Below are 182,368 nucleotides of genomic sequence, written 5' to 3' on the forward strand. Positions count from 1 at the left end.
CGATGTCGGCACCTGGACGTCGCCGGGGGATTTCGGCGACAAGCGCGGCGTCTTCACGCCCTCCTGGTGGAAGCTCAAGGGCTCGCAATACGGTAAGCTGAAGAACTGGCGAATTGCCAATGACGGCACCTATGTCGACGGCCTCAGGATTTCCGAAACCGGCCTCGCCGCACTCGATCTGAAGAGCCATCATTCAATCCGCGTCCGTATCGGCGTCAAGGACGACGCCAAGCGCCCTGGCGGGATCAATATTTTCGGCAAGGGCTTTGGAAATTACGATCAGGACATCCTGCTCAGGATCAAAACTGGTTGATATCATGAAACCGGGTTCTGAAGATAACGCAGCAATTTCAACTATCTGGCTTTCTGCTGTGCCAAAGCGTTCGTCTAATTGTCCTACATTTGGGTATTTTGGCTTGACGAAGGGCTGCTAATTCCTCTTTGATATCGGGCAAGATGATTTAAATCATCGTTTGTGATATCGATGGGAGGAATGCATGAAGGCAGCCGTTACGGCTCATCCGCATTATGTCGTCTCGGAAATCGATCCGAGGCTCTACGGATCCTTCATCGAGCATCTGGGGCGGGCAGTTTACACCGGCATCTATGAGCCCGGCCATCCGACAGCGGATGCCAACGGCATGCGTCAGGACGTCATCGATCTCGTCAGGGAACTCAATGTTCCGATCGTCCGCTATCCCGGCGGCAATTTCGTCTCGGCCTACAATTGGGAAGACGGCATTGGTCCCAAGGAACAGCGCCCAGTGCGCCTCGACCTCGCCTGGCACACATCGGAAAGCAACGAAGTCGGCCTGCATGAATTTGCCGATTGGTGCACCTGCGCCAACACCGAGATGATGCTTGCCGTCAATCTCGGCTCGCGCGGCCTCGACGAAGCCCGCAATCTGCTGGAGTACGCCAACCATCCCGGCGGCAGCAAATGGAGCGACAGGCGCATCGCCAACGGCCGCAAGGAGCCCTTCGACGTCAAGCTCTGGTGCCTCGGCAATGAAATGGATGGCCCCTGGCAGATCGGTCACAAGACCGCGGACGAGTATGGCCGGCTGGCGCATGAGACGGCCAAGGCCATGCGCGCCTTCTCCAAGTCACTCGAGCTGGTGGTCTGCGGCTCTTCGAATGCCAAGATGCCGACCTACCCTGAATGGGAAGCGACGGTTCTCGACCATACCTACAACGAGGTCGACTACATCTCACTGCACATGTATTTCGACAACGACGCCAACGACGCTCCGAACTATCTCGCCATGAGCGAAAAGCTCGACGACTACATTGTCTCGGTCGCCGGCGTCATCGAGTATATCAAGGCCAAGAAGCGCTCCAACAAGCAGGTCTACATCTCGTTCGACGAATGGAACGTCTGGTACCATTCCAAGGAGCAGGACAGGAAGATACTCGGCGGCAGCAACGGCTGGCCGTTCGCCCCGCCGTTGCTCGAAGACATCTATAATTTCGAGGATGTGCTGCAGGTCGGCCTGATCCTCAACACCTTCATCCGCCGTTCCGATGTCGTCAAGATCGCCTGCCTGGCACAACTGGTCAATGTCATCGCGCCGATCATGACCGTTCCGAATGGCCCGGCATGGCGGCAGACGATTTTTTATCCCTATCTGTTTGCTTCTAACTATGGTCGCGGCAATGCGCTGGATCTCAAGGTGGAAAGCCCGACCTACAAATCCAGCGTTGCGGGCGACGTCGCCTATGTCGATGTTGCCGGCGTGCACGACAGGCAAACCGGCCACGTCACCTTCTTCGCCGTCAACCGCCATTCGAGCGAGGCAATCGAAACAGTGGTCGACCTCACCGGCTTCGGCGCGGCGGAGATCGTCGATCACCAGGTGATGGCACACGCCGATCTGAAAGCCGTCAATTCGGCCGAAAACCCTGGCAATGTCGGCCCCAGGAAGGGTGAGGGCGCCTCGCTCGCCGGCGGCAAGCTGAGCCTGTCACTGCCGGCCTATTCCTACCAGGTCATACGCCTGAGGCTCTGAGTTCAGGCGGATCATCGAGAAAGCGCAAACGCTGAGGAGGAGCGTCGACGTGACGGCCGATATCGAGATCAGGAACGTGAGCAAGCAGTTCGGTGCCATGACGGTGCTGGATCATCTGTCGCTCTCCATAAGGGCACGCGAATTCATCGTGTTCCTGGGCCCGTCCGGCTGCGGAAAATCGACGCTTCTTCGAATGATTGCCGGGCTCGAAGCTGTCGACAGCGGCGAGATTGCCATCAACAACGAGCGCATCGATCATCTGCCACCGGGCAAGCGCGGCATTGCCATGGTGTTCCAGTCCTATGCGCTTTATCCGCATATGACGGTGCGCGACAACATGGCCTTCGGCCTTGCGAATATCGGCGTACCAGGCAAGGTCATCGAGGCGCGCATCAATGAAGCCGCCCGCATGCTGGAAATGCCGCATCTGCTCGATCGCAAGCCGGGCCAGCTCTCCGGCGGTCAGCGCCAGCGCGTCGCCATCGGCCGTGCGATCGTCAAGGAGCCGAAGGCCTTTCTGTTCGACGAGCCGCTCTCCAATCTCGATGCCGCGTTGCGCACCCGCACCCGCATCGAGCTTGCCCAGCTTCACCAGCGGCTGCAATCGACGATGATCTTCGTCACCCATGATCAGGTCGAGGCAATGACGCTGGCCGACCGCATCGTCGTCATGAACAATCGCAAGATCGACCAGATAGGTACCCCGATGGAGATCTACGAGCGCCCGGCGACCAAATTCGTCGCGGGTTTCGTCGGCGCGCCGGCGATGAACTTCGTCGATGCGACGCTTGACAGATACGGCAAGAACGCCACGGCCAGGTTTGCGGACGGCGTCTCGGTGCAGACCGAGATCGCCTCCAGCCAACTGACCGATGGCAAGTACACTTTCGGCATCCGTTCTGAAGACGTGCGCATCGTTGCCGCCGGACAGGGCAATGCCGGCGGCGTGGTCGATGTGCTCGAGCGGCTCGGCGAACGCACCCTGATCTACGCGCGGCTGGGCGATGGCCAGCAGATCGTCGGCTCGGATGCCGGCAACAGCCGCGTCGCCGTCGGCGACAGAATCGGGCTCGCCTTTGATGGCCAGAAATCGCATCTGTTCAACGAGACCGGCCGCGCCTGGCATGCGAGGGAGGCCTGAGATGGCTGACCGGCTGGCGATGTCCCCGACCGCGACGCTTGCTGTCGGCGTCAGAGCCCCTACCGCCGACATCTATGCGCCGCAATGGCGAAACGTCATTTTCGTTGCGCCATTCTTGTTCTTCTTCACCACGCTGCTGCTCTTCCCGCTGCTCTGGGGGATGTGGCTGAGTTTCCACAAGGCCGACACGTTTTCGTCCGGAAATTTTGTCGGTCTCGGCAATTACGCCAGGCTGTATCACGACAAGGTCTTCCTGCAATCGATCTGGAACACCTTCTATTTCGTGCTTCTGACGGTGCCGACGCTGGCGCTGATCGGCCTTTTCCTGGCGCTTTGCCTCAACCGCCGCACGCGCACTGCCGCGGTTTTGCGGACGCTGTTCTTTTCCTCGTCGGTGCTATCGGTCACCATCGTCACGCTGATCTGGCGCATCGTCTTCATTCCGAATGTCGGCCTGTTGTCGACGATCTACGGATGGTTCGGCGCAACGGCTCCGGCCTTCATTTCCGATCCCAGCCTGGCGATGGTCGGCATCGCCATTGCCACCATCTGGTGGTGTATCGGCCTGCCGATGATGCTCTTTCTCTCGGCGCTCCAGCAGATTCCACAGGATATTTACGAGGCGGCAGCGCTGGACAATGCCAATCGCTGGCAGACGCTACGCTCGATCACGCTGCCGTCGATCAAGCGGACCTTCATCCTGGTGATCATCATCCAGATCGTGCTGCAATTCCAGCTCTTCGGCCAGGCCTGGCTGATGACGCGCGGCGGTCCGAACAACCTGACCAAGCCGATCGTGCTCTACATCTACGATACCGCATTCCGTCGCTGGGATCTCGGCCTGGGCGCCGCTGCATCGGAAATCCTGTTCATCCTCATCCTGGTCGCGGCCATGGCCCAGTACCTGGTGACACGCAGCAGGGGAGACCAGGCATGAGCGCCACAGCAGCTTCCATCAAGGGCCGGGCATTTGGCGACCATTTGTTATTGGCCCTGGTCATCCTGCTTTCGATCGTCATGATCGCGCCGGTTCTGTGGGTCATCGGCCTGTCACTCAAGGACAATACGGAGCTGATGGCCGATCCGAATTCGGTGTTTCACGCGCCCTATACGCTGAAGAACTACATCAACACCGTCGGCACCTCGTCGGTGTTCATCTGGGTGCGCAACAGCATCATCGTCTCGGGCGGATTGACGCTCGGCACGTTGATCCTGTCGTCGCTCGCCGGCTACGGTTTTGCACGGCTGAATTTCCCCGGCCGAGACGTGCTGTTCGTGATCGTGCTGTTCGGTCTGGCGGTCCCGGAACAGGCCGTGCTTGTCGCCCGTCACCAGATCTTCAGCATGCTGAAGTTCCACAACACCTATCAAGGGCTCATTCTGCCGGGCCTTTCGGCTCCGTTCGGTGTCTTCCTGATGACCCAGTATTTCAAGGCCATCCCGAAGGAGCTGGACGAAGCCGCCATGCTCGATAACGCCAGCCGGCTCAGAATTTTCTGGAAGGTGCTTCTGCCGCTCACGCTGCCTGCGCAGGCGACGCTCGGCATCTTCACCTTTCTCGGCGCCTGGAACGACTACTTCTGGCCGCTGATTTCGGCGACGAAGAAGGACATGTTCACGCTGACGGTCGGCATGGCCTCGACCCAGACCAACTTCGCCCAGTCCGAAGGCATCGGCTTCCTGATGGCGCAGGCGGTGTTCGCCGGTGCACCGATCCTGATCGTCTACCTGTTCTTCCAGAAATACATCGTCACGGCGGTCTCCGGCGCTGCGGTGAGATAACGAAGATTGCCTGACGGCCGGGGGAATGCGCAGCAATTGAAGCACGAAAGCCAATCCAGGGTGGAGCGGCGGAAACTCAGTAGGAGGAACTGATATGAAACTGAAGAAAATACTGTTTGCCGCAGTTTCTGCGGGCGCAATGATGCTCGCAGCTCCAAGCTTCGCGGCCACGGAACTGAGCGTGCAGCGCTTTTTCGGCGCCTGCGATGCCGATTTCGGCACCAATACCGATGCCACCAAGGCCGTTGGCGAATGCGGCATCATCACCTCGCTGATCAACAAGTTCAACGCCGACAATCCCGATGTCCACGTCAACGTCACCACCGTGGAATGGCCCGGCTATGATCAGCTGACCGCGCAGTTCGCTTCAGGCGACGCTCCGGACATCGTCACGATCCATGAATCCGTACTGTCGGATTATCAGTCGAAGGGCCTGTTGATGCCGCTCGACGATCTCTTGAAGTCGGTCGGCGTGACACCCGACGCCTTCACCGATGCGGCGCGCAATGGCGCCACCAAAGACGGCAAGATCTACGGCCTGCCGATCGACAGCTGGACGATGCTCTATCACGTCAACATGGATCTTTTCAAACAAGCCGGCCTGGTCAATGCCGACGGCACGCCGATTTTTCCAAAGTCGCCCGAGGAACTGCTCGCCCAGGCCGAACAGTTCAAGCAGAAGACGGGCAAGCCTTATTTCGTCCAGAACCTGACCAATGAGACTGCACTCTACACACGCAACCTCTACACCTATCTTTTCCAGCAGGATTCCGATTTCTTCGCCGATCCGAAGCATGTGAAGTTGAATACGCCGGAAGCCAAGAAGGTCGTCGAGATGTACAAGGCGATCTTCGAGAAGGGCTACACCACCAAGGATCTCGACTATGGCGGCTCGATCAACGCCTTCCTTGCAGGCGAGGGTGGCGTCCACCTTAACGGCACCTGGGTGGTCGGCGATTACAACGCCCAGTCCGAGACCAAGGGTACGGCGCTCAACAAGGGCGGCTATGCGGTCTATCCGTATCCGCAGCTGTTTGGCGGCGCCCACGCGCAATATGCCGACGGCCACACTTGGGCCGTTTCGCAGAAAGACCGCACGCCTGAACAGATCGCGGCTATCGGTAAATTCCTGAAGTTCTTCGCCGACAACGACTTCGAATGGTCGCGCACCGGCCACTTGCCGGCCTATAAGGCCGTGATCACCTCGGACGCCTTCAAGGCACTGCCGCATCGCAACACGATCTCTGCGGTCGCCGATCTCGGCAGGCCGCTGCCGTCCGCCGTACAGCGTCAGTTTGCGATCCAGGACATTATCGGCGAAGAGATGAGTGCAGCAATCAGTGGCCAGAAGGACGTCGACACCGCCCTTGCCGACATGGAAAGCCGCGTCAACGAATTGCTCGCCAACATTTGACCACGGGTTCGAAAGGCCCTCCCAAGGCCCCCCGCGGCTGGAAACGGCCGCGGGTTTTTGGTGAGGCAGTGATTACTGTCCTCGAATTGCGAGACTTGCCGGTGGCAACCGGCTCAAGCACGCCAACCACGGCGCCGCAACCTCGGCAGCAGCCGACGCAAGCCCTGGCCGGAGGATTCCGTTAGAACGCCGCGGCCATGGGCATTGCGACCTTGTTGGGAATCTGGATGTCGATCTCCAATCTCGACGTCGTTTCGCCGTGATCCATGCTCACCTGCAGGAAATCCTGGTCGACCTGAACATGCCGGGCGATCACCGCCATGATCTCCTCGCGCAACACCGAGACGAGATCGGGCTGGTTGCGGCTTCGACGCTCGTAAGCCAACAGCAGTTGCAAGCGTTCGCGCGCCACCGGCGCGCTGCCGCGGCGCTTGAAGATATCGAGCAGGTTCATGCTGCCCTCCTTCCCAACAGCCGGTCGAGGAGGCCCCTCCGCTCGAAAGGCAGAATGACCGGCAGGTCCTCGCCCTCGAGTCTTCTTGCCGCGTCGATATAGGCGCGTGCGGCGGGGTTGGTGTTTTCGCTGAGCGTAACCGGCGCGCCCACATTGGATGCGCGCAGCACGTCCTGGCTCTCGGGAATTATTCCCAGCAAGGGCGTCGACAGGATCTCGAGCACGTCATCGATGCTCAGCATCTCGCCGCGGGCAGCGCGCGCAGCATCGTAGCGTGTGACGAGCACGTGTTTGACAATCGATTCACCTTGCTCGGCTTTCATCGTTCTGGAGTCGAGCAGGCCGATGATGCGATCGGAATCGCGGACCGAGCTCACTTCCGGGTTGGTGACGATTACCGCCTCGTCGGCAAAGCGCATGGCAAGTTGCGCGCCCCGCTCTATGCCGGCCGGGCTGTCGCAGAAGACGTAGTCGAAAACGGAGCGCAGCTTGTCGATGACGTCGGCGACGCCTTCCTCGGTGAGAGCATCCTTGTCGCGCGTTTGCGAGGCCGGCAGCAGGAACAGCGTTTCGAGTCGCTTGTCACGGATCAGCGCCTGCGAAAGCTTGGCGGTTCCCTGAATGACGTTGACGATATCGAAAACAACGCGCCGCTCGGCACCCATGATCAGATCGAGGTTGCGCAGGCCGACGTCGAAATCGACGAGAGCCACCCGCTTGCCGGTTTTCGCGACCGCGGCGCCGAGAGCGGCCGTCGAGGTCGTCTTGCCGACACCCCCTTTGCCGGATGTGACAACCACTACCTTGCCCATATTTGTGCCTCCAATGTTGTTAGTTGAGCGGTGCGACGCAAAGTGCGCCGTCCTCGAGAAAGGCCTGTACCGGCCTTCCTCGCGAGGAGGCGTCCATCTCCTCGGCAGTGCGGTACCAGCCGTCCACCGCCAGAAGTTCGGCTTCGTTTTTCCGGCAAAAGATGCGAGCCGCGGAATTTCCCGTGGCGCCGGCGAACGCACGTCCACGCAGCGTGCCGTAGACGTGGATCGATCCTCCGGCGATGATCTCGGAACCGGAACTGACGGAGCCGACAATGACCACATCGCCATCGGGATGAAAGATCGACTGGCCGGAGCGGATCGGTGCCTTGATCATCAATGAGTTCGGCGCCTGCGGCTCTTCCGTCTTGGCCTCAGCTGCGGCCTTCGGGTGCGGCTGCACGTAAAGCGCGTCGGCGGTGGCCTCCTTGGCGCCAACGAGGAGCGGCGGCAGATCGGCATCGAGAGCTACATTGCCATCGGCCTCGATCGCGTAGATGCGAATCCCGCGCTCCGCGAGTTGTAAGACCAGATCCCGCATCTCGCCCACCTCGGGCTTGAGTATATTCAGATCGAGCACGACCGGGCGGCCGGCAAAGAAGCCGGGAGAGTTTTCGGTCCAGTGATCGAGGCTTTGCAGCCATTCCCCTAGCGGGGCCTCAGGGGTGAGGGTGAAGGCTACAAACGAGCGCGCTCGAAAGCGTATGGACTTGTTTTGGATGGGAGCGACGCAGGTCACAGAGGCGAGTCCTTACTGATTGGTTAAGGCTAGCCCGGCATGGTTAACGAAAAGTTAATGGCGGCTTCCCGAGGCGTTGGCGGAGGCATTCTTTTTGCCCCTGATCGCCCCGCCGGCGCCCTGCTTCCGATGCACGACGAGGTCCTCCTCGCGGCTGCCTGGAGGCGCCTCCAGTTCACGAGGTCGGCCGACCGGTATATTGTTGCCGGAATGCCGGGCCTATTAAGGAGTTATCGATTTGACAAGCGTTGCCAAGGGGCCTGTCGCGGATCGCGGTCGCGCTACCTATGACCTTGGCGCGACCGCCATCTTTGCTTCCAAATCAGACCCGCGCTTTCACTATTGCCTGTATGTGCCTCCCGCGGTTGGGGAAGGGGCCAAAGTCGATCTGATGGTTGCTGTCCATGGCACCGGCCGCACCTCTTTTCTTGGATTCCGCGATGCGTTTTCCGAGTTCGGACGCTGGAACGGCTGCGCCGTTTTGTGTCCGCTGTTTCCAATCGGCGTTCTCGGGGATGATGCCCGCAGCGGATACAAATATTTGCTCGAGGGCAACATACGCTACGATCAGGTGCTGCTCGCCATGGTTGAGGAGGTCAGCGCCAAATACAGTCAGGATTGGAGCCGGTTTGCCATGTTCGGATTTTCCGGCGGCGGGCATTTCACGCATCGTTTTGCTATCCTGCATCCCGACAGGCTCTGGGCGGCCTCAATCGGCGCGCCAGGCTCGGTGACCTTGCTCGATCCGACGCGTGACTGGTGGGTGGGCATTCGCGATCTGCCGGAGAAGTTCGGCATCACCTTCGATGCCGCAGCGCTGGCAAAAGTGCCTTTCCAGATGATCGTCGGCGACGCTGACCTGGAGACTTGGGAGATCACTCATGTCCAAGGCAGCACCCATTGGATGCCGGGCGCCAACGATGCGGGGCGAACACGGCCGGAACGCCTCATGGCATTGTGTCGATCGTTCGAGGAGGCGGGGGCGCGCGTGCGCTTCGATTTGCTGCCAGGCGTATCTCATGAACGGGATGCGGTTCTCGATTCGGTCAAGGATTTCCTCGCCCAACAACTCAAGGAACGAGGGAATGCCTCACGATAAATTCGTTGCGCCCCAGCCCGTGAAGAGATTATCGCAATCAAAGCCCGACCACGTCGACCGCATCCAACCGCGATCTGCTGGCAGTGCGTAACGACTAGAGCAACGCTTCGTATTGATCGCCAATCTTGTCGACTGTGAAATCCGCCGCCCTGTTTTTCAGCACGGCAGCAGGGGTGGGGTGGTCCAGCATCTCGGCCATCGCCTTCGCCAGGGCCGCGGCGTCACCGACCGGCACCAAGGTGCCGAAACGGCCGTCAGCGAGTATTTCGCGCGGGCCATGCGGAGCATCGGTGGAGATTACGGGGACACCGGCGGCCATGGCCTCGACCAAGACGTTGCCAAAGCCTTCGCTCGTGGATGTAAGGACGAACAGATCGGCTGCGGCGTAACAGGCTGCGGGATCGTTGACGTAGCCGGCAAAGAGTACGTCCTGGCCAATGCCGATCTGCTCGGCACAGGCGTGCAATTCGGCAGCCAGCGGACCTTCGCCGAAGATGACAAGCCGGGCAGGGCGGCCGGCGCGCAGGGCAGCGAAGGCCCGCAGCAAAGTCCGGTGGTCCTTGACCGGCACCAGGCGTCCGGCGGTGGCGATGACCGGGCCATCGCCCATCGCCGCCAACGCTGCCTGCCAGGCATAGGAATTCCCCTGCGGTGCTTCAGCCGGCGGCAGCGGGTTGTTGATGACGACAACCTTCGATTCGGGGAAGCCGCGGGCGATGATGTCACGGCCGACACCCGCTGAAACGGCGATGGCTTTGGTTGCGCGCGCTGCAACCAGCGCGGAAAGCCAGATCGCCAGCCTCGCGCCGAGGCCGCTGGCAGGCAGCGATGCGGCGGCATGGAAGCTTGGAAAGAATTTTGCCCGGCTTCTGGCCAACATGAGTGACAGCGCCATCACCAGATTGGCGAATTCCGGGGCGCTATAGACCGCATCAGGATCAAGGCGGCGGAACAAATTTGCGCTTCGCGCGATGCCTTTCAGCGTCGCCGACTTGGCGTAACCCTCGCCGCGCAAGAGAAGGCCGAAGTCGACCAGATGAACGGCAGCGGAACGCAGCGCGGCGTTAGGGCCTTCCGCGTTCCAGGTAAAAAGCGTGACCTCGTGGCCACGCGACGCCAGTTCATTTGCCATCAGGACGAAAACACGTTCGGCGCCGCCGCCCCTCAGGCTGGCGATGTGGAAAACGATGCGCTTCGCCATGCCTTGCTTCAGGCTCGGCTGGCGGCAAGGCCTGATCGGTTCGGCGGCCGGCGCATGTCGCGGATGATGCCCATGCCGATGGCCAGAAGCATGCCCAGGGCAAAGCCTGCGAACGCTCCTGCGCCTGCCACCAGGGCAGTGCGCGGAGGCCATGAGCGCGCGGGCGGGGGCACCGCGGTCGAAATCACCTGTACGTTTGTGGTGTCGATCTGCTCGCGCTCGCTGATTTGGCGCGCACGTGACAGGAAGCTCTCATAGACCGCTCTCTTCGAGGCGGCATCGCGTTCAAGTTCACGCAGGGCGACTTCGGATTCGCTGTCGGTGAATACATTGCTCTTCAGATCGTTCATCCTGGCGTTGAGAGAAGCCAACGAGGCCCCGGCCTTGTCCAGGCTGGCCTTTGCCGTGCCGATGGTGCGGGAGAACTCGGCCCGGAGTTGCGAGTTGACGGTCTCGAGTTCCGTCCTGAGCCTGACAATCGTCGGGTGGCGCGGACCGAAGGTCATCGACTGTGAATCGATCTGCTGCCGCAGGCTGTTTGACCTGTCGCGCAGCGCCGCGAGCGCTTCCGAAACCGTGGGGTCGGGATTGGCCCCGTTGATACCGGAGGCAACCAGGGCGTCGTAGCTTGCCTGCGCGGCGATGACACGCGATTGCGCATCGACGATTTCGCCATTGAGCTGCGTCAGCGTCTGCGAACTGACGAGCTGGCCATTGCTGGACGACAGGTTGTGGCTGCGCCTGTAGCTCTCGACCTTCTCTTCGGCTGCCTGCACGTCGCTCTTGAGTTGGCCAAGCCGGCTGTCAAGGGCAGCCGCGGCACGGCTGGCGCCGGCAGCTTCCGCCTTAGCCAGTTCTTCCTGGAAGTTTTTGACTATGGCCTGCGAGATCAGGATCGCCTTGGCGGTGGTTTCCGCAGATACCGAGAGGGTTGTGACAAACGAGGTCGGATCCGCGATGGCGTCTACCCGGTCCGCCAGGTTCTTCAAGGCGATGAGCCTCGGGTCGGGCTTCGCCACAGCGCCGGACGAGGATGTGCTCCGGTCCGGATCGAAAAACTCCGGATCGTGAGTCAGATTCAGTTCGTCCACCACACGGGAAAGCACGTTGCCCGAGGTCAGGATGCGCTGCTTGCTGCGCGTGCTGAGCAGTTGGCTATCGATCTGGCCCGGTTGCGAGTAGAGGTCGTTTTCCACAACCTGCAAATTGGATGGGTTGATGAGGACCTCGGTCGTGACGGTGTAACGCTGCTTGCTCAGCAATGCATAGGCGCCGCCGACAATGCCGCCGATTACCGCCAGCATGAAGGCCAGGGCGAGGCCGGCCCGCAGCCAGACGAACAGGCGTCGAAAATCGAGCTCGAGGAAATCGCCGATCTTGTCCAGGGTCACCGTTGCGACAGGCTCTGGAGGTTGCGGCGTCACCGGCGCGGAGCTTAGCGCCGCGACTGGGCCATGCTGTTGCAGCAATGCCCTGCGCCGTGCATTGGCGATACGCTCGAATGCACTGTTATTGGAAGCCGTCGCGGAGATGGGGGGTGTGCCGGAACCGGCAGACATGGTGACAACCCTTGTTAAATCATTACGCTTGGCCTGCTCTACAGAAACATCGTTAACATCTTATTTTCCAAGTTGGCCCATTTTACCGCTCACGCTGTCCGTCCGGCGGACGTTGAAGGGATTTCGTTGCCCAGAATGCCGTTCGAATATCGCCATTTGGATGGGCCATGAGCTATCCCGCTGCCGCTTCGGAACGATTATCGTCCAGCCGAGCGCGCCGTCAGAACGCGCTGTCGCTGCTGTTTTTCCTATGCGCAGCGTTCGCGCTCCTGCTTCGCTTTACGGTATCACCGCAGGTGATGAACATGGTCGTCGACTATACGGCCCAGGGAGGCTCGTTCTACGAGAAGCTGCATTTCGGCACCTATGCGATCATCCTGCTGCTTCCTATCGTTCTTTTCAGCCGGCCGTTTCTGCTGCACGGCGACGAAATTGGAATATTCAAGGCGTTGATCCGCTATTCGGTGCTGATGTTCGCGCTGGTGCCCTATCTGTTCGTTACCGGCCGTGCGGGCTCCTCCGGGTTCATCATCGATACCTATCTGGTGGCCGGCGCCACAGGCCTGTTGATGCTGGCATTGAATGCAGAGGTGCGGCGGGCGCTGGGGGACGTCGTGCTTGGAATGGCGATCCTGAGCGCTGTCATCGGCACCATCGAGGCGGTGACTCAACATCGGCTGTTGCCCTATGGGTTGAACGAACTGCAATTCAGGCCAACTGGCCTGTCGGCCCATCCGCTGGCACTGGGCGCGCTCTGCGCCACAACCATCGGATTCGTGCCGCTGACGCACTGGCGCATATGGGCGCGGGTGATGGCGATCTTCCTGTTGTTCATCGGTTGCGCTGCATCGGGCGCTCGCGCCGCGCTGATGCTCGCCACCGGCGAAATCCTCATTCTGCTGCTGTTCGTGCCTTGGCCGGGCCTGTCGCTCAAATATGAGCGGCAGGCCAAATTTGTCGTGCTGATGTTCACCGTGACGGGTGGCGCGGTGCTCGTAGCGGTACTGTTTGCGGGCGGTCTGCTGAATCGGTTCAGCAACACCATCTTCGACGAAAACTTCATGGCCCGGGTGACCATTTATCAGGTGTTCGGACTGGTCAGCTGGAACGACATCCTGTTCGGCATGAACGTTGACGACCTGCTGGCGATCGTCCGGCAGAAGCTGCATCTGCCCTACATCGAAAGCGCGCCGGTGGTAATTATCTTGCTCTTCGGCCTGCCCATAGCCCTGCTGTTTACAGCGCTGATATTCTGGTTCGTCTTCCGGCTGCTGCGCGGGGCGCCGCTGCCGGCATGGATCGGCACCATAACGTTCTTGCTTGCCGCGCTGTCAAACAACGCGCTTTCGTCAAAAACGCCGGACATGACGATCATCGTGGTGTTGCTGCTTGCCTACAGGAAGCAGCCCCATGGAGGCTCGCTCGAGAGCATGCCTTCGGCTGCTGCATCCAGCCCAAACCCGGCTGGACCTCGTTAAGCACGGACCTCGGATCCGGTCAGCCGGCGCTGTCCACGACCTCGACACCGCCCGCGCGATTGAGCGTGTGAATGCCGGACCGAGCCCATGCCGGCCCGGGATCGATTGAGCGGGGCAGTTCAAAACGGACGTCGAAATCATCAAGCCGATCCAGCCGCATCAATCCCAGGCCGCCGCCATAGGCTCTAGACCCGTTTTGCACCGGCAGCAGCAAAGCGTCGCCCTGGCGGATAAAGGCGCCGCCCGGCCGAGTGGCGGAGTGGTCGACTGCGACGGGATTGAGCGCGTGCGCAGCCCACGGCCCACGCAGCGCCGGGGCGGAATAGACGGCCATCGTGTCGGACGCGCTGCCGTGACCGAACCGCTCAGTCCCCAACAGCCAGAAGCGACCGTCGGATTCGAGCAGCGTGGCGTCGTTGAAATCCCTGTCCGTCATCAGCACCGTATCGCGTACCCAGCGATCCGGAAACTGCTCGGCACGGTAGAGCACCAGTTCTCGCGCCGTAGCGCTTTCAGGGATCATGAAAATCTCGCCGGAGTGAGCAAACACCTGCGGATATGACAGGTGATGCGCTTCCTCCAGCACCACTTTCGGCACGCCGAAAGTGCCGTCGGTGCCAAGTTCAGCGACAGAAATCACCCCGCGGCCGGTGGAGTAGGGAAACTCCTCGACAAACAGAAAATGACGGCCGTCGCGCTCGAGAACGAACGGATCGGCGTAGAAGCGCTGCCCGTCATCGGCAAGCACGGTGAACGGCTTACCATCCAGCTGTCCGGTTTCGGCGACGCCTGGACCGTCGATCAGCCGATAAGCAACCTGCCAATAGAAGGGGCGCCGACCACGTCGCAGTTTTTGCACGGCGCGGTCGACCAACCCCCTGCCGAAAAAGGGCAGATAGTGCCCGATAAATCCGCCTTTCTGCAGGGGCGGCGCCGGGCTCTCGGCAATCGGCGCAAGTTTGCCCGCGGAAAAGCGGGCGACACATTGGGCAATCAGGGAGATGGCGCCGGCGAGCAGGTCGTTGCTGGTTCGAGACAGCCACAACCGGTCGCTGATCATCGGCCGCGCTCTGGCGACGGCAACGCCGTCGAGCCGAGCGGTGAGTTCGGGCAGCCGCCCGCTCGCCAGCATCTCGGTCATGCCCGCGGCAAAGCTGCTTTGGCCGCAAAATTCGAGCGTCAGGACAGGCGTGCCCCGTCGTGCGGCGGTAGCGGTGAGATCGACCATAAGATCGACTGGGCCGGTGTCGCCGGACGGCAACGGCCGGGAACGGCTTGCCAGTGAGGGGCCGAAGCGCCGGCCCTCGAGCGCCAGCACGTTATCCATCGTGCGCGCATTGGGTTCAGGCGTCGGCGCGCGGCAACTCGAAACCGCATGTCCAGCTGCACTCAACCGCGCCAGAAGCTCATTTTCCCAGCGCCGGGATGTGTCGGCGTGGCCGATGATTAAAATATTAGTCAATCCAATATATTCTTTTTCAAGACTACTGTCATAGACTACTTGTCAGCCCAACCTTTCACAAGAGTTAAACCGGGAGAACGCGGCCTTGGTTGTTAATCATATATTAAGAATTGAGATCACGAAGGCGCTTTCCGGCGCTATTATGGCTCTTGCGGGCAATAGTCGGCATGTCCCGAAGGCTGCAGGCGACCAGGATCAGCGATGAACGTCCTTTCACGTCCAAAACTGCCATCCAGGCAGAAACTGCTGATCGTGTTCGGCACTAGGCCGGAGGCACTCAAATGCTTTCCAGTGGCGCGTGCCGCCCTTGCTCATCCAGGCTTCATCACCGAAATATGCATCACCGCCCAGCATCGTGAAATGGTCGACCAGGTTGTCGAGCTGACCGGCCTGCCGGTGCATCACGATCTCAACATCATGCAACCCGGCCAGTCGCTGTTCGACGTGACCTCGCGCGTGCTCCTGGGCATGGCCGAGGTGCTGGAAAAGTCGCAGCCCGATATCGTCATGGTACAGGGCGACACCACCACGGCAATGGCCGCGGCGCTGGCTGCCTTCTACAAGCGTGTCCCCGTCGCTCACGTCGAAGCAGGATTGCGCAGCCACAACATCAACTCGCCGTTTCCTGAAGAACTGAACCGCAAGATTGCCGGCGACATCGCTACCTGGCATTTTGCGCCGACCGTTCAAGCGCGCGACAATCTCATCGCCGAAGGAAAGGCCGAAAGCACCATCTTCGTGACCGGCAACACGGTGATCGACACGCTGTTGCATTTTTCAAGCGCGATCGATGCTGACAGGCTGATGAACGCGAAGCTCGCTGCCCGCTTCCCTTTCCTCGACCCTTCCAAGAAGATGATCCTCGTCACCGGTCATCGCCGCGAGAATTTCGACGGCGGCATCCAGCGCATCTGTACGGCATTGAAGGGATTGGCGGCGCGCGGAGATGTGCAGATCGTCTACCCTGTCCATCCAAACCCCAATGTGCGCTCAGTGGTCAACGCAGAGCTGGAAGGCGTGCCGAACATCCACCTGGTCGAGCCGCAGGACTATCTGCCGTTCCTGTACCTGCAGAAGCAGAGCTATCTGGTGCTTACCGATAGCGGTGGCGTGCAGGAAGAAGCGCCTTCACTCGGCAAGCCGGTGCTGGTAATGCGCGAAAATACCGAGCGACCCGAGGGGATCGTGGCCGGCACCGCCCGTCTTGTCGGCACCGACGTCGAGAAAATCCTGTTCAACGCCAATCGCCTGCTCGACGATCAGGCTGCCTATTGCGGCATGGCGGAACGACACAACCCATATGGCGATGGCCGGGCCAGTAACCGGATTGTTGAGGAACTGCTGCATCATGGCTGAAATCAAAACCGTTTCCGTAATCGGCATGGGCTATATCGGCCTGCCGACCTGCGCCATTTTCGCCAGCCGCGGGCTCAACGTCATTGGCGTCGATGTCAACCGAGCGGTGGTCGAGAAGGTCAACCGCGGCGAAATCCACATCGTCGAGCCGGACCTTGACGGTCTGATCCAGAAGGTCGTGGCGAACGGCAAGCTCATGGCCTACAGCACGCCGCAGCCGGCGGACGCCTATATCATCGCCGTGCCGACCCCGATGACCCACGATCATAAGCCGGACGTGACCTACGTGCTCGCGGCGGCACGAAGCATCGCCCCCGTGCTGAAGCGGGGAGACCTTGTGGTATTGGAATCGACATCGCCGGTTGGAACCACGCGTATCATGACCGGGCTGCTTGCCGAGTTGCGGCCTGATCTCAAATTTCCTGTCCAGCATGGCGAAGACGCCGATGTGCTGGTCGCCTATTCGCCCGAGCGTGTGCTGCCGGGAAAGGTGCTGACCGAGCTGATCAACAACGATCGCTCGATCGGCGGATTGTCCCGCAAATCGTCGGAGCGGACCGCGGCACTCTATTCGACCTTCGTCACCGGCGACCTGTTCATGACAACGGCCGAAAGTGCTGAGCTGGTGAAACTGACGGAGAACGCGTTCCGCGACGTCAACATCGCCTTTGCCAACGAGCTTGCCGCCGTGTGTCAGGATCTGTCGCTCAATGTATGGGAAGTGATCGATCTCGCCAATCGACACCCTCGCGTGAACATCCTCCAGCCGAGCCCGGGCGTTGGCGGTCACTGCATTGCGGTCGATCCATATTTTATCATCGACGCCGCACCCAACAGCACGCGGCTTATGGCTTCGGCACGCCGGATCAATTCCGAACGGCCCATGTCGGTGGTCAGGGATATTGAGGCCTTGCTCGACCCCTCCCGCAAACAGACGATCGCCTGTCTTGGCCTCAGCTTCAAAGCCAACATCGACGATTTGCGCGAGAGCCCGGCCGTCGAGGTGGTGAAACTTCTGTCCGATATCCCCAATGTGAAGATCATTGCGGCTGAACCCAACACAAATGCGCTGCCGCATGAGCTCGAGGGCAGGGGCATCGTGTTCACCGACGCACTTTCGGCCATCGACAAGTCCGATATCGTCGTCCTCCTGGTCGACCATCGGCAGTTCAATCTGGTCGACCCCGAAGCGCTCAAGGACAAGAAGCTCGTCGATACGAGGGGTCTGTGGACGTGGCGCAAGGCACGCAAGCCCGACGCCCGCATCGAAGGCAAGAAACCAGAGGTCGCACAAGTGACGCTTGCAAGGGAGCAGGCCGCATGAACGCGCACGCCCCGGCATGGGCGCAGCATTCCCTGTTGGCATCACGGCGCCGGGAGTTCCTTGGCGCACCGATCCATGCGCTGACCATGGCCGAGACACTGGCCATCGCCGACGAGGCGATGACCCTGGGGCGGCCGCTGCATCATGTGGTCGTGAACGTCGCCAAGCTGGTGACCATGCGCCAGAATGCCGAGCTGCGCGAGGACGTGGCTGGGGCGGACGTGGTCAATGTCGACGGCATCGGCGTGCTTTGGGGTGCACGTCTGTGCGGCGTCGCGCTGCCCGAGCGGGTGGCGGGCGTCGACATCATGATCAATCTGCTGAGCCTCTGCGCGAAGCGTGGATTCAGGCCGTATCTGCTGGGGGCCGAACAGCACGTTCTCGACGCGGTTGTAGTGAGACTTGCCAAGGACCATCCGAGCCTCGTCATAGCGGGAATGCGCAACGGCTATTTCAAGCCGGAGGACGAGGCCGGGATCGTCGCGGCGATCAACGCCTCGGGCGCCGACTGCCTGCTGGTGGCCATGCCGACACCGCGCAAGGAACGCTTTCTCAAACGCTACCGCGATGAACTCGCCTCAAGCTTCGTGATGGGCGTGGGCGGCAGTTTCGACGTCTATGGGGGCAAGGTTGCCCGTGCGCCGAAGCTGATACAAGCGGCCGGCCTGGAGTGGCTGTTCCGCGTCGTCCAGGAGCCGCGACGCTTGTGGCGCCGCTACTACGATACCAACACTGCCTATGCAGGGCTGCTGTGCCGAGAGTTCTGGGAGCGTCGCTGGCGCCGAAACGCCGGTTTATAGTTTCGCGTTCCCCCACAAAACAGGCGTTGACCCTGGACTTCGCTTTACGCGATCCGTAGCCGCGCTCGCAGCTGGGCGACGAATTGCGTCGCTGCCACAGGGTGGAACAACGAGGTCAGCCCGAAGAAAACCGCAGCACCGGCAGTGCCGCCGGCGACAAGCGAGAAGATTGCCGGCACGTCGCCGGGCACCATACTGGCAAGCTTGGCGGCCACCCCCGTGCTGAGCGAGATGACCACCGAGACACCGATGTCGCGCCATGGCACCGGCACCGGTGTGAGCCGCTTGCTGATGATGATGCAGGTTATGGAGCCCACCACCGAGCCGCCCGCCAGCGCCAAAGCGGCGCCGATCTCCGCCATCGGGGGGATCAACAGCAGGGACAATGCGATTGTTGCCACCGAGCCGAAGAGATTGGCGATGATCAGCAGCCACGGCCGCTTGTGCGCGTGCACTACGACGCCATAGACGAAGCTGGTGAGGTTGGCGCACAGCACGCTGAAGGCAATGATCGGAAACAGCAGGCCGAAGCGGCCGTGATATTGCGAGGGCAGCATGAGCTCGGTGATATCGCTGCTGAGCGCGACCAGCATCGCTGCAATAGGCAGGCAAAGCCGCATCATCAGCGCCATCAGTTGCGACAGCAGCCGGCCCGACGCCGCGGGCCCATCCTCGTCGAACCGGCTGACCACCTCGGGAAAGGCGCCCATGTTGATGGCGTTGGCGACCATGTCGATCGGCTGGCGGGCCAGCGCATAGGCTGCGGCGAAGATCGCCACAGCGCTGGCATCGTAATAGATCTTGAGGAACAGACGCTCCGCGCTGTTGAGCCCGAAGCCTACCAGCGCCATGATGATCAGCGGCACACCGAGCGCAAAGAAGTCCCTGTGGGTGAAGCGCGGCGGACCGGCAACGAGCCGTCGCGATGCCATGATGCCCGCCACGATGCCGGCAATCAAGGCGCCGAGGCTCGAGCCGAGCGACACCGTCAGAAAGCTATCCTGAAAGACGAGGATAGCGCCGATCGGTAACGCGAGTTGCAGCAGGGCACGCAGGGCTTCTAGCATCGAATAGACCGAATGGCGCTGCTGCATCTGCAGCACCGTCAACGCGAAGCGGCTGATGGACCCGGCGACCAGATAGCCGCAGACTGCGATCGCGAACTCGACCCAGCGTTCAGGCACGATCACCGCCGACGCGCCTACCGATATGACCAGCGCCAGTGCCGTGGTGGCAAGCAACACCTGCCCGGCCAGCATCAGGCTGCCGCGGCTGACTTCGCCCTTGCCGCCAAGCCTGAGCAAGGCGATGCGGAGCCAGTTGGTGACGGCAATGTCGGTCATTTCCCCGACGGTCACCACCAGGGTGAGCAGGCCATACTCGGTCTGGTCGATCAAACGCGTCACGACGACCAGCAGGAGCAGCGCCGAAATTCGCGTCAGCAGGATCGCCGGAGCATAAATGAGCGTGGAACGGAGCAGCAAGGGCGTGTCCCTGGAAAACTCACCTTCGACTAGCCGCCGACTGGCGGAAAATCCAGCCCGATGATGCCGAAGGGTGAACAGATTCAGTTTGAACTAAAAGATTTGCCGTAAACCTTATCGGGAACGTTTGCTTTGCAGTTACCCGGTCTGTGTTATTTAGAGTACCATCATGTTGCAGCGCCTCATATCCGATCGAAAAATACATGTCCTGGTCGCGACGCCCTCGGGCGTTTCGGGGCAGGGCGGCATCGACCGCATCATGGGGGCGCTGAAGCAGGAGTTCGAACGGCAAGAAATCACCGACATCGATGTGCGCTTTCTTGCCAGTCGTGGCCCGGGGCATGTCGGACTTTCGATCTTCTATATGCTCGGTTTTTGCTTACGGATGCTTAAAGCGCGTCTGGCTGGACGCGCCGATGTCATTCATATCAACATCTCAGTTTCCGGCAGCACCTACCGCAAGATGGTGATCGCCGCCTGCGCACGGCTGCTGTCGATACCCTATGTCCTGCATTTGCACGGGGCGCAGTATCAGACATTCTGGAAAGCCGACCGCGGTTTCATAAGCCGCCGTATCAAAGCTCTGTTCGAGCATGCCGATCGGGTGATCGTTTTGGGCAGACTTTGGCGCGATTTCGTCGCCAGCCGGGCGCCGGGCGCAGCCGGCAATATCGTGATCGTGCCCAATGCGACCGAAGTCCCGTCGCTGGCGCATGTCGGCGGCGGCGACCATGTGCATATCCTGTTCCTGGGCCGCATCGGCGACCGCAAGGGCGTACCGCAATTGCTCGAGGCACTGCACCGCATGAGCCCTGTCAAGAATTGGCGCGCCACGATTGCCGGCGATGGCGAAGTCGAGGCGGCACGGGCAAAGTCAGCCGCGCTGCGGATTGCAGACCGGATCGCCTTTCCGGGTTGGGTGGGACCGGACGATGTCGCATCGCTGATTTCTTCGGCCGATATTCTGGTTCTTCCATCCTTCGCCGAAAATCTGCCGATGTCGGTGATCGAAGGCATGGCAGCCGGTTTGGCGGTGGTGGCGACCCCGGTTGGCGCCGTCGAAGACATAATCACCGACGGGCAATCCGGGCTGCTGGTGCCGCCAGGCGATGTTACAGCGTTGACCGAGGCGCTGAGCCGCCTCGTGGAGAACCCGGCACTGCGGGCAAAGCTTGGTGCCGGTGCCATGGCCGTGCATCGGGAACGGCTTGAGCTCGCCCCGTTTGTTGGCGCAATCTGCGATGTCTGGCGGTCGGCCGTGTCAAGCCGTCAACCGGTCAAGCGCTGAGGCCGACGATCGCGGCGGCGCGTCGAGCCTGAATTCGCGGTGGAATATCTCCAAATTCAACAGCGCCCATATCAGCTTTTCGTGGTCTGCAGCACGCGTGGTGTGTTCCGAGACGATTTGATCTAGCTGTTTCGGACTCAGATAGCTGCGAATGACGGAGTGAGGCGAGCAAAGATGGTCATGCACGTAGTTCCTCATCGATCCGCGAAACCATTCGGCGACCGGTACCTTGAACCCGACCTTGCGGCGGCTGAGAATTTCCTCCGGGAGGATATTGGCCATGCTGTCGCGCAGGATCTGCTTGCTGTGCAACCAACCCAGCCTGTAGCGATCGGGCAATTTGCTGACGAATGAAACCAGGTCTCGATCGAGGAACGGCATTCTTCCTTCGATTGAACCGGCCATCATCATGTGGTCGCCTCGTTCCAGGAGATTGTCAGGCAGCCACGATGTCTGATCGAAAAACAGCACGCGGCGAAGATGGGAAGCCGCAGCGCTTGACGAGAACGGAAAGTCGTTGCGCTCATAACGGCGATTTGCGGACGCGCCGATCAGGCAGGCGCGCTGCTGCGCCGAAACGGCTCCAAACCAGGAGACCATCCGGGCGGCAAAGTCCCTTTCGCCCGCGGTGCGGGCAAACGTATCGACCTTGGCCGACGCGCCCGGCATGGCGCGTACCAAAGGGGAAAGGACGTTATCGTGCAGCGAGGCTGGAACAAGCGACTGGTAGATCCCGGCCAGTGATTCCGCGCGATGCTTGGGATAGCCGCCGAGAATCTCGTCGGCTCCTTCTCCGGTGAGCACCATCTTGACGTCCTGGGCGGCGCGCTCCGACATCAGGTAAATTGGAATATCGCTGCTTTGCGAAACAGGTCCCCCGCGTTGGCGAACCATCGCGGGCAGCTGATCCATCAGATCGCCTGGCTGGATGACAAGTTCGCAATGATCGGTCTTGAAATGATCGGCAACGCGCCGGGCGAATGCAAGTTCGCTATAGGCTGCGTCGTCGAACCCGACGGAAAACGTGCGAATGGGCGTGGCGCTATGCCTGGCCATCAGGGCGACGATAGCCGAGGAGTCGAGTCCTCCGGAGAGAAAGGCCCCAAAAGGTGCATCGCTGCGCATCCTGATCTCGACGGAATGGTCGAGCAGTTCCAGAAATCGCTTCTTGGCGGTTTTTCCGTCGATCCGCTCGGCCAGGGCCGCCTGATCCGGAGGCGTATAGTAGCGCGTTTCCTTGACCACCCCTTGCGACCAGACAGCATAGCTTCCGGGATTGAGCTTGCGGATCTGTTTAAAAAGCGTGCGTGGTCCCGGCACATAACGCCAGTTCAGATACTCGTCCACCGCATCCAGATCGAGTTGCTGCGCATCTTGCTGCGCCGACAACAATGCGTTGATCTCCGAGGCAAACAGCAGCAAGCTTTCGCTTTGCATGAGGTAAAGCGGCTTTTCCCCGAAGGGATCCCGGCCGAGGATCAATTCCTGCCTCTGAGCATCCCAGAGTGCAAAGGCGAACATGCCGCTCAGCCGGTCGAACATGGACAAGTGCCACTGATCGTAGGCTCGGAGCAGCACCTCGGTATCGGAGCGCGTTCGAAAATGATGGCCAAGGCCGATCAGTTCCTGCCGCAACTCGATGTAGTTATATATCTCTCCGTTGAAAATTATTTTGAGACGGCCGTCCTCAATCTGCATCGGCTGATTTGACTCAGGCGCCAAGTCAATGATCGCCAGGCGGCGATGGACCAATGCCAATTGTTGCTCGCCGGTGTTCAGGTCCAATATCTCGGCGCCTTCGGCATCGGGACCGCGATGCCGCAATGCGTTTGACATTCTGGCGGCCCGCTCTTGTGGATTTTTAGCCCTTCGACCGATCCATCCGGCAATTCCACACATTGTTCCCCCTAGGCGCGCACATTCCTCAATTCAGTACAACAAATGTGTTAAACACTTCGTGCCAATACAACCCAACCGGGAGAAAGCTGCCACGGGCCGTTCCTCGATCGAGCCTGGCGGTCAGGGGTTGCACCGGTTGTTCGCTGGTGAGGGCGAGTGACGGCACCTATGGCAGGCCCAATGCCTGCAGCATCTCCGGGTCGGGAACCGGGGGACCATCGGGCGGGATGAGGCTCATCCCATAAGGATTGGAGAACTCCCAGACAGACCATGGGATCGCGAAGCGTTCGGCCTCTCGGCGCACTGCCTTGAGATAGCGCGAACGGTCGGCCTCAAAGGCGCCCATGCGGCCGTCCGCGGACATGAGGATAGCGCCGAATTCGCCCATGAAGAGCCGCCGGCTGGGAATGCCATGGCCTTCAGCCCAGTCGACAGCCTGGCGAAAGCTCGCCTCCAGTTGGCTCTGGCCCCAGTTCTGCTCGAAATAGTTCGCGATTGCTTGGCGCGCGGTGGCCATGTTCATGACCTGCTCGACCCTGCTCAAGCCGGCAGCTTCCATCCGCGCTCTAAGGGTTTCGGTCACCACTTCGGGTGTACTACTGTCGGCCGGCCAGGGAAGTCCCGAAGCAAAGCTGATCGTGTCATCGGGCCGCTGGTGGGTGAAGCTGTGCGGCTCATACATATGGAAGCTGTAATAGAGGTTTGGGTCATCAAAGCCGGGGCTGAGGTTAACCAATCCGGCAATGCTGCCGCCGCAGGCGCCGGTTGCAACGATGGTAAGTTCGCTGCTGACCGCTCGAATGTCGTGGACGGTCCCTGCCATGATCCGCTGCCAGTGATCGCTGCCGCTCGCATCGCAAGGGTAGTATGCGGGCTCGTTGTAAGGTTCGAGGGCGACTTTGTCGGTGCCTATCTTGACCAGCATGGCAGCGACCGCCACAACCATTTGACGATAGCGGGCAACGCCCTCGCTGTCGGCGCCGCCATAGATCATCTCCATGCTGTAGTCGGGAACCTGAGTGACGCCATGCAGGTCGAAAACCACCTTGAGGCCGGTCGACGTGATCCGCTCAACGGCGGCGGCAAGTATGTCCAGCGCCTGCTGCCGCTTGGCGTCCCCGCTGGCAAGCAGCGGGCCGGGATCGACGCTCAGCCGGACGAAGTCGAAGCCCATCGATCGGATGTGGGCAAACACCTCCCCGGCCGGCCAGTCGGTGAGCGGCCTGCTTTCCGCAAGCCACTCCTTTTCGCTGCGATAGGGCGGCCAAACGTAGGTTCCGTCTTTCTCCACCGGCGACCAGTTGAGCCACTGATGCACGCCAACGCCGCGCTTGAGAGGGATGGGCTCTGCCGCGGCCGCCACAAGCAAGGCGAGCACCCAGGCAACAACATACACCGCTTTTCGCATCGCTCCCTCCGCATGCTCGCGGGAGATATTAACCGCAACGAACGGGAAAGAAGATTGCCGGCCCGCAGCTTTTCGACGGCATGGTATACAAGGACCGAAACGTTGACGGGGCGTGCATGAGAATCGGCTGGTACATCAACCGATTGCGCAGCATGGGACCGGCCGAGGTGTTGCACCGGCTGGGCGAGCAACGTCGAAGGATCGTGTCGCGCCGCCGCGATGATGGGTGGGAGCGCTATCCATCGCCGCAGTTGCACCCAGTGCTGCCCGGATTTCGCCATGCTGCGCTGGCAGCGACCGACGCTCAACGGCAGGCCATAGCGGCGGCCGCGCAAGAGATGCTTCATGGCCGGTTTTCGGCACTCGGGCGGACATGGCCAAAGCGTGAGCCCGATCTTTTGTTTCCTGCTGAGCTTTGGCGTCTTGATCCGGTAACCGGCAGGCTTTGGCCTGGCGCCGAGGCTCATACTTTCGATATCGATTTTCGCGATGGCGGCGACCTTGGCGATATAAAATATGTCTGGGAGGTCAACCGGCTGCAGCAATTGCCAGTACTGGCTGCACACCTGCTCCTCAGCGAGGACAATCGATCCCGGAGTGCCATTGAGGCGGCAATCGGCAGTTGGCATTCCGCCAATCCGCCGTTCCGAGGCATTGGCTGGGCTTCCGGCATCGAAGTAGCGCTGCGAGCCATCAGCCTGATCGTCACCCTGGACCTTATCGGTGACCGGCTTGACCCGGCGACGCTGCGGAAAGCTGGTGAGATACTCGCGGCAAGCGCCTATTGGCTGCCGCGGTTTCCGTCGCGATATTCCTCCGCCAACAACCATCTCGTCGCAGAGTTGGCTGGCGAATATCTGGTTTGCCTGGCGCTCGGGGCCGAATCCGAAATTGCCCGCAGCGCCCTCTTAAATGAGACGCACAAGCAGATTCTTGCCGACGGCGCCGGTGCCGAGCAAACGCCGACCTATGCAGCCTTCAGCGCCGAACTCATCTTGCTGTGCGCCGCCGCGGCACGCCAGGCGGGAACGCCGTTTCCCTCGGCCGTCGAAGCGCGTCTGGGCGCCTTCGCCAATTTCGTCGGCTGGCTGCCACAGAAAGCCGCCCGCTTCGGCGACGACGATGAGGGCCATGTGCTGAAGCTGGGCGACGAGCCGAACTATATCCGATCCGTCGCGGCCGCCATCCACGGCTTACTGGGGACGCCGGGCAACGCGCCGGAGCCTGACGATTTTCGTTCGCTTTTCTTTGGTGCGCCGTCAGGCCCGGCGCCCGCGGTGCATGGCTTGCAGACATTCACGCAAGGCGGGCTCTCCGTCTGGCGCGGAGCAATGAATGGCCGCAATGTCGAACTGACGTTCGACCATGGACCGCTCGGCTATCTCTCGATAGCGGCGCACGGCCATGCCGACGCGCTGTCGCTCACCCTGTGCATCGACGATGAGCCGGTGCTGGTCGATCCCGGCACCTGGCTCTACGGTTCGGGAGGCGCATGGCGCGACTGGTTCCGCTCCACACCGGCGCACAACACGCTCAACATCGAGGGCGAGAGCCAAAGCACCATCGCTGGAAATTTCAACTGGTCGCACAAGGCAGTCGCAGCGCTGGTGGAGAGCGAGCCGGGACCGCACTGGAGGCTGAGCGCCCGGCATGACGGCTATAGAAGCCGCTTCGGCGTCGTGCATCAGCGCACTTTGGCGCGCCAGGCCGATGGCATCCTCATCACCGACCAACTGCTCGGCGGCAGGCGCCAGTCCGAGATCGTCTTCCAACTGGCCGCCGGCCTCCATGCCGACCGGCACGAAGATACGGTCACGGTATTGCGCGGCGACGAGGTACTGTTGGCCATCCGCTTTCCTGATGCTGCGCTCGATATCGGCGCGGGCGGTGACATGCCGGGCCAAGGCGGTTGGGTTTCACTGCGTTTTGGCACTAGGCAGCAAGCCGAACGCCTCGCCTGGCACGGTGAAGTGGGCGAAGCCGGGATCGATATCCATCTTGCCCCAATTCACCCGCCGCAACAGCAAAAACCGGTGCCAACGTAGAGTTGCCGGGCGAGTTCCAGCCGTATTCGACATTAATTACGTTTGGACATTTAGCGGTTTCGTTACCGTTGATCTGCTAGTCTCGCACCATCCAGCCTGCTTTGCCCGCTGCGCCCGCAACAGCCACTGGTTGCAGGCGGCGTAGCGAGTTTGGCGGGAATTTTGTGCTTTGCTATTCGCCAGATCGCCTTCTTACGACTTACGACCAGGAGCCGCTGCATCAATGTTTTCCGAATTTGCCAGAGCGATTGTGGAAAAGCTTTCGAACGTCAATCTGACCACGCTCGGCCTGCTTCTCCTCACCGCACTGGGCAGCGCGGTGATCGCCTACTGGCGAACTGCCGAACATAAGTCCCTCAGGGACTTTTTCGACTTCGCCTTCCCACAGGAAGTCATCCTGCACCCGTCGGCGCGAGCCGACGCCCTGTTCTGGATCACGAAACGGGCGATGATGCCTTTCCTGCTTATTCCTGCCGGCGTCACCTTCGTCGTCGCGGTGGGCTATGGCACACGTGAGGCAATTGGCTGGCTCCTTAACATCCACGCGCCGCTTCTCGGCGGCCCGGCGGGACCGGTGACGATCGTCATCTTCACCGCAACCATGCTGGTCGCCTATGATATTTCATACTACCTCTACCACGTCGCCCAGCACCGTTTCCCGTTCCTGTGGGAATTGCACAAGGTACATCATTCGGCCGAAGTGATGGTGGGGATCACCAAGGACCGGGTTCATCCGCTGGACGATCTGATGAACCGTATGTGGGATGGCGTCATCCCGGGCATCTGCTTCGGTGTCTGGAGCCTGATCGCACTCGATCCGGTAGAGGTCGCTATCTTCGGCATCAACGTCTACGTCATCCGCAACATCCTGATGATGGACTTTGTTCGCCATACGCATCTCAAGATATCGTTCGGCCCGTTGAACAACATCATCCTGTGTCCGCACTGGCACCAGGTGCATCACAGCATCGACCCGCGTCACTACGATAAGAATTTCGGCCTGCTTTTTTCGTTCTGGGATCGTCTGTTCGGAACGCAATTTGTCCCGGAGCCGGATGAAGACCTGAAATTTGGCCTGGTCGATCGCGATGTGCGCGATTACCAGTCGCTCTTTGGGCTCTACATCCTGCCGCTCAAGAAGATGGCAAGGCATGTCATGCGACTGTTTCACAGACGGCCCAATGTGGTCGCGCAGCCACAGGACAGTTCTCCTTCATGAACACCGCTGTTTCCATCGACGTCCTAGGCGCGGAGCGCCTGGAAATCGTCCGTTCGGCGGATCGCCTGGCTGCGGTCGAAGCCGCTTGGATGGAGCTTTGGCATCGTACCGACGGGCTGATCTTTCAAAGCCATGCCTGGATTTCGGCATGGTGGAGTACCGTACAACGCCGTGACCAGCGCGCGTTGCGGATCGGCCTGGTCTGGAAGGGCGAGAGACTCGTTGCTGTCGTTCCGCTGGCGATCGGCAGGCGCAGAGGGCTGCGGTTTCTCGAATGGGCGGCCGGCAGCTATACCGACTATGGGGATATTCTCGTTGCTCCGGAATGCTCGTTATCGGCGCTGCAGGAGCTATGGACGCAACTCTGCGATGCAGGTGGCTTCGATCTTGCCTTGATCAGTCGTCTCTCGCCGGATGCGGCGGCCCGCAAAATTTTCACGCCGGGAGCTTCCGGCGGCATCAGGCTTCGTCACTTTCACCGAACGGAAGTCAGCTATCGCGTTGCCGGACAATGGGAAAGCGGAGCGGCATGGTTGGCGGACCAGTCGAAAAAGACGCGCCAGAACTATCGGCGCGGCATCAAGGCGCTGGAAGAAACCGGAGAGGTGAGATTTCGCCTGCTTGCGCCCGACGAGCCGCTGCAACCGGTACTGGAGCGCCTCGCGGCCTTGAAGCGGAAATGGCTGACCGAGCGCATGCGTGAATCAGACCTCTTCGAAGAGGGCGTGCCGGTACTCGCCGCGCTCGTCGATGCGTTGGCGCGCGCCGGCGTGCTGCATATCTTCGTCCTCGAATGCAATGGCGTGATGGTCGCGGTGTCGATCAACTTCGTCCAGCACGACGTGATGATGGCCTTCGTGACGACGTTCGATCCGGATTTCGGCCGGGCGTCGCCGGGTGTGATCCTGTTGATGGATTACGTGCAGTGGTCGATCGATCACGGCTTGAGCATGGTCGATTTCCTCTGTGGCGCAGAGTCGTTCAAACACAAATTCTCAACGCAGGCGGTTACGCTGGAATCCGTCATCGGGACGCGCACGGCACAGGGCGCGCTTGCATTTCTTGCCGATCGTGTCCTCCAGACCGTCAGGCATATGCGCGAGCGGTCATCGGCACCACCAGAGGGACGCGATACGCCCGCTCAAGCCGAAGCAGCCTTGGACTAAAGCGCGTCGCGTTCGATCGGCCTCATGCGACGCGCTTTAGATTCTTGTTTTATACATGTCGTTATCGCAAAACCGCTGCACTTTTGCGCGACATGCTTTAGAATGGTTCATCGTTTCACGGAAACGCCGAACAGCTCCATCTTTTGTTTTGACGCAATTCCGGATGAAAACCGTTCACACTTTTCCTGGAATTGCTGTAGCGGCCCGCTCGCAAAAAGCTCAAATGAAGCGCGGTATCGGACCGTTTTGCGGCGTGGTGCGGTCGCCGAGGTCGAGGAAGATTTCGTCGATGTAGCACCATCCCCAACCTTCCGGCGGATCGTAGCCTTCGATGACAGGATGGCCGGTTGCCCGAAAATGCTTGGTGGCATGACGGTTGGGCGAGTCGTCGCAGCAGCCGACATGGCCGCATGTGCGGCAGAGCCGCAGATGCACCCACTGCGAACCGCTCTTCAGGCATTCCTCGCAGCCGAGCGCGCTCGGTGTCACGTCGCGAATGTCCCCGGCGTGCCTGCATTCGTCTGCCATCATACGCTCCTGACCAGTTGTGGCGCCACGGCGAGACTGCCGTTTCGCGCGAGATATGCATGCAGCGCTGCAACCACCTGGGCGCCTTCGCCGACGGCAGCGGCGACGCGCTTGATCGAGCCGGAGCGCACGTCGCCGATGGCGAACACCCCGCCGCGGTTCGTCTCCAGTGCACCACGTTCCTGGCCAATGTCAGGCCCGGTGCGAACGAAGCCCTTCGCGTCCAACGCCACGCCGCATTGCGCCAGCCAGTCGGTGTTCGGATCGGCGCCGATGAACAGGAAGAGGTGGCGGATCGGACGTGCTGTCTCGGTGTCGCGGTTGCGCCAGCGCACTTTGCCAAGATTGCCGTCGTCGCCTTCCAGTGCCGCAATCTGCGTCTCAGCCAGCACTTCGATGTTCGGCTGTGCCCTGACGCGCTCCACCAGATAGCGCGACATGCTCGCATCGAGGCTGCTGCCGCGCGCCAGCAGCCATACCTTCTTCACATGCGCCGCCAGGTAGACGGCAGCCTGACCAGCCGAATTGCCGGCGCCGACAAGGGCTACCTCTTGCCCGGCGCAAAGCCGCGCTTCGATCGGCGAAGCCCAGTAATGCACGGAGGTTCCCTCGAATTGCGCCAGGTTTGCCATGTCGAGGCGGCGATAGCGCGCTCCGCTGGCGATCACCACCGACCGTGCCCGCACGGTCTCCCCGCCGCCGACGGCGAGCGTGTAGTGGGCACCGGACGTGTCGCTTGCGCTGCCCAGCAGCTTCGCCTCGTCCGGTATCACCATCTCGACGCCGAATTTCTGCGCCTGGTTGTAAGCGCGCGCCATCAGCGCCATTCCCGAAATGCCGGTCGGAAAACCGAGGTAGTTCTCGATGCGCGAGGAGGCACCCGCCTGTCCGCCGAAGGCACGGCAATCGAGCACGATCGTCGACAACCCTTCGGAAGCCGCGTAGACGGCCGCCGCGAGGCCGGCCGGTCCGGCGCCGACAATGGCCACGTCGTACAGCTTGCCGGCGTCGATCGGCCTCACCAGGCCGATGCAGCGGGCAAGCTCGTTCTCTCCGGGATTGAGCAGCAGCTTGCCGTTCGGACAGAGCACGATCGGCAAATGGTGGATATCGACATGGAAGCGTTCGATCAGGGTCCTGGCGCAGGGATCGGCAGCCGAATCGAGAACGCGATGCGGCTGACCGCTGCGAGCCAGAAAACCTTGCAGCCTCAAAACGTCGCCGCTGTCGACCGGTCCGACAATGATCGGGCCGGCTGTGCCGCTCTCGAGCAGGCCGACACGGCGCAGGATCAGCGCCCGCATGATGCGCTCGCCGAGGTTTGCTTCCTGCACCATCAGGTCCCTCAGCCTTTGCGAGGGGATGACGAGCGCCTCGACCGGCTCGACCGCCTCCACATCCACCAGTGAGGGTCGGGCTGAAAGCTGCGCCAACTCGCCGACGAAATTGCCTGCACCGTGCGTGACGATTGTTTCGCGCCGGCCGAAGCTGCCGCCCTGGATGATATCCACCTTGCCGGACAGGACCACGATCAGACCGGGCGCCAGCTCGCCGGCTTTGACGATCTGTTCGCCTGCAGCATAGGACACGGCTTCGCCGAAACGGCCCATGCGGTCCAGTTCTGCCTCAGCCAGCACTGGAAACATCTGATCGCGACGGGCAATGGAGATCGGATTGGCGGGTTGAGACATGGTTCGAACCTATCGCCGGTCTCCGACAGTTTGAAGCGGTTTTTGCGGCTTGCGGCCGGTAGGAACCTAGCCCGCCTGTCGGTAAACGCTGTGTCCTTCGCTTCGCAGTTAACTGACGGCGGCCGTGCGACGATGTCGTCGCGACGTGCCTCACAATCCGTTGCATCTCCTTGATTTGTTTGATTTGTGCATCCCGGCAAACCCGGCGCATGCTGCTTCAGCCGGCACCTGCCTAAGCCGGCCAGGCCCGGCGGGCCGTCCTGTGTCAAACTCTCGGCCGCCGGGCTTCTGGACAGCAGAAAACGGCCTGTGTCCGAGCACTCCGCAAACTGGCCTGCGGCCTGTTGTTCGGCGAGTGCTCAGGCAGCTACCTGAAGCACAATCTTGCCGCGCGTATGCTGCTTCTCGAGCTGTTCCTCGGCCCTGGCGACTTCCTCAAGAGGATAGATTGCCTGCACGAATGGCCTGACCTTCCCGGCGTCGATGAGGCGGCTGATCTCGGCAAGCTGCGCCGCGTTCGGCTTGGTCAAATAGGAAACGCCGCGAGCCCGATGCAGGCGGGCCTTCACCGCCGACGGCTCGGAAAGCGTTGAGACGAGCGTCCCGCCGGGCTTGAGCACGTCCCACGAGCGGTCCTGTGTTTCACCCGCTACCAGGTCGAAGACGAGGTCGACGTCCTCGACAAGCTCCTCGAAGCGCTGGTTCTTGTAATCGACCGCCTGGTCGGCGCCAAGCGCGCGGACGAAATCGAAATCCTGCGCGGACACGGTCGTCGCGACAAACGCGCCCGCGGCCTTTGCGAACTGCACCGCCAGATGACCGACGCCGCCGGCGCCGCCATGGATAAGGACCCGCTGCCCGGATTTGAGGCCGCCGTGATCGAAAAGGCCTTGCCACGCGGTAAGGCCCGCAAGTGGCACGGCGGCGGCTTCGGCGTGGCTTAAGCGTTGCGGCTTCGCCGCCGCCTCCGTCGCCTTGACGACGACATATTCGGCGTTGCCGCCGCGGTCGTTGCCGAGCATGGCATATAGCGGATCGCCCTTCTTCAGCATATGGGCCCGCGTGCCGCACAGTTCCACCACGCCGGATACGTCGCGGCCGAGCGTGACGGGCAGATCCGCGCCCGAAGAGCCCTCGCGAACCTTGTAGTCGACGGGATTGACGCTTGCCGCGTAGACCTTGAGCGTGACCTCGTCGTCATGCGGCTGAGGCAACGGAACCGCGTCCAGCGAAAGAACCTCCGGTCCACCAAAATCGTGGATACGGACGGCCTTCATCGTAATCATGGCTTGCTCCTCGTCGGTTTGCAGTCCAGTTCGCTCTGAACAGTTTCGCCGGCAGGCCGGCGTCTATCCAGCCGGCGGTTCGGTCGTAGCAAAGGCCGGCCGGTGGTGCGCCGTCAGTGTATCGTTTGCGAATGCTCGCCGCCGGGTTGCGAGATGCCGCTCAGCGCTTCACCTGCTGTCGCCGTCTCGCTGTTGGTGGCGAGGTCGCCCAGCGAAACGATGCCGACCAGGCGCTTGTCGCGGTTTAGCACCGGCAAGCGGCGCACTTTCAGGTCAGCCATGTTACGCAGAACATCCTCCGCGTCTTCGTCTTCGAAGCAATACCTGACCTCGGTGCTCATCACTTCCCGTACCTTGGCGTCAGGTGTCTTGCCTTGGGCGACGCCGCGGATTGCGATGTCGCGATCGGTTACCATGCCGACAAGCCGATCGTTCTCGCCCACCGGCATTGCGCCGGCGTCGAGGCGACCCATCATTTCTGCCGCATCGCGCAGGGTTTGCTGCGGACTGGCGATCTCGACGTCCTTTGTCATGCAGTTGCTAACTTTCATTTTAACCTCCGTTGGTTGCAGGGCCCGCCGCGGGTTTCCATGATGGAAGGGTGAATGAGCGCCAGCGCAAAACGTTCCATGGCAAGACCCGTTTCGAGCGCTTCGCCGAAATCACCCTTGCCATCCTCCACCCGACCGCCCTTCAGGCGGTCGGCCCGGGAAAGGTCGGTTCCGAAGGAATTTCGGAAGGCGTGCCGGGAGGAACTCCGATCGGCTCCTGGTCCGGCGTCGGAATTGGATCCGGCGAGGGCGGGGGTACGCCTGGAGGTTCTCCCGGCGGAGTCTCCGGCGGGGCAGGCGGCCGGGCCGGCTCCGGATTGGGATTGTCCGGCAGTGGATTCGGGTTATTCGGATCGGGATTGTTCATCGATCACTCCCCTGACAACTGTGACCTGATCTCCGCCAAGAGCGGGTTGCCGCAGCGGCGAGCAGGCTCTCTTGTCCTAAACCAAGGGGAAGCAAAAGCGTTCCCGCTTCCGACGCCACGCGCGGTGCCAATCTATCGGGCGGTTCCCAGGCTGGCATACATTCCGTTGGTGCGGAATTGCGTCGGGTTGATGCCGTAGAGGCGGCGGAAGACCTTCGAAAAGTAATTGGCATCCTCAAAGCCGCACATGATGGCGACTTCCTTGACCGGCAGGAAATCGGCCTTCGTCAGCAACTTCGCCGCGCGCTGCAGTCGCTGCTGCAGCACAAATTCGGCGGGCGGAAGTCCCTCGCTCTCGGCGAAGCAGCGCGAGAAATGCGCGCGGCTCAGGCCGCTGATCTCAGCGAGATCGGCAACGCGGAGCGGCCTGTCGAGATTGGCCCTGATGTGATCGATGACCGGCTGCATGGCGCTCTTGTCGTCGGTGACGGCATGCGAGCCGAAGACATCGTCGTAGAGCGCCATGGCTGCTTCATAGGCGACGGCCGAGGCGGCTCCCGGCGAGACCGCGCCCGTGATCAGGCGCACACTGCAATCAGCCAGATGATCGATCGTCGAGGGCTGCAGCCGCAGCACCGGACCGACGGCGGCAAGGATCGACTTGTGGATGCGCAGTGCCTCCTCGCCGTTCATCGATATCCAGAAGAACTCCCAGCGTTCGCCCTTGGCCAGCCAGTAACGGTGGTTGTGCGGCACGAGAACCAGCAAAGTGTCGCCCTTTTGCAGGCGGTAGTTCCGGTTCTCGTAGCGCAATCGGCCGGTGCCGCTGATCGTATGCTGGAGCACAGTAAACGGCGTCAGGCCGCGCTTGCGCCCATCCCAGTCGTAGACCTCGTTCTCGCGCACTTCATAGCCGGTGCTTGTCGGCATGGTGTGTAGGCGCTGGCGCCCGCGCGGCAGCGATACCGTCCTGCCCGCCGGCCCGATGTCGATCAAGTTCCGCAGCACAAAATTACCCCTAAAAGCATAATCCTTCTCTGGTCGCGTGCCGAATAAGGCGCATAATCCCTCGAGAAAAGCAAAAGAAACCGCGGTCAAAGAGCGGATGGGAGGAAGTGCCGGATTCCAGCCTGCATAGCGTGGCAGGCGGGCCAGGCCTCTTTTCGCCGCCTTTGCCGTAGCATTCGATCGGGTCGAGGTGAGGCTGATGAGTTTCAAGATCGCTATCATCGGTGCGGGAAGCGTCGGGTTCACCAAGAAGCTCTTCACCGACATTTTGTGCGTTCCTGAATTCAGGGATGTCGAATTCGCATTGACCGATCTCAGCGAGCGCAACCTCCAGATGATCAAGTCGATCCTCGACAGGGTCGTCGAATTCAACAGGCTGCCGACCAAGGTTACGGCAACGACAGACCGCCGTGCTGCCCTCGAGGGTGCCCGCTACATTATCAGCTGCGTTCGCGTCGGCGGTCTCGAAGCCTATGCGGACGATATCCGCATTCCCTTGAAGTATGGCATCGACCAGTGCGTCGGCGACACGATCTGCGCCGGCGGCATCCTCTATGGCCAGCGCAACATTCCGGTAATCCTCGATTTCTGCAAGGATATCCTCGAAGTCGCCGAGCCTGGGGCGAAATTCCTGAACTACGCCAATCCGATGGCTATGAACACCTGGGCGGCGATCGAATATGGCAGGGTCGATACCGTCGGCCTCTGCCACGGCGTCCAGCATGGCGCCGACCAGATCGCCGAAGTGCTCGGCGCCAAGTCGCGCACCGAGCTCGACTACGTCTGCTCCGGCATCAATCACCAGACCTGGTTCATCGACCTGCGTCTCAACGGCCGCAAGATCGGTAAGGACGAGCTGGTTGCCGCCTTCGAGGCGCATCCGGTCTATTCGCAGCAGGAAAAGCTGCGCATCGATGTCCTGAAGCGCTTCGGCGTCTATTCGACCGAAAGCAACGGCCATCTTTCCGAATACCTGCCCTGGTATCGCAAGCGGCCGGACGAAATCACCCGCTGGATCGACATGTCCGACTGGATCCACGGCGAGACCGGCGGCTACCTTCGTTATTCGACCGAAACACGCAACTGGTTCGAAACGGAGTTCCCTCAATTTCTGGAGTCCGCCGCGAGGCCGATCGACCCCGCCAAGCGCTCCAACGAGCACGCCAGCCACATTCTCGAGGCGCTGGAGACGAACCGAGTTTATCGCGGCCATTTCAATGTCAAGAACAATGGCATCATCACCAACCTGCCGCAGGATGCGATCGTCGAGTCGCCCGGCTTTGTCGACCGCTTCGGCATCAACATGGCCGCCGGCATCGCGCTGCCGGAGGCCTGCGCCGCCACTTGCATTTCCTCGATCAACGTCCAGCGCATGTCGGTTCATGCGGCGATCTCCGGCGATATCGACCTGCTGAAGCTCGCCGTCCTGCACGATCCGCTGGTCGGCGCGGTTTCGACGCCGGAAGAGGTTTGGCAGATGGTGGACGAAATGGTCGTCGCCCAGGCCCGCTGGCTGCCTCAATATGCCGATGCGGTGCCGGCCGCGAGGGAGCGGCTTTCGAAATCCAGGGTCAAGACCCGCGAATGGGCCGGTGCGGCAAGGCGCGACGTCCGTTCGATCGAGGAATTGCGTGCGGAAAAAACGGCTCTCAAGCAGGCCGTCTGAATTTCGCCAGGACGGATCGCGGCGAGCTTTCGGAGGATTTTCCGCACCCGTCTGTACATTCGTTCGAGGAGAAATGGAGCGGCGTCAACGCGCTCCTGAACAACAGGGAGGAGAGACGATGAGGAATTTTCGAAACATTGGCATTCTCGCCGGGCTGGCGCTTAGCGTCTCGGCCTCGGCGCTGAACGCGTATGCATCCGAGCCGACCGTGCCGCCGGTGCCCGCGCAATTCCCCGCCGAGGGAAAGATCAAATACGTCGCGCGCGACTCCATCCTGGAATTCAAGGCACTGCCGGAATATCACGAACCGGATTGGATCACCGAGAAATACGTCAAGGCGGGCAAGCTGCCGCCGGTCAAGGACCGTTTGCCTAAGGAGCCGCTGGTCTTCAAGACCGGCAACATGCCGGATGGCATCGGCGTTTACGGCGATACGATGCGCCATGTCATCGGCGGCCGGCCGGAAGGCTGGAATTATGGCGCCGGCCAGACGCAAGGCTGGGGCGGCATCGACATCGGCCTTTCCGAATGCCTGACGCGCACCGCGCCGCTTTTCCAGGTCGAGGCCAAGGACACGGAGCCGCTGCCGAACCTCGCCAGGAGTTGGGACTGGTCCAAGGACGGCCACACGCTGACGATGCATCTGGTCGAGGGCGCGAAATGGTCGGACGGCGTTCCATTCAACGCCGACGATGTGATGTTCTATTGGGACGACGAGGTGATCGACCCCAATGTGTCGCCGCTGAACGGCGCGACGCAGGAGACCTTCGGCGTCGGCACGACGTTGAAGAAAATCGACGACTACACCGTCGAGTGGACGTTCAAGGACGCCTTTCCGAAACAATACCTTTACGCCATGGCTTACGGCACCTTCTGTCCGGGCCCGTCGCATATCCTCAAGCCGCAGCATCCGAAATATTCGAAGAACACCTACGAGCAGTTCAAGAACGCGTTCCCGCCGGAATATATGAACATGCCGGTGATGGGTGCCTGGGTGCCGGTGGCATACCGCCCCGACGACATCATCGTCATGCGTCGCAATCCGTACTATTGGAAGGTCGACGAGAAGGGCAACCAACTGCCGTATCTCAATGAACTGCACTACAAATTGTCGACCTGGGCCGACCGCGACGTTCAGGCCGTCGCGGGAGCCGGCGACTTCTCCAATCTGGAGCAGCCGGAGAACTTCGTTGCCTCGCTGAAGCGCGCGGCGCAAAAGGACGCACCGGCACGGCTTGCGTTCGGCGCGCGGCTGATCGGCTATAATCTGCGCATGAATTTCTCAGCCAATGGCTGGGGCAACCCCGACGAGCGCGGACAGGCGATACGCGAGCTGAACCGCAACGAGGATTTCCGCAAGGGCGTCACCATGGCGCTCAACCGCAAGGCGCTCGGCGACTCGCTGGTCAAGGGTCCGTTCACTGCCATCTATCCGGGCGGCTTATCCTCGGGCACGAGCTTCTACGACCGGAAGTCGACGGTCTACTACCCCTTCGATCTCGAAGGCGCCAAGGCGGAACTCGCCAAGGCAGGCCTGAAAGACACGGACGGCGACGGCTTCGTCAATTTTCCTGCAGGTACCGCCGGCGGCAAGAATGTCGAGATCGTGATGCTCGTCAACAACGACTACACTACCGACAAGAGCCTTGCCGAAGGTGTAGTCGCCCAGATGGAAAAGCTAGGGCTTCGGATCGTGCTCAACGGACTCAACGGCACCCAGCGCGATGCCTCGCAATACTCCGGCCGCTTCGACTGGCTGGTACGGCGCAACGATCAGGAGCTGACTTCCGTCGTCCAGAATACCGATCAACTGGCCCCGGTCGGTCCACGAACCAGTTGGGACCATCGTGCGCCGGAAAACGGCGAGGTCGATATGATGCCTTTCGAGAAGGACCTCGTCGACATCGTCAACAAATTTGTCTCGTCCGCGGACAATGACGAGCGCGCCAGCCTGATGAGAGAGTTCCAGAAGATCTCGACCGAGCACGTCTACAATGTCGGCCTGACGGAATATCCCGGCGCGCTGATCATCAACAAACGCTTCTCCAACATCCCGCAGGGCACGCCGATCTTCATGTTCAACTGGGCCGAGGATTCGATTGTCCGCGAGCGGGTCTTTGTCGCTGCCGACAAGCAGGCCAAATACGAGCTGTTCCCCGAAGAGCTTCCCGGCAAGCCCGGAGACAAGGGCCCGATGAACTAGGTTTACCTCCCCTGACTGAGAACTCCGGCCGCGCCAGTTGGCGCGGCCGGACAAAGCAAACCTCCGTACGCTCAAAGAGAGCGACCGGCTAGACAAGGAAGCGGACCGACCGATGTTGCGATTCCTGCTCACGCGCATAGCGTCGGCGATCCCGGTCCTCGCCATTCTGAGCCTGGTCACCTTCGCCATCATCCAGGCGCCGCCGGGCGACTATGCCGACTACATCCGCTCGCAGTTGATCAATCAGGGCGGGGCCTCATTCGCCGAGGCCGACGCGCAGGCCAAGGCCTATCGGATAGAACACGGTCTCGATAAGCCGCTGCCCGTCCAGTATCTCAACTGGATCGGCGGCATCATCACCCGCGGCGATTTCGGCTACAGCCTCTATTACAATAAGCCGGTGGCCGATGTGGTGGGCGAGCGCCTGCCGCGCACGCTGCTCCTGGCGCTGGTGTGCCATCTGCTGGCATCGGTCCTCGGTATCACCTTCGGCATCTGGGCGGCGACCAGGCAGTACAGCTGGATCGACAGTACGCTGTCAGCGATTTCCTTCCTCGGCATGACGGTGCCGCGCTTCCTGATGGCGCTGATCATCGTTTATTTGCTGGTCTTCCAATTCAACGTCTCCGAGATCGGCAGCTTCTTCTCGCCGCAATTTGGCGGGGCGCCGTGGTCCTGGGCGAAGTTCGTCGATCTCGTCCGGCATGTCTGGCCGGTTGTCGCCATCGCCACCTTCGGCGGGCTCGCCTACAACATGCGGGTGATGCGCGGCAATCTGCTCGACACGCTGAATGCGCAATATGTCGAAACCGCTCGCGCCAAGGGCCTTAGCGGCGGTGCGGTCGTGATGCGCCATGCGGTGCCCAATGCGCTGCATCCGCTGGTCATGTATCAGGGCGTGGTGCTGCCCTATATGCTGACCGGCGAGATCGAGACCGCGATCATCTTTGCCCTGCCGACCGTCGGCCCGGCGATCGTTGGCTCGATGGCGGTGGGCGACGTCTATGTCACGGCGACATTCATGATGGTGCTGTCGGCGACGCTGATCGTCGGCAACATCATCGCCGACATGCTGCTCGTCATGCTCGATCCGCGCGTGCGCCAATATGCAGGGTCCTGAGATGCTTGCTTTCGAGCCCTCGCTGCCGCCACTTGCCGAGGATCCGGCCAAGATCAAGCCGCGCGGCAATGAGAGTTACATCGCACTCGTCTGGCGCCGCCTGAAACGGTCCTGGACCGGCATGGCCGGGCTCATCCTGGTCGCGTTTCTGGTGCTGCTGGCGGTGTTTGCCGACTTCTTCGCACCGATGGATCCCAAGGTGACCGATGTCGGCTTCGCCCCGCCGCAGATGATGAGCTTCCATGACAAGGACGGCAACTTCGTCTTCCAGCCACGCGTCTATGCCCTGGCGGATTCGGAAGACCTCGACCCGGTTACCTTCCAACCCGTCGTCGGGCCGGACTACGACCATCCGCGGCTGCTCGGCTTCTTCGTCAAGGGAGCGGAGTACAGACTGCTCGGCCTGCTTCCCGCGAACCGGCACTTCTTCGGCTCGACCGACGGCCAGCCGGTGCACTTCCTTGGCACCGACAAATTCGGTCGCGATGTGCTGGCTCGTGCGATCTATGGTTCGCGCATCTCGTTGATGATCGCATTGACCGTGGTCTTCATCGTCACCGTGATCGGCACGACGGTCGGCATGGTGTCGGGCTATTTCGGCGGCACATTCGACGTCTGGGTCCAGCGCTTCGTCGAACTGGTGCTCGCGTTTCCGCAATTGCCGCTTTATCTTGCGCTGACCTCGCTGGTTCCGGTGACGGCGCCGACGAATGTCTTCCTGGCCTTCGTGATCGTCGTCATGTCGGCACTCGGCTGGGCGCAGATGTCGCGCGAAGTGCGCGGCAAGACCCTGGCACTGGCGCGGATCGACTACGTTCGTGCGGCGATGGCGGTCGGCGCCACAGATGGTCGCATCATCATGCAACACATTTTTCCGAACGTGATGAGCCACGTGATCGTTGCGGTCACGTTGGCAATCCCCAGCGTGGTCCTGCTCGAATCCTTCCTCGGTTTTCTCGGCTTCGCGGTGAAGCCGCCGCTGATCTCCTGGGGCCTGATGCTGCAAGACACCGCGACCTATTCGGTCATCGGCACTTATCCCTGGATCCTTTCGCCGGTCGGCTTCGTGCTTGTCACCGTCTTCGCGTTCAACGCGCTTGGGGATGGACTGCGCGATGCGGTCGATCCTTATTGAGCATGACATGATGCAACACGCGCTCGTCAAATCCTTCGCACCGCCTGTCCGGCTCGACCATGACGGCCGTTCGGAAAACCCGGTCATTGATGCCCGCAACATCGCCGTCGATTTCAAGGTCGAACACGGCATGATCGAAGCCGTCAAGGACATCTCCTTCCAGCTCTATCGCGGCGAGACGATCGCCATTGTCGGCGAGTCGGGATCGGGCAAGTCGGTGACGGCGCGCACCGTCATGGGACTGTTGTCGAAGCGCGCAGTCGTGTCGCCGAAATCGACTGTCGAATACAACGGGGCGAACATCCTGAAATTTTCCGAGCGTGCGCGGCGCAAACTGCGCGGCGACCGCATCTCGATGATCTTTCAGGAGCCGATGAGTTCGCTTAACCCGATCTACACGATCGGCAGCCAGATCGTCGAGGCGATACGGGTGCATCGCAAGATGAGCCGCAGACAGGCCGAAGCAAGAGCGCTCGAGCTGCTGCGGCAGGTGCAAATCCCTGAACCCCAGGCGCGGCTGAAACAATACCCGCACCAGCTTTCCGGCGGCCAACGCCAGCGTGTGATGATCGCCATGGCGCTGGCCAACGATCCCGATGTGCTGATCGCCGATGAGCCGACGACGGCGCTCGACGTCACGGTTCAGGCGCAGATCCTCAATCTCATCCGAAACCTGCAGAAGAAACTGCGCATGGCAGTGATCCTGATCACGCACGACCTGACCGTGGTGCGGCAGTTCTCCGACTATGTCTACGTCATGCAGCATGGGGAGATGCGCGAGCACAATGTGACGGAGAAGCTGTTCGCCAATCCGCAGCATCCCTACACCTGTCACCTGCTTGCCTCCGAGCCGCGCGGCCAGGCAAATCCGTTGCCGGAAGGCGCCGACGTTATTCTTGAAGCTAGGAATGTGCGCGTCTCCTTCATGCTGCGGCATGGCACGTTCATGAGGCCGGACCTGCGCGAACTCGTCGCCGTCGACAGCCTCAGCCTGACCCTTCGGCGGCACGAGACGCTGGGTCTCGTTGGCGAATCCGGATCGGGCAAGACCACCTTCGGCGAGGCGTTGCTCAGGCTCAACACCACGGACAGCGGCGAGATCTATTTCGATGGCCAGCCGATCCATGGCTGTTCGCGCGCGCAGATGCGGCCGTTGCGGTCGCGCATGCAGGTCGTCTTCCAGGATCCGTTCTCGTCGCTCAACCCGCGCATGACGATCGGCCAGATCATCGAGGAAGGGCTGGTCGTCAACCGCATCGGCACCACCAGGAACGATCGGATCGAGCGCGTGCGCGAGGCGCTGATCAGCGCCGGCATGCCCGGCGATATCCTCTCGCGCTTCCCGCACGAGTTTTCCGGCGGCCAGCGCCAGCGTATTGCGATTGCCCGCGCCGTCGCGCTCGAACCGGAATTCATCGTACTCGACGAGCCGACATCGGCGTTGGATCTCTCGGTCCAGGCGCAGATCATCGAATTGCTGCGCAAACTGCAGCGCGAACGGGGCCTGAGCTACATCTTCATCTCGCACGACCTCAAGGTCGTGCGGGCGCTGTGCCATCGCGTCATCGTCATGCAGCACGGCAAGATCGTCGAAGAGGGGCCGGTTGACGAAGTCCTGTCCCATCCCAAGACCGCTTACACCGAACGGCTGGTCAAAGCCGCTTTCGAGGTAGCCTAATTGCTTATGCTGGAGGTTGTTGTGGCAAGAAATCCCAAGGTCGCTTTCATCGGAGCTGGCTCGACGGTGTTCATGAGGAACATCGTCGGCGACATATTGCAGCGTCCGGCTTTATCCGGCTCGACGATCGCGCTGATGGACATCAATCCGCAACGGCTCGAGGAAAGCGCAATCGTCGTCGGCAAGCTGATCTCGACGCTTGGCGTAAAGGCCAAAGCCGAGACCTATTCGGACCAGCGCAAGGCGCTGGCGGGCGCCGATTTCGTCGTCGTCGCCTTCCAGATCGGCGGCTACGAGCCCTGCACGGTAACTGATTTCGAAGTTCCGAAGAAATACGGGCTGCGCCAGACCATCGCCGATACGCTCGGTGTCGGCGGTATCATGCGAGGGTTGAGAACCGTGCCGCATCTCTGGAAGATCTGCGAGGATATGCTCGCGGTCTGCCCGCAGGCGATCATGCTGCAATATGTCAACCCGATGGCGATCAACACCTGGGCGATCGCGGAGAAATACCCCGACATCAAGCAGGTCGGCCTCTGCCATTCGGTGCAAGGCACGGCGATGGAACTGGCGCATGATCTCGACATTCCCTACGAGGAGATTCGCTACCGCTCGGCCGGCATCAATCACATGGCCTTCTACCTGAAGTTCGAGCATCGCCAGCCGGACGGCTCCTACCGCAATCTCTATCCGGATCTGCTGCGCGCCTACAGCGAAGGGCGGGCGCCGAAGCCTGGATGGAATCCGCGCTGCCCGAACAAGGTGCGCTACGAGATGCTGAAGCGCCTCGGTTACTTCGTCACCGAGAGCTCCGAACATTTCGCGGAATACACGCCCTATTTCATCAAGGACGGGCGCGAGGATCTGATCGAGAAATTCGGTATCCCGCTCGACGAATACCCGAAGCGCTGCATCGAGCAGATCGAACGCTGGAAGGGGCAAGCGGAAGCCTATCGCTCGGCTGACAAGATCGAAGTGGAGCAGTCGAAGGAATATGCGTCCTCGATCATGAACTCGGTCTGGACCGGCGAGCCGTCGGTGATCTACGGCAACGTCCGCAACAATGGCTGCATCACGTCATTGCCATATAATTGCGCGGCCGAGGTGCCGTGCCTCGTCGACGCCTCCGGCATTCAACCCACGTTCATCGGCGACCTGCCGGTGCAGCTCACCGCGCTGATCCGCACCAATATCAACGTCCAGGAGCTGACGGTCCAGGCGCTGATGACCGAGAACCGCGAGCACATCTATCACGCGGCGATGATGGACCCGCACACGGCGGCCGAGCTCGACCTCGACCAGATATGGTCGCTGGTCGATGATTTGCTGGTTGCGCATGGCGATTGGCTGCCGGCCTGGGCGCGTGGAGCGCGCAGCGTTCGGGCGGCCTGAGGCGCAGGGCTGTCTATTTCACTCACCTATGCCGACCATAGGGCCGGCTTTGAAAGCGGAGCGGCGTTGCCGGCAGATGTTTCGAAATCAAAGAGCTTCTGCGTTACGAGAGCAGCCGCTCCCCTTGCCCAGGAATTGTCCTCCCAGTCCAGCAGCATTGGTGGTGCCGCGCGAAAGGTATTTTTCCCAAGCGTCAGCCGCATTGGGCCAAACAGCGCATCGCCAAACGACACGGCTTCACCGCCGACGACAATGACCTCCGGGTCGGTGATGTTGACAAGGTTGGCGAGATGCCGGCCGATGCCATGTCCGGCTTCTTCGAGAATGGCGACGGCTCGCGGTTCGCGGTCTGCCAAAGCTGCCATAAGGGTGGCTTTGCAATGCGCTTCGTCGTGGCCTGTGGCTTCGCGCCAGGTGCGCAGGATCGCCGGCTCGGCGTAATAGGCCATCAGGCAGCCGCGTTTTCCGCACTCGCAAAGGCGGCCGTTCTCCTCATAAGAGCTGTGGCCGAACTTGCCGGCGGCACCGTTCGCGCCGCGATAGAGTTTGCCATCGAAGACGAGCGAGCAGCCGATTCCGACGCCGATCGCCAGCACAGCCATATTGCGGTGCTGGCGTCCGAGGCCGAAGAGTTGCTGGGCAATGGCATAGGCATTGGTGTCGTCCTCAAGCCACACGGGGACGTCTACCAGTTCGGCCAGCATCGGGCCAAGGGGAACGTTGTCCCAGTTGTAGCGATTGCTGCGGATACACACAGCCTTCTGGTTGTCTATGACGCCAGGCATTGAAATGCCGATCCCGGCAAGCTTGGCAGCGGGCCGATCGACAATGGAAATCAGCTCCGGTACCGCCTTGGCCAAGGTCGCTATGATATGGTCGGGATCGCTGTCCGAGAGCTTGACGCGCAGAGAGCCCAGCGGATTGGTCGCAAGATCGGTGACCACGCATTCGACCGATCCGACCATCAGCTTGAAACCTATGGCAAGGCCGTTGGCATAGTTGATATCCACCGGGATAGGGCGGCGCCCAGCCGAGCCCACGACTGTCTTGCCTTCGATCAGCAGGCCATCCTCGATGAGGTCGGCCACGACGAAGGTGACCGCTGCCGGACTAAGGCCGGTAACGGACGCTATGTCGGCCCGGCTGCGCGCTCCTTCCTGCCGCAAGAGATTGAGGATCAGTCTGCGGTTCATCGCCCGAGTCGTGCTCGGGTCACCCTTGAGCTTCACGGATCTTCTTTCTTAATTTTGTAAATTAATTATTGCCTCTCGAGAAAACATATGCGTAAGTTTGCCCGACTGTTCAACACCCGAACCGGGGGTCAGCGAAATTAATCCGGTTAGCAATGTCACCGCGCTCTGAAGGAGCGGGCAAGCATATTCCCTTGCCCGGGAGGTGAGGCGTGCCGTTGAGAAGAACAACCGCGCCGGCCGGTGTGCCAGTAGAGAATTGACAACACGGGAGGAGTAACAATGACGTTCAAGTGGATTGAAAAGCCGTCGACGCGGCGCAATTTCCTGAAGGGAGCTGGGGGCATTTCCGCTGGAGCCCTCGCGGGCTTCCCGATGCCGGCACTCAGCCAGTCGAGCGAAGTCACCATCATTTCAGACGAAAACAATGCCGATGCCCTGCGGATCTTGCGGCGCATCGCGGCCGAGTTCGAGAAGCAGTCCGGCACCAAGGTTGTGATCAACAACATGGATCACGAGGCCCACAAGACCGCGATCCGCAACTACCTTGTCGCCGGCGCGCCGGATGTCTGCTTCTGGTTCTCCGGAAACCGCATGCGTGCCTTCGTCACCCGCGGCCTGTTCGACGACATTTCGGATCTGTTCGAGAAGGAAAAGTACAAGGACGTGCTGGGTGCCACGACCGGTGCCGTCACGGTCGACGGCAAGCAGTATGGACTGCCGACCGGCGGCACGATGTGGGGCATGTTCTATCGCAAGGACGTCTTTGCCGAGCACGGACTTACGGCACCGGCGACCTGGGACGAATTCCTGGCTTACGGCCAGAAGTCCAAGACCGCAGGCCTAATCCCCGTCAGCATCGGCACCAAGGAACTCTGGCCGGCGGCCGGATGGTTCGACCAGATGAACCTTCGGATCAACGGTCTCGACAAGCACTTTGCCTTGATGAACGGCAAGATGGCTTACACCGACCCGGCGCTGACGCCTGTTTTCGACCACTGGGAAGAGCTTATCAAGCAGGGTTTCTTCACCCCGGATCAAACGTCGTTCGGCTGGCAGGAGGCCGGCGCCTTCCTCGCCCAGAAGAAGGCCGGCATGATGAACCTCGGTGCCTTCGTGAAGGCTACTTTCCCTGAGCAGGATCTCGAGCAGCTGACATTCGCGCCTTTCCCGAAGATTGACGGCGCCCTCGACCGCTACGAAGAATTCTCGGTCAATTCGGTCCACATCCCGGCCAACGCCAAGAACAAGGCGGGTGCCCGCGAGTTCCTCGCCTTCTTCTACCAGCCGGAAAATTTCGGCCTCTATCTGGAACCTGGCGGCAACGTTCCGCCGCGCAACGACCTTCCAGCCAGCAAGGACCCGCTGGTCAACGCGGCTGTGGAAAGCCTGAAGACGGTGGCCGGCACGTCGCAATATTACGACCGCGATACCGATCCCGACATGGCCCAGGCCGGCCTGGTGGGCTTCCAGGAATTCATGGCCAAGCCGGAGCGCCGGGACGCCATTCTTCAGCGTCTCGAGGGAACCCGTCGCCGGATCTTCAAGATCTAGCGCCTCCCAGCGGAGGGGAGCGGGGTTCGTGGCCCGCTCCCCGATGCTTTCCCTGAATGAGGTCCCCCAAAATGACGAAGCTTTGGCGCCGCCATCGCTGGTGGTTGACACCGACACTTCTGATCCTGCCAGCCGCTGTGCTGTTTTCCGTCGTCATTCTGGCCTCTGCGGTCGAGAGCCTATGGATCAGCCTGCACGAATGGGACGGATTCAGCCCGATGGTCTGGATCGGCCTTGGCAACTACCGCGAATTGTTCGCCGACCCACAGTTCTATGTTTCGCTGAAGAACAATCTGATCTGGTTGGTGATGTTCATGCTGGCGCCGCCGCTCGGCCTCGCCATCGCGCTGCTCGTCAACCAGAAAATCCGCGGCATGCGCCTCCTCAAATCGCTGTTCTTCATTCCGCTGGTGCTGGCTTCGGTTGCCGTCGGCGTTGTCTTCACCTGGGTCTATACGCCAGAATTCGGACTTCTCGCCCTGATCTTCCGCACCTTCGGCGCGACCGCCCCGGCAGTGCTGTCGGATGAAAATTTCGTCACCTTCGCCGTCGTGATCGCAGCGTTATGGCCGCAGATAGCCTTCTGCATGGTGCTCTATCTCGCCGGCCTCAACAATCTCAGCGAGGACCTGATCGGCGCCGGGCGGGTCGACGGCGCCAGGGGCTGGAACATGCTGCGCCACATCGTGTTACCGCAGCTGACGCAGGTCACCTTTATCGCCATCGCCGTCACCGTCGTCGGCGCACTGCGTTCCTTCGACATGGTCTCGGTGATGACCAGCGGCGGTCCCTTCGGTTCGTCCGAGGTGCTTGCCTATCAGATGTTCGAGCAGTCCATCTTTTCCTACCGCTTCGGCTATGGTGCGGCCATTGCCTCGGTGCTGTTCGTGATCATGGCGGTCTTCATCGCCTGGTACCTGACGCGGATGATCCGCGCCGATGAAAGAGGCGGCTGATGTTTCCCCGCCCGATTCCCGAAACTGCTATTTGGCAGCGTGGCCTCTATGTCGTGCTGGTGGTCGGCATCCTGATTGTCTGGCTGGCGCCGCTCTTTGCCATCATTCTTACCTCGTTCCGCTCTACGCAGGATGTCATGGGCGGCAATCTGTGGGGCTGGCCGACCCAATTCGGCCTGGTCGAAAACTACACGGCGGTCTTCACCCAGACGCCGATGGCCCGCTACTTCCTCAACAGCCTGACGATCACCATCCCCTCGGTGATCGGCGTTCTCATCTTGAGCACGCTCGCCGGTTTCGTGCTCGCCCGCTACCGGTTTCGCAGCAATATGCTCGTCTTCGCCCTGTTCGTCGGCGGAAATTTCCTGCCGCACCAGATCATGATGATCCCGGTGCGCGATCTCATGGTGCGGCTCAACCTCTACGACACGATGTCGGCCCTGATCATCTTCCACATCGCCTTCCAGACCGGGTTTGCGACACTGTTCATGCGCAACTTCATCGCCGCCTTGCCGGGAGAACTGTTTCAGGCCGCCAGGGCCGAGGGCGCGACACCGTTTCAGACATTGGTACATGTCGTGGTGCCGCTGGTGCGGCCCGCTCTTGCGGCGCTGGCGATCCTGCTCTTCACCTTCATCTGGAACGATTATTTCTGGGCGGTCGTGCTCACCATCAGCGATACCGTCAAACCGGTAACCGCCGGCCTCGCCAACCTGCGCGGCGAATGGGTCTCGGCCTGGAACCTGATCNTACCGTCAAACCGGTAACCGCCGGCCTCGCCAACCTGCGCGGCGAATGGGTCTCGGCCTGGAACCTGATCTCGGCTGGCACCATCGTCGTGGCTTTGCCGCCGGTTGCCATGTTCTTCCTAATGCAGAAGCACTTCATCACCGGCCTCACCATGGGAGCGGTCAAGGGATGAGCGACCATGGCTTCAAGGCGTCGCCCACCCGATCCGAAACTCATTTCGCAAGCAGGGCTCCATGACCAGTCTTGAACTCCGGCAGATACAAAAGAATTATGGCAGCTACCACGCGCTGCGCGGCATCGATCTCAGCGTCGAACAGGGCGAGTTCATTGTCACCGTCGGGCCGTCCGGTTGTGGCAAGTCAACGCTGTTGAAGATCATTGCCGGGCTTGAAACCGTCTCGACCGGTGAGATCCTCATCAACGACCGCGATGTCACCACCACCGAGCCGGGTGAGCGCGGCATTGCCATGGTCTTCCAGTCCTATGCGCTTTACCCGCATATGACGGTCGCCGAGAACATGGGTTTCGGCCTGCGCATGGCGCATCGCCCCAAGGCCGAGATCGATGCCGCCGTGCTGCGAGCCGCCAAGATCCTTCGCATTACCGACCAGCTCGACAAGCGGCCGAAACAGCTTTCCGGCGGCCAGCGTCAGCGTGTGGCCATCGGCCGTGCGATAACCCGCTCGCCCGACGTGTTCCTGTTCGACGAACCGCTATCCAACCTCGACGCAGCGCTGCGCACGCAGATGCGCGTCGAGCTTTCCGATCTGCACGCCAGGCTCGGCGCCACCATGGTCTATGTCACGCACGACCAGACCGAGGCGATGACAATGGCGAGCCGTATCGTCGTGCTCAATCGCGGCTCGGTCGAGCAGGTGGGCGCTCCGCTCGAACTCTACCGCAATCCGGCCAATCTCTTCGTCGCGGGCTTCCTCGGCGCACCCCGAATGAATTTTTTCGAAGTGACCGTCGCCGCTGTCTCCGGCGGCGCCGCTACGCTGTCGACCGCCGGTCTTTCTCCTTTGACTGTCGAACTGACGGAAGCGGCATCCGTACAGGTCGGCGATAGGGTGACGATGGGGATTCGGCCGGAGAGCATCAGCTTGGCCGCGGAAGGGACAGCGAGTTTTGCCGCACGGGTGCGGCTGGTCGAGCATCTCGGCCGCGAGACCATCCTCTATGCCGACGCCGGCCCGCTGCAATGCGTCAGTTCTGAAAGCGGCAGCGGCAACGTCACCGTCCAGATCGGCCATGCGAGTGCCGTCGCTGCCGACGCGACCGTCGGCTTTAAGGTCGAGCCGCGTGACGTCTATCTCTTTTCCTCTGTCGATGAGCGGACAATCAGTGCCCGCAAATCCACCATCACCGACTGATCTTCAGGAGTATCCTTCGTGAACAAGACTTCAAGAGGCCGCGCCGTGTCGGTCTGGCGCACGATCCAGACCGACCGCTTTCTGGTCGGCGCGCCGCACTACCCCGAACATGTGGACGAGAGTTACTGGGACAACGACGCCCGGCGCATGGCCGAGGCCGGCTTCAACGTCGCCCGCCTCGGCGAATTCGCCTGGCACATTTTCGAACCGCGTGAAGGCACCTTCGATTTCGGCCTGTTCGACCGGGCAGTCGAGGGGCTGGCGCGTCACGGCGTCAACACGATCCTGTGCACGCCGACCGCCACTCCGCCGCGCTGGCTGACCGCAAAGCATCCGGAAATCCTGCGGCTTGATGGAAATGGCCGGTCGATGGGCCACGGCTCGCGCCAGTATGCCGACACCAGCAGCCCGGTGTTTCGCGACTATAGCCGCAAGATTACCAGGGCGATGGCGGACCACTACCGCGACAATGCAAATGTCATAGGCTGGCAGACCGACAACGAACTCAACACCAGCATGCCGGAATCCTATTCGCCGTCGGCGTTGAAGGAATTCCAGGCTTATCTCCAGGAAACCTACCAGACGATAGACAGGCTGAATTTCGCCTGGGGTGGCGACTTCTGGGCGACGGCTTACGGCGATTTCGGCGAAATTGTCTTCCCGCTGGATTTTTCCCCGTCCTTTCCCGGTCCCGGTCACCTCCAGGACTACCACCGTTTTCTCGCCTTTTCGACAGCACGGTTCCAGCACGACCAGGTCGAGATCCTGAGAAAAGCGAATGCCAGTTGGTTCATTTTCCACAATCTCGGCGGATTGCGTGACATCGACTTTCGCGGCCAATTCTCCACCGATCTCGACTTCGTCGGCTACGACATCTATCCGTTCCTCTATGACGAGTTCTTTCGCCTCGGCAATCACGCCAAGATCCAGGCGCTGCATCTCGACATCTGCAGGGGATTTTCCGGCAACTACATAGTGCCGGAACAACAGTCGGGTTTTGGCGCCCAGCCGGGCTTCTGCACGCTGACGCCGGAGCCGGGCGAAATGCGACGCATGGCGATGTCGTCGGTTGCGCGTGGCGCCGATGGGGTCATGTTCTTCCGCTGGCGTCCCGCACATTTCGGCGCCGAGATATACTGGATGGGCATCATCGATCACGATGATGTCGCTCGCCGCCGCTATGACGAAGCCAGGCAGTTCGCCACCGAGATGACGGCGCTTAAAGACAAGATCCTGGGCACCCATGTGCGGATGGATGTCGGCATCGCCGGCTCGGACTTCGACAATCAGGAAGCCCACAAGACCTTCCCCATCGGCCTGCCAAGTCCGCAGGATGATGCAATCTTGCTGCATCAGTATTGCTATGACCGCGGCATCGCCTGCGGCTTCATCCACCCGGAAGACGATCTGTCGAGGCTCAAGGTGTTCTACGTGCCGCATTGGGTGATCTGGAAGGACAGCTGGACCGAGCGGCTGCAAGTCTTTGCCGAAAATGGCGGTACCGTCATCATCGGCGCGCGCACGGGAACCCGCGACGAAAACAACCACGTCATCCGCGAGACAGCGCCGGGCCAGTCGCTGTCGAAGCTGACCGGCGTTCGCGTCGAGGATTTCGGGCGGCTGGCGGCACCTGGGGCCAATGGCCTGTTCAATACCATGTCGCGCTCCGGCGGGCTCGTCATTCCTCCCGACAGGCCGGCCGAATCCAGCCGCCGTATCCGTCGTTTTACCGTCGGAAACCACGAGTTCGATGCCGGTTATTTCTACGAGAACCTCGCAGTCGAACCGGAAGTCGAAATTGTAGGGGTTTGGTCGAACCGCTACGCGGCGGGAACGCCTGCAATTACCTCCCGCGCCGTGGGCAAGGGCCGTGTGCTCTATGTCGGCACTTATCTAACCCCGGAGCTGACAGCTCAACTCGCTACGCGCACTTTCGTGGATGCGAATGTGGAGCCTCTGGTTCCGGATCTGCCGGACGGCGTCGAGGTCACGATGCGCGAGAATGACGAACGCCGGCTGCTGTTCGTGCAAAACATCAAAGACACGCCCGTTGCGGTAACCGGCGTTCCCTTCGGCAGCAACCTGCTCGATAGCGAAGGACCTGTCTCCGGAGTGTTGACGCTGGACGGCTATGGCTGCGCTGTCCTCGAATTGATCTGAGCATTGTCGCGGACGTTAGCGATACGAAACCTGAGTACTCTTTGATCCTGGAATTCGACCGCCATCGGCAGCACGCCGGCATCGGTCCATATCGAACCGGCGCTTTGACGTGCGCAAGGCTCCGCCAGCACACTGCTGTTGCTCGCATTCAATGACGGCAGTTACAGTAGCCGAGCGACCATCGGAGCCGATGGCGGGTTTCGTTTCATCTTTGTGAGCGCCGTGAATTTCGAGATTCCCGTCCGTACCGAAAGCTTTCGTACCCGGATCGCCGATTTCGTCGAGCGCGAAATCCTGCCGCTCGAGGCAGATAAGGCGTCCTACGACGGCCATGGCAACATCGCGCTGCCGCTGCTCGAAACGCTGCGGGGCAAGGCGAAGGCAGCCGGCCTGTGGTGCCTGCAGCTGAAACCCGAGACCGGCGGGGTCGGCCTTTCCAAGGTGGATATGGCCGTCTGCTATGAAGCGATGAACCGCTCGATCTTCGGTCCGGTCGTGTTCAATTCCGCGGCCCCCGACGATGGCAATATGATGATGCTGGAACGGTTGGGAACGCCGGAGCAGAAGCAAAGATGGCTGAAGCCGATCGTCGAGGCCAAGGTGCGTTCGGCTTTCGCAATGACGGAACCGCATCCGGGCGGCGGCTCCGACCCGTCGATGATCATGACCAGAGCCGAACGGCGCGGCGACAGATACGTCGTCAAAGGCCGCAAATGGTTCATCACCGGCGCGCAAGAGGCGAGCCACTTCATTCTCATAGCGCGCACTTCGGACGATCCGCGTCACGGCCTTTCGGCCTTGCTGTTCCACAAGGACCAGCCGGGCTGGCGGATCCTGCGGCGCATCGGGATCATGGGACCGGAAGAACATGGCGGCCATTGCGAGCTGGAATTCGACGGTCTTGAAGTCCCGGTCGAGGATGTGCTTGCCGGCGAAGGCAGCGGCCTCATGGTTACACAGGTCCGGCTCGGTCCGGCGCGGCTCACCCATTGCATGCGTTGGCTCGGCCTTGCCAAGCGCTGCATCGAGATCGCGCGCACCTATGCCGCCGAGCGTAGCGGTTTCGGGCAGCTTTTGGCCGACCGTGAGAGTATCCAGCTGATGCTCGGCGACCTTGCCATGCGCATCGAGATCGGGCGGCTGCTGGTGATGAAAGCGGCCTGGGAGCTCGATCGCGGCGGCTTTGCCCGCAAGGAGGTCTCCATGGCCAAGATCCAGGTCGCCAACGTGCTGCATGACGCCGCCGACGTGGCGATCCAGATCAACGGCGCCCGCGGCTATTCGAAAGACACTGTACTCGAATGGATCTACCGCTACGCCCGCCAGGCTCGCCTGGTCGACGGCGCCGACGAGGTCCACAAGATGGTGCTCAACCGCTTTCTCAACGAGGAAGGTGCGGGCTTCTGGCGCTGGCATGTCGAAGCCGGCAGACAAGACGAAACAGGTCGCGGCGGGAACCGCTGAGCTGGCAATGAGGATGGATTTCGATCCAGTACGCCTGGAGGATTTTCTGAGAGCGCATTTTGGCGATGGCCAAATGTCGCTTGAGCGGATCGTCGGCGGCCAATCCAACCCGACGTATTTCGTCGACTATGGCGGCCGCCGCATGGTTCTGCGCAAGAAACCTCCGGGACCGATCCTGCGCAGCGCTCATGCGGTCGATCGCGAGTACCGGGTGATCAAGGCGCTAGCGTCGACAAAGGTGCCGGTGCCGCGGCCGGTGCTCTATCACGACGGCGACGAGCCGCTCGGCACGCCGTTCTATCTGATGCAGCGGCTCGACGGCCGGGTGTTCCACGATGGCGCGTTGCCGGGACTGGCGCCGGACGAGCGGCGCGGCATCTATTTCGGCATGGCCGAGGCGCTGGCAAAGCTGCACGCAGTCCGGCCGGAAGAGGTTGGGCTCGGCGACTATGGCCGTCCCGGGAACTATTTTGAGCGACAGATCGCGCGCTGGACCAGACAGTTGCGGGAATCGCCGAGCGAGCGCATTGCCGCGCTCGAAGCCGTCGCCGAATGGCTGCCGCGACATCTTCCGCCAGATGACGGCCACGTTTCGATCGCGCATGGCGATTTCCGTCTCGGCAATCTCATCTTCAATCCCGAGCGGCCCGAGGTGATCGGCATACTCGACTGGGAGTTATCGACCCTCGGCCATCCGCTTGCTGATCTCGGCTTCTGCTCAATGCCCTGGCATTCCTCATCGGACGAATATGGCGGCATCCTCGGCCTTGATCAGGTAGCCCTCGGGATTCCGACACAGCGCGAATTCCTCGATCATTACTTCGCCCACGCCGTGCCGACGGCGCCGCTGCAGCGGTTCCATCTGGTGTTTGCCATGTTCCGCTTTGCCGTGATCTTCGTCGGCATCGCCGACCGCGTGCTGGCCGGCAGCGCGATTGCGGCCGATGCGGCCGACATGGCACCGCTGGCCGGCCGTTTTGCTGCACGCGCCATGGAAGTCATCGACGGCGCGCGGCCCTGGTGACGCGAGGCTGGCAGTCGGCTGCGCGAGTTGCAGCGATACGCGTTCAGTTCATGCGAACTTCCGGTTCGGCAAGCAGTGGAATCTCCAGGCCACGCCGCAAGCCGGTCGCCACGACCGACACCCTGAATTTTCCGGCGAGTGCCTTGTCGAAGATGGCGCCGACGATGATGTCGGCATCGTTGTCGACCTCCTCGCGGATGCGGGTAGCGGCTTCGTCGACCTCGAACAGCGTCATGTCCATGCCGCCCGATATCGAGACAAGGACGCCCTTGGCGCCCATCATCGAAGCTTCGTCGAGCAGCGGGTTGGCGATTGCCGCTTCCGCTGCCTTCTTGGCGCGGCCTTCTCCGGCGGCTTCGCCGGTTCCCATCATGGCGCGGCCCATGTCGCGCATCACCGACTTCACATCGGCGAAGTCGAGATTGATCAGGCCTTCCTTGACGATCAGATCGGTGATGCAGCCGACACCCGCATAGAGGACCCGGTCGGCCATGGCGAAGGCGTCGGCGAACGTGGTTCTGGCGTCGGCGATCCTGAACAGGTTCTGGTTGGGAATGACGATGACGGTATCGGCGCTTTCGCGCAGGCGCTCGATGCCCTCATCGGCAGCGTACATGCGGCGCCTGCCTTCGAAGACGAATGGCTTGGTGACGACGGCAACGGTCAGTATTCCAGCTGCCCGCGCTGCCTGCGCTATAACAGGCGCGGCACCGGTGCCGGTTCCGCCTCCCATGCCGGCGGTCACGAAGCACATGTGCGTTCCAGCAAGGTGATCCATGATCTCGTCGATGGATTCCACGGCCGCGGCACGGCCGACCTCGGGCAGGGACCCGGCGCCGAGACCTTCGGTGATATGAGCGCCCAACTGGATCAGCCTCGTTGCCTTCGACATGGCAAGGGCCTGGGCATCGGTGTTGGCGACGATGAATTCCGCGCCCTGCAGGCCTTCGGCGATCATGTTGTTGACGGCGTTGCCGCCGCCGCCGCCGACCCCGACGACGGTGATCTTGGGCCTCATCTCCGAGATTACCGGCCTCGTCGCGGTGTTCATTGCCGTTCTCCCTGGATACGCCGAGTGGTCGCTGGAAGCTTGTCCCGGGCGCACTGCGAAAACTCTGAACCGGGCAGTGCGAATCAGGACAGCCCAGAATGCAGGGAATCAGAGCGCGGAGCGGGCTGCAAGTGCGCGATGTGCCTCATAGGCGACTTGCGTCTGAAAGTTCACGCAATGCGCCTTGATACAGTGCAGATCATGGCGCGTGGCGCCGCACGCTACAACTTCGGCGCGAGGCACTGCGCGACATGGTCGGCAATCGTCAGGCAGGAGGTCAGGCCGGGGCTTTCGATGCCGAACAGGTTGACCAGGCTATCCACGCCGTGCACCGCCACGTCCTGGACGACGAAGTCGGCATTGGCCTCACCGGGACCGGACAGTTTTGGCCGGATGCCGCTGTAAGCGGGTTGCAGGCTGCCATCGGCCAGGTCCGGCCAGTATTTGCGGATCTCGCTGTAGAAGCGCTCGCCACGAGCCGGGTCGACGCGATAGTCGAGTTGATCGGTCCATTCGACGTCCGGCCCGAAGCGGGCGACGCCGTCGAGATCGAGTGTCAGATGAACACCGAGCCCGCCGGGTTCGGGCACCGGATAGATCAATCGCGAGAACGGCGCCCGGCCGGCCACCGAAAAATAATTGCCCTTGGCATAATGGAGCTTTGGCACGAATTGCTGATTGAGCCCTTCAAGCGAACCGGCAAGTGCTGCGGCGCCAAGCCCGGCGGCATTGACGAAACGCGGAGTGGCGATCTCGAAGCGCTCGCCGCCGGCAGCGTCCACCGTCTCGAGCACGACGCGGCCTGCTTCGATGCGGCCGGAGGCGATGCGCGTGTTGAGACTAAGTGCCGCCCCGTGCTCCTCGGCGTCGCCCAACAGGGCGAGCATCAGGGCATGGCTGTCGATGATCCCGGTGGCCGGCGACAGCAACGCCGCCGTACACTTAAGGCTGGGCTCCAGCGCATGCGCCTCGGCTTCGCTCAAAGGCACCAGGTCGCCGGCCCCGCAAGCGCGTGCATTGGCCCGGATTGAGGCGAGCACCGGCTCCTGTTCGGCACTTGTGGCAACGATGAGCTTGCCGCAGCGCGCGTGTGGGACCGCCCGCTCCTCGCAATAGCGATAGAGTCTTTCCCGGCCGGCCACGCAGAACCGGGCCTTCAGCGATCCAACCGGATAGTGGAGGCCGGCATGGATGACCTCGGAATTGCGCGAGCTTGTCCCGGTGCCGATAGCGCTCTCGGCTTCCAGGACCAGCGTACCGATGCCGCGCTGCGCCATCTCTCGCGCGATCGCCAGGCCAACAACGCCGGCGCCGGCGACAATGCAGTCGACATGGTCCACGGTTAGGTCAAGCCGAAGTTCTGCATGCGTCCATCCATCCGCTGGCCCTGCCGAAAGCGCTTGACACTATACCGTTCGAGAAAGATGCATCAAACGGCATAACGCACGGGGACCTGCCGAGCCGGACCGGCGGCAGGACTGTTCCGCGTGCAGCATCAGGAGCCGTCATGGACGCACGACCGAATTCACCCGAAGCCCGCGACATAAGCTTTCACATGCATGGCTATACGAATGCGCGCAAGCATCAGGAGTCGGGGCCGCTCGTCATCGAGAAGGGCGACGGCATCTATGTCGAGGACCTTGCCGGCAACCGCTATATCGAGGCGATGGCGGGGCTCTGGAGCGTCGCGGTCGGTTTTTCGGAGAAGCGGTTGGTCGATGCGGCAGTACGGCAAATGTCGAAGCTGCCTTACTATCATGATTTCGGCTCCAAATCGCATTCGCCGCTGATCGATCTTGCCGAGAGACTGGTGCAGATGGCGCCGGTGCCGATGAGCAAGGCGTATTTCACCAATTCCGGCTCCGAGGCCAACGATACGGCCATTAAGATGATCTGGTACCGGTCGAATGCGCTCGGCCAGCCGGCGCGCAAGAAGATCATCAGCCGCAAGAAGGGCTATCACGGCGTCACCATCGCCTCGGCGAGCCTGACTGGCCTGCCCAACAACCACATTTCGTTCGATCTGCCGATCGCCAATGTGCTGCACACCTCGACGCCGCACCATTGGCGCGAGGCGCTGCCGGGTGAAAGCGAAGAGCAGTTTTCGACGCGGCTCGCCGACGAGCTGGAAAAGCTGATCCTGGCCGAAGGACCGGAAACCATCGCCGCCTTCTTCGGCGAACCGATCATGGGCGCCGGCGGCGTCATCGTTCCGCCGGCCGGCTACTGGGAGAAGATACAGGCGGTCCTGTCGAAGTACGACATCCTGCTCGTCGCCGACGAGGTGATCTGCGGCTTTGGCCGAACAGGTGAGATGTTCGGCTCGCAGACCTTCGGCATCAGGCCCGACATCATGGTGTTGTCGAAACAGATCTCTTCGTCCTACCTGCCGATCTCAGCCCTGCTGATCAATGACAAGGTATTCGAGCCGATCGCCGACGAAAGCAACCGTATCGGCACCTTCGGCCACGGTTTCACCGGCGGCGGCCATCCTGTTGCGGCAGCGGTCGCGCTCGAGAACCTGAAGCTGATCGAGGAGCGCGACCTTGTCGGCAATGCGCGTGCGGTCGGCGCGCATTTGCAGAAGCGGCTGCGCACGCTCGCTTCGCACCCGCTTGTCGGCGAGGTGCGCGGCATCGGCCTGATTTCGGCGGTCGAACTGGTCGGCGACAAGGCGAACAAGGCGCCGTGGGGGAAGACCGGTGAACTGGGCGGGCTCGTCAACGGCTTCATGCAGCAGAACGGCGTCATCTCGCGCAATATGGGCGATGCGCTGGCTTTCTGCCCGCCGCTGATCATCACCGAGCCGCAGGTCGACCAGGTGATCGACGCGTTTGAACGGTCGCTCGAGGCTGCCGCCAAGAAGGTCCGATCGCAGAGCTGAATAGGCAAAGTCGATTTTGAAACCTGAAAACAAAAAAACAAAAACGCCTCGGCGACGGCTGGCAGAAGGTTACCCTCCACACCCGTTGCTGCCGTTTAGTCTCCGTGCTTTGTTTTCGCAGATGAGCCGCTGAATCCTTCCAGTTCCTCGGCGATTCCTGAAAGTGCGTTGACGATCGTCGCCTCGACGTCGCCACGCTGTTTCTGGGGAATCAAGCCAAGTCCTTTTTGTATCGCTTCACGCCAATGTTTCCCCCTGTCCCACGCTTCCGAAAACGCGATGGCGAGATCGTCCTGGCGACGGGTAGCTTCCAGTGCCTCGACCAGAAGTGCTGCCTGGTGGACATCCTTTTCCCGCTTGCCCACGCCGTTTGCGTTGTTCTGTCGGCGCGAGGCAACGATCAGCTTGTGAACCGCATATCGTCCGGGCGACGGTACCACGACAGGCACTCCCGATCGATGCAGCAGCACAGTTCTGATTGGTTCGTGGATCAGGAAATCGAGAAACCGAAGAGGCTGCGCGGATGCACCGCCCAAAGACGGCATCGAGGTTGCATGATCGGCGTAGTCATCGCTGCCCGTGTTCGGTATAAGGAACTCGACCTTGTATCGGACTGCGTTCTCGAATTGCGTCGCGTGTCCGGGATCTGATCTGTGAGGGATTTCCCTGAAGGTTGGGTCGATCTCCCTCAAGATTTCGAGGATGGGCGGCAGGCTGTCCTCGACCGCGGCCGACACGGAATGGAATAGGGCGAAGTCTGCATCGCCCGTCTGCAACGCTGCACCGGGCAGCTTCACGCCCAGATAGCCCGCGTAGGACTGAAAGGCGACTGTGCCGACCAGGACGCCGCGCAAGCGGAAGATGCCAGCCTTCCCCAGCGCCTCGACGACATCCCCGGTGAACCTTTCGGGTTCTGTCAGCCCTGCCTCGCGCACGAGCGTGGATACCAGCTTCCTGCGGGCGCGGAGGTCGTCCTTGATCTGACGGAAGGATTCAACGCGTTTTGCAATCTCGGGATCGCTGTCAGGCCCGACATACCGTCGCGTCTTCGTCGGCTGCGTTTCCTCGAAATACCAGTATACCTTGCCCTTGACGGGCACCTTGACGAGATTGCCCGTCGTAGGGAAATCCGTTTCGAAGGCTGCGTCCAAGGATCGCTGGACGAGTTCCGCATACATCGTGCGGTAAACGAGGTCGACCGTCTTCATGTCGGGCGGCTCCGGTTATAAGAAAAATGCGGTTCTCTTATAGCGCCATGACCTCAAGGGACGCAAGCGGGGGTTATAAGAAAATCGCGAAAACCTTATAATGCCGCAGGAGAGGTCAGGAATCCTTGTTGCCGGCGTGCAGCCAAATCAGAATGGGTTTTGCTCATTCAGATAAACAAAGCCATCACGAAAACGCTGCTTGGATGTGGCGCTCGACCTCACCGCGTCCGCGAACGGCCCGAGCCTGTCATAGGCGTTTGTGGTCGACGCGCTATTTTGGCGGCCGCATCCGGAACGACCACCAGCTTGCCGACGAAATCCTTGCCGATGAAATCCGCCTGGGCGCGATGGAAATCGGACAGCTTGTAGACGCCGCCGACCAGCGGCCGGATTTTCTTGTCCTCGATGTAGCGCACGATGCGGCGGAAATCCGCCCGCGTGCCTTGGCTCGAGCCATGCAGTTGGAGCTGTTTCAGGTACATGGTGCGCAGGTCGAGCTGGACGACCGGGCCGGCGATCGCGCCGGCCGTGGTGTAGCGGCCTTCGGGCCTCAAGATGCGCAAGAGGTCATTGAAGATGGCGCCGCCGACCAGATCGGCGACCACGTCGATTGGCCGCCCGCCGGTCGCCGCGCTGACGGCGGCCGGCAGATCGGCAACGCCACGGGTGATCACCGCCTCGGCGCCGATCTCACGCACGGCCTGTTCCTTGCCCTTGCCGGCAACCGCATAGGGAATGGCGCCGCGCGCCCGCGCCAGCTGCACGATGCCGGAGCCGACGCCGCCAGAGGCGCCGGTGACAAGCACACGCTCGCCGGCTTTCAATGCGGCGCGTTCCAACATCTGCTCGCCGGTGAGATAGGCGCAGCAGAAAGTGGCAAGCTCGACATCGCTCAGATCGGTGTCGACGACATGGGCGTTTTCGGACGGTACTGCCTGGTATTCGGCATAGCCGCCGTCGCGGCCATGGCCCATATAGTCGATGTCGGCGAGTGAATCGTCGTCGCGATTGTAGATGGAGAAATCGACCATCACCCGCTCGCCGATGCGGGCCGGCGACACGCCGTCGCCGACGGCAATGATGTTGCCGACCGTGTCGGTGCCCTGGATGCGCGGGAAGCTCAGCGTATTGCCCTGACGACGCCAGGTCGACACAGCGGCGGCATCCTCCTCCGTGCCATAGGCGCCCTGGCGCACCCAGACATCGGTGTTGTTCATGCCGCAAGCGGTGACCTTGACCAGCACCTCGCCCCGGGCGGGCGAGGGCACTTTCACGTCGGTGCGATAGACGAGCTTTTCCGGCCCGCCGTGCCCGATCAGCTGCACGGCGGCCATGGTGGCGGGGAGGGTTTTGGTCATGGCATTCATGTCGGCTCTTCAGATGTTTGCAAACACGCTCTTCACCGCGTCGGCCGTCTTCGACACGACGATATCAGCCTCTTCCCGCGTCAGGCAGAGCGGCGGCGCGAAACCGAGAATGTCGCCCTGCGGCATGGCCCGGCCGATGACGCCGCTTGCCGCAAGAGCGGTTGCGACCTGCGGCCCGATTTTTTGCGAGGCGTCGAAGAACACGCGATCGTTCTTGTCGGCGACGAACTCGATTGCCGCCAGCATGCCGTCGCCGCGTACCTCGCCGACATTTTTGTGACCACCGACGGCTTTCGTCAGCTCGGCGCGGAAATAGGCACCGGTCTCGCCGGCGTTCCGCACCAGGTCCATCTCGTCGATCAGTTCCAGGTTGGCGACGCCGGCGGCCACGCAGATCGGATGCGCCGAATAGGTCCAGCCATGGCCGAGCGAGCCGAGCTTGTCGGAACCCTGCACCAGCACCTGCCAGACCTTGTCTGAGACTATGACGCCCGACAGCGGCGCATAGGCCGAGGTCAGGCCCTTGGCGATGGTGATCAGGTCGGGCTTGATGCCGTAGTGGTCGGAGCCGAACATGGTGCCCAGCCGGCCGAAGCCGGTGACGACCTCGTCGGCAACCAGAAGCACGTCGTACTTCTTCAGCACCGCCTGGATCTTCTCCCAGTAGCCGGCCGGCGGCGGCACGATGCCGCCGGTGCCGAGGATAGGCTCACCGATGAACGCGGCGACCGTCTCCGGCCCTTCGGCGAGAATCATCTCCTCGAGCTTGTCGGCACAGTATTGCGAAAACTGCTCCTCGCTCAGCGAGCGGTCGGCGCGGCGGAAGTAGTAGGGCGCCTCGGTGTGCAGGACCGGCGCGCGGGGCAGGTCGAAGGCGTTGTGGAACAGGTCGAGGCCGGTCAGCGATCCGGTCATGATGCCGGAGCCGTGATAGCCGCGCCAGCGCGAGATGATCTTCTTCTTCTCCGGCCGGCCGAGCACGTTGTTGTAGTACCAGATCAGCTTGATGTTGGTTTCGTTGGCATCGGAACCGGAGAGGCCGAAATAGACTCTCGACATGCCTTGCGGCGCGCGGTCGATGATCATCTTGGAAAGGGTGATGGACGCCTCGGTGCCGTGGCCGACATAGGCGTGGTAATAGGCGAGGTTCTTGGCCTGCGCGGCGATGGCGTCGGTGATCTTCTGGCGGCCATAGCCGACATTGACGCAATAGAGCCCGGCGAAGGCATCGATGCTCTTGCGCCCGTTGTTGTCCCAGATGGTGACGCCTTCGCCGCCGGCGATCACACGAGTCGGGCTCTCGCCACGCGCGTGCGTTCCCATATGGGTCGAGGGATGGAAGAAATGATCGCGATCCCAGGCGGCGAGTTCGTTGGACTGGTCGAGCATTTTTTACTCCTTGAAAGCAAAAGCCTGACGGGGCGTTACGCCACGTCGAGGCAGAGATATTTGAAGTCGGTAAAGGCTTCGAGCCCGTGACGCGAGCCCTCGCGACCGATGCCGGACTGCTTGACGCCGCCGAACGGGACCGGCGCGCCGGTGATCTTGACGCGGTTGATGGCGACCATGCCATAGTCGAGCGCGCGGCCGATGCGCAATTGCCTACCGCCATTCTCAGTCACGACATAGGCGACCAGGCCGTACTCTGTCGCATTGGCGCGGGCGACGACTTCGTCTTCGCTGTCGAAAGGCGTCACGGCCGCAACCGGACCGAAGGTCTCCTCGCGCATGATCAAAGCGTCGTCTCCAACGTCGGCGAGCAGGGTCGGCTGGTAGAACAGCGGCCCGGCAGGATGGCGCTTGCCGCCGGTCAGGCAACGCGCGCCTTTGGCGAGCGCATCGGCCACCTGCTCCTCGACCTTCTTGACCGCGCGTTCGTGCATCAAGGGTCCGATTTCGGTGTCGTCAGCGAGGCCATTGCCGGCCCGCAATGCCTCGACGCGTTTAGCGAAAGCAGCGCAGAACCGATCGTATATCGGACGCTGGACATAGATGCGGTTGGCGGCGAGGCAGTCCTGGCCGGAGGTGGCGAATTTAGCGTCGACGGCTATTCTCACCGCCTTGTCGATATCGGCATCCGCAAAGACGATCAGAGGCGCATGACCGCCAAGCTCCATCACCAGACGCTTCATCGTCGGCGCACTTTGCGCGGCGATCAACCTGCCGATCTCGGTCGAGCCGGTGAAGCTCATGGCGCGGACGCGCGGGTCTTCGCACATCCGCCCGACGATGGTCGAAGCCTTGCCGGTGAGAACGTTGAACACGCCAGCCGGCAGGCCGGCACGTTCGCCAAGCTCGGCCAACGCCAGTGCAGACAGCGGCGTTTCCGAGGAAGGATGCGCGACGATGGTGCAGCCGGCGGCGAGGGCGGCCGCCGCCTTGCGGGTCAGCATGGCCGCGGGAAAATTCCACGGGGTGACGACGCCGACGACACCAAGCGGTTCGCGTCGCACCACCATCTCGGCATTTGGCAGATGGCTGGTGACGCTTTCGGCGTTGAGACGTTTGGCCTCCTCGGCATACCATTCGACAAAAGAGGCGGCATAGTCGATCTCGCCGCGCGATTCCTTCAGCGGCTTGCCTTGTTCTAGCGTCATCAGCAGGGCCAGGTCATTTTTGGCGGCGACGATCAGATCGAACCATTTTCGCAAGATTTTCGACCGTTCCTGCGGCAGCAATGCGCGCCAGGCAGGAAAGGCGCGCGATGCCGCATCGATCGCCAATGTGGTCTGCCGGGCATCGAGCGCGGCAACGAAAGCGACGGTGGATCCGGTGGCCGGATCGGTCACCTCGAAACTCTCCGCGGTCTCGCTCGCCGTCCAGTGGCCAGCGACATAGGCGAGTTCGCGCAGCAGCCGCCGGTCGGCAAGGCGATCAAGCGCTTCATGGCGGTGCGAGCGGGCAAAATGTGCGGACATCATCGGGCTCCCGGTTCGGGTGATGCCGCAAGACTATCTCTGCCGCGCAAACAGAGAGGCTGTTTGCGTGCCCGCACGTAGAGAGATTGTCTCTATTGCCCTGCCTGGCCAGACGATCTCTCCGGTATCAGGAGGATGCCGGCAACAGATCCGCCACTGGCAGCACACTCTCCTCCTTCACCGTCTTGGTGACGATGTAGGTGAAATAGCGGTCGATGCCGATCTCGCGCTCGAGCAGAGTGTCGACCAGCCGCTGATAGGCGTCGATGTCGCGCGCCATCACCTTCAGCAGGTAATCGACGCCGCCGCCGACAGACCAGCAGGCGACGATCTCGGGGATGTCGCGGATGACGCGCTCGAAACGGTCGAAATCGGCCTGGCGGTGGCTAGCCAGCGTCACCTCCATCAGCACGGTGGCGACCGGTGCGATGGCGCGCATGGCGATCCTGGCATGATAGCCGCAGACGATGCCGGCTTTTTCCAGCTTGCGCAGCCGCATCCAGCAAGGCGTCGGCGACAGGCCAACCTTCTCGGCCAGCGCCAGCTTGGTGATGCGGCCGTCGCGCTGGATGGCGTCGAGGATTTTCAGGTCGATCGGATCGAGTTTTGCTGCAGCCATGATCGTCCACTTCCAGTGCCGGACACCATGACGGCGCATTATTTCGATTGTCAATTGCACTGATTTCGATCTCTAATAAGTCATGACATTTTGGCGACCAGATCCCGCTCTTATCCGGCGGCCGGCCTATCAATCGCTCGCCGACCAGTTCGCGCGCGCCATCCATGACGGGCGCCTGGCCAATGGCGCTCGGTTGCCGACGCACCGGCAGTTGGCTGACGATCTGCAACTTTCCGTGCAGACGGTCAGCCGCGCCTATGAGGAGCTGATCCGCCGCGGGCTGGTGTCCGGCGAGGTCGGCCGCGGCAGCTTCGTGCAGACGCAGCGCCGCGAGCCGGAGCCGCCCTATCTGCCGGAGCGGCTGGGCGAGGTCATCGATCTCTCCATCCTGAAGCCGGTCTGCGAACCGATGCATCTGGAGCGGCTGAGACAGGCGCTGGGCTGGCTCGCCGAAAACCTGCCGTCGAGCTCGGCGCTGTCGTTCAGGCCGAACATGGTGTTCCCGCGCCACCGCGCGGTGGGTGTCGAGTGGCTACGCCTCTGTGGCCTCGACGCGTCGCCGCAGAACATCAGCCTGACCAACGGCGCCACCGCAGGGATGACAGTGGCGCTGATGAGCGTGGCGCCGCCCGGCTCGACCGTCGCCACCGAGGCGATCGGTCACCACACGCTGATCCCGCTGGCGCGTTATCTCGGCTTCAATCTCGAGGGTTTGCCGATCGACGACAATGGGCTGATCCCGGAAGCGCTGGACGAGGCCTGCCGGCTGTCGGACATCCGCGCCGTGTTCGTGCAGCCGTCGGTGATCAACCCTACGGCTACCCTGATGGATGCCGGCCGCCGCGAACAGATTGCCGCCGTTGCGCGCAGGCATGACATCGCCATTATCGAAAACGACGTCCTCGGCCCGTTGGTCGAGGACCGGCCGCCGCCGGTAGCCGCCTTCGCGCCCGAGCGCACGCTCTACGTCACCTCCTTCACCAAGATCGTGGTGCCGGGCCTGCGCATCGGCTATCTCGCGGCGCCCGATCGTTATGTCGCCGCGGTCGCCAATCGCCATCTCGTCTCGAACTGGATGGCGACGCCGTTGGTGGCCGAGATCGCCACCAAATGGGTGGCCGACGGCACCGCGATGGAACTCGTTCGATGGCAGCGTATGGCTTTGCGGCGGCGTCTGGACATCGCCGCCGAGGTGCTCGCCGGAGTGGACTATCGGGCTCATCGCGACGGGCTGCATGTCTGGCTGCAACTGCCCGATGATCGCGGCGAGGAAAGCTTTGTTTCCCAGGCCCGCCTGCAGGGCGTGGCGATCGCGCCCGGTACGTCGTTTCGCATTTCGCAGACGCCTTGGCATCCAGCTGTGCGGATTTCGCTTGGCTCGACCACGGAGGGGGAACTGCGCGCCGGTCTCGGCGTTGTCACCAAGCTTCTGCTCGGCGATCCCGAGCATCTCCTGCTTGCGATCTAGGCGACAAATGGCGCGAAATTGTGCGGAATCCGAAATATTGTCATGATATTATTTTCTTGATTGACATGATTTGCCGCGATCCGCATCGTTAAAGGCAAGCTTCTCCAGCACGGGAAATCCATTGTCGGCGCCCATCATCAAGATCGACGGCATTTCAAAAAGCTTCGGCACCTTCAAGGTGCTGGACGGCCTCTCGATGCAAGTCATGCCCGGCGAGAAGCTGGCACTGATCGGCCCGTCGGGTTCGGGCAAGACGACGATCCTGCGCATCCTGATGACGCTGGAGCGTATCGACAGCGGCCACATCCAAGTCGACGGCGAACAGTTGTACCACATGGAGCGTAACGGCCGGCTGCTGACGGCCGATGAACGGCATTTGGCAAAGATGCGCCAGAAGATCGGCATGGTCTTCCAACTGTTCAATCTGTTTCCGCACAAATGCGTCATCGACAATGTGACGCTGGCACCGATGCTGACCAAAGGCGTGCCGCGGGCCGCCGCCGAAAAGCGGGCGATGGAACTGCTCGACATGGTCGGCATGGTCGACAAGGCCAAGGCGATGCCGGCGCAGCTTTCAGGCGGCCAGAAGCAGCGCGTCGCGATTGCGCGGGCGCTGGCGCTGTCGCCGAAGATCATGCTGTTCGACGAGGTCACCTCGGCGCTCGACCCGGAACTCGTCGACGAGGTGCTCAACGTCATGCGCAAGCTCGCGGCCGAGACCGACATGACCATGCTGCTGGTCACCCACGAGATGGGTTTCGCCCATGACTTCGCCGACCGGGTGCTGTTCTTCGATCGCGGCAGAATAGTCGAGGAGGGCAAGCCCGACGAGATTTTCCGCCATCCCAAACAGGAGCGCACGCAAGGTTTCCTGAAGAAGATCATTGCGGCCGGACATCGGGTCTGACTGCCATGCGAGGCGGCGACGCCTCAAGCAAGCCAAGAAGACAGACAAACAAGGAGTTGGGAACAATGAAGAAATTTGCCATTTTGGCCGGCGTCGCCGGTATCGCGCTGACGGCGGTGCTGGCCGCCTCGACGGCCGGCTCGGCCGACGACAGCAAGCTCGAAGAGCTCAAGGCGCAAGGCTTTGCCCGCGTCGCCATCGCCAACGAGCCGCCCTATACGGCGGTCGCTGCCGACGGCAAGGTTTCGGGTGCGGCGCCTGACGTTGCCCGTGAAATCTTCAAGCGCCTTGGCGTCAACGATATCGTCGCCTCGATCTCGGAATATGGCGCGATGATTCCCGGCCTGCAGGCCGGCCGTTTCGACGTCGTCACTGCCGGCCTGTTCATGAAGCCGGAACGTTGTGCTGCGGTCGCCTATTCGGAACCGGTGCTGTGCGACGCCGAGGCGATGCTGGTGAAGAAGGGCAACCCGAAGGGCTTCAAGAGCTACGAGGACGTCGCGAAGGACGCGAGCGCCACGATCGGCGCGCCGGGTGGCGGCACCGAAGAGAAGCTTGCGCTCACCGCAGGTGTGCCGCGCGAGCGCGTCATCGTCGTGCCGGACGGCCAGAGCGGCCTGAAGATGCTGCAGGACGGCCGCATCGATGCTTATTCGCTGCCCGTGCTGTCGATCAACGACCTGGTCAAGAAAGCCAATGATCCGAACCTCGAAGTCATCGCGCCGGTGGTCGGTGCGCCGGTCTATTGCGACGGCGCGGCCTTCAAGAAGGGCGACGAAGCGCTGCGCGACGCCTATGATGTCGAGCTGGCGAAACTGAAGAAGTCCGGCGAGTTCGCCAAGATCATCGAGCCTTACGGCTTCTCGGCGGCGGCGGCAATGTCGACGAGCCGCGACAAGCTCTGCTCGGCGAAGTAGGTGCGTTCTTCCTTCTCCCCGTTCACGGGGAGAAGGTGGCCCGAAGGGCCGGATGAGGGGCGGCGCCATACTCCGGTTGGTTCGCGCTGTCCCTCATCTGCCTGCCGGCATCTTCTCCCCGTGAACGGGGAGAAGGACGCTGGAACCAACGTGTCGCTAGACATTCAACGCGGAAACTTTCGACCCAATGACCCAATGGTCCGGCTATTTCGGCCTGATATTGCAAGGAGCGCTTGTCACCATCGAGCTGACGCTGATGGGGTCGGTGCTGGCCTTGGTCATGGCCTTTCTTGCCGGGCTGGGGCGGCTGTCGCGGTTTTTCGTGCTACGCGCGCTGGCCACCGCCTATATCGAGTTCTTCCGCGGCACCTCGATTTTCGTGCAGCTGTTCTGGGCTTATTTCGTGCTGCCTTTTGCCGGCATTTCGTTGACGCCGCTGCAGGCCGGGGTGCTGGCGCTGGGCCTCAATGTCGGCGCCTATGCGGCGGAAGTGGTGCGTGGCGCCATCAAGTCTATCGGCCGCGAACAATATGAGGCCTGCACCGCCCTCAATCTCGGCCGCTGGCAAGCCATGCACCATATCATCTTGCCGCAGGCGCTTCTGGTGATGCTGCCAACCTTCGGCAACAACGCCATTGAATTGCTCAAGGCCACCGCCGTCGTTTCGCTAATCTCGCTCGCCGACCTGACCTTCCAGGCGCAGGTGGTGCGCTCGCAGACCGGCAATACTCTGGTGCCGTTCAGCACCATCCTCGTCATCTATTTCGTCCTGGCGCTGCTCATCTCATGGGGCGTGCGGTCGCTGGAACGCCGCATGGCTCGTGGCCTCGACGGGGTGCGCGTATGATGGACCGGGCCTGATAATGGAATGGGATTGGGATTTTGTCCGGCAGATCCTGCCGACGCTGATCGAGGGGGTGAAGATCACCATCCTGGCGACGCTGCTTGGCTCGGTGCTGGCGGCCATCGTTGGGTTGGGCATCGCATTGGCGCGCCGGTCGCCGAACAGGGCTCTGTCGCGCACCGTCGGTTTCCTTGCCGAGTTCATCCGTGGCACGCCGCTGTTGGTGCAGCTCTATTTCATCTTCTACGTGCTGCCGGATTTTGGCATCCTGTTGCCGCCGCTTGTCGCGGGCGTCATCGGTCTCGGGCTGCATTACGGCACTTACACGGCCGAGGTCTACCGCGCCGGCATCGATAATGTTCCGCGCGGCCAGTGGGAAGCGGCCAAGGCCTGCAATCTGAACGCCACCCAGACCTGGACGCACATCATCATTCCGCAGGCGATCCCGCCGATGATCCCGGCGCTTGCCAATTATTTCATCGCCATGTTCAAAGAGACGCCGCTGCTGTCGGCGATCACCGTGCTCGAACTGATGAACCAGGCCAAGAGCGTCGCCAATACCTATTATCGGTATATCGAACCGATCACCTTGGTCGGCGCCTTCTTCCTCGCCATCAGCCTGTTCTCGGTGGTGCTGCTGCGCTGGCTGGAACACCGTTATGGGCGGATCGAACGATGAGCGCTGCACCCGAAATCCGCCTGCGCCCGGCCCGGCCGGCGCTCGATGCGCGTCCGCTGGAAAAGCGGGTCGGCCTGATCATCCTTGCCACCGACCATACGAGCGAACCGGATTTTCACCGCATGGTGGCAAGCGACCGCATCGGGGTCTATGTCGCGCGCATCCCCTACGCCAACCCGACGACGCCGGACAATTTGCGCAAGATGCAGCAGTCACTGACGGCGGGCGCGGCCCTGATCCTGCCCGACGAGCCGCTCGATGCGATCTGCTATTCCTGCACCTCGGCTTCCGTCGTGATCGGCGATGCCGAAATCGAGGCGGCGGTGCAGGCCGCCAAGCCCGGCGTGCCGGTGGTCACGCCGCCGATGGCCGGGGTGCGCGGCCTGAAGGCGCTGGGCGCCAGGACGATCAGCATCCTCACTCCCTATACGGTCGAGACCAGCCGGCCGATGGCGGCCTATTTCACCGAGCATGGTTTCGAAATCGTCAGCTTCACTTGCCTCGGCTTCGAGGATGATCGCGAGATGGCGCGGATTGCGCCGAAATCCTTGGTCGATCTGGCTCGCGAGGCGACGGCCGAACACTCGGACGCGCTGTTTGTCTCCTGCACGGCACTGCGGTCCGCGGCGGCAGTTGTCGGCATGGAAGAAGCCATCGGCCGTCCTGTCGTCACCAGCAACCAGGCGACAGCCTGGAATTGCCTGCGGCTTTGCGACGACGACGAGCCGCGCCCTGAATTCGGCCGTCTGATGACGCTGCCGCTGAACTGATTGATAAGCCATGACCACGTCCAGGATAAGCCTCTCCGATATCCACGCCGCGCGCGAGCGCATCGCAGACAAGGTCGAGCGTACGCCGACCGTCACTTCCCGGAGTCTTTCCCAGCACTTGGACGCTCCTGTTTATCTCAAGCTCGAACACCGGCAGACCACCGGCGCCTTCAAGCTGCGCGGTGCCTCGAACGCTATCGCTTCGCTGACAGAAGAGGAGAAGGCGCGCGGCGTCGTCGCTGCCTCGACCGGCAACCACGGCCGGGCGCTGGCTTATGCCGCTCGACTGCAAGGTATCGACGCGACGATCTGCATGTCGCGGCTGGTGCCGCAGAACAAGCTGGACGAGATCCGTCGGCTCGGCGCCGAGATCCGCATCGTCGGCAACAGCCAGGACGATGCGCAGCGGGAGGTCGAACGGCTGGTCGCGGAAGAGGGGCTGATCATGCTGCCGCCCTTCGACCATCCTGCCATTGTCGCCGGGCAAGGCACGCTCGGGCTGGAGATCATCGAACAGGTTCCGGACGCCGCCTTGGTGCTGGTGCCGCTTTCCGGCGGTGGGCTGGCGGCTGGCGTAGCTGCTGCCGTGAAGGGCGTCAGCCCGGCGACGAAGGTGATGGGCGTTTCAATGGCGCGCGGTGCGGCGATGAAGGCGAGCCTCGACGCCGGACATCCGGTTTTGGTCGAGGAACTGCCGACACTGGCCGATTCCCTCGGCGGCGGCATAGGCCTCGACAACCGGCTGACCTTTTCCATGTGCCGCGACCTGCTCGACGATGTGATCCTGCTCAGCGAGGGCGAGATCGCCACCGGCATCCGCCATGCCTATGAACAGGAGCGCGAGATCGTCGAAGGCGCCGGCGCGGTCGGCATCGCAGCCGTGCTTGCCGGCAAGGTCAGGGCGAGCGGCCCGACGGTGCTCGTGCTGTCCGGCCGCAACATCGATATGACACTGCACCGCAAGATCATCTGCGGCGAAGCAATTGCGGAGAGCGCAGCATGAGCCGGATGACGATCCTCACCGAAGCTGAATTGCGCGAGATCGTGAAGCTCGATCTTGATGCCATCGCCTGCGTCGAGAACGCGTTCCGGGCGCTCGCTACCTTGCCGGTGGCGATGCCGCCGATCCTGCGGCTGGACATTCCAGAGCATCGCGGCGAGGTCGACGTCAAGACCGCCTATGTACCGGGTATCGACGGTTTTGCGATCAAGATCAGCCCCGGCTTTTTCGATAATCCCAAGCTCGGCTTGCCCAGCGTCAACGGCATGATGGTGCTGCTGTCGGCGAAAACCGGATTGGTCGAAGCGCTGCTGCTCGACAATGGCTATCTCACCGACATCCGCACGGCCGCCGCCGGTGCGGTCGCCGCCAAACATCTGTCGCGGCCGGACTCCTCCGTTGCCGCGATCTTCGGCGCCGGTGTTCAGGCCGGACTGCAGCTCGAGGCGCTGATGCTGGTGCGGCCAATCACCGAGGCTCGCATCTGGGCAAGGGATGCCGCCAAGGCCGAGGCCGCGGCCGACGCATTGTCCGAAAGACTGGGCATCGCCGTTCACGCCGAGCCCGACGCGGCAAAGGCTGCGGCCGATGCCGACATCATCGTCACCACGACGCCGTCGACCGAGCCGCTGATCAAGGCCGGCTTCGTCTCCGCCGGCCAGCATATCACTGCCATGGGCTCGGATGCCGAGCACAAGAACGAGATCGCGCCGGCGATCCTGCGCATGGCCGATCTCTACGTCGCCGATAGCGCCAAACAGACGCGCCGGCTGGGCGAACTGCACCATGCTATCGCGGCGGGCGTGATGGCGTCCGATGCCGAAATCACCGAGCTTGGCCACATCATCGCCGGCGAAAGGCATGGCCGGCGCTCGGACAGCGACATCACCATTGCCGACCTGACCGGCACCGGCGTGCAGGACACGGCGATCGCCACGCTCGCCCGCGACCGTGCGCGTGCAGCCAAGACCGGTACGATTTTCGAAAGCTGATGCTGGCCGCAAGGCCCAACAAACGAGGACCAAGAACAATGCAGCCCAATTTGAAATTCTCGCGCGGCGAATATGCGGAGCGCCTCGCCAAAACGCGGAAGGTCATGGAGGCCAAGGGCGTCGATCTATTGATCGTCAGCGATCCGTCCAACATGGCCTGGCTGACCGGCTACGACGGCTGGTCGTTCTACGTGCACCAGGCTGTCATCGTGCCGCCGTCGGGCGAGCCGGTGTGGTACGGGCGCGGCCAGGACGCCAACGGCGCCAAGCGCACCGCCTATCTCGCGCACGACAACATCATCGGCTATGCCGACCACTATGTGCAGTCGACCGAGCGCCATCCGATGGATTTTCTGTCCAGCGTGCTCTCCGATCGCGGCTGGGGCAAGCTCAGCATCGGCGTCGAGATGGACAATTACTGGTTCTCGGCCGCTGCCTTCGCAGCGCTGCAGAAGCACTTACCCAATGCCCGCTTCGTCGACGCCACGGCACTCGTCAACTGGCAGCGCGCGGTGAAGAGCCCGACCGAAATCGACTACATGCGCAAGGCCGCCCGCATCGTCGAAGCGATGCACCAGCGCATCGTCGATAAGATCGAGGTCGGCATGCGCAAATGCGACCTGGTCGCCGAGATCTACGATGCCGGCACGCGCGGCGTCGACGGCATCGGCGGCGACTATCCGGCGATCGTGCCGCTGCTGCCGTCAGGCGCCGACGCATCGGCGCCGCATCTGACCTGGGACGACCGGCCGATGAAATCGGGCGAGGGCACCTTCTTCGAGATCGCCGGCTGCTACAACCGCTATCACTGCCCGCTGTCGCGGACCGTGTTCCTTGGTAAACCGACGCCGGAATTCCTCGATGCAGAAAAGGCGACGCTGGAAGGCATGGAGGCGGGACTTGCCGCCGCCAAGCCCGGCAACACATGCGAGGACATCGCCAACGCCTTCTTCGCGGTGCTGAAGCGGTACGGCATCGTCAAGGACAACCGCACCGGGTACCCGATCGGGCTTTCCTATCCGCCTGACTGGGGCGAGCGCACGATGAGCCTGCGTCCAGGCGACCGCACCGAGTTGAAGCCCGGTATGACCTTCCATTTCATGACCGGCTTGTGGCTTGAGACGATGGGGCTGGAAATCACCGAATCCATCCTGATCACCGAGACGGGCGTCGAGTGCCTGGCGAATGTGCCGCGCAAACTGGTGGTGAAGAATTGAGTCCGATGTCCAGCCTTCGCCCGTCACCGATCACGCCGACCGTCGATTTCGAGCGCGACGGCGTGCAGCACGGTTTCCTGCGCCTGCCTTACAGCCGCGACGATTCCGCCTGGGGGTCGGTGATGATCCCGATCTGCGTCATCCGCAACGGCAAGGGGCCGAGCGCATTGCTCACCGGCGGCAATCATGGCGACGAGTACGAGGGGCCGCTGGCGCTCTATGACCTCGCCCGTACGCTCGACCCGAAGCAAGTCAGCGGCACGATCATCATCGTGCCGGCGATGAACTATCCGGCGTTCCGCGCCGGCACGCGCACCTCGCCGATCGACAAGGGCAATCTCAACCGCAGCTTTCCCGGCCGGCCCGACGGCACGGTGACCGAGAAGATCGCTGATTATTTCCAGCGCGAGCTTCTGCCCCGTACAGACATCGCGCTCGACTTCCACTCCGGCGGCAAGACGCTCGACTTCGTGCCGTTCTGCGCCGCCCACATCCGGCCCGACAAGGTGCTGGAAGCGAAGGGTTTCGCTGCGGTTGAAGCCTTCTCCGCACCATGGTCGATGAAAATGCTGGAGATCGACGCGGTCGGCATGTTCGACACTGCCGCCGAAGAGATGGGCAAGCTGTTCATCACCACAGAGCTTGGCGGCGGCGGGACTTCGCGCGCGGAAACGGTGCGGATCGCACGTCGCGGCGTGCTCAATGTGCTGCGCCATGCCGGCATCGTCGCCGGCGCGGTCGAGATGCAGCCAACCCGCTGGCTCGACATGCCGTCCGGCGATTGCTTCTCCTTCGCCGAGGACGACGGGATGATCGAAACCATGATCGATCTCGGCGAGCCGGTGGCAGAGAACCAGGTGCTGGCACGTATCCATTCCATAGGCCGCACCGGCGGCGCTCCGCAGGAGATCCGGGCCAAAATGTCCGGTCTGTTGGCGGCGCGGCATTTTCCGGGGCTGGTCAAGGCCGGCGACTGCGCTGCCGTGGTCGCCGTGCTGGTCGATTGACGGTTAGGAAGCCGATGTCGGGAACGGCTCGGTCCTGCCTTTGGGGCGATCGCCGATCGCAAAGACGGCGCTCGCCTCGCTGACGATCGAGACATGATCCTTGGCGGCTGTTCCGGCCGCCGCACTGTCGCCGCGCATGATTGCGGTGACGATGGCGTCATGTTCTTGCCAGGACTGGGCCAGCCGCCCGGGCAGCATGAATTGCGCGCGCCGGAACGGCGCCAGGCGGCCGCGGGTCATGACGGTCAGTTCATAAATGTGCTTGCTGTGGGCGCCGCGATAGAGCCGGGTGTGGAATTCGGTGTTGAAAAGCTCATACTCTTCTTCGGCACCGAGCTGCACGAAGCGCGCCGAGGCCTGGTGTTCGGCCTCCAGCGTGCGGCGCTCGCCAGCGGTCATGCGCTCGGCCGAGAACCGCGCGCAGATCGCTTCAAGCTCGGCCATGCTTTCGAACATCGAGGCGAGGTGCTCCTGCGTCACCACGGCGACGGTGGCGCCGCGGTTCGGCCGCCTTTCGACCAGCCCCATGGCGCTGAGCCGGCTGAGCGCTTCCCTGATCGGCGTGCGTGAGACGTCGAAGCGGGCGGCGAGCGAGGCCTCGTCGAGCTTTTCGCCCGGGCGCAGGAAACCGGTGACGATCCGGTCGCTGATCGCCCTCACCATCTGATCGACGGTCGTGCCCGACCTGATCAAATTGCGCTTTCCCGACACGTCTCCTCCGTCCAGTCTTTTCGCTAGAGCCGTAAGCCACTCACCGGCTTCGATTCCTCCGCATCTCTGTATGCCTATGTTTTAGCCTTCATGTCAAATTGGCGATTTTGGAGGCAAAAAGTGTATGCAATTGCTCCGGCTTTGTGCAGTCCACATCGGAACACTCATTGATATTACTGAATAAATCTCATTTCTGAAACTGGCATGCTGATTGCATACACTTCTTTCATTGAGATGTTAACCGGCCCCAAAGGCCCCACAGAGGGAGCATTCAATGTCCAAGAGATTCATGCTTAGCCGCCGCGACCTGCTCAAAACCTCCGCCGCCGGAGCGGCGCTCGGCCTTGCGTCCGCATCGTTTCCGATCAGCAGGGCCTTCGCCGCGACGGCCACCGTCGGCTTCATCTATGTCGGGCCAAAGGACGACTACGGCTACAACCAGGCGCATGCCGAAGGGGCCGCCACGCTGAAGGGGATCGAAGGAATTTCCGTCGTCGAGGAGGAGAACGTGCCGGAGACGGTCGACGTTCAGAAGACGATGGAATCGATGATCAATCTCGACGGTGCGTCGCTGATCTTCCCGACCTCGTTCGGCTATTTCGATCCGCACATGCTCGCCATGTGCGCGAAATTCCCCGACGTGCAGTTCCGCCATTGTGGTGGCATGTGGAACAAGGACAAGCATCCGATGAATGCCGGTTCCTATTTCGGCTATATCGGCATGGGCCAGTATCTGAACGGCGTCGTCGCCGGTCACACCAGCAAAACCAAGAAGCTCGGCTTCGTCGCGGCAAAGCCGATCCCGCAGGTGCTGCTCAACATCAATTCCTTCCTGCTCGGCGCGCGCTCGGTCGACCCGACCATCACCTGCCAGGTGATCTTCACCGGCGAGTGGTCGCTAGCGGTCAAGGAGGCCGAGGCCACCAATGCGCTGGTCGACCAGGGTGCCGACGTCATCACCTGCCATGTCGATAGCCCCAAGGTGGTGGTCGAGACGGCGGCCGGGCGTGGCGCCTTCGTCTGCGGCTATCATGCCAACCAGAGCCCGCTGGCGCCGGAAAAATACCTGACCGGCGCGGAATGGAACTGGGCCAAGGTCTACAAGATGTTCGTCGACGATCTGGTGGCGGGCACGCCGCTGCCCAATTTCACGCGCGGCGGCCTTGCCGATGGCTTCGTCAAGATGAGCCCGCTCGGCCCCGCCGTCGGCGATGCCGCCCGCAAGCAGTTCGACGGCACGCTGGCCGAAATGATGAAAGGCGGGTTTTCCGTCATCAAGGGTCCGCTGAAGAGCAACAAGGGCGTTGTCGTGGCGACCGAAGGCCAGGCCTTCGTCGAGACCGCGCTCGAGCTCGAAAGCATGGACTATCTGGTCGAGGGCGTCGTCGGTTCGACCGCCTGAACCGGATCGGAGACGGGCCATGGTAGACACGGTCGGCACCGCGGGCGCACCGGCGCTGTTTGGCGCCAGGAATTATCCGGCGGCGCTCGAATGGGCGGCGCGGCAGGCGGAAGCCTTCGTCATACCGCTCGCGGCGCTGATCGTCGGCATGGCGCTGTTCAGCGTGTTCATCGCGCTGGTCGGCAAATCGCCGGTGCAACTCTACGAGACGATGTGGCGCGGCGGCTTCGGCTCGTGGTTCTCGATCCAGAACTCGCTGTCGCGGGCAGCACCGCTTTTATTGGCAGCGCTCTGCGTGGCGCTGCCGGCACGACTCGGCCTCGTCGTCATCGGCGGCGAAGGCGCGATCGTGCTGGGCGGCGTTGCCGCCGCCGCCATCGGCGTCGCGGCGAATGGCGCGCCGGCTTTTCTGGTCATCCTGCTGATGGGCGTGGCGGGCGTGGTCGCCGGCGGCATCTGGATCGGTGCCGTCGGCGCACTCCGCCACTACCGCGCCGTCAACGAAACCATCTCCAGTCTGCTGATGGCCTATATCGCCATCGCGCTGATGAACCATCTGGTCGAAGGGCCTCTGCGCGATCCGGCTTCGCTCAACAAACCCTCGACGGAGCCGCTGGCGGATGCCTACCGCATCGGCAACATTCCAGGCATGGACGTGCACTGGGGCCTGGTCGTCGGCATTCTCGCCTGCGTCCTGTCCTGGCTGTTGATCGAAAAGACGCGCTGGGGGTTTGCCGCCCGCATCGCCGGCGGCAATGTCAGGGCAGCTCAGGTGCAAGGGCTTGCCGTCGGGCCGCTGATCGTCGGCTTCACCGGGCTGGCTGGCGGCTTCGCCGGGCTGGCCGGCATGCTGGAGGTCGGCGCCGTGCAAGGCAGCGCCAACGCCTCGCTCGCCGCCGGCTATGGCTATACCGGCATCCTCGTCGCCTTCCTCGCCCGCCACAATCCGCTCGCCATCATCCCGGTCGCTTTCCTGCTCGGCGGTATCGGCGCTTCCGGCGGGCTGATCCAGCGCCGCATGGACCTGCCCGACGCCACCGTGCTGGTGCTGCAAGGCATGCTCTTCGTAGTCATCCTGTTCAGCGAAACCTTTTACGGCCGCTTCAAGGTCTTCAATCCCGATCTGTGGAAGAGAGGCTCCTGATGGACGCGACCGAGATCGGCCTGTGGGGCGTGCCGCTCGCCATTCTCGGCGGCGCCATCCGCGTTTCGACGCCCTTCATCTTCGTCTCGCTCGGCGAAGCCATCACCGAGCGCTCCGGCCGCATCAATCTTGGCCTCGAAGGCACGCTGGTCTTCGGTGCGATGACTGCCTACGCCGTCGCGGTGATGACCGGCTCGCCATGGCTCGGCCTGCTGGCTGCCGCAGGTGCCGGTCTTTGCTTCGGGCTGTTCCACGGCTGGATCTGCAAATTCCGCGGGGTGAACGACATCGCCATCGGCATCGCGCTGATGCTGTTCGGCTCCGGTCTCGCCTTCTTCTTCGGCAAGCCGTTCATCCAGCCCTCGGCACCAGACCTGCCGGCCATCGCCTTCGGTGGCTGGTCGGATATCCCGCAGGTGCAGGCGGCGCTCAACGTCAACATCCTGTTCCTGATTGGTGCCGCACTTGCCGTGTTCCTATGGTGGGCCTTCCGCAATACGCGCGCCGGCCTGATCGTGCGCGTCGTCGGCGACAGCTCCGATGCGGCGCGCGCCATGGGCCTCAATCCCAACACCGTGCGCCTGCTTGCGACAGGTGTCGGCGGTGCGCTCGCTGGCATCGGCGGCGCCTATCTGTCGCTTTATTACCCCGGCAGCTGGACCGAACGCATCTCGTCGGGGCAGGGCCTGATGGCGGTGGCGCTGGTTATCTTCGCGCGCTGGAATCCGCTCGGCTGCTTTGCCGCGGCACTGTTGTTCGGCGGTGCGGGCGCGCTGGGCCCCGCGTTGCAATCGGTCGGGGTGACGCAGGGCTACTATCTCTTCTACGCCGCACCTTACATCCTCACGCTCATCATCATGATCGCCACCTCGTCGCCGAACCGCTCGCTTGCCGGCGCGCCGGGCGAGTTGTCGATCACCAAATGACTGGAGTTTTTCCGATGAACGCCAGAGCCGAGATCACCCAGCGCTACATTGATGCCGACCCTTATCCATGGCCTTATAATGGCGAGCTGCGGCCGGACAATACGGCACTGATCATCATCGACATGCAGACCGATTTCTGCGGGCCGGGCGGCTATGTCGATCATATGGGCTACGATCTTTCGCTGGTGCGGGCGCCGATCGAGCCGATCAAGTCGGTGCTCTCAGCCATGCGGGCCAAGGGCTACACCATCATCCACACGCGCGAGGGCCACCGGCCCGATCTCGCCGACCTGCCGGCCAACAAGCGCTGGCGCTCGCGCCGCATCAATGCCGGCATCGGCGACTCCGGACCTTGCGGGCGCATCCTGGTGCGCGGCGAACCCGGCTGGGACATCATCCCCGACCTCTATCCGGCGGCGGGCGAACCGATCATCGACAAGCCGGGCAAGGGCTCGTTCTGCGCCACCGACCTCGAACTGATCCTGCACCAGCGCGGAATCGAAAACATCGTGCTGAGCGGCATCACCACCGATGTCTGCGTCCACACGACGATGCGCGAGGCCAACGATCGCGGCTTCGAATGCGTGATGCTGGAGGATTGCTGCGGCGCGACCGATTACGGCAACCATCTCGCCGCGATCAAGATGATCAAGATGCAGGGCGGCGTGTTCGGCGCGGTGTCGAATTCGGCATCCTTCGTCGCGCAACTGCCGTGAGGACACGATCTTGAGCGGAAGCATCGGCAAGAAAGCCGTCGGCGTCGAGACCATCGGCATGACCATGCGCTTCGGCGCCTTCACCGCGCTGGACGACGTCTCGATCAAGGTGCCGGCGGGATCGTTCCATGCGCTGCTCGGCGAAAACGGCGCCGGCAAGTCGACGCTGGTCAAATGCATGATGGGTTTTTACCATCCGACCGCCGGCGACATGCTGGTTGATAGCCGCGAGGTCGCGATCGCCAGTCCGAAGGATGCCTCGGCATTGGGGCTCGGCATGGTCTACCAGCATTTCACGCTCGTCCCGTCGCTGACCGGCGCGGAGAACCTGGTCATTTCGCGCGAGAAGGTGCCCGGCGTCATCGACTGGCGCAAGGAGCGCGCCGCACTTGCGCAATTCATGCAGCGTATGCCGTTCAAGCTGCCGCTCGACGTCAAGGTGGCGGAACTTGCGGCCGGCGAGAAGCAGAAGCTCGAAATCATCAAGCAGCTCTATCTCGGCCGCAGTTTCCTGGTGCTCGACGAGCCGACTTCGGTGCTCACTCCCGGCGAGGCACACGAAGTGCTTGGCCTGGTGCGCGACATGACCAGGACCGGCGACCTCACCGTGCTGATGATCTCGCATAAATTCCACGAGGTGACGGCCTTTGCCGACGATATCACCGTGCTGCGCAAGGGCAGGCTGACCGGAACCGGAAAGGTCTCCGAACTTTCGCACAAGCAGATGGCGGCGATGATGATCGGCGACCAGCCGATTGCAGCACTCGACAGCCGCGCCCCGGTGCCGGCCGGCGCCAGACAGGTGCTGACGGTAAAGTCGCTGAAGGCGCCCGACCGCACCGGTTTGAAAACCATCGACATCGGCGAACTCGATGTGAAGTCGGGTGAGATCGTCGGCATTGCCGGCATCTCCGGCAACGGCCAGAAGGAGTTTCTCGAAGTCCTTGCCGGACAGCGGGCGCGCAATGGCGGCGACGTCCTGGTGAAAGGCTCGCCCTATGGCGCCAGCCGCAGCGAGGCGCGCACGCTCAATGTCCGCTTCATTCCGGAGGAGCCGTTGCGCAATGCCTGCGCACCGAAGATGACGGTGGCGGAAAACATGGCCTTCCGGACCTTCGACCTCAACGAGGCCGGCAAGCCGGTCAACTGGATCAGGATGAGTGCGATCAGGGACTACGCGGCCCGTCTGGTCCAACAGTTCAAGGTCAAGACGGCATCGCTTGCTTCGCCGATTTCGTCGCTCTCGGGCGGCAATGTGCAGCGCGCGGTGCTGGCGCGGGAACTGACCGGCGAGGTCGATTTGCTCATCGTGTCGAACCCCTGCTTCGGCCTCGACTTCTCCGCCGTCGCCGAAATACGCGCCCGCATCATGAAGGCGCGCAATGCCGGCGCCGCGGTGCTCCTTATGTCGGAGGACCTTGATGAGCTGCTCGAGCTCTCGGACCGCATCTTCGTCATGTCGGACGGCGCGCTGGTCTACGAGACGCCGATTGCGCAGGCGAGCGTGCAGACCATCGGCGAGCACATGGCGGGACATCACTGATGGCGGAGATCGAGGCGCTGCCGTTTCCGTTCGCCTTCAAGCCTGAGGCGATGGCGCTGGTCGTCATCGACATGCAGCGCGATTTCGCTGAACCCGGCGGCTTCGGCGCCAGCCTCGGCAACGACGTCAGCCGGGTGGTGGCGATTGTGCCGACGGTGAAGAGATTGATCGAGGGGTTCCGCACCGCCGGCCTGCCGGTGATCCACACGATGGAGTGCCACAAGGCAGACCTTTCGGATCTGCCGCCGGCCAAGCGCAATCGCGGCAATCCGTCGATCCGGATCGGCGATGTCGGGCCGATGGGTCGCGTGCTGATCGTCGGCGAGCCGGGAACGGCGATCCTCGATGAACTTGCGCCACTGCCTGGCGAGATCGTCATCGAAAAGCCGGGCAAGGGCGCGTTCTATGCCACCAGCTTCGGCGATGACCTGAAGCGGCTCGGCGCACAGCAACTGGTCTTTGCCGGAGTGACGACGGAGGTCTGCGTGCAGACGACGATGCGCGAGGCCAACGACCGCGGCTATGAATGCCTGCTGGCCGAGGATGCTACCGAGAGCTATTTTGCCGAGTTCAAGGCGGCCGCCCTGGCGATGATCAGGGCACAGGGCGCGATCGTCGGCTGGACGGCGACAACGGACCAGGTGCTCGAGGGGATTGCCAATGCCTAATCTTGCCTTTGCCGGCCTCCTCAATGGTGGCTGGCGCGATCTGCCGTTCGAGCCTTTCCGCGATGGCATTACGGCGCATTGGCTGCTCAAGGGCGGACCGACGGAACCGTCGGTCGCGATCCTGAACTATCGGCCCGGCGCCGGCGTGCCGCGCCATCGCCATGCCGGGCTGGAAACGATCATCGTGCTGGAAGGCACGCAGAGCGACGAGAACGGCGATCATGCCGCGGGCAGCGTGATCCTGAACCTGGTCGGAACCGAGCATTCGGTGTGGACGAAGGATGGCTGCGTCGTACTCATCCAGTGGAACCTGCCGGTAGTCATTCTGGACGAGGCCAAATGAGCGACATCCGCTTCGATATAGCGAGCTTGCACGCCGCCTATCAGGCCGGCGTCGGCATCTGCGAGGTGATCGATACGATCAATGCGCGGCTCGCGGCGGCCGATGACCCCGGCATCTTCATCCATCTGGCGAGCAGGGCGGAGATGTTGGTCGAGGCGGAAAAGCTCGGCCCGTTCGATCCCGCGGCAAAGCCGCTGTGGGGCGTACCGTTCGCGGTCAAGGACAACATCGATGTTGCCGGCATGCCGACCACGGCGGCTTGTGCGGAATATGCCTACTTGCCGGCGAAAGACGCCACCGTCGTCGCGCGGCTCAAGGCCGCCGGCGCGCTGGTCGTCGGCAAGACCAACCTCGACCAGTTCGCCACCGGCCTGGTCGGTGTGCGCACGCCCTATCCGATCCCGAGGAATGCGATCGACCCGAAACTGGTGCCGGGCGGCTCCTCATGCGGCTCGGCCGTCGCAACCGCGCGCGGCATCGTCTCGTTCGCGCTCGGCACCGACACCGCCGGTTCTGGGCGCATTCCCGCCGGCCTCAACAACATCGTCGGGCTGAAGCCGAGCGTCGGCGCGCTGTCGGCCGCCGGCGTCGTGCCGGCCTGCCGCACGCTCGACTGCATCTCGGTGTTCGCGCTCACCGTCGATGACGCCTACCGCGTGTTCGAGGCGGCGGCGGCAAAGGACGACGCCGACCCCTATTCGCGTGACCTCGGCGTCCAGGGCCTTGCCGCGCGCCCGCCGGTGCTGACTGTCGGCGTGCCGGCCAGGGCGGACTGGACCTTCTTCGGCGACGAGGCGATGCAGGCGTGTTTCGAGGCCGCTCTTGCCTCTCTGGAGACGCTGGGCTGCCGGCTGGTCGAAATCCCGTTCGGTGATTTCTACGCCACCGCCAACCTGCTCTACGAAGGCGCCTGGGTGGCCGAGCGTTATGCCGCGATCAAGGACTTCATGGATGCCAACGAGGCCGCCATGCATCCGGTGACGCGGCAGATCATCGGCGGCGCGCGAAAACTTTCAGCCGCGGACGCTTTTAAGGGGCTCTACGCCTTGCAAGGCTACAAGGCCAAGCTTGCGCCGGTCATCGCCTCGGTCGATCTTTTCTGTGTGCCAACCGCGCCGACGCATTACACGGTTGAAGCGGTGTTGGCTGACCCCATCGTCACCAACAGCCGGCTTGGCACTTACACCAATTTCGTCAATCTGCTCGACATGTGCGGCATAGCCGTGCCGGCCGGAATTCGTAGCGACGGTTTGCCGATGAGCGTCACCTTGCTTGCCGCGGCGGGCAAGGACCATCTGACGGCGTCGCTTGCGCAGGATGTCCATGCGGCAAGCGGCCTTGCGCTGGGCGCTACAGGCTGGCCGCTGCCGCCGCGTGCCGATGTTCGCGTGGACGTGGACGAGGGCACGATCGAGCTGGCCGTGGTCGGCGCGCATCTATCGGGGATGGCGCTGAACGGCCAGTTGCAGCAGCTCGGCGCGATTTTCGCCCGGGCGGCAAGAACGGCGCCGCTCTACCGGCTTTATGCGCTCGCCGGCCAGTCGGTGTCGCGACCGGGGCTCGAGCGCAGCTGCAATGGCAAGGGGACAGCGATCGAGGTCGAAGTCTGGCGGCTGTCGCCGCAAGCCTTCGGCCGCTTCGTCGCGGCGATCCCGCCGCCGCTCGGCATCGGCACGCTTCTGCTCGATGACGGAACGTCGCCGAAGGGCTTTCTCGTCGAAAGTGCCGGCCTCACCGATGCAAAGGAGATCTCGCATTTCGGCGGCTGGCGCAATTTCATGGCGGGTCAGCTGCAGCGGAGCTGACGCTATCACTCGACCTTTTGCCTGAACTTCGAATGGCAGCTCGAGCAATCCTGCAAGATGAGATGCAGGAGGTGCTCCGCCGGCAATTTAGTGGGATCGGCTTCCGCGAGTGATGGTCGCTTGCCAAGCAGGCTGCCACCGCCCATTGCCAGGCCGGAACCCATTCTCATGTCGTCGGTGATATGCGGTGGTGCCCGCTCGGCGTCGGAGGCCAGGGCGCTGGCCAGCGTTCCGATGTGGCGTGCCAGCCCTTCGAACTCCGCGCGGGCGGGGTCGATATCCGCCTTGGCGCCTGAAGGCGCTCCCAATGTCGCGCTGGGGAATTCGGCAATCAGGGCAGGGCCGGTGCGGGCGCGGATGGTCTCGGCCGCCGCCCTGAAGGCTGCGGCGTCGTACGCCTGCTTGCCGTCGAACATCCCAGCGATCGCCTTTGCCGCCGCGGCCATTTCCTTCATCGAGGCCTGGCGAGCCTCGATGATCGCATCACGGCTCGAATGGGCGGCAGCGAGCACGACAGAGACGCAGGCAAGCGACAGCACCGTTACAGCGGCTGCGAGCCTCACTGGGCCACGCCTTGTCCTGCCAGCTCGTCGATGATCGGGCAATCCGGCCGCTCGTCGCCGTGGCAGTGACTGACCAGATGGTGGAGCAAGCCGCGCAATCCGACCAGTTCAGCGATCTTCCTGTCGATCTCCACCAGCTTGGCTTTCGCGATCTCCTTCACGTCGGCGCTATCACGTTCCCTGTCTTGATACAGCGAGAGCAACTGGCGGCATTCGTCGACCGAAAACCCCAGGCTTCGCGAGCGCTGCAGGAAGCGCAGCCGGTGAATATCGGCCGTCGAGTAATCGCGATAGCCATTGTCTGTCCGAGCCGGATGCAAGAGCCCGATATCCTCGTAGTAACGGATCGTCTTGGCCGGCAGGCCGGATTTTTCGGATGCGATACCGATGTTCATGGTGGAAATCTCCTTTGTCGGAGGAAATAGACCTTCCAGTAGATGGAAGGTCAACATGATGTGGCGATTTTGGATGCCCGACGCAACCGCCCGCCCGCTCCAACCGTTTGCCTGCCAACAGCGCAGACTAAACCTTCGGGAAGAAATCAGTTTTCGGAAACGTTTATCGAACAGCGCTCAAAACCCGGTGTTCGACACCGGGTGCCGATGAGCAAGGACCCTCCGGCGGCACGTTACACCGTGCACACGCCGAGGAGACAGAATATGCCCGTCAACGCCTATATCAACCGGATCGCGACGGCGGTGCCGGAGCACGAGGTTCATCAATTCTACCTGCGTTTCGCGGCCTCCATGCTCGCAGCCGATCGCCGGAGGATCTTCGAACGCATGGCCGATCTTGCCGGCATCGAGCACCGCTATTCCTGCTTTGCGCCGGCGTCCGACCCCGAAGGACAAACTGCCGACCTGGCCGGGACCTTCATCCGGGGCGCGTTTCCCGGAACGGCCATGAGAATGGCGATGTTCGACGATGCCGCACCTGTTCTGGCGCAAAAGGGCATCGACGGATTGCAGCTTGGCGACGACGCTTCCCGCATCACCCATTTGATCGTCACCACCTGCACCGGCTTTTCGGCGCCGGGCATCGATCTGGAGCTGATTGCGCGTTGCGGGCTGCCCGATAGTGTCGAACGCACGATGATCGGGTTCATGGGGTGCTACGCGGCGATCAACGGCCTCAAGCTGGCCCGTCACATCGTCCGCTCGGACCCGCAGGCCAAGATCCTGCTGGTCAATATCGAGCTCTGCACGATGCATCTGCGCGAAACCACCGAACTGGAAAAACTGCTGTCGTTCTGCCTCTGGGGCGACGGCTGCGCGGCCACGCTCATTACCGCCGAGCCGGCCGGCATCGAGCTCGATAGCTTTCACTGTCTGGTGGCGAGGGAGCGGCGGGATCTGATGCGCTGGAATATTCGCGACCACGGCTTCGAAATGGTTCTTTCCGGCCAGGTGCCGGCAGCGATTCATGAGGCGTTGCGGAACAGCCAGGCCGCCATGCTCGGCGGCCGGCCGACCGAGGCAATCGACCTTTGGGCCGTGCATCCGGGTGGACGTTCGGTGCTCGACGCCGTCGAAAGGGCCCTGGAACTGGAGCCCACCGCGCTGGAACCATCGCGCGAGGTGTTGCGCCAGTATGGGAACATGTCGTCGGCGACCGTCATGTTCGTGATGAAGGAGATGTTGAAGGCGCCACCCGGCCTGCTCGGCTGCGGCATGTCGTTCGGACCCGGGCTGACGGCCGAAACCATGCTCTTTCGAACGGTGTCATGAGCGGCCTGGAGCACCGGCAGCTCGCGCCGGAAATCCTCGACGGACTTGCGGCCGAAGATCCGCGAGCGCTGGCCGCGCGCCGCGACCTTCGGCGCATCAATATGCTGATGTTTCAGGTGCCGATCATGACGTCGTTGCTCAGGAGGTTCGTGCCAACGCCGCCACGCCGCATCCTGGAGATCGGCGCCGGCGACGGCTCCTTCATGCTGGCGGTGGCGCGGCGCATGGCCACGCATTGGCCCGGGGTCGAACTGGTAATGCTCGACCGCGTCGGCCTCATCACCGCGCAATTGCGCGGTGATTTTGACAGGCTGGGATGGAAGGCCGAAGGCGTCACCGCCGATGTCTTCGACTGGGCAGGAAAGATCGAGGGTGCGCCGTTCGACGCCGTCACCGTCAATCTGTTCCTGCATCACCTCGACAATGCGCAGCTCGTGCGTCTGTTTTCGCTGATCAGGCCGAAAGCCCCGTTGCTCATCGCGACAGAGCCGCTGCGGGCGAAACTGCCGCTGGCCGCGACCCGTCTTCTGCCGGCAATCGGCGCCAACGACGTCACACGAAACGACGCGGCGCAAAGCGTGCGTGCCGGCTTTCGCGGCAGCGAGCTTTCCCGTCTCTGGCTTGCGGCCAACGGCAAACCGGTCGAGGAGCGGCGCGCCGGCCTGTTTTCCCACATCTTCGTCGGCGCCAGTGCCAGTGTCGAGTCATGACGCGATTGTCGACTCATGACGCGATTGTCATTGGTGCCGGCCCGGCGGGCACCTCCGTCGCGCTCACGCTGGCCCGGCGCGGATGGGCCGTGGCAATTGTGGAAAAAAGCGCATTTCCGCGCCGCAAGGTCTGCGGCGAATACATCTCGGCAAGCAATCTTGCGCTTCTCGACCGGCTCGAGATCGGCGATGCCTGGCGTACCAATGCCGGCCCCGAAATCCGCCGCGTCGGCTTGTTTTCCGGCGAGACCTGCGTCGAGGCGGCAATGCCACGTGCAGGAGCTGGGCCTCGTGGGAAAGACAGCTTCGGCCGGGCGCTCGGCCGGGACATTCTCGACTCTCTGCTTTTGCAAGCGGCGCGATCGGCGGGTGTCGAAATCTTTCAACCCTGCCGCGCCGTCGCCATCGAGCCGGACGGTGAGATGCAAAGGGTGCGAATTCAGGCCGGGGATGAAGCGGCGATGTTGCGTGCGCCGGTGATTGTCGCCGCTCACGGCTCCTGGGAACCGGGACCATTGCCCAGCCAGCTCGGAAAGGCCAATCGCCCGTCGGACCTGCTCGGCTTCAAGGCGCATTTCACCGGGTCGTCCCTGGCGCCGGATTTGATGCCTCTGCTGGCCTTCCCCGGCGGCTATGGCGGCATGGTTTCGGCGGATCATGGCCGGTTGTCGATCTCGTGCTGCATCCGGCGCGATATGCTCGCGCGGCTGCGTAAACAATATGGCCCCAAACAACGGAGCCACGTGTCGGCCGCCGATGCGGTCTCCCGGCATCTCCTGAATTCATGCCGGGGCGTGCGGGACGCCCTGGAACCGGCTCTCCTCGACGGTCCGTGGCTTGCCGCAGGTCCGATCCGGCCGGGAATTCGCTCGTGCTACGAAGGGGACATCTTCCGCGTCGGCAATGCAGCCGGAGAGTCTCATCCTGTCATCGCCGAGGGCATCTCGATGGCGCTTCAGTCCGGCTGGCTGCTGGCTTGCGAACTCGAATGCGCGCCAAGTGGCCGAGCAGGGCGCGAGGCTGCCGCCAGACGCTACGAGGCGGCCTGGAAAAGACTGTTTTCGACCCGGGTCTACGCCGCCGCGGCCGTTGCCGGAATTGCCCTTCGCCCCGGCAGCGCCACCTTGATGGCGGCGATCGTCCGGAATTTCCCGCAGGCACTGACGCTGGGCGCGCAACTGAGCGGCAAGACCAAGCCGGTTCCAGGCTTCGTCTAGGCGACATAGCGGTCCCATGAGCCGTAGTGCTCCTTGCTTCGGAGCCCCCGAGGCAGGCTGAGGCCGATCACAACTAGCCCTGCAACGGCATTGTTCAATGTCGAACCTCTGGTCGCGCCGTCGAGCAGCCAGGGCGCTGCGATCAGCCATAACCCGAACGGCAGGTTGAGGAAACGCAACGCCCGTGCCACCTCGGCCATGGCGCAGACCGCGATCGTGATGATCATGGCGCCCGAGAGGTGATCGCTGTTTGCAATGGCGCCGGCCGTGCCGAAGACCAGCCGCGAGACCATCAGCCAACCGCCGACGATACAGCATGCGACCAGCGTCCATGGAAACGTGACACCGCGAATGGCTGCGGCGGACTGTGCGGCAAGCGCGGTGGAAAAGCCGGGATCGTTCTTGTCCGCCTCGCCGTTCGGCTCCGGCCCGCCTTGGAAAAAGGTGCGCCAGAACGGACGGTCTGCCCGCACGCTGCGCAGCATGTACTGGCCCATGGCGACCACCTCGTCCAGCGTCAGCGGGATCATGACCAGCATGGCCGCCGCCGCAATGAGGCACAGTGTGCAATAGGTGCCGATCATGATCGGCTGGATGATGATGAAGAAGATCGAGACGCCGCCGAGCGGCACCACCAGGATGAAGAAGAAGGTCACCATCCAGGGCATGGTGCGCCAGCGGGTCGCCGTGCCCATCGCGCCCATCAGGGTTTCGATCATATAAGCCACGGCGCCAAGCCCGGCATCAGCGACTGGCCAGGCTCGAGAAACGTCGGATGTGATGATGAATTCCGTGCCGTTCCTGCCGTCTCCGCCGGGGAAGAACGGCTCCCAGACAGCACCCACATGGCCGAGCTGGTAGGCAGTGAGATAGCGGGCGATGAGGAAACCGAAGAAACCGAGCGCGATGATCGGCAGGCGCTGCAGCCAGGATGACGGCGAGTAGGTCCAGCCAGGCGGAACGGTGCTCTCGTCCATCATCCCTTCGTGGCTCATGCCCGGCATCATCGGGACGAGCACCGAGAAAGCGATGGCCAGCGCGCCGACGATCGTGTCGTTCATGGTGGCGGCGGCGCTCGGCGTCCAGAAGAACAGCGGCGCGAACAGCAGCCACAGGCCGGCGATCGTCGTGCCCCATTGCGCCCAGGAAAAACGCGGCGACAGTGCGAGCCCGCCAAACAGCATCAGCAGCAAGCCCGAGACAATGTCGCTCCAGCCGGTGAGCGCGTTGCGCAGCACCGGTTCCCACAGTCCACGCTCTTGCGTGACGTCACGCACAGTGCCGGCCGCCGCCGGATCGAACAGCGCGAACTGAAGCGGGCTGGTGAGGAGCCACACGCCAAGCGTGATGACCAGGAAATGAGCCCAGAGCATCTGCTTGCCCATCCCCGCCATCTCGGCCATGTGTCCGGGTTTCATCTTGTCGTGTTTGGCCTCGAACGCCTTGTCTTTCTCTCGCGCTTTTGTTCCGCTGCCGGCCACCTTGGCGGCGTTGAGCTTGTTGGCCCGATACCAGCCGGCGGGATCTGCCTTGAGCGCGTCGACGATCCGCGGCAACGTCTCGCGCAGGGAATGCCGGGGCTGCCAGCCGAGGACATTGCGGGCACGGCTGATATCGATCGCGTAGTGGTCGTCGGCGATATCGACCATCCAGGGACGAACGAATGATTCTTCGCCCAGCACGTCCTGTTGGACCCAGGCACCCGCCTTGGCGAGCGCCTTCGGCACCTCCCGTGTCTCCCAGTTCTCGCCACGGATCAACCGACCAATCTCGGCTTGAAGTTCGCCGTAGCCCATGACCTCAGGCTCGCCGAGAAGCAGCGCCAGCTCCGTGGGAAGTTTCTTCCGCCGATCTATAAGGCGCGCCACCGCATCGGTGAGGTCTTCCAGATGCAGAAACGACTGCCCGGTGCGCAGGTCACCCGGATATACATGCCCGGTCGGATCCTCTTCGTAGATACGCGCAATCTGATTGGCGAGGAATGCGTTACGGCCGAGATCATCATAGACGCCGGCCGGCCTGGCATAGACGACAGGGATCGCCCCGTGCTGCTCATGGATCAGGCGCTCGGTCTCGATCTTCGAGGTGCGGTAGGGTAGGTTCGATTCGAGCGGCCAATCCTCATCGATGATGTCGCCCGGTCGGCCACCCTTGTGCGCCAGCATCGAACTCATGAAGACAAACTGCTCGACCTCAAATTGTTTCAGGGCGCGCAGGAGCTTCTCGGTGCCGCCAACCGTAATCTCTTCGTAGAGCGGGTTCCGTTCGCCTGTGAGATCGAAATAGGCCGCAAGATGGATCACCGAGGCGAGGCGGGCGCCATAGGCCGTCCGCACGCGCGCCAAACCGGCTGCCACGGCGTCCTCCGATGTCAGGTCGATGCAGACGCACTCCGCGGCCGGCGGCGGCTGACGCGTCGCCGCCCGGTCGAGGCCGACGAGAGCAAACCGGTCGGCGAAGCTGTTGACCAGAGCCGAGCCGATGAAGCCGGTGCTGCCGGTAACAATAACCGTGTCTTTGCGCTTCGCCATCCAGACCTCATAGCCGGCGATTTGCCACTCCTGAGAGGGCCGAAGGCGACAGACGTTAAGAGCCGAGGGGCCGGACCAGTTCCGACGCCGACCCGATGACGCTGCTGCTTCCGATGACGACTACAACTTTCCGCCCTTTTTGCTCTTTTGACCCCGACTGCCTATGCCGTCAGGTTCGCAAATATTTGACCAGCGCCGCGATCGCGAGCACGAGGGTGACAAGCACCAGGACCCAAATGAGCGCCATGCCGCCCATCATCCACATTGAACCGTCCATCATCATCACAATCATCCCTCCCGCCGCCGCTGCCACCGGCGATTGCGAGGGGAACTAGTTCGCCATGTACGCCCGTCAAGGCGAACTCGATCAGCCCACGAAGGCAGTGGCTTGCCGGTCAATCAAGGCACGTTCAACGCTATCGACGAACGAGTTCATAATAGGCTTCTGTCAGAACATGCTGACCGCGCGGTAACTCCGAAAGGGCAAGGCTTTAATCCAGCGCCTCCAGTGCCCGCAGCAAGTGTTCCGCGACATCTGATCTGCCTTGCCGATATGCCTCTCTAACAGGGCCAGTAGCTGCCTTTCGAAATTCATGGTTCGGTCCGCAATTGGACGACCTCCGGAAGTTAGCAATGAGCCTAACGGTTCCAGCCACCGGGAGGTCAAGCGCTCCTTTCAAGAAGGTAGAACAGGTTGAGAGCGCTTGTTGAACCGCAGCCGAGTTGTCGCCGGCTCTACTCTCCTCCGCCGCAACCGTCTGAGAGATCCCAGACGTCGACGACCTGCTTGCCGGTGAAACCGTGCTCGCGGATCAGGAACTTCGCCAGCCCGCCATACACTTTCCAGCGCCAGCATTGGCAGCAGCATGGGCCTTTCTCGTTGGAATTGGCCATCGCATAGTCGTAGGCCTGCTGCTCTTCGCCGGAGAGTTTCACATCGTAGTAGGGCATCATCTTCTGTGCGATGCCGGCCGGAATATCGTACGGATCGCTTGGGATCATCGCGATCTCGCGGTACCTGGCAGGCCGCTCACCTGCTCGGCATAGCGCTTCGTCTCCATTGGGCTGCAGCACGAGCCCGTGATCCGCGACATCGCCGGCATGGTCGCGATCGATTCCGTGAACTTGGTCGAACACGTGCTGTTGCCGTTCTGGCTGAGATATCTGAAACGGCGTGCCAGATCGGGATCCTCAGCGGCGATCGCCAAATCCGGCCCCTTGAGCAGGCTCACGACCGCAGCGGCGCCAAAGGCGCTCCCCAGAACAACCGTCCGTCGGTTTGGGCAAAATATTCGGCTCATTTGCTGGTCCTCGCCTGCTCGATCAGTTTCTTCATCGTTGCGAGGTCGGTCGCGCCGGGGAAAATCTGCTCGCCAACGACGAAGCTTGGCGTTCCGCTGATCTTCAGCGCCTGGGCCAGTTGCGTATTCCGGTCGATCGACGCCTGGATATCGGGCTGCTGCATGTCGGTCTTCAGTTTAGCCACATCGAGACCGACGTCGGCAGCCACCTTCAGTACGACCGCTTCGGTCACCCGCGTCTTCACCGCATACAAGGCCTTGTGGAACGCCATGTATTTGCCCTGGCGCACGGCGGCGAGAGCCGCCTTGGAAGCAAATACGGAATCCGTGCTGAGGATCGGGAATTCCTTGTAGACGATCTTGAGCTGCGGATCGTCGGCCATTGCTTGCGCCATGATCGGCGCAACCTGCCGGCAATAGGGGCAGTTGTAGTCGAAGAACTCGACCATGGTGACGTCGCCTTCGGCGTTGCCGCCGACCGGGCTCGCCGGGTCCCGGAAAATCTCGTCCGCCTTGTCCGTCAAAGCGGCTTTCGCCTCTTTTGCGGCAGCCTCGCGCTGGCGGGCGTCGAGGCTCTGCAGCGACTGCACGAGCACCTCGGGATGCGCAAGAATGTAGTCGTGAATGCGCTGGTCGAACTGGTCCTGGGACATCTCGCCCGCGGCGATCGCCTGATTGTGGAGACCGAGCGCGAGCCAGATCGTCGCGCCGGCCAGCATGACGGCACGGGCCATTTTGCCGACGGCTCCGCTCAATGGATTGGACTTGTGGGTCACAGGGTTCTCCTTCCCTCTGTTTCGCCGGACCGCCGGCACGTGCAAATGATGCCTCAGAACATGCCCTTGATTTTCGCCCACCATCCCGTTTCCTGCTCATGGTGCGGGCGCTCGACATTGTTGGTAAGCGCATTGACGAATGTGACGAGATTGACCGATGCGAAATCCAGGCCATGGAAATTCGCCCGCCAGCGGCCCTCCTTGTCGATCACATGGGTGATGGTGCCGTGCATCTGATAACCATCATCCGTCAGCGTGAACTTGTGGCCGAAGGCCTCCGCCAGTCTGCGGGTCGCATCCTCCGGCTGATCCTCCATCGTGGTCAGGAACAGCCAATTGACGGGATCGAGCCCGTGCGCCGGCCCGTATTTGCTGAGCACGTCCGGCGTGTCCCTGGTCGGGTCGGTGGTGATGGTCACAAAGCTGCCCCGGTCCTTCATCGGCGTGCCGTTCACCATTTTCTGGATCTCGGCGATCTTCTCGGCATGAAGAGGGCACACATCCGGGCACGACGTGTAGATGAAGTGGAGGACGACCACCTTGCCGCGCAGATCGGCCGTCCGCACGACACGCCCGTCGGCGGTGCGCAGCGTGAAATCAGGCGCCGGCTTGTCGATCGGCTGGAAATATTTCTCGTCGGCCTCAAGCGTGGCGTCGATTTCGTCGAGCGAGTGGGCTTGCGCCTGATACGAAAAGCCCGCGGTCAGCGCCGCAATGGCAATTACGTTTAGCAGCAAGCACCTCCATTCGTTCAAAGCCGATGCAACGCAGCGAGCCTTTAGCCCGAACATATCTGTCCCTTTCTCACTTGGCGGCGATGCGGCTGCGGATGAAGTCGACCATGTCGGGGACGTCCCATTCGGCCGGCCCAATCAGCCGGCCGATCTCCTTGCCGTCGCGGTCGACCAGCAGGGTTGCCGGAAGGCCGACGGTGCCGATGGCGAACATGGCCCTGCCCGAGACGTCGATGTTGAGGGCGAGGTGCTTGATGCCGATGTCGGCGAAGAACTTCTTCACAATCTCAGGACCGGCGCGGTCCATGGACAACGCGACGACCTCGAAATCCGGACCGCCGAGTTTGGCCTGTAGGCGATCGAGCGTCGGCATCTCCTTGCGGCAGGGCGCGCACCATGTCGCCCAGACGTTAAGCAGCACGACCTTGCCGTGGAAATCCGCAAGCATTTTCGGCTTGCCATTGCCATCCTCGAAGCTGATTTCCGGCACGGGGACGGGCGCCTCGTGAACGGCAAAGTTCTGCGGCGGCTCAGCGGCTGATACCGGCCACGAAAACGCCAGCAGCATGCCAACCAGGACCATAGCTAGTTTGCTCACAATGTCCTCACTCGGTCGCGTAGACGGTGGGCGCCTTGCCGTCCTTGGTGAAGGCGTAGACGACGAAGGGGCCTTGCTTCTCGCCACCCATGCCTGGGGCGCCGGCCGGCATGCCGGCGAGCGTTATGCCGGTGATGGCAGGGCGCTCGGTCAAAAGCTTCTTGACGATCTCGACCGGCACCAGGCCATCGACGATATAGCCGTCGACCATCAGCGTGTGGCAGCCTTCGAGGTCGGCCGGCACACCGGCATCGCTGCTGATCTGGGAGAGATTGTTGACCGGCTTTATGTCGACCTTGAAGCCGTTGTGCTCGAGATAGTTGGCGTAGGACTCGCAGCAGCTGCATTGCGGGTTCTTGTACATGACGGCGTTGATCGTTGCGGCGAAGGCGGGCAGCGGCGTTGCGATCAGCAGGGACAGTGCGGCAAGGCGGTGGGTCAGTTTCATTGCAGTTCTCCTTGGTTGGATAAAACGTTTCAGGTCACGCGGAACGCCGTCATCAGGCCGGCCATCTGGTGATCGGCGACATGGCAGTGCAGCATCCAGTCGCCTGGATTGTCGGCGACGAAGGCGCATTCGATCGTATCCTTGGGGGCGAGCAGCACCGTGTCCTGCCATTGCCGGTGCGGCACCGGCGAGCCGTTGCGCGAGATGACCGACAGGCTGAAGCCGTGGACATGCATCGGGTGCCACCAGGCGGTTTCGTTGCGCATGGTGAGATGGCAGGTCACACCGCGTTTCAGCGTGAACTGCGGCGCCATGCCGGCATGGCCGTCGCCGGTCATCGACATGCCGTTGATCGCCCAGGCCGCACCGCCGTTCATGCCCATCATCCCCATGCCCATCATGCCGCCGACGCCCTTGAGCTTGCCGCCGCCCATCATGCCACCCTGCAGGACGATCTCCTGGCGCTCGGCGCCAGCGAGGTCGGGCTGGGGCAAGGGGTTGCGCGGCAGGCCGACAGGCGTGTCGAGCGGATGGGTTCTCAGCGGCGGCGCTGCGTCATAGGCCAGCGTGGTCAGCGTATAGGCGAGGCCGTCGTAGAAATCGTCGATCACCGCGTGGCGGCTACCGGGGTGGCCCTGCATGTCGAGCACGATGTCGATGCGCATGGCGGGCGCCAGCACCAGGCGACCGCCCTCCGGTTCATGCGGATCGCAGGGCTGGCCGTCGATGGCGACGACGACCGGACGGTGGCCTTCGAAGCGCAGCGCCATCATGCGGGCAAGCGAGGCATTGGCGAGCCGCAGCCTGACGCGCTCGCCGGCCTTCACGCTCCGATCGCCTGGCCCCGTGCCGTTGACGGTGACGACATTGCCGACGCGGCCCGACATCGACGCATCCATGGCACTGCCGAAGCCGCCGGCGATCTGCCCATCGGCCGCAAGCCGCCAGTCCTGCAGCAGCCACAGAATGTCACGGTCGACGGCGACCGGCTCGACCTCCTCGACGACCAGTGCGCCGGCAAGGCCACGGCCGAGCTGGACCAGGCTGTTGGCGTGCGGGTGATACCAGAAGGTGCCGGCATCGGGCGGGGTGAATTCATAGATGAAATTTTCACCTGGCCTGATCGGCTTCTGCGTCAGGCCGGGCACGCCATCCATGGCGTTCGGCAGCCGGATGCCATGCCAGTGAACCGTGGTGTCTTCGTCCAGTCCGTTCTCGACGATGATCCGAGCGGGCTGCCCCTGGCGTAAGCGCAGTGTCGGGCCGGGGACCGTGCCATCATAGGCCCATACCGGAGTGCGCGGACCATCAGGGCCGGCGAACCGTGCCTGGCTCGGCGCCACCCTGATCCGGTATTCGCCGGTGGCCATCGCCAGCGCAGGGCGGATCGGCACTGCGGCGGCAATGCTCGCTGCCGCAAGCAGGAATTTGCGGCGCGTTATGAACGGATTTGAAACGGAATTCACTTTTGTGACCCCTGCGGTAACCGACGGCGAACGTCGCGACGTCGATTGAATTGCTACCGCGCCCGCTGCGCAGTTACGCGCAACCGGGCGATCAAACGCCGCTAATCAGCCGTGGAACGGCAGAAACGGCGTCAGACGAGAGCGCTGGGTCTTGGAGGGAATGGCTCCGGCAGCAGACTTCGCCCGTGCAGGAACGGGGCGGGAAGCGCGGACGGCAGCTCGGCCTGCGGCAGTCCCGTCACGGGGAGAGCCTCCGGCAGCACCGCCAGAACAGGTGCGACACAGGTCGGCGCACATTGCATCGGTTTGTCATTGCCGGCCGAGCCCTTGAGGCAAGCGTTGCAGTCACCGTCCCTGGCATCGGCCATCTTGGCCATGTCGGCGTCGGTGGTGCCGGTATCCGCGGCCATGGTCATGCGGCCGTCGACTGCCATCCTGGCCGACATGACGGCAGCTTGAGCGGCGGACAGGCTGAACCCGGCGGTCACGACGACCGCGAGAAGCATGACCAGGAGGTGTTTTGGTGACAGGCGCGCCATCATCCGCTCAGGTTGACCGTAAAGTGCGGCTTTTGCAAGCTCCGGATGCCGCGACATCGGGGCTGACGCGAGCTCTGCTCTGGCAAATCAATGGTGAGGATGCTCGCATTTATCGTGATCCGCCAGCACCTCGATGACACGGCATTCGCAGACTTTTCCGTGCCGGCAGCCTTCGACCATATGCTCCAGCTCGGCTTTCAACGCTGTAAGGCTGCGTATCCGCTGAACCACGTCGGCCAGACGCGCCTGGGCAATGGCGTCGGCGGTCGCACAAGGCTGGCTGGGATTATCCTGCAGCGTCAGCAGCGCCCTGATGGCTTCGATCCCGAACCCCAACTCGCGCGCGTGCCTGATGAAGGCGAGCCGGCGCAAGTCTGCCGCTTCATAATGCCGGCGATTGGTTTCGCTGCGGGCAGGGGCAGGAAGCAACTCGATCTGCTCATAGTAGCGGATGGTTGGAACCTTCACGCCGCTGTGTCGGGCCGCTTCACCGATGGTCATACCTGCTGGCATTTTCGCTTGCTCCTCTAGTCGCTAGAGGATGTAGCGTCGCGCTCGAAGATACAAGAGGTTCACCATGGCTGCGACCAAACAACAGACCCGCTACCGCGTGGAAGGCATGGATTGCGCCGGTTGCGCCAGCAAAATCGATACGGCCGTGCGGCGGATGCCTGGTGTTCAGGACATCAACGTATCCGTTTCGGCGGGCACTCTGACGGTCACTCATACTCCCGAAAGCAATCTCGGCGCGATCGAGAGGAAGGTCACCGGCCTCGGCTACGCCGTCGCTCCGCTGACCTCCAAGTCTGGGACGCCGGCGTCCGATCAATCCGCCGACAACAATGCCGACGGAAGGCGCAATCACGACGAGAACGTAGCGGGGTTACATGATAACGATGATGCGCCGGCGTCGGAGCTATGGTGGGACAGCGCCAAGGGCCGCCTGGCCATCGCCAGCGGGGTCGCCTTGGCCGTGGCTTTCGCGATTGATTACGCCTGGCCCGCGACCGGCCCGTGGGCCTTCATCGCCGCAATGCTGCTCGGCCTGGCGCCGATCGCGCGCCGAGCGGCCATGGCCGCAGCGGCAGGCATTCCGTTTACAATCGAAATGCTGATGACTGTGGCGGCGGCTGGGGCCGTCATCATCGGTGCCGGCGAGGAAGCGGCGACGGTGGTCTTCTTGTTCCTGATCGGCGAGTTGCTCGAAGGGGTTGCGGCCGGCAACGCACGGTCCAGTATTCAAGCGCTCACGACCCTCGTTCCCAAAACCGCGTTCGTCGAGAAAGACGGCCAGACCCGCGAGGTGCCGGCCGAAAGCCTGGCTGTGGGCGCCATCATCCTCGTGCGGCCGGGCGACCGGATTCCGGCTGACGGCGAGATCACCGAAGGCGGGAGCGCCATCGATGAATCACCCGTCTCCGGTGAAAGCGTGCCGGTGCGCAAGGACGTCGGCGACACGGTCTTTGCCGGCACTATCAACGGCGACGGCGTGCTGCGCGTCAAGGTGACGGCGACCGCCGCAGACAACACGATTGCACGCGTGATCAAGCTGGTCGAGGAGGCGCAGGAAAACAAGGCGCCGACCGAGCGCTTCATCGATCGCTTTTCGCGCTGGTACATGCCCGGCGTTGTCGCCGTCGCGGCGCTCGTGGCCACCACACCGCCGCTGCTCTTGGGCGGCGATTGGAACGAATGGATATACAAGGGGCTGGCGCTGCTGCTCATCGGCTGCCCGTGCGCGCTGGTCATTTCAGTTCCGGCGGCGATCGCGGCGTCGCTTTCGGCCGGAGCCCGGCGCGGCCTGCTGATGAAAGGTGGGGCGGTGCTGGAAGGGCTCGCGACCATCAACGCCGTGGCGCTCGACAAGACCGGCACGCTGACGCTCGGCAAGCCGCAGGTCACCGATCTCGTTGCGGTGGGCGCCGGTGAACGCGACATCCTTTCGCTGGCGGCAGCGCTTGAGATCGGCTCGAGCCATCCCTTCGCTTTGGCCATCCTCCAAAGGGCCAAAGCCGGCAACATTCCCGTGCCGCCTGCCGCCGAAGCCAAAGCGATCGGCGGTAAAGGGGTTATCGGTCGTGTCGGCGGCAAGAACCTGTTTCTGGGATCGCCAGTCGCGGCGGGCGAGATAAACCTGCTGCCAGCAGACCAGGCGGCACGCATCGTGGCATTGAACGATGAAGGCAAGTCAGTGGCGGTGCTGCTTGTAGACAACGCGTTGGCCGGCTTCATTGCCATGCGCGACGAACCCCGGCCGGATGCTTTCGCCGGGCTAAAGGCGCTGACCAATGCAGGCATCAGGACAGTCATGCTAACCGGCGACAATAAGCGCACGGCGGCTGCCATCGGCAAACAGCTCGGCATCGAGGTGCGCGCCGAACTGCTCCCGGAGGACAAGCAGCGCATCGTCGGCGAGTTGAAGGGGCAGGGGCTTAGGGTAGCCAAGGTCGGCGACGGCATCAACGATGCGCCGGCACTTGCCGCGGCCGATGTCGGCATTGCGATGGGCGGCGGCACCGATGTGGCTCTTGAAACGGCTGACGCAGCGGTGCTGCATGGACGCGTCGGCGACGTTGCGGCCATGATCAGGCTGTCCCAAGCAACCATGGCCAACATCAAGCAGAACGTCACCATTGCGTTGGGCCTGAAGGCAGTGTTCCTGGTGACGACGATCGCCGGCATCACCGGCCTCTGGCCCGCCATCCTCGCGGACACCGGGGCGACGGTGCTGGTGACGGCCAATGCCATGCGGCTGTTGCGTTGGAAGAGCAGCTGGTAAGAGCGACAACGGCATCGTGTTAGGGCAGACCATGCAGCAAGCCATTGCGTCGGACGGCCTTCGCCGGGTGGTGCTTGTCGTCGCACTGCTGAACCTGGGTTATTTCGGCATTGAATTCGCCGTCGCGCTGGCGATCGGCTCGGTGTCGCTGTTCGCCGACAGCGTCGATTTTCTGGAAGATGCCTCGGTCAATCTCCTCATACTGCTCGCCATGGGATGGTCGCTGCGTGCCCGCTCGCGGGTCGGCATGGCGCTGGCGCTTATCCTGCTGGTGCCGGGCCTGGCGACTCTGTGGACCGCGTGGGAAAAGTTCAACATGCCGGTGCCGCCGCAGCCAACGGCGCTGACACTGGCGGGATTGGGCGCTCTGGCGGTCAATCTGTCATGCGCCTACATGCTGGCGCGCTACCGCCATCACAGCGGCAGTCTTACCAGGGCGGCATTCCTCTCGGCCCGCAACGATGCGGTCGCCAATATTGCGATCATACTGGCCGGATTGGTGACGGCCTTCCTGTGGCGCTCGGCGTGGCCGGATCTGATCGTCGGCCTGGGAATCGCGGCAGTGAATGCAGATGCGGCGCGCGAGGTCTGGGAGGCAGCTCGGGAAGAGCACCGGGCCGTTTCGTGAACTCCAAAACGCTCAGCGCGCTGCCGGATTGCCAATCCGCCAATGCAGGCCCCTATACCGGCCAGCAGTCAGCCAGAAACTTGCGCGATCTCTAATATAATCGCACCCTTTCAAAGCGGGCGGAGGGAGAACCGCTCATAAATAAAAATCGGGAGGAAAACCATGAACAGCATGAGCCTCACCACACTTGGACGAAGTCGACCGGGTCGAAGCGGTGAAACGATGAACCGCTCAAGGCCACGCACGTCATCAAAAGGCCCGCGTCTCCGAAGAGGACGCGGGCCGGTTTTCGTCGGCAGGCGCTAGGCAGGTATCAAGACGGCGATGCGGTGGATGCCGACCACCTTGCTGGTGTTGGCTGCCTCGTCGGTCTTGCCCTTGGAGCAGGTGTACACGTCACCTTCCTTGAGCTTGAATTCCTTGTCCGCCTTCTTGATCGTGAATTCACCGGCAGCAATGGTGCAGACCATGTCGTTGTCCATCACCATTTGAGGGGCGGCTGCTCCGGGCTGAAAGACTATATCGACAATTGAGATGCTCTTGTAAGCGGGGATATCGGAATTGCCGGTGCCGACCTCGACCAATCTGACGCCGGGGGCTATCTCCTTGCCTTCCTTCGGGCCGTATTTCTTGACCTTTGCAGCAGCCGCCAGCGTGAACAAAGGCGTTACCGCTGCCGCCGTCACGCCAAGCGCGATTGCAGACCTGCGATTTATGGTTTTCATCGCATCCTCCCATTTTATGTTTGGCCACGCACCAATGCGCATGACCACAATATATTAACACATATGCAGATAATTGCAGCACGGCGTTTCGGAGCTTCCGGGAGCGAACCGCCTCCCGGTCGAATGCGACCGAATAGCAAACAATTCCATGCTATGCTGACGAGCCATCAAACGGACGGCGGGGGATAGCAATGTTGGAAACGGACAAGGTATTCGCCGGCTCAATTCCGGAAAACTACGACCGCTATATGGTGCCGTTGATTTTCGAGCCGTTCGCCGCAGATCTTGCACGACGGGCAGCGTCCTTGTCGCCAAGCGCCGTTTTGGAAACCGCCGCGGGCACCGGGGTTGTCACCCGCGCATTGGCGCCAAAACTGTCGCCCGGTGCAAGCTATGTCGTAACCGACCTCAACCAGCCGATGCTCGACTACGCCGCTTCGCGGCAAGCTCCCGACGATCGCATCAAATGGCGTCAGGCGGATGCTCTGGCGCTACCGTTTGAAAATGCGGCCTTCGATCTCGTTTGTTGTCAGTTCGGCGCGATGTTCTTTCCCAACCGCTCATCTGCCTATCGCGAAGCCCGGCGAGTCCTGAAGCCCGGAGGACATTTTCTATTCAGCGTATGGGATCGCATCGAAGAGAATGTATTTGCGGACGATGTGACGAATGCCCTGGCGAGGATTTTTCCGAACGATCCGCCGCGCTTTCTGGCACGCACGCCGCATGGCTACCACGATACGGCACTGATCCGTAGCGAGCTGGAGGACGCAGGTTTTTCCGGTGTGGTGATCGAGACGAGAGCCGAACAAAGCCGTGCCTCCTCGCCGCGCCTTCCGGCCGTTGCTTATTGCCAGGGCACTCTCCTTCGCAATGAAATCGAGGCCAGAGAGGCGGGAAAACTGGACGCTGCAACCGACTACGCCGCAGCCGCGATTGCAGACAGGCATGGCAGCGGCGAAGTTGCTGCCAAAATCCAGGCTCACATAGTGGTGGCTGTGGCCTAGGTGTTGGATATCCCGCTCCGGCACTTGGCGACATTCAGCTGCTGTGCGGCAAACATCTTGCCGCTATCCCGAATTCTCAGACGTTAACGTTCATTCGCCCGAGTGGCAGGTCGACAAGTGCCAGGTCGATAATCGCCGGTTTGACCGAACGCCGGGGCTTGATGGCGGCGGCTGCCGGCCGCAAGATTCTGGTCGGCCCGGCTTCACTTTCGCAGCCATGGCCGACTCCGCCCAGCAAGGTCTAGTCATTTCGCTTTCTTGACTCGGCCGACAAAAACGGGCAGCAAAGTCATCATTGGAGGGCAGTTTTGCCAACTATGCAGGTTTTGGAGGGCGTTTTTCGGTGTGACCGTCGCCCAATCGGCGGTCGGTAGAGGGATTGGTTAACCAACTTTGTCCATCTTTTGAATCAATCGGCAACAGACGCAAAGCGTGCTGGGGGCACCAGGCGAACTGTGAATGTCACGGCTGCGAAATCCGCTAGCCGGCATCGGCCGATTGAGAGTGGTTGAATGGCGTTTGTAAGTGCGAAAACCCGGGGTGACAGTCCTGCAACTGGATTGACTTCGATGAGGCCCGGCCTACGCTGGGTCGCGGTTCCGGCCGTCGGCGCAGCCATTGCTTTATGGTCGGTGGCGACTTTGGCCGGCCTTTATTCAGTGGGAACCTCGCTCAGCGCCGCTTCCAACGGTCTCCCGCAAAGCCTGCTCGCGCCGCGCACCATCGCGCTTGCCGATCCTCGCCGCAGCCTTGCAAAGGCGCAGGCCCCGACATGGGCCGCGGCCAACGCGGCGCTGTCGGCCAAGCTGCTGCAGCACGGGTGCGATGCCAACTGCCTGCGGTCGGCGTCGAACTTCGTCCACCAGGGAAAATCGGCCCGCCTCAAGCGCAACACCGTGCCGCTTGTCGCCGATGCGTCGCGGCAATCGAGCTTCGACGACGTGGTCGCCAAGGCCGCGCTGTCGCCGCAAAAGCTTGCCGCCGCCTTTGCCCGTGCCTCAGCCCGCTCTCCCGTCATGCTCGCCAGCCTGCCGGCCCACGCCCGGTTCGCCGAGCCGGTACGCATACCCGACCCGAACGGCCCGGCACCGGTGCGCTTCGGGCCGGAGGTGGCGGAGATCGAACGCTCGTCGCGCCTGGCGCTGGCGCTGGCGAATACATTGCCGGAGCAGATGATCGATGTGCTCCCGGCAGCCATCGCGGCAAGCGAGCCCGCGGCTTCGCAAGAGCCGCAAGAACCTGAGGTCCAGCTAGCCTCGCTGCCGCCGCAAGACGACATGCCCGACAGCATTCCGCTGCCGACGCTGCGTCCGCGGGCGGACATCGATAAGCCGGCCGAGGCGCCGCGGGCTCAAGCGTCAAGAGATCAGGCGCCAAAAGACCAGGCGCCAAGGGCCCAGGCGCAAAAGGATCAAGCATCGAAAACGGAGCCGCCCAAGGCGCAGACCTCTAGGACCGCCAGGGCGAGCAAGGTGCAGACGGCCGACGCTCCGCCGGCCGAGACGCTACCCGGCAGCCTGTCGCCTCGCAATTCGTCACAAGCGGCAGTGCCGGCCGTGTCGGGCAAGCCGGGCAAACGGTCGAAGACGCAGGGCGGCGACATGCTGGCCTATGCCAAGCCCGACATGCCTTCCGGCGGTCTCGGCGGAGCCTTCAGGAACCTGTTCACCACGCCCAACATGGGTACTGGCGTCGCCGTCTACGACATCTCGGCCAAGACCGTCTATATGCCCGACGGCTCGCGGCTGGAGGCACATTCGGGACTGGGCGCGATGGTCGACCAGCCACGCTACGTCCACAAGAAGAATGTCGGCCCGACGCCGCCGGATACCTACAATCTGACGATGCGGGAATCGCGCTTTCACGGTGTCGAGGCGATCCGTCTGACGCCGGCCAGCGGCAGCAACAAATATGGCCGCGACGGCCTGCTCGCCCACACCTACATGCTGCGCGGCGGGCGCGCCGAATCCAATGGCTGCGTCGTCTTCAAGGACTATGCCCGCTTCCTCGCCGCCTACAAGAAGGGCAAGATCAAGCGGCTTGTAGTCGTGCCGCGGCTGTCGAAGCCGCTGACACGCGTCGCCCAAGAGGGGCGAGGCGCTTAGATTGCTCGCGGCGGCGGAGAATGAAAGCCGCTCTGTAGCGTTCCTTCGCGCCCCCCTCTGTCCTGCCGGACATCTCCCCCACGAGGGGGGAGATCGGACTTCGCGTTTGTCTGCTGCCATCCTGCAACGTTGGCGATTGGCGAAATCGCCGATGACAGCCATCTCCCCACAAGTGGGGGAGATGTCCGGCAGGACAGAGGGGCCGCTGTCCAGGGCGCTGTCCCGCCGGCATCGCTGGTTTTGCCGCGTGGACTTTCCCGCCCGCTTTCCAACAGATTGTCAGCAGCCGGCCGCGAAACGGTTTTCATTCCCGGCCGAGGATATTATGACTGACCCGTAGGGGCGGCTCCAGCTTCAAACAATCACGAGGACATCATGACAATACGCGCTGTCGTCTGGGGCGAGAATATTCATGAGCGGACCAACGAGGTGGTCGCGGGCATCTATCCCGAGGGCATGCATGCGACGATCGCCAATGCACTGAAGCTCGACCCGGAGATATCAGTGTCGTGGGCGACGCTGGAGCAGCCGGAGCATGGGCTGCCGGCCGACCGTCTGGCCGAGACCGATGTCTTGCTGTGGTGGGGGCACAAGGACCATGGCGCCGTCGCCGACGAAGTGGTCGAGCGCGTGACGCGCCGCGTCTGGGAAGGCATGGGGCTGATCGTTCTCCATTCCGGCCACTTCTCGAAAATCTTCAAGAAGCTGATGGGCACGCCCTGCACGCTGAAATGGCGCGAGGCGGGCGAGCGCGAACGGCTTTGGGTGACCAGCCCCAACCACCCGATCGCTGCCGGGATCGGCGAGTATTTCGAGCTCGAGAACGAGGAGATGTATGGCGAGCAGTTCGCCGTGCCGGAGCCGCTCGAGACCGTCTTCATCTCGTGGTTCCAGGGCGGCGAAGTGTTCCGGTCGGGGCTGACCTATCGCCGCGGCNGCTCGAGACCGTCTTCATCTCGTGGTTCCAGGGCGGCGAAGTGTTCCGGTCGGGGCTGACCTATCGCCGCGGCGCCGGCAACATCTTCTATTTCAGGCCCGGCCACGAGACCTATCCGACCTATCACGACGCCAACGTCCACAAGGTGCTGCGCAATGCGGTGAGATGGGCGCACAACCCCCAAGGCTCCAATCCAGCCATCCTCGATGCGCCGAACGTGCCGGTGGAAAAGGCACTTGAGCCGATCGTCGAGCGCGGCGGAAAACTTCATTCCGCCGGCGAAGCCGGCTTTCGCTAGACCAAATCCATGATCGAACAAGAAGATAAAGCCCTGTCCTAAGGATAAGAATCATGCGCCTCTTGATACTCGGCACCGGTTGGATGGCGGAGGAGCACGCCAGGCAGTTCGGCAAGATCGAGGGCGTCGAACTGATCGGCGCCGTCGATCTCGACCGTACGCGTGTCGACAAGTTTTCGGACATCTACGGTATCCCCAACCGGTTCGCGTCGCTGGACGAGGCGCTGGCGTGGGGCAAGTTCGACGCGGTGGCGAACGTGACGCCCGATCGCATCCACCATCCGACCACCATGATGCTGATCGCGGCGGGCAAGCCGGTGCTGTGCGAGAAACCGCTGGCCGAAAATTACCAGAAAGCCAGTGAGATGGCCGCTGCCGCCGAGCGGGCCGGCATCATCAACATGGTCAACCTGACCTATCGCAACGTCGCGCCGCTGCAGAGGGCGCGCGCCATGGTGCTGGCCGGCGAGATCGGCACCGTCAGGCATGTCGAGGCGTCCTATCTGCAGAGCTGGCTGATATCCAAATTCTGGGGCGACTGGCGCACCGATCCGAAATGGCTGTGGCGGCTGTCGCGCGGCCACGGCTCCAACGGCGTGCTGGGCGACGTCGGCATCCACATCCTCGATTTCGCCAGCTATGGCGCGGCGCTCGACATCGACCATGTGTTCTGCCGGCTGAGATCCTTCGACAAGGCGCCCGGCAACCGCATCGGCGAATACGAGCTCGACGCCAACGACAGCTTCACTATGGCGCTCGATTTCAGCAATGGCGCTTTCGGCGTCGTCCATGCCAGCCGCTGGGCAACCGGCCATTTGAACGAACTCCGCCTGCGCATCTACGGCGACAAGGGCGGCATCGAAGTCGTGCACAATCTGACCGGCTCGGAGCTGAAAGCCTGCATCGGCAAGGATGTCGAGAACGCCAAATGGCAAGTTCTGGGCGCCGGAACGGTGCAGACCAACTACCAGCGCTTCGTCGATGCCGTGCGCAGCGGTGTCCAGGCCGAACCGTCGTTCCGGCATGCTGCCGAATTGCAGAAGGTCCTGGACCTCGCCGTCGTCTCGGATGAGAAGCGGGCCGAATTGAGCACCGATACGCAGCGATATCGTTCAGGGAATCGTGAGAGGAGCCAGCCATGATCACGCGGCGCGCCGAATGTTCCTGCGCTCAGCTGTCAGCCACCTGCTCGGGCGAGCCGGTACGCGTCTCGTCTGCCATTGCCTGGCCTGCAAGCGACGCACCGGCAGCGCGTTCAGCTTCAACACGTGGTTTGAGGAAGGTGACGTTTTTGTCCAGGGCCGCTCGGCGGAGTTCACGCGCATTGGCGACGAGGGCGGCCGCGTCATCTACAGCTTCTGCCCGGATTGCGGCACCACCGTCCACTACCGGATCGACACCCAGCCCGGTCTGACCGCCACCCCGGTGGGCGCTTTCGCGGACCCTGCGTTCCCGCCGCCCTTCCTGTCCTTCTACCACGAGAGCCGGCGCTGCCAGTGGGTCGAGGTCCGAACCGAACCTTTGGCGACGTTCGGCTGAAGCCGCCGGCCACAGCCGGCTGACGTTTTAGGTCAAAACCCAATCATTCTGAACGACCGAGTTCGACCCGGTCCGACCGTACAAGGCATTTCAGGCGACGAAGTCGATCCATCACCGTGCGTGGCTCGATCGCGCCAAAACAAGGCATTGTGCGTCGGCTGAGCACGCTCCATCACACTTGCGCTCAACGGGGCACGACAAGTGCCGACGGTCCAATTGATCGCTGATAGTTACTACGTGCTGGCCATGCTAGAATTCAGCGTCCCCGACGCGGTTAAAATCGGGGAATTGCGACCGGTTGACGGCGCGGGAGGTCGACGGACAAACCACGAACAGACCACAGGGAGGAAGCAATGTTTCGGACACCAGTTCATCTTGCATTCTTGACAGCGTCGATTGTTGCCCTGCCATCTTACGCGGCCATGGCCGATGACACACAGATCGCGCGCGGCGAATATCTGGTTACGATTGCCGGCTGCAGCGACTGTCACACATCCGGTTACTTCTTCGGGAAGCCCGACATGTCGCACTTCCTTGGCGGTTCAGATGTGGGCTTCGAGATTCCTGGCCTTGGTGTCTTTGTCGGCCGTAATATCACGCCTGACAAGGAGACCGGTATCGGAAGCTGGACCCCGGAGCAGATCGTCACCGCGATCCAGACCGGCGAACGGCCGGACGGCCGCATCCTGGCGCCGATCATGCCTTGGCGCGATTTTGCGCATCTCACCGCGGATGACGCCATGGCGATCGCGGCATTCCTCCAAAGTGTGAAGCCGGTCAGCCACCAGGTTCCCGGCCCGTTCAAACCCGGGGAAGCGGTGTCGACCTTCATGATGCGGATTATGCCGCCGGGGGAAACCGCAGCCGCTGCAACGAAGTAGGGCGGCTTTGATCGGAACGAGATTTTTCGCCGAATTTTTCGCCGAATAATGTGTGAATGTCCGCCTTGGAGGTGGTGAGGCCGATATCGGAACGGCAGAAATGGGTCGATCGAGCCGTTGCGCGAGGGGAGCTTTGAGAAGCGCCATGAATGTCGCGATATTGGCGCTACCTACTCGTTCCCGTCGACGAGACGAATGGCAGCATTCCACCACCGTTCCCGGTCCTCGGCGGCGGACGCGATGAACGGCTCGATTGAGCCCGAAACGAACTTCTGTCACGTTGGTAACCTGGCGCCACCTCCTCAGCAAGATATGTGCTATTCTGAGGCTATGCCCGCGCCCTCCGACCGATCACCCGACAAGTCGCCGGAAGACGGTGCAGTTGCATCGGATCCGTATGCGGAGCTAGCCAATCGCGGCGATTGGTCCAGGCTTCACCGCGAACTGTCAGACAGAGACCGCTGCAGTGAACTTGGCGGCGCCGAGCTCCAGCGCCTCGGGGAAGCCGCCTACATGCTTGGGCGCGAGGAGGAATTCGTTCGGGACTACGAAAGGGCCTTCGAAGAGCATCTCCGGAACGGACGCGAACGATCCGCAGCGCGTTGCGGCTTCTGGATCGGGCTCACCCTGATGTTTCGCGGTGAATTCGCCCAAGGCAGCGGATGGCTGACGCGCGCCAACCGGCTGGTCGAGGATCATACGCAGGAATGTGCAGAACACGGTTACCTTCAGCTCCCAATGGTCGAACAAAGCCTCGCCGCCGACAGTCCGGACGAAGCATTCGCGCACGCAACACGTGCCGCGGAGATCGGACAGCGCTGCGAAGATCCGGACCTCTTGGCTATCGCGCGCCACCTTCAGGGGCGGATATTGATCCTGCGCGGCGACTATGTGCGCGGCTTCGAACTGCTGGACGAGGTGATGGTTTCGGTCACCTCGGGCCGGCTCTCACAATTCGTCACCGGGCTGGTCTACTGCAGCGTGATCGAGATCTGTCAGAAATTTCATGCCACGGGCCGGGCGAGGGAATGGACATCGGCGCTGGTCGGATGGTGCGCGGGACAGCCCGACATCGTTGCCTTCACCGGCAGATGCCTGATCCACCGGGCCGAAATCCTGATCCTCGACGGCCACTGGGACGAGGCCGGCCGCGAGGCCGGTGTCGCCAGCATCCGCCTTCAGCAGGGGCCCTCGAAGCACCACGCCGGTCCGGCATTCTACCAGAAGGGCGAGGTATTTCGCCTCCGCGGCCAATGGGACGAGGCCGATGCCGCCTATCGCGCAGCGAGCAGGCTCGGGTTCGATCCGCAGCCGGGGCTGGCGCTTATGCGATTTCAGCAGGGGCACGAGCAGCCGGCCCTTTCGGCGATCCGCCGCGCACTGCAGTCCGTCGACGACATGCCGGGCAAACTCCGCCTCTTGCCGGCTGCGGTGGAAATCACTCTCGCTGTCGGTTCGGCCGATGACGCTTGGGAGCTGTGCGAAACACTGCACGACTGCGCGCGCCAATATTCCGCGGATGCAGTCCGCGCCGCAGCCGCTGAGGCTACCGCGCGGGTGCTGATCCATGCTGGTCGAGCCGCGGAGGCATTGGCCCATATCCGGCGCGCGGTAGCGATCCTCTGGGAGCTTCGGGCGCCCTATCATCTTGCCCGGATGCGGGTGCTGACAGCGCGGGCCTGTCTCGCAACCGGCGATACTGAAGCGGCGCGGACCGAACTGGACGAAGCGATAAGACTTTTCCGCGAGCTCGGCGCGCGCCCCGACGAAGCCGTTGCCGGCAAGCTGCGGGTCACTATGACGGCGACAGGCAGCGAAGTTCTCACCCCCAGACAGACGCAGGTTCTGCGCCTGATCGCGTCAGGCCTGACCAACCCGGAAGTTGCCGGCGAGCTCGGTCTGAGCCAGCGGACGGTAGACCGTCACGTTAGCGATATCCTGACGCGGCTGAACGTGCGCACGCGCGCGGCAGCCACGGCCTATGCGGTCGAGCACGCCCTGATCGGCATGGACGTGTTTGGGTAATCCTACCCAAGCCAAAATTTCTCGTTGCGTGGGTACTTACGCCGAAGCGGGCAACCGTGGCGCGGGTCTAAACCTCATGGCGTGGTAAAGGCCGCAGGAGGTTTTCCCGATGCAAACGAATAATAACAACATGAGCGGGCCGGGCGGTGTCTGGCTCGCCACCGGAACGCTGCTGCTGGCGGCTGCGCTCGTCTTTCACGGGCCACCGGACGCGGATTTGTCTGTTCAGATGCAGAATATCGCCGAGGGCCATGGGCGATGGGCTACGGTCCATTGGACGGCGGCAGCGGCGCTGTTCCTGATCGCCGGCGCTTCGTTCCTGAACCTGGCGCTCAACCCCCGGGTCCGGCATTCGCCGATGCTGAGTTCTGCCTGGATGGTGATGGCTCTCGGCGCCCTGACCACGTTCTCCACCGCAGTCGCCGAGGCATCGGTGGTCGCGGTCGCGGCGGACCGGGGTGACACCAGCGCCTTCATGACCTGGTGGGCGTTTTCCGGCGGCATGGGTAACGGATTCTGGGCGCTCGCCCTGGCGACAGCGCTTGTCGCGTATCACGACGCCCGCGATGACGTCGGGATACTGCCCCGATGGGCCGCGATCGTCGGCTCGGCGTTCGGTATCCTTTCGGCAACCGGGTGGACACTCGGTGAGCAGCTCGGGATCGGCATCGGAGGTCCGATCTGGCTGATTTCCTCGCTTCTCATGTGCCTGTGGCTCGCGTGGTACGGGCTGTCCTCAAGGAGCCTCCGGTCGGGCAAGCCACAGCGCAAAGCGCCTGATCCAGCATCATCGTAAGACAGGAGGAAAAAATGTCCCTTCAAACGAAGGAAATCGAAGCGACGATCCACGACGTCCACGAATTCTTCACCGACTGGGTGACGGGCCGATGCCGTGGCGACGATGCGACGTTCAAGAAGAACGCGCTCGACCGGATCAGCGAAGATCTGGTCGCCATCATGCCAGGCGGCAGGGCGTTCGGGAAAAAAGACTTCGCAGGTTACATGACGAGCATCTACGGATCGAATCCGGCCTTCCGTATCAAGATACGCGACATCCGGATCAGCCATCAAAGCGCCGACCTGGCGGTCGTGAACTACCACGAATGGCAACGCGACGCGAAGGACTCCGATCAACCGAACAATGGCCGGGTCACGACGATGGTGGTCCGCGATCGCGGCTACAGCCGGGGGCCCGAGATCTTGCAAGTTCATGAAACCTGGCTCCCAGCCGATGTCGTTCAGTCCGCGGATTTCGCGTTCTGAGAAGCGTCGGTCCAAAACGGGCAGAGAAAGGAATTGCGCTGGCGGGACCATCGGCTCTGCCGGCGTCATCGAGCCAGAACTGTGCTTCTTTCAGCCCGTCGGCTGGGTCGAGATCAGCGCCGACCCTCTGGCGACGTTTGGCTGAAGACGCCGGCCACGGCCGGCTGACGTTTTAGGTCAAAACCCAATCATTCTGAACGACCGAGTTGAACCCTCTGCAGACCTCTCGGCATGCTGTGTAAACCACGTCCGTTAGTTGATATTGAGGGCCAGGGACTCGGCCGCTATATTGAAAGCGTGATGCGCTTTCTCTAATTCGCAAGTTGCTTCTTCCGCCTGCCTGCTCGCTATTAACAATATTCTTGTCCGATTTTTTCGTTTGGGAGGCCGGCATGTCAGGATTGTATATCAATCAATTAGAGCGCCTAAAGACGGCGAAAGGGGAAGAGCTTTTGACTGCGGATCGGTTAGAGGATGGAAAGATTGCTAACGTAGCTCCACCGCCTATCCCGAGTGACAAGCGCATTAAGATTGAGCGTGGCGACAGAGCTGTGACCAAGGTCACGGTGCGCGAGTCCTAAGGTCGATTTCCACTCATCTCGGTCGCAGCCGGCAGTCAGCTAATTGAGTTGTTAGCCCTAATGCCGCAGGATCTTGCTCAGGAAGGCGCGGCTGCGGTCGGTCTTCGGGTTGGAGAAGAACTCGTCCGGGGTGCCGCTCTCGACAATGGCGCCGGCGTCCATGAACACAACGCGCTGGGCGACCTTGCGGGCAAAGCCCATTTCGTGCGTCACCACCATCATGGTCATGCCTTCCTCGGCCACCGCGACCATGACGTCGAGCACTTCGGAGATCATCTCGGGATCGAGGGCCGAGGTCGGCTCGTCGAACAGCATGATCTTGGGGCGCATGCCGAGGCAGCGGGCGATCGCCACGCGCTGCTGCTGGCCACCAGACAGCTGCGCCGGATAGGCGTTCACCTTGTCGGCGAGGCCGACCTTGGCGAGCAATTCGCGCCCGGCCTCCTCGGCTTCAGCGCGCGGGATCTTGCGGACATGGATCGGCGCCAGGGTGACGTTCTCGAGCGCCGTCTTGTGCGGGTAGAGGTTGAACGACTGGAAGACGAAGCCGATCTCGGTGCGCAGCCGCGTCATGTTGGTGGCGGGGTCGCCGAGGCGCTGGCCGTCGACCGTCAGGTCGCCGTCCCGGATCGTCTCCAGCCCATTGATGCAGCGGATCAGGGTGCTCTTGCCCGAGCCGCTCGGGCCGCAGACGACGACCACTTCGCGCGGCTCGACGCTCAACGTAATATCCCTGAGCACGTTGAGCGTGCCGAACCATTTGTTGACGCCGCGAAATTCGATCATGCCGGTTTTGGTCATATTGCCGGACCCTTGAGGTTCGATGTCACAACTGCACCTCGCCATGCGCCGCGCCCATGCGTTGCTCCAGCCGGCGTGCCAGCATGATCAGGGGGTAGCAGACGATGAAGTAACCGAGCCCGACGAGGAAGAAGACCAGCAGGCCGTTCGGCACACGCTGCACCACCAGCCAGCCGACGCGGGTAAGGTCGGTGAGGCCGATGGCCGAGACCACCGAGGAATCCTTGATCAGCAGCACATATTGCCCGACCAGCGGCGGCAGCACGATGCGCATCGCCTGGGGCAGCACCACCTGGCGCATGCGCTGCCAACGCGACAGGCCGGACGCCAGCGCCGCCTCGACCTGGCCGGTCGGGACCGAGCGGATGCCGGCGACGACGATCTCGCAGATGAAGCAGGCGGCCAGGTTGGTCAGCGCGATGATGCCGGCGGTGAAGGCGTCGAGCTCGATGCCGAGTTCCGGCAGAATGAAGAAGATCAGGAAGATCTGCACCAGGAACGGCGTGCCACGGATCAGGTCGACCCAGGCACCGATCGCGCCGCTGATCAGCCGGTTGCCGCCGGTGCGCAGGATGCCGAGGCCGAAGCCGAGCAGCGTGCCCAGCACCAGGCTGATCAGCGACAGCACCACGGTCATGCCGAGGCCGCGCAACGCGAGGGGATAGCTGCCGGCGATGCTTTGCAGCTGCTGCCAGATCATGTCCGTGCCCCCGCGAGGCCGAGCCAGCGCCCGGAGAGCGCCGCCAGTCCCTTCAGCCCGTAATAGAGCAGGAGGTAGAAGGCGGCGATGGTGATGAAACCTTCCGCCGGCATGAAGCGGTCGGAGGCGAGCAGTTGGCCGGCGCGCGTCAGCTCGGCGACCGAGATCAGCGACAGCAGGGCGGAATCCTTGACCAGCACGATCGCCTGGCCGAGCAGCGGCGGGATCGTCACCTTGAACGCCTGCGGCAGGATGACCAGGCGCATGCGCTGGACATAGGTCATGCCCGAAGCGACGCCGGCCTCGACCTGGCCGCGCGGGATCGACAGGATGCCGGCACGGATGATCTCGGCGACATAGGCGCCGCTGTTCAGCGACAAAGCGAGGATGCCGACGACGAACTCGGGCAGGATGAGGCCGAGCCGCGGCAGGCCGAAATAGAGGAAATAGAGCTGCGCCAGTAAGGGCGTGGCGCGCACCGCGTCGATATAGGCCTTGGCCGGGACGCGGAACAGCCGGCCGCGCTGCAAATTCATTGCGGCGAGCACGATGCCGACGGCGAGCGCGCCGGCAAAGGAGAGGACAGACAGCCACACGGTCGTGACGAGGCCCTGCCCGAACAGGGGCAGATATTCGACGATGGTGCGGAAGCTGAAGTTTTCGAGCATTTTGGACGGTGAATGGTGAATAGTGAATAGTGAATAGTGAGTAGTGAGTAGGGCGTACGCGAGTAGCGAGTAGCGAGTAGCGAGTAGCTCTTCTCTACTCCCTACTCCCTACTCCCTACTTACTATTCACTATTCACCATTCACCATTCACTCTACTCAGTGATCCTTCTTCCAGGCGTCGGAATTCACCCAGTAATCGAGGTTCTTCTGCAGGCGGCCGTCGAGGCTGACCTGGTCGAGGAACAGGTTCATCCAGACCAGCAGGTCCTGCTCGTCATAGCGCGTGGCGAAGGCCAGTGGCTCCTTCGACAGCATATCCGGCATGATGGTGAAGCTGCCGGCTGGGTAAGCGGTCGACTGGCCCTTGACCGCCGAGACGTCGTTGACGCCGCAATCGGCCTGGCCGTTGTTGACGGCGTCGAGCAGCAGTGGGCCGCCGCCCTTGTAGCTCTTGATATCGGCATCGGGGAAGGCGGCCTTGGCTTCCTTCTCGCCGGTGGCGCCGAGCAGCACCGCGATCTTGGTTCCCTTGGCCTTGCAGTCCTCGGTGGACTTGAAGGCGGTCCCAGCCTTGGTGAAGACGGTGCTGCCCGTGTACATGTAAGGCTTGGTGAAGGCGACCTTCATGCCGCGCGCCAGTGTCGGCGTCATGTCGGCGACCAGAAGATCGGCCTTGCCCGACAGCAGCGCCGGGATCAGGCCGTCCCAGTCGAAGTCGAGGAAGGTGATCTTGACGCCCATTTCCTTGGCCATCAATTCGGCGAGTTCGACCGAACTGCCGGTGCGTTCGCCGGCAGCACCCACCAGCGAGAAGGGCGGGCCTTGCGTCTGCACGGCGACGCGCAACTCACCGCGCTTGGTGATCTCGTCGAGCGTTCCCGCACTGGCGGCAGCGGTAAGGCCGGCGAGCGCAAGGCCGGCGATGAAAAGCTTGGCAATCTTCATTTGGGCATTCCTCCTTGTTGTCGTTTGTTGTTCCACTTGTTTGCTTCACCCCATCGAGGTGCTTTTTGAGCGGCAGCGCCGTTGCCGGCGGCAACCACCGTTCGAAAATCTTCAATCCCAGCTCACCGTTTCGGCGACATTGATGGCGCGCCTGGCGAGCTCATCGAGGAAGCGGCCATCCGGCACATGCAGCAGCGGGTTGAGCAGGCCGGGCGTGGCGATCTCACGCCGTGCCAGCATCTGCGCCACGATACTGGCGGGATAGCCGACGCCAAGGCTCATGCCGAACAGGCCGGAGGCGAGGTCGCGTTCGATGACCAGCTCCGAGGTCACCGTCTTGCGGCGGCCGCCTTCGCTGCCGACAAAGACGTTGCGCATCACGCAAAGGTCCTTTTCGTCCGCGCCATATTGCAGTTGCGGGCCAAGCAGCCGGCCGAGGAATTCGCGTGGGCTAACGCCGGTGCCGGGCACTTTGTCCTCGGACAGGAAGCCGAGCTGCTTCAGCGGCGCCCAGAACGCCGACCAGCCGGGCCAGCGCAGCGAATAGCGGCCGGAGCGCTGCAGCTCCTTGGCGGCGGCGAGCATGCCGGCATAATGCGGCGCGTCGCCATTGGGGAAGGCTTCCAGCCTGCCCAGCCCCGCCACCTCGATCTCGTGGATGAAACGATTGTCGTGCTGGCGGGCGGCCGGCACATCGACCCGCTTGCCGTCCTCGACCAGCACGCTGTCGCGATTCTGGCTGGCCAGAACCATGTCGAAATTCCAGCTCACCTTGTAGCGCAGCGGCTCGACCACCGCGTTAGGCTCGGGAATGCCGCCGCAATAGGAATCGATCGCGGTGATGGTGTCGAACTGGCCTGCGGCGCGTGCGTAGAGCACAAGGTCGATGCCGGGGTCGAGCCCGCATTCGGTCACGATCGAAACGCCGGCCTTTTCGGCCTCCGGCGCGAGGTCGGCGATGGCCTTGCCGTAATTGGTGGTGACCAGCGGCGTGCGCGTCGCGATCGCCGCCTGCACCGCCTCGCGCATCAGCGGTTGCGGCAACAGGTCGATGACCGCGTCGACGTCCTTCATCACATCGGCCAATGCTGGGCCGATCGCGCCCTCCGGCACGACGAAACGCACCCGGGCAAGGTCGGTCAGGCCGCCAAGCCGCGCAGCGCCGTCGGTTGCGGTGTCGAGGCAGACCACTTGCTCGACGCCGTCGCTGGCAACGAGATCGGCGATCGCCGCCCGGCCTTGCAGGCCGAGGCCGCCGAGAACCGCGATCTTCATGCCATTTCCTTCCGCGTCTCGTCCGACCAGCAGCCTTCCGGCAGGCTGACCCATTTGTTGCAGGACGCCATGACGACGAAGGTCTCGCTGCGCACGACTTCGCCCGGCTCACCGGCGCCGGGGATCAGCTCGCTGGTGACGCGGTAGAGATCGGCGACATCGCCGGCCACGGTTACGTCGACGATGATGTCGAAGCGCCCGGTGACGACGGCGGCCGAGTTCACGAAAGGCAGTTCGGAGATGCGCTGCGCCAGTTCCCGGGCGCGGCCGCGTCCCTGCGCATTGATGCCGACGATCGCCGAGATCAGCTCGGGGCGTTCGGTCAGGTTGAGCAGCCCGACGATCTTGAGCAGGTTGCGGTCGAGCAGGTTGCGCAGCCGCATGCGCACCGTCGGCACCGAGATCGCCATCTTCTCGGCGAGGCGGTTGACGCCAAGCTGCGCATCTTGCGACAGCAGCTTGACCAGTCGCCGGTCGGTCTGATCCAGATGTTCCCGCAAACGCTCAGGCTTTCATAAAAGGAAAGAAACTATCGTATTTTCTTTCTGATATGAAAATACCTTATGAGAGATTTTTAATAACGGCAAGAGCCATGTCATCCGCCGTGCCGCTGTGCCTATCGGCAGTTTCGTCGATGTCGCCACATTTTGTTCTTGCTTTGTGCCGGCAGCTATGCTACTAATTTGGGTATGGTGCTGATTCACACCGACGACCCGCCCGCCGAGGCGGTTTTTTTGTGTTCAGGACACCTTTGGAGGTTCAGCGCCGCCGGTTTGAGGCTGGCGGGACAGCGCCGTTCGGGACGCGCTGTGTTCGAGGGTGCGCAAGAGGTGCAACGCACCTCCATAGCACGCCGACCAAGTTGGTGGGGGCGCAGCAGCAACTCATTGCGCCTTCACCTGATGGGCGGAACGGCTCATCCGCGATATGGCCAAAAGCGGCTTTTCAATAAAACTGTAGCTGGCCAGGCAGACGGCAATGCAGGCGGTGACAATAACCACGCCTGCAAGCCATGGTGACAGATTGGCGCTTGCAACGACAGGAGCGGTCGCAAGCAGCACGATAGGATGCGTCAGATAGAGAGAGTAGGAAGCATCGCCCAATATTGCCAGCACGCGAGGAGCAAAAAGCCGGAAGTAGCTTTCCAGGCTGATGCAAGCCGCGACAAGGATCAACGCCGGGATTCCCTGAGCAAGGGTTCGCGGCAAGTCGAAGCCAAGTACCATCACCAGCACGGACATGATGGCGAACACGATTGCCGAGGCACCCAAGACGACAGGCAAGCGCGCCAGCCTGCCGACCAGGTGGCCGAGAGCCATGCCGGCAAGGAACTCAAACAGGATTGGCGTGGTGTAGAAAAACAGCACAGTGTCGGCGGCGGGTTTGAAGATGATGCGTGCAGCAACGGCGATTGCAAAGACAACGCCGACCGCGGCCATTTGCGTCAACCTGCCAAAACCCATAGTCGCCGCGAACAGAATGTAAAACAGGATTTCCAGATTGAGCGTCCAACCCACGCCAAGCACCGGTTGGACATAGCCTGTGACCGTATCGAGATAGGGTATGAAAAGCAGGCTATTGGTGGTCTGCTCAAGAGACACTGCACGACCGGCAAACAACCAAAGTGCGGCGACCATGAGGAAGGTCATAACCCAATAGAACGGAACGACGCGCGTGAACCGCTGCATCAAAAAAGCACGGTGGTCACGACGTCTGTTCTCCGTCGAGAGAACCATGACAAAACCGCTGATGACGAAAAACAGGTCGACGCCACTGTTTAGAATGGGAATACGCAGATCGAGCATGCCCAGTGCGGCCGGAAGATGATAGACAACAACCATGAGAGCTGCCAGCCCGCGCAAGACCTGTATCGATGTATACTGTTGAACCCGACGCGGCGCAGCGTGATCATTCTCTGGAATGATGTTCATTAAAAAATGGTCCCCGAAGCAGGAGAACATTAACATACGGGATCGTTGATGTGCTGATTAATCGCCGGTTTAATTAATACATAAAGTTTTATATAAGATTTACTGACATTATCGTGCGGCTGCACTCTAGATCCGCCTGACTTCGGCCGGGGCTTTTCGGGTTTGGTCCGGAGCGTCAACGGGCAGGCCCCTCGTGCTGCCCTCCTTGCCAAAACTTGGCATCTCCCCTGTGAAGAGGAGAATGGCCGTCATCAACGCTTTCCTCGCGTTACCGGCTGGTCTCGAAGATCGCGACGGCTGCCGCTGTCAGCGCGGCGTTACCGGATGCCACCGTTCCATCAGGAAGCTCCTTGCCGTCTTCCAGTCCGACGCGCGTCGACCAGTTGCGCTCCGCCGCCCGGTGCACGAAAGGCCAGACCGTGGCGTCGGCGCCGTGCAGTAGGATCGCCCGGCGCATCCCGGCGCCGTCGAGCACCGCGGCGATGCCGTCGCAGACCTCCAGCGCCGCGTCCGGCTCCTGCTCGGAGATTTCGATCAGGATGCGCAGCACCTGGCTGCTGTGGTCGAGGCGGACCAGGCGCTGGGCATCGGCGACCGAGGCGAGGCCGGCCTCGATGCCAATACCGCGCCGTCGCAGGCTTTCCATGACGGCGGGCGCTGCATTCTCGCTGAGATTGACCGAGGCATAGTCGGGCAGCTCGCTCCAGGCGGCGATCGCGGCCAGCGTCCGCTGGTCGTCGTTCTCGATCCAGGCACCCGTCGACACGCCAATCAGCGTCCCCGGGCAGGCGCGGCGGAGCGCCAGCACCGTCCGGTCCATCGCCGCCGGAGCCAGGCTTTCGCGACCGTCCAGCCCGCGGGCATGAACATGCAGTTCGGCGGCGCCGGCGGCGATGCAGGCCGCGCCGTCACGCGCCATGGCCTCCGCCGTCAGCGGCAGTTGCGGATGATAATCGGCGCTGCGCGCGCCATTGATGCAGGTCTGGACGATCATGGGGGTGGCGGCCCGTTGAAGTGGAACAAGTTTAGCGCACAACAACGAAATGGGAAATTGGATGGTGTCCCATCCCGCGAGGCTCACCCGGCAAGAAACGGGTGGTCCGCGCGCGCCGTTTCACCCATCTCAATGACACGGAAGCCACAGGAGGCGAAGCCATGACCATCCTTTCGATAGGCGCGAAAGCGGCGGTGAAATCGGCGGAGGTGCGCGTTGCCGGATATGACTGGCGGACGCTGGCCGATGAGCTGAGCGGCTATGGCTGCGCGGTGATGGAAAAGCTGCTGACGCCGCAGGAGTGCCGGCATATCGCCGGACTTTATCCGGACGAGAGCCATTTCCGCAGCCATGTCCATATGGCGCGGCATGGTTTTGGCAAGGGCGAGTACCGTTTATCCCTTGCCCGACTTGATCGGCGGCTTGCGTACCGCGCTCTATCCGGGCCTGGCTGCGGTCGCCAACGACTGGAACGAGCGCATGGGTATCGCGCAGCGCTATCCCAACGAACACGCCGCGTTCCTCAGGCAATGCCACGAGCAGGGCCAGACGCGGCCGACGCCGCTCCTGCTGCAATATGTTCCCGGCGACTTCAACTGCTTGCATCAGGATCTCTACGGCGATCTGGCGTTCCCGCTGCAGGTGGCGATCCTGTTGTCCGAACCCGGCAAGGATTTCACCGGTGGCGAGTTCGTGCTGACCGAGCAGCGTCCGCGCATGCAAAGCCGCGCCGAAGTGGTGCCGCTGCGCCAGGGCGATGCGGTCGCCTTCGCGGTCCACAATCGACCGGTCCAGGGCACACGAGGCAATTACCGGGTCAATCTCAGGCACGGCGTCAGCCGGCTCCGTTCCGGCATGCGCCACACCGTCGGCATCATCTTCCACGACGCCAAGTAACCGGGCCGCCCGGTCAAGCCCTGGCGACGATTACCTCGAAAAATCGCTGCGCACGATGCCGTGGCGCTGGAGCTTGTCGTAGAAAGTCTTGCGCGGAATCCCCAGCGCCTCGATCGTGCGCCTGACGTCGCCCTCGTTGCGGCCAAGCGTCTCGCGGATGATGTCGGCCTCGTAGCGCTCCAGCCGCTCCGGCAGCTTCACGGCGGTGTTCGATTCGGTCAGGGCAGGGGGTTGTGCTTCGGCGCCTTCCTCCAACCCAAGCACGAACCGCTCGGCGAAATGCGCCAGTTCGCGCACATTGCCCGGCCAGTCATGGTCGCTGAGATGGCGATGCACCGAAGCCGGCACTGCCGGCACCTGGCGGTGGAAACGGGCGGCGGCGCGCTCGGCGAAGTAGAAGAACAGCAGGGCGACGTCGTCGCGGCGTTCGCGCAGTGGCGGGATCGAGATCGTCACCACGTTGAGCCGGTAGTAGAGGTCCTCGCGGAAGGCGCCGCGCTGGCGCGGATCGCCGAGATCGACCTTGGCGGCGGCGACGACGCGCAGATCCACCGGCCGCACCTCGTTGGTGCCGAGCGGGGTGACCTCGCGCATCTCCAGCACGCGCAGCATCTGCACCTGTGTCGAGACCGGCATGCTTTCGATCTCGTCGAGGAACAGTGTGCCGCCGCTGGCGTGCTCGATGCGGCCGATCCGTTTCTTCTGCGCGCCGGTGAAGGCGCCGGCCTCATGGCCGAACAACTCGCTCTCGATGACGGTCTCCGGCAGCGTGCCGCAATTCAGCGCGACGAAATTGCCCTTCGCGCGGCGGCTCCAGCGATGCAGAAGGCTTGCCACCACCTCCTTGCCAGAGCCGGTCTCGCCGGTCACCAGCACATCGACGTCGGTGTCGGCGATCTGGCGTAGTGTGCGGCGCAGCCTGTCCATCGCCGGCGTCTGGCCGATCAGCGGCAGGCCGTCCTGCGCCTCTCCGGCCGCCTCGCGCAAGGCGCGGTTCTCCATCACCAGGCGGCGCTTTTCCGCTGCGCGGCGCACGCTCTGTACCAGCCGGTCGGCGGCGAAGGGCTTTGTGATGAAGTCGTAGGCGCCGTCCTTGATCGCCTTGACGGCCATGGCGATGTCGCCGTGGCCGGTGACGAGGATGACGGGAATGTCGGCATCCAGCCGCAGGATGCGATTGAAAAGCTGCAAGCCGTCGATCTGAGGCATGCGGATATCCGACACCACGACGCCGGTAAAACCGGCGTCGAGCCCGGCCAGCGCCTCGGCCGCCACCGCAAAGGCGGAGACCGAGAAGCCGGCAAGCTCCAGCGTCTGCACGGTGGCCTTGAGGAGATCGCGGTCGTCGTCGATCAGGATCACCGGCGCGGCATTATCGTTCGTCATGATGGCTTACGCTGCTGTCTGGAGATGAATGGTGAAGCGGGTGCCGCTGTCGTCGCTTGAGACCTCGATGCGGCCGCCATAATCGGCGACGATGTCCTTCGAGATGACGAGGCCAAGGCCAAGGCCTTTTTCCTTGGAGGTGTTGAATGGCGTGAACAGCGATTTGAGGATCGCGGGTGGAATGCCGGGTCCGTTATCGGACACGCCGACCGTCACGCCGTCCGCGGTCTCCTCGACCGACACCTGCACATGAGCGTCGTCGCGGCCGTCGAGTGCTTCGAGCGCGTTCTGGAAGAGGTTGATCAGCACCTGTTCTAGCCGCACCCGATTGCCCATGACCTTGAGGCTCGGCGGCGGCAGGTCGATGGCCAATGCGTCGAGCCGGCCGGCAAAGCGGCTTCTCAACAGCATGACGGCGCCCTCGACGACGCCGCGCAATTCGACAGGCTCGGCGGCGGTGCGGCCCTTGCGGGCAAATGCCTTCAACTCCTCGGTGATTGAGCCGATGCGTTCGGTAAGGGCTGCGATAGCGCCGAGGTTTTCCTCGGCCGGCCCGGTCTGCTTGCGGTCGAGGAAGGTGCGGGCATTGTCGGCATAGGCGCGTATGGTGGCGACCGGCTGGTTGATCTCATGGGCGACACCGGCCGCGACCTGGCCGAGGATGGCGAGGCGGTTGGCCTGGACCAGATCCTGCTGCACGATTTGGAGCTTGGCTTCCGTGCTGCGGTGGCCTGTTATCTCGGCCTGCAACCGGTCGCGGGCGCGGCTCAAATCCTCGGTCCGTTCGACGACGCGGCGTTCGAGTTCGGTGCGGGCCGCCTGTTCAGCGGCAATCCGCATCTGCGCCGACTGCCGGCGCCACAACAGATACGCGGCAAGGCCGAGCAGCGGGACGACGACGCCGAGCGCAAGAAGCCGCATTTCGCGGACGGCGGCGGCGATCGGCGCTTCGACCGGGACAAGATAGTCGAGCCGCCAGGGGGTCGAAGGAACCGTCGTGGAAAGGCTGAGATACTCCGCGTCGCTGCCGCCGGGTGTCACCGCGTGGACGATCGACACATCCGGGCTGAGCGCCCGCGGGTGCTTGATCGGCAACGGCACAAGCGGCGCGTCGCCGAACTGTTGGCTGTCGCGGATCGCGGCTTGCTTAGGTGCGGCCAGCGGTGCGGTTGTCATGAAACGCCAGGACGGCACGCTGGTGATCAGCACGACGCCATTCTCGTCGCTGACATAGGCCGGGCGGTTTGCCTCGCGCCAGTCGGCTTCGAGCTGGTCGAACTCCATCTTGACGACGACGACGCCGAGCGGTGCGTCTGTGTCGCCGACGCGCCGCGAAATGTAGAGGCCAGGGCGCTTGCTGACATTGCCGAGCGCAAAATACTCGGCGGTTCCGGCCTGCATCGCGCCGGAGAAATAATCGCGGAAACGGTAGTCATTGCCGACGAAGCTGATCGGCTCGCGCCAGTTGCTGGAGGCGATCGCCAGTCCATCGGTGCCGACGACATAGAGTACCGACGCCTTGGTGCCGGAGACCAGCCCCTCGAGCTTGCGGTTCAGCACATCGATTGCCGCGGCATTTTTCTGCGTCAGCGCGTCACGCACTTGCTGGTCTGCGGACAATAGCAGGGGCAGGGCACGCGGGCTTTCGAGCACGGCGCGCAGCAGCGCGACCTTCAGATTGGCGTCGGTACGCCCCTGCGCCGCCAGGGTCTCGACCTCGGCGGTGCGGCCGTAGAGGCCGGCGCCGTAGAGCGCTGCGGTGACGATCAGCAGGGCGACGGCCGCAAACAGCAGCCAGGCTCGGCGCGCCCGCCTGGCGAGTTGCTCGGGCGTCGAAGACAAGGCACCGGCGGGGCGTTGCAGCATCGCCCATTTGTGCATGAACTCGCACAAAACACAATTCGACCTATGCGGAGAGTCGCACTTGACCATGCGTCCGGCAGTGCGGACGTTTGCGAATGCTCAATAAAATCAATGCTGAAGCACTCTTCTGCGTATCTGGCACGGCTGTTGCAAACACGAATTCAGCAGTCGCGAGGCTGCTGGTCTCAAAACAACTGCCCCGGGGAGTCGAGCTTTCGATCGGGGCGCCATGGAGGACGTCATGCAGACAGCAATCGCTGCCGCCGAGCCGCGCGGCAAACTTCCCTTATACCGGCATCTTTATGTGCAGGTGCTCGCGGCGATCGCCGCCGGCGTGCTGCTCGGCCATTTCTATCCCGAAACCGGCGAGGCGATGAAGCCGTTCGGCGACGCCTTCATCAAGCTGGTGAAGATGGTGATCGCGCCGGTGATCTTCCTGACCGTGGCGACCGGCATCGCCGGTGTTTCCGACCTGCAGAAGGTCGGCCGCGTCGCCGGCAAGGCGATGATCTATTTCCTGGTGTTCTCGACGCTGGCGCTGGTCGTCGGCCTGGTCGTCTCCAATGTCGTCCAGCCCGGCGCCGGCATGCACATCAATCCAGCGACGCTCGATACCGCCAAGGTGGCGGCGTATGCCGAGAAGGCGCACGACACAACCATCGTCGGGTTCCTGATGAACATCATCCCTGACACCATCACCGGCGCCTTCGCGCAGGGCGACATTTTGCAGGTGCTGTTCTTCTCGGTGCTGTTCGGCGTCGCCCTGGCGTTGGTCGGCGATCGCGGCCGTCCGGTTGTCGATTTCCTGCAGGCGCTGACCACGCCGATCTTCCGCCTCGTCGCCATCCTGATGAAGGCCGCACCGATCGGCGCGTTTGGCGCCATGGCCTTCACGATCGGCAAATACGGCATCGGCTCGATCGCCAATCTCGCCATGCTGATCGGCACGTTCTACTTGACCGCGCTGCTGTTCGTGCTGGTGGTGCTCGGCGCGGTTGCCCGCTACAACGGCTTCTCGATCCTGGCGCTGATCCGCTACATCAAGGAAGAGCTGCTGCTGGTGCTTGGCACCTCGTCCTCGGAAGCGGCATTGCCGGGCCTCATGGCCAAGATGGAGCGCGCCGGCTGCAACCGCTCGGTGGTCGGCCTGGTCATCCCGACCGGCTATTCCTTCAATCTGGACGGCACCAACATCTATATGACGCTGGCGGCGCTGTTCATCGCGCAGGCGACCGACACGCCGCTCACCTACGGCGACCAGATCCTGCTGCTCGCCGTCGCCATGCTGAGCTCCAAGGGGGCCGCCGGCATCACCGGCGCCGGCTTCATCACCCTGGCGGCGACGCTTTCGGTCGTCCCCACCGTGCCGGTCGCCGGCATGGCGCTGATCCTCGGCGTCGACCGCTTCATGTCGGAATGCCGGGCGCTGACCAACTTCATCGGCAATGCGGTGGCGACAGTGGTGGTGGCACGCTGGGAGGGAGAACTCGACCAGACGAAGTTTGCCGCCGCCATGGCCGGCGACTTGCCGGAGGAAGTCGACCTGTCGCTGCCGGGTTTGCAGGCCGCCTGACCGTCTAGGCCACATGACCACAAGGCCCCGGAGGCGGTTCGCCGGCTTCGGGGCAACAGCGGCGGCGGTCGCGGCATGCCGCCTGAAACGCAACCTGAAGTGGCGCTATTTTCGATGCGGGGCTTGTTCCAGCCGCATTTGCAGGCCAGTATCCGCCGTGCCTTCATGGCACCGTCCGCTTCGCTCCCGACCTGATCGCGAGGCGAGACATTTCCGTCGGGCTCGGTTTGCAACATCATCCTTGCCGAACCGTCGGAGCTTTTGCTGCCGACCGCGTTCTGACTATGGCGGCAGCCCTCGAAGGCAATGGCGGCCTCACTGCGAAGTCGCAAGCGAAACGTGACCCGTCTCCTGGTGGAAAGCGCAAGCTTTTCTGAGGGGAACTCGTCGCGCCTGAAGAGGGGCACTTGAAGAGGGGCAGGCCCATGAGGGCCTTTGCCGAACCAAAGCAAGATGCGAGGTCAAACGCGATGCAGCCTGTCATTCCGGTATCCATCATCATCCCGAACTACAACTATGCGCGGTTCCTCAAACGCAGCATCGACAGCGCCCTCGAGCAGGACTACGCGGATGTCGAAGTCGTCGTCGTCGACGATGCATCGCAGGACAATTCCACGACAATCATGGAATCCTATCGCGACGAGATCCTCGCATGCCCGCGGGCGCAAAATGGCGGACACGCGGCGGCGTTCAACACCGGCTTCGCGGCGAGCTCGGGCAAGATCGTCCTGTTCCTCGACGCCGACGATTATCTTTATCCAACCGCCGTCTCCACCATTGTCGAAACCTGGGACGAGGCAACCGCTCAGGTCCAGTCCAGACTGCATATCGTCGACGAGGGGCAACGCATCAAGGATGTCTTTCCGCCGCCCGAATTGCCTTTCGACAGCGGTGACGTCATGCCGAAACTCCTGCACAAGGGCCGCTATCAGACGACAGTGACCAGCGGGCTGGCCTTTGACCGCGCAACGCTCGAATCGATCATGCCGATACCGGAGCCGGAATTCCGCCAGGGCGCCGACGGCTATCTGGCAACGCTGGCGCCGATGTACGGGCATGTCCAATCGATCGACGAATGCCTCGGCGCCTACCGGATCCACGGCGCCAACCATTCAGTCTTCGGTGAAAAGCTCGCCGAGCGGGCACGCTGGCGGGTAACCCACGATTTCCGCCGCATGCAGGCGCTGTCGGACCAGGCCTCGGGGATCGGCCTGACCATCGTGCCGTCGGATGCTGTCCGCCACGATCCGGTCCACCTGGAAGAGCGGCTGGCGTCGCTCTGCGCCGACAGCGGCCGACACCCCGTGGCCGATGATTCCCGGCTGGCGCTCGGGGCGGCCGGCGCCGTCGCCAGCCTCGAAATGACCGCATCCTTGCGGCGGCGCGCCATCCTTGCCGCCTGGTTCCTGTCGGTCGGGCTGTTGCCGCGGAAAATGGCGACGGCAGTGCTGTCGTGGAAGCTCGACGCATCGTCGAGGCCGGCATTTTTGAGCCGCCTGTCCAAGACTATTCGCCACGCCATGGGATAGCGGATAATGCCGTGACATAGGTCCGCCAGGTATTCGGCTGGCCCGGCTCAGCATCCAGCGGGCGTAGCTATTGCCTCCGATTGGCTGGACCATTCTGTAAATCATTTGCTTACACCTGCTTGACCCGCGTCAGCAATATGCTTACATGTTGCATGATCAAGTCGTTCAAGCACAAGGCGCTGGCGGACCTCTTTCAAACCGGAAAGACCGGAAAGATAGACGCCAAGATGCATAAGCGCATCCTTGTCCGTCTTGACCGCTTGGAAGTCTCGGAAAGGCCTGATGACATGGACCTGCCCGGCTTCGACTTCCACGCTTTGGAGGGCTTTAACCCGACCCGCTACACGGTGCATGTCAACGGGCCGTGGTGCATCACATTCGAATTCGACGCCAATGATGCTGCCCGCGTCGATTTCGAACAGTACCATTGAGACGGCTTAGATTGGAGAATCGATTATGAGCGTGTATGAGCCGATGCGTCCGATGGAGCGCTGCCCATCCCACCCTGGGGCGCTGCTCGACGACATTATCCCGGCAACCGGAAAGACCAAGGTGGAAATCGCCAATCTGCTCGGAATCTCGCGCCAGCAGCTTTATGACATCATCCGCGAAAAGAAGCCGGTGTCGCCGGCTGTCGCTGCCCGTCTTGGAAAGATGTTCGGCGACGGCGCCGCGATCTGGCTCAGGATGCAGGCTGCCTATGATGCCTGGCATGCGGAGCGCGAGGTCGACGTCAGCGCCGTTCCAAGGTTGCATGCTGCCTGAGATGCAATAAATCCGCCGGACCACCGAGCTCTCAAAAATCGATCACGGTCCTGCCTGCCTGGACCGGTTCTCCGGTTCGACGGCGCGCTCGACCAGGACATGCGCCTCCCGCGCGGCCTCGACGAATGCGTTCCGGGCGGCTTCGGTCCAGCGGTCGTCGCTCATGGCGCGGCGGCATGTGCGCAGTGCCACCCCGTGTTTGGCGCTGCCGGTGTCACGCCAGTGGGCTTCCAGCAACGCGACAGCCTGCCGTGCGTTGGAAATGTTGCGGATATCTCCCACGATGCCGACCGCAACCGCAACCGGCTTGGCAAACCATCCTTGGTTCATGGCGGGGCCTTCGACCTGTTGAACCATCTATAACGAAAATCGTAGCCCAAGGTTTCATTCGCGCCAGTCACCACGGCGTGAGGCGGCGTCTACCGCGCCGCGCGCAGCCTGACCACGACGCTTCGCGCCACAAGCACCAGCACGGTGATGACGATCAGGATCACCGAGAGCGCTGCGATCGCCGGGTCGATGTTGTCGCGCAGGCCCATCCACATTAGCCGCGGCAGCGTGATGGCGTTGACCGAGGTGATGAACAGGGTGACGCCGATCTCTTCCCAGGACAGCACGAAGGACAGCAGTGCTGCGGTGACGATGCCGAACTTGATGTTGGGCATGATGATGCGGGTGGCGCGCTCCCACACGGTCGCGCCGAGGCCGCGGGCTGCGAGGTCGATGCGGCGGTCGAGCTGGCTAAGCGACACCAGGATCAGCACCGTGGCGAAGGGCACCGTCATCACCGCATGCGCCATGGCGACACCCAGCCAGGTGTCATAGCCGAAGAACGACGAGAACCCCGAGATCGAGGTCAGCAGGAAATAGAGCGTGATTGCCGAGACCACCGGCGGCACCACCATTGGCAGCAGCACGAAGCCGACGAGAGCGGCGGTGAAGCGCGGCTGGAACATCCAGACGCCGAGGCTGAAGCACAGTGCCAGCACCGTGGAAAAGGCGCTGCTGACTATGCCGATCCTGATCGAGAGCAGGATCGAATTGATCCAGCGCGGATCCTCGATCAGCGCCTGGTAATGGCGCAGCGACAGGTCGCCCGACGGCATCGCCAGCATGCGGCTCGGCGTCAGCGATACCGGGATGACGGCGAGCAGCGGCAACAGCAGGAATAGCGCGACCAGGGCGGCGAGGATCAGCGAGACGGGACCGGGGCGGTAGGTCGGCATCGCGCTACACCAACTGCTTCGGCCTGATATAGCGGAAAAGCAGCGCCATCAGCGCGCCGACGAATAACACCAGCACCACGCTGATCGCCGCGCCCAGGCCCCAGTCTGGGCTCTGGAAGATGCGGAGATAGATCAGCTCAGCGATCATCACGCTGCGGCCGCCGCCGAGAATCGCCGGCGTGACGAAGAAGCCGAGCGAAAAGACGAAGACGATCAGCGCCGAGCCGATGATGCCGGAGCGGGTCATCGGCACGAACACCGACCAGAAGGTGCGCATGCGGCTGGAGCCGAGGCCGCGCGCCGCCAGCAGCACACGGTCGTCGAGGCTGCGCATCGAAGAGGCCAGTGGAAACACCGCGAAGGGGATGAGGAAATGCGTCATGCCGACGATAACGCCGAACTCGTTGCGCACCAGCGCCAGCGGCTCTGAGATGAAGCCGACCGCCTGCAGCCAGGTGTTGATCAGGCCGCGATTGGACAAAAGCGCCACCCAGCCGAAGGCGCGCGTCAGCACCGAGATCCAGAACGGCACCAGGATGCAGAACTCGGCCACGACGCGCTGCACCGGCGTGCCGCGTACCCAGACAACGGTGATGGCGTAGGCGGCGACAACCGAAACGATCGTCACGATCGCGGCGATACGCAGCGTGCGGATGAAGACCGACTGCACCAACTGATCCGTGAGCAGCGCATTGTACTGCCCCAGCCCCGGCGTGGGCAGGGTGAAGCTCCATTTAACCACGCCAAGGAATGGCCAGGCATAGGCCAGCACAAGAAAGAGGAGCAGCGGCGCCATCAACAGCGCCGCGCCCATCCTGTCGGAGAGGTATGCTCTCATCCGGTTATCCCGGCTTGTCAGGCGGAGATGATCTTCGTGTATTCGTCGAGTGCCGCCCCGTAGTTCTTGGCGTACCAATCCATGTCGAGCGGGATCTGCTTCTTCATGTTCTCGGGATCGACCGGATTGATGCGCCTCTTGTCGGCGGGTATCAGCGCATCGGTGGCCGGGTTGGCCGGACCCTGGCCGAGCTTTTCGAACATGATGAGTTCCTTCTCCGGGTCCTGGGTGCTGGCGATGAACTTCATCGCCGCGTCCTTGCCGCCGGGATTGCCCTTGAGCACGGCGAGCGCGCCGGGCGAGATCAGGCCCTGGTCCCAGATGAACTTGATCTTGCCGCCGGAATCCTGCTCGATGAGCGAAGCCCGGGTCGACCAGACGATCGCCATCGAGGCCTCGCCATTGAGCAGCACGCTCTGGCTTTCGGCGCCGCCACCCCAATAGGCGACGACGTTTTCCTTGAAGGCGGCGATCTTGTCATGCGCGCGCTTGAGGTCGAGCGGGTAGAGCGATGCCGGTGCGATGCCGTCGGCGAGCAGTGCCGCTTCCCAGCTCGACACGCCCCATTTGTAGAGCGAGCGCTTGCCGGGGAATTTTGCCACGTCGAAGAAGTCGGCCATGCCGGTTGGTGCCTGGCTGCCGTATTTCTCGGCATCATAGGCGATGACATAGGAGAAGAAATAGGTTGAGGCGGCGTATTCCCAGCCGAAGCCCGGCCGCATCTTCTTCTTGTCGACGACCGCATAATCGATCGGCTCGAGCATGCCTTGGGCGCCGAGCGTGATGGCCGAGAACGGATCGACGTCGACCAGGTCCCAGGTCGGGGCGCCGCTCTTGAACTGCGCCGCGATCGCGCCTTCGGTCGGGCCGGAGCCGTCCATCTTAACGACAATGCCGGTTTCCTTGGTGAAGGCCTGGCCGTAAGCCGCGTCATAGGCGGTAATGGCGTCGCCGCCCCAGTTGACGAGCACCAGTTCCTTAGCCGCGGCAAAGGCGCCGGTCGAGCGCAGCAGCATCGGCGTGCCGGCCAGCACCAGTGCGGCCAGCTGCGTAAACTGCCGGCGCGAGATCTCGCCGCGCACTGCCCTGGCGGATAGCGCCTCGATGGAATTTTTCTTGGTTTGGTTTGTCATGTCAGTTCCCCTTTTTTGTCGTTGATATTTCCTGAAAGTCAGCTTGGCGAATTCGCCGCGCCGATCGTCATTGTCCTCCGTTCGGAAGGAGGAAGCCTTTCTCCGCCGGCCAGGTCAGCCAGACGGAATTGCCCTTGCTGAGCGCGGAAGCGGCGACCTCGTTCGGCACAGAGATCGTCACCTTGGCGCCTTGCCGCGTCGTCAGATCGAGCCGCGTCGCAGCGCCGAGATAGGTCGAGGCGACGGCAGTCGCGGCAATGCCGTTCTCGCCTGTCGCGGCTTCGCGGGCGATCGACATGTATTCGGGCCGGATCGCCAGGATGGCGTCGCCCCGGACCTTCTCGGCCTTGCAGCGCATGCTGATCGCGCGGTCTTCGCAGAGGCCCGTCGAGCCATTGTTGGCCGGGCGTACGCCCTTCAGCGGCAGCATGTTGATCTCGCCCAGGAACTCGGCGACGAAGCGGTTGTCCGGCCGGTCGTAGACCTCGTCCGGCGCGCCGACCTGCAGCAATTTGCCGTGGTTGAAGATGGCGACGCGAGATGACAACGCCAGCGCCTCGCTCTGGTCATGGGTGACGAAGACGAAGGTGGTGCCGGTCTCCTGGTGCAACCGCTTCATCTCGGCCTGCATCTGGCCGCGCAGGCCCTTGTCGAGTGCTGAAAACGGCTCATCGAGCAAAAGTACGCCCGGCTCGAACACCAGCGCCCGCGCCAGTGCGACCCGCTGCTGCTGGCCACCGGACAATTGCGACGGCAGTTTCTTTTCGTGGCCCTTGAGCCCGACGCGCTCGATCATTTCGCCGACGCGGCGTTTGATCTCGGCCGCCGGTTTCTTTCGCACCTTGAGCGGAAAGGCGATGTTGGCCTCGACGCTCATATGCGGGAACAGCGCATAGCCCTGGAATACCATGCCGGCGGCACGCTGCTCGGCCGGCCGCTCGGTGATGTCGACGCCGTCGCTGTAAAGGCGACCGTCGGTCGGCTGAATGAAGCCGGCAAGGATCATCAGGAAGGTGGTCTTGCCGGAACCGGAGGGGCCGAGCAGGGTGAGGAACTCGCCACGGCCGATATCGAGCGTCAGATCGTCCAGCGCACGGAACGAGCCGAAGCTCTTGCCGATCCCGATTGCCTTGATCTCTGCGGCCCGGCCGGGTTGCTGCATCCTGCCCTTTCCTTAGCGTAGCCGAAATCGTAGGCAGGGCGGCGGCTCACCGCAACCGAATAGTTTTCGCGTGATCGGCAAATTTGATTCATCTATGCGCCAATCTCCCCCTCAAGGGGGGAGATTAACGCTGGTTCTCCGACAGCTTCGACCGCAGCCACCGCCCAAACGCCTCCAGCACCGGATGCGCCGCCTTGGCGTGCTCGGAAACCAGAAAATACGAGCGCGGTGAATTGATCGCTATGTCGAAGGGGCGGACCAGCCGGCCTTCGCTCAGTGCCCGGCCGCTGGTCAGCTCGTCGCCCATGGCGATGCCCTGGCCGGCGATCGCCGCCGAAAAGACCAGGTTCATGTCGGAAAAGAAGATGCCGCCTTCCGGGTCGGGGTTCTCGACCTTGGACAGCGCCAGCCAGCGCGCCCAGTCCTCGGTATCGCCGAGATGCAGGAGATTGGCGCGCAGCACGTCGGCCGGCTTGGAGAAGCCGCCGATCTTGTTGAGCAGCGTCGGGCTGCACAGCGGCGTAAAGGAGATCCCGCACAACAGCTCGACCGCGCGGTTCGGCCAATTGCCGACGCCGAAGGCGATGAAGGCATCGGCCTCGGCATTGCTCACGTCGTCGAGACGGCGCGGCGTCAGGATGCGCAGCGCGACATCGGGGTACATCTGCCGGAACTCGCCGATATGGGTGCACAGGAACAGCGAGGCGAAACCCGGCGTACAACTGACGCTGAACGAGCCGCCGATGCCGGTGCCGGCATGGCGTGTCACCGCGTCGCCCAGCACCGTCAGCGCCTTGCGCACGTCGCTGGCATAGCGCTGGCCGCGCGGCGTCAGCGCCACGCCCTTGCCAATGCGCTCGAGCAGGTCGAAGCCGAGATCGCGTTCGAGCAGGCGAAGCTGATGGCTGACTGCGCTGCGGGTCAGATGCAGTTCGTCGGCGGCGCGCCAGACGCTGCCGTGGCGGGCAAAACTGTCGAGGGCGCGCAGCGCCTGCGTCGAGGGAATTCTCAAGAGGTGAACCGAATTTGCATGAGCCGGGAAAACATATCACTTTTTGGCGGAGCGCTTCACTGCTTTCTTTCCACCATGGAGAAACCGGTGACCTCCGCGCAAGCGACCGCACTTGCCTGTCTGGACGACATCCAGCCGTCGCTGTCGGCGTGGACGCGGACAATCTTCGACTTCGGCGAGACCGCCTGGCGCGAATACCAGTCGGCCGCCTGGTATGTCGAGCATCTGAAGCACGAAGGCTTTTCCGTCGAGGAAGGTTCTGGCGGCATGCCGACCGCCTTCTGCGCCCACTGGACCAATGGCGCGGGGCCGACCATCGGGCTGTATGCCGAGTATGATGCAGTGCCCGGCAATTGCCAGGATGCTGCGACGGTGAAGCGACCGCGCCCGGGCCTCGGCGAACAGGCTGGCGGCCACACCGATCCGCATTCCGGCCTCGGCATTGCCAGCCTCGGCGGGCTGCTGGCGACCAAGGCGGCGATGCAGCGCCACGGCATATCAGGCACGCTGCGCTTCACCGGCGAGCCGGCGGAGAAGGTGCGCGGGTCGAAGCCGATCCATGCCGCGAAGGGCTATTACGATGGGCTAGCGGGGATGGTCTCCTTCCATCCTTTTTATATGCTGCCGCTCTGCAATACCGCGCGCTGGGATACGCATTGCGGTGCGGCCTATGCGATGATCTACCGCTTTGTGTGCGACGAGCCGGAACATTGGGCGAGGGCGGCAGGCGGCGCAGCACCCATCCCGCAGGCGCATTCGGCAGTCAGGGCGCCCGGCGCCAACGACGCGCTGATGATGATGTACATGGCGTCCAAGGCGCTGCGCGATTCCATGCTGCCGCATCAGGGCGGCTGGTCGATCAGCGAGGCGATCCTGACGGCGGGCCAGGCGACCGCCGACAATCTGCCGGCCGGGCTGGCCGAGATCCAGTACATGATCCGCGTGCCGACGCTGGCGATGGCCGAGCAGGTCACCGCCGTGCTCGACCGCAATGCGGAAGCCGCAGCCAGGATGAGCGGCTGCCGCCATGAGCGGCACTGGGTGTCGAAGTCGCGGCCGGGGCTGGCCAATCACGTCATGGCCGGTATTGCCTTCGACGCGCTGGCGGCGGTCGGGCCGCCGTGCTGGGACGGGACGGCCAAGGCGATCGCCCGCGAAGTCCAGCTCAATGCCGGGGGCGAGGCGACCGAGGAACCATTCATCGACGAACTGGACCGGCTGATTGCACCACAGGCGGCCGAGGCGCTCCTGCGCCGCGACCTGCCGCCTTGGCAGCTCAATTCCACCTCTGACGATTACACCGACATGTCGTGGCATACACCGACGGCACGATTCTACGTCGCCCGGCCGGCGCTGCGATCCGAGAACGGCCACGCGTTTCCGTCCTGGGCTATGAATGCGCTGGGCGGCATTTCTGCCACCATCGACCCGATGGTCATCTGCGCCGCAAAGACGGTCGCGCTGGCAGCACTTCGCCTGTTGGAAGACGAGGCTGCGCGCGACGCGGCGATGGATGAATTCGTCACCCGCACCGGCGGCGGCATCGGCGGCTCGGACTGGATCGCGCCGCTCTGCGACTACGATCCGCCAATCGGATTTCGCTGGCCGGAATACATCACCACCCCGCGCGGACGGGATTGGTGGATACCAGGCAACCAAGCCGCATGATCAACCAAGCCGCCCTTCACGAGGAGAAACCCCATGACCGTCCATGACCGCATCGTCGCCGAGCCGTTTTCGCTGCAGCACCGCAACCCGGCCGGCGGAACCAAGCCGCTGACCGCCTGGGGCTTCGCCAACGAGACCGACGTGCTGACCGACGTGCTGCTCGGCTCGCCGAATTTCCTGCGCCATCTCTCGACCAGCTCGCTGTCGCGCAAGCACCTGCGCGAAGCGCCATGCAACGTCCAGATCGCGCAGGCGCAGCACAAGGACCTGGTCGCCGCCTATGAGCATTTCGGTGTCAATATCCACTGGCACGAGCCGACGCCGGAACTGCCGATGCAGGTCTACTCGCGCGATTCCAGCGTCATGACGCCGTACGGCGCCATCATCACCGCCATGTCGCAATGGTGGCGGCGTGGCGAGAACTACGCGGCGATCCGCACCTATGAGAAGCTCGGCATCCCGATCTATGATATGGTCACCGCCGGCACGTTCGAGGGCGGCGACTTCAACGTCATCGAGGACGGCGTCGTGCTGATCGGCTGCGGTGGCGCCCGCACGCAGGAGGAGGGCGCGCGCCAAGTGCAGGCCTGGTTCGACAAGGAGGGCTGGGAGACCCGCATCGCCTTCATCGACGAGTATTACGTCCATATCGACCTGATGGTGGTGCCGATCGCCGAAAAGCTGACCGCCGTCTGCCTTGCCTGTACAGAGCCCGGCATCGTCGACTGGCTGAAGGGCAAGGGCCACGAGATCATCGACGTGCCGTTCCAGGATACTATGGCGCTCGGCTGCAACTTCATGTCGCTGGGCAAGGACAGGGTAATCGCCCCGACCTCGAGCCAGACGCTGATCGGCCAGCTCAAGGCGCGCGGCTTCGAGGTGGCGGCCATCGACATGAGCGAGATCTCGAAGACCGGCGGCGGCATTCACTGCATGGCGCAGGCGCTGAAGCGCGAGCCGGCCTGAGGGGCCGGCCTTTAGCCCGGCCGCTTGCGCGAAAGCGCCATTGTCAGCACCGTCGATCCCGCCTGGCGTGCGGCGCGCCCCTACAGCACGATGAGCTTTCCCTTGCGCAGACGCCGGGCGCAACGATAGACGAGGTCGGCAGCGACCATGTCTTCCATCGCAATGCCCATCGCCTTGTAGGTGGTGATCTGTTGATCCGAAACGCGGCCCGGCGCGCGGTCGAGCAGCATGGCGCCAAGCTCGGTGCCGAAATCCGGGTCGAAGCCGGCAAGCTCGCAAGATCCGACCGGGGTCGGTTTGAATGCATCCTTGGTTTCGACAAAAAGACTGGATCTGCCGATGAGCTCGATCGGCATTTCACCGCCGGGCGGCGCCACCCCGACCGAGGAGACATGCGTGCCCGGCTGGACCCAGCCTGCGTCGATCACCGGCTGGTAGGAGTGGGTCGCCAGGCACACCACGTCGGAACTGCGCACTGCCGTCTCGAGATCGGCGACCGCCACCACCGACGGATGCAGCCGGGCAAGCGCTGCCGCATCGTCGAAGCTCTTCGAAGCGACACGGATTTCGGCAAAGTCGCGCACCAAGGGCAACAGATGCAGGTGCTGGTTGGCCTGCACGCCGGCGCCGACCACGGTCGCTATCCTGGCGTCCCTGCGGGCAAGCGTGCGCACCGACAGCACGGCGGAGCCGGAGGTCCGCACCGCGGTTATGAAGGTGCCGTCCATGATACAGACCGGCAGGCCGGACAGCGGATCAAACAGGGTGATGGTGGCGAGGTGGCTGGGCAGGTTCTTGGCCAGGTTGCCTTCGAAGACGTTGACGATCTTGACGGTCAGGTTCATGCCCTCCATCCAGGCCGGCATGGCGAGGCTGTAGCCGGCCTCGGGGATGTCGAGCTGTGGTCGGGGTGGATTGACGACCTTGCCTTGTGACAGCGCCTTGAGGCCGTCTTCCAGAACATCGAGAAGCTGACTGAGGTCGATGCATTCCATCACGTCGGTTTCGCTCAGCACCAGGATCTCGGTCGCTCCCTTGCTGATTTCTGCCGCACTCTTGCCGGCTGGGCTGAACGCTTGCTTGGTCATCCTGCACTCCTGTGTTCGAAATCGGCTCACCACGTTTGCTTTCAGCGGTGAGGGAAGCGCAGGCTATTGCGAGGTTTTATGTTGTGAAATACGTTGATTTCGGTGTCTCTGCGTGAAATCAACACGCAAATCCCTTAGATAGCGTGGATTGTGAAATGAGCGACCTCGACCAGATAGACCGCAGCCTGCTCCGGCTGCTCCAGGAAGACGGACGCCGGACGACGCTTGATCTTGCCGGGCGTGTCGGGCTGTCTCCGACCGGAACCAGCCAGCGGGTTAAGCGCCTGTTCCGCGACGGGTTCATCACCGCGGTCAGGGCCATGCTCGATCCGCGCAAGGTCGGCCGGGGAACGCTGGTGTTCATCGAGGTCCGGCTTGACCACACGGCGCCTCATGTCTTTGACCGCTTCGCCGAAGCCGTGGCGAAAGCTCCGGAGGTTCTGGAGTGCCATATGGTGGTTGGCGGTTTCGATTATCTGGTCAAGGCGCGGATCGCCGATATGGCGGTGTTCCAGGATTTCCTGCAGCGGGTCATCCTGCCGCTGCCCGGCGTGCGCGAAACGCACACGTTCGCTTCCATCGCCGATGTCAAGCCGAACGCCCTCTTGCCGGTGTGATCAGGTGGAGGGAATCAGAGCGACCTGCATCGCATCTTGGCCCAGGTGCAGAGATGCCGGAGACCGGCTCTAGCCTTGCTGGGTCAGCAGGTTTGCGTCGCGTGCGAGCCGCCACTCACCATCCGCCTCCTTGCGCAGGAGCGTCAGCGCATATCCCGATCGATGGACCGGCTCGCCATTCGGCGGGGTCGCGGTCATATTGATGCGGCTGCGGATGAAGGCCCAATTGCCGAGAAGCTGTAGTTCCACGATATCGCTCGTGCCGTCGATATGAACGCCGGCCGTCTCCCGCGCGGCTGCCGCGAAGATCTCCTTGTCGAAGGGTTCCCGGCCGGGAACCATGAAGATTGCGTCGTCCGTCATCAAGCTGAGGACGGTCGCGATGTCTCCACGCTTGCTCGCGTCCATCCACGTCTCGACCAGCTTTCGGATTGCTTTTTCGTCGCCCGTCATCCGTTACCTCCCTGGCATCTCGCCGTCATCGATGGCGCACGGCGCTCCTCCCTCGCTACTACATAGGGCTTAGATCGCTCTCGTCATCGATTGCAGTGCGTCGCGCCGCGGGTAGCACGGTCCGCGAGCCGGCAGGTTCGCGCCCTCCATGCCTATCGCCAGCCACCGGAGGCGGTGATGCGCTCGCCGGTCAGCCATGACGCTTCGTCGGAGGCGAGGAACACCGCGACGCGGGCGACGTCGTCGGGCAGGCCGAAGCGACCGAGCGGCGTCATGGCTATAATCTGCTTCTCGAATTCGCTGCCGACGATGCCGATGCGCGCGAGGCCCTCGGTATCGATGCCGCCGGGCGCGATGGCGTTGACGCGGATGTTGCGCGCGCCGAGCTCCCGCGACATCGACAGCGTGATCGTGTCCACCGCACCTTTGGTCGCGGCATAGACGAGCGAGTTCGGCTGCGGATTGCGGCTGGCGACCGAGCTTATGTTGATGATGCTGCCGCCGCCCGCGCCAAAATGGTTCACTGCTGCTTGCGTGGTCAGAATGATGCCCAACACATTGGTGTCGAACTCGCGGTGAAACTCGGCCTCGGTAACCGCTTCCAGCGGCTCGAATGCGAAGACTCCGGCATTGTTGACCAGTATGTCGAGCCCGCCAAACTCCAATTTCGCCGCCTCGAACAGGCGGCGCACATCAGCCGCTTGCGACACGTCGCCCTGGACGGCGACGGCGCGGCCGCCACGGTCCTCGATCTCGGCGACGACGCGGTCGGCGCCTTCCCGTGACGAGGCGTAGTTGACGACCACCGCGGCGCCGGCCGTGGCAAGACTCTTGGCGATGGCGGCGCCGATACCCTTGGAGGCGCCGGTGACGATGGCGACCTTGCCGTTCAGCTTGCTCATCAAATCTCTCCTTTGTTGACGATGAGCGGTATTTAATCATGATCGAAATGCGTATTAGGATCATCATGATCCATTCTTTCATGCCTGGAATTCCGGAATGACCACCATCCTCGAAAAGACCGCCGGTCTCGTCGCCTTCGTCCGAACCGTCGATGCCGGCTCTTTCCATGCCGCCAGCCGGCTGGTCGGCTCCAGCCCGTCGGCGGTGTCGAAAAGCGTGGCGCGGCTCGAGCGCCGGCTCGGCGTCAGGCTGATCCAGCGCTCGACGCGTCGGCTCGGGCTCACCAGCGAAGGCCTCGCCTACTACGAGCGCGTGGCGCCACTGCTAAGGGCGCTGGACGATGCCGAAGACATCGTCCAGATGGCCGATACGGCGCGCGGCCTGCTGCGCGTTACAGCGCCGGTCGAAATCGGTCGCGGCCTGATCGCGGCATGGGCGCAAGCGTTCCTTGCGCAGCATGGCGAAGTGAAGGTCGAGCTCAGCGTCACCGACCGTCACGCCGATCTGATCCGCGAAGGCTATGATGTTGCCGTGCGCATGGGGGCGCTGTCGGACACGGGGCTGGTTGCCCGCAAGATCGCCAATCTGCCGATCGTGCTGGTGGCCTCACCGGCCTATGTCGAGCGGCGCGGCCGTCCGGCATCGGTCGAGGATTTACGGGATCATGAATTCGTCCGCCACCAGATGGCTGGCCGGCCTTATCCGGTCACGTTTGCCGACGGTACGATGATCGTGCCGGATGGGCGGCTCGATACCGATGACGGCGGCGCCATCCGCAATGCAGCACTTGCCGGCGCCGGCATCGCGCATCTGATGCGGTTTGCCGTGCAGAACGATCTCGACACGGGTCGCCTGGTCCGCATCCTGCCCGAGGTGGCGATGCCAACCATGCCGGTGCACATCGTCCATGCGTACGGGCGACAGCTGCCGGTCCGGGCGCGGCTGTTCGTCGATTTCCTTGCAGGCCAAATGGCTGCGCTGACGCGATAGGGCAGATTCGGTCTGACGCAAGCACCCAGGTTTGGCAGAGACCAACCGTGCCGGCCGGTGCGAACCACCTTTACCGGAAGCTAGAAGGTGATCTTCACTGAATCGGCGCTGCGGCTGGCCGGGCCGTGGTGGACGGCCTCGATATTGTTGCCGTCGGGGTCGAGCAGGAAGGCGGCGTAATAGCCGGGATGGTAGGATCGCTCGCCCGGCGCACCATTGTCGGTGCCGCCGGCCTCAAGCCCGGCCCTGTAGAAGGCATCGACCATCGCACGGTCCTTTGCCTGGAAGGCCAGGTGGTGGCGGCCGGTCAGCTTTCCCAGGGCCGCCGGGCTGTCGGGGCTGGAGATGAACAGCTCGTCGGCCCAGAAATAATCATTGCCGGCGCCACCGATCGGGATGCCGAGCACGTTGAGAACCGCCTCGTAGAAACGGCGGCTGGCCTTGAGATCCCTGACCACCAGCTGGAGGTGGTCGATGAGACGGCCGCGATGAAGTTCCTGATTTGCCATGCTTGACAGCTCCTGATCGCCGGTTGGAAATCTAGCTTCGAATGGTGCGCGGTCAATCCAGAAAGCCGTGGAATGGCGCCATCGCGCCGACTGGATAAAAAATGCAACCGGATTGTCGGATTCAAGACATCTCCAACGTCCTTCGGACGCAAGCGGCTCGGCGAAGCTCGAAAAGGTCGTGCCGTATCAACGCTTCCGACATGGGAGAAAAGTGAAATGAGCCTTCCCTATCGTTGGGTTATCGTCGCGGCTGGCGCGCTGATGACCTGTGTCGCCCTCGGGGCGATGTTCTCGCTGGCGATCTTTCTCGAACCGATGGCGCTCGATACACAATGGTCGCGCGCCGGCATATCGAGTGCGATGACGCTGAACTTCCTGGTAATGGGCCTCGGCGGCTTCGCCTGGGGCGCCATTTACGACCGCTTTGGCGCCCGCATCGTCGTCATGACCGGCGCCGTGCTGCTTGGCCTGGCGCTGGTCCTGGCCAGCCGCACCGGTTCGCTGCTCGTTTTCCAGTTGGCCTACGGCGTGCTCGTCGGCCTCGCGGCAAGTGCCTTCTTCGCGCCGATGATTGCGCTGACCTCCGCCTGGTTCGACACGAACCGCAGCCTTGCCGTCTCGCTGGTCTCGGCCGGCATGGGCGTGGCGCCAATGACCATCTCGCCGTTCGCCCGCTGGCTGATTTCGGCCTACGACTGGCGCACCGCGATGTTCGACATCGGCATAACCGCGTGGGTGCTGCTACTGCCGGCCGCGCTTCTGGTGCGCCAGCCGCCCAAGCCCGCTGCCGACGGCGCTGCCCCAAACGTTGCCGCCGAGGGTGCCGGCATGACGGTTCCGCAGGCGCTGCGCTCGCCGCAATTCATCGTGTTGGGACTGACCTTCTTTGCCTGCTGCGCGGCGCATTCCGGGCCGATCTTCCACATGGTGAGCTATGCGATGCTGTGCGGCATAGCGCCGATGGCGGCGGTCAGCATCTACAGCATCGAGGGCCTGGCAGGGCTGGGTGGCCGGCTGCTTTACGGCGTGCTTGCCGATCGGCTGGGCGTCAAGCCGGTGCTGATCACCGGGCTGGCCATACAGGCCGTGGTCATCGCCGCCTATCTTGCGGTCAGCGAGCTTGGTCAATTCTACACGCTCGCCGTCATCTTCGGCGCCACCTATGGCGGCGTCATGCCGCTCTATGCGGTGCTGGCGCGGGAATATTTCGGCCAGCGCATCCTCGGTACGGTGTTCGGTGCGGTAACCATGCTGTCCAGCCTCGGCATGGCTTTCGGCCCGCTCGCCGGCGGCATGGTGTTCGATGCCTATGCCAGCTATTCCTGGCTGTTCATCGGCTCGGCCCTTGTCGGGCTTGGCGCGATGGCGATTGCGATCGCCTTCCCGCCGCTGCCGCGCAGGGAGTTGCAACCGGCTTAAAGCAGGATCGGCGGAAAAGGGCGGCCGCTTGGATGGCAAGCGGCCGCGATCCAAAAATAGCTGGCAGTGTTCGGCATTATGAAACGCGAATTGCTATGCCCGCAGAGGCACCACCTCGGCGCCGTCAAGCGTGTAGCGCGCATAGCGGAAATCGCGAATTCTCGCCAATCTGTCGCCGGCCCATTCCAGCAGGATAAAGTATTTTAGCCCTCCGGCCGAGTCGTCCGGATCGATCACCAGAATGGCTGGGTGCCGATCCACCAGGCCTGGAAGCAGCCGCCAATCGTGGATACCCGCGTAATTATGGAAGTACCGGCCCACTTTCGTGCGGCCGCTCGCCCGGAACCGGTTGACGAGGTCAAGCCGGACGTCTTCGGCCAGCATGTCGCGGATCGCATCGAAGTCGCGGGCGTTGAACCGCTCGACATAGGCTGCCAGACGCGCCCGTTCGGGCTCGGCCAACACCGGCACAGGCCGATCGTCAGGCTCGCCGGAGACTTCGCGCAGGCGCAAACGGCCGCGATGCAGTGCGGCTTTCACCGCCGGAACGCTGCTGTCGATAATGTTGCCGATCTCTTCGATCGTATAGCCGAGCACATCCATGAGGATGACGCTGCTACGCTGCGCCGCGGGCAGGCGCATGAAAGTCTGCAGGCTTGCGGCTGCAGTGTGTCGACCCTCGGCCGACATACCGGGGTCAGGGATCATATCGATATCCTCAACGACATGCGCGGCATCCAACCTGGCACGACGGCGTAGGTGGTCGAGCGCGGCATTGTGCGCGATGCGAAACAGCCAGCCCTCGACATTGGCTATCGGCCCGGTCCCGGGGAACGCCTCGAGCGCCTTGACCGTAGCTTCCTGGACGACATCCTCGGCATCGATCACCGAACCGGTCATGCGGGCACAATAGCGGTGCAGTTTCGGCCGTAATTCGCCGAGCAGCCGGTCAAATGGCTCCCGTCCTTCTGGGGTGCCGGTTGCGGATCCGGTCATCGCACAAGGATCAATTTCATGCGTATCTCCCAGGCAGGCGCCCGTCATCAGGCGCAGCGTCTTATAGACGCTCGACGATGGCAAAAGGATTCGGTCGAAAAAACTTTCTCTTGCTGGAATCCTTTGATGGTTCCTACGCGTCTCTGGATCACGGGTCCGTAACCTGGCGGGCCCTTTGTTCAAGCCGGAGGCGCCATAGTCATGAGCAAACAAAATGCGGGATCAACGAAGGTCTGGGTTCTCGCCCTCACGTCGATAGGCTCCTTGATGGTCGTTCTCGATGCGATGGTTGTGGCGACGGCATTGAGCACGATGCGGGTCGAGCTCGATGCCTCGCTGGAGACGCTGCAATGGACGATGAACGCCTATAATTTGAGTTTTGCCGTCCTGCTCATGACCGGGGCTGCGCTCGGTGACCGGTTCGGCCGCCGCCGTACGCTCGTTGCCGGATTGGCGTTGTTCGTCGCAGCGTCGGTTGCCTGCGCGCTCGCCGGCAATGCCGGATTGCTGATTGCGGCCCGTGCGGTCCAGGGCGCAGGTGCCGCAATGGTCATGCCGCTGGCCATGGCGCTGCTGAGCGTCGCTTTTCCCCCCGAGGAGCGAGGCAAGGCGCTGGGTATCTTCAGCAGCATCACCGGCCTGGCCCTGATCATCGGCCCGATGGCGGGCGGTGCGATTTCCGAAGGCCTCTCCTGGCACTGGATCTTCTGGCTCAATGTCCCGGTCGGTATCGTTCTCATTCCGCTGGTGCTGCGTCGGATTCCGGAGAGTTACGGGCCGGGCACGGCAATCGATGTCCTCGGCGTCGTGCTGGTAACTGCGGCGGCATTCGGAGTGGTCTGGGGCCTCATGCGCGGCAACATTGTGGGCTGGAGCAGCTCTGAAGTGCTGACGGCGCTGACGGCCGGGCTGCTTTTCGCCATCGCGTTCGTCCTTTGGCAGCTGCGTACCCGCGAGCCCATGCTGCCTTTGCGGTTCTTTCGGGCGCGCGCATTCTCCTCGGGCGTAGGGGCGAACTTCCTGCTTTGCGCCGCCATGTATGGCCTCGTGTTCCTGTTGCCGCAGTTTCTGCAGTTTGCCCAGAGCCGTGGGCCGCTCGGCGCCGGCATGGGATTGCTGCCTTGGACCGCCACGCTTTTCGTGGTCGCACCGATCGCCGGCAGCCTGATCAACCGCGTTGGCGAGCGCTGGCTTGTCGTGGCCGGATTGATCCTGCAAGCGGCTGGAATGGCCTGGCTGGCGCAGATCGCAGCACCTGATCTGCCCTATATCCAGCTAGTCGCCCCGCTGATCATTACCGGTGCCGGCGTGTCGATGGCCATGCCTGCCGCGCAGAACGCGGTTCTCAATGCGGTCGCCCGGCCGGAGGTCGGCAAGGCTGCCGGCACGTTCAACACATTCCGCTTCCTCGGTGGCGTATCCGGGATCGCGATCGCCGGTGCGGTGTTCGCCGGCACTGGAAGCTTCTCGTCCACCGACGCGTTCAGCGATGGCTTCACCTCGGCAATCGACGTCTCCGCTCTGCTCTCGCTCGCCGGCGCGCTCGTCGGATTGGGGCTCCCGGAGCGTCGCGCAGTGGTGCTCGCGAATGCCAGCAAGGAGGCGTAACTCGGAGGCGGGAAGCTTGCGCTTGCTCCCACTGTTGTCGCGTTAACAGCCGGCCGCGCCAGCGCAGCAAAAAGGTCGCCGAGCGTCGGTTGCCGGCCGGTCCTGTGGGGGGCATCTGTGTCCAGACCCAGATCTTGCGCGCCCGTGATGGCGGCGAACATGCTGCATCGCAGCACCATGCCGCCGATATCGGCGGGCCAAGGGAGTGCGAGAAAATCGTCAAAAATGGACAATTCGGGCTGGTTCTTGCTGTTTTTGGCTTTTATTAGCCGTGCCTCACGTTCCTGTTTCAAATGTGTCAACTTTTTGTGTTGCGTTGCACAATGGTGGTCCTATTCTGCGCAAGGGGGGCGCTTCCGATTGGAATGCGCCGTGAACGAAGCCGCTATATTGACCGATTGGCAGTTTCGCCGTCCCGCCGGCGTACGTCACTAATGGGAAATGCGCGCGACACCCAATTGGACGCGCTGAGGGCCATCGCCGTGACGATGGTGCTGTACTCCCATTTCTTCGCGGCTGGAGGGTCCTCGTTCTGGGGCCATATCGGCGTGCGTCTGTTCTTCGTGCTGAGCGGCTTTCTGATCACCCGCCTGCTGCTCGAAGCCCGCTCGGCCGCCGAATTCGAAGCCGGACCGGCGCTGAGATCCTTCTATATCAGGCGGGCGCTGCGGATATTCCCGCCCTATTTCGCCGTGCTGGGTTTCGTCTGGTTGGTGGACCTGGAGCAGTCTAGAGGATCACTGGTCTGGCATGCGTTCTATCTGTCGAATTTCTGGTACGCGGCGCAGAATGAATGGACGCCCTGGCTGCTCTGCCATTTCTGGAGCCTGAGCATCGAGGAGCAGTTCTATATCGTCTGGCCGCTGATCGTCCTGCTGGCGCCGCGCCGGCGCCTCGAATCGATCTGCATCGGCGTTATCGTGCTGTCGCTGGCCTATCGGTTTTATTGGCCGATCGCTGGAACGCCGGGTTTGGCACGCGACCTGCTGCCGCCGGCGTCGATGGACGCATTGGCGTCAGGCGCGCTGCTTGCCGCCTACCGGTCAAGAACAGCCGGCTTGCCGCAATGGCTTCGAAATGGCTGGCCGGGGCTCGCGGCGGCGTTTTTCGTTCTGCAGTGGTTTGCGCCGGCGCCGGCAAATCCGGTGCAGGAATGGGGCCTCTGGCTGCTGTTGCAGATCCTGCCTCTCGTACCGCTGGTGGTCATCGTTGCAAGCTGTTCGACAGGGGTTGGCGGCTATATCGGAAAACTTCTCGAACTGCCGCCGCTGCTTGGCCTTGGCCGCATCAGCTACGGCGTCTATCTCTACCATCCGATAGTGCTGGCGCTGGTCGTCAAATCGCAGCCGTGGATCCCGCTCAACGTCTCGGAGCAAGGGCCCGGGCGGTTTCTGGTGGCGGGAACGGCAACGCTCATGCTGGCTTCGGTCTCGTGGCTGCTTTTCGAGAAGCCGCTCAACAGCCTCAAGCGCCACTTCCCCTATGTTGCTCGAAAAGGCCGCGGCGCCATCCCGGCAGGCATTGACGTGGGCAATGCCGGATGGCTCGCGGCGGGAGCATATCTGGGCAGGCCGCTTGATGGTGGCACTTCACCGTTGCCACGCAAGCTGCGACGAACCGATCGGAGCTGATCATGGCTGCTCCCTTGGTGTCAGTTCTGCTGCCGATCTACAATGCGGGACCTTATCTCGCCGCTGCGCTGGGCAGCATCCTGCGGCAGGATTACGATCGTCTGGAGGTCATCGCCATCGATGACGGCTCGACCGACAACTCGCTGCAGATCCTGCAGAAATACCGCCAGGCCGACAATCGCATCTCGATCATCTCACGCGAAAACCGTGGCCTGATCGCAACTTTGAACGAAGGCCTGGCCGTGGCGCGCGGCGATCTGGTCGCCAGGATGGACGCCGACGACATCGCCTATCCCCAGCGCCTGTCGCGGCAGGTCGCGCTGTTCAACCAGCAGCCTGACCTCGCTCTATGCGGCGCGGGTTTCGATACCTTGCTCGGCAACCGCGTCGTCAGGGGTTCGCCCGATCCGATATTCCAGGACAATCCGCTGCGTATATTGTCGATGTTCTTCACGATCTTCATGCATTCCACCGTGGTATACAACAGGAATGTCATAGAAGAAGATGTTCTATATTACGATACCAGCTACAAGCATGCCGAGGATTTCGACCTGTTCAGGCGGCTGACCGACCGCTACCCGGCGGCCATGATCCCCGAAAGCCTGATCGCCTATCGTATCCATGACGACAGCGTGACCAACAGGCACAAGCGCGAAATGCGCAGGACGCATTTGAAGATCGTCGCCGAGAACCTCGAGCGCGAAGGGCTCGTACAAGAGACGCAGGACCTCCGCGGCATCGGTGAAGTCCCGTCGATGGACACGGTTCGCCGTGCCGCCGAATGGATCCTTGCGCTTGAAGAAAGGATTGCCGCGCTGCCGGCCGAGACGAGGCCGAGCTACCAGGCTGGCACGCTGAACCTGTTCTATTTCCTCTACCAGCTGATATCGGGGGAAAGGCAGCCGCAGCTGATGCACGAATTCCTGACGCGGACGGCGAAATGGAAACTCATCCGGCGGCGCGAGCAGTACGTGTTTCGCACCGGTGCCTTCGCGCCGCGCTTCAGTCTCGCCTCGATGTCGGTCACCAGGCAGGTGGATGCCTTGTCGCGGTATCTGCAGTCCGTGCCGGCCGCGGCGGTTTTGCCTTCGAACCAGTTGAGCTAGCAGCGCATGTTCGTCAAATCCCATCAGCTCCAGCAGCGCGGCCGCTCGACGGTGCCGGCGGCCATGTCGCCCCGGCCGCAGCACGGGCCGGCACCGGAGGTCAGCTTCATTGTCTGCACACGCGACCGCGTCAACGTGCTCGAGCCTTGCATAAAGTCGATCCAGGCCGCGTGCCGCGCCTACGCTGCCTTCTCTGCCGAACTGGTGGTTGTCGACAACGGTTCGACCGACTGCACAGCAGAGCGGCTGGCCGGCATAGCCGAACTTTCGGACATTCCGTTCACGGCCATTCGCGAACCACGACCTGGACTGGCGGCCGCGCGCAATGCCGGGCTGGAGCGGGCGCGGGGCCGCGTGCTGGTTTTCGTCGATGATGATTGCGCAGTCCACAAGGATTATCTGCGCGATCTGCAGCGGCACTATGCGGCCGGCGAACGGGTCATCCGCGGTGGCCGCGTCGAGATCGGCGATCCTCGCGACCTGCCGTTCACCATCAAGCGGTCGCCGGTGCGCGCGCGGCTTACGCCGGATGTCCATCCCGGCGGCTTCGTGCTTGGCTGCAACATGACGATGCACCGCGATGTTGCCGCCCGCATCGGCCGTTTCGACGAACGGTTCGGCGCCGGCGGCCCGCTGCGCTCCGCCGAGGATACGGACTATCTGGTGCGGGCGGTGCTGCTTGGGATTCCGGTCGAATATGTGCCCGACATGACCATCTATCACCATCACGGCCGGCGCGACCGCAAGGCCATCGAAAAGCTGCACCGCGACTACAGCATGGGTAATGGCGGGCTTTGCCTGAAACATATCCGCCACGCGCCGTGGCTGCTTCGGCATTGCTACTGGTCGATGAGGGCGGCCTTGCGCGAACTGGTGAAAGGCCCTCTGTTCGACCGTGAACTCAAGCTGTCGCACTGGCCGATCGTCGGCATGAATTTGCTCGGCGCAGCCAAATTCGCGGTGCTTTTGCTGGCGAAATCGCCGCAGCCGGCGCAAATGCGACAGGAGCAACAGGCAAATGCCGAGGCGAGGTGATCCGCCACCATGCGATTGATGCCGCCCAGCCTGCCGATGCTGCGCCGCGCGCTCGGAAGAAAGCAGTTGCGCCTGCTTCCTGCCGTGGTGGTGCTCGGGCTGCTCAGCGCCGCGCTTGAAGGCTTCGGCATCGGCCTGATCATCCCGTTGCTGAACATAATCATGGGGCAGCAGGGGCAGACCGGCATGGCCGGCTTTTCCGCCGTCTTCCAGCATGTCGGATCGAGCCTGAGCGAGCGCGACCGCCTGATCGTCATATCCGTCGCGATTCTCGGCTCGATCGTGCTGAAGAACCTGTTCGCTTTCGCCAACACGCTGCTGACCACCTTCATCTACGGCAAGGCGAGCCATTCGATCCGCAGCGCGCTGTCGGAGCAGCTGCTGCGGGTGGGCTACCCGTTCTTCCTGCAGCAAAGCCCCGGACGGCTGCTCAACATCATCTCCAACGAATCCTGGCGGGCCTCGGATGCCATCCAGATCACGTTGGGGGCAATCGTCAATGCATCGGCCGCAATCATCCTATTGGCCTTCCTGCTGCTTCTGTCGTGGCAAATGACGCTGCTGGTGACGCTGGGGCTGGCGCTGGTCCAGGTCGCGCACGCCATGCTGTCGGCCAATCTGAAGGCGCCGAGCCGCAGCGTCGCCTCCCGCAACAGCCAGCTCGCATCGCAGATGCTGCATCTGGTGCATGCCGGGCGGCTGATCCGCATTTTTGGCCAGGAGCAACGCGAGAAAGCGGCATTCGACCAGGCATCGGATGCGGTGCGCCGGGCGGCGTTCGTGCTTTTGACGCGTCAGGGAGCTTTGCCGCCGCTGACCGAGGTTCTGCATGCCATGCTGTTCCTGGCGGTGGTGATCGGCGCCTGGTTCGCCAATGTTTCCTTTCCGCTGATCGTCGCCTTCGTCATCCTGCTCTACAGGCTGCAGCCCTATATGCGGTCGCTGCAAATGGCCTGGAGCCAGCTGCAGGGCCTGAGCGGATCGCTGGAAGAGGTGACGTGGATGCTGGACCCGTCCGACAAGCCCCAGCCGCCGCAAGGCAGCGCAGCGTTCCCCGGGCTCAGCCAAGGCATCAAGTTCGAGGACGTCACCTTTACCTATTCCGGCTCGGAGCAGCGCGCGGTGGTGCTGCATGCGGCGAGTTTCGATATCGGTAGCGGCCGCTCGACCGCGCTGATCGGCCGCTCGGGCGCCGGCAAGACGACGATCGTCAACCTTTTGTGCCGCTTCGTCGAACCGGATAGCGGCAGGATTCTCGTTGATGGATCGCCTCTGGACCGCATCGACCCCAGCCAATGGCGAAAGCACATCGCGCTCGCCAGCCAGGAGCTGGAGCTGGTCGACGGCACGATTTTCGACAACATCATCTACGGCCAGGACGCGGCCTCGGCCGATGACGCCGAGCGCGCGGCAAAACTGGCCGAAGCGCATGGCTTCATCGAGCAACTGCCGCAAGGCTACCGGACGGTCGTCGGCTACCGTGGCGTCAATCTCTCGGCGGGACAGCGGCAGCGGATCGCGCTGGCCAGGGCGCTGGTGCGCGATCCCGATATCCTCATCCTCGACGAAGCCACCAATGCGGTGGACGGCCTGTCGGAAGCGGCAATCGTCGAGACGCTCAAGTCGCGCGCCGGCCGTCGCACCACCATCGTCATCAGCCATCATCGCAGCACCATCTCGTTCTGCGACGACGTCGTGATCCTGAGCCACGGCCGCGTGAAAAAGCAGGCACCCTTCGCCGCCCTGGCGACGCTCAGCATGGACGAGCTTTACCAGCACGAGGCGCTGGAAGGCTGAGGGCGACCCCGCTGCATGCGCGCGCTGGGAGGTCGTCTCGGATGTCAAGCCAGGTCAAGCATCTCAGGGGCGAGGAAGACCTCCGCCATACGTCTCTACGGGATTTCTGGGATGATGAGTGATCCCGAGCTTACCCGCTTTCCATCTGGAGCGTACCGAACCAAGGGTCCGCCTGCCAAATCCAGCAATGGCAGGCGGACCCTAATCAGCGCATGAAGGGACTGATTCTGCGCCGATGTCTCCTCGAGGAGGTGACGCCATCAACTGAAGACGGGCGCAGTTGTTCCCGACGCCGGCCGTACACAAGACCATTGCGCAGGCAGGTCAGACTTAGGTCCCTGTAAACGCGCATCGCTGGCTGGAGTGAACATCGGATCGGCTCGGTGGTAGCGAAACTTCGGCCGGAGATAGATGCAGCCATTGGGTTCCGGGGCATGACCGGCTCGGCGCTGATGATGGGCGGCGATCGATCCCCGCACGACTGATGCCGAGGGGCGCTTGCAGTCCTGCGGAATACGCATCCACCGGCGCCAGTGAAGTTGTCCAAGCGGTACGGGCTCAGCGGTCGTCAAGCTGTTGCTAATATGCAGCACAGGCAGCGCTCTATGAACGGGGTCGCTTGGAACCGCTACCTCCGACCAACCGTTAGTGTCACAATGACAAACCAAAAAGTGAGGCTGATGATGGACCCGCTGCAAAACAACACGTTGGAGATCTGGTGTCTTGCGGCCGTTCCGCTGTCGCTGCTCCTTACGGTGTTATTAGCCGGATTTATCCTTTAGCCGGACCCAAAGAGGCCGGCTGCGGACCGGGGCCTGGAAGATGAAAATGCCGGCCATTTAGGCACGCTAGGCGTCGCGGACACCTCGTAGCACCAGGCCGTGGCAGCCTTTCCAACATTGCCATCATAATCGGCTCTTTCGACCGGTCCGGTCGGCGGCGATTGCTCGCAGGCCCGTTGCGAGGGCGAGCATGCGAGCTCGTACGTTTTTTACACAATCTGTGATTGGTGGACTCGCCCGCCGCCATCGACGTTAATTTTGCGTTAGCGACAGGAGGGGGGAGATCGCTAACGGGAGGAAGAAAATGAAAGAAAACTACGATCTGACGATCGATTACGACGAACCTTACGACAACAAGCCTTACGATCTAGCCACATTCGCAAGGAAGCACGGGCTCAACATTCGAGCCGCCGAGCTTCTTCTTTTCGCCAAAGGCCCGTCTCGAGCGGCCTGCGATGCCGCGGCGAGGGCTTTTCTCGCGGCGGTCGCCGCACAAGCTATGAGACAATCGGCGCGGTAGGTCTCACAAAGCCATTGCTGACACGGCCTGCCGTGTCAGCAACCCAACGGACAGCGCTGGAAATTCCGGGCCGTTTCCAACAAGATGCCTGAGCATCCGGGAACGGCCTGAAAATGTGCAATCTCTACAACATCACGACCAGCCAGGAGGCCATCCGCCAGTGGACCCGCGCCTTGCGCGACATCCTCGGCAATCTCGAACCCTCCATCGACATCTATCCCAACCAGCCCGNCATGTGCAATCTCTACAACATCACGACCAGCCAGGAGGCCATCCGCCAGTGGACCCGCGCCTTGCGCGACATCCTCGGCAATCTCGAACCCTCCATCGACATCTATCCCAACCAGCCAGGCCCGGTGGTGCGCAACGCGTCGGACGGCGAACGCGAACTGGCCAATCTGCTGTGGGGCATGCCGACGCCACTGGAGCGGGTCAAGGGCAGACTACGGCACCACTAATATCCGCAATCCGCAATATGGCCATTGGCAGCAATATCTCGGCATCGAGAACCGCTGCGTGGTGCCTGTCACCAGCTTCGCCGAGCCCAGCCCGACGCCCGGCGACAAGGACCCCGAGACCGGCATTCAGCGCAACTACTGGTTTGCACTCGGCGAGGACCGCCCGCTATTCTTCTTTGCCGGCCTGTGGACGCGCTGGCAGGGCATTCGCAAGATCAAGGACGGCCCCGCCGATCACCAGGTCTATGGCTTCATGACGACCCAGCCCAACGCGCTGATCGCGCCGATCCACGAGAAGGCGATGCCGGTGATCCTGACCACGCCGGAAGAAACCGAGACCTGGCTGACGGCGCCATGGTCCGAGGCAAGGCACCTGCAGCGCACGGCGCCCGATGATGCGCTGGTGATCGTCGAAAAACCGGCGACACAGATCAAGTTTCCGCAGCAGGCGCCGGCGCAAGGCTCGTTGTTTTAGCGCTTGAATTTCTGCAGCACCCAGATGTAGCCCTTGGGTGGATGGTCCTGNAACCGGCGACACAGATCAAGTTTCCGCAGCAGGCGCCGGCGCAAGGCTCGTTGTTTTAGCGCTTGAATTTCTGCAGCACCCAGATGTAGCCCTTGGGTGGATGGTCCTGGTCGATGAACTGCGTCTTCACCGTCGTGTCCTTGCGGCTGCATCGTTTGCACCTGAACCTGATCGCTTCCAGCGGCTTGTTCCAGCCCACCACCTGGGCCACGTCATTCGCCCTGAACCGTCCGACATGGTAGCAATGGCCGCACTCCACGATGAGCAGCATGTTGGCCTTGGCGGCACGCCCAACGCTGTCCATCGGCCCGGCCATGGCTCATTTCCGGGTCGAGTAATCCTCGGGCAGCGGAAGCAGGCCAAGCTCCGCCATCCGGTAATCGGGCTCCTTCTCCGCGACGCTGGCCAGCACCTCGTGCAATTTCTCGACAAGCCCGCAAAGCTGCCAGAACAGCTCGCCATGCGCCTTCAAATGCAGCTGCGACGACAGCACCGTCTTGCGCAGGCTCAAAGCGTCCCTGATGATCGCCTCCGCATCCCTCGCCGACAGCCTGTCGAACCGGCTTTTTCGTCTGCCCATCGCGGCTCTCCTCGATTTGTGAGCAACCGCCCCACCTACGACAAATAGGAAGGCATTCCTCGCAGAGTCAATTCGCTCTTGACATTTTTGTTCCCGCTTTGTTCAATTTCAACAGGAACACTGGAGGCACCGCCATGCACCACATCGTGACGCTGGACAGCCGCCAGGAGGCTGCGCTGCAGGCGCGGCTGCCTGGGAAGCGACAGCACGCCCCTCAATGCCTCTTGAAATACTGCACCTCGCGTTCGTGCTTTTCGGCGGCCTCGCGGGTATCGAAGGTGCCGAGATTGCGGCGCTTGCCGGTCTTTTCGTCCTTCTTGCGCGAATAGAGGCGGTATTTTCCGTCTTTGAGTTTTCTGATCATCTGTCACTCCCCGAGCCGCTGCTTCCCCTTAAGGTTGCGCGCGGCTTGTTCGATAGCCGCCCTGTCGTTTCCCAGCCTGTCGATCAGCTCCTGCGCCTGTTCGCCCGATATGCCGGTGCGCACCGCCAGGGCCTCCACCGTCAAAACGTCGGAGCTCGCGACCTCGCGGGTTTCCGGCAGGGCATCGCCTGCCGTCAGTGGCAGGGCTGCCTCCCTGTCGATCTCGGCCTCGGCCTGGTGCCAGTGCCGCTCGGGATCGCCATGGATCCCGCCTTCGCGTTCCCAGATCTGGTATGCGCGCTCACGAATCTTGTCTTCCCGGTCGTCGCCCATGTTGATTTCTCCTTTGGGTATCGGATGAACGCCGCGCCAACCCGAACGATCCAAGAAATCTGCGTGATCGTTGGGTGGGGTCGCACAAGGCGCCATGCACTGCGGGCGCCAGCCACTCCCCGGCCTGCCTACTCGCACTGCCTGCGCGGCCCGCCGGAATACGGCTGATAGCTGTTGTCCTCCGGTCGATATGACCGGTAGCGGCTGAAGCAGTATTGCACGTGATCGGATGAGAGCTCGGCGGCGCCGGTTTCGTCCGATGGCGGGTAGCCCTCCAGTGACGACCTATCGCTCGCCTCGAAATAGCTGCCGTCATCGGTGATGTCGAGATAGGGCGAGATGCAGGGGCGCTGTTGTCCGCTGTAGGACGTGTAGCGGTTGTCGTCCGGCCGGTAGGAGCGGTAGCGGCTGGCGCACCATTCGACATGGGCGGCGGGTAGCGTCTGCTGCTCTTCCGCTGGTGGCTGGGTAGAGCCGGTCGCGGTGATGTCGGTTGTCGACGCTGCGGCATCGGCGGGTTTCGAGCTGCGATCAACTTCCGAGGTGCGAACGGGGACCGGGCGGGCCGGGAGGCGCTCGAGGCGCTGCGAGGCCGGGTTCACCGGTCGCGGGTCCTTGGCCCACAGTTCGGCGACGCTGGAGACCGGGGCGGCCGGCCGTACCGGCTTGGCTATTAGAAGCCAGGTGGCGAAGGCGAGGCCGCTGGCGAATACGGCAAGCGTCAGCACGAAGCCGCCAAAGATTGCGAACAAAGCTTTCATGCCGCGCTCCTTCGCCTCCCGGTTAAGGAAATGCGGGGGCGGGGAATCCGGTTCCAGGAAAGCGCGGGGCAGGGGCACTCAAAGAGGGGCCTCTCTCCGTCTCGGCTTCGCCGAGACACCTCTCCCGCTTTGCGGGGCGAGGACCACGGCCCCTTAGGCGGCTTTCAGCGCAGGCCGAATTCGCGCAGCAATTCTTCGCGGTAGCGCACGAAGCGGCTTTCGCTGCGCTCGCGCGGGCGGGGCAGGTCGATATCGATAAGGCGCGCCGCGCCGCCTTTCTCCTTGGGCAGGATCAGCACCCTATCGGCGAGGTAGATCGCTTCCTCGAGGTCGTGCGTCACCATCACCATGGTGACGTTCTCCTCGCTCCAGATGCGCGCCAGTTCCTCCTGCATGCCGATCTTGGTCATCGCGTCGAGCGCGCCCAGCGGTTCGTCAAGCAGCAGGATTTCGGGCTGCACGGTCAAGGCGCGGGCGATGCCGACGCGCTGTGCCATGCCGCCCGATAGCTGCCGGGGAAAGGCATCGCTGAATTCGGCGAGGCCGACGAGCGCGATATAGAAGCGCGCCCTTTCCTCGGCCTCGGCCTTGGGCACGCCGCGCACTTCGAGGCCGAAGGCGACATTGCCGAGCACGGTCAGCCAGGGCAGCAGGCGCGGTTCCTGGAAAATCACCGCACGCTCGGCACCGACGCCGTGCACCGGCTTGCCGTCGATGGCGACGCCGCCGCTGTCGGCAGCCTCCAGCCCGGCAAGGATGCGCAGCAGCGTGGTCTTGCCCGATCCGCTGGCGCCGACGATGACAAGGCATTCACCCGAGCGGATGTCGAGGTTGAGGGTCCTCAACACGGCGAGCGAGCGCCCACTGATGCTGAACGATTTGGACAGGTCGCGTATGCTGACCTGACCGCCGCTTGTGCTGCTCATCGCGCTCGTCTCCCAACTGGTTGGTCGGTTGCTTTTGTCAGTTGGTCTTGGTTTCGCCCGGCCGGTAGAGGATGTCCGCTGCCTTCAGCTTACCCTTTGGCAGGCGGCCGTCGCGCTCGAGCACGCTGACCCAGAAGTCGATGTCGCGGTCCGTCGCCTTGGCGCCATGGCGCAGGCCGAAGCCGGTCCAGTAACGCGCCAGCTCGCCGTTTTCGCCGCGCTTGTCGAGGATGTTTGCCAGCACCTTGCGCGCTTCGTCGGGGTTCTGCAGCGACCAGTCGGAGGCGCGCGCCGATTGTTCGACGAAATTGCGGGCGGCGTCGGGATGCGCGGCGATGAAGTCGCGCCTGAGCACGACGAAGCCGCCGGCCAGCTCGCCCAGCACGTCGGTGTCGTTGAACACGCCACGCACACCGCCATTGTCGACCAGCGCCCCGGCAAACGTCGCCTGCCAGTAGCCCAGCGCCGCGATGTCGACCTGGCGGGAGCGCAAGGTCTGCTCGAGCTGCGGTCCGGGCACGACGACGAGATTGGCGGCATCCGGCGACAGGCCGACGCTGTGCAGCGCCTCGCGCACGGTATAGTCGAGATGGGCGCCGAGCGTGTTGACGGCGATGGTCTTGCCGGCGATGTCGGCGATCGATTTGATCGGGCTGTCGTCCAGCACGTAGAAGACGCTACGCACCTTGCTGTTGATGCCGTTGCTCGGATAGGCGGCGACGAAGTCGTTGCCGCCGGAGATCGAGTTGATCACGGCTGCGGTTGCAGCCGAGCCGATATCGACGCTGCCGGAGGCCAGCGCAAACAATGATTCCGGGCCGCCGCCGGAATAGCCGACATTCTCGACCTCGATACCGAGGCCTTTGAAATAGCCGAGCTCGGCGGCCAACTCATGCGGAGAGATGCTGCCACGGCTGGCGAGGGAGCGGAACTTGACGGGTGCCGCTTCGGCAAAGGCGAAGCGCGGCAGGCCGGCGGTGAGAAGGCCGGCGGCGAAGGGCGCGCCGGCAAGCAGGGAACGGCGGGAGATTTTCATGGTCCGGGTCTTTCCTGATTTGAGTTCTGGCCTGGTTGAGATTGGTAAGCGCGGGTGGTCAGTCGACGGCATTGCTCCAGCGGCAGAGCCGCCGCTGCAGGCTGACCAGCGCCTGGTTTGCAATCAGGCCGAGGCCGGCGAGGATGACGATTGCCGCAAACATCAGCGGGATCTGGAAATTGTATTGCGCGTTCATCACCTGGAAGCCGATGCCCTTGTTGGCGCCGATCATTTCGGAAGCGATCAACAGCAGCAGCGCCGTGGTGGCGCTGAGCCTAAGCCCAACGAAGATCGACGGCACGGCGCCGGGCAGCACGACGCGACGGAAGACGGTGAGCTGCCTGGCACCATAGACGCGGGCCATCTCCAGCAGTTTCGGATCGACTTGCTTGACGCCGCCGATGGTGTTGAGCAGCAGCGGGAACAGCGTCGCCCAGAAGATGACGAACACCTTGGAGGCTTCGCCGAGCCCAAGCAGCAGGATGAAGACGGGATAGAGCGCCAGCGCCGAGGTCTGGCGGAAGACCTGCAGGATGGGATCGAGCGCGGTCTCGACCGCCCGCACCTGGCCCATGAACAGGCCAAGCGGGATGGCGACCAGCACGGCGGCCGCGAAAGCGAGACCGGCGCGCTGCAGGCTGATGGCGATGTCGCCGAGCAGAGTGCCGCCGGCCAGCCCCTTCCAAAGTGCTGCGACAATCATGTCGATCGGCGGCAGCACGGCCGCGTTGACCCAGCCCGCGCTGCTCGACACTTGCCAGATTGCGAGGAAAGCGATGAGGACGCCGTAGCGCGACAGGAAGCGGATGCCCGCCCGGCCACCGAGGCGCAGGAAGTCCGTGCCGAGGCTTGTCGTGCTGTCAGGCGTGCCGAGGCTGGCGGCCTGTTCGATGTGCTGCAAGGTCATCGTCTTGCCTCCTGCTTGGAAAATATCGGGCTTCTCGGGATTATTCGGCGGCCAGCACCGCCGAGCGGGCGGCGGTCCAGGGGTTCTCCGGCCGCCTGAGGCCGAGGTTCTCGCGCAACGTCCTGCCTTCATAGGCGGTGCGGAACAGGCCACGGCGCTGCAGCTCGGGAATCACCAGCTCGACGAAGTCGTCGAGCCCGCCGGGCAGCCAGGGCGGCAGGATGTTGAAGCCGTCGGCGGCTTCGTTGCCGAACCATTCCTCCAGCTGATCGGCGACCTGCGTGGCGCTGCCGATGACGGTATAATGGCCGCGGGCCGTTGCCACCCATTGGTAGAGCTGTCGGATGGTGAAGTTGTGCTCGTCGGCAATCTGGCGGATCAGCGCCTGGCGGCTCTTCATGCCTTCGGTCTCCTTGCTCGGCGGCAGCGGTCCATCGAGCGGATAGCCGGTGATGTCGAGCGTCTGGCCGGCCAGCCCGTTGAGCAGGGCGACGCCGTCTTCGGGCAGGATGAGATCGTTCAGCTGCTGGTACTTGGCGCGCGCTTCTTCTTCGGTGCGGCCGACGAAGGGTGCCACGCCCGGCATGATCAGCACCTGCTCGGGATCGCGGCCGACGGCCGTCACGCGCGCCTTGATATCGCGATAGAATTCCTGCGCCGACGCCAGGTTCTGATGGGCGGTGAAGATGACTTCCGCCGAGTGGGCGGCGAGCTTGCGACCGTCTTCCGATTGCCCCGCCTGCACCACGACCGGGTGCCCCTGCACCGGGCGCGGCACGTTGAGCGGACCCTTGACGCTGAAATGTGGGCCCTTGTGGTCGATGTCGTGGAGCTTGTCCTTGTCGTAGAAGCGCCCCGATTTCTTGTCGCGGATGAAGGCATCGTCCTCCCAGCTGTCCCACAGCGCCTTGACCGTCTCGACATGCTCATGCGCGCGGGCATAGCGCTCGGCGTGGGCAGGCTGCGTCTCGCGATTGAAGTTGCGCGCGGTTTCGTCGCCGGCCGAGGTGACGACGTTCCAGCCGGCGCGGCCATTCGACAGATGATCGAGCGAGGCGAATTTGCGGGCGAGCGTGTAGGGCTCCTCGTAGGTGGTCGAGGCGGTAGCGATGAAGCCGAGATGCGTGGTGAGCGGCGCCAGCGCTGCAAACAGCGTCACTGGCTCGAAGCCGGCGATCTTGGCATTGCCGCCTTCGCGGGCGCCGAGCCCGACCGTCAGATTGTCGGCGAGGAAATAGGCATCGAACAGGCCGCGCTCGGCGGTCAGGGCGAGCTGCTTGTGGAACTCGAAATTGGTGGCGCCGTCGGCCGGCGCCTCGGGGTGGCGCCAGGCGGCGATATGCTGTCCGCCGCCGGGCAGGAAAGCGCCCAGTTTGATTTGCCTGGATTTGGTGGATCTGGTCATCGCGGCGTGCTCCTGGACGGATCGGAAAGGGGATCTCGGGTCAGCGGTGCGTTCAGGCGGCAAGGCCGACGCCGTAGGGCACCCCGGTTACACGGCATGCCTCGGCGACCGCCTGCCGGGCGCGGGCGTGGATGGCTTCCGACACCAGCACGCCATTGGCAAAATCCTTGTCGGAGGCGTAGATCGCGGTCGGCACGGTCAGCGCCTCGAAGAAGCCGAACAGCGGCCGCAACTGGTGCTCGACGATCAGCGAATGGCGCTCGCCGCCGCCGGTCGCGGCGAGGATGACGGGCTTGCCCCTCAGCGATGACGGATCGAGCAGGTCGAAGAAATGCTTGAAAAGCCCGGTATAGCTGCCTTTGAAAGTCGGCGAGCCGGCCACCAGGATGTCGGCGCCCAGCAGCCGTTCGACGATGTTGCGCGCCGCCGGGTCGAGGTCGCCGAGGCGCCTTGCCTGCGGCAGGGACGCGCCGAGATCCTCGATGTCGAAGACGGCCGAGGCCGCGCCGATGCTTTCGGCGGCCTGCCCGACAATGTGGCTGACGAACGCCTTGGTCTTCGATGGCCGGGTCAAGTTGCCCGACAGCCCCACCACGAGCTTTTTCGACATTCCTGGCTCCCTCTCAAGCGCTCTATTTCAAGATCTTGGGTCTAGCGATCTATTTTAAGTCTAGAGAGTTTGTAGAATTAAAAGAGCGAGAAAATTTCAAAAGCTGGGTGATGAGCGAACTGAGTTTGCGGCACATCGCCCGCAATTGGTTCATTCAACGCGCCGCAGCGCGTTGCAAGATCCGCCGCAGCGCCTTCAGCCGCGATGGCGCAGCGCGTCGGATAGAGCGCATAAACAGCCGGCCGGACATATCAGGCAAGTCGCCCTCGGGCGCTCCCGGCGAGACGTCGGGGAACCATGTGCCTGTGGTACAATCCCTCGACGGCCTAGCGGTCCTCGGGGAGGATGCAAGCAAGGCACAGGCCACGGCGCTGGAGTGGCTCCGCGGCTGCGGTGAATCAGGTCAATTTGATTTAAATCCGGCTGTGGATATTTGCTTTTGGCTAAATCGAGGCGGTCATCTTGCCGGCGGGCGGGCAACAGGGAGATGCCTATGACAAGCGACTTTGCCGCCGCACACCTGCACCTTGAACGAGCCTGCCACTATTTGAGCGGCGAGGACGAGACGAGCCGCACGGCTCGTGCGGCTCTGGATCTCCTGATCGATGCAATTGTCGCAGCGCAATACAAGCGGCCGGTGGGAGATGTTGTGGAGTTTCCAAGGTCGGCAAAGCTGGGGCAATCCGCAAGCGGGAACGGGTAATCCAACTAGCGGCGTCCCTTGTCCTGCCGGATTTACATGAACCAGGTGGCCACCAGGCCGATCGTCGCCGAGAAGATGGCGGCGGTCGTTGCCCAACCGAGTATGTTGGTGCTGCGGCTGTTCACCTGCTCCCCCATGATCCTGCGGCTGTTCGTCATCAGCATGATGAGCAGCAGCAAGGGCGGCGTCGAGAAGCCCTGAACGATGCCGGACCAGACCAGCGCCTTCATCGGATTGAAGCCGAGGAAGTTGAGGCCGGCGGCGATCGCCGTAAAAAATCCGATGGCGAGATAAAATTTGGGCGCTTCTCGAGCCCGGGCGTGCAGGCTGTTTTTCCAGCCGATGGCTTGTGCCACGTCATAGGCAGCGCCGGTGGTCATGACAGGAACCGCTAGGAAACCGACGCCGATCACGCCTGCGGCGAACAGAACGCTTGCGGCCTGGCCGGCGAGTGGGCGCAGCGCCTCCGCGGCTTGCGCGGCCGTGTCGATATCGTGATGCCCCGCCTTGTAGAGCGTCGCCCCGGTCGACAGGATGATGAAATACATGATGAGATTTGAAAACGTCATGCCGATGAGGATGTCCCGGCGCGAGCGGCGGAGTTCGCCGGCGGTGGCGCCCTTCCTTTGCCTGAGCGTCGTTCGCCCTTGGGCAATCTCCTCCTCGACCTCCTCATTGGACTGCCACGTATAGAGATAGGCGGACAGCGTCGTACCGATGATGGCGACCAGGATCGACAGGAACTCCCGGTTGAATTCGATCCTGGGAAGCAGCGTTCCGCGCAGCACCGCCGCGGCATCCGGCTTGGCCAGAATGGCGGCACCGACATAAGCGAGCAGCGCCAGCGCCAGCCAGCGAAAGATGTTGCGGATCAAAGTATAGGAGCCGAAGACCTGGAGGGCGAAGATGAGGGCGGCGACGAACAGCACGATCAGCGGAATGGGAAGCGGCACGAATATGTTGATCGCCGCCGCCATTCCACCAAGATCGGCCGCTGCCTCGATGGTGTTGCCGACGAGCACACCCAACAGCACCGACCAGAGCAGCCACCGCGGGTAGAAGTCCTTGATGACGTGGAACAATCCGCGCCCCGACACCTGGCCGAGCTTCGACGACAGGTAGACGACCGCGTACATCATCGGCAACGTCACCGGAGCCGTCCAGAGCAGGTCGGGTCCGAAACGGGCGCCGGCACTGGCATAGGTGCCTATTGCGGAACAATCGTCGTCGGCCGCCCCTGTTATCAGTCCGAGGCCGAGCGCTCGTCCTATGCCACCTTTGCCCTCCTTCGGTGGGATGGAATGATCGGAACCGGCCTGCCTCATTGCGACCGGACCGGGTTGCGAACGAAAGACGCGGCCTGCCATGCAATAATGGTAAGGATCGGTCGCGGCGCTGGTCTCATTTTGCTTCCTTCACAACTTGCCCAAACCCGGCGTGCCATGACTTGTTCCGCGACGACGGGACAGGGGTTTTGTCTCAGGCAAAAAAGTTCGGGTTGACCGCTTCCGAACGCGAAGCGACTATTCGTTCGAGGCGAAGATCGCAGGAGGAAATGCAATGGACGAGCCCGGTCAGTGGCGCCACATGTCGAGCGCGCCAAGGGACGGCAGCAGAATCCTTGTCACGGTTCGGCCGTCCGAACAGGGTCCGGCCGAGGTCGACATGGCTTACTGGGCCCGCGCCGATCAGTTCGGCAGCGAAGGCTGGCGCGCCTCCGACTCGTCTCCAGGACGCATCGTCGAATATGCCGAACCCGAACTGAAGTGCTGGATGCCGCTGCCGTCGGCCAATCTCAGCAAGGGATCGATGCCGAGCCCCTGGGAGGGCGAAGATGTGCCGCTGGTGGATGGCTCCGGGATATGAGCTAGCGGGAAGGGTAGTTTTGATCGCTGCCGGGACAGCGCCCCCCTCTGTCCTGCCGGACATCTCCCCCACAAGGGGGAGATTGGCCCTCATCGCGGCCTTCGCTAATCTCCGACGCTGCAAGAAGGGCGCGGCTATTGAAGCTGCCGATCTCCCCCCTTGAGGAGATGTCCGGCGGGGCAGAGGGGGGTGTGAAGGAATGCCAACGTCCGGGTTGGCCCGCCTCGTTAGAACAGGAATGCGGCCGTGGCGGGGTTCGGGCCGGTGCGGCCGTCGGGCGAATCCATGCCCCGGATAAGCTCGAGGTCCTTCGCTTCCAACTCGAAATCGAAGACCTCGAAATTGGCGGCGATGCGGTCCTGGTGGATCGACTTTGGAATGACGATCAGCCCTTCCTGAAGGTGCCACCTGACGATCGTCTGCGCCACCGACTTGCCGTGTTTCCTGGCGATGGTTTCAAGCGTCGGATTGCTCAACAGCCGGCCGCTGCCCAGCGGGCTCCAGCTCTCAATGCGGATGTTGTGCCTGTCGTGGAATTCACGTTTGTCACGCTGCTGGAAGCGGGGGTGGAGCTCGATCTGGTTGACGGTCGGCGTGACGCCGGTCTCGCCGATGATCCGTTCGAGGTGGTTCTGGTTGAAGTTCGAAACGCCGATCGACTTGATCCGGCCTGATTGCCTGAGTTCGATCAGCGTCTTCCAGGCCTCGACATATCTGTCCTGGCTGGGCACCGGCCAATGGATCAGGAACAGGTCGATCTGTTCGATGCCGAGCTTGCTCATCGTCTCGTCGAAGGCGCGCAAGGCGGCGTCGCGCTGATGTGCGCCGTTGCGCAGTTTCGAGGTGATGAACAACTCGCTTCTCGGCACGCCGGCCGAGCGGATCGCCTGCCCGACACCTTCCTCGTTCTGATAGCCTTCGGCGGTGTCGATCAGCCTGTAGCCGGCCTCGATTCCCCAGCGCACCACCTTGGCGGTGATGGCTGGATCGACCTGCCATACGCCGAGGCCGATTTGCGGAATGGCGGAGCCGTCGTTCAATCTGATCTGTTCAGGTCTATTCAGGGTAATCTGTTCAGGCATGTTCAGGTCCTTCTGCATCGTTCCGCCCGGCGCAGGCTCTATCTAGTCTGAATGGCCGCCAAAGCCAGTCGATATCAGGAGAATGTGAGGAGACGGACGTGAAGCGCTGATCCTCCGCTTCGGGCCGACAGCTCTCTGTGACCCACGGGCTCCAGGGAACTCAATGCAGGACGACCCCACTATCGCGGATTCTGTGGTATTCTGTGAACTATCCGAGGAGGCGACTGCGTTGACCAACAGCTTGGAAGCCGAAGGGGCAAGAGACTGGTCGCCCCTGCTGGTCGCGGCAGAACAAGGCGATGCGGAGGCGGTTCGATCGGAATTGGCGGCTGGCGCCGACATCAATCAGTCGGACGACGGCGGCTGGTCTGCACTTCACCTTTCAGCCCTCAATGACCGCACAGCTGTGGTGGAGGCGCTGATCGAAGACCCGGAAATCGACGTGAATTCCAGAAACAAGTGGAAGAGCACGCCCTTGAGCCTTGCGTCGGCCAAGGGACATTACGCGTGTATCTCTGTCCTCGTGAGACACCCCCAAATAGAGATCAACGCGCGAGCTGACTACTACGGCAGAACGGCTCTTATCGAGGCGGCGAAGAACGGGCATCTCGAAGTCGTCAAGTTGCTCGTGGTGAATGGCGCGGAAGTAAATCTGACCGACAAGACGGGGAGAAACAACGCGCTCATCGAGGCTATCAAGGGGCGGCACTACGAGATCGCGGAATACCTGCTGGATTCTGGGAAAGTGAGCTTTATCAACAAAGNGCTATCAAGGGGCGGCACTACGAGATCGCGGAATACCTGCTGGATTCTGGGAAAGTGAGCTTTATCAACAAAGAGATGAGGCTAAACGCCCTGATCTGGGCTGGCAGCTGCCACAACCCTCAGCTTATCGAAAAGCTGGAAGCCGCGATCCACAGTTTCTTCGACGGCAAATAAGGGCCTCGCCCTTGCTGTCGCGGGGCGCGTCCGTATCTCCCGTCACGTCGACACGCTCGATGGCGCAAACGGCCCCGCGGCGCTTCACAAAAATTATTCAACCAAACGGTTGACTATCTCAAAGCGTGCGTCTATATTCAACTACATGGTTGAATTAGAGACACCCCAGATGGACGCGGTTTTTCACGCCCTTGGCGACGCCACCCGGCGGCACATGCTTCGCGATCTCGCCGATGGCGAGAAAACGGTAAGCCAGCTGGCGGAACCCTTCGTGATGTCGCTCGCGGCGGCCTCCAAGCACATCAAGGCGCTGGAGAACGCAGGGCTTATTCGTCGAGAGGTGAGGGGCCGCACGCATCTGTGCCGACTAGCCCCTGGACCGCTGGCCAGCGCCCATCAGTGGCTCAGCTTCTACGAGCGCTTCTGGACCGGTCGTCTCGATGTTCTCGAACGCCTTCTTCGCGAAGAGGACGCACGCAAAGCCCAGGATGAGTCCAGGAAATCGCCCAACCCGAAAGAAGGAGACGAGCAATGAACCAGATGAGAACCATCGACGCCTATGGCGAGCTGAGCGAGCCCGCCACGTTCACCATCCAGCGCCTCTTGCCCGGCCCCATCGAGCGCGTCTGGGCCTATCTCACCGAGAGTGACTTGCGCCGGCAATGGATGGCCGCGGGCCAGATGGAAATGAAGGCCGGCAGCTCGTTCGAGTTGGTCTGGCGTAACGACGAGCTGACGGACCCGCCTGGCCAGCGACCCGCGGGCTTTCCCGAAGAGCATCGGATGGAGGGCCGGATCACCGAACTCGATCCGCCGCGCAAGCTTTCCATCACCTGGGGAAACACCGGCGGCGTCTCCTTCTTGCTGGAGGCGAAGGGTAGCGATGTGCTGCTCACCGTCGTTCATCGCCGCCTGCCGGAACGTGCAATCCAGCTCAACATCACGGCCGGCTGGCACATACACCTCGACCTGCTGGCCGCCCGCCTGGCGGGCAAGACGCCGACCTCGTTCTGGGACGGCTGGAGCCGCCTGCGGGAAGAATACGACCGCCGCCTGCCGGCCTGATGTAACTCGCGGCGGCCATCCCTGAGGTCGCCGCCAGCAACACGAAGCAACGCTGAAACGATGAAACGTGCTTGCATCCCGCAAGCCTGATGGAGGAAGTCATGCGCAAATTGATCGCTGGAATGAAGATTTCCATCGACGGCAAGATGGAGGGGCCCGAGGGTTATGCCGATTGGGTCGACGCGTGGTCGGACGAATACGGCCTGACGCCGCAAATCGACGCTTGCCTGCTTGGCAGCGTCATGTATGCCGGCTACGAGCGCTACTGGAGCGCCATCCAGAACGAGCCCGACAAGCCGCTGCCGATGACCGGCAAATTGCCGAAGCCGGCCGAGCTCGAATGGGCCCGCTTCGCCGCGCAGACGCCGCATTATGTGCTGTCGAACACAATGACTTCGGCGGCCTGGCCAAAGACGCGCTTCGTGCGGAATTTCGAGGATATCGCTGCGCTGAAACAGCAGCCCGGCAAGGACATCTACCTTATGGGCGGCGCCCGAATTACCGCGAGCCTTATCGATGCCGGGCTGGTCGATGAACTCAGGCTGATCGTCTATCCGCTGCTCGCCGGTGACGGAAAGGCACTGTTTGGAACGGCGAAGAATCGTCGTGGGCTCGAACTGCGCAAGGTCGAGCAGCTTTCGGACGGCCGCGTCGGGCTGGTCTACGGGATCGGCTAAAGCGCGTCGCGTTCGATCGGCCTCATGCGACGCGCTTTTTGCGCGGCATGCATTAGCGCCAAGGTCAGGCAACGACGCCGCGGCAGGCCCAGGCGACATTGGCAAAGGACCTCGGGCCGTCGGGCCGGCCGGCCTCATAGGCGTCGCGCATGGCGGCGTCGGTGCGCGCCCGCTCTTCCGGGTCGAGCGTGGCCACATACTTACCGAGCGGCCCTTCGCCGGCGGCAATCGGCGCCCAGTAATCATCGAAATTTTGGTAGTCCATGCGGATCATCAACTGGGTTTCCGTAACGTCGCGGAGACCCTGTTCGACAAAGGTCCGTTTCATTTCACCCGGCTGCATCATCGGCTGCGTGCAATAGCGGGCACGCAGCTGGCGTCCGCCTTCACTGAGCACCGCCACCGTGTCGATCATCATGCGCATCCCCGGCATGCCGCCGAGATGGTCCCATACCGTCGCCGCGACGACGCCGCCCGGCCGCACGACGCGGCGCATCTCGGCGACTGCCTTGCCGGCTTCCGGCACGAAATGGAGCACGAGCAGGGCTAGGGCACGGTCGAACGCGCCATCCTCAAAGGGCAGGGCGCAGGCATCCGCCTGACGGATTTTTATCCGCGGATCGGTGTTGCGCCGGATTGCCTCCTCGACGAAAACGGCCGAAAAGTCGATCGCCGCGACCTCGCCGAGGTCAGCGGCCTTGACGAGTGCGAAGGTCAGGCTGCCGGTACCGCAACCGACGTCGAGGATCTTTTCGCCGTCCTTGAGGCCCGCGAAGCCGATGAACAGCGGCGCGAGCTTTTGGCTCCAGCGGCCCATGAGCTGCTCATAGCCGGCAGCATGGTGAACGTTGAAACTTGAAGTCATCGAAGCCTCCTCCCAAAGCCGTATGCTAGACTTCGGCGGCCGCTGACGAAAGCCACTTTTGGCGCGTGTTGGTTCGGCAGCCCGGAGCGCGCGAAGACATCGCCGGCCGGATTTGATGGCGCCGGCCAGCCAGCCTCCGTGGCCTCGACCACCTATTCGGCGGGCAACCCGCGGCGCTTCCATTCGCTGCGCGGCACCGGATTTCCAACACGAAAGGCAAACGAAACGACTCTCGTCGCGTCCGGATCGACCTCGCAGCGAAAGCTCAGATCGTACCACTGCCCGTTTGCAGGGAACGGCGCACTGGCGACGTTCATGACCGTGCCGGCCTTCAGCCGATACTCAAGCAGGCTGTTTGGGAAATAGGGGGGCGACGCGTGCACCAATTGCTGTGCGAGTTCCGTGTTGCAGAGCTGACCGATCCGCTCGGCGCGCGGCACATTTTTCATCGCGGTTGTCGCCACCACCGGATCACCGGTTGCTGATTTCGAGAACAATCTCTTCGCTTCCTGAAGCTTCAAGGGCCTTTGCACTTTGGCGACATCCGCTGGCTTGGGCTTCGGCGGCGGTGATGCGCCAGGCGACGGAGCCTGGTCTTTCCCCTCGACCGCTGTCACGGCAGGTGGCTGTGCAAGATCCTGGTTACTGGGAACTTGCGGCGCTGGCGGTTGTTCCGAACCATCCTCCGCACTGTTGCCGTCCAGAGACTTGCGAGGACCGGCGTCCTTCTCACCGAATTGGAAGACAGGTCTCTGCGCGGTGATCTCACGGCTCGTCGGCGTCTCGACCTTGGCTTCCGGCTGCTTTTCCGGCTTGGGCGGTTCAGCGGGGGACGGAGGTTTGGTTTTTTCCGGCGGTTTAGGCGGCGGCACGATATCAACTGCGATGGGCTGCTCCTTCTGCGGCTGCGGGGGCGACAGCGGCAGTGCGGACAAAAGAAGCGCGGCGGCGAGCAAATGCACGACCGCGGAGGCAGGCAAGGCCCACCCGAATACCCGGCGCTGATCCCGTATGTCGTCTCTCATCGTGACCGGTGTGTGGAATGAAATATTGGCGGCATCAAGCATCGATACCGCCGGACGTCGAAATAACCCGTTGCGAATCGATAGTCGGCGGCTGCAACACGGCGCGTCATCCAATTGTCCGGCGTCGGCGTCCGTGCAGGGGACCGGGCCAGCAGCGGATGCGGCAAGTCGTCATTTCAGGCGGCTAGCAGGCACGCCCTGCCGGCACGGTGTCGCCGGTTGAAATCACAGGGAAACCGATAGCCCGCCGTCAACCGCCAGCACGTGCCCGTTGACGTAAGCGGCAGCGTCGGAGGCGAGAAACACCACCGCTCCGCCGAGCTCCTCAGGCTGGGCCCAGCGGCCCGCGGGGGTTCGTGCCTCGACCCATTTGGTGAAGGCCTCGTCGCGCATAAGTGCGGTGTTGAGCTCGGTGGCGAAATAGCCGGGGGCGATGGCGTTGACGGTGATGCCGTGACGGCCCAGCTCAGCGGCAGTGGAGCGTGTCAGCCCGTGCAGGCCCGCCTTTGCCNTTTGCCGCCACATAGGCGTGAATGGTGGGGCGGCCAAGGATCGCTGCGACCGATCCGGTGTTTATTATGCGGCCGAACTTGTTTGGCAGCATCAGGCGCACCGCGTCGCGCATCATGCGGAAGCAAGCCGACAGATTGACGGCAACCACATGGTTGAAATCCTCGTCCTGCCATTCGACCAGCGGTTTACGATGCTGGATGCCGGCGTTGTTGACCAGAATGTCGAGGCGGCCGTGGCGTTCGACGATTCCTTCGAGCGACGCCCTTGAGATCGCCGCGTCGGTGACATCGAACGGCAGGGCTTCTGCACCGATCCTTTCGGCCGCTACGGAAAGGGCGGCCACGTCGCGGGCATTGACGATCACCGTCGCACCGTTTTCGGCAAGTGCCTTGGCCATGGCGAAACCAAGACCACGCGAGGCACCCGTGACCAATGCGACACGGCCCTTGAGCGAGAACAATTCCGGCATTGAGATCCCCTATGAAATGGGCGGGAGTTTCCTCCCGCCCAAAAGCACTATTTGGCGACGCAAGTGTCGGCTGTCTCCGGAGTGCAGACATCGAGGCCCGTGTAGGTCGGGTCGGCCGGCGGAGCCTTGCCCTCCTTCATTTCCTTCAGCGCCATCATCGTCTTGTAGCCCATCTCGAACGGCCGCTGGCCGACCTGGCCAAGGGAGAAACCTTCCTTCATCTGGTCGATCTGTACCGGAAGCGTGTCGGCAACGACAAGGGCCAGGGCTTTCGAGGCGATCTTGTCCTTGTACGGTGCGACCGCGGCGCGGTTGGCATCGGGAATGAACTGCGGGAAGCCACCGGTTGGGACGAATGCGTCGAGGTTCGGGTTTTTCGCCATGATATCCTCGAACTGTTGCACCGAAAGCGGAAAATCATCGTTGGTGTAGAGCGGACAGCCTTCGATTTCGGTCCAGCCGTTCTGGCCCGTCAGCCGATCCCCGGGCGAAGCCGCCGATTTGGTGCCCGAAAGTGTATCGCGAATGCCCTGCATGCGCTCGTTGTGGTTGGCCGCCGCGGCGCCGCCGGACTGGATGCAGATCGTGCCGCCTTTGGGCTTGATCTGCATGACAAGCTTGGCGAGGTTCTCGCCGATCTCATAATTGTGCGTGCCGATATAGGCGACGCGAAGATCTTTGTTCTCGGGCAGGAGGTCGGAATCCCAAGTGAGGACCGGGATGCCGGCTTCCTTGGCGGCCTGCAGCGCAACCGCCATAGCCGCGGCGTTCGATGGCGACACGGCGATGCCGTCCACCTTCTTGGCCACGAGATCCTGTACGATCTGTACCTGCTCGTCGCCGCCGCCATGCTCGCCGGGGCCAATATACATGCACTCCACGGCGCCATTGGATTCGGCCTCGGCCTTCTTGCAGCCGTCGCGTGCCTGGTCGAAGAAAGGATTGTTCATGTTCTTCGGCACCAGGGCAAAGGTGTATTTCGCCTGGGCGCCGGAAACGGCGAGCACCATTGCGCCAAGCGCCACGGCGGCCGTCAGCAGATGTTTTTTCATGTGACGTTCTCCTCCTGGGTGTGATCCCGCAAGCCTCCCGCCGGCGGGTTTCTAGCGACGTTTTTTGGGCATCAAGACTGCCAGCGACGCGGCGAGAATCGATTTGCCGCCGGTTTGCATGCCCAAAAGAACCGCAAGAACGATGAAGGCGCCGACGAAGGCACCTTGCCAATTTGAATCGATGCCGGCCATCAGCAGCGCATTCCTGATCACCTCGAGGAACGCCGAACCGATGATCGCACCGAAGGCCGTGCCGGCGCCGCCCATGAGGCTGGCGCCGCCAATGACCGTCGCCGCGATCACGCGCAGCTCGTAGCCTTGGCCCATGGCATTGATGGCCGAGCCGTTATAGCCGAGGAGCAGGAGCGAGGCGAGCGCGGCGGTGAAAGCCGAGAAGACATAGGCCTGGAATTTAATCCAGTTGACCGGAACGCCGGTGAGCCGTGCCGCCTCCTCATTGCCGCCGATGGCGAAGAGATGCCGGGCCCAGGCTGTGAAGTTGAATACGAAGCCGACAATCAGGGCCAAGATCACCATGGTCCAGAATTGTGACGACAGTTCTGGTATCCAATGCGGTGCCCAGTCGTTCGGACCATGCCGCGGCCATTTCCACTGACCGATTGCCTTCACGATCGGAGCATCGGGCCCGAACTGGTAGAGCATCTGGTTGGCCGAGAATACGACCGCCAGCGAGCGCGCGACGGACAGCATACCGAGGGTGACCACAAAGGACGGCATCCCGACATAGGCGACAAAGAATCCGTTGACCGCGCCACAGGCCAGACCGGAGAAAAGGCCCATGGCGAAGGCGACGTACCAGGGATAATGCCAGGTGAGGAACAGGCCGGCGACGATGACCACGAGACCCATGACGGAGCCGACCGACAGATCGATACCGCCGGTGATGATGACGATCGTCATGCCGAGGGCCATGATGCCGAAAGGTGCGAAATTGCGCGTCACATTGGCGACGTTTTCAGAGGTGCCGAAGCTCGGCTCCATCGCAGTCATCAACATGACGAGCGCGATGAGCGCGATCGTCACCCAGAAGGGCTGACTTGAAATCACACGTTGGAGAACTGTTTTTTCCTTGGTCGGGACGAAATCCGACATGGCCGGCCGGCCATGTTCTTCGACTGAGCCCTGAACGCCAACTGACTCCTGAACACTATTCGCCACGGATGGCCCCCGTTATCAGTCCAGTGATTTCCTCGGGCGATGTTTTGTCAGCTGGCTTGTCGGCAACTTTCGAGCCCCGCCTGAGGACGATAATGCGATCTGCCACGGCGAACACGTCAGGCATTCGGTGACTGATCAGCATGACGCCGACTCCTTGTGCTTTGAGGCGTCGGATCAGTTCGAGTACTTCCGCCACCTGGCGCACGGAGATGGCGGCCGTTGGTTCGTCCATCAGCACCAGCTTAGCATTTGAAAGCCGGGTCCGCGCGATGGCGACCGCCTGGCGCTGCCCACCCGACATCTTCCTGACGAGGTCGCGCGGCCGGGTTTCCGATTTGAGTTCCTTGAACAGCGCTGCCGAGCGATCGATCATCGCCTGCTTGTCAAGAATCCTGATCGGCCAGAAGCCTTTCTTGATCTCGCGCCCCAGAAAGACGTTCTGCGCGGCCGTCAGATTATCGGCGAGCGCCAGGTCCTGATAAACAACTTCGATCCCCTTGGCGCGGGCCTGCACGGGCTGGTGGAAGTGGCACACCTCGCCCTCGACTACAATTTCGCCGTCGCTCGGAGGAAAATTCCCGGCCACAGCCTTGACTATCGTCGACTTGCCGGCCCCGTTATCCCCCATCAGACCAACGACTTCGCCTCGCTCCACCTGGAAGCTGACGTCAGTCAGGGCCTGGATAGCCCCGAAATTCTTGGAGACGTGGCGAACCTCAAGCACCGGCATCGCGGTCCTCCCGGGACAACATTTATCGGTCTTGTCCCTGGTCAATGCACAGCAGCTAATCAGCGAAACGTATTCAACACAATCATTTATTAGGTCAGGCCTCCCGGCCGTAACGCGCCTCGTCCGAGTGTGACTTGTAGCTGCTGCAGAGCACCGAGGCGCTCGGCCGATCCTTACAACAGTCACCAGGCGATCCTCAGGCTTGCGCCGCTTCATATCCGTTTCGGGTGAAATGAGTGGGCATTTTGCGAGCGGTGCCAACGCCTCGGGTATGGAGCGCGGCAGAACATGTCATTCAAACACACGAGGACAGTGGCCAAGCCTGTCCCTAGCGTGCGTCGGCCAGAGCGCACGTCAGGAGATGAACCCGCATTCGGGGGAGGCGAGGGTCAAGTGTTGAAAGTCCGCTCCTTAACGGCGCTGCACGAGAGGGATATTCGGTCATGAATTTCAAAGGTTTGATCAAGCGTGCCGAGACTGTGGAGAGAGCGTTCAAGGAGCTCGAAACCGATTTGGCGGATGCGTTTAGCGAATGTCTCAACGTGGACGATCAGTCGCCGTTGAACGACGTCACTGTGCCGGATGAGACTGTGTCGGATGAGAATCTCGCGGCAACGGATGACAGCTCGCAGCTCGAGGCCAATGCGGACGCCTTCGAGACCGCACGACGGCTGTCCCCCCATACGCAAACCCGGCTGGCTGCCTTAAGTGCGGTCGATGGGCTCTTTCACGACGCGCAGGAGTATCTGGGGGAGATCAATGCGAAACTGTCGGAGATCGCGACCTCGCATCATCTGACGGGCGAATTCCTGAAACTGCTCCACGGCGACATTCTTCGCGCCAACGAATTGGAGCTGGCAAATACCGGCCTGACCGCGCAGCAAAGAGTGCTGTCCGAACAGCTCCACGAAGCGACCAGAAAGCAGCGCGAGCGCGACAGCGCTATCGAGGCCCTGCAGCAGCACGAGGCGAGCCTGGTCGAGGACAAGGAAGCACTTCGCGGCGCGCTGGCTGCAGCAAGGCTGGAACTCGTCGTGGCAGGCAATGCGAGCGCAAAACGCGAAGCCGAGTTCGGCGAGCTTGTCAAAACGCTCTCGGCCAGAGCGGTCGAGGCCAACAGACGCTCGCGCGAGAACGAGATGCTGCGGGAGAAGCATGTCAGTCTGTCGATCGATCTCGACAAGGCGCTGAAACGGGAGGCCGAGGCGCGGCACAGGCTGGACGAACTCTCGACTATCCATGCCAATGACGCCGCGCAGGTTTCGGAACTGCTGGCCGCGCTTGGCAAGAGCGAGAAAGAGGAAATGCGGCTGCAGAAATCGCTCGATATGGCGCAGACGAAGCTGTCGGAAATGACGGAAGCGGCCCGCATCAGGGACGGTGACAGGGAAGCCGAACTTGCACGCGGTGTCGCGGAGATGACCGGCTTGCGTTCTGAAATCGAGGACCTTCGATCGCGGCTGGAGGCCGCCTCCAACCAGAACAGCGAAGCCGCCAGCGAGATCGCCAGGCTCAAGGCCCAAGCGAGCGACGCGGTGGCCGAAAAGCAAATTGTCGAGCAAAAATTGTCTGCTCTCACGAAGGAGAGCGAAAACGACAAGATGACCCTTTCCGCGGTCAGCGCGAATTTTTCGCAGCTTTCCCTGCAGCAGGCTTCCGAACAGATACAGTTCGACGTCCAGAGGCAGGAATGCGAGGATCTGCGAGCCGAAGTCGCGTCGCTTCAAGCCCGGGTCAAGGAACTGTTGCCCTACGAGCGGCTCCACAAGGTCACCAACGCCAGACCGCGTGAAGACGGCGTGGTCGAGATCACCGCCGCGGTGGCGGAGAAGGCCCGCGCCAGCAGACGGCGCCTCCGCATGCGTGCCGCATCCTAGCTCAGGCGCGGCTGTCTGAATTTCGACTGGTGTGAAGCGGACATCCGTCAATGGATGGCGGGTCGAGCGTGAGGCTGGCCTTCCCTGCGTCGGCCTGCGATAGTGCACGCCGGTGAAGCGGAGGGGCTGAGCATGCGGCTGTTCACAAACCGGAATCACCTCCGGTGGAGGATGTTGGCCTTCATCGCAATCATGGTGCTTTTGCCGAAGGCGGCGTCGGCCGATACCATTCCACCCGACAGGATCGCCGCGGCCCTTGCGAAGCTCGAATTGCTTGCCGAAGGCGTCGTCGCGGATGGTAGCGTGCCCGGTCTGGCCATCGGCGTCGTGCACGGCGACGAGGTGATCTTCCTCAAGGGATTCGGGCATCGCGAAGCCGGAAAACCGGAGATCGTCGACGCTGACACAGTCTTCCAGATTGCCTCGCTCTCCAAGCCGGTCTCCGCCACCGTCGTGGCGGCGCTGGTCAGCGACGGGATCGCTTCGTGGGATTCCAAGATCGCCGACCTCGATCCGGCTTTCCGGCTCGCTCAGCCCTATCCGACCAGCGAACTCACGGTCCGCGACCTGTTTGCGCACCGCAGCGGGCTTCCCGGCACCGCCGGCGACGACCTCGAGGACATCGGCTATGACCGCGCGGAGATCCTGCGCCGCCTGCGGTTCGTGTCGCCGTCATCGAGCTTTCGTGCCGGCTATTCCTACAGCAATTTCGGACTGACCGAGGGTGCCGTCGCGGCCGCGAAGCCGACGGGCAAATCATGGGAAGAGGTCGCCGAAGAGAAGCTCTACCGGCCGCTTGGAATGGCCTCGACCAGCTCCCGCCACTCGGACTTCATCAAGCACGCCAACCGCGCCGAGCTCCACGCCAAAATCGATGGCGCGTGGACCGCGAAGGTCCAGCGCTATCCGGATGCGCAGGCGCCAGCAGGCGGCGTCAGCTCCACCGCACGCGACCTCTCGCAATGGATGCGCCTTGTGCTTGGCAACGGGGCCTATGCCGGCAAGAGACTCATTGCCGCCGATGCGCTGGACCAGACACATATTCCCTTGATGGTTCGCGGCAAGAATCCCGTCTCCGGAGGCGAGGCCTTCTACGGCCTCGGCTGGAATGTCGAATTCGGCCGACACGGGCCGATCTGGGGTCATGCGGGCGCCTTCAGCGCCGGCGCCCGCAGCCTGGTGATGCTCTTCCCCGAGGAGAAGCTTGGCATCGTCGTTATCGCCAACGCCTTTCCGACAGGCGTGCCGGAGGGGCTGTCCGACAGCTTCGCCGATCTCGTCTTCGATGGAACGCTGGGCAAGGATAAGATAAAGGCATGGAATGATATCTATGCGAGCATGTTCGGCCCGGTGATTGCGGCGGCCAAGGCCACCTATGCCGCGCCGCCCTCTCCAGCAAGTCCGGCCGAGCCGGCCAGTGCCTATGCAGGCCGTTACTTCAACGACTTCTTCGGCGAAGCTATTGTGTCGGGCGAAGGACACACTCTTGTCCTTAAGGTCGGGCCCGCCGGCGCGCGGTCCTATTCACTGAAGCATTTCGACCGCGACCTCTTCGTGACCTTCCCCGATGCCGAGATGCCGGACAGGCCCTCGGCCGTAAGCTTTGCGGTCGGCCGCGACGGCAAGGCGTCGGCCATGACCGTCGAATTTCTCGACGACAATCATCTCGGCACGCTGCGGCGCGTGGGGGACTAGGGGTCAGCACCCAACCAATCCGAACGACCGAGTTCGACCCCATTGCGGACATCCAGTAATTCCGGCAAACGTCAGCCGGAACTGTCGTGCGCGGAGGTTGTGAAAGTTCCATGATGTTGAGGGTATGTGCTCTCTATGCCGTCATAGCTCTGTCCCTCGCTGGTTGCGCGGGACTCGGCTCGTTGAAATACCAAGGCGTGGTGGAAGGAAGACCCCCGACCAGTCTTGGCAAGCAGCTTCCATACGGAGAGTATTTCAAGGTGGAGGTGTCATCTACCATCGACATCACACAATATTTGGAAAGGTCGAGCAGAGAGCACGTCTATCTGCTCGCACGGCTATGCCCTGCCTCCGGCCAAAAGGACTCGAAAGTCATCGCATTCGGGCCGTTTGAAACTCGTCAGCGCCAACAATACGACATCTATCTCGTGGCACGACATCCTGAATCCGGCATCCGATACAGCGACACCTTCCTTGCAGAGTTCGGCGCCTACGACCTCAAGAGGGACAAGCGCGACGTCTGCATCAAATTTTCCGCTCCAGGGTATCCTGCCGCCGTACAATCCGAGGAGTTGCGAGTTCCTGCCGAGGTGTTCAGTCGCAATGCGAATGCCGAGTAGGTCCGCTTTCCATCCATCTCGGCCATTTGGCGGCAGCCAGTTGATCGAGTTTTGATCCCAGGCCGCCGGACTCAAATTGAACCGTGCCGCCGGCGCGTTCTCAACTCACGACGCCGCGCTCAACTCAAAGACGCTGGACCGTACTGAAGCAATTTGAAGCAATCGCCGCTGCCCGATGTCGCCTTCGTCAGGAAGGGTTTCGACCGGTCGAGCCATTCCTGGTGCGATCTGGCATCGGCTTCGATTTCATTGGCCGGTGCAAGCTTGACGAAGCCGCGCCCGTTGCTGAAAAGCCAGCACGCGCGGCCGAGAAACCGCCTGCTGCGCTGGCGCAGCAGATCGGCATCATAAAAGACGTCGAGCACCTCCCGCTTGATCTTCCGCTCCTTTTCGGGATTGGCGATCGCAACCTCGATCGGCTCGCCGCCGATCGCATCCTGCAGGTCCTTGTAATCCAGGGCGATCTGGGTAGTGGCATATTTGATGTCGCTCTCGTCCCGGACGATGTTGAACCATAGCATTGGGTTGAGCTCGTTGACGACGAACGATGCTTCGAAATCGCGTGACAGATTGAGAATATCGAACCCCTGAACATCGACGTCGCGCTCGACCAGAAGGATCTGCGAAACCTGCTTGGCGAGCGCCGTTCCGTGGGCGCTGACGGCGGCATTGTTTCCGCCGTGTTCCGGACTGACATAGGCGCCGCCATCATCCAGCAGCGCGTCGAATTCGCCGAGGGCCTCCACGACAGCGCTGCCGCGGGCAACACGCGCCGCCAGTTTGGCGAGAACCTGCTGGAGCTCCGTTTCGCGTTTGCGCTGGTCCTGATAATTCTGCTGGAAAAAGAAGATGAACAGGGACACGCCAATCCCGATCAGGATCACGCCCAGCTGCGAAAAGATATTGCGATAATATTCCAGCAGCTTTTCACGATGGCGTACGTCGTCACGCACACTGTGCGCCACGCGAAGATTGACGATCAGCGAAACGACCAGGAGACCGGCACCGACCAGGATCAGGCCGCCGATCAGCAGGTAGCCATAGCCCGAGTTCAAATCCATTCTTTTGCCGCGCTCCCCGAAACCCCAGACAGCGCAGACTAATACCATTCCGCTTCAACACCTACGTTTTCATAGGAGCGCCGGCGACAGATCCCCGCTGGTCGGCCACTGTTCTTACAGCCAGGACTATGCTCGCCATCCGCCTCGTTTCGTGGCGGTCTTCTCGCGGCCGGAATTCAGGCCGCGTGCTTGGAACCAATGACGGGCGAGACTGTTCAGCTATGACTTTGATATGACGCCGACGTGCCCGGCCGGCTGGGCATGCGGCGATCTTGAGGAGTTCTCATCATGAAGATTTCGTCCAGATTTCGTTCAGTCGCAGTTGCCGTCATCGCTGCGGCGGCAGTTAGCTTTGCCAGCGTCGCGCATGCCGACAGCGGTACGATCCGCTTCGCCATCTACAAGGCGGCCTTTTTCATCGGCGGCTCCGGAGGCGAGGGCACACTGACCTTCCATGGTCGCCGATATCCCATCTCGGTCGGCGGCATCTCGGGCGGCCTCGCCTTCGGCGCCTCCAAGACCTATTTCAAAGGTACCGTGCGCCACATACGCCGCGCCCGGGATGTGACGGGGGTGTACGGTGCAGCGGGCGGTGGCGGCGCGCTCGGCAAAGGAGCCCAGGTGATCGTCATGACCAATGACAAGGGTGCCCAACTCGAACTCACGGGCAGGCAGGTAGGCCTGCAAGTCAATGCCGATCTCAGCGGTATGAGCATCTCGCTGAAATAAGGACAGTCACTGCATTCGTTATTCCTTGGATGGGCCGGATTTGGCCGCTCCAAACCGCAGCCCATCCATCAGCAGCGACACCAATCGGCGCGAGCGGTCGCGCCAGTCCTTGGTGTCCGGGGCCGAATAGATGCCGCCCAACGCATGCAGCACGTCGGAGGCATCGACATCGCCGCGGATCGAGCCGTCGGCGACCGCGGCATCGATCAGCCGCCGCAAGGCGAGCGTCACCCTGCCCGAAACGTCGGAGAACAGGGTTGAGTTGGTCGTGAGCAGGATGCGCAGGCTTGTCGACAGCCCGCGCTTGGTGGCGATGTAGTCGACGAAGCGCTGCATCCATTGTTCGAGCGCCATGTCGGGCGCATGATCGCGGGCGAGTTCGTCGGCCGCCTGGCACAGTCCTTCCACTTCGCGCCGATAAACCACCTCGACCAGGTGCTCGCGGGTTGGGAAATGCCGGTAGAGCGTGCCGATGCCGACGCCGGCCTGGCGCGCAATCTCCTCCAGCGAGGCATCGACGCCTTGGGCGGCAAAGGCTTTTGCCGCGACCTCGACCAGCGCATCGCGGTTGCGCTGCGCGTCGGCGCGCAGCGGCTTTGCAACGGCGGCTTCGGTTTTGTCTCCAGAAATGACGGGCGGCTCCGCGGCCAATTTTTTCTCCAGTGTTGATCCGAAGCATAACCGAACAGGCAGGCCCCGTTTCAAGAACGCAGACGCTTCCACCTTCGTTACGTCTCCGACAAATATAATCGCAAGTAAATATAATCACAGGATCGAGTCTGGGCCGGCGTTCCGGCAGGCGGAGGCATCTTGCCCGCCTCCGGTGCACGGCCGGTGGATGACGTCCGGTGGATGACGACGGAGGATATTTCCTCGCGGCCGGCACTCGTCATCTGTTCGGCCGATGCCGTGGGGCAAAAATGAGCCCACGTTGAGCACGATCCCCTCAGGATCATTGGACTGTCCTGCCCCTACAGACAGTTCAGAGAGCACCACCGGCTTGGGCCGGTGGTGCTTTTTTGTCTCCAGGCATGACGGCCGGCTGCCCTGCCAATTTCCTCCAATTTTGATCATTTTCGATCCTGGGCTTGAACAGGGCGGAGCAGGCCCTTAGGTAATAAGCGGAGGCGCCTCCGATTGTGGAGTGCCTTTCTCATGTAATCACGGGATCGGGTATGTCACGTCTTTCGACCTCCCAAGCCGCAGCCCTCCCGGAGCTCGCGCCAAGTCGAACCGACCCCCTCTGCCCTGCCGGGCATCTCGCCCGCAAGGGGGGAGATTAGCTCACCCAGCCATAAGCTGATCTTGCCGCTCGCCGGCCGGGCACCAGATCATCCCCTCCCGCGTCAAGCAACCGGAGCCAGACGCCCCATGACAAGCAAAACCCGAACTCCAATCCAACTTCGAATCAACGGACATCGACATGAGCTGGAGGTCGAACCGCGCGTTACCCTGCTCGACGCCTTGCGCGACCATCTCGGCCTGACCGGCACCAAGAAGGGCTGCGACCAGGGCCAGTGCGGCGCCTGCACCGTTCATATCGACGGCCAGCGCGTGCTGGCCTGCCTGACGCTCGCCACTCAGGCTGAAAGCAGGGACATCACCACCATCGAAGGGCTTGCCGGGGAGGATGGCACGCTGCATGCGGTGCAGGCCGCCTTCCTCGAACAGGATGCCTTCCAGTGCGGCTATTGCACGCCGGGCCAGATCATGTCGGCGGTCGCCTGCATTCGCGAAGGCCATGCCGGCTCGGATGAGGAGATCCGCGAATACATGGCCGGCAATCTCTGCCGCTGCGGCGCCTATCCGCATATCGTCGCCGCCGTGCGCCAGGCGGCCGTGGAGGCCGCGTCATGAGGGACTTTTCATATCTCCGCGCCAGCTCCGTCGATGCAGCCCGTGAGGCAGCAGCACTTCCCGGCGCCATGCTTTTGGCCGGCGGCACGACGCTTGTCGATCTCGCGAAATGCGGCGTTGCCGAACCCGAGACCGTGGTCGACATCACCCATCTCAAGGGACTGGACACGATTGCCGTTGATGACCGGGGCGCCACGATCGGCGCGCTGGCCAGGATGAGCCGCGTCGCTGACCATGCCGATATCAAGAGCCGGTTCCCCGCCGTCTCGGAAGCATTGTGGCAGGCGGCGTCAGCGCAGCTGCGCAACATGGCGACGATCGGCGGCAATCTGATGCAGCGTACGCGCTGCCCCTATTTCCGCGATCCGGCGAATTTCCCCGCTTGCAACAAGCGCTGGCCCGGCAGCGGCTGCTCGGCGATCGGCGGGGTCACCCGCGGCCATGCCGTGCTCGGCACCAGCGAGGCCTGCGTCGCCACCTATCCCGGCGACCTGGCGGTTGCACTCGTCGCCTTCGACGCGATCGTCCATCTCGGCGACCGTCAGATCGCCGTCGATGATTTTTTCCTGTTGCCGGGCAGCACGCCCGAAAGGGAACATGCGATCGAGCCCGGCGAGATGATCACCGCGATCGGCATTCCCGCTTCGGCGGCCGCCCGCCGCTCGACCTATCTCAAGGTCCGCGACCGCCAGTCCTATGAATTCGCCGCGGCAAGTGCCGCCGTCGGCATCGAATTCGAGGCCGACGGAAGGACAATTCGCGATCTGCGCGTCGCGCTTGGCGGCGTCGCCACCAAGCCATGGCGCGCCCGTGCCGTCGAAGAGGCGTTGAACGGCAAGGTGCTCGAGCCGGAGGTCGTCAGGCAAGCCAGCCTGCTCGCCGTCGAGGGCGCCGTCGACCGTGGCGCCAACCACTACAAGATCGAACTGGCGCCGCGCGTCGTCGCCCGCGCCATCCTCAAAATGGGAGAAACGGCATGACCGTTCACGAGTTGAGAACAAGACCCGGCGATGCCAAACGCGGCGACGCTTCGGACGGTGCCGTCCTCGCCGATCAGGTTGGCGGCCGGCTGTCGCGCGTCGACGGCCCGGCCAAGATCACCGGTGCCGCCAAATACGCCGTCGAGCAGCAGCTCGAGGGGCTTACGCATGCGGTGCTGGTCGAGAGCACCATTGCCGCCGGCCGGGTGCGTTCGATCGACACGGCCGCGGCCAAGGCGTCGCCCGGCGCGCTGCTGGTGCTGACGCCCGACAATATCCTGCCGCTGAGAACCGCAACGGACTGGCTGGGTACGCCGCCGCCGGATGTCGCCTATTGCCCGCTGGCGCGCGACATCACCTTCAGCGGCCAGCATGTCGCGGCGGTGGTGGCCGAGACTTTCGAGCAGGCGGTCGCCGCCGCGGCGCTGGTCAAGATCGCCTATGACGAGGCGGCGGCGATCGTCGACCTCAGCGATCCAAAGGCCGGCGACGGCATCCCGGTCGATGCGATGACCAAGGAATGGGGCGAGGCGGAGACAGCGTTCGCCTCGGCTCCGGTCAGGATCTGCAACGCCTACAACACGCCGCGCGAATACCAGGCGCCGATAGAGCCGCATGGCCTGATCGCAAAGTGGCAGGGCGACCAGCTGACGGTCTGGGAGCCGAGCCAATGGCTCGACGGCATGGCGCGGACCTATGCCGAATGGTTCGGCGTGCCGTTCGAGAATGTACGACTGGTCTCGCCCTATATTGGTGGCGGCTTCGGCTCCAAGGCGTTTGCCTATGGCTACGGCGCTGTAGCGGCAGTCGCCGCGAAAATGCTGGGACGGCCGGTGAAGCTGGCGGTCACCAGGCCGCAGACCTTCACCGCCTATGGCGGACGGGCGGCGACGCGCCAGACCGTGGCGCTCGGCGCCAACGCGGAGGGCCAGATCCAGTCGATCGTGCATCGCGGCGTCAACGAGACCTCGGTCGACGGCATGTGGGTCGAGCCGCTCGGCTCGGTCACCTCGGTCATGTACGCGACGCCGAATTTCTCGTCGCGGCAGAACGTCGTGCGGGTCAACACGGTGGTGCCAGGGGCATTGCGCGCGCCGGGCGAGAACCCGAGCGCCTTCGGCATCGAAAGCGCCATCGACGAGCTCGCCTACGAGGTCGGTATCGACCCGCTGGAAATCCGTCTCAGGAACTATGCCGAGCAGGACCCGCATGCGAAGAAGCCGTGGTCGACACGGCAACTGCGTGAGGCCTTCGCGGCCGGCGCCGAAGCCTTTGGCTGGTCGAAGCGGAACCCCCGGCCGCGTTCGATGCGCGACGGCAACCAGTTGATCGGCTGGGGTGTCGCGGCAGGCACCTACCCGGTCCGGCGCGCCTATGGCGAGGCGGTCGTGCGCATTCTCGCCGACGGCTCGGTCGAGGTCGAAAGCTCATCGATCGACATGGGGCAGGGCACCTACACGATCCTGGCGCAGACCGCCGCCGAGGTGGTGGGCGTGCCGGCGGAAAACGTCGTCGTCAAGCTTGGCGATTCCCGCTATGCCCGTGCCGGCGTCACCGGCGGTTCGCGGCTGGCCGGGGTGATGACCGGCGCCGTCCACAAGGCGGCGAGTGCCGCGCTCGACCAGCTGATCGGGCTCGCCATCAGCGATCCGGCTTCGCCGTTCCATGCGCTGCAGGCCAACACGCTCGTCGTCGCCAATGGCCGCATCGCTTCACCGCGCGGCAACGGCCCGGAAGTTTCGATCGCCGAATTGCTCAGCAGCGTCGGGCGCGAGCATATCGAGGCGAAGGGCGACACCATGCCGGCCAATTCGACGGTCGAGGACCGCTACAAGAACTACACCACCATAGCCATGGCGCTGCCGCACACCGAGGGCGACTATTCCCGCCACAGCTGGTGCGCGCATTTCATCGAAGTCCGCGTCGACGAGGACTTTGGCACGGTTCGCGTTTCCCGCGTGGTGTCGGCGCTGGATTCGGGCCGGCTCTACAATCCCAAGCTCGCCGAAAGCCAGTGGAAGGGCGGCATCATCATGGGCATCGGCCAGGCGCTGCTCGAGGAAGGCATCGTCGACCGCCGCCACGGCCGCATCGTCAACAACAACCTCGCCGACTATCTCATCGCCACCAATGCAGACATTCCCGACATCGAGGTGATCTCGGTCGGTATTCCCGATCCGCATTCCTCGGTGCTGGGCGGCAAGGGGGTCGGCGAGCTGGGCATCGTCGGCGTGGCGCCGGCGATCGCCAACGCGGTATTTCACGCCACCGGGAAAAGGGTGCGGGATCTGCCGATCACGCTGGAGAAGCTGATTTAGGGGCAGACGGTGAGGCTGCCAATCTCCTCTCAAGACTTGGGTTCCTCGCCCACCGCGAGGCGGGGGAGAGGTGGCCGCCCACGGGTCTTGCCTTCGGCAAGCCCGAGGACAGGCTCCGCGCCCGGAGAGGGGTCCTTCGTAGAGCGCGGTTTCCCCTCTCCGTCTCGGCTTCGCCGAGCCACCTCTCCCCACTTTCGTGGGGTGAGGAACCCAAGCTGGAATGAAGCCGCGCTCTGCCTTTCCAGGCTCACCACGTCAACGTAAACGCAAGCTTGCCGAAATGCCGGCCGCCGGCTGCCATATGGGCGTAGGCCTCGGTCGCCTGGTGCTGGCCGTAGACCGTGTCGATGACCGGATCGATACGGGCGGCGCCGATGGCGCGCGCCGCGTCGCGCAGGTCGGATACTGAACCGGTGTTGTTGCCCACCACCTTGAGTGCCTTGATGATGATCGGCAGCAGGTTCGTGGTGGCCTCGGCGCCGGTGACGAAGCCGATGGCGAACACCGTGCCGCCGGGCGCCGCGGCATTGATGGAGCGGGCGAAGGTGGCCGCGCCGCCGGTTTCGACGATCAGATCGGCGCCGAGCCCGTCGGTCAACTCGAGCACCTTGGCGTCCCAGTCCGGCGTCTCACGATAATTAATGAGATGATCCGCACCCAAGGCCTTGGCGCGCGCCAGCTTTTCGTCAGACGACGAGGTGATGATGACCGTGGCGCCGGCTGCCTTGGCCAGCTGCAGGGTCAAGATCGAGACACCACCGGTACCGAGCAGGACGACGACCGACCCCGGCCCGGCATCGGCGGCGCGAAGCGCATTCCACGCGGTGGTGCCGGCGATCGGCAGCGTCGCTGCCGCTTCGAAGGACAGATGCGCCGGCATCGGCACAACGGCATTGGCCGGCAGCGCGACATATTCGGCGAGCGAGCCGGGCAGTGTCAGCCCGCGCATCTCTCTGGTCTCATAAGGCCGCGGACGGCCGCCGATCCAGCGCGGTTTTGCATGGGCGATGACGCGGTCGTTGATGGCGAGCCTCGACACGCCCTCGCCGATACCGACGATCTCGCCGGCGCCGTCGACGACGGGAATGAGCGGAAAGCTCGGACCTGGATAGTTGCCGCTCGCTATCGCGACATCGACAAAATTGAGGCTTGCGGCGCGCAGGCGGATCAGCACTTCGCCGCGCTGCGGTTCAGGCGTGGGAACGGTGGCCGCGCGAAACGCGTCCAGTCTCGGGGCAGTCAGTTCGATCGCTTTCATGTCTCACTCCGGTTGATGGCCGATTGACGGGCCGGGATTGAGTGAAACTAGCTGCTGCGCTATTGGTATATAATCCTTGTGTTTTACATTTGAGCTCTGCGCCTGATGCAGCAATCGCACGAACCGGCAGCATTGGTCGAAATGGCCGCCTTCGCGGCAATCGCCGAAGCACGCTCCTTCACCAAGGCGGCTGCTCGCATCGGCCGCGACGCGACGATCCTGTCGCGGCGCCTTGCCTCGCTGGAAGAGCGGTTGGGCGTGCGCCTGCTGCACCGGACGACACGAAGCGTGTCGCTAACCGAGGCGGGTTCGGAATTTCTCGTTCGCGTCCGCGCCATCCTGGCTGCGGTCGACGAGGCCGAGGCTGCCGCGTCGGCGCATGCCGGCGGCGGGCCGCGCG

At 62.7% G+C, this 182,368-nt stretch carries 166 protein-coding genes and 5 pseudogenes; 91 read left to right on the forward strand and 80 right to left on the reverse strand.

All coding sequences use genetic code 11. From position 1 onward, the window contains the following. From X773_RS56065 to X773_RS56090, 6 genes and pseudogenes are all read left to right on the forward strand, one after another. Positions 1–313, forward strand: a pseudogene (locus tag X773_RS56065) (transcriptional regulator); the annotation flags it as partial. 184 nt (positions 314–497) lie between these two features. After that, positions 498–2,009 (forward strand): alpha-N-arabinofuranosidase, encoded by a 1,512-nt coding sequence (locus X773_RS56070; protein ID WP_023677146.1) that lies wholly within the window; start codon positions 498–500, stop codon positions 2,007–2,009. A gap of 49 nt (positions 2,010–2,058) precedes the next feature. After that, positions 2,059–3,150 carry a sn-glycerol-3-phosphate ABC transporter ATP-binding protein UgpC gene (gene ugpC / locus X773_RS56075; protein WP_023677147.1) on the forward strand — a complete coding sequence of 364 codons (1,092 nt, stop codon included), beginning with the start codon at positions 2,059–2,061 and terminating at the stop codon, positions 3,148–3,150. A 1-nt stretch (position 3,151) separates the two neighbouring features. Then, positions 3,152–4,087 carry a sugar ABC transporter permease gene (locus X773_RS56080; protein WP_023677148.1) on the forward strand — a complete coding sequence of 312 codons (936 nt, stop codon included), beginning with the start codon at positions 3,152–3,154 and terminating at the stop codon, positions 4,085–4,087. Next, positions 4,084–4,932, forward strand: coding sequence for a carbohydrate ABC transporter permease (locus X773_RS56085; protein WP_031211878.1), 849 nt, complete (start codon positions 4,084–4,086; stop codon positions 4,930–4,932). Before X773_RS56080 ends, X773_RS56085 begins: the two co-directional genes overlap by 4 nt. A gap of 94 nt (positions 4,933–5,026) precedes the next feature. Further along, positions 5,027–6,346: an extracellular solute-binding protein gene (locus X773_RS56090; protein WP_031211879.1), complete on the forward strand. Its 1,320-nt coding sequence runs from the start codon at positions 5,027–5,029 to the stop codon at positions 6,344–6,346. Positions 6,347–6,527: 181 nt separating this feature from the next. Here the strand turns inward: X773_RS56090 and minE are convergent, their stop codons facing one another. The 3 genes from minE to minC are packed head-to-tail and all read right to left on the reverse strand — an operon-like array spanning position 6,528 to position 8,351. Then, the gene (gene minE / locus X773_RS56095) at positions 6,528–6,800 is read right to left on the reverse strand and encodes a cell division topological specificity factor MinE (protein WP_023677151.1); all 273 of its coding nucleotides are present in this window, start codon (positions 6,798–6,800) and stop codon (positions 6,528–6,530) included. Next, positions 6,797–7,612 (reverse strand): septum site-determining protein MinD, encoded by an 816-nt coding sequence (gene minD / locus X773_RS56100; RefSeq protein WP_023677152.1) that lies wholly within the window; start codon positions 7,610–7,612, stop codon positions 6,797–6,799. Before minD ends, minE begins: the two co-directional genes overlap by 4 nt. 19 nt (positions 7,613–7,631) lie before the next feature. Then, on the reverse strand, positions 7,632–8,351 hold the full coding sequence (gene minC / locus X773_RS56105) for a septum site-determining protein MinC (RefSeq protein WP_023677153.1): 720 nt from the start codon (positions 8,349–8,351) through the stop codon (positions 7,632–7,634). Between the two features lie 238 nt (positions 8,352–8,589). Here minC and X773_RS56110 point away from each other — a divergent pair, with 238 nt between their 5' ends. Then, positions 8,590–9,450, forward strand: coding sequence for a hydrolase (locus tag X773_RS56110; protein WP_023677154.1), 861 nt, complete (start codon positions 8,590–8,592; stop codon positions 9,448–9,450). 94 nt (positions 9,451–9,544) lie between these two features. Here the strand turns inward: X773_RS56110 and X773_RS56115 are convergent, their stop codons facing one another. Together X773_RS56115 and X773_RS56120 are read right to left on the reverse strand one after the other, a co-directional pair. Next, complete coding sequence (locus X773_RS56115) at positions 9,545–10,651, reverse strand: glycosyltransferase (RefSeq protein ID WP_023677155.1); 1,107 nt, start codon at positions 10,649–10,651, stop codon at positions 9,545–9,547. Positions 10,652–10,659: 8 nt separating this feature from the next. Continuing rightward, complete coding sequence (locus tag X773_RS56120; RefSeq protein ID WP_031211881.1) at positions 10,660–12,210, reverse strand: GumC family protein; 1,551 nt, start codon at positions 12,208–12,210, stop codon at positions 10,660–10,662. A 167-nt stretch (positions 12,211–12,377) separates the two neighbouring features. Between X773_RS56120 and X773_RS56125 the strand changes: the two genes are divergently transcribed. Next, entirely contained in the window at positions 12,378–13,688 is a 1,311-nt protein-coding gene (locus X773_RS56125) for a VpsF family polysaccharide biosynthesis protein (RefSeq protein WP_023677157.1), read from the forward strand. A gap of 19 nt (positions 13,689–13,707) precedes the next feature. Here X773_RS56125 and X773_RS56130 read toward each other — a convergent pair whose 3' ends face one another. After that, positions 13,708–15,150, reverse strand: coding sequence for a hypothetical protein (locus tag X773_RS56130; protein ID WP_245274719.1), 1,443 nt, complete (start codon positions 15,148–15,150; stop codon positions 13,708–13,710). A gap of 201 nt (positions 15,151–15,351) precedes the next feature. Between X773_RS56130 and wecB the strand changes: the two genes are divergently transcribed. The 3 genes from wecB to X773_RS56145 are packed head-to-tail and all read left to right on the forward strand — an operon-like array spanning position 15,352 to position 18,630. Then, a complete protein-coding gene (gene wecB / locus X773_RS56135) occupies positions 15,352–16,506 on the forward strand; it encodes a UDP-N-acetylglucosamine 2-epimerase (non-hydrolyzing) (RefSeq protein WP_023677159.1) in 1,155 nt (384 codons plus the stop codon). Beyond that, positions 16,499–17,830, forward strand: coding sequence for a UDP-N-acetyl-D-mannosamine dehydrogenase (gene wecC, locus X773_RS56140; protein ID WP_023677160.1), 1,332 nt, complete (start codon positions 16,499–16,501; stop codon positions 17,828–17,830). Before wecB ends, wecC begins: the two co-directional genes overlap by 8 nt. Beyond that, positions 17,827–18,630: a WecB/TagA/CpsF family glycosyltransferase gene (locus X773_RS56145; protein WP_031211886.1), complete on the forward strand. Its 804-nt coding sequence runs from the start codon at positions 17,827–17,829 to the stop codon at positions 18,628–18,630. Before wecC ends, X773_RS56145 begins: the two co-directional genes overlap by 4 nt. Before the next feature lie 44 nt (positions 18,631–18,674). Here the strand turns inward: X773_RS56145 and X773_RS56150 are convergent, their stop codons facing one another. Beyond that, positions 18,675–20,114, reverse strand: a complete 1,440-nt coding sequence (locus X773_RS56150) for a polysaccharide biosynthesis C-terminal domain-containing protein (RefSeq protein ID WP_023677162.1) — start codon at positions 20,112–20,114, stop codon at positions 18,675–18,677. Between the two features lie 169 nt (positions 20,115–20,283). On the opposite strand from X773_RS56150, the gene X773_RS56155 reads away from it, so the two are divergent. Next, entirely contained in the window at positions 20,284–21,402 is a 1,119-nt protein-coding gene (locus X773_RS56155) for a glycosyltransferase family 4 protein (protein ID WP_023677163.1), read from the forward strand. Here X773_RS56155 and asnB read toward each other — a convergent pair. Further along, positions 21,376–23,301 (reverse strand): asparagine synthase (glutamine-hydrolyzing), encoded by a 1,926-nt coding sequence (gene asnB / locus X773_RS56160; protein ID WP_051406144.1) that lies wholly within the window; start codon positions 23,299–23,301, stop codon positions 21,376–21,378. The genes X773_RS56155 and asnB overlap by 27 nt on opposite strands. A 166-nt stretch (positions 23,302–23,467) precedes the next feature. After that, the gene (locus X773_RS56165) at positions 23,468–24,709 is read right to left on the reverse strand and encodes a cellulase family glycosylhydrolase (RefSeq protein WP_023677165.1); all 1,242 of its coding nucleotides are present in this window, start codon (positions 24,707–24,709) and stop codon (positions 23,468–23,470) included. A 116-nt stretch (positions 24,710–24,825) separates the two neighbouring features. Here X773_RS56165 and X773_RS56170 point away from each other — a divergent pair, with 116 nt between their 5' ends. The 3 genes from X773_RS56170 (at position 24,826) to X773_RS56180 (ending at position 29,139) form a co-directional block, all read left to right on the forward strand. After that, positions 24,826–26,754, forward strand: a complete 1,929-nt coding sequence (locus X773_RS56170; RefSeq protein ID WP_031211889.1) for a heparinase II/III-family protein — start codon at positions 24,826–24,828, stop codon at positions 26,752–26,754. A gap of 223 nt (positions 26,755–26,977) precedes the next feature. After that, positions 26,978–27,973, forward strand: coding sequence for a sterol desaturase family protein (locus X773_RS56175; protein ID WP_023677167.1), 996 nt, complete (start codon positions 26,978–26,980; stop codon positions 27,971–27,973). Further along, positions 27,970–29,139: a GNAT family N-acetyltransferase gene (locus tag X773_RS56180; RefSeq protein WP_023677168.1), complete on the forward strand. Its 1,170-nt coding sequence runs from the start codon at positions 27,970–27,972 to the stop codon at positions 29,137–29,139. Before X773_RS56175 ends, X773_RS56180 begins: the two co-directional genes overlap by 4 nt. 219 nt (positions 29,140–29,358) lie before the next feature. Here X773_RS56180 and X773_RS56185 read toward each other — a convergent pair whose 3' ends face one another. The 5 genes from X773_RS56185 to X773_RS56205 form a co-directional block, all read right to left on the reverse strand. Further along, complete coding sequence (locus tag X773_RS56185) at positions 29,359–29,670, reverse strand: UBP-type zinc finger domain-containing protein (protein WP_036238601.1); 312 nt, start codon at positions 29,668–29,670, stop codon at positions 29,359–29,361. Continuing rightward, positions 29,667–31,358: an FAD-dependent oxidoreductase gene (locus tag X773_RS56190; RefSeq protein ID WP_031211893.1), complete on the reverse strand. Its 1,692-nt coding sequence runs from the start codon at positions 31,356–31,358 to the stop codon at positions 29,667–29,669. The genes X773_RS56185 and X773_RS56190 overlap by 4 nt, the downstream gene beginning before the upstream one ends. Before the next feature lie 359 nt (positions 31,359–31,717). Further along, positions 31,718–32,644, reverse strand: a complete 927-nt coding sequence (locus tag X773_RS56195; RefSeq protein WP_245274720.1) for an NADP-dependent oxidoreductase — start codon at positions 32,642–32,644, stop codon at positions 31,718–31,720. Between the two features lie 113 nt (positions 32,645–32,757). Further along, positions 32,758–33,195 (reverse strand): CBS domain-containing protein, encoded by a 438-nt coding sequence (locus X773_RS56200; RefSeq protein WP_031211895.1) that lies wholly within the window; start codon positions 33,193–33,195, stop codon positions 32,758–32,760. A 499-nt stretch (positions 33,196–33,694) separates the two neighbouring features. Continuing rightward, positions 33,695–34,492, reverse strand: coding sequence for an AraC family transcriptional regulator (locus X773_RS56205; RefSeq protein ID WP_084641169.1), 798 nt, complete (start codon positions 34,490–34,492; stop codon positions 33,695–33,697). Between the two features lie 277 nt (positions 34,493–34,769). On the opposite strand from X773_RS56205, the gene X773_RS56210 reads away from it, so the two are divergent. From X773_RS56210 to X773_RS56235, 6 genes are all read left to right on the forward strand, one after another. Continuing rightward, positions 34,770–36,236, forward strand: a complete 1,467-nt coding sequence (locus tag X773_RS56210) for an alpha-glucosidase/alpha-galactosidase (protein WP_023677174.1) — start codon at positions 34,770–34,772, stop codon at positions 36,234–36,236. 118 nt (positions 36,237–36,354) lie between these two features. Then, a complete protein-coding gene (locus X773_RS56215) occupies positions 36,355–38,439 on the forward strand; it encodes an ABC transporter substrate-binding protein (protein WP_023677175.1) in 2,085 nt (694 codons plus the stop codon). 112 nt (positions 38,440–38,551) lie between these two features. Beyond that, entirely contained in the window at positions 38,552–39,559 is a 1,008-nt protein-coding gene (locus X773_RS56220; protein ID WP_031211897.1) for an ABC transporter permease, read from the forward strand. A 1-nt stretch (position 39,560) separates the two neighbouring features. After that, positions 39,561–40,694, forward strand: coding sequence for an ABC transporter permease (locus X773_RS56225; protein WP_031211898.1), 1,134 nt, complete (start codon positions 39,561–39,563; stop codon positions 40,692–40,694). Between the two features lie 10 nt (positions 40,695–40,704). After that, complete coding sequence (locus X773_RS56230) at positions 40,705–42,372, forward strand: ABC transporter ATP-binding protein (protein WP_031211899.1); 1,668 nt, start codon at positions 40,705–40,707, stop codon at positions 42,370–42,372. Between the two features lie 21 nt (positions 42,373–42,393). After that, positions 42,394–43,764: an alpha-glucosidase/alpha-galactosidase gene (locus X773_RS56235; protein ID WP_031211901.1), complete on the forward strand. Its 1,371-nt coding sequence runs from the start codon at positions 42,394–42,396 to the stop codon at positions 43,762–43,764. Between the two features lie 26 nt (positions 43,765–43,790). On the opposite strand, the gene X773_RS56240 is transcribed toward X773_RS56235, so the two are convergent. Continuing rightward, positions 43,791–44,993 carry an ROK family transcriptional regulator gene (locus X773_RS56240; RefSeq protein WP_023677180.1) on the reverse strand — a complete coding sequence of 401 codons (1,203 nt, stop codon included), beginning with the start codon at positions 44,991–44,993 and terminating at the stop codon, positions 43,791–43,793. A gap of 243 nt (positions 44,994–45,236) precedes the next feature. On the opposite strand from X773_RS56240, the gene X773_RS56245 reads away from it, so the two are divergent. The 7 genes and pseudogenes from X773_RS56245 to X773_RS56275 all read left to right on the forward strand — a co-directional run bounded on the left by X773_RS56245 (position 45,237) and on the right by X773_RS56275 (position 54,235). Continuing rightward, complete coding sequence (locus X773_RS56245; protein ID WP_023677181.1) at positions 45,237–46,508, forward strand: ABC transporter substrate-binding protein; 1,272 nt, start codon at positions 45,237–45,239, stop codon at positions 46,506–46,508. 71 nt (positions 46,509–46,579) lie between these two features. After that, positions 46,580–47,464: a sugar ABC transporter permease gene (locus tag X773_RS56250; protein WP_023677182.1), complete on the forward strand. Its 885-nt coding sequence runs from the start codon at positions 46,580–46,582 to the stop codon at positions 47,462–47,464. Continuing rightward, positions 47,464–48,386: pseudogene (locus tag X773_RS56255) on the forward strand (carbohydrate ABC transporter permease). Before X773_RS56250 ends, X773_RS56255 begins: the two are co-directional and overlap by 1 nt. Positions 48,387–48,447: 61 nt before the next feature. Then, the gene (gene ugpC / locus X773_RS56260) at positions 48,448–49,587 is read left to right on the forward strand and encodes a sn-glycerol-3-phosphate ABC transporter ATP-binding protein UgpC (RefSeq protein WP_023677185.1); all 1,140 of its coding nucleotides are present in this window, start codon (positions 48,448–48,450) and stop codon (positions 49,585–49,587) included. Positions 49,588–49,605: 18 nt separating this feature from the next. After that, positions 49,606–51,747, forward strand: coding sequence for a beta-galactosidase (locus X773_RS56265; protein ID WP_031211903.1), 2,142 nt, complete (start codon positions 49,606–49,608; stop codon positions 51,745–51,747). Between the two features lie 222 nt (positions 51,748–51,969). Beyond that, the gene (locus tag X773_RS56270) at positions 51,970–53,211 is read left to right on the forward strand and encodes an acyl-CoA dehydrogenase family protein (protein ID WP_031211904.1); all 1,242 of its coding nucleotides are present in this window, start codon (positions 51,970–51,972) and stop codon (positions 53,209–53,211) included. Positions 53,212–53,218: 7 nt separating this feature from the next. Further along, entirely contained in the window at positions 53,219–54,235 is a 1,017-nt protein-coding gene (locus X773_RS56275; protein WP_031211905.1) for a phosphotransferase family protein, read from the forward strand. 43 nt (positions 54,236–54,278) lie between these two features. Here X773_RS56275 and ftsZ read toward each other — a convergent pair whose 3' ends face one another. Both ftsZ and X773_RS56285 read right to left on the reverse strand, forming a co-directional pair. Next, positions 54,279–55,286, reverse strand: coding sequence for a cell division protein FtsZ (gene ftsZ / locus X773_RS56280; protein ID WP_023677189.1), 1,008 nt, complete (start codon positions 55,284–55,286; stop codon positions 54,279–54,281). Positions 55,287–55,507: 221 nt separating this feature from the next. Continuing rightward, positions 55,508–56,626: an NAD(P)/FAD-dependent oxidoreductase gene (locus X773_RS56285; RefSeq protein ID WP_023677190.1), complete on the reverse strand. Its 1,119-nt coding sequence runs from the start codon at positions 56,624–56,626 to the stop codon at positions 55,508–55,510. Positions 56,627–56,793: 167 nt separating this feature from the next. On the opposite strand from X773_RS56285, the gene X773_RS56290 reads away from it, so the two are divergent. Further along, on the forward strand, positions 56,794–58,170 hold the full coding sequence (locus X773_RS56290; protein WP_031211906.1) for an aspartate aminotransferase family protein: 1,377 nt from the start codon (positions 56,794–56,796) through the stop codon (positions 58,168–58,170). Positions 58,171–58,265: 95 nt separating this feature from the next. Here the strand turns inward: X773_RS56290 and X773_RS56295 are convergent, their stop codons facing one another. The 5 genes from X773_RS56295 to X773_RS56315 all read right to left on the reverse strand — a co-directional run bounded on the left by X773_RS56295 (position 58,266) and on the right by X773_RS56315 (position 64,282). Further along, positions 58,266–59,378 (reverse strand): GSU2403 family nucleotidyltransferase fold protein, encoded by a 1,113-nt coding sequence (locus X773_RS56295; RefSeq protein ID WP_023677192.1) that lies wholly within the window; start codon positions 59,376–59,378, stop codon positions 58,266–58,268. 218 nt (positions 59,379–59,596) lie between these two features. Then, entirely contained in the window at positions 59,597–60,745 is a 1,149-nt protein-coding gene (locus tag X773_RS56300; RefSeq protein WP_023677193.1) for an alcohol dehydrogenase family protein, read from the reverse strand. A 9-nt stretch (positions 60,746–60,754) separates the two neighbouring features. Next, positions 60,755–62,134, reverse strand: coding sequence for an aspartate aminotransferase family protein (locus X773_RS56305; RefSeq protein ID WP_023677194.1), 1,380 nt, complete (start codon positions 62,132–62,134; stop codon positions 60,755–60,757). Positions 62,135–62,169: 35 nt separating this feature from the next. Continuing rightward, entirely contained in the window at positions 62,170–63,663 is a 1,494-nt protein-coding gene (locus X773_RS56310; RefSeq protein WP_031211912.1) for an NAD-dependent succinate-semialdehyde dehydrogenase, read from the reverse strand. Between the two features lie 127 nt (positions 63,664–63,790). Continuing rightward, positions 63,791–64,282: an Lrp/AsnC family transcriptional regulator gene (locus tag X773_RS56315; RefSeq protein ID WP_031211913.1), complete on the reverse strand. Its 492-nt coding sequence runs from the start codon at positions 64,280–64,282 to the stop codon at positions 63,791–63,793. Positions 64,283–64,364: 82 nt separating this feature from the next. Between X773_RS56315 and X773_RS56320 the strand changes: the two genes are divergently transcribed. From X773_RS56320 to doeB, 10 genes are all read left to right on the forward strand, one after another. Beyond that, complete coding sequence (locus X773_RS56320) at positions 64,365–65,750, forward strand: PLP-dependent aminotransferase family protein (RefSeq protein WP_023677197.1); 1,386 nt, start codon at positions 64,365–64,367, stop codon at positions 65,748–65,750. Between the two features lie 121 nt (positions 65,751–65,871). Then, positions 65,872–66,657, forward strand: coding sequence for an ectoine/hydroxyectoine ABC transporter ATP-binding protein EhuA (ehuA, locus tag X773_RS56325; RefSeq protein WP_023677199.1), 786 nt, complete (start codon positions 65,872–65,874; stop codon positions 66,655–66,657). Positions 66,658–66,722: 65 nt separating this feature from the next. Beyond that, positions 66,723–67,574: an ectoine/hydroxyectoine ABC transporter substrate-binding protein EhuB gene (gene ehuB, locus X773_RS56330; RefSeq protein ID WP_023677200.1), complete on the forward strand. Its 852-nt coding sequence runs from the start codon at positions 66,723–66,725 to the stop codon at positions 67,572–67,574. 187 nt (positions 67,575–67,761) lie between these two features. After that, the gene (gene ehuC, locus X773_RS56335) at positions 67,762–68,421 is read left to right on the forward strand and encodes an ectoine/hydroxyectoine ABC transporter permease subunit EhuC (RefSeq protein WP_023677201.1); all 660 of its coding nucleotides are present in this window, start codon (positions 67,762–67,764) and stop codon (positions 68,419–68,421) included. A 16-nt stretch (positions 68,422–68,437) separates the two neighbouring features. Next, the gene (ehuD, locus tag X773_RS56340) at positions 68,438–69,097 is read left to right on the forward strand and encodes an ectoine/hydroxyectoine ABC transporter permease subunit EhuD (RefSeq protein WP_023677202.1); all 660 of its coding nucleotides are present in this window, start codon (positions 68,438–68,440) and stop codon (positions 69,095–69,097) included. Then, positions 69,094–69,867, forward strand: coding sequence for an ectoine utilization protein EutA (gene eutA, locus X773_RS56345; RefSeq protein ID WP_023677203.1), 774 nt, complete (start codon positions 69,094–69,096; stop codon positions 69,865–69,867). The genes ehuD and eutA overlap by 4 nt, the downstream gene beginning before the upstream one ends. Before the next feature lie 10 nt (positions 69,868–69,877). Beyond that, positions 69,878–70,870 (forward strand): hydroxyectoine utilization dehydratase EutB, encoded by a 993-nt coding sequence (gene eutB / locus X773_RS56350; protein ID WP_023677204.1) that lies wholly within the window; start codon positions 69,878–69,880, stop codon positions 70,868–70,870. Next, positions 70,867–71,859, forward strand: a complete 993-nt coding sequence (locus tag X773_RS56355; protein WP_023677205.1) for a cyclodeaminase — start codon at positions 70,867–70,869, stop codon at positions 71,857–71,859. The genes eutB and X773_RS56355 overlap by 4 nt, the downstream gene beginning before the upstream one ends. Before the next feature lie 38 nt (positions 71,860–71,897). Then, the gene (doeA, locus tag X773_RS56360) at positions 71,898–73,076 is read left to right on the forward strand and encodes an ectoine hydrolase DoeA (RefSeq protein ID WP_023677206.1); all 1,179 of its coding nucleotides are present in this window, start codon (positions 71,898–71,900) and stop codon (positions 73,074–73,076) included. Between the two features lie 5 nt (positions 73,077–73,081). Beyond that, the gene (gene doeB / locus X773_RS56365) at positions 73,082–74,083 is read left to right on the forward strand and encodes a N(2)-acetyl-L-2,4-diaminobutanoate deacetylase DoeB (protein WP_023677207.1); all 1,002 of its coding nucleotides are present in this window, start codon (positions 73,082–73,084) and stop codon (positions 74,081–74,083) included. 3 nt (positions 74,084–74,086) lie between these two features. Here doeB and X773_RS56370 read toward each other — a convergent pair whose 3' ends face one another. Beyond that, entirely contained in the window at positions 74,087–74,746 is a 660-nt protein-coding gene (locus X773_RS56370) for a GntR family transcriptional regulator (protein WP_023677208.1), read from the reverse strand. Positions 74,747–75,068: 322 nt separating this feature from the next. On the opposite strand from X773_RS56370, the gene X773_RS56375 reads away from it, so the two are divergent. From X773_RS56375 to atzF, 8 genes are read left to right on the forward strand one after another with little or no spacing between them, the layout of a single operon-like run. After that, a complete protein-coding gene (locus X773_RS56375) occupies positions 75,069–76,196 on the forward strand; it encodes a BMP family ABC transporter substrate-binding protein (RefSeq protein ID WP_023677209.1) in 1,128 nt (375 codons plus the stop codon). 19 nt (positions 76,197–76,215) lie between these two features. Continuing rightward, positions 76,216–77,340 carry an ABC transporter permease gene (locus tag X773_RS56380; protein ID WP_023677210.1) on the forward strand — a complete coding sequence of 375 codons (1,125 nt, stop codon included), beginning with the start codon at positions 76,216–76,218 and terminating at the stop codon, positions 77,338–77,340. Further along, on the forward strand, positions 77,340–78,266 hold the full coding sequence (locus X773_RS56385) for an ABC transporter permease (protein ID WP_023677211.1): 927 nt from the start codon (positions 77,340–77,342) through the stop codon (positions 78,264–78,266). The genes X773_RS56380 and X773_RS56385 overlap by 1 nt, the downstream gene beginning before the upstream one ends. 14 nt (positions 78,267–78,280) lie before the next feature. Next, positions 78,281–78,982: an isochorismatase family cysteine hydrolase gene (locus X773_RS56390; protein ID WP_023677212.1), complete on the forward strand. Its 702-nt coding sequence runs from the start codon at positions 78,281–78,283 to the stop codon at positions 78,980–78,982. 10 nt (positions 78,983–78,992) lie between these two features. Next, a complete protein-coding gene (locus tag X773_RS56395; RefSeq protein ID WP_023677213.1) occupies positions 78,993–80,525 on the forward strand; it encodes an ABC transporter ATP-binding protein in 1,533 nt (510 codons plus the stop codon). Beyond that, positions 80,525–81,193 (forward strand): isochorismatase family cysteine hydrolase, encoded by a 669-nt coding sequence (locus X773_RS56400; protein WP_023677214.1) that lies wholly within the window; start codon positions 80,525–80,527, stop codon positions 81,191–81,193. The genes X773_RS56395 and X773_RS56400 overlap by 1 nt, the downstream gene beginning before the upstream one ends. After that, the gene (locus X773_RS56405) at positions 81,186–81,536 is read left to right on the forward strand and encodes a cupin domain-containing protein (RefSeq protein WP_023677215.1); all 351 of its coding nucleotides are present in this window, start codon (positions 81,186–81,188) and stop codon (positions 81,534–81,536) included. The genes X773_RS56400 and X773_RS56405 overlap by 8 nt, the downstream gene beginning before the upstream one ends. Beyond that, entirely contained in the window at positions 81,533–83,341 is a 1,809-nt protein-coding gene (atzF, locus tag X773_RS56410) for an allophanate hydrolase (protein WP_023677216.1), read from the forward strand. Before X773_RS56405 ends, atzF begins: the two co-directional genes overlap by 4 nt. A 5-nt stretch (positions 83,342–83,346) precedes the next feature. On the opposite strand, the gene X773_RS56415 is transcribed toward atzF, so the two are convergent. After that, positions 83,347–83,904: a cytochrome c gene (locus X773_RS56415; protein WP_023677217.1), complete on the reverse strand. Its 558-nt coding sequence runs from the start codon at positions 83,902–83,904 to the stop codon at positions 83,347–83,349. Further along, positions 83,901–84,299, reverse strand: coding sequence for a Cu(I)-responsive transcriptional regulator (gene cueR / locus X773_RS56420; protein ID WP_031211920.1), 399 nt, complete (start codon positions 84,297–84,299; stop codon positions 83,901–83,903). Before cueR ends, X773_RS56415 begins: the two co-directional genes overlap by 4 nt. 264 nt (positions 84,300–84,563) lie before the next feature. Between cueR and X773_RS56425 the strand changes: the two genes are divergently transcribed. From X773_RS56425 to X773_RS56435, 3 genes are read left to right on the forward strand one after another with little or no spacing between them, the layout of a single operon-like run. Beyond that, the gene (locus X773_RS56425) at positions 84,564–85,631 is read left to right on the forward strand and encodes a type III polyketide synthase (RefSeq protein ID WP_023677219.1); all 1,068 of its coding nucleotides are present in this window, start codon (positions 84,564–84,566) and stop codon (positions 85,629–85,631) included. After that, complete coding sequence (locus tag X773_RS56430; RefSeq protein ID WP_023677220.1) at positions 85,628–86,341, forward strand: methyltransferase domain-containing protein; 714 nt, start codon at positions 85,628–85,630, stop codon at positions 86,339–86,341. Before X773_RS56425 ends, X773_RS56430 begins: the two co-directional genes overlap by 4 nt. Next, a complete protein-coding gene (locus X773_RS56435) occupies positions 86,338–87,558 on the forward strand; it encodes an NAD(P)/FAD-dependent oxidoreductase (RefSeq protein ID WP_023677221.1) in 1,221 nt (406 codons plus the stop codon). Before X773_RS56430 ends, X773_RS56435 begins: the two co-directional genes overlap by 4 nt. Here the strand turns inward: X773_RS56435 and X773_RS56440 are convergent. The 9 genes from X773_RS56440 to X773_RS56480 form a co-directional block, all read right to left on the reverse strand. After that, on the reverse strand, positions 87,555–90,089 hold the full coding sequence (locus X773_RS56440) for an NAD-dependent epimerase/dehydratase family protein (protein ID WP_023677222.1): 2,535 nt from the start codon (positions 90,087–90,089) through the stop codon (positions 87,555–87,557). The two genes, X773_RS56435 and X773_RS56440, sit on opposite strands and share 4 nt — an antisense overlap. Positions 90,090–90,824: 735 nt before the next feature. Then, the gene (locus X773_RS74575) at positions 90,825–91,226 is read right to left on the reverse strand and encodes a hypothetical protein (protein ID WP_245274721.1); all 402 of its coding nucleotides are present in this window, start codon (positions 91,224–91,226) and stop codon (positions 90,825–90,827) included. Between the two features lie 160 nt (positions 91,227–91,386). Continuing rightward, on the reverse strand, positions 91,387–92,166 hold the full coding sequence (locus tag X773_RS56450) for a DsbA family protein (RefSeq protein WP_031211922.1): 780 nt from the start codon (positions 92,164–92,166) through the stop codon (positions 91,387–91,389). Positions 92,167–92,219: 53 nt separating this feature from the next. Continuing rightward, entirely contained in the window at positions 92,220–92,903 is a 684-nt protein-coding gene (locus X773_RS56455; RefSeq protein ID WP_023677228.1) for an SCO family protein, read from the reverse strand. 67 nt (positions 92,904–92,970) lie between these two features. After that, positions 92,971–93,498: a TlpA disulfide reductase family protein gene (locus tag X773_RS56460; RefSeq protein WP_156937355.1), complete on the reverse strand. Its 528-nt coding sequence runs from the start codon at positions 93,496–93,498 to the stop codon at positions 92,971–92,973. 7 nt (positions 93,499–93,505) lie between these two features. Continuing rightward, a complete protein-coding gene (locus tag X773_RS56465) occupies positions 93,506–93,946 on the reverse strand; it encodes a DUF411 domain-containing protein (protein ID WP_023677230.1) in 441 nt (146 codons plus the stop codon). A 29-nt stretch (positions 93,947–93,975) separates the two neighbouring features. After that, positions 93,976–95,412, reverse strand: coding sequence for a multicopper oxidase family protein (locus X773_RS56470; protein ID WP_023677231.1), 1,437 nt, complete (start codon positions 95,410–95,412; stop codon positions 93,976–93,978). Positions 95,413–95,543: 131 nt separating this feature from the next. Beyond that, complete coding sequence (locus tag X773_RS56475; protein ID WP_023677232.1) at positions 95,544–96,008, reverse strand: hypothetical protein; 465 nt, start codon at positions 96,006–96,008, stop codon at positions 95,544–95,546. Positions 96,009–96,038: 30 nt separating this feature from the next. Next, on the reverse strand, positions 96,039–96,452 hold the full coding sequence (locus X773_RS56480; protein ID WP_023677233.1) for a helix-turn-helix domain-containing protein: 414 nt from the start codon (positions 96,450–96,452) through the stop codon (positions 96,039–96,041). 76 nt (positions 96,453–96,528) lie between these two features. On the opposite strand from X773_RS56480, the gene X773_RS56485 reads away from it, so the two are divergent. Together X773_RS56485 and X773_RS56490 are read left to right on the forward strand one after the other, a co-directional pair. After that, the gene (locus tag X773_RS56485; RefSeq protein WP_023677234.1) at positions 96,529–98,730 is read left to right on the forward strand and encodes a heavy metal translocating P-type ATPase; all 2,202 of its coding nucleotides are present in this window, start codon (positions 96,529–96,531) and stop codon (positions 98,728–98,730) included. 31 nt (positions 98,731–98,761) lie between these two features. Further along, a complete protein-coding gene (locus tag X773_RS56490) occupies positions 98,762–99,358 on the forward strand; it encodes a cation diffusion facilitator family transporter (RefSeq protein WP_023677235.1) in 597 nt (198 codons plus the stop codon). A 302-nt stretch (positions 99,359–99,660) separates the two neighbouring features. On the opposite strand, the gene X773_RS56495 is transcribed toward X773_RS56490, so the two are convergent. Beyond that, positions 99,661–100,083 (reverse strand): hypothetical protein, encoded by a 423-nt coding sequence (locus X773_RS56495; protein WP_031211929.1) that lies wholly within the window; start codon positions 100,081–100,083, stop codon positions 99,661–99,663. A 191-nt stretch (positions 100,084–100,274) separates the two neighbouring features. On the opposite strand from X773_RS56495, the gene X773_RS56500 reads away from it, so the two are divergent. From X773_RS56500 to X773_RS56525, 6 genes and pseudogenes are all read left to right on the forward strand, one after another. After that, positions 100,275–101,087 (forward strand): methyltransferase domain-containing protein, encoded by an 813-nt coding sequence (locus X773_RS56500; protein ID WP_023677237.1) that lies wholly within the window; start codon positions 100,275–100,277, stop codon positions 101,085–101,087. 569 nt (positions 101,088–101,656) lie between these two features. Continuing rightward, on the forward strand, positions 101,657–103,192 hold the full coding sequence (locus tag X773_RS56505) for a DUF2778 domain-containing protein (protein WP_023677239.1): 1,536 nt from the start codon (positions 101,657–101,659) through the stop codon (positions 103,190–103,192). Between the two features lie 375 nt (positions 103,193–103,567). Then, positions 103,568–104,427 (forward strand): annotated as a pseudogene (locus X773_RS56510) (ThuA domain-containing protein). Between the two features lie 53 nt (positions 104,428–104,480). Next, entirely contained in the window at positions 104,481–105,569 is a 1,089-nt protein-coding gene (locus X773_RS56515) for a Gfo/Idh/MocA family oxidoreductase (RefSeq protein ID WP_023677242.1), read from the forward strand. A 16-nt stretch (positions 105,570–105,585) separates the two neighbouring features. Then, on the forward strand, positions 105,586–105,966 hold the full coding sequence (locus tag X773_RS56520; RefSeq protein ID WP_023677243.1) for a GFA family protein: 381 nt from the start codon (positions 105,586–105,588) through the stop codon (positions 105,964–105,966). 422 nt (positions 105,967–106,388) lie between these two features. Beyond that, on the forward strand, positions 106,389–106,847 hold the full coding sequence (locus tag X773_RS56525) for a cytochrome c (RefSeq protein WP_023677244.1): 459 nt from the start codon (positions 106,389–106,391) through the stop codon (positions 106,845–106,847). Positions 106,848–107,294: 447 nt separating this feature from the next. Here the strand turns inward: X773_RS56525 and X773_RS77350 are convergent, their stop codons facing one another. Next, positions 107,295–107,597 carry a hypothetical protein gene (locus tag X773_RS77350; protein ID WP_198023562.1) on the reverse strand — a complete coding sequence of 101 codons (303 nt, stop codon included), beginning with the start codon at positions 107,595–107,597 and terminating at the stop codon, positions 107,295–107,297. Between X773_RS77350 and X773_RS56530 the strand changes: the two genes are divergently transcribed. From X773_RS56530 to X773_RS56540, 3 genes are all read left to right on the forward strand, one after another. Then, positions 107,586–108,872, forward strand: coding sequence for a LuxR family transcriptional regulator (locus X773_RS56530; protein WP_198023563.1), 1,287 nt, complete (start codon positions 107,586–107,588; stop codon positions 108,870–108,872). The genes X773_RS77350 and X773_RS56530 overlap by 12 nt on opposite strands. A gap of 130 nt (positions 108,873–109,002) precedes the next feature. Then, positions 109,003–109,668, forward strand: a complete 666-nt coding sequence (locus X773_RS56535) for a hypothetical protein (RefSeq protein WP_023677246.1) — start codon at positions 109,003–109,005, stop codon at positions 109,666–109,668. Positions 109,669–109,682: 14 nt separating this feature from the next. Continuing rightward, complete coding sequence (locus X773_RS56540) at positions 109,683–110,135, forward strand: nuclear transport factor 2 family protein (protein WP_023677247.1); 453 nt, start codon at positions 109,683–109,685, stop codon at positions 110,133–110,135. A gap of 638 nt (positions 110,136–110,773) precedes the next feature. On the opposite strand, the gene X773_RS56550 is transcribed toward X773_RS56540, so the two are convergent. From X773_RS56550 to X773_RS78130, 9 genes are all read right to left on the reverse strand, one after another. Further along, positions 110,774–111,517, reverse strand: coding sequence for an amino acid ABC transporter ATP-binding protein (locus tag X773_RS56550; RefSeq protein ID WP_023677249.1), 744 nt, complete (start codon positions 111,515–111,517; stop codon positions 110,774–110,776). 25 nt (positions 111,518–111,542) lie between these two features. Beyond that, positions 111,543–112,217, reverse strand: a complete 675-nt coding sequence (locus tag X773_RS56555; RefSeq protein WP_023677250.1) for an amino acid ABC transporter permease — start codon at positions 112,215–112,217, stop codon at positions 111,543–111,545. Beyond that, positions 112,214–112,885, reverse strand: a complete 672-nt coding sequence (locus tag X773_RS56560; protein ID WP_023677251.1) for an amino acid ABC transporter permease — start codon at positions 112,883–112,885, stop codon at positions 112,214–112,216. The genes X773_RS56555 and X773_RS56560 overlap by 4 nt, the downstream gene beginning before the upstream one ends. A 156-nt stretch (positions 112,886–113,041) precedes the next feature. Continuing rightward, the gene (locus tag X773_RS56565; RefSeq protein WP_023677252.1) at positions 113,042–113,830 is read right to left on the reverse strand and encodes an ABC transporter substrate-binding protein; all 789 of its coding nucleotides are present in this window, start codon (positions 113,828–113,830) and stop codon (positions 113,042–113,044) included. A 111-nt stretch (positions 113,831–113,941) separates the two neighbouring features. After that, on the reverse strand, positions 113,942–115,105 hold the full coding sequence (locus X773_RS56570) for a saccharopine dehydrogenase C-terminal domain-containing protein (protein WP_023677253.1): 1,164 nt from the start codon (positions 115,103–115,105) through the stop codon (positions 113,942–113,944). Further along, the gene (locus X773_RS56575; protein ID WP_023677254.1) at positions 115,102–115,605 is read right to left on the reverse strand and encodes an Lrp/AsnC family transcriptional regulator; all 504 of its coding nucleotides are present in this window, start codon (positions 115,603–115,605) and stop codon (positions 115,102–115,104) included. Before X773_RS56575 ends, X773_RS56570 begins: the two co-directional genes overlap by 4 nt. A gap of 384 nt (positions 115,606–115,989) precedes the next feature. Beyond that, the gene (locus tag X773_RS56580; protein ID WP_198023564.1) at positions 115,990–117,036 is read right to left on the reverse strand and encodes an acyltransferase; all 1,047 of its coding nucleotides are present in this window, start codon (positions 117,034–117,036) and stop codon (positions 115,990–115,992) included. Between the two features lie 268 nt (positions 117,037–117,304). After that, positions 117,305–118,030 carry a 3-keto-5-aminohexanoate cleavage protein gene (locus tag X773_RS56585; protein WP_023677257.1) on the reverse strand — a complete coding sequence of 242 codons (726 nt, stop codon included), beginning with the start codon at positions 118,028–118,030 and terminating at the stop codon, positions 117,305–117,307. Positions 118,031–118,113: 83 nt separating this feature from the next. Further along, entirely contained in the window at positions 118,114–118,401 is a 288-nt protein-coding gene (locus X773_RS78130; protein ID WP_245274724.1) for a hypothetical protein, read from the reverse strand. Here X773_RS78130 and X773_RS56590 point away from each other — a divergent pair. Further along, positions 118,282–118,927, forward strand: a pseudogene (locus X773_RS56590) (2OG-Fe(II) oxygenase). The gene X773_RS78130 and the pseudogene X773_RS56590 sit on opposite strands and share 120 nt — an antisense overlap. A 30-nt stretch (positions 118,928–118,957) precedes the next feature. Here the strand turns inward: X773_RS56590 and X773_RS56595 are convergent. Together X773_RS56595 and X773_RS56600 are read right to left on the reverse strand one after the other, a co-directional pair. Continuing rightward, positions 118,958–120,313, reverse strand: a complete 1,356-nt coding sequence (locus X773_RS56595; RefSeq protein ID WP_023677260.1) for a sigma-54 dependent transcriptional regulator — start codon at positions 120,311–120,313, stop codon at positions 118,958–118,960. A gap of 6 nt (positions 120,314–120,319) precedes the next feature. Then, positions 120,320–122,179 (reverse strand): sensor histidine kinase, encoded by a 1,860-nt coding sequence (locus X773_RS56600; RefSeq protein WP_031211942.1) that lies wholly within the window; start codon positions 122,177–122,179, stop codon positions 120,320–120,322. A gap of 238 nt (positions 122,180–122,417) precedes the next feature. Between X773_RS56600 and X773_RS56605 the strand changes: the two genes are divergently transcribed. The 4 genes from X773_RS56605 (at position 122,418) to X773_RS56620 (ending at position 126,043) form a co-directional block, all read left to right on the forward strand. Continuing rightward, positions 122,418–123,749: a dicarboxylate/amino acid:cation symporter gene (locus X773_RS56605; RefSeq protein ID WP_031211944.1), complete on the forward strand. Its 1,332-nt coding sequence runs from the start codon at positions 122,418–122,420 to the stop codon at positions 123,747–123,749. A 470-nt stretch (positions 123,750–124,219) separates the two neighbouring features. Beyond that, the gene (locus tag X773_RS56610; protein ID WP_023677263.1) at positions 124,220–125,278 is read left to right on the forward strand and encodes a glycosyltransferase; all 1,059 of its coding nucleotides are present in this window, start codon (positions 124,220–124,222) and stop codon (positions 125,276–125,278) included. Between the two features lie 152 nt (positions 125,279–125,430). Next, on the forward strand, positions 125,431–125,709 hold the full coding sequence (locus X773_RS56615; RefSeq protein ID WP_023677264.1) for a type II toxin-antitoxin system RelE/ParE family toxin: 279 nt from the start codon (positions 125,431–125,433) through the stop codon (positions 125,707–125,709). A gap of 25 nt (positions 125,710–125,734) precedes the next feature. Next, positions 125,735–126,043 (forward strand): HigA family addiction module antitoxin, encoded by a 309-nt coding sequence (locus X773_RS56620; RefSeq protein WP_023677265.1) that lies wholly within the window; start codon positions 125,735–125,737, stop codon positions 126,041–126,043. 42 nt (positions 126,044–126,085) lie between these two features. On the opposite strand, the gene X773_RS56625 is transcribed toward X773_RS56620, so the two are convergent. From X773_RS56625 to X773_RS56650, 6 genes are all read right to left on the reverse strand, one after another. After that, positions 126,086–126,373 carry a DUF982 domain-containing protein gene (locus X773_RS56625; RefSeq protein WP_031211945.1) on the reverse strand — a complete coding sequence of 96 codons (288 nt, stop codon included), beginning with the start codon at positions 126,371–126,373 and terminating at the stop codon, positions 126,086–126,088. 89 nt (positions 126,374–126,462) lie between these two features. Beyond that, complete coding sequence (locus X773_RS56630; RefSeq protein WP_023677267.1) at positions 126,463–127,269, reverse strand: ABC transporter permease; 807 nt, start codon at positions 127,267–127,269, stop codon at positions 126,463–126,465. Between the two features lie 4 nt (positions 127,270–127,273). After that, the gene (locus X773_RS56635; RefSeq protein WP_031211948.1) at positions 127,274–128,107 is read right to left on the reverse strand and encodes an ABC transporter permease; all 834 of its coding nucleotides are present in this window, start codon (positions 128,105–128,107) and stop codon (positions 127,274–127,276) included. Positions 128,108–128,124: 17 nt separating this feature from the next. Further along, a complete protein-coding gene (locus X773_RS56640) occupies positions 128,125–129,240 on the reverse strand; it encodes an ABC transporter substrate-binding protein (protein ID WP_023677269.1) in 1,116 nt (371 codons plus the stop codon). Positions 129,241–129,307: 67 nt separating this feature from the next. Next, positions 129,308–130,402: an ABC transporter ATP-binding protein gene (locus tag X773_RS56645; protein WP_023677270.1), complete on the reverse strand. Its 1,095-nt coding sequence runs from the start codon at positions 130,400–130,402 to the stop codon at positions 129,308–129,310. A gap of 124 nt (positions 130,403–130,526) precedes the next feature. After that, positions 130,527–131,414 carry a LysR substrate-binding domain-containing protein gene (locus X773_RS56650; RefSeq protein WP_023677271.1) on the reverse strand — a complete coding sequence of 296 codons (888 nt, stop codon included), beginning with the start codon at positions 131,412–131,414 and terminating at the stop codon, positions 130,527–130,529. Positions 131,415–131,489: 75 nt separating this feature from the next. Between X773_RS56650 and X773_RS56655 the strand changes: the two genes are divergently transcribed. Together X773_RS56655 and X773_RS56660 are read left to right on the forward strand one after the other, a co-directional pair. Continuing rightward, positions 131,490–133,082 (forward strand): metal-dependent amidase/aminoacylase/carboxypeptidase, encoded by a 1,593-nt coding sequence (locus X773_RS56655; protein ID WP_023677272.1) that lies wholly within the window; start codon positions 131,490–131,492, stop codon positions 133,080–133,082. 33 nt (positions 133,083–133,115) lie between these two features. Beyond that, positions 133,116–134,048 carry a dimethylarginine dimethylaminohydrolase family protein gene (locus X773_RS56660; RefSeq protein WP_023677273.1) on the forward strand — a complete coding sequence of 311 codons (933 nt, stop codon included), beginning with the start codon at positions 133,116–133,118 and terminating at the stop codon, positions 134,046–134,048. 80 nt (positions 134,049–134,128) lie between these two features. On the opposite strand, the gene X773_RS56665 is transcribed toward X773_RS56660, so the two are convergent. Beyond that, positions 134,129–135,136, reverse strand: a complete 1,008-nt coding sequence (locus X773_RS56665) for an ornithine cyclodeaminase family protein (RefSeq protein ID WP_023677274.1) — start codon at positions 135,134–135,136, stop codon at positions 134,129–134,131. 155 nt (positions 135,137–135,291) lie between these two features. Between X773_RS56665 and X773_RS56670 the strand changes: the two genes are divergently transcribed. Next, on the forward strand, positions 135,292–135,753 hold the full coding sequence (locus tag X773_RS56670; protein WP_023677275.1) for an Lrp/AsnC ligand binding domain-containing protein: 462 nt from the start codon (positions 135,292–135,294) through the stop codon (positions 135,751–135,753). Between the two features lie 69 nt (positions 135,754–135,822). On the opposite strand, the gene X773_RS56675 is transcribed toward X773_RS56670, so the two are convergent. After that, the gene (locus X773_RS56675; protein ID WP_023677276.1) at positions 135,823–136,206 is read right to left on the reverse strand and encodes an SgcJ/EcaC family oxidoreductase; all 384 of its coding nucleotides are present in this window, start codon (positions 136,204–136,206) and stop codon (positions 135,823–135,825) included. Positions 136,207–136,358: 152 nt separating this feature from the next. After that, positions 136,359–137,108 (reverse strand): glucose 1-dehydrogenase, encoded by a 750-nt coding sequence (locus X773_RS56680; protein WP_023677277.1) that lies wholly within the window; start codon positions 137,106–137,108, stop codon positions 136,359–136,361. Between the two features lie 97 nt (positions 137,109–137,205). Between X773_RS56680 and X773_RS56685 the strand changes: the two genes are divergently transcribed. Further along, positions 137,206–138,099, forward strand: coding sequence for a LysR family transcriptional regulator (locus tag X773_RS56685; protein WP_023677278.1), 894 nt, complete (start codon positions 137,206–137,208; stop codon positions 138,097–138,099). Between the two features lie 80 nt (positions 138,100–138,179). Here the strand turns inward: X773_RS56685 and X773_RS56690 are convergent, their stop codons facing one another. Continuing rightward, positions 138,180–138,608 carry a VOC family protein gene (locus tag X773_RS56690; protein ID WP_023677279.1) on the reverse strand — a complete coding sequence of 143 codons (429 nt, stop codon included), beginning with the start codon at positions 138,606–138,608 and terminating at the stop codon, positions 138,180–138,182. A 216-nt stretch (positions 138,609–138,824) separates the two neighbouring features. Here X773_RS56690 and X773_RS56695 point away from each other — a divergent pair, with 216 nt between their 5' ends. After that, positions 138,825–140,027: an MFS transporter gene (locus X773_RS56695; RefSeq protein WP_023677280.1), complete on the forward strand. Its 1,203-nt coding sequence runs from the start codon at positions 138,825–138,827 to the stop codon at positions 140,025–140,027. Between the two features lie 93 nt (positions 140,028–140,120). Here the strand turns inward: X773_RS56695 and X773_RS56700 are convergent, their stop codons facing one another. Beyond that, the gene (locus X773_RS56700) at positions 140,121–141,023 is read right to left on the reverse strand and encodes a sigma-70 family RNA polymerase sigma factor (RefSeq protein WP_023677281.1); all 903 of its coding nucleotides are present in this window, start codon (positions 141,021–141,023) and stop codon (positions 140,121–140,123) included. 201 nt (positions 141,024–141,224) lie between these two features. On the opposite strand from X773_RS56700, the gene X773_RS56705 reads away from it, so the two are divergent. The 7 genes and pseudogenes from X773_RS56705 (at position 141,225) to X773_RS56735 (ending at position 150,435) form a co-directional block, all read left to right on the forward strand. Beyond that, positions 141,225–142,631, forward strand: coding sequence for an MFS transporter (locus X773_RS56705; protein ID WP_031211950.1), 1,407 nt, complete (start codon positions 141,225–141,227; stop codon positions 142,629–142,631). A 434-nt stretch (positions 142,632–143,065) separates the two neighbouring features. Then, on the forward strand, positions 143,066–144,262 hold the full coding sequence (locus tag X773_RS56710) for an acyltransferase (protein ID WP_023677284.1): 1,197 nt from the start codon (positions 143,066–143,068) through the stop codon (positions 144,260–144,262). A gap of 2 nt (positions 144,263–144,264) precedes the next feature. Beyond that, on the forward strand, positions 144,265–145,368 hold the full coding sequence (locus X773_RS56715; RefSeq protein ID WP_023677285.1) for a glycosyltransferase family A protein: 1,104 nt from the start codon (positions 144,265–144,267) through the stop codon (positions 145,366–145,368). 63 nt (positions 145,369–145,431) lie between these two features. Then, positions 145,432–146,403, forward strand: a complete 972-nt coding sequence (locus X773_RS56720) for a glycosyltransferase (protein ID WP_051406147.1) — start codon at positions 145,432–145,434, stop codon at positions 146,401–146,403. Positions 146,404–146,412: 9 nt separating this feature from the next. Further along, positions 146,413–148,200 carry an ABC transporter ATP-binding protein gene (locus tag X773_RS56725; protein ID WP_031211952.1) on the forward strand — a complete coding sequence of 596 codons (1,788 nt, stop codon included), beginning with the start codon at positions 146,413–146,415 and terminating at the stop codon, positions 148,198–148,200. Between the two features lie 1,086 nt (positions 148,201–149,286). Next, the gene (locus X773_RS56730; RefSeq protein ID WP_023677289.1) at positions 149,287–149,502 is read left to right on the forward strand and encodes a hypothetical protein; all 216 of its coding nucleotides are present in this window, start codon (positions 149,287–149,289) and stop codon (positions 149,500–149,502) included. 233 nt (positions 149,503–149,735) lie between these two features. Further along, positions 149,736–150,435: pseudogene (locus X773_RS56735) on the forward strand (SOS response-associated peptidase). Positions 150,436–150,541: 106 nt separating this feature from the next. Here the strand turns inward: X773_RS56735 and X773_RS56740 are convergent. The 11 genes from X773_RS56740 to X773_RS56790 all read right to left on the reverse strand — a co-directional run bounded on the left by X773_RS56740 (position 150,542) and on the right by X773_RS56790 (position 159,436). After that, on the reverse strand, positions 150,542–150,802 hold the full coding sequence (locus X773_RS56740; RefSeq protein WP_023677293.1) for a hypothetical protein: 261 nt from the start codon (positions 150,800–150,802) through the stop codon (positions 150,542–150,544). 3 nt (positions 150,803–150,805) lie between these two features. After that, positions 150,806–151,066 (reverse strand): hypothetical protein, encoded by a 261-nt coding sequence (locus X773_RS56745; protein ID WP_023677294.1) that lies wholly within the window; start codon positions 151,064–151,066, stop codon positions 150,806–150,808. 214 nt (positions 151,067–151,280) lie between these two features. Continuing rightward, positions 151,281–151,430: a hypothetical protein gene (locus X773_RS76400; protein WP_023677295.1), complete on the reverse strand. Its 150-nt coding sequence runs from the start codon at positions 151,428–151,430 to the stop codon at positions 151,281–151,283. A 3-nt stretch (positions 151,431–151,433) separates the two neighbouring features. After that, positions 151,434–151,763, reverse strand: coding sequence for a DUF2934 domain-containing protein (locus X773_RS56750; protein WP_023677296.1), 330 nt, complete (start codon positions 151,761–151,763; stop codon positions 151,434–151,436). A 128-nt stretch (positions 151,764–151,891) separates the two neighbouring features. Continuing rightward, entirely contained in the window at positions 151,892–152,524 is a 633-nt protein-coding gene (locus tag X773_RS56755; protein ID WP_023677297.1) for a BA14K family protein, read from the reverse strand. Between the two features lie 164 nt (positions 152,525–152,688). Then, positions 152,689–153,450: an ABC transporter ATP-binding protein gene (locus tag X773_RS56760; RefSeq protein ID WP_023677298.1), complete on the reverse strand. Its 762-nt coding sequence runs from the start codon at positions 153,448–153,450 to the stop codon at positions 152,689–152,691. Between the two features lie 37 nt (positions 153,451–153,487). Continuing rightward, positions 153,488–154,486, reverse strand: coding sequence for an ABC transporter substrate-binding protein (locus X773_RS56765; RefSeq protein ID WP_023677299.1), 999 nt, complete (start codon positions 154,484–154,486; stop codon positions 153,488–153,490). Positions 154,487–154,544: 58 nt separating this feature from the next. Beyond that, complete coding sequence (locus X773_RS56770; RefSeq protein WP_023677300.1) at positions 154,545–155,393, reverse strand: ABC transporter permease; 849 nt, start codon at positions 155,391–155,393, stop codon at positions 154,545–154,547. Positions 155,394–155,433: 40 nt separating this feature from the next. Further along, positions 155,434–156,798 (reverse strand): LLM class flavin-dependent oxidoreductase, encoded by a 1,365-nt coding sequence (locus tag X773_RS56775; protein WP_023677301.1) that lies wholly within the window; start codon positions 156,796–156,798, stop codon positions 155,434–155,436. A 52-nt stretch (positions 156,799–156,850) separates the two neighbouring features. Beyond that, positions 156,851–157,408: an FMN reductase gene (msuE, locus tag X773_RS56780; protein ID WP_023677302.1), complete on the reverse strand. Its 558-nt coding sequence runs from the start codon at positions 157,406–157,408 to the stop codon at positions 156,851–156,853. Positions 157,409–158,143: 735 nt separating this feature from the next. After that, a complete protein-coding gene (locus tag X773_RS56790; RefSeq protein WP_031211955.1) occupies positions 158,144–159,436 on the reverse strand; it encodes an Nramp family divalent metal transporter in 1,293 nt (430 codons plus the stop codon). A 235-nt stretch (positions 159,437–159,671) separates the two neighbouring features. On the opposite strand from X773_RS56790, the gene X773_RS56795 reads away from it, so the two are divergent. After that, positions 159,672–159,977: a hypothetical protein gene (locus X773_RS56795; protein WP_023677305.1), complete on the forward strand. Its 306-nt coding sequence runs from the start codon at positions 159,672–159,674 to the stop codon at positions 159,975–159,977. A gap of 227 nt (positions 159,978–160,204) precedes the next feature. On the opposite strand, the gene X773_RS56800 is transcribed toward X773_RS56795, so the two are convergent. Beyond that, on the reverse strand, positions 160,205–161,059 hold the full coding sequence (locus tag X773_RS56800; RefSeq protein WP_031211956.1) for an aldo/keto reductase: 855 nt from the start codon (positions 161,057–161,059) through the stop codon (positions 160,205–160,207). Positions 161,060–161,288: 229 nt separating this feature from the next. On the opposite strand from X773_RS56800, the gene X773_RS56805 reads away from it, so the two are divergent. The 4 genes from X773_RS56805 (at position 161,289) to X773_RS56820 (ending at position 163,740) form a co-directional block, all read left to right on the forward strand. Beyond that, complete coding sequence (locus tag X773_RS56805) at positions 161,289–161,882, forward strand: ankyrin repeat domain-containing protein (RefSeq protein WP_245274722.1); 594 nt, start codon at positions 161,289–161,291, stop codon at positions 161,880–161,882. A gap of 261 nt (positions 161,883–162,143) precedes the next feature. Then, positions 162,144–162,533 carry a metalloregulator ArsR/SmtB family transcription factor gene (locus X773_RS56810; protein WP_023677309.1) on the forward strand — a complete coding sequence of 130 codons (390 nt, stop codon included), beginning with the start codon at positions 162,144–162,146 and terminating at the stop codon, positions 162,531–162,533. Beyond that, on the forward strand, positions 162,530–163,063 hold the full coding sequence (locus tag X773_RS56815) for an SRPBCC family protein (protein ID WP_023677310.1): 534 nt from the start codon (positions 162,530–162,532) through the stop codon (positions 163,061–163,063). Before X773_RS56810 ends, X773_RS56815 begins: the two co-directional genes overlap by 4 nt. 101 nt (positions 163,064–163,164) lie before the next feature. After that, the gene (locus X773_RS56820) at positions 163,165–163,740 is read left to right on the forward strand and encodes a dihydrofolate reductase family protein (protein ID WP_031211957.1); all 576 of its coding nucleotides are present in this window, start codon (positions 163,165–163,167) and stop codon (positions 163,738–163,740) included. A gap of 64 nt (positions 163,741–163,804) precedes the next feature. Here the strand turns inward: X773_RS56820 and X773_RS56825 are convergent, their stop codons facing one another. The 7 genes from X773_RS56825 to X773_RS56850 all read right to left on the reverse strand — a co-directional run bounded on the left by X773_RS56825 (position 163,805) and on the right by X773_RS56850 (position 169,573). After that, on the reverse strand, positions 163,805–164,605 hold the full coding sequence (locus tag X773_RS56825; RefSeq protein WP_023677312.1) for a class I SAM-dependent methyltransferase: 801 nt from the start codon (positions 164,603–164,605) through the stop codon (positions 163,805–163,807). Between the two features lie 152 nt (positions 164,606–164,757). After that, positions 164,758–165,672 (reverse strand): DUF930 domain-containing protein, encoded by a 915-nt coding sequence (locus X773_RS56830; protein WP_023677313.1) that lies wholly within the window; start codon positions 165,670–165,672, stop codon positions 164,758–164,760. Between the two features lie 183 nt (positions 165,673–165,855). Next, positions 165,856–166,179 (reverse strand): SDR family oxidoreductase, encoded by a 324-nt coding sequence (locus X773_RS78140; protein WP_245274723.1) that lies wholly within the window; start codon positions 166,177–166,179, stop codon positions 165,856–165,858. Beyond that, the gene (locus tag X773_RS56835; RefSeq protein WP_023677315.1) at positions 166,097–166,612 is read right to left on the reverse strand and encodes an SDR family NAD(P)-dependent oxidoreductase; all 516 of its coding nucleotides are present in this window, start codon (positions 166,610–166,612) and stop codon (positions 166,097–166,099) included. Before X773_RS56835 ends, X773_RS78140 begins: the two co-directional genes overlap by 83 nt. 47 nt (positions 166,613–166,659) lie before the next feature. After that, a complete protein-coding gene (locus X773_RS56840; RefSeq protein ID WP_023677316.1) occupies positions 166,660–167,664 on the reverse strand; it encodes a sugar-binding protein in 1,005 nt (334 codons plus the stop codon). 51 nt (positions 167,665–167,715) lie between these two features. Further along, on the reverse strand, positions 167,716–168,777 hold the full coding sequence (locus X773_RS56845; protein WP_023677317.1) for an ABC transporter permease: 1,062 nt from the start codon (positions 168,775–168,777) through the stop codon (positions 167,716–167,718). A gap of 55 nt (positions 168,778–168,832) precedes the next feature. Then, positions 168,833–169,573, reverse strand: a complete 741-nt coding sequence (locus X773_RS56850; RefSeq protein ID WP_023677318.1) for an ATP-binding cassette domain-containing protein — start codon at positions 169,571–169,573, stop codon at positions 168,833–168,835. A 443-nt stretch (positions 169,574–170,016) separates the two neighbouring features. On the opposite strand from X773_RS56850, the gene X773_RS56855 reads away from it, so the two are divergent. The 3 genes from X773_RS56855 (at position 170,017) to X773_RS56865 (ending at position 173,765) form a co-directional block, all read left to right on the forward strand. Continuing rightward, positions 170,017–171,450, forward strand: coding sequence for a hypothetical protein (locus X773_RS56855; protein WP_023677319.1), 1,434 nt, complete (start codon positions 170,017–170,019; stop codon positions 171,448–171,450). 132 nt (positions 171,451–171,582) lie between these two features. After that, entirely contained in the window at positions 171,583–173,145 is a 1,563-nt protein-coding gene (locus tag X773_RS56860; protein ID WP_031211960.1) for a serine hydrolase, read from the forward strand. 182 nt (positions 173,146–173,327) lie between these two features. Further along, positions 173,328–173,765, forward strand: coding sequence for a hypothetical protein (locus tag X773_RS56865; protein ID WP_156937356.1), 438 nt, complete (start codon positions 173,328–173,330; stop codon positions 173,763–173,765). A 119-nt stretch (positions 173,766–173,884) separates the two neighbouring features. On the opposite strand, the gene X773_RS56870 is transcribed toward X773_RS56865, so the two are convergent. Continuing rightward, the gene (locus tag X773_RS56870) at positions 173,885–174,826 is read right to left on the reverse strand and encodes a hypothetical protein (RefSeq protein ID WP_023677322.1); all 942 of its coding nucleotides are present in this window, start codon (positions 174,824–174,826) and stop codon (positions 173,885–173,887) included. 288 nt (positions 174,827–175,114) lie between these two features. Between X773_RS56870 and X773_RS56875 the strand changes: the two genes are divergently transcribed. Next, complete coding sequence (locus X773_RS56875) at positions 175,115–175,555, forward strand: hypothetical protein (protein WP_023677323.1); 441 nt, start codon at positions 175,115–175,117, stop codon at positions 175,553–175,555. 18 nt (positions 175,556–175,573) lie between these two features. On the opposite strand, the gene X773_RS56880 is transcribed toward X773_RS56875, so the two are convergent. Then, the gene (locus X773_RS56880; RefSeq protein ID WP_023677324.1) at positions 175,574–176,206 is read right to left on the reverse strand and encodes a TetR/AcrR family transcriptional regulator; all 633 of its coding nucleotides are present in this window, start codon (positions 176,204–176,206) and stop codon (positions 175,574–175,576) included. Positions 176,207–176,926: 720 nt separating this feature from the next. Here X773_RS56880 and X773_RS56885 point away from each other — a divergent pair. The 3 genes from X773_RS56885 to X773_RS56895 are packed head-to-tail and all read left to right on the forward strand — an operon-like array spanning position 176,927 to position 180,710. Then, positions 176,927–177,412 (forward strand): (2Fe-2S)-binding protein, encoded by a 486-nt coding sequence (locus X773_RS56885; protein ID WP_031211962.1) that lies wholly within the window; start codon positions 176,927–176,929, stop codon positions 177,410–177,412. Then, on the forward strand, positions 177,409–178,392 hold the full coding sequence (locus tag X773_RS56890) for a xanthine dehydrogenase family protein subunit M (RefSeq protein WP_023677327.1): 984 nt from the start codon (positions 177,409–177,411) through the stop codon (positions 178,390–178,392). The genes X773_RS56885 and X773_RS56890 overlap by 4 nt, the downstream gene beginning before the upstream one ends. Beyond that, on the forward strand, positions 178,389–180,710 hold the full coding sequence (locus X773_RS56895) for a xanthine dehydrogenase family protein molybdopterin-binding subunit (protein ID WP_023677328.1): 2,322 nt from the start codon (positions 178,389–178,391) through the stop codon (positions 180,708–180,710). The genes X773_RS56890 and X773_RS56895 overlap by 4 nt, the downstream gene beginning before the upstream one ends. A 247-nt stretch (positions 180,711–180,957) precedes the next feature. Here the strand turns inward: X773_RS56895 and X773_RS56900 are convergent, their stop codons facing one another. Next, a complete protein-coding gene (locus X773_RS56900) occupies positions 180,958–181,968 on the reverse strand; it encodes an NAD(P)-dependent alcohol dehydrogenase (RefSeq protein WP_023677329.1) in 1,011 nt (336 codons plus the stop codon). A gap of 105 nt (positions 181,969–182,073) precedes the next feature. Here X773_RS56900 and X773_RS0138050 point away from each other — a divergent pair. Then, the coding region (locus X773_RS0138050) for a LysR family transcriptional regulator (protein WP_031211964.1) at positions 182,074–182,368 on the forward strand (295 nt) is incomplete at its 3' end.

The sequence above is a fragment of the Mesorhizobium sp. LSJC280B00 genome, from assembly GCF_000502835.1.
In the GTDB taxonomy this organism is placed as follows: domain Bacteria; phylum Pseudomonadota; class Alphaproteobacteria; order Rhizobiales; family Rhizobiaceae; genus Mesorhizobium.

Bases quoted from the DNA above. Each gene is read 5' to 3' on its own strand.
- wecB (WP_023677159.1), top strand. From the start codon at position 15,352: ATGAACGTCCTTTCACGTCCAAAACTGCCATCCAGGCAGAAACTGCTG.
- X773_RS56570 (WP_023677253.1), bottom strand. From the start codon at position 115,105: ATGAAGATCGCGGTTCTCGGCGGCCTCGGCCTGCAAGGCCGGGCGGCG.
- X773_RS56190 (WP_031211893.1), bottom strand. From the start codon at position 31,358: ATGTCTCAACCCGCCAATCCGATCTCCATTGCCCGTCGCGATCAGATG.
- X773_RS56080 (WP_023677148.1), top strand. From the start codon at position 3,152: ATGGCTGACCGGCTGGCGATGTCCCCGACCGCGACGCTTGCTGTCGGC.
- X773_RS56580 (WP_198023564.1), bottom strand. From the start codon at position 117,036: ATGAACATCATTCCAGAGAATGATCACGCTGCGCCGCGTCGGGTTCAA.
- X773_RS56690 (WP_023677279.1), bottom strand. From the start codon at position 138,608: ATGGCAAATCAGGAACTTCATCGCGGCCGTCTCATCGACCACCTCCAG.
- X773_RS56215 (WP_023677175.1), top strand. From the start codon at position 36,355: ATGAGGAATTTTCGAAACATTGGCATTCTCGCCGGGCTGGCGCTTAGC.
- X773_RS56500 (WP_023677237.1), top strand. From the start codon at position 100,275: ATGTTGGAAACGGACAAGGTATTCGCCGGCTCAATTCCGGAAAACTAC.
- X773_RS56535 (WP_023677246.1), top strand. From the start codon at position 109,003: ATGAGCGGGCCGGGCGGTGTCTGGCTCGCCACCGGAACGCTGCTGCTG.
- X773_RS56670 (WP_023677275.1), top strand. From the start codon at position 135,292: ATGAGCGACCTCGACCAGATAGACCGCAGCCTGCTCCGGCTGCTCCAG.
- X773_RS56890 (WP_023677327.1), top strand. From the start codon at position 177,409: ATGAGGGACTTTTCATATCTCCGCGCCAGCTCCGTCGATGCAGCCCGT.
- X773_RS56655 (WP_023677272.1), top strand. From the start codon at position 131,490: ATGGAGAAACCGGTGACCTCCGCGCAAGCGACCGCACTTGCCTGTCTG.
- X773_RS56480 (WP_023677233.1), bottom strand. From the start codon at position 96,452: ATGACCATCGGTGAAGCGGCCCGACACAGCGGCGTGAAGGTTCCAACC.
- X773_RS56620 (WP_023677265.1), top strand. From the start codon at position 125,735: ATGAGCGTGTATGAGCCGATGCGTCCGATGGAGCGCTGCCCATCCCAC.
- X773_RS56440 (WP_023677222.1), bottom strand. From the start codon at position 90,089: ATGGCGAAGCGCAAAGACACGGTTATTGTTACCGGCAGCACCGGCTTC.
- X773_RS56375 (WP_023677209.1), top strand. From the start codon at position 75,069: ATGTCCAAGAGATTCATGCTTAGCCGCCGCGACCTGCTCAAAACCTCC.
- X773_RS56165 (WP_023677165.1), bottom strand. From the start codon at position 24,709: ATGCGAAAAGCGGTGTATGTTGTTGCCTGGGTGCTCGCCTTGCTTGTG.
- X773_RS56495 (WP_031211929.1), bottom strand. From the start codon at position 100,083: ATGAAAACCATAAATCGCAGGTCTGCAATCGCGCTTGGCGTGACGGCG.
- X773_RS56070 (WP_023677146.1), top strand. From the start codon at position 498: ATGAAGGCAGCCGTTACGGCTCATCCGCATTATGTCGTCTCGGAAATC.
- eutB (WP_023677204.1), top strand. From the start codon at position 69,878: ATGACCACGTCCAGGATAAGCCTCTCCGATATCCACGCCGCGCGCGAG.
- X773_RS56200 (WP_031211895.1), bottom strand. From the start codon at position 33,195: ATGAAAGTTAGCAACTGCATGACAAAGGACGTCGAGATCGCCAGTCCG.
- X773_RS56595 (WP_023677260.1), bottom strand. From the start codon at position 120,313: ATGACGAACGATAATGCCGCGCCGGTGATCCTGATCGACGACGACCGC.
- atzF (WP_023677216.1), top strand. From the start codon at position 81,533: ATGAGCGACATCCGCTTCGATATAGCGAGCTTGCACGCCGCCTATCAG.
- X773_RS56195 (WP_245274720.1), bottom strand. From the start codon at position 32,644: ATGATTACGATGAAGGCCGTCCGTATCCACGATTTTGGTGGACCGGAG.
- X773_RS56090 (WP_031211879.1), top strand. From the start codon at position 5,027: ATGAAACTGAAGAAAATACTGTTTGCCGCAGTTTCTGCGGGCGCAATG.
- X773_RS56125 (WP_023677157.1), top strand. From the start codon at position 12,378: ATGAGCTATCCCGCTGCCGCTTCGGAACGATTATCGTCCAGCCGAGCG.
- minE (WP_023677151.1), bottom strand. From the start codon at position 6,800: ATGAACCTGCTCGATATCTTCAAGCGCCGCGGCAGCGCGCCGGTGGCG.
- X773_RS56295 (WP_023677192.1), bottom strand. From the start codon at position 59,378: ATGAAGACGGTCGACCTCGTTTACCGCACGATGTATGCGGAACTCGTC.
- X773_RS56830 (WP_023677313.1), bottom strand. From the start codon at position 165,672: ATGCTTGATGCCGCCAATATTTCATTCCACACACCGGTCACGATGAGA.
- X773_RS56705 (WP_031211950.1), top strand. From the start codon at position 141,225: ATGAGCAAACAAAATGCGGGATCAACGAAGGTCTGGGTTCTCGCCCTC.
- X773_RS56605 (WP_031211944.1), top strand. From the start codon at position 122,418: ATGCAGACAGCAATCGCTGCCGCCGAGCCGCGCGGCAAACTTCCCTTA.
- X773_RS56430 (WP_023677220.1), top strand. From the start codon at position 85,628: ATGAGCGGCCTGGAGCACCGGCAGCTCGCGCCGGAAATCCTCGACGGA.
- X773_RS56320 (WP_023677197.1), top strand. From the start codon at position 64,365: ATGACATTTTGGCGACCAGATCCCGCTCTTATCCGGCGGCCGGCCTAT.
- ftsZ (WP_023677189.1), bottom strand. From the start codon at position 55,286: ATGAACACCGCGACGAGGCCGGTAATCTCGGAGATGAGGCCCAAGATC.
- X773_RS56540 (WP_023677247.1), top strand. From the start codon at position 109,683: ATGTCCCTTCAAACGAAGGAAATCGAAGCGACGATCCACGACGTCCAC.
- X773_RS56615 (WP_023677264.1), top strand. From the start codon at position 125,431: ATGATCAAGTCGTTCAAGCACAAGGCGCTGGCGGACCTCTTTCAAACC.
- X773_RS56715 (WP_023677285.1), top strand. From the start codon at position 144,265: ATGGCTGCTCCCTTGGTGTCAGTTCTGCTGCCGATCTACAATGCGGGA.
- X773_RS56205 (WP_084641169.1), bottom strand. From the start codon at position 34,492: ATGCCGACAAGCACCGGCTATGAAGTGCGCGAGAACGAGGTCTACGAC.
- X773_RS56755 (WP_023677297.1), bottom strand. From the start codon at position 152,524: ATGAAAGCTTTGTTCGCAATCTTTGGCGGCTTCGTGCTGACGCTTGCC.
- X773_RS56475 (WP_023677232.1), bottom strand. From the start codon at position 96,008: ATGTCGCGGCATCCGGAGCTTGCAAAAGCCGCACTTTACGGTCAACCT.
- X773_RS56875 (WP_023677323.1), top strand. From the start codon at position 175,115: ATGAAGATTTCGTCCAGATTTCGTTCAGTCGCAGTTGCCGTCATCGCT.
- X773_RS56860 (WP_031211960.1), top strand. From the start codon at position 171,583: ATGCGGCTGTTCACAAACCGGAATCACCTCCGGTGGAGGATGTTGGCC.
- msuE (WP_023677302.1), bottom strand. From the start codon at position 157,408: ATGTCGAAAAAGCTCGTGGTGGGGCTGTCGGGCAACTTGACCCGGCCA.
- X773_RS56530 (WP_198023563.1), top strand. From the start codon at position 107,586: ATGGTCGAACAAAGCCTCGCCGCCGACAGTCCGGACGAAGCATTCGCG.
- X773_RS56850 (WP_023677318.1), bottom strand. From the start codon at position 169,573: ATGCCGGTGCTTGAGGTTCGCCACGTCTCCAAGAATTTCGGGGCTATC.
- X773_RS56585 (WP_023677257.1), bottom strand. From the start codon at position 118,030: ATGATCGTCCAGACCTGCATCAATGGCGCGCGCAGCGCCGATTATCAT.
- X773_RS56485 (WP_023677234.1), top strand. From the start codon at position 96,529: ATGGCTGCGACCAAACAACAGACCCGCTACCGCGTGGAAGGCATGGAT.
- X773_RS56820 (WP_031211957.1), top strand. From the start codon at position 163,165: ATGCGCAAATTGATCGCTGGAATGAAGATTTCCATCGACGGCAAGATG.
- X773_RS56490 (WP_023677235.1), top strand. From the start codon at position 98,762: ATGCAGCAAGCCATTGCGTCGGACGGCCTTCGCCGGGTGGTGCTTGTC.
- X773_RS56400 (WP_023677214.1), top strand. From the start codon at position 80,525: ATGGCGGAGATCGAGGCGCTGCCGTTTCCGTTCGCCTTCAAGCCTGAG.
- X773_RS56695 (WP_023677280.1), top strand. From the start codon at position 138,825: ATGAGCCTTCCCTATCGTTGGGTTATCGTCGCGGCTGGCGCGCTGATG.
- X773_RS56685 (WP_023677278.1), top strand. From the start codon at position 137,206: ATGACCACCATCCTCGAAAAGACCGCCGGTCTCGTCGCCTTCGTCCGA.
- X773_RS56885 (WP_031211962.1), top strand. From the start codon at position 176,927: ATGACAAGCAAAACCCGAACTCCAATCCAACTTCGAATCAACGGACAT.
- X773_RS56630 (WP_023677267.1), bottom strand. From the start codon at position 127,269: ATGCCGACCTACCGCCCCGGTCCCGTCTCGCTGATCCTCGCCGCCCTG.
- X773_RS56645 (WP_023677270.1), bottom strand. From the start codon at position 130,402: ATGCAGCAACCCGGCCGGGCCGCAGAGATCAAGGCAATCGGGATCGGC.
- X773_RS56720 (WP_051406147.1), top strand. From the start codon at position 145,432: ATGTCGCCCCGGCCGCAGCACGGGCCGGCACCGGAGGTCAGCTTCATT.
- X773_RS56790 (WP_031211955.1), bottom strand. From the start codon at position 159,436: ATGAGGCAGGCCGGTTCCGATCATTCCATCCCACCGAAGGAGGGCAAA.
- X773_RS56845 (WP_023677317.1), bottom strand. From the start codon at position 168,777: ATGTCGGATTTCGTCCCGACCAAGGAAAAAACAGTTCTCCAACGTGTG.
- X773_RS56115 (WP_023677155.1), bottom strand. From the start codon at position 10,651: ATGGCGAAGCGCATCGTTTTCCACATCGCCAGCCTGAGGGGCGGCGGC.
- X773_RS56220 (WP_031211897.1), top strand. From the start codon at position 38,552: ATGTTGCGATTCCTGCTCACGCGCATAGCGTCGGCGATCCCGGTCCTC.
- X773_RS56085 (WP_031211878.1), top strand. From the start codon at position 4,084: ATGAGCGCCACAGCAGCTTCCATCAAGGGCCGGGCATTTGGCGACCAT.
- X773_RS56680 (WP_023677277.1), bottom strand. From the start codon at position 137,108: ATGAGCAAGCTGAACGGCAAGGTCGCCATCGTCACCGGCGCCTCCAAG.
- X773_RS56550 (WP_023677249.1), bottom strand. From the start codon at position 111,517: ATGACCAAAACCGGCATGATCGAATTTCGCGGCGTCAACAAATGGTTC.
- X773_RS56370 (WP_023677208.1), bottom strand. From the start codon at position 74,746: ATGGTGAGGGCGATCAGCGACCGGATCGTCACCGGTTTCCTGCGCCCG.
- X773_RS56170 (WP_031211889.1), top strand. From the start codon at position 24,826: ATGAGAATCGGCTGGTACATCAACCGATTGCGCAGCATGGGACCGGCC.
- X773_RS56185 (WP_036238601.1), bottom strand. From the start codon at position 29,670: ATGATGGCAGACGAATGCAGGCACGCCGGGGACATTCGCGACGTGACA.
- X773_RS56675 (WP_023677276.1), bottom strand. From the start codon at position 136,206: ATGACGGGCGACGAAAAAGCAATCCGAAAGCTGGTCGAGACGTGGATG.
- X773_RS56610 (WP_023677263.1), top strand. From the start codon at position 124,220: ATGCAGCCTGTCATTCCGGTATCCATCATCATCCCGAACTACAACTAT.
- X773_RS56385 (WP_023677211.1), top strand. From the start codon at position 77,340: ATGGACGCGACCGAGATCGGCCTGTGGGGCGTGCCGCTCGCCATTCTC.
- X773_RS56600 (WP_031211942.1), bottom strand. From the start codon at position 122,179: ATGCTGCAACGCCCCGCCGGTGCCTTGTCTTCGACGCCCGAGCAACTC.
- ehuD (WP_023677202.1), top strand. From the start codon at position 68,438: ATGGAATGGGATTGGGATTTTGTCCGGCAGATCCTGCCGACGCTGATC.
- X773_RS56725 (WP_031211952.1), top strand. From the start codon at position 146,413: ATGCGATTGATGCCGCCCAGCCTGCCGATGCTGCGCCGCGCGCTCGGA.
- X773_RS56290 (WP_031211906.1), top strand. From the start codon at position 56,794: ATGGACGCACGACCGAATTCACCCGAAGCCCGCGACATAAGCTTTCAC.
- X773_RS56895 (WP_023677328.1), top strand. From the start codon at position 178,389: ATGACCGTTCACGAGTTGAGAACAAGACCCGGCGATGCCAAACGCGGC.
- X773_RS56665 (WP_023677274.1), bottom strand. From the start codon at position 135,136: ATGACCAAGCAAGCGTTCAGCCCAGCCGGCAAGAGTGCGGCAGAAATC.
- X773_RS56525 (WP_023677244.1), top strand. From the start codon at position 106,389: ATGGCCGATGACACACAGATCGCGCGCGGCGAATATCTGGTTACGATT.
- asnB (WP_051406144.1), bottom strand. From the start codon at position 23,301: ATGTGTGGAATTGCCGGATGGATCGGTCGAAGGGCTAAAAATCCACAA.
- ehuB (WP_023677200.1), top strand. From the start codon at position 66,723: ATGAAGAAATTTGCCATTTTGGCCGGCGTCGCCGGTATCGCGCTGACG.
- X773_RS56750 (WP_023677296.1), bottom strand. From the start codon at position 151,763: ATGGGCGACGACCGGGAAGACAAGATTCGTGAGCGCGCATACCAGATC.
- X773_RS56390 (WP_023677212.1), top strand. From the start codon at position 78,281: ATGAACGCCAGAGCCGAGATCACCCAGCGCTACATTGATGCCGACCCT.
- ehuC (WP_023677201.1), top strand. From the start codon at position 67,762: ATGACCCAATGGTCCGGCTATTTCGGCCTGATATTGCAAGGAGCGCTT.
- X773_RS56795 (WP_023677305.1), top strand. From the start codon at position 159,672: ATGGACGAGCCCGGTCAGTGGCGCCACATGTCGAGCGCGCCAAGGGAC.
- X773_RS56520 (WP_023677243.1), top strand. From the start codon at position 105,586: ATGTTCCTGCGCTCAGCTGTCAGCCACCTGCTCGGGCGAGCCGGTACG.
- X773_RS56155 (WP_023677163.1), top strand. From the start codon at position 20,284: ATGTTGCAGCGCCTCATATCCGATCGAAAAATACATGTCCTGGTCGCG.
- X773_RS56765 (WP_023677299.1), bottom strand. From the start codon at position 154,486: ATGAAAATCTCCCGCCGTTCCCTGCTTGCCGGCGCGCCCTTCGCCGCC.
- X773_RS56635 (WP_031211948.1), bottom strand. From the start codon at position 128,107: ATGAGAGCATACCTCTCCGACAGGATGGGCGCGGCGCTGTTGATGGCG.
- X773_RS56810 (WP_023677309.1), top strand. From the start codon at position 162,144: ATGGTTGAATTAGAGACACCCCAGATGGACGCGGTTTTTCACGCCCTT.
- doeB (WP_023677207.1), top strand. From the start codon at position 73,082: ATGTCCAGCCTTCGCCCGTCACCGATCACGCCGACCGTCGATTTCGAG.
- cueR (WP_031211920.1), bottom strand. From the start codon at position 84,299: ATGAACATCGGTATCGCATCCGAAAAATCCGGCCTGCCGGCCAAGACG.
- X773_RS56825 (WP_023677312.1), bottom strand. From the start codon at position 164,605: ATGACTTCAAGTTTCAACGTTCACCATGCTGCCGGCTATGAGCAGCTC.
- ugpC (WP_023677185.1), top strand. From the start codon at position 48,448: ATGACCAGTCTTGAACTCCGGCAGATACAAAAGAATTATGGCAGCTAC.
- X773_RS56625 (WP_031211945.1), bottom strand. From the start codon at position 126,373: ATGAACCAAGGATGGTTTGCCAAGCCGGTTGCGGTTGCGGTCGGCATC.
- X773_RS78130 (WP_245274724.1), bottom strand. From the start codon at position 118,401: ATGCCGCGCCATATGGACATGGCTGCGGAAATGGCTCTCGTCCGGATA.
- X773_RS56300 (WP_023677193.1), bottom strand. From the start codon at position 60,745: ATGAATGCCATGACCAAAACCCTCCCCGCCACCATGGCCGCCGTGCAG.
- X773_RS56355 (WP_023677205.1), top strand. From the start codon at position 70,867: ATGAGCCGGATGACGATCCTCACCGAAGCTGAATTGCGCGAGATCGTG.
- X773_RS56465 (WP_023677230.1), bottom strand. From the start codon at position 93,946: ATGAAACTGACCCACCGCCTTGCCGCACTGTCCCTGCTGATCGCAACG.
- X773_RS56870 (WP_023677322.1), bottom strand. From the start codon at position 174,826: ATGGATTTGAACTCGGGCTATGGCTACCTGCTGATCGGCGGCCTGATC.
- X773_RS56775 (WP_023677301.1), bottom strand. From the start codon at position 156,798: ATGACCAGATCCACCAAATCCAGGCAAATCAAACTGGGCGCTTTCCTG.
- X773_RS56505 (WP_023677239.1), top strand. From the start codon at position 101,657: ATGAGGCCCGGCCTACGCTGGGTCGCGGTTCCGGCCGTCGGCGCAGCC.
- X773_RS56710 (WP_023677284.1), top strand. From the start codon at position 143,066: ATGGGAAATGCGCGCGACACCCAATTGGACGCGCTGAGGGCCATCGCC.
- X773_RS56120 (WP_031211881.1), bottom strand. From the start codon at position 12,210: ATGTCTGCCGGTTCCGGCACACCCCCCATCTCCGCGACGGCTTCCAAT.
- X773_RS56730 (WP_023677289.1), top strand. From the start codon at position 149,287: ATGAAAGAAAACTACGATCTGACGATCGATTACGACGAACCTTACGAC.
- X773_RS56555 (WP_023677250.1), bottom strand. From the start codon at position 112,217: ATGATCTGGCAGCAGCTGCAAAGCATCGCCGGCAGCTATCCCCTCGCG.
- eutA (WP_023677203.1), top strand. From the start codon at position 69,094: ATGAGCGCTGCACCCGAAATCCGCCTGCGCCCGGCCCGGCCGGCGCTC.
- X773_RS56800 (WP_031211956.1), bottom strand. From the start codon at position 161,059: ATGCCTGAACAGATTACCCTGAATAGACCTGAACAGATCAGATTGAAC.
- X773_RS56515 (WP_023677242.1), top strand. From the start codon at position 104,481: ATGCGCCTCTTGATACTCGGCACCGGTTGGATGGCGGAGGAGCACGCC.
- X773_RS56225 (WP_031211898.1), top strand. From the start codon at position 39,561: ATGCTTGCTTTCGAGCCCTCGCTGCCGCCACTTGCCGAGGATCCGGCC.
- X773_RS56305 (WP_023677194.1), bottom strand. From the start codon at position 62,134: ATGCTCGACCAGTCCAACGAACTCGCCGCCTGGGATCGCGATCATTTC.
- X773_RS56565 (WP_023677252.1), bottom strand. From the start codon at position 113,830: ATGAAGATTGCCAAGCTTTTCATCGCCGGCCTTGCGCTCGCCGGCCTT.
- X773_RS56315 (WP_031211913.1), bottom strand. From the start codon at position 64,282: ATGGCTGCAGCAAAACTCGATCCGATCGACCTGAAAATCCTCGACGCC.
- X773_RS56840 (WP_023677316.1), bottom strand. From the start codon at position 167,664: ATGAAAAAACATCTGCTGACGGCCGCCGTGGCGCTTGGCGCAATGGTG.
- minD (WP_023677152.1), bottom strand. From the start codon at position 7,612: ATGGGCAAGGTAGTGGTTGTCACATCCGGCAAAGGGGGTGTCGGCAAG.
- X773_RS56740 (WP_023677293.1), bottom strand. From the start codon at position 150,802: ATGGCCGGGCCGATGGACAGCGTTGGGCGTGCCGCCAAGGCCAACATG.
- wecC (WP_023677160.1), top strand. From the start codon at position 16,499: ATGGCTGAAATCAAAACCGTTTCCGTAATCGGCATGGGCTATATCGGC.
- X773_RS56700 (WP_023677281.1), bottom strand. From the start codon at position 141,023: ATGACCGGATCCGCAACCGGCACCCCAGAAGGACGGGAGCCATTTGAC.
- X773_RS56770 (WP_023677300.1), bottom strand. From the start codon at position 155,393: ATGACCTTGCAGCACATCGAACAGGCCGCCAGCCTCGGCACGCCTGAC.
- X773_RS56900 (WP_023677329.1), bottom strand. From the start codon at position 181,968: ATGAAAGCGATCGAACTGACTGCCCCGAGACTGGACGCGTTTCGCGCG.
- X773_RS56180 (WP_023677168.1), top strand. From the start codon at position 27,970: ATGAACACCGCTGTTTCCATCGACGTCCTAGGCGCGGAGCGCCTGGAA.
- X773_RS56660 (WP_023677273.1), top strand. From the start codon at position 133,116: ATGACCGTCCATGACCGCATCGTCGCCGAGCCGTTTTCGCTGCAGCAC.
- X773_RS56380 (WP_023677210.1), top strand. From the start codon at position 76,216: ATGGTAGACACGGTCGGCACCGCGGGCGCACCGGCGCTGTTTGGCGCC.
- X773_RS56245 (WP_023677181.1), top strand. From the start codon at position 45,237: ATGACGTTCAAGTGGATTGAAAAGCCGTCGACGCGGCGCAATTTCCTG.
- X773_RS56435 (WP_023677221.1), top strand. From the start codon at position 86,338: ATGACGCGATTGTCGACTCATGACGCGATTGTCATTGGTGCCGGCCCG.
- doeA (WP_023677206.1), top strand. From the start codon at position 71,898: ATGCAGCCCAATTTGAAATTCTCGCGCGGCGAATATGCGGAGCGCCTC.
- X773_RS56310 (WP_031211912.1), bottom strand. From the start codon at position 63,663: ATGTCCGCACATTTTGCCCGCTCGCACCGCCATGAAGCGCTTGATCGC.
- X773_RS56210 (WP_023677174.1), top strand. From the start codon at position 34,770: ATGAGTTTCAAGATCGCTATCATCGGTGCGGGAAGCGTCGGGTTCACC.
- X773_RS56560 (WP_023677251.1), bottom strand. From the start codon at position 112,885: ATGCTCGAAAACTTCAGCTTCCGCACCATCGTCGAATATCTGCCCCTG.
- X773_RS56230 (WP_031211899.1), top strand. From the start codon at position 40,705: ATGCAACACGCGCTCGTCAAATCCTTCGCACCGCCTGTCCGGCTCGAC.
- X773_RS56405 (WP_023677215.1), top strand. From the start codon at position 81,186: ATGCCTAATCTTGCCTTTGCCGGCCTCCTCAATGGTGGCTGGCGCGAT.
- X773_RS56640 (WP_023677269.1), bottom strand. From the start codon at position 129,240: ATGACAAACCAAACCAAGAAAAATTCCATCGAGGCGCTATCCGCCAGG.
- X773_RS56855 (WP_023677319.1), top strand. From the start codon at position 170,017: ATGAATTTCAAAGGTTTGATCAAGCGTGCCGAGACTGTGGAGAGAGCG.
- X773_RS56425 (WP_023677219.1), top strand. From the start codon at position 84,564: ATGCCCGTCAACGCCTATATCAACCGGATCGCGACGGCGGTGCCGGAG.
- X773_RS76400 (WP_023677295.1), bottom strand. From the start codon at position 151,430: ATGATCAGAAAACTCAAAGACGGAAAATACCGCCTCTATTCGCGCAAG.
- X773_RS56760 (WP_023677298.1), bottom strand. From the start codon at position 153,450: ATGAGCAGCACAAGCGGCGGTCAGGTCAGCATACGCGACCTGTCCAAA.
- X773_RS56250 (WP_023677182.1), top strand. From the start codon at position 46,580: ATGACGAAGCTTTGGCGCCGCCATCGCTGGTGGTTGACACCGACACTT.
- X773_RS56175 (WP_023677167.1), top strand. From the start codon at position 26,978: ATGTTTTCCGAATTTGCCAGAGCGATTGTGGAAAAGCTTTCGAACGTC.
- X773_RS56815 (WP_023677310.1), top strand. From the start codon at position 162,530: ATGAACCAGATGAGAACCATCGACGCCTATGGCGAGCTGAGCGAGCCC.
- X773_RS56145 (WP_031211886.1), top strand. From the start codon at position 17,827: ATGAACGCGCACGCCCCGGCATGGGCGCAGCATTCCCTGTTGGCATCA.
- X773_RS56275 (WP_031211905.1), top strand. From the start codon at position 53,219: ATGAGGATGGATTTCGATCCAGTACGCCTGGAGGATTTTCTGAGAGCG.
- X773_RS56745 (WP_023677294.1), bottom strand. From the start codon at position 151,066: ATGGGCAGACGAAAAAGCCGGTTCGACAGGCTGTCGGCGAGGGATGCG.